Below are 230686 nucleotides of genomic sequence, written 5' to 3' on the forward strand. Positions count from 1 at the left end.
TTGGAAGCACAACCGAAAGATTGAAACCTTATGTCTGTAATTATATTTGTATTTTTATCTACCTTAATATAAACAGCAATCTGATCACCACAAGCAGGACTTCCCTCTATAGCAAACCCATCAGGATTTTCTATAATCCCTACATTTCTTGGATTTCTAAAATGCTCTAAAACAATATCAGAATATTTTAAATTCAACTTAATTTATTTCCTCCTTTTCCTACTTTTTTAGTATATTTTCAAAATATATTTTATAACATAAAAATACTTTTGACAACAATTATCATATAATTTATACTATTTTAGTATATTTTAGGAGGTAAATTTACATGAAAAGAGAAGTATATTTAGATTATGCAGCTACCACTCCTATAAGACCTGAAGTCTTTCAGGCTATGAAACCATATCTAACAAAAGAATTTGGAAATCCATCCAGTATCCATCATTTCGGAAGACAAGCAAGAATTGCTATAGAGGAAGCGAGAGAAAAAATTGCTAAGGCTTTAGGAGCAAAAAATGAGGAGATTATATTTACCAGTGGGGGAACAGAATCCAATAATATGGCTCTAAAAGGAGTAGCATATGCCCTCTCTCATAAAGGAAAACATGTAATTACATCCTCGATAGAACATCATGCCATATTAGAACCATGTCATTTCTTAGAGAAACTTGGATTTGAGATAACCTATTTGCCAGTTGATAAAGAAGGATTTATTGATCCAGATTCATTAAAAAAGGCAATAAGAAAAGATACTATCCTAATTTCCATAATGCATGCCAATAACGAAATCGGCACAATTGAACCAATAGAGGAACTTACAAAAATTGCTAAAGAATATGAAATATATTTTCATACTGATGCAGTGCAAACAGTTGGCCATATACCTGTAAATGTAGATAAATTAGGAGTTGATCTATTATCCATCTCTGCCCATAAATTTTATGGCCCAAAAGGAATTGGAGCACTATATATAAGAAAAGGGACAAAAATACACCCTTTTATTCATGGTGGAGAGCAAGAACAAAGAAAAAGAGCAGGTACCGAAAATGTAGCAGGTATTGTAGGAATGGGTAAAGCTATTGAAATCTCAATTTTAGAGCTTGATAAAGAGAGAGAAAGATTAATCAATCTTAGAGACTATTTTATAAAAGAAATAGAAAAACGAATAGAGGATGTATATCTTAATGGACCAAGAGAGAAAAGACTACCTAATAATATAAATTTTAGTTTCGCCTATATAGAAGGTGAATCCATACTTCTTAATTTAGATTTAGAAGGGATAGCTGTATCTACAGGTTCAGCTTGCAGTTCTGCTTCCCTTGAACCATCCCATGTCCTTTCAGCTATAGGACTTCCGATAGAACTTGCTCATAGTGCAGTAAGGTTTACCTTAGGATACTATACTACAAAGGAAGATTTAGACTATACTTTAGAAGTATTAGAAAAAACTGTAAAAAGATTGAGGGATATATCACCATATAAACAAGGATGGAAAATAAAATAGTAATTTATTTTTATGATAAAATAATAAAGAATTTTCAAGCTTATAAGGAGAAACAATGGAAAATAGAATAAAAGCTCGATTAAGAAAACATGATTTTGTCATTAAAATGATAGAAGAATTTCTTATAGAAGATATTAAAAAACTTGCTGAAATAATTGTAGATGGATATAAAAAAGGCAACAAAGTTATATTATTTGGAAATGGTGGCAGTGCCGCTGATGCCCAACATATTACCGCAGAACTTGTAGGAAGATTTCTAAAAGAGAGACGTGGTATTCCAGCTATTTCATTAACCACAAATACTTCTAATCTTACATCTATATCTAATGATTATGGCTTTGAAGAGGTATATGCAAGACAAATAGAAGCTATAATGAATAAAGGAGATATTGTTATAGGAATAACAACATCTGGAGACTCACCTAATATTATAAAAGGATTAGAAAAGGCAAGAGAACTTGGAGGATATACAGTTGCTTTAACAGGAAAGAACGGAGGAAAAGTTATAAATTTTGCCCACTTTTCCATAATTGTACCTTTTCATATGACTCCTCATATTCAAGAAGCCCATATAACTATTGGTCATATTCTATGTGACCTGATAGAAGAAGCATTATTTCCATCAAAAAAGGTTGCTTGTTTCTTAGATAGAGATGGAACAATTAATATAGACAAGGGTTATGTCCATAAGATAGAAGATTTGGAACTTATTCCTGGAGTTATAGAAGCTTTAAAACTTTTACAAAAAAAGTTCCTTCTGATAATTGTTACCAATCAATCAGGAGTTGAAAGAGGCTACTATACGAAAGAAGATGTAGAAAGGTTTCATAGATATCTATATTACATCCTTTCTAAGGAAGGAGTATATATAGATGATTTTTATTATTGTCCCTATCTGGAAGGAGAATGTAGAAAACCAAATCCAGGTATGCTGTTAGAAGCAGCAAAAGATTGGAATATAGATCTCAAAAATTCTTATATGATTGGGGATAAAACAAGTGATATTGAAGCTGGTAAAAATGCAGGCTGTAAAGCCATAATTATAGGAAAAGAGGATGTAACTGCTGATTACTCTGCTAAAAACTTGATGGAGGCTGCAAAATGGATCTTAAATCAAGACTCATAGAAATTATTAAATCATGGAAAGGGAAAAAAATAGCAGTCATTGGGGATGTAATGTTAGATGAATACATAATAGGAAAAATTGAGAGAATTTCACCAGAAGCTCCCGTTCCCATATTAGAAGTTGAAGAAGAAAGACATGTATTAGGAGGAGCAGCAAATGTGGCAAACAATATTAAAGCTTTAAGTGGGGAACCTATTCTTTTTGGGGTTATTGGAGAAGATCACGGAGGAGAAAAAATTATAAATCTTCTTTCTAATAAAAATATAAAACATATATTAATTACAGATAAAGGAAGACCTACTACATTAAAAACAAGACTTATAGCTTTAAATCAACAAATAGTAAGAATGGACCGAGAGAAAAAATACCCAATAAATAATTATATACAGGAAAAACTCATATCAAAGTTTAAAAAACATATAAATGAAATAGATCTTATAATCCTATCCGATTATGCAAAGGGGGTCTTAACCCCAGAGACAACCCAAAAAATAATAAATATAGCCAAATCTAATAATAAAGAGGTAATTGTAGACCCTAAAGGAAAAGATTTTTCCAAATATGAAAATGCCACCCTTATCACTCCAAATGAGAAAGAAGCAAAAATCGCTACAAATATGGAGGAAGAATGGGATTTAATTAAAGGTGCCCAAAAACTCATGGAGATAATTAAAGGAAAAGGAATAGTTATAACAAGAGGAGAAAGAGGAATCTTTCTTTTAGAGAATGATAAATTTTTTGAAATTCCTGCCTTAAAATCTGAAGTAAGAGATGTAACAGGGGCTGGAGACACTGTTATATCCGCTCTATCATTAAGTTTATCCGCAGGTACAGATATCCTTTCTGCATGTATAATTGCTAATTTTGCCGCAGGCTGTGTAGTGAGAAAATTTGGTACAAGCACCTTATCAACTGATGAACTAATCGCAATAATACCTGAAAAAATTGAAATTAAGAATAACCATGTTATCTTCTGATAGAAAAATTAAAAAAATTGAAGAACTAAAAGATGTCATCGACATTCACAAAAATCAAGGGAAAATAATAGTCTTTACTAATGGTTGTTTTGAAATTTTACATCCTGGTCACATAAAACTTTTAGAAGAGGCCAAAAATTATGGTGACATTCTCGTAGTGGGTATAAATAGTGATGAGTCTGTTAAAAGAATAAAAGGAGAAAAGAAATTAATATTTGATGAAAAAAGTAGATTAAAAATCATCTCAGCATTAGAATGTGTTGATTATGTTACTCTTTTCAATGAAAATACACCAGAAAATTTAATAGAAATTATAAAGCCTCATATACATGTAAAAGGAGGAGACTATAAAGAAGAAGAATTACCTGAAGCAAAAATTGTTAAAGAATATGGAGGAAAAATAATAATTCTACCTATATTAGAAGATTTCTCTACTACCCAAATAATCCAAAAAATTCTAGCTCTCTATAAGAATCATTAATTTTTCCCATACTAAATCAACTGTAATATCCATACAAGATAAGTCATCACAAACTTTATTTCTCTTATCCCATAGACATGGCTCACAAGGAAGGTCTATTTTAGCTATTTGAAATTTAGGATCATCTGGAACAATCTCTTTAGGATTAGTAGGTCCAAATAGGGCGACTAAAGGTTTCTTCAATGCTACACCTAAGTGTAGAGGAGCCGAATCCAAACATATCATAGCCTTACTAAAATATATCCACCCTATAAATTCATCCAAACCATCAGGTAATATAAACAATCCATCTTTTATTAATTTTTTTAACTCTTCTATCGTTTCTTCTTCATCTGGACCATAAACAATTACATACGGAAGTTCTTTTTGATTTAATTTTTCAATCAATTCTTTCCATTTTTCAGGAGCCCACCTTCTATCTATACCTCTTCTAATACTCATCTTACTAATTCCAGGATGTATTAATATATAAGAGAAAGGTTCTAAAGAGTACTTTATGAGTTTATTTTTTACTCTATCTTTTATACTCTCTGGTATATCTATCTCAGGCAACGAGAATTCTAAATTCTCATCTAATACTTTTAAAAGCCTAAAATGAACCTTCCCCATATACTCATTTCTTGTAGAAGAAGCCTTATGGGTATATAAAAAGCTCAAAGGATTTTCCATATAACCTACCCTAATAGGAGCTCCTACAAAATACATAAAGATAGGGATAAAAGGAGATTTTCCTGTAGATATACTCAAATCATAAGATTCTCTTCTTAATTTTGCCATAAGATATAATGTTTTAGAAAAAGAAAGTTTTTCCTTTGGATTGAATTCCTCTACATCCATTCCAAGAATATCAAATATTTTTCTTCCTCTTCTCTCAGTTATAATCTTCAACCTTTGAGGATTACATCTCTGAATAACCCCTTTAACCACTGGAAGGAATAAAATTTGATCTCCTAAACCTCCTAAATTAAATAAAAGCACCTTTTTTATTTTTCCATCATATTCAAAAAGATTTAAGAGAATAGCTACAGAAAACCAAAACATTATTTGAGGGTAAGGCCTATACCATATAGTATCTACAATTCCATGAAAAAGAGGAGCAGTAATAGATGAAATAGCTGATATACCCAATATTTTATGTTTCAGATCCCATGTAGAGTATTTTATGAAAAATCTCCTATAAAGATAATAGATCATAAGAAGAAAAACAATAAGGGCTAATATACCACCTTCTATTCCAATTTCTAAAAATAAGTTATAAGAAGCAAGGGCAGTAAATTTAGGCTCCATATAGAAAGCATACACTCTTCTAAAAACGTCATTACCTAAACCTATACCAGTCCAAAAGAAATCCTTAAAAATCTTAAAAGAACGTTCCCAAATTACAATTCTGGTCGCATTAGAAGAGTGTCCCCAAAGGGTAAAAGCAGAGAGAATCCTTTTTTGAAAATAAGAGGACTGGGAGAAAATTCCTACACTAGCCAGTATTACAACAAACAAAAACATCAATAAAATTTTCCTTATATTTCTATTTGCTACCATATAAATTATCTTTAATATCATTATAAAATATAAAGCCATAGATACCAAAAAACCCAAGTATGCTCCTCTTGAATATGTCCAAATAATAGAAAGAAAAGTTAAAATAGCAGTAATTACAGAAATACTCTTTAAGCTAAATATATAAATTGTAGATAATATAAAAGGCATAACTCCTATTAAATAACCACCTAAGAGATTAGGGTTTAGGAGAGTACCATAAACTCTTGTCACTTTCTCTCCCACAAACTCCACATCTTCCCATCCAGCTAATGGTGGGACTTTAATTATCCACTGATAAAGACAATATAAAGAAAGGAAGAACGTAGAAAGAAGAATAGAAAAGAAAGCTCTCTTTATTTTCTCATCATCTTTAAAAACATCTTTAAAGACTAAGAATATGGCAAAATAAACTAAAAACTTTAAATACCCATTAATGGCTGGTATAAGATAAGGAGAAAAGAAAGTTGCAACAAGATTTATAAGAAGAAAAATCACATATATAATAACAAAGGAATTTAAACTTTCAAAAAATTTTTTATCCTTTGAAAGAAAAGTATCAAGAAACCATAAGAAGAAAGCAATAAATATTCCTATAGCAATTTTTCCAGATGATAAAAAAGGAATAAGAAAGAGAAAAAGATATAGATAATATTCAAGAACAAAAGAGATAAGGGGGAAAGAAAAAGATTCAGAGATAACTTTATCAGTTATATCCTTTATAAATAATTCTGCTTTGTTTAATATATAAAAAAGAAAACTTTTTCTCCAAATATCTAAAAGCCTCTCCATATTAATACCTTATTGCCGATACAACTCCCGAAATATCAGCCTTAAAACTCTCCACATTTATACTCATACCAACCTTTACTTTAACCCCAAGAATAACACTATCTTCTGTTACATAACCTTTAGTAGTAAAAGTAATAAGCATATCCACATTAAATGGATTATTCACATCATCTATAAAAGTATATGTGTCATTAAAATTAGGTACCAACATTTTTTTCTCATATATTTTTACATCTTTAACTGTTACCCATGCAAATGGTTGATTCTTTATTCTTATAAAGGCTTTCTCACCTGGTTTAATTACAGATTTATCATTAAGAGGTAAATTTCTAACAATCATGTCAATTTCTATATCCTTTTCCTCCCCCTTCACTCTTGCAAGAGGAGTCCTACCTTCTTTCACTAAAAAAAAGCCTAATATGGCTAAAAATATGACCAAAACCACAAAAAGATCAAAAATATTTATTCTCTTCATAATTTCTACCTCTCCATCTACATAAGTTTATAACTAAAAGATTATACATCACAAATAAAAAAAAGAAAAAGATCTTTAAAAAATTCTTAACACATGCTATAATTTCACTAACACGAGTTAAGTAGGGAGGTGAAAGACTTTAAAAGACAAACCTTCTATAATTTATGGATTTTAAAAAACATATTTTAAGGGGGTATTAAAAAATGAAGAAGCTTCTAATTTTAAGCTTGATTCTTTTATTAGTTTTCACCTTATCTAAAGGAGCAGTTCCTGGCAAAATAACTATCTGGACGTCAGAAGCACAAGTTAAAGGATTAAGAGAAGCTGTTAAACCTTTTGTACAAAAATATGGTATTCAGGTAGAAGTAAATGAGGTAAGTTTTGGAGATATTAAACCCAAATTCATAACTGCTGCACCTACAGGAGAGGGTCCAGACATCATTGTTGGGGCTCATGATTGGGTTGGAGAATTAGTAGTAAATGGCCTTCTTCTTCCAATAGATTTCTTACCACAAAAAGTACTCGATGAATTTACACCTGTCACTTTAAAAGCCATGTCCTATAGGGGAAAATTATATGGAATCCCCTACTCCATGGAAGCAGTAGCCTTAATTTATAATAAAGATTTAGTTCCAAATCCTCCAACTACCTATGAATCCTTAGTTAGGGTGTCTAAAAGTTTAACAAAAGGTGGAATTTATGGATTCCTATATGACTATAATAACTTCTATTTTAGTTTTCCTTTCTTCTCAGCTCTTGGAGGATATGTCTTTAAAGAAACTCCAAATGGATTAGATCCATTGGACATAGGACTTGCAAATGAAGGAGCAATTAAAGGAATCGAAAAATTAGTCAATCTCTTTAAAGAGGGCATCTTAAAACAAGGAGTAGATTACCAAACAACTACCAGTTTATTCTCAGAAGGTAAATTAGGAATGATGATAAATGGTCCATGGGAAATAGATAATATCAAAAAAGCAAAAATAAACTATGGGGTAGCCAAATTACCTAAGATTGATGGAAAACCAATGAGGCCTTTTGTAGGAGTTCAAGGCTTTATGTTAAATTCCAGATCACCCAATCTAGCTATATTAAAAACCTTTGCAATTGAAGTATTAGCCTCTAAAGAATTAGAATTAAAACTCTTTGAGACAGATCCCAGAATATTGGCAAGGAAAGACGCTTATAGAGTAGTATCATCAAATCCAGACATAAAAGCCTTTGGAGCAAGTGCTGCTGATGGAATTCCTATGCCTAATATACCAGAAATGGGGCCTGTATGGAGCTACATGGGTGACGCCCTCACTTTGATAACCTCAGGCAAAAAAGCTCCTGATGTTGCCTTAAAAGAGGCAGTTGCACAGATAAAAGATGCCATACAAAAAGCAAGAAAGTAATAATACACCAAAGGAGGGAGAAATATTTTCTCCCTCCTTCTTTACAGGAGGTAACTCGAAATGAATCTTTATAAGACAATCTTTCATATTTTATACTCTATAGTAATAGCTGTAATAGGGATATTTTTTAGTTATATTATAGGAAATGTAGCAGGACTTATATGGGGTTTAATCTTTTTCATGGTTACTTTCTTCTTTTCTTTATTTGTTTTACATCCTAAAACCTATCCATGGAGATATATAGTACCTGCCTTTCTTTTAATGTTCATATTTATGATTTATCCAATTATTTATACCATCCAAATAGCTTTTACAAATTATGGTACTGGACACATACTCACTAAATCTCAAGTGATTGAACAATTAGAAAAGGAAACTTATTTACCTGAAAATACTCAAAAATATGAATACGCTGTTTATGAAAGTGATAACAAGATTAAAATCTTATTGAAAGATTCCATGGGTAATATATATAAAATTGAAAACAAAAAATTGATATTGATTTCAAAAGATAACTTTCCTTCTGAATATGAAGAATATAAATTAATCTCCCAAGAGAAAAAATTCTCTAAAATTCCCTTACTACAAAATCTTAAATTTGAACTGGAAGATGACTCCTTTCTTCAACTTTCAGACCTTAATCATTTCTCGTTATATAAACAAAGATATGTTTATATTCCAGAGGAAGATGTAATAATAGATAAACTCACTAATGAAAAATTATTTCCAAAGGATGGATTCTTTACAAGACCAAATGGTGAAAAGATAATTCCTGGATTTGTTGAGTTTGTAGGTACAGAAAATTTTGTAAGATTAATAAAGGATGATAGAGTATCTAAGCCCTTCCTTAGAGTGTTTCTATGGACCATTTTTTGGGCAGCAGGAACAACTCTCTTAAACTTTACAGTAGGATTATTTTTAGCATTACTTATGAATGATAAAAATTTAAAATTTAAAGGTATTTATAGAACACTACTTATAGTCCCTTGGGCTATCCCTGCATTTATATCTCTACTTATATGGGTAGGATTACTTAATACAGAAGTAGGAGTAGTGAATAGAATCTTGTTTTCCCTTTTCGGAGTTAAGATACCATGGTTCTTAGAAACTACATGGGCAAGAGTAGCATTGTTTGTGGTAAATTTATGGCTTGGATATCCATATGCTATGACAGTTTGCTTAGGTGCTTTACAAAGTATCCCAGAGGAGCTCTATGAAGCAGCAAAAGTTGATGGAGCAAGCTATTTTCAACAATTAAGAAGTATAACATTACCTCTTCTCCTAACAGCTATTGGTCCTCTTTTAGTTGGAACTTTTGCTTTTAATTTTAACAATTTTAACGTAATATATTTACTTACATCAGGTAAACCTCCTATGTCTGATATCTCCACAGTAGCTGGTACCACTGACATCCTAATTTCTTATACATATAAACTTGCCTTTGAAGGTGGTAGAGGTCAAGACTATGGTTTAGCAGCCACTATATCAATTATCGTATTTATCATAATAGCTTTAATAAGTATATTTAACTTTTGGATTTCTGGTATGTTTAAACGTGAGGTGAGATACGAATGAGAAAAAACAAAATCATACTCCAAATTCCCAAGCATATAATCATTTGGATATTTTTAGTATTCACTTTCTTTCCAGTAGCTTGGACTATCTCTGCATCCATTAGGGCTGGAGGTAGCTTGGTAGGGCAAAAACTTATCCCCGATAATATTACTATAGAACATTATTCCAACCTAAAAGATATTGGCTTTTTTAATTGGATAAAAAATTCCCTTATAGTATCTATAACTACAGCTATACTTACAGTATTTTTTGTTTCCCTTGCTGCCTATGCTTTTTCAAAATTTGAGTTTTGGGGTAAAAAATATTCTCTTCTCACCTTATTAATACTTCAAATGTTTCCTGCTATTATGGGAATGGTTGCTGTCTACTTGCTACTTTATCATTTAGGGAAATATCTACCATTTTTAGGTCTTAATACTCTCTCTGGATTGATAATGATATATTTAGGTGGAGGAATACCATATAATATATGGCTTATGAAAGGATTTTTTGATAGTATTCCAGATTCTCTTGAAGAATCTGCATTAATAGATGGTGCCACAAGATTTCAAGCCTATTACAAGATAATTTTACCTCTTTCTACACCTATTTTGTCAGTTGTAGCTATAACCTCCTTTATTGGAACATATTCTGATTTCCTTTTAGCAAGTATTGTATTAAAGGATCCATCCAAATATACTTTTGCTGTTGGCTTAAGAAATTTTATATCAGGAATGTATGATGTAAGATGGGGGGATTTTGCTGCAGCATCGATAGTTGGAGCATTACCTATTGTCATTATGTTTTTAGCTCTTCAAAACTTGATTGTATCTGGTTTAACTCGTGGGGCTGTCAAGGAGTAAGGTAGGTTTACCTACCTTACTCTCCCAAGTAATGATATAATAAACAGAAAACAAATTTCTTGGGGGTGTATATGAAAAAAGCTATAATAATTTTAGTCTTATTTATTATCCCTCTTTTCTCAATAATAATAGCTGAAGATATATCCTTAACCATACAAGGAAAAGAAGTAAAAGGAGAAAATATAGATGGATTAATCTTTTATATATCCAAAATTGACAAATTAGAAGCTTTACCTTTTGATTCTTCTAATATAAAGCCAGAGAAAAACCATGTCTTTTATATCTTTGAAATATATGTGCTAAACAAAACAAATAAAGAATTATTAATAAAACACGATAATTTTCGTCTTATAAATGATGATGGAATTAAAATTCCTATTAGTACATTAGGAGCTATTTATTATGGTTTAAGGGGGCAAGAAGTATTTTTCATGAGGTATATAAAACCTAACGAGATGAAATCTGGTCTCCTCATATTTGAATTAAATAAAAACAATACACCTTATAAGTTAAAAATCTTAGACATTCCTAATAAGGGAAAAAACTATACTATCTCCTTGAAGATTTAGCTCTATATAAGTCAGGTACGAACTTTTAGTATCTATTAAAATCTTTCCCATATCTCTAAAGGGAAGAAGATCTTGGAGGCTACCTTCAGGCAATATAAAATCAAAGCCATCCAATATATCTTTATGCTTAAAAATATCTAAAATCATATTTATAATCCTTTTATCTTCTACCTTTATAACTCCATATTTATACTTTAAGGCAAACTGCAAATCTTTCATTTCTTTTCCACAGTATATGCATTTAAACTTATAGTTATCTAAAATTACTTGATATGAAGCCTTTCCACAGAAAAAACATATAACTCTACCCTCTTCGTCTATCATATTTATAAAAGATGGTTTCTCTTTAATTTTCTTTTCACCAAATGACCTTCTCAAAAACCAGAAATCTTGTTTTTTATACTGCAAAAACCTATCTCTTACATAAATATCAGACAAATTTCCTTTTATAACTTCTTCTTCAAGTTTATATACTTCTGAGATCTTCTTCAAAAATTTTTCTCTATATGCTTTGGCAATTAAGGAAGCTACTCTCACTTCTATAAACTTATTTTCTGAATCAGAAATAGTAATAACTTCAGCCCCCTTTTCTTTAACATGCTGTAAATATTTATTAAGAATATTACCTATACCATAATCATCAATTACAATCCTTAAGTCTTCAAAAGGTACATTATAAATAAGATTTTTCAATAGTTTCTCATATCCCAGATCCATCAACATATTTATATTAAATCTATCTATTTCCCTTGGCATTATAAGATCAATCTTATATTTTAGATCTTCTATTGAATTCAGAGAAAAAAGCAATTTTTCCCAATATTCATAATTATGTTTTTTCTTGGTATCAGAAGTACTAAATTCTAAAGAAATATTTTTCAGAATTTCCTTAGGTACCATTACTCCTGCAAGTACAAGTGGCCCAAAAGGCTCCCCTTTTCCCGTCTCATCAAATCCCAACAAATAATTCTTTAAATTATCACTTTCACTCTTTATTATGGAATCTATTAATTCCCAAATTCTCCATATCTCATTAGAAGGAGTGCTGTAAAGCTTATTAGATGAATAGTATATAAATATACTATTTCCTAATCTTATCCTCCAAATCTCATAAATACTTTTAGGATTTTCCTCTATTCCCCCTCTTTTTATGAGCTCTTCCTTTATTTTTTCTGCCTTTTCTCTGGTTACAACCCATGTACTTCCATACACCTTTAATCTTCCTCTATTACAGGAATTCTCTTTATATTAGGATCTGTAAATATATCATATTCATCAGAATTTCTTGTAGAAAATTCTGAAACAATAGCTCCTTCATCTCCTGCCTGAAACCAATGAGGGGTATTAGGATATAAAGTATATTGTTCACCAGGATTTAACTCAATCTCATGCCAAACTGTAAAATATCTTCTCTTATCTTCTGGAATAATAGCCTTTGGATTTCTTGTTGGTTCTCCAGGAACATAAAGATAAACCTTTCCCCATCTACATCTAAAAGTCTCTTCTTTACCTAAATCTCCATTAAATGGGGGATGTCTATGTTCGGGACATGTTTGGCGAGGAAACAAAATAAGTTCTTTTGCACAAACCCTCTCAGTACTCACATATGTAAGTATTTGAAGTCCAAAAACAGACAACATTCCTAAACCAAAATCAGCCACTTCAATCTTTCTCTTTTCTTCCTCCGTAATTACTATATGGGCTTTTTCCAAAAAAGAAATGGCTTTCTCTCTTGCCTTATCATATTCACTTCTTTTCATAATCAACCTCCTGAATCTATTTATTTAAACTCTTATAAAGTTTCTTAAACTCCTTAATAAGCTCAGATGTTATTCTGCCAAACCCATATCTTACTTCAATATAAATATTTCTCATTCTTTTCAATGAATTATCATTAAAAAGATCAGAGGTCTTCTTATAGACATCGTAAGTAGTATCAGAATATCTAATATCAGCCCCCATTTCTCTACTATCTAAAAGGTATTTCCTGTAGTATTCTCTAATAGGATTAAGATTATCCCTACCAAAAAGATTTTGAAGCATCTTTATTGGATTCAAAGAGGGGAATATAAATTCTTTTTCTTCTATATAGTTTTCTTCTTTTTTATACGTTCTATAAAATCTCTTCATTACCCAATATATAATTAAAATTAGTGTTACCGTTACAAAGATATAAAATGACACAATTATAATCTTATCTAATAAATCGGAAGTTATATGTCTCCTCTCCCAAAGGAATTTGAGGAATTTATTTATCTCGGGATTCATATTCATAATTTCTCTTGAAGATCTTCCAATTAATCCTCTGTTAGCCATAAAGGAGATAATAAAGTAAATTATTTTACCTATCACATATCCGATAATAATAAAGATAACTGAAATTAAAGTTATAAAAATGAAATAAATAAAAGAGAAAACATAACTTGCTACCCAAAACAATTTATCTCTCACAAAAGGTATACTCAAAAGCATAGAGAAAACAAGAATAGCCAAGGCATATCTAATATTTAAGGACATAAGATTTTTATCTTCCGGTTTATGCTCTAAATATCTTAAAGTTCTTAGCAGAATTATGCTTGATATAAAATACATCAACAAGGATGATGATACTACACTTTCTAAAATAATAAACTTAATAGTACTTATATATCTCATAGCGAAAGTTGTAAGAAATAATAATAAAGCTAAGGGATAGGTTTTATTAAAATGCTCTAAAACTGAGCCATACGTAACATCCCTTTGGGTATAAAGAAGAAATAAAGTTAATCCTCCTAAAATTAACAAAAACAATTTCTCATATATGAAAATTGGGACAAACAAAAGCAGTAGGAAAGGGAGAAAGATAAGTTTTTTAAATCTCCTCTTAATAATAACTCCACAAAGTAAAACAAAAACTAAGGAAAGATATGAAATATAATATATCTTAAGGTTGTAAAGCAGAATAATAGCTGTACCTATCAAAGAAAAAAGAAAAGAAATTCTTGCTAATAAATCAAGAAATATAAGCCACATTTTTATCCTTTTTAACCTCATATTTCAATATTCTTTCTGAAAGATAAGGAAAATTATCACTATTTATGGATATGACAATCACTTTTGTGAATTCTGTATCTAAAGAATTTATAATAGGAATATACTCTTTCAACACATAAGGAGTAATTATAACAAATGTAGAAATAAGTAAATTTCCTGTTCTAAAAAATCTCTTTATGGTCTCTTCAAAAGGTAAATTAACATTATAAGAAACCCTTCCTAAATACTCTAACAGCAAATATAGATGAGCCTCTCCTATCCCAGGATATATAGTGTTTTCATCCCTTGAAAGTCCATAAATCAAGGAATTAGTAGAAAAGCCAAAAGGAATCTTCTTCTCGTTAAAAGCTTCAGCTACTCCTCTCGCTATAGATATACATTTCTCAATACCTTCTTCATCCATATTAAACCAATAGGGCTTTGAGCATTCTACATTAAGAAGAATCATAACATTGTTTTCAAAGGTAAAATCAAAATTTTTAACCAATAATTCTCCATGTTTTAAGGACAAAGGCCAATGAATTGTTTTAGAAGGTTCTCTACCAGTATATTCCTTTACTCCTATTATCATGGTTGGATCTTCAATAATCCATCTCTTAACCGATATATCTCCATGATAATCTCCATAAGGTATTAAACCCTCTTCCATATCCATCTTCTTAGGTAACACAACAATATCTTGCATATAATTTAAAGATTTAGTCTTAACCTTAAGCCCAAAAAAATCTCCCCCTAAAATCTCCACATTACCAAAAATATATCTTCCTCTTTTATAACATGTAGCCAAATACTTTCTTCTTATCCTTTGAAAAGGTAGTATAAAAAAAGTCATAGTATGATATAGAAAATTCTTCGTTCTTATCTTATCAACTTTAAACTTATAATCTAATGTTCCTGGAAGTTCCTCCACTACTTGCAAGAAAGTAACCGGTATAATTTTTTTGTTTTCTATTACAATTTCAATGAAAAACTCTTCTCCTGGTTCTATTAATTTTTTTGAAAAATATCTATGAAAGCTGAGACCTTCTAAAACATAATATTTAGAAAGCTCATTTATTATTAACCCTATAAGAATGACAAAAAATAAAATATAAATCAAGGTTAAATCTCCTCTACAGGTACTTTTATAGTTTCTAATAAGTTATTTATTACCTCATATATGTCTTTACTCTTCGAAGCCCCAATAGTGATTATACGGTGATTGAGAATGAAAGGAGCCAAATATTTTATATCCTCAGGAATAATATAATCCCTTCCATTAAATAATGCAAAAACCTGACTTGCTTTAAACAAAGCTACGCTTCCTCTTGGACTTACTCCAAGAAGTATAGATTCTGATTTTCTTGTTGAATCTATAATATCTAAGAGATAATCCATAACTTCTTTTGAAACCCTAACATTAATAAAATTCTCTCTTAAATAATTTATCTCATCAGTATCTACCACAGTTTCTATATCCTCAAGCATATCCCTTTTCTTGTTTCTATTTATTATCTCTATTTCTTCTTCTCTATTGGGATATCCTATCTTTATTCTCATAAAAAATCTATCTAATTCAGCTTCTGGTAGAGGGAAAGTACCATAAGTTTCAACTGGATTTTGGGTTGCAAGAACCATAAAAGGATCAGGAAGTCTTCTTGTGACACCATCAACCGTTACTTGTTTTTCCTCCATAGCTTCTAATAAGCTTGATTGAGTCCTTGGAGTTGCCCTATTAATCTCATCAGCTAAGATTATATTGGCAAATAATGGACCCGGTCTAAATTCAAATTCTCCCTTTTTTTGATTATAAAAATTTATACCTGTAAGATCTGACGGTAAAAGATCAGGAGTAAATTGTATTCTTTTAAAGCTTCCTCCTATTGTCTTCGCAAAAGCTTTAACCATTAGAGTTTTACCAAGGCCGGGAACATCTTCTATCAACACATGTCCCCCACAAATAAATGCAACCGCTATTAGCTCTATTATTTTCTCTTTGCCAACAATAACCCTTGAAACGTTTTTCACCACTTTTTCTTTAAAATCTATGTATTTTTCTATATCCATTGAAATTATCCTCCCATTATTTAGGTTCTTTTACTTTTTATTTTATCACTCTTTTAATATTAGGAGAATAAATTTTTTGAAGAATTAATCTTTTTCTAATAACACAATGTTTTCTACATGAAATGTATGAGGAAACATATCTACAGGTTGAACTTCTTTAACCCTATATCCAGAATTTACAAGAACATTTATATCGCGAGCCAAGGTTGAGGGATAACAGGATATGTAAATGATTTGCTTAACATTACTATTTATAATCGCATCCAAAAGAATCTTATCACATCCTTTTCTTGGTGGATCTAAAACCACTGCATCAGGAATTTTACCTTCAGAGATTAACCTGGGAATAACCTCTTCTGATCTACCCCAAATAAATTCTACATTTTTAACCTTGTTTATTCTGGTGTTTTTCCACGCATCTTCTATGGCTGATCTTTCTATCTCAATTCCATACACTTTTTTGGCCTTTTTAGATAAAAATAAAGATATAGTACCAATTCCACAATAAGCATCAAAAACTAAATTGCTATCTTCTGATAAATATTCTACAGCTTTACTATATAGTTTTTCTGTTTGTATCGAATTTACCTGAAAGAAAGAAACGGGAGAAATTTCAAAAATAAAACCCCCTATTTTGTCCTTTATGACCTCTTCTCCCCATATGAGTCTTGATTCCTCTCCAAATATCTCATTTGTACGCTTTGGATTAATATTAATATAAAATGATCTTAAATTTGGATGTTTGAATTTAAAATATCTTGCAATTTTCTTAGCATTATTAAGCATCTTCTTTGAAACTAAAATAACCATTAATTCATCAAAGGCAAAGGATCTGCGAGCTACCATAAATCTAATTTCTCCTTTGTGTTCTAATTCATTGTATATTTCTATCCTAAATTTCTTTATTGCCTCTTTAACTGTTTCAATAAGTCCGTCAGTATCCTCATGTTGAACTATGCACTTTTTAATATCCACAATATGATGAGTATTAGTTTTATAAAAACCAACTACTATTTTGCCATTTCTTCGCCCAACAGGAATCTTTGCCTTATTTCTATATCTATAAGGGTAATCCATACCAATAACAGGTTTAATATATACATTAACTTTACCAATTCTCTTAAATGTATCCTCAACTATCCTTCTTTTTAAATCCAATTGATATTCATAACTAACATGCATTAAATGGCAACCACCACATCTATAAAAAACATCGCATAGAGGATCAACCCTATGGGTATCTTTTTCAACAAAATCTACAATTTTACCTATAGCATAATCTTTTTTAGCTGTATGAATTCTGATCTTTACTATTTCACTAGGAAGGCCGTAATCAACAAATACCACAAATCCCTCAATATGGGCTATTCCTTGTCCTTGAGAATTAATCCCATCAATTTTTACTATGTATTCTTCCCCTACTTTTACCACTTTACTTAATCTCTAAATCCTCCTTTATCTTTCTATAAGCTAATTTGGCAAGTCCTCCCGCAACATGAGTCTTAAGCTCCTTTTTCTTAAACTCATCCTCAAGAATATCCAATACTATATCTGGATCTGCCTTTAATATATTTCTAACAGTCTGCTTAGTCAGCCCTAAAAATTCTGCAATCTCAGTCTCCGTTTTCATATATCTGTCCCTTAGTACTACTGCATAACATGCTTCAATTAAACTTGGTACCCAAGTAAGATTTCTAAAAAGAATCAATTTCCTTGGTCCCCCCAAAATCTCCAATGTTTTCAAAAAAGTTTTCATAGCAATATTATCAAGCTCATCCTCTTGTAAAGGAATATCTTCACCACTAAGAATTGGCATCTAATTTCACCCCCTTAGAAAGTTCTTTTAAAGATGGTCCTATTCTTACTAAACCATTCCTATCAATTTCAAGAAGAAAAGTATCTGTACTATGTCCACACATTCTACAACCATCTATCCTAAAAAGTCTAACCAGTTCTCCTAAAGGACGCTTATATATTCTTTCCATATATTGGCTACTTATAAGCACCTTTGAAAGTACCATGGTACCATCTACTATATGGGAAATAGCAAAGCCTCCAGCTGCTTCAGCTGAGAACTCTTCTTGGCTTGATCTCTTTTGAGATATAAATATGGCTGTTTGGTACCACTTTTTCATAAAGTTGAAAAGTTGTCTCACTATTACTCTTGCCATCATCTCTTTTGCTTCATATAAACCAGTTATTGAATCAATAACAGTAAATTTTATTTTATATTTTTTAATAGCATGTGCAAGAGTTGCAAGAAGTGTAGGAACATCCTCTCTTAATTTAGAATAAGAAGCTGCATCAATAAAAACTATATTATCGTCTATAACATTTTCCTCTACTCCCATAGCTACAGCTCTTGATTTCATAGATGTAGCCACAAAATGTGCCGGAGACTCTACTGTAATAAAGGCAACTGAATAGCCAAGAGAAGCCTGCTTTATTGCAAATTGTTCCCCCATTAAACTCTTTCCAGTATCTGATATACCAGTCAAATTAAAAACACTATATTGAGGAATACCTCCTAAAGATACAACTTTTGTTTTTCCCTTTTCTATTTTTGTGGTAAAAAATAAATTATCTAATCCCTCAATTCCTGTAGGTACTCCTCTTATCTCTACTGCTCTATCACCTATATCTCTTAAAGATAATATTGCATCTTCTACAACTTCATATTGAGACTGATACACCTTCTCTTCTTTCTCCATAATAATTCCCCCTTAAAAAAATTATTTTTAATTCAAGTCTCAAAAGTAGTATATCATAGAAAAATCCCCTGGGAGGGGAGACCCAGGGGATAGGGTGTTAAAGAGGTTAAAAGGGTTTAAAGTTGAATTAATAGATCAACTAAAAATTGGTTCTTTATCAAAATCTAAGGAATCTATCATTTGTTTAATTATTTTTGCAGAATTCAATAATTCCAATACTTCCTTTTCAGAAAGTTTTATATTTAATACCTTTTCAATCCCATTTCTATTTATTATAGAAGGCAAACTTAATGGAATATCGTTTATACCTAATATATCTTTATGTACTGAAGATACAGGCAAAATTCTATTTTCATCCCTCAAAATAGCTTCAACAATATTTACTAAAGCTAAGCCTATAGCATAATATGTTGCTCCTTTAAGTTCAATCACCTTATAAGCAGATTCTCTTACTTCTTTCAAAATATTCTCCATAATTTCTTGAGTAAAGCAATTTTTACCACATACAGGACAAAAATCAGATATGTGAATTCCACCAATATGGGTTAAACTCCAAGCTGCAACAGCAGAATCGCCATGTTCACCTATTATATAGGCATTAACTGATCTTGGGTCTACATTACAATGTTGAGAAAGAAGATATGCAAATCTTGAACTATCAAGTACAGTTCCAGAACCTATTACTCTTTGTCTTGGGAAACCAGAAAGCTTATAAGTAACATAAGTAAGTACATCTACTGGATTTGTCACCACCAAGAAAATCCCATTAAATCCAGATTCTAATATTTTTGGAATTAAATCTTTAAATATTTGTAGATTTCTATCAATAAGTTGTAATCTTGTTTCACCAGGTCTTTGCTTTGCTCCTGCAGTAATAACTACTAAATCTGAATCTTTTGCTTCTCTTAATTCTCCAGCCTTTATTATTGTAGGTTTAGTAAAAGATACCCCATGAGAAAGATCCATAGCTTCTCCTAAAGCCCTATTCTTATCTATATCAAACAAAACAATTTCCCTAGCTATACCTCTCTGCATTAAGCTATAAGCAAAAGAAGATCCTACAAAACCCGCCCCTACTATAAATACCTTGTTTCTCATATAATCACCTACCTTTTTAGTCCAAATTCCATATAATAATAACTTAAAAACAATGCAAAGTCAACAATTTTTGTGTTAAAATTATCTAAAAAACAATTAGAAAGGATGGGAGTACAAAATGGACTTATTTGATAAATTTAGAAATATAGGACCTGATCATTTCTTAAATGAAGCAAGAGTAGCTATAGATCAAGGCATTTATCCATTCTTTCTTCCGTTAGAAGAGACAGAAGGTACAGAAGTAGTTATTAATGGTAGAAGATTAATAATGCTTGGTTCTAACAACTATCTTGGTCTAACTACCCATCCCAAAGTAAAAGAAGCAGCTATAAAAGCCATTAAAGAATATGGTACAAGTTGTACTGGATCACGTTTTATGAATGGAACTTTAAAACTTCATAAAGAATTAGAAGAGAAACTTGCAGAATTTCTCCATAAAGAGGCAGCTTTAGTATTTTCTACAGGTTATCAAACCAATTTAGGAACAATATCTGCTTTAATAGGTAAAGGAGATATTGCAATTACAGATAAGGAAGATCATGCTTCTATTATTGATGGATGTAGACTATCTCAGGGAGAAATGAAAAGGTTTAAACATAATGATATGGAGGATTTAGAAAAAGTGCTTGCTTCTTGTCCTGACAATGCAGGAAAATTGATAATAGTAGATGGTATATTTTCAATGGCAGGAGATATTGCACCACTCCCCGAAATTATCAAACTCTGTGAAAAATATAATGCCAGGTTGATGGTAGATGATGCCCATTCTATAGGAGTATTGGGTGATCACGGTAGAGGTACTGCTAATTATTTTGGAGTAGAAGATAAAGTAGATATTATAATGGGTACTTTTAGTAAATCTTTTGCCAGTCTTGGAGGTTTTATAGCAGGAGATGAAGACACCATTTTTTATGTACAACATACAGCACGGTCCTTTATATTCTCTGCTAGCATGTCTCCTGCCAATACTGCAGCTGCTTTAGCAGCATTAGAGGTTATGCAAGAAGAACCTGAAAGAATAGAGCATCTATGGAAAATTAGCAATAGAATGAGAGAGGGATTAAAATCTTTAGGTTTTGATATTGGAAATAGCTGTACCCCTATTATACCCATATATATAAGGGATCGATGGAAAACCATATATATGTGGAAAGAGCTTTTTGACTTAGGAGTTTATTGTAACCCTGTACTTCCACCTGGTGTTCCACCTAATCAATCTCTTCTAAGAACAAGTTATATGGCAACTCATACTGAAGATCAAATTGATAGGGCCTTAGAAATTTTTGAAAAGGCAGGGAAAAAACTTGGAATCATCTAAAAACATAAAATTTATAAACTATGCAATAAAAGAATTTATAGATCTACTTGCCTCAAAGGAACCTGCACCTGGAGGAGGAGCTGCAGCAGCCTTAGTTGGAAGTATTGGGGTTGCATTATCATCTATGGTTGCAAATTTAACCATAGGAAAAGAAAAATTTAAAGATAAAGAGGAATTAATGGAAGAAATTGTAGAAAAAAATGAAAAACTACAGAAAGAATTATTAGATCTTATAGAAAAAGATGCTGAAGCCTTTAATAAAGTAGCAGAAGCCTTAAAACTTCCTAAAAATAATCCTGAAGAAAAGGAAAAAAGGAAAGAAATATTAGAAAATACATTAAAAGAAGCATCATTAGTACCCCTTGAAGTCATGAAAAAGAGTTTAGAAGCCCTAAAAATTCTTGAAAATACCTTAGGAAACTCCAACCCTAATGCGGTAAGTGATATTGGTGTAAGCGCCTTATGTCTTAAATCTGCTATTCAGTCCGCTTGGCTTAATGTTAAGATAAATCTTGTTAGTATAAGGGATAAAAATTTTGTTAATGAAATTCAAAGGCAAGCTGAATCTTTATTAGAAGAGGGGATTCAGCTTGCCGACAGAATATACGAAGAGGTAGAAAGTGTTCTTCAAATATCTTAAAATACAAAAGCTGTCTTTACTAATCCATACTTTCCCCTAAGAAAGTTCATCTGTATTGCTTTTTTATACTCATCCAACTTAAAGGTAAGGGTAAGTAGAGGTGATAGATCCAAACCTTCCTTCATTAAAGTAAGAGCTATCTCATAACCTCTTTTTCTCTCTCCTCTAAATATCTCACCACTACTACTATTTGTCCCTGCAACCTTTAATTCTTTAAACCAGACAAAGGTCCAATCCACTTTTTTGGTAATTCCCACCAAACCTACAAATACTGTTTTTCCTCCTTGTTTAGTAAGTCTCAATGCATCATCAATAGAATCATCGCTTCCCACACATTCGAATACTATATCTGCACCTCCAACCACAACAGGCTTTCCTAAAACGGGTTTTAATACTTCACCTCCAGTCATCTCTACAATCTTTTTATATAATTTAGACTTTTCTAATCCTTTAGTATATATAACCTCATCTGCCCCATAATGTTTTGCAAAATCTCCTTGAAATTTATATCTCGCAAGAACTATGATTCTCGCCTTACTTCCTAAAGCTCGCAATGAACTTACAACATTTATTCCTATACTTCCTGCCCCGACCACTAAAACTGTATCTGTATCCTTGGGAAAATTTCTCATAACAGGATGTAATGCAGAACAAAATGCATCTACTAAAATGGCATTCTCATTTGTAATTTTATCTGGCACTTTAAATAATTGAAACTCATGGGCCACATAATATTCTCCCCAGCTTCCTCCTGTATCCCTACATGCTCCAATCATTAGTGCAGGTGATACACTTCCCTTATTAAAATTAAAACATTGAGAAAACTCCCAATTTTGACACTTCTCACAAGGTGGATCTATATCCCTTGCCCTACAAGAGAGAGTTGGATCAGCAATCACTCTATCTCCTACCTCAAAACCCTCCACTTCTTCACCTTTCTCTACAATTACTCCTAAATTTTCATGCCCTATAACAAAAGGAAAAGACGCAAAGGGAGAAGTTGCAGGACTATCATGAAGTTTTATAAGACCAATATCACTCCCACAAATTCCCCCCATAAGAGTTTTTATCTTTACCCACTTAGGTCCTGGAAGTTTTGGCTCTGGAAAATCTCCATATCTTATACATGAAAATACATTATAATAAAAAGAATGGTGAATATTTCCTAAGGTTTTACTTAGCAAATATCGAGGGATACTCTCTTCAAACCATATTGCTTTCATAACAATCCCTCCTAAGTATTTTTTATTGCCTATTATACTACTTATAATGTGGCCTCATATAATTCATCAAAATAATTTTGAAGATCTTGTCCCTCTAATAACTTCCTTCCAAAAGCACTTCCCACTATCACACCATCTACTAAACCATATAAATTTTCAATTTGATTTCTATTCCTTATACCAAACCCCCAAATCAAAGGTTTATCTGTTTCCAATCTTACTTCTCTTGCAAAATTAATTCCCTCTTGAGGAAGTTCATCTCGTTCACCTGTAACACCCTTAACCGATATAAAATAAAGAAAGCTTGGAGCTATTTTTATAATCTTTTCTCTTCTTTCCTTCCTTGTGGTAGGTGATATAAAAAGCACTAAATCTAAACCATATTTATTGAAAATGGGTAAAAGATCTTCACTCTCCTCAAGAGGAAGATCTGGTATGACAAGACCTTTTATTCCAATATCCTTAATTTTTTGAAGTCTTTCTTCTAATCTATCATACAGAAGATTAAAGTATAAAAGAAAAACTACATCTACCACTTTTGGTATCTCTGTATCTTTCAACCAACTTAATGTATTTTCCAAACTTACTCCACTTAGAATAGCTCTATAATTAATTTCTTGAAGTACAGGGCCATCTGCTACAGGATCAGAGAAGGGAATACCAAGTTCCAATATATCAATCTTATCTTTATTTTTAATAATAAAATTCTCTAAAAACTTAAAATCAGGAAAGCCAGCTACAAAAAAAGGGACAAAAACTAATTTCTTTTTTCTGTTTATTATTTTATATTGAAGGTTACTCATTTTTCCCCTCCCATAGAGCATAAATTATTCCAAGATCTTTATCTCCTCTCCCTGATAAATTAACAATTATAAGAGGTTCTTTTTCAGGAAAATCATCTCTATGCTCTATCAGATATCCTATAGCATGAGCACTCTCTAAAGCTGGAACTATACCTTCTAATTCTGAAAGGGCATAAAATCCTTTTATTGCTATATCATCAGTAGCAATATCATACTTCACCCTTCCTATTTTAGCTAAGTAACTATGTTCGGGACCAACCCCTGGATAATCAAGACCAGCAGAAACAGAGTGAGTAGGAGAAACATTACCATTTTCATCTTGGATAAGATACATTTTAGCACCATGAAGTATTCCAACTTTGCCAAAGTTTATACTTGCTGAATGTAGACCTGATTCTATACCCTTTCCTCCTCCCTCTACTCCTATAATCTTTACATTATCCTCTAAAAAGGGATAGAAAAGCCCTATAGAGTTACTACCACCGCCTACTGATGCAATAAGATAATCAGGTAATCTATCTTCAATTTCTAAAATCTGCTTTCTTGCCTCATCTCCTATTACCCTTTGGAAATCTCTTACAATCATAGGATAAGGATGAGGACCAACCACAGATCCTAAAAGATAATAACTATCTTCTGGATGAGCGACCCAATCTCTTAAAGCCTCATTTATTGCCTCTTTTAATGTCCTTGATCCTACCTTTACAGGAACAACTTCAGCTCCTAACAACTTCATTCTCAACACATTCATCTCTTGTCTTTTACAATCTTCTTCTCCCATATATACAGTACACTTAAAACCAAATAGTGCAGCTACAGTAGCAGTAGCAACACCATGCTGACCAGCCCCTGTTTCTGCTATTAATCTTTTTTTATTCATGTATTTAGCAAGTAATGCTTGTCCTACTGCATTATTGATTTTATGAGCTCCTGTATGACAAAGATCTTCTCTTTTTAAATATATCCTTGCTTTTAGCTTCTCAGAAAGTTTTGAGGCATAATATAGAGGAGTAGGTCTACCCACAAAATTTCTTAAATAATATTCATATTCCTTTTTAAAATTTTCATCTTGTTTTAGCTTATAGTATGCTAATTCCAGCTGTAATAAAGGTTCCATCAAAGTTTCAGGAACAAATCTTCCCCCAAACTCACCAAAATAGCCCCTTTCATCAGGAAGCTTTTCCGTCCTCATAACTGTAATCCCTCACCTTTCTCATAAATTTTGATATTTTTAAAAGGTCCTTCTTACCTATTTCAAATTCCACACCACTCGAAAGATCTATACCAAATGGTTTTAACCTAAGAACATCATAAACATTATCTTCTCTAATTCCACCTGCTATAATCGTTTTTGAGTTTATAATCCTTTTAGCCCTGCTTAGAAACTCCTCAAAAGATAAAGCAGAATTTTTACTCCTATCTAAAAGAACATAGGAAAACTGAGAAAAATAACTAACTCTTTCAGCCCAGTCTTCATACTGATCTGTGTTTATTGCCTTTATAAGAAAATACTCTCTAAACTTTTTCATAAACTCTAAATTCTCATCTCCATGAAACTGAATACCATCTAAAGAAACAATATCGAGAATTTTTTTAATTTCTTCTTCGCTCTGATTCATAAAAACTCCAATCTTCATAATTTTTAATCTATTAAGATGGGGACCAAGCTTTTCAAGCTTTTCAAAAGATATAAATCTTGGTGACCATGGTACAAAAACCAAACCAATAGCTGAAACTCCTTCTATCTCACAATGTAATGCAGTAATAATATCAGTTATTCCACAGATTTTAATCCACATCCTTCATATAGCTCCTTTATCTTTTCCTTGGGATTTTCTGAAGTTACAATACTTTCCCCTACAAGCACACCTCTAACTCCATACCTGTATAAAATTTTAATATCTTCTTTATCTTTGATACCACTTGCACTAATTACAAAAATATCCTTAGGAATGTATGATAAAAGTCTTATAGTATTTTTAATGTCAACTCTAAAACTACTAAGATCTCTATTATTTATCATTACTATTCGAGGATTTAGTTTTAAAACCTTCTTCAAATCCCTTTCATCATAGATTTCTATGATAGGTTCCATATCAAGTTTCATAATAAGCCTATATAAAGACTCCAGATCTTCCACTGGTAATATTCTTGCAATAAGCAAGATAGCATCAGCTCCTAATAATCTACCTTCATATATCTGCTCTGGAATAAGAATAAAATCTTTTTGAAGAAGGGGTTTTTTAGTAATATTCCTTGCTAGTTGAAGATTAGCAAGAGTAGCAGAGAAACTTTCTGCAGTAAGAATAGATATTGCAGAAATTTCATCTGCCATATCATAAATTCTTAAGATTTCAGAAATACTTAGAGACATGAGACTACCTTTTACAGGAGAAGATGGTTTTACTTCAGCTATTATATTAAATCTATTTTTTACGAGAGTATTGAAAAAATAGTCCTTTTCTTTATATGGAAAAGATGTTTGTATTTTATATATTCTGTTATATATTATTTTTCTTTTCTCCTCCACAAGTTTATCTAATATGTTCATTTATTACCCCTCCTCAGTCTCTCTAAATATTCATAGGTTTTACCAGAAAGAATATGGTTCTTTACATTATCAAATCCTTCTTTGACACTATTGACCTTCCCTAAAACCCAAAGAGCAAAAGAAGCATTTAAAGCAACAATATCAGTTTGGGCATCAGTTCCTTCCCCCTTAAAAATACTTTCCAAAATCTTAGCATTTTCTTCTGCAGTACCACCTAAGAAATCCTCAAATTTATACCTTTTTAAACCAATATCCTCAGGGGTAAAGTCAAAATAATCTATTTTATTACCTTTTACATAAGCCATAATTGTAGTACCACAAAGAGAAATCTCATCTATCCCATCGTCCTTTCCATGATAGAATAAAATATTCTCTCTTCCCAAAATAGAAGCTGCCTCTGCCATTTTCTTCATTAAATTTTCAGAATATACTCCTATTATCTGGCCTTGCAATTTTGCTGGATTAAGCATAGGCCCTGCCATATTAAAAATTGTTCCAACTCCTAACTCTCTCCTTACTTTTACTGCCTTTCCTACAACAGGATGGAAATAAGGAGCAAAAATTATACCAAGATTATTAGTCTCAATATTTTTAGCAATCTCCTCAGGATTATCACTACACTTAAAGCCTAAAACCTCAATAACATCAACACTTCCTGACTTACTGGACATGGCCCTATTACCATGCTTTGCTACTTTTATTCCCATACTTGCTAAAACAAATGCTACTGCAGTAGAGATATTAAAAGTATTAGATTTATCCCCTCCTGTACCACACACATCAATTGCAGGAGATACGTTTGGGATTTTTTTAGCTTTCTCAAACAGCCCAGAGACAAAACCTGCAAGCTCTTCTGGAACTTCTCCTTTAACCCTTAATCCCAGTAAAAATGCCCCCAATTGTGCTTCTGTAATCTCTTCCATATCCAAAATTTCAACCACATTCTTTGCTTCCTCAAATTTCAAATTTTTACCCTCAGATATCTTTTTAATATATTCTTTAATCATTACAAAACACCCCCTATTTTAAGGAAATTTTTAATTATATCCTTTCCAGATGGAGTAAATATGGACTCTGGATGAAATTGAAGACCATAAACTGGATTATCTTTATATTGAATTCCCATAATTAATTTATCTAAAGTCCAAGAAATTACTTTTAAATCAGGATGTAAGGTCTCCATATCCACTACTAACGAGTGATACCTGGTAGCTTGGAAGGGATTCTCTATGCCATTAAAGATAGGATTTCCATCATGATAAATAAGAGAAACCTTGCCATGCATAGGAATAGGTGCTCTTATAACTTTTGTGCCAAAAGCTGATGCTATAGCCTGATGTCCCAAACATATACCAAGAATGGGTAATTTATCCTTAAATTCTTTAACCACAGGAATACTTATACCTGCATTTTCAGGTATAGATGGACCTGGTGATATAACTATTGCCTTAGGTTTTAATCTATATATATCATCCAAAGATATATGATCATTTCTATATACTAAAACATCTGTATACTCTGCTAAATATTGATAAAGATTATAAGTAAATGAATCATAATTATCTATTAACAAAATCATAATCCATCTCCCCCGCCGTCTTTATAGCTTCAAATAATGCTTTCGCCTTATTTATACATTCCTCATATTCTCGTTTCTTTATAGAGTCATAAACAATACCAGCACCAGTTTGTAAATAAAGGTTTTTCCCATCTAAAAAGAATGTTCTTATGGAAATACATGTATCCAAATTTCCGTTTAACGATAAGTAACCAACACCTCCTGCGTAAGGTCCTCTTCTATATTTTTCAAGTTCTTCTATAATTTCCATTGCTCTAACCTTGGGTGCTCCAGAAACTGTCCCTGCAGGGAAGGAAGCTCTTAATACTTCAAGAGGATGAATTCCCTCTTTTATTCTACATGATACCGTACTAACAAGATGCATAACATGAGAGTATTTCTCTATTTTCATTACATTTTCTGCCCTCACTGTTCCTATTTCAGCTACTCTCCCAAGATCATTTCTTGCTAAATCAAGAAGCATGGTATGTTCTGCTCTTTCTTTTTCATCCTTTAATAGCTCCTCTTCCAAGTTTCTATCCTCTTCTTCCGTTTCTCCCCTTCTACGAGTTCCAGCAATAGGTCTTATCTCAGCCCTGTCACCTTCTACTTTTACCAAAGCCTCTGGAGAAGAACCAATAAGATACCTATTTTTAAATTTCAGATAAAACATATAAGGAGAAGGATTTATCAACCTTAAGGCTCTATATAAGAGATAGGGATCTCCTTCATATTCGGTATAGAATCTCTGAGAATAAACAACTTGAAAAATTTCTCCAGCCTTAATATATTCAATTGCCTTCTCCACGTTATTTTCATATTCTTCTTGAGAAGTTAGAGCTTCAATAGAAAACTCCTTTTTATAAGCTGGTACTCTTTGGGACTCTTTTTTAAATAGTTCCTTTATTTGAGCTAATCTTTCATTAATTCTCTCTTTTAATATTGGGTTTTCAATTTCTTCTTCTGGAACAACAAAAATCACACTTATTTTTCTTTTTAAATGATCAAAAACAACAAGAAAATCTACTAACTGGAACTCAGCCATAGGAAAGTTTAAATTATCTAAGGTTAATTCAGGAATTTTTTCCCACTGTCTCACAATATCGTAACTAAAATAACCCACAATACCCCCAATAAATCTTGGAAGTTCCTTCTTATTCCTTACATTTAAAACAGGATACTTTTGGGCAAGATAATTAATAATGTCATAATTTACATTCTTATCAAAACTCAAAATTTCCTTAGGTCCCCAGCTTATAAACGAATACCTACCAATCCTTTCTCCTCCTTCAGCACTCTCAAGAAGAAAAAGATATTCTTCTTCTCTTATCTTAGAGAGAAGACTGGTAGGAGTCTCATAATCTCCAGGAAAATCAAAAACCAAAGGAACATAGGTCTCTGTCATAATTTTCTCCATAAACTTTCACCTCCTTTTTACGAAGCTCAAAAGCCTATAAATAAAAAACCCTCTCGCCCTTTAAAGGGCGAGAGGGTTTACTCTCGCGGTGCCACCTTTCTTGAGCATCATTGCCCATCTCTTTTTCGGGTACAGGAGAACACCATCGACTCCGATACCCTTTGCCCTGATAACGGTGGCAACTCCGGCATAGCTTACTCGGGAAGACTAATTTCTTCCCTTTCAGTATGCAGCTCCCAGGCCCATTCACTCCCCGCGCTGATAGCCGGCTTCCACCTTACCCGGCCTCTCTGGATCCCGCTTGGGAGCTACTCCTCCTGTTCACAGCCTTTATAGGGCAACTCTATTTAACTTTGGATGAAATTATACAACAAAAAGAAAAATTTTTCAAATTAACTGGAAAATTTAATTTTTCCTAATTTTTTTTTTCTCTCTCTATTACTCCTCCACATAATACAAAATCATCTTTATAACAAACCAATATCTGCCCAGGAGTAACAGCCCATTGAGGTTCATCAAAAACTACAAAAACTTCCTTTTCTGATAAGATATGAAGAGTAGCTGGCGACGGTTTCATATTATATCTTATCATAGCATTTACTCTTAGCTCTTTCTCCTCAGGAATATATGACGGATAATTTACATTTACAGCATAAACCTCTCTTCTAAAAATTTTCTCTTTTTCTGCCACAAACACATTACCACTTTTTGTATCTATATCTTTTACATATACAGGCTTACCTAATGCTACCTTTAAACCTCTCCTTTGACCTATAGTAAAGGAAAAAATACCATCATGATATCCCACTATTTTCCCATCTTCCGTAACAATTTTCCCTGATTTCTCATTCACATATTGCTTTAAAAATTTTCTATAATCCTTGTCAGGTAAAAAACAAATTTCTTGACTCTCTCCTTTTTCTGCTACTATTAATCCATTATCACGAGCAATTCTACGTACTTCCTCTTTCGTTAAATTTCCCAAAGGAAAAAGAGCTTTGGATATCTGATCTTGGGTTAAAAAACTTAAAAAATAAGACTGATCTTTTTTCTGATCTTTTGCCCTTTTTAATAAAAAAACATTTTTTAATGGATCCCATACTTTCCTTACATAATGACCTGTCGCTAAATATTCAGCACCTAACTCTTGAGCCTTTCTTAGTAAAAGATCAAACTTTATCAACCTATTACAAAACACACATGGATTTGGAGTATACCCATTTATATAAGAATCAATAAAATATTTAATTATCCTCTCTTCAAACTCTTTTTTAAGATTTACCACAAAATGAGGTATACCAAGACTATGTGCAACCCTCATAGCATCATTAATAGAACTCCATGAACAACAAGCCTCATATCTTTCCTGAGGTGTCAACGCTATATTCATAGTTAAACCAATAACTTCAAAACCCTCTTTCTTCAATAAGAGAGCAGTAACCGAACTATCAACTCCTCCACTCATGCCTACTGCAACCTTGATTTTTTCACGCATAAACAACCCTTAACAAATGAATATTAAATATTCTCATCATTTTTTAAAATATTTATTTTTTTCTTGACAAATTTCACAATCCATTATATTTTATAAAAAATTTTTGATTTTTGAAGAGACAAAAAATGAAAATTGGAAGACCACAATTAATAGATGAGGTTAATAAAGGACAAATTTTAAAACTCTTAAGAGAAGAGGGTCCGATTTCTCGTGCAGAAATAGCTCGTAGACTTGGTCTCAGTCGACCTACTGTTTCTACTCACATAAGAGAGCTCATAAAAGAAGGATTAGTATATGAAGTAGGTAAAGGAAAAAGTAGTAAAGGTAGAAAAGGTATTTTATTAAAATATAATGCTAAATATGGATATTTCTTAGCAGGAGACATTGAAGGATCTATAATGAGATTTGCAATATCAGATCTTTGTGGAGAAATTCTTTATGAAAAAGTATTATCCTTAAATGAACTTAGAGAAAAAAATATGATGCAACCCGAAAAACTTGTAGAGATAATGAAGACCTTTGTTTACGAAAATAAAATAAACTCTGAACACATAAAAGTCATTTCCATAGGAATAGCAGGTATAATTGAGGAAGGAAAACTCATTTTTGCCCCAAACCTTCCAGAATGGAATCATACACCTCTAAAATCTCTCATAGAAACAGGATTTCCTAATACCTTTATAATACTGGAAAACGATGTAAATATGGCTGTAATGGGAGAATTTTGGAAGGGAGCAGGAAAAGGCCACAAAAATATTGTATATATGAATTTAAGTACAGGAATTGGTGCAGGTATCATGATAGATGAAAAATTATATGAAGGAGCAAATAAATTTGCAGGAGAAATTGCATATATGGTTTTAGGCAACCGACATGATGAATATCCAGGATTAGAATATACACCTTTGGGAGCCTTAGAATGGGTAGTTTCAGGAATAAGAATAATAGAAAAGGCAAAATCTATAGATCCTAAATATAACCTAATAGAAAAAATATTTGAAGATTATAATAAGGTATATGAAATTACTGAGCTTATTAACAAGGTAAGCGAATACTTAGCAAAAGCGGTGGTAAACATTGTAAGTATATTAGATCCAGAAGTTATAATTGTAGGCGGAATTGTAGGAAAATTTTTAAACATATTACTTTCCAAAATGCAACCTGTAATAGAATATTACTTACCAATTCCAGTAAAAATTATACCTTCTGCTCTATATCCAAAAACAGTAATCTATGGAGCTATATATAAGGCTATAAATCATTACCACACAAAACCCGTTATTGTATAGTCAAATCTCAATTAGCTTTTTAGCTTTATCAAGTCGATCTTTTAAATTTCTTAAAGAGTCTAAGTATCCAAAAGTTGGCTTTTCAATCTTAATATTATATATGGTTAAAGATTGCGGGTTATGCTCATGTCCACATATTACAAAATCAGCCTTATTTTTTAAAATAACTTCCCCCAATTTTTCACTTCCTAAATAAGCAGAAAAGAAATTTTTTATCATTACTAATTCCTTAAAAGGAAGCATATGAGTTATAACTATCTTATTAAAATTTTCAACCTTATAAAAATCTTTTTCTAACTCCTCAATAAATAGCTTACAAATCTCTATATTACTCAGACAATTTCCATTGATATTAGTAAAATTTATTAATTTCCAAAACGTTTCCCTCCATTTTAAACCCCTAAATACTCCTTTATCATAATCTTCCTTTGGATAGTCACTATTACCCAAAGTGTAATCATACCAACCTAAGGTACCCAAAAATGCCCATTTACCAGTAATAAAAGGATTTCTGGGAAGAAAATGAATCCCAAAATCCTCACAAATATTAGGCAGTATGTAGTAATATTTATCGGTACTGGTTATTTTCCCTTCTTTCCATACATCATGATTTCCAGGAACAAAAACAATATTAATGTTAGTATAAGAAAATTCTTCAAAAAATAGCTCCACTTCCCATATCTTAGAAGATATATCTCCTCCAATAATCAAAATATTTGGATTATCAGTTAATAGATAATCCCTAATTTTTCTTAAAATTTCTCTCTCTTCCTGTAGATTTAAGCCATTTCTAAGTCTAATATAATCTAAATGAAGATCTGAGATAGCAAGGATTCTCATTTAACAATCTTGAGAAATTTAAAGAAATGGAATAAATTTAAGATAAATTTAACTACAGGATCAAGAAAAGAATAAACAAGAGAATCCTTCAGAATAAGAATTTTGTAATCATTTGGCAAAAAATTTATTAACAATGCATAAACAATAATTATAATTCCGCCGCCTAACACAACCCTTAAAAGGAAATTGGGTAACACTAAAAGAAAATAACTGAATACAAAGGTCAAAATAAAACTTACAATGTTAGCAGGAAGATGAATAGGGATTTTAATATATTTCATATAAAGAGGAGTAAGAAAAGAGGAAAAATAAAATGCTATAACCAAAGAAATTAAAAGCACTATTTTATTAGAAAATATATCTTTTAAGCCCTTAATAGCCAAGCCCAAAATTGTAATAGCACATATTAAATCAAAGATCATGATCCCTACTCCTCATAAGTTATCATTACTCTTAAACTTTTACCACTCAATCCTACTTCTATTGCTTTATGAATTTCAGATAAAGGAAACTTATGAGAAACTACTTTTGAAACATTTATTCTTCCATCTTCTATTAAGCGTAATGCCCTACTATTTGTAAAAGGATTAACAAAAGATCCCATAATAGTCAACTCTCGATAATAAACGTCAAAAGGAGAAATACTTATCAAATCTTCCTTTGGAGAAACACCAAAAATGAGTACTTTTCCACCTCTTCTTACATTATTAATTGTCAACGATACAGTTTCTTTCTTTCCCACAGCTTCAATACCCACATCCACTCCTCTACCATTCGTTAACTCTTTAATAAAAGAAGAAACTTCATCAGATGGACTTAAAACATAAGACGCTCCAAGTTCCTTAGCTATTTTTCTTTTCCCTTCGTCTATCTCAACTACAATAACCGAACTTGCACCATAAAAATATGATAACTGAAGAAGTATCAAACCCAAAGCTCCTGCTCCAACTATAAGAACTGTATCTCCCAAATGAATACCTATTCTTTCAATTCCATGTAAAGCACATGCAACTGGTTCCATCATAGCTCCTTCTATAGGAGAAACCTTTTCTGAGAAAGAATATGCCTGTTTAAATGGAACCTTACAATACTCAGCAAACCCCCCATCCATATCAACTCCTATAGCCCTCAAATTTTCACATAGATGTATTTCTCCTCTTCTGCAGAAATAACAATGCCCACAAGCAATATTAGGATCAACAGCCACCAAATCACCCTCTTTTATGCCTAACACATTTCTCCCTACTTTAACTACTCTTCCAGCAAATTCATGTCCTCTTACAATATCGTCCTTCGCATAGCCTTTACCAGCAAAAATATGTAAATCAGTACCACATATTCCTGATGCAAGCACCTTAATTAATATCTCATCATCATTAACTAAAGGTTCTGGTTTATCTATTAAATTGATTTTCCCCTTTTTCCAAACAGCAGCAAGCATATTAAAACCTCCCGAAAATAGACAATTTAATTTTTATTTTACAATATAAAATCTATGTGGTAAAATTTTTAAAAAGTAAATTAATTTTATTTTTTCTTCCCCCTTAAAACTAATAAAAAAATCCATAATTAAAGGAGGGTAAAAGATGAGGTACAGAAAGATGAATAAAATTGATGTAACTGTTTCCTCATTAGGCTTTGGCGCTATGAGACTTCCCACTTTAGGTAGTGATTCTCAAATAGACGAGCCAAAAGCTATAGAATTGATTAGATATGCCATAGATCATGGGGTAAATTATGTGGATACCGCATATGGTTATCATGGTGGACAGAGCGAGATATTAGTTGGAAAAGCCTTAAAAGACGGTTATAGAGATAAAACATATCTTGCCACAAAACTACCTGTTTGGTTTGTTAACAAAAAAGAAGATATGGATCGACTCCTTAATGAACAACTGAAAAAATTAGACACAGATCATATAGATTTTTACTTGCTACATGCACTAAATAGAGAAAGCTGGCAAAAAGTGTACAACCTTGGTGTTCTTGAATGGGGAGAAAGGATGAAAGAAAAAAATCTAATAAGATTTTTTGGCTTTTCTTTCCATGATGACTTAGACACATTTAAAAAGATTATTGATGCTTACGATTGGGATTTTTGCCAAATTCAATATAACTATATGGATGTAGATTATCAAGCAGGAAGAGAAGGACTTTTATATGCCTATAATAAAGGGATAAATGTGGTCGTAATGGAACCTCTAAGAGGAGGCAGATTAGCAAGACCTCCTAAGGACGTCATGGATTTAATCAATAGCTACAAAATTAAAAGAAGCCCTGTGGAATGGGCTCTCCTATGGCTATGGAATCATAAAGAAATATCTACTGTACTTTCTGGTATGAGCACCTTAGAGCAAGTTAAAGAGAATATTGAAATTGCAGATAAGGCTGAAGTTGGTATTCTATCCCAAGAAGAGTTAGAATTTGTAGAAAAACTAAGACTTGCATTTCTTGGGAGGAAAGCTATTGATTGTACTCAATGTGGTTACTGTATGCCATGTCCATATGGGGTAAATATTCCAAGAAACTTTTTCCTATATAATGAAGGTATCAGATATGATGATTGGGGTGCTCCCCGTTGGGAATATAATTATTCCATGAGAGAAGAAGAAAGAGCAAGCAATTGTCAAGAATGCGGTGTATGTGAAACAAAATGTCCTCAACAATTACCCATAAGAGAACTCCTTAAGAAAGTACATGAGGCGTTAGCCCAAAAATAATAAGGGGAAGGGATTAACCCTTCCCCTTATATTTCTTTAAATGCTGAAGGACATATATCTTTTAAGATACATTCTTCACATTTTGGAGTTTTAGCTTTACATATGTTTCTTCCATGATGTATTAAAAGATAAGAAAAATTAGCCCATTCATCTCTTGGTACAATCTTCATCAAGTCTTGTTCCATTTTATCTCTATTTTTCTCTTTACTAAGATCTAATCTTTTAGAAAGTCTTGCCACATGTGTATCTATCACAATTCCTTCATTTTTGCCATAACCTGCTGAAAGAACCACATTAGCAGTTTTTCTCGCCACACCAGGGAGCTTTAATAATTCCTCCATAGTATCGGGAACTTTTCCACCATATTCCTCTACTATAATTTGGGCACAACTTTTTATAAATTTAGCCTTGTTTCTATAGTAATTTATGGATTTTATATCTTGTTCCAACTCCTCTTGAGGTACTTTTAAATAATCTTCAGGAGATTTATATTTTTTAAATAAATTTTCGGTAACCATATTAACTCTCTCATCAGTTGTTTGGGCCGAAAGAATTGTTGCAACTAAAAGTTCCCATGGATTAGAAAATTTTAGAGCTATTTTAGGCTCATAAACTCCTTTAAGTCTATTAATCAATTCCTTTACTCTTTCTTTCTTGTCCATAGTATAAAACCACCCCCAAAAATAAATAGCTATTAAAGTTTATCATAAACTTGTATAATCAATTAGTGAACTATAAAAAGTGAAAGGAGGCTTAAGAGTGGATATAAAAACTATACTAAAGAACCTATCAAATCTGGATGGTCCTTCAGGTTATGAATATAAAGTAATAGAGTATATAAAAACCGAAGCAGAAAAAATCCCAAATACTACCAACTATGTTGATAATCAGGGAAATCTTATCGTAAAAAGGGAAGGAAAAGGCAAAAAAATAGCCCTTTTTGCTCACACCGATGAAATAGGTTTTGTAATTACTAAGAAAGAATTAGGTAATTATTTCAGATTTCACACCTTTGGTGGAGTAGATCCTAAGATTGTAATTTCTCAAAGGCTGAGAATACATACAAAAAAAGGTATAGCTTATGGTGTGGTAGGAATGTTAGAACCTCATTTACAAACGGAAGAGATGAGACAAAGAGTTTTAACTTTTGATGACTTATTCATGGATGTGGTAGAAAATTCAGAATATGTATCTATAGGAGATTTAGCTACTTTTTCATCAGAGGCTTTTGAATTAAATGAAAAGTATGTAACGGGAAAAGCCTTAGACAATAGAGCAAGTTGTACTACTTTACTTTATACTTTATATCTTTTAAATCAATATGTAGTAGAAAATGAGGTATATTTTGTCTTTTCTGTAAGAGAAGAAGATGGAACTTCAGGAGCTTCTACTTCTGCATATCACATAAATCCTGATCTTGCTATAGTATTAGATGTAACTCATGGGGATATATATAGACCAGGTTATCCCAAAATTGAAACAGGTAAAGGTCCAGTATTAGATATTGGAACCATGGTTGATTATAAATATTTTGAAAAAATCAAAAATATCGCTGAAAAAATATCAGTAAACTACCAAATAGAACCAAATGGAGAACACAGTCATACTGATACAGACAGAATCCAAATAACAAGGGAAGGTATTCCAACTCTACTAATCTCTATACCCTTAAGATACATGCATACACCATATGAAGTAGTAAATATAAAAGATATAGAAGAAACGGCAAGACTTCTAAGTTATTTCATAGCTACTGGAGGTGAATAACTATGCTTTTAAAAGAACTCTCCAACCTTTGCGGGGTTTCTGGTTTTGAACAAGAGATAAGAAATTTTATAAAGGAAAAAATAAAAGATAAAGTAGATGATATAAAAGAGGATAAATTAGGAAACTTAATAGCATTCAAAGAGGGGAAAAATAATAAAAAGCTAATGTTAACAGCTCATATGGATGAGGTAGGATTTATCGTAAGTAATATAGAGGAAGACGGAAAAATTAGTATTATTCCCCTTGGATCCATAGATCCGAGAGTGGTTCTTGGTAAAAAAGTGGTAATTGGAGAGAAAAAAGTACCTGGAATTATTGGTTCAAAACCGGTCCATCTAATGACAGGTTATGAAGGCATTTCCTCTTTTGAAAATATAAAAGTTGATATTGGAGTTTCCAAAAAACAAGAGGCAGAAAACAAAGTAAAAATTGGTGATTTCGTTAGTTTTGCCCCCAATGCTATGCTACATAAAGATTGGATATCTGGAAAAGCATTGGATGATAGAGGAGGATGTTCCATACTTATAGATCTCATAGAGGCCAATATAGAACCCTTTTATAATACATATTTCACCTTTGTTATTCAAGAAGAGACAGGATTAAGAGGATCAGGGGTAGCTGCAAATCAGATAGACCCAGATTATGCCATAGTTATCGAAACTACTACATCAGGTGATAATCCAGAATTTCCTGAGGCAAGAAGATCAAGCGAACTTGGCAAAGGACCCGTGATTACACCAGCACATAGAGGATATGTAAATGATGAAAAACTTTTTAATTTTGCCATTAAAGTAGCTCAAGAAAATAATATTCCTTATCAAATAAAAAGAAGAACCGCAGGGGGTACTGACGCTGCAAGAATTGCCATAACCACTGGTACTCCCTCTTTAGTCATTTCCATTCCATCCCGTTATATTCATTCCCCAATGTGTGTGGCAAACCTTCAAGATTATCAAAATACTTTTAAACTCTTATCCATTATCATTACAAAGGAGGTAAATTAATGAAAGAGCTAATTAAAAAACTTACTACCACCCCTTCTCCCAGTGGAAGGGAAGAAAAGATAAAACAGACCATATTAGAAGAATTACAAGGATATATAGATGGATATAAAATAGACAAATTAGGAAATCTTATTGTATGGAAAAAGGGTAAAAAAGAAGGAAAAATTCTTTTAGATGCTCATATGGATGAAATAGGGGTTTTAGCTACTTATATAGATGACAAGGGATTTATAAGAATCGAGCCTATAGGGGGTGTATCTCCTTATAACCTCTTGGGAAGCAGTATTCTATTTCCAGAGATTGAAGGATTTGTAGGAGTAGAAGGAGAAACTTCAGAGGAGATGGCTAAAAATATTAAAAACCTTGATTTTGATAAGATATTTGTAGATATTGGAGCAAATAGTAAAGAGGAAGCTGAAAGTTTGGTTCCTCCTGGCACTTTTGGAGTTTATTCTTCATCTTTTAGAGACCTTGGAAATCGTGTAGTTTCAAAAGCTATGGATGATCGAGTTGGTTGTGCTATTATTATTGAAGTATTTAGGAGATCAACTCCCATTTATGATTTGTATGGAAGTTTTTCAGTACAAGAAGAAGTCGGCCTTGTAGGTGCAAGTGTCGTAGCTTTTGATATACAACCAGATGTAGCCATAGCTGTAGATGTAACAGCTCATTCTGATACCCCAAAAGGATTAAAAAGAATATCTTTAGAACTTGGCAAAGGCCCTGCAATAAAGATAAAAGATAGTGCATCCATAAGTGATAGAAGAATTGTAGAAAAATTAAGGTGTTTAGCAGAAAAAAATCAAATACCTTACCAAATTGAAATACTCCTAAGAGGGGGTACAAATGCTGCTGTCCTTCAAAGAACAAGAGCAGGAATTATAGCAGGAACACTATCTATTCCAACAAGATATGTCCACTCTCCTCACGAAATGATAGATATAAGAGATGTAGAAAATGCTGTAAGATTATTTAAAATCTTTGTAGAATCAGAGGATTCTATAAAATTATAAAATAATGGGGAGGAATAGAGGTATATTTCCTCCCCTTTTATTACTATTAACAAGATTAAAAATTATGCTTAAAATATTATCATGAATGTGGGGAAGAGGATTAGAGAATTAAGAAAAAAGAAAAATTTCAAATTAGAAGACTTGGCTCAAAAAACAGGTCTCTCTCTATCTTATATATCCTTAGTAGAACGAGGCTTAAAAAATCCATCATTAAAAGCTTTAGAAAAAATAGCAAAAGCTTTTAATGTGCCTACTTCTTATCTATTTTCAGGTGAAACTGAAGAAACCTTAGAAACTTTTCTCAGAGCTAACACCTCATTGGATGAAGAAGAAAGAAAAATGATAATTCAGTTAATAAAGTCATTAGAGAGTAGGAAAAATGTACGAGGATCTGACTAAAGAGATTTTAAGTTATTTCTTTATAAAGAAGCCACCTGTAAAACCTGACGTAATTGCTTATGGTTTAGGTTTTAATATAACATTCACCAAAGTCCCAACTCATAAAATATCTGGAATAATTTACAATAAAGAAATATTAATAAATTCATCAGATCCAATAGTAAGACAAAGATTTTCCTTAGCTCATGAGTTAGGACATTATTTCCTACATGATCAATCATCCACCATTTATAAATTTGATAAAGAATATATAAGAAAAGAACAAGAAGCAGATTTATTTGCTGCATCTCTTTTAATGCCCATATTTATGTTAGAGAATTATTTATATCTCCCGTTAGAGAAGATAGCCAAGATATTTCTTGTATCCAAAAAAGCAGTAGAATTAAGATTAAAAGTTATAACAATCTAATATAATCCTTATTTTCCAATGATTTAAAACTTCTTTAAAGATATCTTGACAAATTTAACATTATTTTAATATACTATTTTCGTTATTAACACGTGTAAAGTTTATTTTTTTAAGATAATTAACACGTGTTATAAGGAGGTGATTAGAAAATTACAATAAATAATATTCCAAACTTTTCCATCAATGATTTTAAATATTAAAACAAGAAGGGGGAATAGAACTATGAAAAGGTTTTTATTGTTTGGATTACTTGTTGTGTTATTTATATATTCGTTTTCTTATGCTCAAGAAGTCACCTTCTATGGATATAGCGAAATAGGAGTCCATAGCGAATTTCTTAAAGACTCAAATGGAAATTATTCTAATACCTTCGGTCCTGTAAACCTTGATTATTGGAATACATACTTTAAAGTAAAAGCAGAACCATCGAGTTTTCTCGAAAGCTATTTTGAACTCAAAATGTATCCAAATTTCAGTAATTTATTTGATCCAGGAATAATTGAAGTACAAAAAGCCCATTTAACTGCAAAAAGTTCTTTGCTAAATCTTAGAGTTTATTATAAGGAAGACGCAACTCCCTTTGATGATCCCCTACTTTTAAATAAACCTGGAGATCTACCTGGATCTTCCTGGATATGGGGGAATGGATTTGAATTAATAGGAAAACTTTTTAATACAAATATCTTAGCTGGTATCAATTCTTCTGATCAAATTTCTTATTTAAGATTAAAAAGAAGCTTTGCTCCCCTTCTTATTGGTTTCACAGCAATGGGAACAAATTGGGGAGAAGCTAATAAAGGAAAGAGTCTGTTTGGTGTTGATGTTACTGGAAAAATCGGACCTGTAGATCTTAAAGCTGAAGGAATATATGGAAAATGTGTATGGGGACCTAACCCTACTGATTCAGAAGGTGGTTTTGTCTTCTTTGCTGACTTTTCTTCTCAAATTAATTCTATGATAAGAGTATATGGAACAGCTAAAAAAGTGGATTTTGGATATATTAATCAATTTGATTGGTTCAAAACAGATCAAACCCAATTAATTCCAGGAACAAGCAAATCAGCAGGTACCTATCTAAAACTTGGAGCATTTTTTACACCCCTTTCAAATCTTTCCATTGAACCTATAGTTGAGTTAACAAGTAGAGAGGATATAACAGAAAAAACAACAAAATTAACGGGTATTGTTACTTATAATCCTACAAAACAAATTTCCTTAAAAGGTACCCTTGTAAATAGCACTGTTAACAATACAAATTCCACCAGCATAACAGGTGAAGTAACAGTCACTCCTTCTTCTATACTTACTGTTTATGGAAAAGTTTACTATCCTTTAAATAGTAAATTATCAATATATGGAAACACAACCATTACTCCTCTTACAGACCTTACTTTCTATGGTGCACTATCATCTGATCTTAATTCCAATACTACCTGGATATATATTAAACCAAGTTATAAATTATCTAAAGATGTAACCTTAACAGGTATTTATCAATATAAAAAGATAGGAGATACAGAAACCCATACTACATATTATGTAAGCTTAAGTTTTAACAATGCAACATTATATTTTGGAAACGCTCCATCAGAAGAAGGAGCAACCAGTGATTTTGTAAAACAAATTGGAGCTAAAATTTCCTTTGATTTCTAAAAGAGAAAACAAAAAGGTGGGGAGTTAAACTCCCCACCTATAAAGGAGGTATAAAAATGAAAAGATATCTTATTTTAGTATTCTTAATTCTTCTTTCCTCTACTCTTTTTGCTGAATCTGTAAAATATCCATTAGTTTTTAATGACCCTGTAAATGATGATAAAGGACCTGGAACATACGTATACCCAACAGATGCTGTCTTTAAACCTGGAAGCTTTGATTTAACAAAAGTAGTAATTGATGCTGACAATGAAAATGTATACTTTAAAATTTCTTTTAGAGTTCCCATAGAAAACCCATGGGGAAGCCCTCTTGGCCTTTCCATTCAAACTATACATATTTATATTGATAAAGATGGAAAAGAAAATTCAGGTTTTAGAGATTTTATACCAGGAGTAAGGGCTCAAACCACTCTAAATAGTGCTTGGGATATGGCTATATTGGTAGAAGGTTGGCCTACCGAACTAAAGGCTTCTGTAAAGTCTGCAGTACCTGAAATGTATAAATACTGCATATTCCCTGCAAAGGGTGTAAGTGTGGAAGGAAATACCATTATAATTCCTGTACCTAAAAAGAGTTTAGGAGGAGATTTTGTGAAAGGCTGGGGCTTCCAAGTTTTTATCCTTGGACAAGAAGGTTTTCCAACACAAGATCCTGTATCATGCAGAATTAGAGAAGTACTATCTTCTCCACAACAATGGAGATTTGGTGGTGGCGATGATTTCTATGGAGATCCCAATATTATTGATTTATTAGATTATGAAGGAATAAATCAATATGAAGTATTAAGCAAATACAAAAGTGATGCTAAATACGAGAAGAATGTATATGCACAAATTCCCTTCATATACGTGAAATAATTAGGAGGGAGATTGTATATGAGAAAACTTTACTTAATCTTTTTGTGTTTGATACTTTTTATCAGTATAGGATTCTCGGAAAATATAACACAAATACCAGTAAACCCATATATCTCTAATGTAAAAAAAGTAGAAAAACCTTTATATTTAGCTATAATATGGCACAATCATCAACCTTTATATTATGATCCAATTGAGAATTTAAATATAATGCCATGGGTCAGAATGCATGCAATAAAAGATTACTATGATATGGCATATATACTAAAAAACTATCCTCAGATTAAAGCTAATTTTAATATGGTCCCCTCCCTCATATATCAATTAGATCTCTATGCCAATAAAGGATTAAAAGACAAATACTTAATTCTAACAGAGAAACCAGCTGATGAACTAACCCCAGAAGATAAAGACTTTATTTTAAGAAGATTTTTTGATGTAAACTGGGATAGAATAATAAAAAAATTCCCAAGATACTGGGAACTCCTAAATAAAAGAGGACAGTCGATAGATGATAATGTCATTTCAAAAGCAATCCAGAACTTTACAGTTCAAGATTTTAGAGATCTTCAAGTTTGGTTTAATTTGGCATGGTTTGATCCTGACTTTCAAACTTACGATAAAGATTTATCCAGATTAATACAAAAAGGAAAAGACTTTTCAGAAGAAGACAAAAAAATAGTAATTAATAAGCAGTACCAAATAATGTCAGAGATCATGAGATTATATTCAGAATTGCAAAAAAACAAACAGATAGAAGTTGCCACTACACCTTTCTTTCATCCTATAATGCCTCTACTATATAACATTAAATCTGCCAAAGAAGCAGTACAAGATATAAAGATACCAGACTTAAATATCAGCTATCCAGAAGATGTAGATGCTCAATTAAAAAGGGCAGTAAATTACTATAAGAAATATTTTAAAGACAGCCCAAAAGGTTTATGGCCCTCTGAAGGCTCTGTAAGTCAAGAGATCATTTTTTCTGTAGTCAATAATGGCTTTCAATGGATGGCAAGTGATGAAGATGTTTTAGCAAAATCCTTAGGTGTTCCTATTACAAGAGATTCTAAAGGTAATGTTACAAATCCAGATGTTCTTTATAAACCATATATTGTAGAAGAACAAGGTAAAAAACTATATATGGTATTCAGAGATAAAAATTTATCAGACAAAATTGGATTTGTCTATAGCGGAATGAAAGGAGCTAATGCAGCAAAAGACTTTGTAAATTATTTAGAGAATATTTATGAAAGGACAAAAGATACAAAAGACCCATACTTGGTAACAGTAATCTTGGATGGAGAAAATTGTTGGGAATATTACGAAAATGACGGAAAAGAGTTTTTAAATTCACTATATAAATTATTATCTGATAACCCTTATATTGAGACTGTAAGAATATCAGATTTTTTAGACAAATTCCCACCTAAAGCTAAAATCAACAGATTACATGCTGGATCTTGGATTGATGGTACTTTTCTAACTTGGATAGGAGAAAATGAAGAAAACAAAGCATGGGAACTATTAGACAAAACAAGAACAAACTTAATATATGAGACAGTCAAACAAAAAAAGAAAATATCACCAGTACTAAATCCAGTTAATTTAAAATCAGATTTAGAAAAAGCATGGTTTGAATTATATGCAGCAGAAGGAAGTGATTGGTTCTGGTGGTATGGAGATGATCAGGATTCCACTAATGATATTGCTTTCGATGAGTTATTTAGAAAACATTTGATAAACATATACAAACTAATTAAAAAAGAAATCCCACCAGACTTACACTTACCTATAGTAAAGATAGGAGAAGAAAAACCTATTCAAAGTCTACAAAGAAAATTTACCCCCAAAATTGATGGAAAAATATATCCTCAAGATGAATGGAAAGATTCCGCTATATACAATGTAAAAATTGGAACAGGTACATTCGCAAAACCAGGTAAATTCTTAGAAAGGTTATACTTAGGCTTAGATAACGATGCTCTCTATTTCTTGATTGAAAGTAAAGAAACTCTAAAAAACCTGCTTAGAAAACCTTATTATTTAGCTATTTACTTTTCTAACCCATACCTAAAAGAAATAAATGTTTATCCAAGAAATTCAGATAAAAGCTTAGGATATGGTATAGGTTATGAAATATTAATAGATTTATCACAAATAAAAGATCTTGGAGAAATAGAAGTACCTCTAAATCAAGCCTTAGGCAATAATCAATGGAAAGAAATATCAAAAATAAAAGGAGGAATATCTGAGAAATATGTGGAAATAGGAATACCATTCAAATCCATGAAATTACAAGGCAGAGATCAAATTGCAATCAATGTGATCTTTGGCTCAGACAAACCTGAAGATATAGTCCCTTACTATATACCCATTTATGTAACAGTACCAGAAGCAAAATTAGACATAGTTTATTTCTCCATTGATGACCCACAGGGAGATGACTACGGTTGGGGAAGCATAGTTTATCCTACTGCTCCAGTATTTAAATCTGGAGTCTTTGACATAATTCATGTTGAAATGGGAAAAAGTAAAGAAGATATAGTATTCAGGATAAAAATTAGAGGGGATCTTGAAAATCCATGGGGTTCACCTACAGGGATTTCTGTACAAACAATTGACATTTATATTAACGATGGAAAAGAAGGTCCATACTATTATAAAGCATTACCTGGAAGGCAAGCTAATATACCTGAAGGATGGAATAAAGCAATATGGGCTGAAGGCTGGATACAGGAATTGATAATTCCTGTCTTAAACGAAAAAGGGAAGGTAGACTTAAAGGAAATTAAAGGAGTAGTACAAGTTACAGCAGATCCAACCGAAAGAACTATAATAATTTCAATACCAGAAAAATACTTGGGTACTGTAGATCCAAATTGGAAAATACTTATAATAATGTGCGGCCAGGAGGGATATCCAAGACCAGGAAATTGGAGAGTAAGAGAGGTTGAAGAAACAGCAAAACAATGGAGATTTGGTGGTGGTGACGACTTCTACGGAGATCCAAATATTATAGATATGATTGTTCCTCCTGGAATAAAACAAGAAGACATATTGTCTAAATGGAAAAGTAGTGATGAAGAAGAAAACGTATATGTAGATCTACCTTTGATCCCCCTTAGGGTTTTAATGACTCAATAATAAAGAAGGAGGGGATATAAGGCCCCTCCTTCTTGTTAATCTATCCTATTTTTACATCTTCACAAAAAAATCAATTAGATATAAAATTATTTTTTGTTATGGTAGGCAAGCCTCTTTTTAGGCATATTAAAAAAATATTATTAAAACATAAATGGAAGTATATCTCAGGAGCGTTCTTTCTGCTTCTTACGGATATTTTCCAACTAATCTCCCCTAAACTTTTAGGATGGGGTGTAGATTATCTTAATAAGGGATCATTATCTTTGAGAAACCTATTTTTAATATTTTTAGCTTTAATTATTTTTGCAATACTTACAGCCTTTTTTAGATATCTTTGGAGGATGCAAATTATTGCTACTTCTCGTCATATAGAAGCTCAAATAAGAGAAAAATACTTTACCCATCTTCAAACTTTATCATTAAACTACTTTAACTATCATAAAACTGGAGAGCTCATGGCTCTTGCTACCAACGATCTTGGAGCTGTAAGAGAGATGTTTGCTTTTGGTATCGTTATGCTCCTTGATACAATCTTTTTAGGTATTCTTTCTATTTTTTTCCTTATAAGCATAAGTCCCAAACTAACATTATACACAGCTATTCCTTTACCAATAATTACATCAACTATATCCATATTTGGAAAAATAACTCACAAAAGATTTAAATTGGTACAAGAAAGCTTTGCTAATCTAACGGATAAAACTGAAGAAACTATAGCAGGTATAAGGGTTGTAAGAGCTTACGTACAGGAAGAAAAAGAATTAGAGAATTTTTTAGTAAAAGCAAGAGATTTATTAAATAAAAATATAAATCTTGTTAAAGCATGGGGATTTATGTTTCCTACTATAGAACTATTAGCTAATCTATCTATGCTTCTTGTATTCTTCTTTGGAGGGTTGGAAGTTATAAAAGGAAATATCACCCTTGGTGACTTTATAGCCTTCAATTCCTATTTAGGCCTTTTGATATGGCCTATGAATGCCTTAGGATGGGTAATAAACAATTTCCAAAGAGGAAAAGCATCCTTAGAAAGAATAAATGAAGTACTTGATGAAATACCTGAAATAAGAGAACCTAAAAATGCAATAAAAAAAGAAAGGTTAAATGGAGAAATTATATTTAAGAATGTATTCTTTAAATATCCGTCAAGTAAAAACTGGCAACTTGAGGATATAAATATAGAAATAAAACCTGGAAAATTCCTTGGTATCACAGGTCCAGTAGGTTCAGGGAAAACCACCTTAGTAAGTCTCATATCAAGACTTTTTGATATACAAAAAGGAGAGATTCTAATAGATGATATTCCTATTAAAAATCTTTCTTTATATTTTCTCAGAAAAAACGTTGGATTTGTACCCCAAGATAGCTTCTTATTCTCAGATACTATTGCTAATAATATAAGATTTGGCAATCCTAATCTATCAGATAACGAGGTTAAAGAACTAATAAAAATCGTTGCATTAGAAGAAGATCTAAAAGATTTTCCAGACGGTATATATACAGTAGTAGGCGAAAGAGGTGTTACATTATCTGGAGGCCAAAAACAAAGAGTCGCAATTGCAAGAGCTTTAGCCATTAATCCCCCTATTTTAATCTTAGATGATGCTTTATCTGCTGTAGATGCTAATACAGAAAAACAGATTTTAAGTAATCTATTGGAAATAAGGAAAGATAAAAGTCTTATAGTAATAGCCCAAAGGCTATCAGTTATTCAAGAGGCAGATGAAATAATAGTGTTAAAAGATGGAAGGATTACGGAAAGAGGAGATCACAATAAATTAATGAGACTTGGTGGATATTATGCTGAGCTTTATGAACAACAACAATTAGAATCTAAGTTGGAGAGGGAAATAGATGAATCAGTTTTATGAAGAAGAAATATTAGGAAAAGCATATGATTCAAGAATAATGAAAAGATTATTAAAATATGCTAAACCTTACTTTTCTTATCTACTCTTTGCTCTATTTCTTATTATAATCATAACCATTTTAAAGCTTATAAATCCATATATTATAAAAACTGCCATAGATAAAAACATAAACCCCTTTGAAGTTATAAAGGTAGAAAATAGAGAGATAAGAGTATATTATATTGAAGATAATTTAGCCAAAACACTAATTAAAAAATATCCTTCTCTTATCAAACCTTTAAATGGGAAATATTATATTTCCCTTGAAGACATGCAAAAGATTGATATTAAGGACAGATTCTCATTGAGGTGGAAAAATATCTCGAATTTACAAAAAGCAGCTCTATTGTATCTTCTTATTATATTCATGATTTTCTTTCTAACATATATACAAGTCTATATCTTGAACTTAACATCTCAAAAAATAATATATGACCTAAGGAAAGAACTATTCCAGCATATATTAAAACTTCCTATGAGAATTTTTGATAGAAATCCTGTAGGAAGATTAGTAACAAGAGTAACTAATGATACTGAAACCCTTCAACAGATGTACAACTCTGTAATAACAAGTCTTGTAGTAGATATATTCTTGCTTACTGGACTTTCTATTGTAATGTTAAGCTTAAATTGGAAATTAGCTATTATATGTCTAATATCCCTTCCTATAGTAGGTTATATAAGTTTTCTATTTAAAAAATATGCGAGAGAAGCCTATAGAGCTTTTAGAATTAGACTTGCAAGATTGAATGCCTATTTAGCAGAACATATAAGCGGTATTAGAGTAACGCAACTTTTTGCAAGAGAAAAAGAGAATGAAAAAGAATTCAGAGAAATTAATAACTTACTTTTACAAGCAACTCTAAGAAACGTTTTCGTTAATGCCATATTTAGACCTATAGTTAGTGCCTTGGGAAGTTTTGTCTCTGCCTTTCTTATATTCTTTGGTGGCCTACAAATAATGGGAAATCAAATGAGTTTTGGAACTTTATTTTTATTCATATCTTATCTGGGAAGCTTTTTCCAACCAATTCAAGACTTAGCAGAAAAATATGATATAATGCAAGATGCTATGGCTTCTGCAGAAAGAATTTTTTTGCTTCTTGACGAACCGGAACATATAACAGAAACACCTAAGATTACAGTTCTAAAAAATATAAAAGGAAAAATAGAATTTAAAAATGTTTGGTTTGCTTATAATAGTGAATGGGTTTTAAAAGATTTATCCTTTACTATAGAACCGGGCGAAAAGGTAGCTTTCGTAGGTCATACAGGAGCAGGAAAAACTTCAATCATAAATCTGCTTACAAGGTTTTATGATATTCAAAAAGGAGAAATTCTTATAGATGATATTAATATAAAAGATATAGATCCAAAAGAATTAAGAAAACATATTGGTATAGTCCTTCAGGATGTACACCTCTTCGCTACTAATATTTTACAGAATATAAGATTAAATAAAGAGGATATTCCGGAAGAAAAAGTCATAGAAGCAGCAAAACTGGTTAATGCAGATAATTTTATAAGGGAACTTCCGCAAGGATACTATACTCCTGTTCAAGAAAGAGGAGCTACATTATCTTCTGGACAAAGGCAATTAATAGCCTTTGCAAGAGCATTAGTATTTGATCCTAAAATATTAATTTTAGATGAAGCTACAGCTAACATAGATACAGAAACAGAAAAATTAATCCAAGATGCAATAGAAAATCTCATAAAAGGGAGAACCAGTATAATTATTGCCCATAGATTATCTACAATAAAAAATGTGGATACTATTTATGTAATGCATAAAGGTAAGATTGTAGAAAAAGGAAGTCATAATGAACTCATAAAGAAAAAGGGACTTTATTACCATCTTTACAAACTCCAAAGTTTAAATTATGCTAACATATAGTTTTAATAAATAGAAAAATTTTTAAATCGTTTTAAAAGGAGTCCTTATCATATATGAAAAAACTAATCAGTTTAGGTATAATTTTTCTTAGTATATCTGCTGTTTTTTCTCAATTTATTGATCCTTACTTACTAAAAGAAATATCTCTTGGAGAAAATAGTGTAAATTATTTTCTAATTTATGAGAATTTTTTAATATATAACATAAAGGATCAATTAGCAATTTTAGATCTTAAAAACCTTAATGAGAACAAAATAAGAGTGAGATCAAAAAATGCAAGAGACTTTAACACAATTATCAAAGAATTTAAAATAATAGCTACTAAAACGATAGCTGTCGTTAACAATGAACCCTACGCTCTAATTTATAACTTTGAAAAAAATACATATACAGAGCTTCCATATAATTTGGAAAGTAACATAAAAATAAATAACAATTTTTGGTTTTCTATTTCGCAAAATATACAAAATATTTCCTTTTCAAATACCGGAAAATATATACTAGAGAAAAAACTCGTTGAAACTTACTTTCTTGGATTTATACCTACTGAGAATCATTATGAATATCGTATATTAAGCTATCCATCCCTAAAAGAATTAATCTTCTTTTCAACTCAAGATGATTTAGAAGAATCTCTGAATTTCTCTCCTAAGGATACTTTCTTAATGCTAGCAAACTCCTACAACCCTATGGACGATAAAAATGACGATATCTATGGACTTATCCTAATTGATCTTAAAAATATTAAAACGATACCTTTGTTTAAAGATGAGAAAATAATAAGTTACGATGTTTCAAAAAGTGATGATTTATTAGCAATTTCCTTTGAAAAAATGACTAAAGTTATAGACTTTAAAAATCTTTCAGAAATATTTTCTTATCCTATGGGTGGAAGTGTAAGGTTTACTGAAAAAAATGAATTTCTTATTATTGAAGGAACAAAGGTTTCCACCCTTATAGATATAAAAACAAAAGAAGTAATAAACACATATTTAGGGAATAATCTATGTATATCACCAAATGAAGAGTTTTTAGCGTATACTACTACCAATAATCCCTTCTCTTTAATAAAAGAAATTCAATTAGTTCATAGAAAATCAGGTACTCAGAAAAAAATAAGACTTAACAACGAATACTTCTTAGAGCATATGAAATTTTCTAAAGATGAAAAATTCTTCATCCTTTTATTATCTGGAAAGGATGGCTATAACATTAATATTTATAAAATACAACAATAACTATCTTAAAATTCTTGTAATAATCTTAACATCTCCCTATCTAACTTATGTCCATACCAATCCTCATATTCCACATCTTCTCTTTCAGAGTCAAGAATTCCAAAAGGTCCTTTAAAGTTCCAAAGAGCATAACCCATACCTCTTTCTTTAAATATTTCCAAAAGATCTCTCATCCAAGAAAGTACTACCTTATGAGGTGTATACTTAAAGGCTCCCATCTCTCCACAATGAACACCTATGCCTTTATCCATCAGACTTACCCATCTATCATAATGTTTTTCAAGCTTACCCCTATCCCAATATTCTCCGTAATGCCAAGCTCCAGGCCACCTAGGCTCAGGCCAGCTTTCCCCTCCCACCCAACTTGCTTTATAATGGGTAAGTCCCATAGGCAAATACCCTCTACAACTTTGTACAACATTAAGATCAATTAACTCAGGTAAAGGCTCATTTCCATAAGAGATGCCATCTATAATAATCAGCCTTTCATTATCAATCTTCCTTATAAAATCTACCGTTTTCCTTATTACCCTCTCATGATCAGTTCTTGTCATAATATCATCTGATACATAGGGTGGTTCATTAATCAAGTTAAAACTCAAATCTTTTGAGGATATACCTTTGTATCTTCTTGCAAAATATCCCCAATGGTAACAAAAAGCACTTAAAGCCTCCTCATCTTTCCATAAATTAAATTTCTCTTTTAATTCCTGATTAACACTGTAACCTGGACCACGATGAAAATTTAAACATATATGTACATGATATTTTTGGCCCCATGAAATTACCTTATCTATTTTTTCGAAGAACTCTTCCCTTATATAATAAATATCATCATCTTTTATCCAGAATCTATAATTTAGAGGAATTCTTACAAAATCAAATCCCCAGTCAGATATCCATTTAAAATCTTCTTCTTCAAAATCTTTATAATGATAATATGAAAACAAATTGGGTAAATTAAAACCCCTCCATCTTGGAATTACGTTTTTAGCCATATTTACCTCCTAAAAATTTAATTCTGGTATTAAAGCTCTTAATAAAGGAACTCTCCATTCATCTTTTTCAGGATCATAAACTCCGAATCCAGAGAAAAATTCCCAATATGCCCAAGCTATTCCTCTCTTTTCTGCAGATCTTGCCACAAAATCCGTCCATCTAACCCTTGATTCCATATCTGCTTTTGAGTATGCTCCAAATTCTCCCATATAAAGAGGTATATTTCCATGTTCTTTAGCCCAATTAACCGCTATATCAAGTTCCTTTTCTATCATCTGCTTTTCTTCATCTGTACCTAACCATCTAACTCCCACCGGTAAATCTATTTTTACCCATCCTGCTCCTTGATGTGTAAAATTAAAAGGATTATAATAATGAAAAGTTACTATAATATTTTTATCATTTTCAGGAATAATCAACTTATCAAGATTATAAAGGCTATTCCAATTATCAGGTCCTACTACAATTTTTCTATCAGGATTAGTCTTCCTAATAATTTCTATAGCTTCCTTTAAAAATTGATTCCATAAATTACTAAGCAAATTATAAGTAGGTTCATTCAATAATTCAAAATATAAATTATGAGGATAATCTTTATAGTGCTCTGATATTTGCCTCCATATAGCTAGAAATCTATCCTTTTCTTTCAGTGGATCTTGCATTATTTCATCATAATGATGGATATTTATAACTATATAAAGCCCATTATTAAAAGCTTGCTCTATAAGATGATCCACTCTATCAAAAATCTTTTTTTCTATATCATAGGGAGATTCCCTTTTTGAATATATACTCCATTTTATTGGAATCCTCACATGGTCAAAACCTACTTCTTTTACTAACTTAAAATATTCGTCTTTAATAACATGCCCACCCCATGCACCTTCAAAAGGCGCTTCTAAGGCATCTCCAAAATTTATACCACGCCTAATCGGAATATTCATTATAAATTTACCTCCTTAACAAACACATTTTATTTTTTAAAAACATCGATCATCTTATTTTTGTTTCTGGGATTAACACTTTTAAAAGATGTATTCTCCACATTTTATTTAACCCATCATATACTCCAAAACCTGCAGATGCAAAATCCCAATATGCCCAAGCTATTCCTCTCTTTTCTGCAGATCTTGCTACAAAATCCGTCCATCTCACCCTTGATTCCATATCCGCCCTAAAATATGCCCCAAACTCTCCCATCCACAATGGTACATTCCCATTTCTTTTTGCCCAGTCAACAGTAAAATCAAGTTCCCTCTCTATCATTTTCTTTTCTTGATCTGAACCAGTCCATCTAACACCTATTGGAAGCTGAGGCTGTACCCAATCTGCTCCTTGATGGGTAAAATTGAAAGGATTATAGTAATGAAAACTTACTACAAGATTTTTGTCTTCAGGAAGTTTTAAAAAAGAGATAGTGCTATAATTTGCCCAATTTGCTGTATCTACTACAATCTTCCTCGTTGGATTTGTCTTTCTAATTATCTTTATTGCTTCAGCCAAATATTCGTTCCAAATCTGAGGTGTAAGATTTGTATTTGGCTCGTTTAAAAGCTCAAACCATAATGTATCTGGATAATTTTTATAATGCTCTGCTATCTGATCCCATAACGCAAGAAACCTATCTTTGTGTTTTTCAGGATTTTGCATTATTTCATCATAATTATGGATATTTATTATTACATACAAGCTATTCTTAAAAGCAAGATCAATCACTTGATCCACTCTATTAAATATGTAATCCCTTATAGTATATGGGGGTTCATATAATGCATGACCATTCCATCTAACTGGAATTCTCACATGGTCAAAACCCGCTTTTTTTACTAAATCAAAATACTCATCCTTTACATATACCCCCCATGAACCTTCAAAAGGGGCCTCAAGACCAGTAAGATTAACTCCTCTTCTAATGGGTAATTTGGCTTGAGAATGGACTTCCTTAAAAGAAAAAGAGAGAACAAATAGGAAGATTAAGGAAAAAAGTAATATCTTCTTCATCAATAATCACTCTCCTTCCCCTAATAATTCTATTTTTATTGCCAAATCTCTTTCAAACTCAATAATAGGAATTACATTTTTATCTAAATCTAATTCCTTAATCTTTTCACCTCTATATGTGTCATAGTAGATTACTTTAATTGGGGGTTTTATTAATAATTCAATACTGCCTAAGAATTTCGAACTATCCATATTAGGAATATCTTTTTTATATTGATAGGCCTCTTTAGCATTATAAAGCCATAAAAGTATATATTTCTTACCTTGAAGTCCTATAACCTTAATCTCTCTATTATAGACGTTAAATTTATAATTTGTTAACCTTTCAAATTTTTCCTCTAAAAAATTTATATCCTTAACAAAATCCGCTAAAGCCCTATAATGAAAATAAAGATTATTAGGATGAATGTGATTATCCCACCACCAAGACATTGCAGTACCAGAAGCACCAGACAAAATGGTAGTCCAAATAGCATTATGTATAACATACCCATTAGGATCTACCCAAAGATCATTTCCACCAGCATCCAACCCAAATTCTCCCACAAGATGAGGTTTTCTATATTTTTCTTTATAAGCTATAAGAGATAATAGGGCATCAATATATCTATTGCTTTTATAAATATGAGTTTGTACAAAGTTTAATCCAGAGATACTGTCAATCTCAGGTTTTCCAGGAGAGAAAGCAAAACTTGTAGTTATTAGATGTTTCCAGGGATCAATACTATTAAGATATTTAGCCATATCTTCATGCCACTTTTTAACCTCTCCTATAACAAAAGCAGTTGGAGAAATAATATCTACCTCATTCCAAAATTCCCAAGCAAAAACATTAGTGCTATAACCATATCTTGCCACAATATATCTTAACTTATTTTTATAATATTTAATCATCTCATTATTAGTCCAAAAATCTTTGGGTTCTTTCAAGGGTCCTCCATTTTTTTCATAATGGGGTGTATGTTCCCAATATGGATATGCTCCTTCCTTCTGATATCTAAGTTCATTGTAACTGTCAAAACAAAACATTATGTACATATTTAATTTTTCCGCTAAATTTAATACATAATCAAGTTTCCACGCATTTTCAAGATCATATTCTTTAACAGATTCCCTTTCCAAAGCAAAAGTAGCCCATGAAGGTCCAAGCCAAACTCTAAAATAATTTCCACCATTTTCAGCACATTTAGGAAGCCATACATCGTAATCATAAGTACCCTTAGATGTTGCCCAACAAATGTTCGCCCCAATAGGTAAAAATTGTCTCCCATTATCAAACTTAAAATATCGCCAATTCTTTTCGCTAACCCTTATATACCCGGGTTTTTCAGATTCCTTTACATATATAGTATATTTATCTGATGAGACTTCTCTTCCTGTTTTATCTTTAACTTTTATAAAAAATTTATATGAGCCTATATTTATTGGAGAAAATCTTATTTTGAAATATGGATCCCCCACAGGAACCAAATATTCGTAATCATTTTTTAGTTCTCTTTTATATTCTTGATAGAAAAATCCTGGAACCCTATATTGATTACCATACTGATCTTCAAAAATTCCTTCTACATCTATTTCTTGGGGGTCAAAAGGATTCAAGTATGAACCCTGTAGAAAAATAGACACTTCAAATAAATTATACCTTCCTAATTCCATTTTAGAGATATCTATCCCTAATATATTCAAAGGTCTATTGTCTTTATATCTTGACTCATAAGATCCTATACTATTCCTTACACTACTTTCTTTCATACACCCACAAATAATTAATATTATTGACAAAATCAAAAACAATATGAAATCTCTCACAATTGAACCCCTCTCACCCCTTAAGCACCTATACTAAATGACATGCCACAAAATGTCCTGGAGAAACCTCCCTTAAGGCAGGTTCTTGTTTTCTACATGTTTCCATCACATACTCACATCTGCTTTGGAATCTACAACCTTGAGGCAAGTCTATAGGAGAAGGTACTTCTCCCTTTAATGCTGAAAATCTTCTTTGCCTTTCCCCATCTCTCGGCATCTTAGGTACAGAAGCAAGAAGAGCTCTTGTATATGGATGCAATGGATTTGTATATAATTCTTCCTTTGGAGCCATTTCTACTATAGTACCAAGGTACATAACAGCAACTTTATCAGATAGGTATCTTACCACTGCCAAGTCGTGGGATATGAAAAGGTAAGATATCTTAAATCTTCTTTTTAGTTCATAAAGTAGGGAAACAATTTGAGCTTGTATAGATACATCCAATGAAGAAACAGGCTCGTCTGCAACAATAAATTTAGGATTTAAAGCAAGAGCTCTTGCTATTCCTACTCTTTGCTGTTGACCCCCAGAAAATTCATAAGGAAAAGCATCTATTACCTCTCTACCTAAACCTACTATTTCAAGAAGCTCTTCTACCGCTCTTCTTCTTTCTTCTCTTGTTCCTATATTGTGAATTATTAAAGGATCTTCTATGTTTTGTCCGACTGTCATCATAGGATTTAATGAAGCTAATGGGTCCTGAAAAATTATCTGCATAAATCTCCTCTTTTGCCTTAACTCTTCCCCCTTAAGCTTCCTCAAATCAGCCCCATCAAAAATTATCTCTCCAGCATCTGGTTCAATCAGTCTAAGTATAGATCTACCTAAGGTAGATTTTCCAGAACCACTTTCTCCCACGAGACCTAACGTTTCTCCTTGTTCTAAAGAAAAAGATACATTATCTACTGCTCTCAAAAACTTCTTTTTAACAGGAAAATACTTTTTTAAATTTTTAACAACTAAAAGTTCAGGCATTGAATTTTCCTCCCTTCACTAAATGACATGCCACATAATGTCCATCTTCTACTTCCTTATATTCTGGCTCTACTTCTCCACATATATCTTGAGCATATGGACACCTTGGATGGAACCTACAGCCAGATGGGGGATTCACAAGGCTTGGTGGGTTTCCAGGAATAGGTCTTAATGAACCCTCTTTTGCATTTATATCAAGAGTAGATGAAATTAAACCTTGAGAATATGGATGTAATGGATTTCTAATAAACTTCTCAGTAGATGCATACTCTGATATCTTTCCTGCATACATAACCATTATTGTATCAGCAAAATTCATAGCCAGTGTAATATCGTGAGTAATAAATATTACACTAGTTTTAAATTCTTCCTTCATGTCAGAAAGAAGATTCAATATTTGGGCTCTTACTGTAACATCCAAAGCTGTAGTAGGCTCATCAGCTATAACAAGCTTAGGATTACATGCAAGAGCTATTGCAATCATAACCCTTTGTCTCATCCCACCTGAAAATTGGAATGGATAATCCCAAACTCTCGTCTTATATTCAGGAATTCCTACAAGCCTTAAAAGTTCGATAGCTCTATCCCTTGCTTCCTTATCAGACATTACTTTATGCCACAAAATAGGTTCCATTATCTGGATACCTACTCTCATTATGGGGTTCAAACTGGTCATTGGATCTTGGAAAACAATAGAAATATCTTTACCCCTTACTTGTCTCAGTTCTTCTTTATTTAGTTTCAATAAATCCTTACCATCAAAAATAGCTTCTCCATCTACTATTCTTCCATTTCTTTTAATAAGCCTTAAAAGAGAAAGAACCGAAACAGTTTTTCCAGATCCACTTTCGCCCACAATCGCAAGAGTCTCCCCATAATTTACCTTATAACTTATACCATCAACCGCTTTTACAACACCATCATATCTATCAAAATAGGTCTTTAAATTATTAACTCTTAATAGTTCTGCCATGGCTTTATACCTCACTCCTTGGATTTAATGCATCTCTTAAACCATCACCTACATATGTAAAGGCAAGAAGAGTAAGAGCAAAAGTAAGTACTGGGAAGATCACCATATGAGGAAATCCCATTATATAACCAATTCCAGCTCCAATCATATTACCCCAAGAAGGCATTGGTGGTCTTACTCCCATTCCAATTAAAGCAAGACCTGCTTCAATCCATATTCCATTTGGTATACCAAAGGCTAAACTTACAATAATTGGTCCTAACATATTGGGAAGTATATATTTTCTAATAATATACGATTCTTTAGCTCCTAAAGCTCTTGCCGCTTCAACAAATTCTGCATGTTTTAGATACATAACCATACCTCTTATTAAACGAGCCATTCCTGCCCATCCTGTAAGTCCAACAGCAACAAGAATTGTAAAAAGACCTCTACCCATAACAGTAACTAAAATAACGTTAAAAAGGAAAGTAGGAAACGCATACATTATATCTGTTATTCTCATAAGGAGTGTATCTATCATTCCACCTCTATATCCTGCGATAGAGCCTATTATTACTCCAATAATAAGTACCACTATTTGGGAACCAAAACCCACTAACAGAGCATTTCTCATAGCATATAAATTTCTACTAAACATATCTCTTCCAAGGTCATCAGTACCCCACCAAAATTTGGCACTCGGCTTTTCAAAAGTATGAGCATAGTGGGGTTCATCATAAGGATAGGGAGCAATCCATGGGGTAAATATGGAGACAATTATTATTATGATAATATAGATTAATCCAGCAACTGCCATTTTATTTCTTTTAAATCTTCTCCAAGCAGAACTCCAATAGCTTGATCTTTTAACCTTTCTATTTATTGCAACTTCCATTTAGTAAAAACCTCCTTTTTCCTTTGAGCCTTTTATTCATATTTAATTCTTGGATCAAGAAATGCATATATAATATCAACCAACAAGTTCATTGACATTACAGAAAGAGAAAGGATAAAAGTAGATGTTACCAATAATGGATAATCTCTCATAGATGCAGCATTAACAAAGAGCTGACCAAGTCCAGGCACCCTAAATAGGTTTTCAATCCATACAGTACCTGTAAACAAAAAAGCAAGTTGAGGTCCAATAATAGTAACAATTGGAATCAAAGAGTTTCTTAAAGCATGTCTCATAATAACTGCTCTATCAGGTCCGCCTTTTGCATAAGCAGTTCTTATATAATCCTGATTAAGAACATCTAAAAGACTTGATCTCATAAATCTTGCAATTACTGCCATAGGACCTAAACCGACAGCTATAACGGGCATAATCATTTGTTTTGGAGATTCCCATCCCGATGAAGGAAGCCATCTTAACCAAACACTAAAAACAAGTACCATAATAACTCCAATCAAATAAGCTGGAATGATACTTCCAAGCATAGAGAAGAACATAGAAACATAATCTATCCATGTATTTCTTTTAAGAGCAGCAATAATTCCAAGAGGTATTCCAACAAGTACTGCAAGAGCCATAGATAAGATAGCAAGAGTAAAAGTAACTGGGAATCTTCGTGCAATCTGAACCTCAATAGGCTCATTAGGATTTGAAAAAGAAGGACCAAACTTAAATCTAAATGCATCTTTCAAATAATTCCAAATCTGTTTCCACAAAGGTACATTTAAACCATATTTTTCTTCAAACCCTTTTATTAAAACTTGCAATTGCTCAGGAGTTAATGTTGCAACTTTACCTGCGCTTGCCTGGAACTGAGCAATATTGAAAAAATCACCAGGTGCAAGCCACATAAGAATATATGTGATAATAATTACCACAACAATTGAGACAAAAATAGTAAAAAGCCTACGTATTATATACTTTATAAGCCCCATACTTTACCTCCTTTTAATAACAATTTAAAAAAGGGGAGGGCAATTATCCCTCCCCCTATTCTATCAAAAACTTAATCTATTTTTAATCCTTGAGATTTAGATATTTGAAATTGAAGAATCCAGGACCCCAAGAGAACTTATAGAGCATCAAACCTTCAAGTTTTGGATTCTTTACCCATTGAGCCTTTGCAAGATAAACTGGCACCATGTAGTATCTATCTTGCATACCCTGTAATGCATAATGGGCAATCTTAACTGCTTCACTAAATGGTCTATTTATAGCTCTAAATCTCCATCTATATGCTTGCTTACTTTCCTTGGAAAGGTTAAGATACCAGTTTTGGAATATTTCTTGCCCTGTAATTTCTCTTCCAGCAAGTCTCCAATAATTTGTCTTCTCTTCCTTTGTCTTTGCTGCCTTCCATTTTTCATATAATTCATCAAAACGCTCAAACCAGGTTGGTTTTCTTGCAATATCTTCTTTCCAAAGTTTTTCAGGTTCACTATCTACGATCTTCTTCCAAGTTTCATATAATGTCTTCCTCTTCTCAAGAAGTGGTGCCCAATCTGCCTGTGTTAAACCCCCATCTTTTCTTAACCAAGCATCATTTTCTTGGTTAAGCTCATGATATCTCTTCCTTGCAGAAGTTGGGAAGTCATAGAACCATATTGTATGATCAGAGTTCTTAAAGAGAGCTCCAATTTCCAAGTTGTTCATTGGGGCACCTATTACAGTAAATCCTGCCTTAGCATCTGGTGAGAATGATGGCCATACATAAGAGTTCCAATAAAGTCCAGACTCTACGTTTTCTATTATAACATTTATACCAAGATTCTTTTTCCATTGATCTACTATAAATTCTACAACAGGATCTCCGCCACCAGTTATGTAGAATACAAGAGTCTTAAGTCCTTTTCCTCCTGGATATCCTGCTTCAGCAAGTAGTTGTTGTGCCTTCTTTACATCAAATGGAATTGCCTTCATTTTGTCTCCTATTGGGTTACCATCTGGCCAATACTTGGCAAGAGGCAATGCCCTACCACCAAGTACATCTTTACAGAGTTTTTCTCTATCTATTGCCATTGCGAGAGCTTGTCTTAATTTAAGATTGTCCATTACAGGATCAAATCCACGAGACCATTGATAACCATTCCAGAAACAATCCATTACATCCTCATGAAATTCCTTGGAAAGTTTTGGATCTGCCATGACAAACCTATATTCTGCAACGTTTCCTATCATTGCTGCATCAAGCTCTCCTGCCATGTATTGTTGAAGTCCAAGTCCTCCGAACTTAAGCACAATCTTATCTACATTACCAGTTTCACCTACATATTTTGGATTTTTGACTAATACCATATCTTTACCAGGTGTCCATGATACTGGTATATATGGTCCATTTACTACTATTTTCCCGGGTCTCCACCAATTCTGTGGATCTGCCTCTACAGACTTCCTGTGAATTGGTACTCCCTGTGCTACGCAGAGCCATTCTTTCATATCGTATCTTGGTACATCAAGTCTAATTTCTAAGGTGTAATCATCAAGAGCTTTTACTCCAAGTTTACTTGGATCTTCCGCACCACTTTTTACTGCCCAGAAATTCTCAAAAAACTGAAGTGGTCCTGCCCACGCAGGTAAATCTTGAATCTTTGGACTTGCATAATATCTGAAGGACCACTCAAAATCTTTTGCTGTTACTGGATCTCCGTTAGACCATCTCTTATCTTTTCTTAATTTAAAAGTCCATACTTTATAATCTTTTGAAACCTTATAGCTTTGAGCAATAACAGGTACTACCTTTACTCCACCAAGTCCCTTAGGATCTGGTGCATATCCAAATAGACCTTCAAATATTGTACCTTGAGCTAATATATGTTGGGCTTGCCAATAGTAAGGAATTAATCCTGGTGTATCCCAATAAGGCAAGCTAACGACTTTTTCTTTTTGTCCACTTACCACTCCAGAAAGAAGAAGAACAGAAATCAAAACTAACAAGATAATTAAACCTTTTTTGTTACGCATCTAATCACTCCTCCCCCAAAAAGATTAAAGGTTCATTAAAGAAAAACGTTTTGAGAATTTGTTTTTGCTTAAATATCACCTCCTTAGCTCGCTGTGAATATTTTCAAAATAATTTTATCTTAAACTAATTTTTTTTGTCAATAGAATTTTAAGAAAAAATTAAGAAAATTACATTACTTTAAAGATTTCTATCTGAAAAAAACTTATTATTTTCAATTTGCTATAATTATTGTAAAGTTTGTATAATATCATACAAAAAAAATAAAAAGGGGTGAAAAATAATTGAAAAAAGTAAAGATAAACATAAGAGACATAGCAAAACTTGCAAACGTATCAGTAGCAACTGTTTCAAGGGTTATTAATGGAAGTCCTAATGTTAGTGAAAAAACAAGAAAAAAAGTATTAAAAATTATTCAAGAATATGACTACCATCCCAGTGCTTTTGCTCAAAAATTATCAAAAGCGAGAACTCAAATTGTTTCTCTCATTATCCCATATGAAAGAGGGTTTATTCTTTCAGACGCCTTCTTTCCTCCTTTGATTAAAGGAATAACAGAAATATTAGATAGAAATGAATATAATATTATGTTATCAATGCTTGAAACACCCTATATTCCAGAAAAATATATATCTTTATATAAACAGGGTGTAGTAGATGGCTATATATTAGCAAACGTGAAAAAAGACGATCCTTTTCCTGAAATGTTATATAATGACAATATACCTTTTGTAAGTGTTGGCAAAGTTTCATCAAAACTTAAAAAATATCCATATGTAGATACTGATAACGTAAAAGGAGCATATGATGCCACTATTTATTTCTTAGAAAAAGGTCATAAACGTATAGCCCTTCTTAAAGGAAATAACACTCATAGCTTTATACAAGAAAGATATGAAGGCTATATTTTAGCATTAAAAAGATATGGAGTTAAACCTGATCCAAAATTAATAGTTGAAGAAAGCTTAACTATTGACGGTGGCTACAAAGCTATGAAGAAACTTTTAAAACTTGAAAATCCACCCAGTGCTGTGTTAGCTTGTAGCGACTACATGGCAATAGGAGCTATAAATGCTGCTATAGAAGAAAATTGGGAAGTACCAGATGATATATCCGTAATTGGTTTTGACGATCTATATATAGATGCAAGAATAGATCCACCTCTTGCTTCTGTAAGACAGGAAATTGAAGAGATGGGTCAAGAATCAGCAAGACTCTTCTTACATATTCTTGATAATCCTAACGATTACGAACCCAAAATTATACCAGCTACTTTTATATGGAGAAAATCCGCCGGATAATGTCAGATAATATCTTTTTCCTCTGAAATAATCTTTACATTACCTACACCAGCTTTAACCCTTAAATGTATTATTTCTTTACTGCTTTCTTTTCCTTGTTCTATATTCTTATCCACTGTTACCTTTCCAATTCCAGCTTCTGTTGTAAGATCTAAAACACTACCTTTTGGAATATATACACTTATATTACCTACTCCACCTTCTACTTCTACATAACAGGATCTCTTGGGTAAAAAAATTTTTATATTGCCTACTCCACCTTTCACTTCCAAATTATTTAACTTAAAATTTCTCATATCTAAGGTGCTATTTCCAACGCCTGAATTAAATACAAGATCTATATTAGTATTAGAATTGATTTCTATGTCTACTTCATCTAATTTACCTATTCTTCCAAAAAAAGGAATCTCTCTATCAAAATCTTCAAAATTAAGACATAAACTCAAACTACCATTTATTTCTTCATCTTTTACTTTATTAATCTTAAAACCTGTATTAGAATTTATATATATCAGATCTCCTTTATTATCTTTCTCAAAACCTCTTAACAATACATTTCTGTTACCAACAGAAATACTTAAACTAATAGATTTTAAATTCTCTCTAAAAGGATACCTCCATTCTCTATAAAAATTATGGCCTCTGTTCCTAAAATATTGACTACTATAAGGAGAGAAAAAGATTATTAGTATAACTAAGCCGATAATTATCAAAACTAAAACCCAACCAAACCATCTCTTTTCTCCTAATATTAAATCAAGTCCCCAAAAAATAAATATTAACGGCCAAAATCTAAGAAAATCTTTTAAATAGAACCTGATTATTTCTATCTCTGATAATAACAATAACACTCCTATTAATATCAAAAAAATTCCAAATATGGATACTCTTCTCATAATCTTTTCCTCCTTTTATTTTTTGAACATCAATAAAAATCCTATGATTATAAGAGTTAAAGCCAAAACAATATTAAAAGATATGGTAAAAAAGTTAAAAGTTTTTCCCAAAAAATAAACTCCTATAGCAAGAAGAATCCAACCTAAAAGTTCATTTTTATGAGCATATATATCCTTTCTTTCTAATTCTCCATCTTCCTGTGATCCTTCTTCATACCATGGAGCTTCTGGTATAACTATTGCACAAAGAAGGTATAAAAGAAAACTAAAAGGACCCAATATTAAGATGGAAAATATAAAAATTAGTCTAATAATAACTGGATCTATACCCAAATACTCACCTATACCACCACTTACACCAAGAAAAACCCTATTTTTTTTGCTTCTATAAAGTCTCTTCATTTTTAAAATCCCCCTTTCTTATAGATGTTGAATTGGCCCAGAAGGTGTTATATCATCATGTTCATTCTTCTCAGAAATATCAGGTTCTTCCGGTATTATAAGAGCAGAAAGAAAATATACTACAACAAGGGAAAAATTGAAGGCTATCAAAAAGAAAATAAAAATAAGCCTTATTATTGTTGGATCAATATTCAAATATTCTCCTATACCACCACATACACCAAGTATAACTCTGTTTTTCTTACTTCTATATAATCTTTTTTCCATAAATTTATCACCTCCTCTACATATAATACGAAGAAATATTAAAAAAAGTTGCCTTTTAATTAAGTTTTAAGAAAATTTTAACAATAACTCAAATTTCTCTTTTTAAAATATGTAGCAAAAATAAGAAAGGTAAGGTGATGGGTGTTGAATTATAAAAAGATACCAGTTTTGAGCTTAGGTTTAGCATTACTTATCTTGGGAAGTTATTTAAGTTTTTATCTACCCTTTACTACAGTCCCATTTACTCTACAAGTATTATTTTTGTTTTTAATAAGTCTTTTCTTTTCACCTATGGAAACTTTCTATATTGTTTTCTCTTACCTAATATTAGGAGGTTTAGGGATTCCTGTATTCGCTGGAGGAAGAGGAGGCCTAAATATCCTTTTTGGAGCTACAGGAGGATATCTTTTTGGGTTCTTATTGGGAGGTATAACCATTTCTTTATTAAAAAGATATTCTGAGATCTTAGCCCTTATCTTTGGTATTTTTGTAATTTATTTATTAGGAAGCATGTGGCTTTCTATTGCTATAAAAATACCATATACAAAAGCAATCTTAACAGGAGTATTACCTTTTATACCCTATGACTTATTAAAAGGTATCATAGCACTAACAATATGGAACAAATTAAAAACTCACATAAAATCAAATAGTTAACTTCGCCAATATTTCTTCGGGTATAAGATCAGATACTTTTATTTCAGCAAGAGCCATAACTTCATCTGCACTACCATAATATATCAAAAGTTCATCGTCTAATTCTAAAATTTCATTGGAATCTTTGCTCTTTGGTACAACACCACAGGTAAATACCACATTAGGGACCCAACCAGTAGTTTCATATAGTTCTTCAGGTTGAAGAATAGGCTCTGATGATCTATATAAAATTTTTTCTGGATCTTCAAGAGATGTTAGTACAACTCCCAAACCATAGGCTCTTCTTCCCATCCAATTACCAACCCCATGATAAATATGAATCCACCCAAAACGTGTCTTTAGAGGTGGGGCTCCTGCCCCAATCTTTATACTATCCCAAGTATTAGGAGAAGGCATCAAAAAGGTTTTACCAACTTTTATACTTTTAGCTTTAAGCTCATCTGTATAAAGTATCTGCATATCAGGAGGTATTCTATGAATAAGAGCTACTTTCTTATCCAAAAGTTCTGGGAAAATTGTTACAAAATCATCCTCTTCTCTTTTACCATTTGAAAATTCCCTATTTCTTTCATTTACAACATAAAGTACTGCATCTTTATCTTCTAAGTACTTAAATATCGGGCCATTTCTCACCCAAGCATTATTCCATTCTTCAAAACTTTTAAATTTCTTTACCCCATCCAAAAAAGTATTTAAAGGTATCTTTGCCATAGCAAGCTGTACCACATCTCCATAAGCTGTATAGGTCATATATAACCAATCATCAATGAGAGTAATTCTTGGATCTTCAGTACCTCCTACCTCTCTAATCATTCCAAATGTTCTCTTCTGCCATTTTCTACGCTGTTCTGGCTTCTTTGGCATTTCATATTCTTCCTTAGGACCAAATATAGGATAGTCAAGTCTTCCTTCTTCTTTATAACCATCCTTTGACCACCACAATCCAATGCGAGAAACCCCATCTTCTCCCAAAGCTCTATAAAGCACATAAATAGTTCCATTAATTCTAATAGCTCCAGCATTATAAACTAACCTTTCCCATTTTATCTTCTTTCTGTTTATGTTTAAGTAAACATTTGGTCTTGCTCTAAATAATGGATTATTCTGAAATCTAATAGCCTTTTTAGATGCTCTATATTGGGGTGGTTCTAATAGTTCTCTAAAGATAAATAAAAATTGACTACCAACAAGTTCAGGAGAATGAGCATAGGCAAATGCTCTTGATGTACCGAGAATTATATCTCTTAGGTTTTTATTTTCAAATAATAGTTTTATTTTGTAAAAAAGATCATCTTTATTTTTAAACCTCAAAACACCTGTATAAAGCTCGGTTTTTGATATTCCCTTTATTTCTGTCCTTTCTTTACCATCAAATTTTATGGCTTCATTGTATAAAAAATTATTAAATATCTTATATTTTATAACGAGAGGTGTCCCCCAACCTATAAGTTTATAAACCTCAAAAGGTTCCACTTCATCTCCTCCATCCATAATAACCATTTCGGAAGCTCCCACGATTTGCAAATCATCATCCCATATTCCACCTAATATAACAGAATCCACATTAAGCTTATTTTTAGCAACAAATTTTTCAACCTTCAACTTCCTTTCATAAGTAGAAACTAAAACAACAATATAAAGATTTAATAAACTTTTTACATAAGAAAGATAAAATAGGACATTCTCAAAAGAATAATCGCCCATTACAAGAATTATCCTTTTATCTTGAGGAAATCCCAACTTTTCTCTTGAGATCTCCAAATTCTTTTTAAAAACAGGATAAGAAGGAAATTTTACCAAATATATATTTTTAGGCAAATATTCTTCCCAAAAAAAGGAAATAATTCCATCCCACTTATGTCTCCATATAGGATGATCAGAATTTTTAATTGTTTTAGGATAATTTAAAAAAAGAGTTTTTCCTTTAACATTTCTAATCTCTTCTAATAACATTCGCCATGGAATATGATCCTTAGGACTATCAACAATTAGATATATCTTAGAATTTATATCCCTAATTTTATAATTATATTCAATTTCTACATTAAATCCTTCTTCTTTCCAATAATCAACTACTGGAGTTAAAAAATCATGAAACCCTAATAATGTTATTTTATCTCCCTTTCTTAATCCTGCCATCATAATACCTTCAACTCCTCCATCAAGTCTTTCTCTAATTCATTCCAAAGGATTATATTAATAGAATCTATAAAAAAATCAAGCCAAAAAAGTTACAAAAAAATCATGTATAATATTAAGCATGTGGTTAGAAATTATTTACAAAAGATTAATAAAAATCCTTCTTTTTTTATTTGTCATTGTTTACTTTACCCTTTCCAATACCTACGAAGAGGAATTTAAAAATCTATCCTTAGCTTTTGCAGGGGATCTTTTTCTCCAAAAACATTTATCAAATTCTTATTATGATCCATCAAGCAAGAAATATTATTTTCCTCCTGATATATTTGAAGAAATAGAGGAATATATTAGAAAAGATTTTTCTTCCATTGTGATTGATACTCCTATTGCCTCAAATATATTTCAAGTATCAGGTTACCCCCTATTTAACGCTCCAGTAGAAATTTTAGATCTTCTTAAAAAAAGTGGATTTAATATTATGATTCTGTCAACAAATCACATATTTGATAAGGGTGAAATAGGACTAACAGCTACAATAGAGAATATAAAAAAGAGAGGATTATATTATGTGGGTGCATATACCTCAGAAGAGGACAGTAAAAATTTCCTTGTTTTATCTAAAAACGGCATAAAAGTAGGAATTCTTGCATATACATTTAGCATCAACGGTTTTAGTTTACCTAAAAACAAAGAATATATGGTTAATCTCATAAATGAGGACAAAATCAAAGAAGATATAAGAAAGATAAAGAATTTAGTTGACTTTACAATCATTTATCTACATTGGGGATACATAGAATACTCTGAAAAACTTGAATCCTATCAAAAATCGCTTGCTAAAAAAATAATATCATGGGGTGGAGACTTGATAGTAGGAAGTCACCCCCATTCAGTAAGACCTTACGAGAAGATAAATGGAAAATGGTGTTTTTATTCATTGGGGAATTTTTTCACAGACCAATATGGACTAAATATACCTCAAGTAAAATTTGGATTAATATTAAATATAACATTGAACAAGTATAAAAATAAAACCTTTATCATTAGAAAAGAGATAATACCTATATTCATTTCAAAGACCACAAAGGATAAAAATAATCCTCATAGATATAAGGTTATAAAAGCAGAGAAAATAACTAATTTGACATATGTAGAATCTGATTCTAAAATATACCTAAAAAAAGTCCTTAATTATATATCGAAAGGGGAATAAATTTATGAGAGAAAAAGCTATGGCTATCCTTTTAATATTTATAGGTCTCCTTTTGCTCCTAAGTAATTTTGGGATTCTTTCAGGAAATCTCTTCCTTTTAATTATTAGTGCCATATTTTTGTTTTCATATTATAGATTTAACAGAAATATAGGATTTCTCATTCCAGGATGTATCTTATTAAGTATAGCTTTATTTAATATTTTACAATCCCTATACACTATCAACCCTGTATATATCATTTCATTTATAGGATTTGGATTTCTAATGATTTTCTTTATTCATTCATCTAAAAAAGAGTACTCCTATGCAGAAAAGTACTGGTCTATATATCCAGGAATCATCCTTATCTCTTTTGGTATCATACTAGGCTTAATATCAAAATCTCCAGAATATATAAGATATTTATTCCCCATACTTCTTATAATTATTGGAGCTTTACTACTTTTTCGTTCTATAAAATAATCAGTTTATCCTAATATTACATATTTCAAAAAGTAGACACTAAAGAAAATAAGAGAAAAAGATGCTAAATACAATATAATCTTGTATAATTTATTCCAAAGAGGAAGGGCTAAACCTTGTCCTACAAAGCCAATAAAAATATACCATACAAAATCAGAAAAGATATGGCCCACATAAAAACTTAAAATTCCCAACATAAAAAAACTCCTTGCTTGTCCGAGAAAAGTTACCCCTACTGTAACCCACCATATCAGCCAATAAGGATTTGATAAAGAAACAAGAGCTCCGGCTAAAGGAAGGGGAATTTTTATAGGATCAGAATTCTTTAGCTCTAAACTACTTTTTTTAATAAGTGATATAAATAGAGATATACCCATATAACTCAAAAATATACTTCCTAAAAAAGTAAAAATTTTTAAAAAAGTCGGATCTTGAAGAAAAGGTTGTAAACCTAAGAGCAGAAGTATAATAAGAACAGCTTCCAACATAGCATGCCCAAAAACTATTTTGATAGAGTCCTTCCAACCTTTAAGGCTACACTGTGTAATTACCATTGTCATCATAGGACCAGGAGCTGACGCCCCTGAAAATCCTACTACAAAACTAGTGATGAATAAATTAAATACAACCATTCTTCACACTCCATTCTATATTTAATCTTCTAAAATACTTCTTCATATTATCTAAAAAATTCTCTTCCACTTTTATAAGATGAGAATCACATTTACAGTCTGATGATCCAAAGCGAGGAACTTTCTCTCCATCTATCAAAGATGCAATCTTACATTCCCATTCTTTACAAAGATGATCATTATATAAGGCTTCTCTTACTCTAACAAAAGGAGATTCCAATAGATAGTCAATATGCCAATATAATTTTTTATTTTTACTAAGATGCCTTTTTATTCTTTTCTCCATACTATTTTGTGCTGATCCTACATAGATATAAAGGCCCCTATTAAATTTTATAACTCCAAGTCGCCCTACCCTACACTCTATATCTTTTTCTACCTCAACAACCAAAAGATATATTCCTTTCATAATTAAATTCTAATAACCTTATAAGAATTTGGTTCCAATCTGATTTTCATTTCTTTATCCTTATTTACTAATGTTACCTCAGTTCTATAGGATAAAAAGGACTCTAAAATACAATAACCATTATCATACAAAAACATTCCTATTTTTTCATCTCCTTTGAAATAAATACCTAATTTATTCAAAAATATTTTTCTTATTTCATTAAGTACCTCTATGGGTAACAGATAAATATCTGAATAATTATCGGGAATATTTAAAACATAGATCCTTCCCTTTCCATAAAAATCTCTGAGAAGAATAGGAAAATTATTTTCTCCATTAATTCCTACAATTATTGGCCAAGAAGAATTAGTGTGATACTCAATAATCGGGAAAATAATTTCCTTACGAGAATATACATATTTACTAAAACCAGTCATAGCAGGATCTATAGCAAATAAACTTAATAATACTTTTTTATCTGTATATTTTATTGATGTAAAATCCTCCATATTTCTACCCAATCTTCTCAAAAAACCAGATGTAATGATCACATCTCCACCACTAAGAAGAAAACTTTTTATTTTATTTAAAATTTCCTTATCTTCAGCAGAATTTTCAGGTAAAAATAAAATATTTGCATCATTTGGAAAATAAGGTGTAGGATCAAAGGGTATCCCAATCATTCCTAAATAAGAAGAGAGATGATTTTCACCATCAGAATGAAATGGATGATAAACCTTAACACCAATTGGGTTTCCTAACTCTGAAAGATATTCATCCAATTTCTCAAGCTCTAAGGAAAGGGAAGGAATAAAAGTTGATCTCCTTAAAGAACTAAAATCAAAAAGAGTAATTTCTTTAGCTTTAGAGAAAAGAGTAAGATGCGCTTGTTCTATATACTGATTTAAGTTACATTCAAAAGAATCAAACCATCCTCCTTTATTTTTCCCAGGCTTCACATTTTCGAACCATCTCATTAAATAATAACTTAAGTAACGAGGAAGATGTTGTTGTGTATATTTAGGATCTCTCGTCTCTGTCCCGGTATATAACTCATCAAAAATATCTTTTTGAGATTCAGGATTATAACCATTTTGATGATATGAATCTATCCAATTAGGATATTTTATAATCATATTAACCCTTGGATTTACTTTCTTAGCTGGTCCTACCACATAATTTTGAGATATCTCCGCCATTAAGTTAAGTCTATATTCTTTCCATGATAATTTTCCTTTTCTTTCTATACATTCAGGACAAGAACAACTTGTAAAATAAAAATCATCAAGAATAACCTCATCAAAAATTGAAGCAGTATACTCTACAATTTCTCTTAACCTATTTTTCAATATTTCGTTGGAATAACAAAATGTATGAAAAATTCTCAAATCATGAACCAGATCACCAGGAAGATCTATCGTAGTTGTGATTCCTCCCGATGTTTTAATTCCCTTTTTATCAAAAAACTCTTTTATTTCAAGAATTTTCTCCATAGGAACATCATCCTTTCCTCTATGAGTTTCCAGATATACTTTATTTATTTTTAAGTATCTTTCAAAAAAAGCAAAATCTTCCTCCAATTCTCTTAAAGAAACTTTATTTAAAAATGGGGCAGTACAATATATGGCCAGAGAAAAATTCTTATACATACTTAACCTCCCACAAATTCATAAATAAAATTTAAAATTTATTATTTCGTTATTATATTATTGAAAATAATTACCCACAATATATAATAGTGAATAAAATTTATATAGATAACTTACTTTCACTGAGGAGGAAAAAAATGGATTTAAAAAAAGTAAAAAATGAGGTAAAGAAACACCTTACAGAGAAAATTATACCTTTTTGGACAAAACTCATGGATAAAGAAAATGGAGGATACATAGGATATGTTTCTTTTGATTTAAAGAAAGACCCTTACGCTCACAAAAGCTTAGTTTTAACTACAAGAATATTATGGTTTTTTTCTGCTGTATACAATCTTACAAAAGAAGAAGATATTATTCCTTATATGAATCACGCTTACAACTTCTTAATACAAAAGTTTTGGGACCATAAAAACAAAGGTTTTTATTGGATGGTAGACTACAAAGGAGATCCTGTTGACAAAAGAAAACATATATATGGGCAAGCTTTTAGCATCTACGCATTATCAGAATTTTATAAATCCACAAAAAAGGATGAAGCTCTTAATATTGCATTGGAAACTTATAACCTCATAGAGGAAAAGTGTAAAGATGAATATGCTTATATAGAAGAGTTTGATGAATATTGGAATCCAAAGGAAAATAAAGCTATCAGTGAATATGGAGTAATAGCTGAAAAAAGCATGAATTCCCTACTTCATATATTGGAAGCTTATACTAATCTTTATACAACATGGCCTAATGAGAATCTTAAGAAAAATATAGAAAATCTTGTAATAATTTATAAAGATAAGATTATTAACCCAGAGACAAAACATTTAGGTGTTTTTTTTGATAGAAAATTGATTCCTATAATTGATGCCATTTCATACGGACATGATATTGAAGCAACCTGGTTATTAGATGAAGCTTTAAAATATATTGATGATACTAACCTTAAAGAAGAGATTAGTAGAATAACCTTAGAGATTGCTGAAAAAGTGTTAGAAGAAGCCTTTGAAAATGGTAGTTTAATTAATGAGAAAGTAAGAAATATCTTAGATAAAAGTAGAATTTGGTGGGTTGAAGCAGAAGCCTTAGTTGGTTTTTTAAATGCATATCAAAAATCAAGGGAAGAAAAATTTTTAAATGCAGTAATAGTACTTTGGGAATTTATTAAAAATTATATGGTAGATCAAAGAACAGAAAGTGAATGGTTCTGGAAGCTTGATGAAAATTATATTCCAGCTCCTATGCCTATAGCAGAACCCTGGAAATGTCCTTATCATAATGGAAGAATGTGTATAGAAGTAATAAAAAGAATAGATGGAGACTAATCTTTTTAGAGCATTAAAGAGCAGAAATTACAAGTTATATTTTACTGGTCAAGCAATCTCTCTTATTGGCACATGGATCCAATCTACAGCCTTGAGTTGGTTAGTTTATAGATTAACAAATTCATCAGTTTTATTAGGCACTATTGCTTTTTTATCCCAAATACCTAATACCTTTTTATCACCGATTATAGGTGTATTTTTAGATAGATTTAGTAAACATAGAATTCTCATAATAACCCAATTTTTACTTATGTTACAAGCTCTTATTTTATCTATTCTCACTCTTACAAATCAAATTCAAATTTGGCATATTCTTCTATTAAGCCTTATTTTAGGTATTTTTAATTCTATTGATGCTCCTACAAGGCAATCCTTCGTTATGGAGATGGTGGAAAGAGAAGAGGATCTAAGTAATGCTATTGCATTAAACTCCTTTTTATTTAATAGTGCTCGCTTAATAGGGCCAAGCATTGGAGGTTTTCTTATTTCATTTCTTGGGGAAGGAATATGCTTTACGATAAATGCAATTAGTTATTTAGCAGTTGTTATTGCTCTACTTTTCATGAGAGTAAAACCAATAACCTCAACAAGAACTTCCCATCTCGTTTCTGAACTAAAAGAGGGATTTTACTATGTCTTTAAAACATTAGTAGTAAGACACATTTTAATATTTATTGCATTATCAAGTTTACTTTCAGCAGTCTATAGTGTATTATTACCTATCTTTGCAAAAGATATACTGCATGGAGGCCCTGAAACTCTTGGAATACTAACTAGCTCAATAGGTGCAGGAGCGCTTTTTGGCGCTATATTCCTTGCAGGAAGGCAAAAAATAAAGGGTATTGAAAAAATTATAGCCCAATCTTTTGGTACAGCAGGTTTAGGCCTTTTAGCTTTTTCCTTATCAAGAAATTTATATTTATCCCTTTTATCATTATTCATAACTGGATTAAGTTTTATGCTTATTAGTGTTTGTAGTAATACATTAATCCAATCTATTATTGATAACCACATAAGAGGGAGAGTTATGAGTATCTATGTAATGTTCTTCATGGGAGCTATGCCTATCGGTAGTTATTTAGGAGGATACCTATCCAAGTTCGTAGGCCCAGTGTACACAATCCATTTAAGTAGTGTCTTATGTTTCGCATCTTGCATCTTGTATACTCATCGTCTCATCTCATTGAGATCCTATATTTATGAAATATTAGAAAAGAAACACCTAAATTAAGTGATTAAAAACTCTCCTTCTTTAAGTTCAAAACTAAACTCTTTTTTAAAAGTTTTAACAATAATCTTCTTTATAGAACTCTCATATCCCTTCTTTAAAAATTTTATACCTAAATATTGATTACCATCTTTCATAAATGTATAAAATTCAATCAAATTGAACTCTCCCTTTTCATAATTCCATGAGACTCCATCATCTTCATAATACAAAAACTTTCCTTCTCCTTGAGTAATTTTTAAATAAAGATTTTCTTGTTTCTTTTCTCCCACATAATTTTGCACATTCCACATAGGAATAATACTTCCCTCTTTTAAGAATAAAGGAATCCTATTTAAAGGAGCAAAAACTTTTATAATACTTCCCCCTCTATACCTTTTTCCAGTATAAAAATCAAACCAAAAACCCTTAGGAAGATATACCTCTCTTTCTCTTTTGCCCCTTAGGTATACTGGAGCTACAAGGATAAATGGACCAAACATAAATTCATCCTCATGAGATAAAACTTCTTCATCTTGGAATTCTAAAATAAAACTCCTAATTAATGGAATACCCTTTTCCTTTGCCTCATAAAACAAAGAATAAATATAGGGAATCAATTGGTACCTAAGATTAATATATTCTTTAGTAATTTTTTCTATTTCTTCTCCAAAACTCCATGGTTCTTGATCTCTTGTATTCTTAGCAGTATGTATCCTAAAAAAAGGATAGAAAACACCCAGCTGAATCCATCGTATAAAAAGCTCTTTCTCACAATCTCTCCAAAAACCCCCCACATCTTCACCAACAAAAGGAACTCCAGAGATCGATAAATTTTGAAGAGTTACTATACTGGAATAAAGATTCTCCCATGTACTTTTGTTGTCACCACACCACACTGCTGAATATTTCTGTATACCTGAAAAGCCAGCTCTACTCAATATAAAAGGTCTTACCTCTTTATTAATCTTTCTAAACCCCTCAAAAGTTGACTTTGTCATCAAAAGCCCATAAACATTATGTACTTTATTATGTATAAAAATTTCATCATCACCATGTACTACATCTTGAGGTAATGTCTTTTCTTTTATTTGCTTAATTCTTTCTTCAAAATTTTTAGCCTTAAATGGATCTGGAGGTTCTTTAAAATGAAAAACATGAAACAATAATTTCATCATGTAATAGCCAAATTTAGAAAAATTGGAGGGTTCATTCATGTCATTCCAAAAACCATATATACCGTTGTCTATAAACCATTTATGTTTTTCGCCCCACCATTTTCTAACCTTCTCCTTGAAAAAATCTGGGAATACTGTTTTCCCAGGCCATACATACCCTACAAAAATTTCTCCCGTTCTTTTCTTGCAAAAAAGTCCATCCTTTAACCCTTCAATATAAATCTTATACTTTTTATCTACCTTTATCCCAGGATCTATAATAATAACAACCTTAAAGCCTAATTTTTTTAAATCCTCAATCATCTTTTCAAAATTAGGAAACCTTTTTCTATTAACCGTAAATACCCTATAACCTTCCATATAATCAATATCTAAATATAAAGCATCACATGGAATATTCTTTTTTCTAAACAATTCAGCAATTTTATAAACCTTATCCTCTGAATCATAACTCCATCTGGATTGGTGTAAACCTAAAGACCATAAAGGGGGCATATAGCACCTACCTGTAAGATAAGTATAATTCTCTATAACTTCCTTAGGTGAAGGGCCGAATATAAAATAATAATCTAATTCATCATCTTCGGTAAAAAAATAATAGTAATTTTTACTTTCAAATCCCATATCAAAATAACTAAAAGCTGTACTATCATAAAAAAGCCCATAACTCAAATCTGAGTATGCAAGAAAAAAGGGATGGGATTGATACAATGGATCTCTCTCAAATTCATGATTTGGCTCATCTGTATTCCAGTTTATAATCTTTTTACCCTTTTTATTAAGCGACCCCAACCTTTCTCCAAATCCAAGAAAAGCTTTCTCTCTTCCCATCTCTTTATATGAATATATACCATTCCCTTTCTTAACATAACCCAAATCCATATAATCAGAGATTATTAAATTACCTTTCCTATCATATATTTGTATTTTACTTGGATTTTTATATATCCTAATATCCAAATCTGAAGTTAAAAAATAATGAGCCCTATTGTCCTCCCTATGTTCACAGTCGACTTCTTTAAATTTTTCCAGGTTAACGCAAAAAGAATAATTCTTCTTCCAAATTCTATCTTTTGAGAAATGAAATCTCACTATTTTGGAGGTTATAAATTCAATCTTGAGAAGTTCATTATTATATTCAACAATCTCCATATTCGTTAAATACCCCCTAAGGATATTCTTTGTAGTTTAGTTTAATATATTTTATAAAAAATAAAAAGGGGAGAAAATTATACTTTCTCCCCTTTCATTCAATAATCTTATTTATTGACCAATTAACCCATTTCTACTGTTACCTGATGAATTTTTCCATCATTAAAAACAGGTAATAAATTCCCTTCTATCTCTTTTCCATCCAATAATATTCTTTTAATACCTTTCGAGACTCCTTTACTATTTTCTATCTTTATATCATACACAGCACCCCTGAATTTTCTAACCACTCTAAATTCTTTCCAATCAGGAGGGATACAGGGATCTATTCTGAGACCATCATAATCCGGTCTTATACCCAATACAAATTGGGATATTAACACAAAAGCCCAAGATGCAGTACCAGTAAGCCATGAATTTTTACCTTCCCCATGTCTTTTAGCATCTTTTCCAGCTACCATTTGACAATACACATAAGGCTCCATTTTATGGATCTCACTTTCATCCTCAAAATATGCGGGTGTAATCTTCCTATATACCTCAAAGGCTCTTTTTCCTCTACCTATTACCGTCTCTCCTATACCTACCCAAGGATTATTATGGCAAAATATTCCTGCATTTTCCTTGTATCCTGGTGGATAAGAAGAGATCTCGCCCAATTCTATATAATATCTGGAATAAGCTGGCTGTTGTAAAACCATACCATATTGGGTATCTAAATACTTAATACAAGAATCTAAAGCAGATATAGCTCTCCCATCTTCTACTCCAATTCCTGCCATAGTACATATACCTTGAGGTTCAATAAATATCTTTCCTTCTTCACATTCTTTGCTTCCTACTTTTCTACCAAAGTAATCATAGGCCCTTAAAAACCATTCTCCATCCCATCCATACTTGTTAATCGCTTCAATCATTTGCTTTCTTGCTTCTTCAGCCCACTTAGCCTCTTCTTCCTCTCCCATTGCTTTACACATTCTTATATAATCTGGTGTAGCATATACAAAAAGCCCTGCTATAAATACTGACTCTGCAGTACCACCTTCTACATTAGAGGTAGTCTGGAAAGATTCATCAGGGGTTTTTGAGAAACAATTAAGATTAAGACAATCATTCCAGTCTGCTCTTCCTATAAGAGGCAAACCATGTGGTCCTAAATTATTTGTTACATGATGATAAGCTTTCTTAATATGTTCAAATAGTGTACCTTTCCTATTCTCATCATTATTATAAGGAATTATTTCTTTTAATATATTAAAATCCCCAGTCTCTTTTATATAAGCTCCTGTGGAAAGAATAATCCACAAAGGATCATCATTAAAACCACTTCCTATATCATTGTTCCCTCTCTTTGTCAATGGTTGATATTGATGATAACAACTCCCATCTTCAAACATAGTTGAAGCAAGATCCAAAATTCTCTCCCTTACTCTATTTGGAATCATATGAACAGAACCTAAGATATCTTGATTTGAATCTCTAAAACCTATTCCTCTACTTATTCCTGATTCAAAATATGATGCGCTTCTTGCCACATTAAAGGTAATCATACATTGATACTGATTCCATATATTAACCATCCTTGAAAGAATTTCATCATCATGATTAATTTGATATTTTGATAATATCTCGTCCCAATACTCTTTTAATTCTAAAAAGGCATTATCAACAGATTTTACATCTTTAAATCTTTCTATCATTTCATAAGCTCTTTTCTTGTTAATTACCCCTGGCCTTTCCCATTTTTCCTCATCAGGATTTTCAACATAACCTAATATAAATACAAAATCCTTAGATTCCCCAGGTTCTAAATTAACCTCAATATAATGAGATGCAATAGGTGCCCATCCTTCTGCCACTGAGTTAAATGCCCTTCCTTCAACAACAGCTCTTGGTTCATCAAAACCATTATACATACCTATAAATGTATCTCTGTCTGTATCAAAACCCTGAATTGGAACATTTACAGAATAAAAAGCAAAATGATTTCTTCTCTCCCTATATTCCGTCTTGTGATATATGACTGATCCTTCTACTTCTACTTCACCGGTAGAAAGATTTCTCTGAAAATTAGTTTGATCGTCCCAAGCATTCCATAGACACCATTCCACAAAAGAAAATAGCTTTAAATATCTCTTAGTATTAGAATTATTTTTTAATGTCAATTTATGTATCTCACCATTAAACCTCAAAGGTACAAAAAAAAGTATTTCAGCCGAAATTCCGTTCTTCTCCCCCAATATCTTTGTATATGATAGTCCATGCCTACACTCATATTTATCTAAATCCTTCTTCGTGGGCTTCCATGATGGATTCCAAAAATCTCCATCTTCCCAAATATAGAAATATCTTCCACCATTATCCAAAGGTACATTATTGTACCTAAATCTTAATATTCTTCTAAGCCTTGCATCCTTGTAGAAACAATAACCTCCTGCTGTATTTGAAATTATGGAAAAGAAATCCTCAACCCCCAAATAGTTAATCCAAGGAAACGGAGTTTGAGGGGTTGTTATAACATACTCCCTATTTTTATCATCAAAATATCCAAATCTCATTTTTAATTCTCCTCCTTTATCCCATAATTACTATTATCTCATTATCATCTTTCAAATCTTCTTCTAAAATAAAATTACCCTCAACCTCTCTTCCATTGAGGTTAATAGCTTTCACACCCTTCTGTACCCCATTTGGATTTTCCACTTTAATCCTCAATTTTTTACCCCTAAAGACTTTCTCTATATAAAATTCTTTCCAATGAGATGGTACACAAGGATCGATCACTATACCGTCATAATCAGGCTTAATTCCAAGTATTCCTTCTACAGCAGCTACCATCATGCTGGAGGCAGTACCAGTTAACCAATGAACATGTGCTCTCCCATGATAAGGACTATCCTTTCCTTCCACAAACTGACAATGGACATAAGGCTCTGCTTCCCTTATCTCTGCTTTATCATTCATATTGGCTGGATTTACTTCTTGATAATATTTGAAGGCTCTATCTCCATTACCAAGAATGGTCTCTGCTTTTATAAGCCATCCTTGGGGATGGCAGAAAATTCCTGCATTTTCCTTCATACCTGGATTGAAGAGAATCATTCTAAATACAGGAAATCCCCAAGTCCTTACAGGTGGATACATAATCATAGCTCCATAGTCAGTATTAAGTATTTTTTCCACATTATCCATTGAAATCTTTGCTTGTTCTTCTGTAGCCACCCCACTTAATACAGCCCAAACCTGTGGATTAAGCCAGAAACTCGCCTCATTGTTATTCTTAGACCCTATAACTTCATCTCCTATAAATCCTCTTACAAACCTGTCTCCTTCCCAAGCATATTTCTGTATGTTTTCATATAATTTAAGGGCTTCCTTTTCAGCCCATTCTACATCTTCTTTTTTACCTTTTCTTTCAGCAAACTCAGCAAATATCTTTAGTGCAAGATACAATTGCATGGATGCAAAAACTGTCTCTCCTTCTTCCCCAAGTCTTAAAGTATCATTCCAATCAGCATCTAATCCAAAAGTCAATCCGTGCTTACCTAATTTACTAAGAGAGAATAAAATACCTTTTCTTAAATGTTCATATACTGTATCTTCCCCATAATCAGAATAAGGTATTACTTCATCCAAAAATGCCAAATCTCCAGTTTCTTTAATGTATTGCCTTATGGTAATATACAGCCACAAATGGTCATCACATCTATATTCAGTGTATCCAGTTCTCTTTACATAATACGGATTATCCAATGATAAGCCTTGATTAGGTTTAATCTCATAATCAAAAAATACTAAAGGCAAAGCTACCCCTTTAGATGTTTGTCCCGCTAACATAAGTCTTAACCTTTTCTTTGCCTCTTGTGGTTCAAGATGAATTATTCCTTGTATATCTTGTACAGTATCTCTATATCCGTATCCATCCCTTTGCCCCACATAAATCATAGAGGCAGCTCTTGACCAGAAGAAAGTAATAAAACATTGATATGCATTCCATATATTAACCATAGTATCGAAGTTCTCGTCTGGAGTCTTAACTTTAAAGCCTTCAAGTTTTGATTGCCAATAATTCTTAAGTTCATTCCACTCCTTTTCAACTATACCTTTTTCTTTATATTTTGCCATGACCTGTCTACCTGTAGCTTCTGCTCCTTGACCAAGTACATATATTACTTCTCTTTCTTCTCCTGATTCTAAATCCAAAACAACTTGAGTACCAGCACAACTATTTTTACCATAATTTAGACTATTACTACACATTCCTCTTTCCACTGCAATAGGATTTGAGTAATCTCTATAACTTCCTATAAATATGTCTCTGTCACCATCATAAGAAACAACTTTCTCTCCAATCACTCCAAAAAATCTGTTAAATCTTCTACCACTTATTCCTTCTTCTTGAGGTATAACTCTACCAATCTCTGAATAATTTTCATTTATTGTCTGTATTATAAGATTATCTTTATAATAGGTTTTAGATATATAAAGGGTATATTGCATATTTACTAAATCTTGCGTTTCATTGGGTTCATTTGTAAATTCTGCATAACTAAAAAGGGAAATCTTTCTTCTTCTTCCACTATTATTTCTAACTTTTATTGCCCATACTTCATATAGTTCATTTAAGGGGACATAATATAAGGTCTCAGTTTCTATACCATCGTATTTTGAAGTTATAATCGTATAAAGAATACCATGTCTACATATAGATTCATACTTTGATAAATCTTTTTTTACAGGAAGCCAAGATGCGGACCAATAATCTCCATTCTCCATATCCCTAAGATATATATATCTTCCAGGAGCTGTGGTAGGTGGAACATTGAATCTTCCTCTTAATATTCTTCCGCTTGCCCCTGATTTGACGAAACTATAACCTTGAGCGTTATTAGTAATAATAGCTCCATATTCTAAAGATCCAAGATAATTAGTCCATTCCCTCGGAGTATCAGGCCTGGTAATAACATATTCTTTTCTCTCACTATCAAAATAGCCAAATCTCATGAATAAACCCCCTTATCTATTTAATTTTTCATAAACTTTATTAAGAAACCAGTTATAATTTCATCAAGAAACTTTTACTTAATATGTATAGTACAGACTTAGATAGCATATGTCAATAAGGGTATTAAACTAATTATAAAAAAGGCTGGAAAGATAATTTAATATCCTTCCAGCCCTTAAAAAATACCTTTTATAAAATTAAAATTTTATTACGATCTTGCCTTTTTAATTTCCTCTATATAATTTTTTGCTCTCTCTGTTAATATTTCGAATTTTTTCTCTGCAATAACCTTTTTATCTACCAAATTTCCCCCAACTCCTACAAAACAGGCACCAGCCTTAATGAATTCTCCCACATTTTCTAAACTTACTCCTCCTGTAGGAGATATTCTAATATATGGCATAGGTCCATGTATAGCTTTTATATATTTAGGTCCTAATGTATCTGCGGGAAAAAGCTTTACCACATCCGCTCCTTCTTCCCAAGCAGTTAATATCTCTGTAGGTGTATAAGCTCCAGAAACAGCTATTTTATCATACCTATGACATAAATTTATAATTTCTTTCTTTAAAACTGGAGAAACAATGAAATCTGCACCAGCGAGAATAGCCATTCTTGCAGTTTCAGGATCTAATACTGTACCCATACCAACTATGGCTTCTTTGCCAAGAGCCTTCTTCACTTTTGGCAAATATTCTATAGCTAAAGGGACTGTCATTGTAATCTCTAAAGAAATAACTCCTCCGTCATATAAAGCTTTAGTCACATCCAATAAATCTTCGGGAGAATCTGTTCTTATTACCGCCACTATTCCACATTCTATCATTCTTTCTAAAATATCATATCGCCCCATAATAATTCCTCCCCTTACCTTTTAGATTCCCTTATAATTTTCTCTACCGCTTTAATCCACTTATGATTAGGATCATCATTAATAATTGACTCCCTTATGTCTCCTGCAAGTATCCAGAGATAGTAGAGTTGGTATCCAGGAGCAGAAACTACAGGATGATACCCTCTGTTTATTAGGAGTAAGGAATTATCTTCTATCAAATAAACATTATCTATATCCCTTTCAGGTGTATAAACCCTTTGCAACCCAAATCCATTAGGAGGATTTAATTTATAAAAATATACCTCCTCCATCTTCACCTCTTCAGGATAATTATTGGTATCGTGCTTATGAGGTGGATAGCTGGACCAATTACCTGGAGGATTTATAGTCTCTCCAATTAATAACCTTTTTGCCTTTATTCTCCTATCAATAATATCCTTTACATCTCTCCTCCAATTATGTACTCCCACATCTCTAATTATCACGTCCCCAGGTTTGATTAATTTTACCTCTTCATCTGTTTTTACCCTTGTTTTGCAGATAGCAACCTCTATATTTTCCAAAGCTTCAATTTTCACCTCTTTATTATTAGGTATATAAAGTGCATAAGCATTTCCATCGAAAACATTTCTTCTTGCCCCTAAATTATCATATTTTATATCATCTATAGTTACATTAAGTTTACCTGTCAATATAATAAGGCCAATTTCATAATCTTTTGAATTAAAAGAATAGGAATCTCCTTTCTCTCCTTTAAATATATCTAATTCTATGTATTCCATTTCACCTGGTTTCACAAGGGAGTTTAAGCCTTTCTCAAGAATAACCTTTCTAAACATATTTACTCCTCCTTTTTTATCACTAAAAAATAATAGAGGCATTATTGAATGATATAATGATTAACTTTTTTTGTCAAGAGTAAAAATACAGCAAGCGTTTATTAAATCAATATTAAAAAATTAAGGGATTCCCCCTATAAAGGAATCCCCTAATAATGAATTTTTTGTTTATTATAAAATATTTATTGCAAATAATTAGACAAATGAAGTTCTAAATATAGATCATCATATCCGTAAGTTGTAGGATCCCCGTCACTATCTTTACTTCCTGAAATCTTCAAGATAGGATCATTGGTATTATCCCCAACAACAGAAGAAGATGCAGAAATCATAAGTTTATTATCTATATTTATATTATTTTCAAAGTCAACATATATAGCATAAATAGAAAACTTTCCGGTTAAAACTGGGAAATTGTTAAAATTACTTAATTTAACCACACCTACGTTTTCTAAAGACATTGTCAGTCCAATTTTATTTACTTTATTTGGATCTGTATAACCATATAAATAATAAGAAGATCTCAAACTTACAGGATAAGCACCATCAATACCATTTTTTATGTCCTTATTAAAAATAAAATACCCTTCTATACGCGCTCCCAACACTTGATTATTTAATTGAGAATACCCATCTAATACATATTCAAGTCTCTTTACTGAAGAATAATATCTTACTTTTAGGTAACTTCCAGTATCAATTTGTAACATATACCAACCATTAGCATCTGGCCCTTGCCATTCATTTGTAGGCTCAATTGTTATTTTCTCGAGTGGAGTCTTTATAGCTTCTTTTAATGACATGGATTTGCTAATCATTAGATTATTAAAGCTTCTACTAATTGGTGATACCAGTGAACTTCCTTGATTAAAAACAACACTTGGTATGTCCATATAAATATCTATGTTCTTGGCGTAATCCGAATCAGTATTAATTACAGTAGCATAAATATTGTTTAGTTGATCTTGGGTTAAATCTTTATCTGGTTGTGGCTCCTGTTTTACACAACCTGAAAGAAAAATCGCAAGGATGGCTATTAAGATTAATATCAAACATTTTTTCATGAACAATTAATCCTCCTTCCCCAAAATTTTATACATTATTATTATAGCAATATATCTTAAAGGGTGTATTAAAAAATTTTCAATTCCTAAAAACTAATTGTTGATATAATAAAATACACTTACAAAATTAATTTTAATTTCTTTAGGAGGTATATAAAAAAAGATGTGTAAAAAGATAACTTTTATTGGGGCTGGAAGTCTTGGATTTACAAGAAATTTAGTACGTGATCTCCTTACCTTTCCTTCTTTTCAAGATGCTCATATTTTTTTAATGGATATAGACGAGGAAAGATTGAATTATTCAAAATTGATGGTAGAAAAAATAGTAAAAGCTGGAAATTATCCTGCAAAAGTATTTGCCACATTAAATAGACAAGAAGCATTAGATGGAGCTGATGCAGTCATAATAACTATTCTCGTTGGTGGAGTACAAATTTGGAGACATGATATAGAAATACCTAAAAAATATGGTGTAGATATAAATGTAGGAGATACAAGAGGCCCCGCAGGAATTTTTAGGGCTCTAAGAACTATTCCTGTAATGATAGATATTGCTAAAGACATTGAGAAACATTGCCCAGAAGCAATAGTTTTAAACTATACAAACCCTATGGCAATGCTCATAAGAGCAGTACAAACAGTTTCTAAAATTAAAATCGTAGGACTATGCCATAGCGTACAAGGAACGGCTGAAATGCTTGCCCGCTGGATAGGAGCACCTATGAATGAAATTACTTATTTTTGCGCTGGAATAAATCATCAGGCCTGGTTTTTGAAATATGAATGGAAGGGAAAAGATGCCTATCCTCTTATTAGAGAAGCAATTTTAACAAGACCTGAAATTTATAAAGAAGAAATTGTAAGAAACGAAATGTTTTTACAATTAGGATATTATGTCACAGAATCTTCAGGGCACAATTCGGAATACAACCCTTGGTTTAGAAAAAGACAAGACCTTATTGAAAAATATTGTCTTCCAGGTACAGGATGGAATCCAGGAGAATGGGGTTATATATTAAAAGAATATCTTAAGAGAGAGAACACTTGGAGAAAAGAGGTTAAAGAGTGGATTGAGAAAGAACCAATCAACCTTGAAAGAGGGCATGAATATGCTGCATATATATTAAATGCTATTTTAGGCGATGGGACCATATTCGAATTTAATGGTAATATTAGGAATTTTGGTCTTATTGATAATTTACCTTATGGGGCTTGTGTAGAAGTACCTATTATTGCGTCAAAAAGAGGTTTCGATTCTATAAAGGTAGGTAATCTTCCACCTCAGGTTGCTATCTTAAACTACATAAACTCATCTTGTGAAGAATTAGCTGTAGAAGGATCTCTTGAAGGTGATCCTAAAAAGATATTCTATGCAATAGCTTATGATCCCCTTACATCAGCAGTTTTATCCTTAGCTGAAATAAAACAGATGGTAAAAGAGATGTTTGAAATTAATAAAGATTATCTTCCTCAATTTAAAAATTTTGAGATATAAAAAGGTAAAAAGATATGAACAAATTGTTAGCTTTAGTATCTGTAATAATATCTTGCCTCTTCTGGAGCATCTCTTTTTCTGTTTCCAAAATACTTCTAAATGAATATTCTCCTTTTGAACTATCCTTTATAAGATTTTTTCTTGCCTTTATATTTTCTGCTATTCTTTTTTATCCAAAGATTAGAAAAACTCCTTTGCATTGGAAATATCAAAAACCTCTATTTATAGCGGGAATGTTAGGGGTCACATTATATTTTGTCTTTGAAAACTCTGGTTTAAAATATACCGACGCTTCAGAAGGAGCCCTTATTGTGGGCTCCTTTCCTGCCTTGGGATTAATTGTAGAATTTCTCACCTCAAAAGAAAAAATACCAATGAATAGATTATGGGGTGTAGTACTTTCCATAATTGGAGTATTACTGATCATAGGAGATTCTGGAATTAACTTAAAATTTAACAATTTATTTGGTGATATTCTTGTACTTCTATCAGGGGTGATGTGGGTAATATACAATTGGGAAATAAAAAAGGTTAATCATCTTTACTCCCACGAAGTAATAACTACCTTCCAAATGCTATGGGGAACCCTTTTATTTATTCCTTTTTTAACCTTTACAAGAATGCATATAAAAATTAATTTTCCTATTTTCTTATCACTTTTTTATTTATCATTCTTTTGTTCCGTATTAGGCTACCTACTTTACAACTATGGTTTAAAACATCTTTCTGTAAGTCAAGTTGTAAATCTCTTAAATTTAATTCCACTTTTCGGAGCTATTTGGGGTGTAATTTATTTAAAAGAGACCTTAAGTTTTTTAAAAATTATAGGCGGAATATTCATTATCTCAGGCGTTAGTCTATCATCTAAAAAATAATAAGAGCCTACCCTTTACTCGGGTAGGCTCTTTTCTAAAAATCTCTAACCAAAGATTTTATTTTTCAAGCTTTAAATTTCCAAAATAGGAAGCATTTCTCCAAGCCTCATTATCCCACTCATTCCATGCAACTATTCCAACTCTATTTGCAAACATATTTGCATCATTTACTTGTAAATCAAACCCAATTACCATTCCTTCACTTAATTTCCTTGTTCTCATCTTTACCTGAGCTTCTACAACATACCCAAAATCAGTCTTTCTTGTAGCTGTTACAAAATAGTCTTTAGAGGCATTAGTTCCAAAACTTTGATAATTATCGAAGTTTACTCTATACTGAGCATCATTGTTATCATACGAAGAAGCTTTCTCATTTCCTTCGTCCACAAATATCTCTACAGAATCTTGTTCCCAAGGATTAGTATTATCTTTATTTAAAAGAGAATCATAAACTTCTGCCAAAACATATATACTATCTTCATCCCACAATACTCTAAATTTAGCATAAGCTACTTTACCCTTTGTACCTGATACATATCTATCTGTTACATACTCATTGGCAGACTTCCAAACCTCATCCATTTGGGCATCAATTTTAGGTTTGCCATATTTAGCTACTGCAGTTTGTGTTTGTTGTCCGAGAGTCAAAGATGCTAAAATAAAAAGAACAAATAAGGATAAAATCAGAATAAAACTTAACTTTTTCATACCAACTCCCCCTTTAATAAAATTTTAATAAGAATTATAAAGTTAATTAAATAATTCTGTCAACCGTTCTTTTAATATTCCCTTACTCTAACTCTTCCGCAAATTGGCTCATATATAGATTGTAATAAAATCCTTTCTTTCTTATAAGTTGCTCATGAGTACCTCTTTCAATTATCTCCCCATTATACACAACCAAGATCATATCAGCATTTCTAATAGTGGACAATCTATGGGCTATAACAAAACTTGTCCTCCCTTTCATTAAGTTTAACATTGCATTCTGAATATACTTCTCTGTCATTGTATCTACATTACTAGTTGCTTCATCCAAGATCAATATCTTAGGATTAGCAAGAATAGCTCTTGCAATAGCTATAAGCTGTCTTTGTCCTTGGCTTAGGCCTCCCCCATCTTCCGAGAGAATTGTATCATAACCTTGAGGTAATTTAATGATAAAATCATGAGCATGGGCAAGTTTAGCTGCTTCTATAACCTCTTCATCAGTAGCATCCAATCTTCCATATCTGATATTCTCTTTTATAGATGTAGAAAAAAGAAGCGTATCTTGTAAAACAATTCCAAGATATGATCTTATATCCTTTCTTTTCATTCTTCTTATATCAATACCATCTATCAGAATTTGTCCTTCATCTACATCATAAAATCTTGCTACTAAACTTGCAATTGTAGTTTTTCCAGCACCTGTAGGCCCCACAAGAGCTATCACTTTCCCTTCTTTAACATAAAAGCTTACATTTTTAATAACAGGATTACCTTTTACATAAGAAAACCAAACGTTTTTAAATTCAACTTCTCCTTTGATATCTTTTATCTCCATTATATTGGGATCTTCTTTTTCTTCCTCTTCTTCAAGAACCTCAAAAATTCTTTCTGCACTGGCTATGGCTGATTGAATCATATTATATTGATTTGCAAGTTCATTAATAGGTCTTGTAAATTGTCTTGAATAATTGATAAATATAGTAATATCTCCTATAGATATCATCCTTTTAAAAGCAAAATAACCTCCAAATCCTGCAATTATTGCAAAACTTAAATTATTAAGAAGATTCATAAGTGGTCCAATTGAACCAGAAAAAACCTGAGCCCTTATTCCTACTTGAGTTAGTTCTTCATTTAAAGCCTCAAACCTTTTAATTTCCTTTTCTTCTCTATTAAATATTTTTATTACTTTTAAACCAGAAATATCCTCTTCTATCAAACCATTAAGTTTTCCTAAAAGAGTTTGGTTAGCATAAAAATAATTACGAGTTCTATGGGATATGAAGTTTGTTAACCAAATAGTTAAAGGAATGGTAATCAAACTAACAATTGTCATAGGAATACTTATTCTTAGCATCATAAATATAATGCCAATTAAAGTCGTAATACTGGAAAAAAACTGTATCACACTATTAGAAAGAACCATGCTTATATTATCTATATCGTTAGTAATTCTACTTATAATGTCCCCATAAGATCTTAAATCAAAAAACTTAATTGGTAGTCTATGAATTTTGCCCAAAAAATCCCTTCTCATTTCATAAACCAAATTTTGAGTGGTTTTCAACATTACATAACCTTGAATCCATCCAAGAAAGGATAATAAAAGATAGATTCCACCGAGAACTAATAGAAAGCTAAGAAAACCATCAAATCTTTTAGGAATTATATAAGTATCAATACCCTTACCTATGAGATAAGGACCTACAATTCCCAATATGGAAGAAATAAATGTCAAAATAAAAACAAAAATAAATCCCCACTTAAATTTTTTCATATATTTAAAGAGCTTTCTTAAAGTACCCCATGGATCTTTAATTTCTACTTTCTCAAAATTAAAATGTGGTCCTAATCTTCCAGGCCCACCAAATGGTCTTTCGCCTTCTCTACGCATACCTCATTACCTCTTCATCTATCTGAGATTTATAAATTTCCCTATAAAAATTATTTTCTTTAAGTAATTCAGAATGAGAACCAAATCCTACTATTACTCCTTTATCAAGTACTATTATCTTATCTACATTCATCATAGTACTAATTCTCTGAGCCACAATAAAAGTAGTACAGTTTCTTATTATCTCTCTCACTCCATGGATAATCTTTTGCTCTGTAACAAAATCAACAGCACTAGTGGCATCATCCAAAATCAGTATTTTAGGCTTTCTTACTAAAGCCCTTGCAATTGCAATTCTCTGTTTCTGACCTCCAGATAATGTAACTCCTCTCTCTCCTATAACAGTGTCATAACCTTGAGGAAGTCTTATAATAAACTCATGGGCCTGGGCAATTTTTGCAGCATTAATTATTTCTTCCTCATTAGCATCCTCTCTTCCCCAACATATATTCTCCCTTATAGTACCTGAAAAAAGTATAGTTTCTTGTGGAACCATGGATATAGCATCTCTAAGTATCTTAATATCCATATCTCTAATATCTTTTCCATCAATTAAGATTCTCCCTGAAGATATATCATAAAGTCTTGGGATAAGATTTACTAAAGTAGATTTACCAGAACCGGTTGTTCCAATTATCCCTATAACCTCACCCGGATTTACCTCAAAATTAATATCTTTTAGTACATATTCCTCTTTATTAGAATAGCTAAAATAGACATGTTCAAATTTGATCTTGCCTTCACTTATAGGGTTCTTATCTGCATTTTCTTTGCTTTGGATATCAATTTTCTCTTCCAAAACTTCTATAACCCTTGAAGCAGAAGCTGAAGCCCTTGATACAAACATTAAAATATTACCTATCATCATTAATGAGAACATAATCTGCCCTATATAGTTAATATATGCCATTACTTCCCCCACCTTCATACTTCCACGATTAACCAAAAGACCCCCAAACCAAAGTAATCCTAATATACTGAAATTCATAACTAACATGAAAAGAGGCATAGCAATTATTAACAACATAACAGCTTTAATAACTGCATTCATTAATAAAGAATTTGCATATCTAAATCTCTCTTTTTCATAATCTTCTCTTCTAAAAGCTCGCACCACCCTTATACCAACCAAATTTTCTCTTACCACGTTATTCATATAATCTATTCTTTTCTGGATCTCACCAAAAAGAGGGAAACTTTTCTTCATAATAACTAAAAAGGTAAGGATTAATATGGGGATAGAAAACAAAAAAATGACTGATAAACTTTTATTAAGGGAAAGAGCCATTATAATACCACCTATAAAAAGAAGAGGAGCTCTAACCATAATTCTTAAAGACATCATAACAAGAGTCTGAACTTGATTTACATCATTTGTTAATCTAGTTATCAAAGAAGAAGTATGAAATTTATCTATATTTTTAAAGGAAAATTTTTGTACTCTTTTGAATAATTCATTCCTTAGATCTCTACCAAAGTATTGGCTGGCTAAAGAGGAAAAAACTGTACAACCCACTCCACCTATCATTCCAATAAAAGCAATACCAAGCATTATGAGTCCAGTATTTAGAATTAAAGAAAAATTATTTTTTAAAATACCATTATCTACAATGTGGGCAAGAAGAGTTGGTTGATAAAGATCACATATCACCTCTATGAGCATAAAAATAGGGGCTAATATAGCAAAAAGAGTATAAGGCTTCAAATATTTTATAAGCTTCTTCATTTACCAAATCCTCCTATTATTCGTTTAACCTTCTTAGATTATCTATTACTCTCCTTAAAAAATTCATTAATTGATCCTTTTCCTCATCAGAAAAACCATTAAAACATTCCTCTTCCAATTGTCTATATATCTCTCTTAATCTACAAATAAATTTTTTTCCATCCTCAGTTAAATACACTTTCGTATATCTCTTATCTTTTTCATCCCTTTTACTTGAGACAAGACCTCTTTTTTTCATCCTTCTAAGAATTAGAGTGACGGTAGATGGCTTTATCTTTAATTCTTCTGCTATCTCCTTCTGAGTTAGGCCATTTTTTTCAGCCAAAAGAAGAAGAACAGGAGCTTGCCCCCTATAAACCTTTAGATCAGAAAGTAGCTTTTCTCTTCTCCTAAAATGCTCCTTTATTACACCTTTAAATAACCCATATAAAGACTCTTCTTTTCCATAAAACATATATCCACTCCAATAATTAGCTAACTAATAGTATATCAATTAAGTATATCCAATGTATATTTATTTTGAAAACTAAAAAACATAGATTTTTTATCATAAGCTAATTTCCTTACAACTATTCCTTACAACAAGCTCCGTAGCTATAATGACTTTTTTTGAATTTTTTCTATTTTTTTCTATCCTTTCTAACAATAAATTGATGGCTGTCTCAACTAAATCTTCAATAGGAATACTTATTGTAGTAAGAGGAGGATTCAAAAATTTAGATATAGATATATTGTTAAAACCAACAATACTTATATCTTCAGGTATCTTTAATGAAGCTTCAAATAAAGCCCTATAAACACCTATAGCCATCGAATCATTTGCCACAAAAATTGCTGTTGGATTTATATTATGTGCTAAAAGCTCCTTAGCAGCTTTATACCCTCCGTTAGGTGTATAATCTCCACGTTTTATATAATTCTCATTTATAGATAATCCCTTTTCCTTCACATATTTTCTAAAATAATATTCTCTTTTATCCATTATATCGCCACCTATAAAACCTATCTCCCTATGGCCTAAAGAAAACAAATAATCAATAGCATCTTTCACAGCTTGTTTCATATTTATAATTACGCAGTCTATTACTGGATTCTCAACATAAGCATCTAAAACTACAATATTAGAAGATTTGGTTAAAAGATTACTTAACTCTTCATTGTTAAGTACACCAATAATAGCTATTCCATTTATATCTTTTAAATCAATATTAAACATATCGTCTTTATGAATAGTTACAGTATCTATATTCATATATTTAGCAAGTTTTTCTAATATTACTCTTAGAGATAAATAATATAAATCTTGCATTTCTAAATCTTCAGAAATAGTCCTTATTATCAATAATCTACTTGTCCTTTTTCTTTTTTTAGGTTTTACTTCATAATTTAACTCTTCAGCCACTTCAAATATTTTTCTTTTTAATTCACTTGAGACGTTAAAAGTTTCATCATAATTTAATACACGAGAAACAGTAGTAATTGAAACTCCTAACCTATTCGCTATATCTTTAATTGTTACGTTGTTTTTACTTCTTTTCATATTAACTCTTTCCCCTTACCGACTTCCTATTAATGATATTACTAAATTCTTACTTTTTTCTCAACATAACCTAAAATCCGACTTATTCCAAAATAATTTTACTAAAAATATTGACATTTTACTAAAATTATTTTAAACTATTCTTAACATTACCTATAAAGGAGGTATATAAAATGGCCTCTAAAGAAAAAAGATCATTACCCAAAACCTTATTTTCCCTTCTTATTTTTCTTTTATTCATTACTATTTCATCACCCCAAAAAATAACCACAATAAGATTTGCAACATGGGATACTGGAGAGCTTTTTCAAATTGAACAAGCTATAGCCAAAAATTTTGAAAAACTATATCCTAATATTAAGGTACAAGTAGAAAGTTATGGCGATAATTTTGATCAAAAACTTGCAGCATCCTTTGGGGCCAAAAACCCACCAGATGTTATGTATATGTGGGATTTCCCAACTTATGCTGAATCTCTTTTACCGTTAGATGATTTAATTAAAAATGAAAAAAACATAAATCTGAACGATTACTATCCTGCAGTTCTCAACTATTGTAAATATGAAAATAAATATTATGGTCTACCTGTAGGATTCACAAGCCACGTAGTTTACTGGAATAAAGATTTATTCAAAAGAAATAATGTCCAACCCCCTTCTCCCAATTGGACCTGGGATGAATTAATAGATAAAGCTAAAAAAATAACCAATCCTTCGCAAAAAATCTACGGTTTTGCCTTTCCTATTAGTCCAGATCCTTATGATTTTGAACAATTCTTATGGAGTAATGGAGGAAGATATTGTAGTTTAGATGGAAAAGAAATAGAAGGATATTTAAACAGCAAAGAAATGATAGAAACTTTAGCCCTATTTACTAAGATGTTAAGAGAAGGTATTGCTGTTCTAACTGGCACCCAACAAATACAATCTGGAGGCGATTTATTCAAGGCAGGAAAAGTTGGTATGTTAGAAAGTGGCATATGGCGTCTACCCGAATTTCAAGAAGCAAAATTAAACTTTGGAGTTCATATTCTCCCAGCCTTTAAAGGGAAAAAAGTAAAAAGTATATTAAATGTTTCTGCTATATCAATAGCAAAAGATTCTAAAAATATAAAAGAAGCATGGGAATTTGTCAAATATTACAGTTACAACAAAGATGCAATAAAAATGAGAAAAGGAGATTTACCCACAAGAAAAAGTGTCGCATCTGAAATGGGATTCTTAAAAGATCCATACTATCAACCATTCTATAAAATGGTTGAAGCCTCTAAAGACACTGTACCTTCATTTAATCTCAATAGAAATATGAGAAAAGTATATGATGAATTAGCAGTAACAATAGAAAAGATATTCAGTGAACAAGCTGATGAAAATAAAATTAAAGAATATTTAAATGAACTTGTTACTACATGTAAAAGATTTCTTAAGTAGCTAAAGATAATATTAAGAAATATGGGAGGAGATTTTGAAAGTCTCCTCCCATATCTCAGATAAAATGGAGGAAAAACAAAACCATGAAATACAATAAATATATTCCATATCTTTTTATCCTTCCCTGGATAATAGGATTACTATCATTCACTTTAGGGCCATTAATTTTCTCATGTATAATGAGCTTCTATGATTGGCCTATAGTAGGGAAAACCAATTTCATAGGTCTTAAAAATTATATAGACATGTTTCAAGATCCACTATTTTACAATGCTCTTAAAGCAACATTTAGATATGTCTTACTTTATGTTCCTTTGAATACCATCTTTGCATTATTTTGTGCAATACTAATTAACCCAAAATTTAGACTTACATCTATGTTTAAAGTATTGTTTTTTCTTCCAACTATAGTTTCAGGAGTAGCTATAGCTATAGTATGGTCATGGATCTATGATAAAGAATATGGAATTTTAAATTATTTTCTATCCTTATTGGGAATAAGTGGAATAAATTGGCTTGGGGATAGAAAATGGAGTATTGTTTCTTTGGTTATAGCCAGTTTATGGACTATGGGTAATACAATGCTTATATTTCTCGCTGCTCTTAAAAATGTTCCAATAGAATTATACGAAGCAGCTTATATAGATGGAGCAACTAACTGGCAAAGATTTTTGAAAATCACTTTACCAATGATATCTCCTTCCATCCTTTTTAATTTAATAACGACCCTAATAAGCGCATTTCAAGTTCTAACATTAGCCCTATTGTTGACAGGTGGAGGTCCAGCAAGAAGCTCCTACGTATTTGCTATGTATGTATACCACAATGCTTTTAGATACTCTCAATTAGGATACGCTGCTGCTAACGCTTGGTTTATGTTTATTATAATCTTTATTCTAACTATGATTTTATTTAAAACATCAAATTTATGGGTTTATTATGAGGCAGAATCATAAATAAAATAAAGGAGGTATTATTTTGAAAAGGTTGTTAGTTAGTTTAGGTTATTATATATTGATGATATTTCTATCAATATATTTTGTATTTCCTATAATTTGGATGATCATAAGCTCAGTAAAACCCTCAACTGAACTTTTTACTTATCCTCCTAAATTTATACCATCCTCATGGCATTTAGAAAATTTTAAAGAGGCCTGGAATGCACAACCATTTAATTTATATCTCAAAAACTCTTTACTCATTGTTATTTTCAATACTTTAGGTCAAATATTTTCATGCACACTCGTTGCCTATGGCTTTGCAAGATACAAATTTAAAGGAAGAGAACTTCTATTTACAATTCTATTGGCATCTATGATGATACCCTGGGATGTCACAATGATTCCTCAATATGTACTTTTCAAAGCCTTAAAATGGATAGACACTCTTAAACCCTTTATCATACCAGCATGGTTTGGAGGACCTTTCTATATTTTTCTTTTGAGACAATTTCTATTGACCATACCAAAAGAATTAGAAGAAGCTGCTGCCATAGATGGTGCAAATCCATTACAAACATTTACAAAAATTTTCTTACCACTTATGAAGCCCGCTATAGCTATATTAGCCATTTTTAATTTTGTAACTTGTTGGAATGACTTTTTAGGACCTTTAATATTTATAAATAATCCTCAAAAATACACTCTTATGTTAGGTGTAGCTCAGTTTAGAGGATTACATCACATTGAAATAAACAAAATCATGGCAATAACAACCATTGTATCATTACCACCATTGCTATGTTATATTTTGGCACAAAAATACTTTACTGAGGGAATTGCAAGTGTAGGAATAAAGAGGTGATTTAATGATAAAAAGCAAATATGAATTAAGTAAGATACCATTTACAAGAAGAGGATCTTATATAAGAATTTTACTTGATAAAGATGACAATATTTTAATCGGACATCTAACAGGTGGGGATGATGTTGAAAAAGAGATTATAAAAATCATTGTTAATGAAAAGATAAAAGATATTTCTATGTTACCGTATTTACTAAAGATAGAATACAAAGTTGGAGAATTATATATCTCTTTTAGTAATCCCAACATCTTAAAGATAAAAACTTACAAACTTCCTATTAAATTGGAATTTTTAACAAAAAGCTACGACTATGTAATTGAAAGAAACAATTCTTTAATAGAGTTTAATTGTTCTCATAGGAACAATTTATTTCTGTTTATAAAAATTGAAGAGGGAGAATACAAACTAATAAATAAATGGAATGGATTAAGAACAGAATATTCCATCCTCTCTATTACACCTATCAGAGAAAGTTGTGAATTAGCTGTTTTAGATTTTAAATGTGAAAATCCCCAATATACTATACCTTCCTTCGATGAGTCTGTAAACAAAACAAGAAAAGAATTTGAAGACTTTTCTTCGAAATTTAAGATAAGTAATAACAATTTTCAAATAACCTTAGCAAAATATATTCTTTGGGCAAATACAGTATCACCCAGAGGATTAATAAAATACGAAGGATATTTCTCTTCAAAAAATAAAATGACAAATATATGGAGTTGGGATGTATTGTTTACAATAATTCCAATTATAGAAAAATTTCCAGATTTAAGTTTTGATAATCTAAGAATTTTCTTCTCTATTCAGGGAGAAGATGGATTAATACCAGATTTTATAAACGACATATACTTTCATGAAAACTTCTGTAAACCCCCCATTATTGGATATATTTTTAAATACTTCCTAAAAAATAATCTTATAGCTTATGAAGATTTAAAAGAATTCTATGAACCTCTTAAGAGTTGGGGATTTTGGTGGTTAAATCACAGAGATGATGATAAAGACTTTCTTATTCAATATAATCATGGGAATGAAAGTGGTTGGGATAATTCAACAGTTTTCAAAAAAACTATACCTGTTGAATCTCCTGATTTAAATTCATATCTTATTATTCTATTTGATCTTCTATCTGATATGGCTCAAAAATTAAAAAGATATAATGATTACGTAAATTTTAAAGAAATTTCAGAAAAGTTATTTGACAAATTAATAAAATTATGGAATCAAAATGAATTTATTGTTTTTGATCAGAAACACAATATTGTAAACTGCAATAGCTTACAAAAATATATTCCTCTAATACTCACTAATAAACTTCCACTTAACATTATTGAAAAAATAATCATTAATATCCAGAAAAGATTTATTACCCAACATGGTCTTACCACAGAAGCAATAGATAGTCCAGATTTTGACCCAAAAGGATACTGGAGAGGCCCTATTTGGGGTCCCACCACATTTCTACTTACTTCTTCATTAGAAGATTTAAGCTTTAAAGAATTTTCTACAGATATTAAAACTAAATTTATAAAATTAGTTTTAAATAGCTATTTTAATGAAAATTTTGATCCAATAACAGGAGAAGGATTATGTGACACTGGATTTAGCTGGACTAGTAGTATATTTTTAAAATTCTTAGAAGAAATAGAAAAGGAGGGAATCTATGAAACTCTGGGAAAACTATAAAATCACTGGAATAAATGTTCTAAAACCAAGAGCATACTTTATACCTTTTACAGAATTAGAAAAAGCAAAAACTTATGAAAAAGGTTTAAGTATAGGATATAAACTCTTAAATGGAGTTTGGAAATTCATGTTTATTGAATCTCCAGAATATTCACCTAATAATTTCTGGACAGAAGAATTTGATGACACTAATTGGGATGAAATAATCGTACCATCACCCTGGGAAACTCAAGGTTACGATAAACCATACTATACAGATTTTCTTTACCTTTTCCCTATAAATCCACCTTATGTACCCACAAAAAATCCTTGTGGTATATATAGACGAAGATTTAATATCGACAAAAGTTGGTTGGAGAAAAGAATAATTTTAAGATTTCATGGTGTTTCTTCAGCTTTTAGTGTTTGGTTAAATGGAAAAGAAGTAGGATATAGTAAAGGGTCAAGATTAACTTCCGAATTTGATATAAGTCATGTTGTAAGAGAAAACGATAATTTAATTGTAGTTAGAGTATATAAATGGTCAGATTCAAGTTATTTAGAGGATCAGGATATGTGGAAACTTGGGGGAATCACAAGAGATGTAGAATTAATAGTTGAACCTGAGGATGGAATTTATGATTATTTTGTAATTCCGTATCTTGATGAAGATTATTCAAAAGGATCTTTAAATTTGAAAATTGAATTTAATAAAATTTTAGAAGACTATAAATTAAAGACAATATTAATGGATGAGGAGGAAATAATAATATCAGAAAATATATATGAGTTCTCAAAAAACAACTCTTTAGAATTAACCATAGGCAACCTTAAGATTAAAAAATGGTCAGATGAAGAACCATATCTTTATGATTTATTTATAGTCTTAGAAAAAGATGAAAAAGTTATAGAAGTAATTCCCCAAAAAGTAGGATTCAGAAAAATAGAAATAAAAGGAAATACCTTCACTTTGAACGGCAAAAAAATTAAATTAAAAGGAATAAATAGACATGAATTTCATCCTAAATTAGGATACTATACTCCTAAAGAAGTAGTAGAAAAAGACATAAAAATCCTTAAGCAACACAATTTTAATGCTATAAGAACGTCTCATTATCCAAATTCTCCATATTTTTATGATCTATGTGATAAATATGGAATTTATGTTATTGCTGAATGTGATTTAGAAACCCATGGATTTGAAATAATAAACAAATACAATTTCATCAGCAATAATCCAGAATGGAGATTATCCTTCGAAAATAGAATTGAAAGAACAGTACAAAGAGATAAGAACCACCCATCCATAATAATGTGGTCCTTAGGTAATGAATCTTCTTTTGGAGACAATTTTATTTATGCAGCCCAAAAGATAAAAAGTATTGATAAATCTCGCTTAATCCATTATGAGGGAGATAAAGATGCCAAAATTGTAGATATATATTCTACAATGTATACATGGATAGAACCAGAAAACTCCAATAGATCTCTTAAAGAAATAATTGAAAACACTAAGAAACCCTATATTCTTTGTGAATATGCACATGCTATGGGTACTGGTCCTGGAGGCCTAAAAGAATATGAAGAATTCATGGAAAATTATGATAATTTTCAGGGTGCATTTATTTGGGAATACTGCGATCATGGCCTATTAATAAAGAACAACGAAAATTTTATCTTTGGTGGGGATTTTCCAGAGGATTCAAATTTCTGTATTGATGGTCTCCTATTTCCTGATAGGAGTATTAAGCCAGGACTCTTAGAAGCTAAAAATGTATTTTCTCCAATCAAAATTAAACCTAAAGCTTTAAACAAAGGGGAATTTATAGTAAAAAACTTATACTATTTTTCAGACCTATCAAACATTACCCTATCTGTAGAAATTTTTAGTTTAAACAAGATCCTATTTAATAAAACCATAAATAGTCTTAATATTGATCCTCAAGAAGAAAAAACCATAGTGATAGATGATATTCCACAAATACTTAAAAATTACAATGAAGAGATCTTTATAAACTTCGTCTTTCAACTTAAAGAAAATACAATTTGGGCACATAAAGGTCATGTTATCTCCTATTATCAATTTAAACTAAAAGAAAATAACAACACAAAACGTAAAATTATGACACCTAAAGATTATTCTATGGAAGAAAATGAACAATATATTACTATAAAAGGAGAAGATTTCAACATAAAATTCGATAAAGTAAATGCTAAATTAACTGATGGTTACAAAAATAGTTTCAAGTTACTATACAAGGGACCCTTTTTTAATTTATGGAGAGCTCCAATAGATAATGATAGAAATATAGTAAAAGATTATATCGAGAAATACAGACTACCATTTTTACAAGAGAGAATCGATAAAGTAAACATTACACCCCACAAAAGTTTTGTTGAAGTTTACGTAACTGCTACATATGGAACTTTAAATTCATCATGGTTATACATTTTAGAATATAAATATCTTATAATTCCGGATGGGAATATATATATAAAAATAAAAGGAAATACAGAGGGGGACAAGCATTTAGCACCTACAATGCTTCCTAAAATAGGCTTTAAATGGTACTTAGACAAAAATCTTGAAAAGGTATTATGGTATGGTAGAGGCCCTGAAATAAATTATCCAGATATGAAAGAAAGCTCTATAATAGGCATATATGAAAAAAATATAAATGACCTAATAATAAAATATATTAAACCTCAAGACGCCGGGAATAGAGAAGAATGCAGATTTGTAAGCCTAACAAATGAATTAGGATTTGGATTATTTGCTGGTTCAAAAACACCTTTTAGCTTTAGTGCATACTATTATGAAGATGAAGATTTACAAAAAACTAAATATTTTCATGAACTCCAAAAACGTAATTACATTGTTTTCAATACCGATTATAAACAAAATGCTTTAGGCAGCAATTCTTGTGGTCAAAATCAACTCAAAAAGTATAGATGTATATTTGAAAATTTTGAATTTAGTATATTGATATCCTTATTTAACAAGTACGAAATATCTGAAAAATCTAAATATCTTAATGATGTATTAATAGAGAATGAATGTTAAGGTATTAGCAATTATATTATTATTTCTATCTTCAATAATATGGGGAGGGGGGTTTGTCGCAGTAAAAAATTGTACTCTTTATTTATCTTCTTCTTATATTATCTTTCTTAGATTCTCTATTGCATCTTTACTGCTATTTTTCATTTATTACAAAAGATTAATAAACACAGATCTTTTCTCAATTATTAAAGGCTTTATATTAGGAACCTTTTTATTTTTAGCTTTTTGGCTACAAACAGAAGGAATAAAATTCACAACTCCTGGCAGAAATGCTTTCTTCACAAGTACAAATGTCATAATAGTCCCTTTTTTATATTGGCCCCTAAGTAATAAAAAACCATCCCTAATTCATATTATAAGTGCCTTTATTTCCCTATTAGGAGTTCTTCTGCTCTTTTATAACGGTGAAAGATGGAATATAAATACAGGTGATATTCTCAGTCTATTTTGTGCCTTATTTTTTGCTCTACACATTATATACACTAAAAAATTTGTGAGTACCATAGATCCAATTTCTTTAACTTTTTACCAATTCTTATCTATATCATTATTATCTTTATTCACAATCATATTATACAAAGAATCATTAAGCATAATAATAGACAAAACTTTTATAATATCTTTAACTTACATTTCACTATTAAGTACTTTTATAGCTTATATTTTTCAAACCCTATCTCAAAAATACTTACACCCTAGTGTTGTTTCAATAATACTTAGTACAGAATCAGTATTTGGTTATTTCTTCTCCCATATTATTTTAGGAGAAGAAATTACTGTAAATACCATATTAGGTGGATTGTTGATTTTTATAAGTGTAATGATTGCCTCCTCAAAAGAGCCTTAGAGCTAATAGAATATCTTAACAAGTTTCTTTTTTAAAGCAGAATCATACCAAGCAGAAATCACCTTCATATCCTTTAACCCTTCAAATCCCGATGTTTTGGGATCCCTTTTATTCAAAATAGCATCCTCCATATCCTTTATTTCTGCCACATATTGATTCTCTCCATAAAAAGTATAAAGGGTAAAGTTGTTTTCTTTTCTTAAAATAACTTTACCATCGTATTCCTGATAAAGAGTATCTAACACATATAAAATTCCATCTCTACCCCTTATCTCAAAAGATACAGAAAGAGAAGTATCATAACTTGCATCCATGAGTACTAAAACCCCATCATCAAACTTTGCTACTGCTCCAGCATTTTGCTCTACTTCATACCCATAATTATCATTAATCGCACATATCTCAACGATTTTATTATTAGGTCTAAAAAAATGTAAAGTGTTAATTACATGAACCCCAATATCCATAACAGCTCCTCCACCTGCAAGTTTAAGATCATATCTCCACTTATCTCTATTTAAGTTAACAAAGGAAAAACTTGCTTTTACTATTCCAAGTTTTCCCACAATATTATCTTCTAAAAGTTTTTTTGCACCTATATTATAAGGATTAAATCTACCCATGTTAGCTATTCCAAGAACTACTTTATTTTTTTCACAAGCTCTTATCATTTCCTCTGCTTCTTCCACATTCATAGCCATAGGTTTCTCACAAAGAACATGAATACCCTTCTCCGCACATTTTATCGTTTGTTCTTTATGAAATTTGTTAGGAGTAGCTATATATACCACATCCACATCTTCTAAATCCTCAATTCTTTCGTAAATTTTAGCCCCGTATTTTTCAGCTAAATCTCTTGCCTTTTCAGAATTTGTTGTAACTATCGCAGTAAGCTTAGCACCCATTACCTCTTCAAGAGCCGGGAGAAATCTATCCCTTACAATCTGTCCAGTACCAATTACTGCCCATCTCATAATCTTTACCTCCTATGTATGGAATTCTAAAATATCTTCATCTTTTACTTGATAATTTTTCTCCACTGGAATTCCCTTTACACTACCATCTCTTGTATAAAGTTTTGCATATTTTAAATTTTTGGCTATATCTTTATGAATTAATTCAGCCACATCAAGCACTTTTGCTCCCTTCTCTAAAATATATGGATGTTGCAAATCTGGAGGATATCCGGGCTTTTTAGTATAGACTCTTACTACTTCTAAAGCATTAAATATCTCTCTCTTTGCTTCTTCCATATTAATTCCTTTCTCAGCAGAGATTAAGCACAACTTTAAATCGTCCTTTAATATACTAACATCTTCTTTTAATTCAGAAGGATCCAATAGATCAATTTTATTTATCAAAATCATTCCTCTAACCTCTTTTATAGGTGAATAAGGATCTTTACTAGGATTCTCAGAGACCAATTTAATCTTCCTATTCTGCAGCATTTCTTTAATCTTAACATATTCCTCTAAAATAGAACCTTGATCTGGGGAGAGAAAAATTAAGGTCAAATCTGAATTTCTTATAAGATTATACATCCATGAATCTGAATTTTCCCAAAAGGGCGGAAGATCTATAAGCTGAATTTGTATGTTTTCAAAAGGCATCATACCTACCACAGGATAAATAGTAGAAAAGGGGTAATCTGCCACAAAGCTTTGTACTCCTGTAAGAAGACTAAAAAACAAAGATTTTCCAGTATTAGGTGGACCTATTATAACAACCTGCCCTGCTCCTTCTTTTTCTATATAATCCCATGATCTACCACCACCTTTTTTTGACCTTTTTTCAGCTTCCTCCATAAGTTGAGAGAGTTTTCTTCTTAAATCTGCCTTCATTTTATCTGTACCTTTATGCTTTGGTAAAATAGCAAGCATCTCCTTAAGAGCTTGAATCTTATCCTCTATAGTTTTAGCTTCCCTAAATCTCTTTTCAGCCTCAAAATATTGTGGAGGAAGATTAGCAGGCATATGGATTACACCCCTTTTGCTTATTATACTTAAAAAATTATACACCAAAAAATTTCTTTTTTATATATAAAATGATATAATTAAAAATAAATTCTAATTAATTCTTTTGATAAAAACTGAACTAATTAGAAAATTTTTCCCTAAGGAGGCGATTCTATCTTTAGATTCTTCTTTTTTCTAAATTATCCTATTTTAAAAAATTTAAACGGAGGTAACCAATCAGTGAAGAAAATTATAATATGGCCAATAATTTTAATTCTCAGTATCTTTCTCTCTGGATGTAATCCACCACCAGAGAATCCATTGTTAGGAAGTTCAACTATCCAAGGAAATGTCTATTATTTTGATAAACCTGAGAATCAATCAAATAATATAAAAGTAAATCTAATACCGCAAACAGAAGATTCACCCCTGAATATAAATAATACCTACGTAGTTACAGGAAATAGTGGATCATATAAATTTCAAAATATACCAGCAGGTACTTACCTTATTTTAGCACAAGATATAGATAAAAATTATCAACCAGCCAACGTAATAGTGGAAGTCGCTGACAATCAAACTATTACTGCTGAAACAATGATATTAACCAAGGTTATAAAACACATAGTAATATTTAGAGAAACAGAAACAGGATGGTCAAATGCAGGAATTCCCTCTTCAGTAATAGGTGATATATTAACAACAGAAATTGGAATGACGGAAGGAACAAGTCAAAACCAGTTTGAATATAGAAGTATAAGAGATCAAAATCCAAACCTAAACTTAAATATAGGAGACCTAATAATTATTGAAGGCGATCAGCCTCAAGACTTCTATGACTTCTATACAAACAATATAGAAACCTTTAACAATTTCATAGCAAATGGTGGCACAATTTTTTGGATAGCATGTGATAATGGTTGGGCGTATGGAAACTATACTTCTCATCTTCCTGGAGGTGTTACTTGGAGGGATGCCTACGATTCCTACAATAACTTAGTATATTTTGAACATCCTATTACTAAAAATTTCCCAGAACAACTATACGGAAATTATGCAAGTCATGGTGGATTTGATAATTTAGATACCGCTAATATCGCTAACTTAATGATTTACATAAAAGAAAAAACAGGAGATGGTGTTAATACTTTTCCTACATATATAGAATATAGATATAATAAAGGTAGAGTTTTAGCTACCACAGCACCCTTAGAATGGTATGTAACAAATGGACCAACAGAAATTCCTGAAGGATTTAATACAACTTATAAAGACTTATTTAAACTAATGTTAGTAAGATCTTTGAGATATATCATGAATTTAAACGTAAGTCCTGATATCCCAATTTCTGAAACTATAAATGTTCAAATTCTAAAAGTAAATGGAGTTTCTCATAAGTAGATCATAAAACATATCAAATAGGGGAGGGAGTTTGCCCTCCCCTATTAAATTTCAAAAACCAATCGTTATATAATAGTATAAATTTCCAGATTCATTAGGGTTAGGAGTTCCTTGCCATACAGGGAAAGCATATCCTATGTTTAAAGAAAAGGGAATTTCAGCAACAGTAGTAAATCCATATTTAATTTCAAAACCAAGGCCTAACTTTAAATTATTCAATGAAACAACATTTATATCATCACATATCCCACCAAATTCCAAGAAAGTATTGAAATCTAAATTCCTCAATATAAACAGGTTAAAGTATTTTTTCTCTTGATCCCTAAGTATAGGTAAATCCCAATTAGCCAAAATTCTTAATTTAAATTTTCCTAAGTATTCATCTGTTAAAGATTTAAAATCAGAAAGAGACAACATCTCTTCATAATCTGGATTCCCATTGATATAACCCACTATTCCATCCAAACTCAAATAACTCTGAGGAAAAACTAAAAAATACTTATTAAAACCAGCTTGAATCCTATAAAAACTAAATCCAGTAGAAGAAAACGCCAATCTTAAATCAACATTACTTAAAAGTGCTCTTGAATAATAATCAGCAAATCTTTGAATCCCAAAATCGACATATAATTTATTATTAAGCATTTGATTATATAACAAGGAAAAGTTTAAGACATAGGCTTTATCCCAATAATTTCCACTTATACCAATATCAAATTTCCTCCATATATTTTTTGTATATGATATACCACCAGCTATCACATTAGGATCCATATACCATAACTGGAATAAAAAGGAATCATCTTTGGGAAGATTATAGATATAAGATAAACTAAATCCCTTGTAATCTTCTCCATAAAAACCTTCAAGAGATAGATTAAAATTCATAGGGTCATAAATTTCCAAATTATATGATGCATAATTTATCTTCCCTGTAGAAAGATCAATACTAAAAGACGGAACAGTGTTATAATAAACCACATATGCATCTAAAGAGGCTCTCCTCTTGGAAGTATAGATAATCTTCCTTGGATACCAATTATTAATTCTATTTGAATCTGGAATCTTAGAATCTGGATCAATTACTGCATACTTAAATGGAACTTCCAATGGCACATCTACATATCCTGATTCACCATCATAAATTACTCTTACAACTCCTGAACATATATCCCTTGAATTTACACTTTTTTCTCCCACTACTTCCAATTGCAAAGGCATATTTATATTACCATTATTTTTGATATATATTCTTACAAAATTCTTACCATCTTTATTAATATTCTCTACCCTATATATCTCATAGTCCACCTTTCCTTTAGAGTAAAACCAATCCTTAAAAAACTTATCACAATCTAATCCAAACTTATTTTTTAAGTAATTCTCTATTTCTGTAGTCTCCAAAATTTTGTACTTATAATCACTATACAATTCCCTTATTATTTCATCAAATTTTTCCTCTCCAACTTCAAAAGCTAAAGCCCTTAAAGCAAGATAACTCTTATTATATACCTTAGTACTATAACCATTTAAATAACTGTTCCAATAATCTTTAACTATTTCTTCATCCCATCCATCTTTTAAATACATTAAATATGGAAGTTCTGAATTCCACTCTCTTAAATTAAGTTCTCCAAAAACGTAATCTTTTAGAAGTTGTAAAAAGTAATCATCTCCTAAATCAGGAAATAGATTTCCACCTTTTGCCCCATACTTCCTTTCAAAATATGTAATAGAAAGATATTCAGCAAAACCTTCTGATATCCAATTTTCTTTATTTAAATCCATACCTATACCTATTCCCCACCAAAGATGAGCAAATTCATGAGCAATTAAATATTCTAAAAGTCTCTCCCAAAGGTAAGGAGTAATAAGATCTGATGAATAAAAAGCTGTATTACCTAAAATCACAAAACCATCAGCAGCCATTCCCCAAAAATTATTTATTTGCCCTTCAATTATATTAATTCTCCTATGTTCAGAACTTCCATAAACCTTAGAATAATAATCATAAACTTCTCTCGCAAAAGATGCTAAAATCCTTGCTTTATATTCTCTCCCAGGATAAAAGTACACGTATATTTCAGGGAATCTTCCATCTGCCAATCTATATACTTGATAATCTGGACTTATTGCAATAGGTAAGGATCTCCTTGGGCTATCATTTACCCCAATTACTCTTTTCCAATTTCCCTCTACTTCTTCTCTTACTTCATCCATACCTACTGCAACTTTGTATTCTTTTGGCACTAAGAGTTCAAGATAAAAATTACTTGAAACAAGTCTACCTCCTTTGTCCCATTCATCCTTTACATAAGGAATCTCATATGGAAACCACCCAAATCTCCATACAAAAGCATTTTTACAAAAAGCCATATCTCCTGCATAGGACTCTGGAAACTTGGTAGAAAAATATATAATTAAACCATAAGATTCTCCAGGACTGAGTTTCTCAGGAAGTATTACCTTCAAATAGTTATCCTTTAATGAATAATTTTGAAGAAGAACCTTTCCATTTTCTAAGGTATAACTTATATCCTTTCCTGAAAGATCGGTAACCCTTGATATATTAGTAAAACCTGGATCAAATCCCCTCACATATTCAGAATCTACCAATACTGGATGAATGTAAGGATTATTTTCCTTCAGAAGATTAGCAGGAAGATAAAAGTAAATCTCTGAAAGCTCTTTTTCAGTATTATTCACGTAATTTACTTCTACTTTTCCACTAATAATTCTTTCCTTAGGTGAAAGCTGAGCAAATACTTTGTAGCTGGATACATCAGCAAAAGATATTGATGAAATATAAAAAATTAAAATAAAGATTCCCAATAAGTATTTCCTCATATTAACCCTCCTCTCTCTAAATTTTTTAATAACATATTAAAAAACAACAACACTAATATTAGAAGGGAAGTCCCTATAATAAACAAGTACCAAATATTACGCATAAACATTTCATAAAAAGGATTAACAACTAACTTGAAAGATATTTCAGAACCAATATATATGGCCAATACTACCGATATTATTTGTAAGACCTCAAACCTCTTTTTAATAATTAAATACAGAGGTAACAATATATAGGGAACTATATAATTAAAAAACACTTCTAATAAAGGCAATTTCATAGGAAAACCAATACCTTCCCAAATGAAAGAAAAATCTGCTCCCAAGAATAAATTTGTAACCATACTACTGAAAAAGATCAAAGATAAAGATAGAAACATAGAGGATATGAATAAATATTTAAAGCGTCCAGCCTTTTTGTAATAATCCTTAGCTAATTTATAAGAGAAAATAAAAAGAAGCAAATCTGCCAAAGTACCTAATGGAAAAGACAACACACAAAGAACAGCTGCTAGAGGAAAATTTTTAAATGGATTTTCATCATATATACCACCTTCATATCCCTGAACTTTTGGGGGTTCTGGAATCTCTCTATTAAGAATAATCGCAGGTAGTACAAAAATTCCATGTCCTCCTTCATGACAAAGTATATTAGTAATTGTAAATATAGGATTTAAGAGAATAAGCAAAAGAACAAGCAAAATATATTTTAACAAAGAGTTTTCTTTAATGATTTTGTTAACTAAAAACCACATCTTATTAAATTCCCTCATAATCACTATTTTATCTCCATTTTTTTCTCAAAAACCCAGGAGTTTAACATTAAAAAAGAGATAGTAACAATGATATCAAATAATATTACAAAAATATTAATACTATAGCTACCACCAGATACACTTATTGAGGTTTCTAATGAGCCAGTAATACTCTCAAAATTAAATTGAGGTAAATTAAAATTAAGACTGTATGGAAACCACTTACAAATTATAGCTCTTATTTTATCGCCAAAAACCAGAATAAGAATTACTATCATATAAAGCATCCTTTTAAAAGGATTTTTCTCTGAAGGAAGACCATTTGCAATAGGAAAGGTTGAAGCTAATATAACAACTTCCCATAAACCAGGAATTAGAAGTATTATGGTGTAAATTCCACCCCTTTGTAAATAATTGATAATTAGACTTTTAAATGCTGGATTCATATGATTAATTATTATTGTCATGAAGCTTAGATTTAAGATTAAAATATATAAGCTTTCTAATAATCCCATAAGCATTCTACGAATATAAATATATTTAGGATTAATTGGAATGGAGTAATAAAGAGATTTCATATCCTCTGATGCTAAACTTGTAATATTAAAAATCCCATTTAAAATTATTGACACCAATAACAATATAAAAGATAAAACAAAACCATCTTCAGGGGTTAAATTCCTAAAATAAAGATATCCTATAAAAAGACTGATGTATACCCCAATAGTTACAATAGTAATAATTAAATAATATCTCTTTTTTCCTAATATCCCATATTTAAATAAATTTAACATACCCGTAACCTCCCTTAAAATGTATTCCTAAATAATTTATCTATGGACATCTTCTTTTCTTCTCTAAGAGTCTCTGCTTTCCCATCAATTAGAATCTCTCCATTGGAGATAAATACAGCCCTATCAATAATAGACTCTACATCATCAATAAGATGAGTGGAAATTATCATTAAACTATCCTCTCTATAGTTCTTCAAAATACCAGTTAATATTCTTTCACGTGACGCTGGATCTATTCCTCCCAAAGGTTCATCCAAAAGATAGACCTTTGCTTTTCTTGAAATAGCAAGGCTCAAACATACTTTTTCTTGTTCACCTTTGGAAAGTTCTTTTATTTTACTCTCAAATTTTAAATCAAAGTACTCCAACAAATCCTTAAACTTTTTCTCTTCAAAATAAGGAAAAAAATCTTTATAAAAATTAAAGGCATCTTTAATCTTCATCCATGAAGGAAGCAAATTATTATCAGGTAAAAAAGAGACTATAGCTCTGGTATTATAGTTTATATCTTTACCGTCAACTTTTATACTCCCAGAAGAAGGTCTTAAAAATCCTATAATTAATTTTAATAAAGTGGTTTTCCCACTTCCATTAGGGCCAAAAAGCCCTACAATTTCTCCTAAATCTCCAGTCAAATTTACATTCTTTAATGCACATTTTTTTCCATAATATTTATACAAACCTTTAACCTCTAAAACTCCCATTTAATTAACCTCCTCCCAATATTTGGCTAATAGAAGATTCAAGTCTTCCTTAGATAAATTAATTTCCTTCATCTCCTTTATAAAAGCCTTTATCCTTTCACTTGCTAAATTTTCTTTAAGCTTCATAAGTTTCTTTTCATTGCTTATCACAAAGGAACCTACACCTTTAACAGTTTCTATTATTCCTTCCCTTTCTAATTCTTGATAAACTCTCTGAACAGTATTAGGATTTACCTTTAATTCCAATGCCAACTCTCTTACTGAAGGCAATTTATCACCTCCTTTTAATTCACCCTTAATTATTTTTTTCTTAATCAGATCCATAATTTGAAGATATATAGGAATACGCTCATCAAAATCAGTCATTTTACACCTCCTTTCAATATGTATTACTGTATTAGTTATATAATACAGTATGACAATAAAATTTGTCAAGGGTATGATAGAATATTCAAGAAATATATAACGAAGAAAGGAGGAATGATTATTTTGAAGAAATCTAATTCTAACCTTTTCCTCTATCCCAAAATAAGATGGATTTATATACCCTTGGGAATAATCATATACATATGCTTAGGAACTGTATATTCATGGAGTGTTTTTAGAAAACCCTTAGAAAATCTTTTAAACATAACAGCAACCCAAAGCGGTATTCCTTATATGCTCTTTCTGTTTTTCTTTTCTCTTTTTATGGCTATTTCGGGAGGATTTATAAACAAATTTAAGCCTAAATATGTTATTATCTTTGGAGGTTTATTGGTTGGTTTAGGTTGGATTCTTTCTGGGTTTCTACCACAAATCAACTATATCTCAATAACATATGGGATAATAGCAGGAAGTGGCGTTGGAATAGTATATGGAGTACCCATTGCTGTAATATCAAGGTGGTTCCCAGACAAAAGAGGACTTTCTATGGGTCTTGTAATATCAGGCTTTGGATTATCTCCTCTTATAACTGCTCCCTTAGCAAGACAGCTAATAAGCTTATATGGACCCTTTAATACTTTTAAAATCTTAGGAGCTATTTTTATATTTTTAATTACTTTTACAGGATTTTTCTTTAAATTTCCTTCAGAAAAACTTGATTTAAAAAAAACTCAATCCACACAAAAGAGAATATTGTCTGAGTTAAATCCAAAAGAAATGTTAAAAAGTCCTAAATTTTATGGGCTATGGTTTTGCTATTTAATAGGAACCTTAATAGGATTAATGATTATTGGAATATCAAGTCCTGTGGGAGAAGAATTAGTAAAATTAGATCCAAATATTACTGCAAGACTTATATCTATTTTTGCTATTTTCAATGCTTTAGGTAGACCACTATTTGGTTGGATAACCGATAAACTACTACCCATGAAATCTGCAATTACCTCTTATATTTTGGTAATAATAGGTACTCTTCTTATGCTATTATCACAGGGTCGAAATCCAATTTTTTATATTATTTCTTTTTCGCTATTTTGGTTAATTCTCGGAGCTTGGCTCGCAATAGCTCCAGCATCTACCATCATTTTATTTGGAGAGAAAAATTATAGCAAAAATTACGGAATTGTCTTTACAGCTTATGGTTTCGGAGCTATTATAGGAGTTATGATTTCAGGGATGCTAAGGGATATTTTTGGCAGTTATTTATATGTTTTTTATTTATTAATAGTCTTGGGAATTTTAGGAATTATCATTGCTTCCACATTTTTAAAAGATAAATCAAATTTGTATGGGTAATTAAAAACATTAAGATGAAGGCAATGGTATTAAAAAGAATATGCGATCTTTCAGAATGTAACAATCCATTAGTACTTGAAGAGCTACCTATTCCATCACCTAAGGAAAAGGAGATTTTAATAAAGGTCTCTGCCTGTGGAGTATGTAGAACTGATCTGGATATTATTGAAGGAAGAACTCCTCCCACAAAACTTCCCATTATCTTGGGACATCAGATAGTTGGAAGAGTAGTTGAAAAGGGAGAAAAAGCCAAAAGATTTGAGATAGGAGATAGAGTTGGCATTGCATGGATAAACTCTTCTTGTGGTAAATGCAAATTCTGCTTTTCAGGACAAGAAAATTTATGTGATGAATTTAAAGCAACTGGAAGAGATGTGGATGGTGGTTATGCAGAATACGCCATAGTATCAGAAGATTTTGCATATAAAATTCCTGAAAATTACTCAGATGAAGAAGCTGCCCCTTTACTTTGTGCAGGAGCAGTAGGTTATAGATCTCTTAAACTTGCTCAAATAAAAGATGGAGATAATATTGGACTTTCTGGATTTGGGGCTTCAGGTCATTTAGTATTAAAAATGATAAAAGCTCTATATCCTAATTCTAAAATTTTTGTATTCTCAAGGAATGAAAAGGAAAGAATCTTTGCTAAAGAACTTTTAGCCTTTTGGACAGGAGATTTTGAAGAAGAAACACCAGAAAAATTGAAAGCAATAATAGATACTACTCCTGCTTGGAGACCTATTGTATTGGTCTTAAAAAATTTAGAAAAAGGAGGTCGACTTGTAATAAATGCCATAAGAAAAGAAGAAAAAGATAAAGAATTTCTTTTAAATATAAATTATGAAAGAGATTTATGGATGGAAAAGGAGATAAAATCAACAGCAAATGTAACAAGAAAAGATGTAGAAGAATTTTTAACTCTTGCTCAAAAGTTTAATTTTAAGCCAGAGGTTCAAATATATCCATTAGAATCTGCAAATTTAGCTCTTTTAGAATTAAAACAAGGTAAGATAAGAGGAGGAAAGGTATTAAAAATATGATAAAAATAGAAAATTTTACCGAAAGAAAGGAACATTTCCATTCAAGAGAAGTAAGAATTTTAGAATTTAACTTCTCCATATTAGAAGAATCCTATTACGATTTTTATATTTACTATACTTCTAAGGAATATCATTTAAAATGTTATTGCTTCCTAAACGATCTTGCCTTGGGAGAAGCTAATCTTTTTCCTAATGAAAATTACCGCCTCATGGGTGACCTAAAACTAAAAAAGGGAAATTATACCCTTTCCATAGGCCATATTCCAGAAGATTTTAAAATTCATCATATTGAGCTTTTTAAGAAAGAAAAAAGTAACTTTAAATTTCCTGAATTTAAGATTAGAAATAATTTAGCCAATTCTGCCAAGAAACTTTTAGAATTTTTTGAAAAAATATACTCCAAATACATAATTGCAGGTCAACATACAAATACGTCAGCAGGGCCTGAAATAGCCTACCTTGAATATATTACAGGTAAACTTCCTGCTTTAAGAGGTTTTGATCTTTTAAGTTATTCATCAAAAACAAGGACTGAAAACATGACACAAGATGCAATAATAGAGATAGAGGGAAATAAAGGCTCTATAGAAAAAGCCATAGAATGGGGTAAAGATTATAATGGAGTTGTAACTTTTTGCTGGCATTGGTATGCTCCAACAGGTGGAAAAGATAAAACATTTTATACAATTAACACTAACTTTGATCTAGAAGAAGCCTTAAAACCTGGAACAGAAGAAAATAAAGCATTGATGTTGGATATAGATTTAATAGCTAAGGAACTTTTAAAATTAAAATCAGCTAATATTCCTGTATTATGGAGACCACTACATGAAGCTGATGGGAAATGGTTTTGGTGGGGAGCAAAAGGACCCAAAGCTTACAAAGAACTATATTATCTTCTTTTTGACATTTTAACAAATAAATACGGATTAAATAATCTCCTTTGGATTTGGAATGCTCCTCATCAAGAATGGAAAATTGATGATGAGTATTATGATATAGCTGGTATAGATAACTATGTCCCTGCTGGAAATTATGGTCCTATGAAATTTTCTTATGATTATCTTTCCCATTTAACAGATTATAAAAAACCTCTTGCTTTAACCGAAAATGGACCTATACCCGATCCTGATTTACTTTTTGAATATGAGGCTTGTTTTTTATGGTTTATGCCATGGTTTGGTTCTTTTATATTCGATCATAACATTAATTCAAAAGAACATTTAATTAAAGTTTATAATCACGAACGTGTTATAACATTAGATAAATTTCAATGCTATAATAATTAATAAACATAGAGGGGAGGTATAAAATGAAACGCTTACTTATCTTTATTTTTCTCCTTCTTTTTATGATACCTATATTAGGGGCAGAACCACGCTATAAAGATGCTCTTATTCTTAGAGAACCTTCTTCTGCAGATATCAAAACTAAAAATCTTCCTCTTACTATGGAGCTTAATTTTTGGAATATTTCAAGCTATGAAGGAGAAACTTGGATGGCATTTTATGAAAAAGATGATACAGTAGAGTATTATGCAGACATAAAAAATATTGTATTAAAGGATAAAAATTCATGGGTACATGGATACCCAGAAGTCTATTATGGGTATAAACCATGGTCTGTTCGAGGAACATATTGCGAAAAACTTGTTCTTCCACAAAAAGTATCTAAATTCCCTGACATCTATTTTAACTTTAAATACTCTTTATGGCATGAAAGCTATCTACCAATAAATTTTGCCATGGAAACATGGATCACACGTGAAGAAAAACAAAAATCAGTTTCTTCTGGTGATATTGAAATGATGGTATGGCTATACGCCCAAAAATTAGGACCAGCTGGTAGAAAGGTTGCAGAAGTAAAGATTCCAATTATATATAATGGAAGGGTTAAAGATATAATTTGGGAGGTCTATGTATCTCCTATGTCATGGGATTATATAGCCTACAGATCAAAGGAGAATTTAAAGGAAGGAGAAGTAAAGATACCTATAAATGATTTTCTAAAAAATTTGAGAGATATTATTAAGCAATACTCTAAAAGAATTACTCCAGAACAGTTTGACCAAATGTACGTTACAGATTGGGAAATAGGAACTGAATTTGGAGATCCTTATACTACATCTGCAAAATTTGGATGGACATTTTCAAATTTTGATATAGAAAATAAATAAAAAAGAGGGGAGAATTACCTCTCCCCTCTTTCATACTTATACTTATACATCTTAAAATCAGCCCTACTTATTAATTCATAAGGTGAAGTAATATCTTCGGAAGAAGTCTCTATTCCATAACTTATTTTTATTTTTCCGTTGGTAGAATTATCAATATGCATTTTTATCCTTTCCACCACTTTTAAAGCATCATCATAATCAGCCTTTCTCAAAATTACAAGAAATTCATCTCCACCCCATCTAATAGCAGAATCGTTTTGTCTAATTGAATTTTTAATAATATTAGCAACTTCTTTCAATAAGTAATCACCATATAAATGTCCCAAAGTATCATTAATCTTTTTAAAAGAATCTATATCTATAAATACAACGCTAAATTTCTCTTTTTCTCTTACAAAGTCAGAAAAGGCTTCTTCTATTTTTCTTTCTCCATAAGATCTATTAAAAATACCTGTTAAAGGATCATAAATTCCATATTTTTTCTCCCAAAAGATAATAAAATTCTTAAGTATATTTCTCATAATAAAGAAGACTTTAGGAGAAGGTTTTTCTAAGGAATAAAGCTTAATTGTATACGGCATTCTTCTATAAGTAGGTCTTAAATGAGAATCATATAAAAGTCTATTTCCTTTCTCTAAGACTCTATCCCCTATATCTATCCTTACCATAAAATCTTCCAAAAAATCTGTCAAAATTCTATATATAATCTCCATAGCCTCTTCCTCTTCTCTTGCCTCCATCAGTGCTTTTCCCATATAAAGATCAAGAGCTCTTAATTTGGAGTGTTCTTGTATTATCTCCTTATAAGTATCACCCATCTTTTCTTTTATTTTATTTATCACATCTTCAATCCCAAGAAGAATAGCAAGCTCAAAAGCTTCCAATCTTACATATGGAAGAAATCCCATAAAAAATTCTCTCTTAACCATATATTCATCAAGAAGCATGTATGAATATAAAGCATCTAAAAACTCCCATCTTTCTAACATTTCATCAATGTAACCTATAAGATTAAAAAAACTTTCTCTTAGAATAAACCCCTTCAAGAAAACATGCAAAGGAAAGTCTGTAGGATATTCTCTTAATGACTTTGAAAGATCAAATCCTCTTTCAGCAGAAAGTTTCATATATAAGGTAATTATTTGTTCCTCCTTAGTATTAAGGACTTCTTCTTCAGAAATATCATATTCCTTATTTAGAAAAGTCTTTAATATCTTCACTAATATTTCACTCTCTTTTATATTTTTAATTTCTTCCAGTTTCTGAATTATTCTTTCCAAATCATTTAATTTTCCATAAGAAAGATATGATATTGCTAATCTCCTATAACCTGAATATAAAAAATAATCAAATTTAATATCCTCTAAAAGACTTTCAAGGATATTGATTAAACCTATCATTTCTTCATAATTACAATATTGAATCTTATTCTTTATAAGATTTCCTAAACTTATAACCACTAAATTTGGTGATAGATATTTTGAAAGCTCGTATGCCTTCAAAGAAGCAGAAATAGACGCTCTCGGACCGTTCAAGTAAGCCTTCAAATCCCCTATATTATTCAATAATTTATGCAAAATTACTTTGTCCTTTGTCTTATTTGCAAAAGAAAGGCCAGTCTCAAAAAAGGATAAAGCCTTCTCATATTTATTCTCTCCCATAGTCAAAAGTCCAAGCATGTTATAAAAATTAGCCAAATACTTAGGAGAAGATTTGAGATTTATAACTTGATCAAGATATTTGTTAAAAAGATATAATCCATCCTCAACCTTCTTAGATAAGAAATAATAACTTCCTATTCTTGAAAGAATCTCTGGGGTTTCATAAGATACAGAAATATCCATAAAATTATTCTTAATAATTTCTTCTGCCTCTTCATATTTACCAAGATAAGATAGACATCTAACCTTAGTTGCTAAATCTAATAAATTATTTTTTTCCAAATCATTTATAAGTTCTAAAGCCCAAGAAAATTCTTGGAAATTAATAAGTAGATCAATTAATTCCCTTCTGTAAAGATCCTTATTGGGTATCTCTTTTTGAAGAATCTCCTTTAGAATATTGCTTTTTCTCTGTAGATTATATGTACTTCTATATTCCTTAAGTTTAAATAAAGTCCAACTTCTTATATCATCCTCTGAAAGTAAAGCCAGTCTTCCCCATAAATCAGAGTAATTGTATGAAGAAAGCTTTTTAGCAAATTTCTCTCTTAAAACTTTTTCATCCTTTATATAGCTTCTAATATTATTAAGTACATCTTCTGAAGCAAATCTCCATAAAGGATATTCCCATTTTAGAATTCTGCTTTCAGCAAATTCCTTCATAAATTTAAGAGGGCCATAAATATCCTTAACAGCCTTTATAGTAGTAGAAGAAAATGTTTTACCCACTATGGTGAAAGTAAAAAGGGCATTTTTATCACTCTCAGAAAGGTTAGAGACTTTTTCATGTATAATCTCATCTAAAGGTTTAAATTGATTCACAAAAATAATTTCTGCATTATTCCAATTACCCTTACTTAAGTTATATAATTTTTTAGCTTCTTTAGGGGTAATATTAAAAGCCTTAGACATTTCATAAACTACAATACCTTCCTTAGTTATAGGTACAACATACTTATCAGGATTAAGCCTAAAACAATTCAAAGCAAAATCCTTCCCCGCAATTAAAAATCTTATATCATACTTTTTCCTTAAATAGGGGATTAGTTCTGAAAAAATTTCATTAAAATACAAGTATTCTTGCCAATTATCGAAAAACCAGTATTTTATAGTTTTACGTTCAAGAATTACCTTAATAATATCCAAAATTTGAGAGATCTCAGCATCTTTTGTGATTACCTCTTCAGCATCATAATCTTTCAAAAGACACAAAAACCTTGGATGTATATAACGCCTTAAAATAGGTCCAACTATATGACCCTTCTCTTCTAAAAACCTTTTTTTATCAATCAAATTAAGCAATGATAAGAAAAATTCACCAATAGGAGTCCTATGTGATGCATAATGAGTAAAGATAGATTGGGATTTTAATTTATTGTATAAAGACTTTAGTATATATGTTCTTCCACTTCCTTGTGGAAAATCTAAATATACTATTCTCTCCCTATCAAGGAGAGATTCTAAATAATTAATATTCTGCAAGATTAACCCCATTTATTTATTTTTATATCATTTATTAATTAAATTGTATCACAAATTCATTAAAGATTTAATTTCTTTTATCAAACATTGAGCCTCATAATTTAATCTTTTCTCCCCAAGTTTTTCATCTATACTTTTAAGAGCTTCTTTTGTAAGCCCAACCTTTACATCCACATTATTGCTTCCTATTCTATCAAGATCAACATAACCTAAATCTATACTCATCATTTCACTGCTTTCCTCTATTCCGGCATGCATAGGATTTGCTGATACAAGTTCCTCTGGATACTTTACCTTACCCCAATGCCATCCCAAAACCTTCATAACCCTGCCCCTATATTCACTTTCCAATCTCTCAATAACCTTGATCTGTTCTTTAGCCATATGTCCGCTACAAACTACTGCCATTTTAAATCCTGTTCTCTCTAAAAAGAAAAGTACATCACTAAGAAGATAATAAAGAACATCTTTTTTCACAAATACGCTTCCTGGAATTTTTTCTTCTGCAAACATCTCCATTCCCCATAAATTCTCTCCATTTTTTATCTTTATACCATCAGCACCTATAAATAAAGTAGGAAATAAAACTCCCCCTATTTCATCCCATACCAACTCCAATACTTTTCTTGCCCTAAAAGCATCGGTACCAAAAATCAAATGTTCTCCATGCCACTCTATAGGACTTATAGGTAAATAAACTATAGGTTTACTATTTAAAACTTCCCTTAGTTGATGGGGAAACATATTTTCATATCTATATTTCATCATATTCTTAACCCTCCTAAAATTTTTTCTCTAAAAATATTTTATCAGGGTCTATTTTTGTCACTTTATTATGGTACTCTCAAAATAAAAATTATAAGATTGTAAATAAAATAGAAATAAGTAATAACGTATAAGTATAATATTATAGTATAATTATAAAAAGGGGGAAGATATGAGAATAAAATTAACATATGAAAGCCTAGATGGGGACATAATACTTCCAAAACATTATAACTACCATATTCAAGCTCTCATATACAAAACTTTTACCCCTGATCTTGCCACCAAACTTCATAATGTAGGTTTTCCCTTAGGAAAAAGAAGATTTAAACTTTTCACCTTTTCCCGCATATTAGAAAAAGGAATTCCCACAAAAGATAATGAAAAATTAATATTCAAAAGAAAAATAACCATATATTTCTCTTCTCCCATAGAAGATATAGTAGGGAATTTAGCTGAAAGAAGTTTTAAAGAAAGAGAATTTAAATTATGCAATAAAAAGATATACATCTCTCAGCTTGAAATAGTAACTACTCCAAAGATAGAAAATAAAGTAATAATTAAAGCTTTATCCCCTATTACCATATACAGCACTTTATATAAAAAGGATGGTGAAAAAATTGTACATTATTACAAACCAATTGATAAAGAATTCTCAAAACTTATTGAGAAAAACGCAAAGAAAAAATATCATCTTCTTTACGGAAAAGATGCAGAACAAATGTCTCTTGAAATAAAACCTTTAAAATTCTCAGTACAAGAAAACTTAAAAATTATAAAATTTAAGGACACCATTATAGAAGGATACACTGGCATCTACGAACTCCTAGGGGATCCAGAATTAATTTATCTCACCTACGAGACAGGCTTAGGAAATAAAAATTCAGCAGGATTTGGAATGTGGGAAATATGGAGAGGAAAGGAGAGTGATGAAGATGCTTGATGCGGTTAAAGAGATAGGAGATATATTACTAAAAAAGGATATCAAAAACCAGATTGAAATCCTTATAGAAGATCCAAACCCTAACCAAAAATATAATAACGTTTTTTGCTTAACTTTTGAAGAAAATGGTGAAATAAAGTATATAGGAATTGAACTTGAAGACTATGAATCAGACAAGATAATAAAATACCTATACAGAAGCGGACCCTCTAACGGACCTAACTTTACACCTTCAACAAAAGTTACAGAGATAGAAAAAACTCTATACATTAAAGTTTTAAATTGGTTCAAAGATGTGTTTTCCCGAAAAAATTTAGAGCTATCCAAAGAGGAAAAAGAGTATTTAGAAAAGATTTATACAGTATTAAAAAATCACGAAAATGAAATAATTGAGGAATTTAAGCAAAAATCAAAAGACATTTCGAAAAAGGAAGGTATATTTCTAACCTTAAAATTCAAAAAAGAAGGAAAAACAGAATATATAGGAGACAAGGAGGTTTTTATAAAAACCTTAGAAAAATTGGTAAAAATAAAAGAGAGTAAAAAAGGTTCTAATATAGGCCAATGCTCTATATGCTTAGAGGAAAAAGAAGTTACCATAGGAGACGGTATATATGCCTTCTATACAATAGATAAACCAGGATTTATCTGTGGTGGTTTCAAAGAAAAAGAAGCATGGAAGAATTTTCCATTATGTGAAGATTGTAGACGAAGTTTAGAAAAAGGAAAAGAATACATTGAAAAAGAGCTTACTTTCAAAATGGCAGGAATTTCTTATCAACTTATTCCTAAATTCCTCTTAGGAAGGGAATTTATAAAAGAAGATGTTTATAATATATTTTTCGATACTCCAAAACTGCTATCTCTAAAGAAAAATACTGCCAAGAGATATCTTGGAGATGAAGAAGATATTTTACAGTATTTATCTGATACCGAAGATTACATTACTTTAAACTTTTTATTTATAGAAAGAAAACAAAGTGCAGAAAAAATCCTTGCACTCATAGAAGATGTTTTACCCTCTCGACTAAGAAGTATATTTAAAGCAAAAGAAAAAGTAGATAAGTTATTTAACACAGATTTCACTATGAGAAATCTATGGACATTCTTTTCAAAATCAGATCCTGACAAAAGAGAAACAGACCTTGTAAATTACTTTTTAGAAATTGTAGATCGCATATTCAAAGATAGATCCATAGACAAAAATTTCATATTTCAATTTTTTACGAGGAAAATAAGAACTCAGTATGTTAGAGATGAATATTTCTCCTATGTAGTAAAAGATGCCCTAATGTCACTTTTGTTTCTACTTTATTTAGATTTAATCCCTATGGAGGTGATAAATATGGAAGAAGAAAGATTATTTGAGCCTATATTTAAAAAATTTTCTCCAACTTTCAATCATCCTATTAAAAAGGGACTTTTCTTGCTCGGCGCCTTAACCCAAATGCTATTAAATGTACAATATTTAGAAAGAGGTAGTGATCCTTTTAGAAAACAACTAAAAAGTTTAAAAATGGAAGAAAAAGACTTTAAAGGGCTTCTTCCAAAAGTAATAAATAAATTACAAGAGTACGATTCCTTTGATATAGGAAAACAAAAATTAGCAGAAGAAGCTTCCTACTATCTACTTCTCGCTGGAGATAACTGGAAACTTTCAAATGATGAGCTTAATTTCTACTTTGCATGTGGTATGAACCTATTAGATGAACTAAAACCATATATTTATCCAGACAAAAAATAAAATAGGAGGTGTTTTAGATGGGTGTGCTAAAAAATAGATCTGAAATTCTTTTTCTCTATGACGTAACAGATGCAAATCCAAATGGTGATCCAATGGATGAAAACAAACCAAGAATAGATGAAGAAACAGGAACAAATATTGTTACAGACGTAAGACTTAAAAGAACAATAAGGGACTATTTATATGAATATAAAGGGTTAGAAGTTTTTGTCAGAGAAATAAGAGATGATAAAGGAGAACTAAAAACTAAAGAAGATAGATTAAAGGAATACAAAGATAATAATGAGATTATTGAAAAATGCATTGATATAAGACTCTTTGGAGCAACCACTGCAGTAGAAGGGAAAACCATGACTTTAACTGGACCAGTACAGTTTAAATTTGGAAGATCTCTTCATAAAGTTGATCTGACTTATATAAAAGGTACAACAGTCATGCCATCAAAATCAGGCAAAACTCAAGGTACATTTACTGAAAAATACATTCTTCCTTATTCTTTAATAGCCTTTTATGGAATAGTAAATGAAAATTTAGCAAAAGTCCAAAATATTCCCCTTACCGAAGAAGATATCGATCATATGTTAGAAGGAATTTGGCATGGTACAAAGAACCTGATATCTACCTCAAAATTTGGTCAAGTTCCAAGATTATTAATACAAATTATCTATAAACCTGACTCATATTTTTACATAGGCGAATTAGATAGAAGAATAAAACTTATATCAGATATAGAGGATGAAAAAATAAGAGATATATCCCAAGTAAAAATAGACATCACAGAACTAATAAAGGTATTAACGGAAAATAATAATAAAATTGAAAAAATCAGATATAAAGTAGACGAAAGAGTAAACTTAGTATTAGACGGTAAAGAAGTATCGTTAAATGAGTCTCTAAAAGATTTCCAAGCAGAAGAACTACCGATTTAGGAGATGATTTTTAATGAAAGTCTTGGTTTTTGATATTTTTGGAGAATTTGCCCATTTTAGAAAATTCTATACCACATCATCTCCCCTTTCCTTTCCTTTTCCTCCCCCTCCTACCATATTCGGTATGCTTGGAGCTATTTTAGGAATAGATAGAAAAGAATATTTAGAAACATTTTCCTTTAATAATTGCAAAATAGCATTGCAAATTATAAATCCTATTAAAAAGATAAGATTAGGCTTAAATTTGATAAACACAAAAGGAAACATTTGGATACCAGTCAAAAAGAAAAACCATGATGCAAGAACCCAGGTAAAAACAGAGTTTATTAAAAATCCAAGATATAGAATATATTTTTACCATAAGAATGAAGAATTATTTAATAAATTTGTAGAAAATATTAAAAACCATAGAAGTTATTACACATTCTCTTTAGGCCTTTCAGAACTTTTAGGAGATTTTCAGTTTGTTGGAATAAAAAACTTTACAGAGAAAGAGAATAATGAAATTTATGTATCCACAATAATCCCTATATCCCAAATATTAGAAAACAAGATAATTTTTGAGGAAGGAAAAAGCTATTTTAAAGAAAGAATTCCATTAATAATGAATAGTAATAGAATAGTAGAAAGATACGAAGATATCATCTTTGAAAGCCAAGGAAAACCCATCAAAGTTAAAATAGATAAATTTTATCAAGGAGAAGATGGAACAAATGTCATATTTCTCTAATTTATTTTCCCATCCAAATAAATATTTAGAAGTACACTTAAATAACACTATGAATCTTGCTATCAGTTTCTTAAACGATGTACCTATGGAAAACTTATTCCTATCAAAGGAACAACTACAAAAATTAATAAAAATTAATACTTTATCCCATGATATAGGAAAAGCTACAAGTTTTTTCCAAGAATATTTACTTTCTGGAGAGGAGGAGGGAAGTAAAGAAACAAGGCACTCTCTCCTCTCCTCCTTCATTGCTTATTACATCACTAAGAAAGTTTTTGAAAAAGAAAATATTTCGGATAATATCAAAATAATACTCCCCATGTTCTCTTATATAAATGTTAAAAGGCATCATGGAAATTTTTTAGACATACTCATAGAAATTGATATTTCTGAAGAAGATAAAGAATTGCTCTATAGACAAATTGAAAGTATAGATGAAGAAAAATTTAATATATTGATAAAAAATATTGATGAAGCTTTATTTAGTGAAATCACAAAAGATAAACTTAAAGATATCGTAGAAGCAGTATCAAAAGATATAAAGATTAAAAGAATAAAAATCAAAAACCTTAAACACGAAAATGCTACAGAATACTACTTATTAAATAACCTACTCTTCTCCCTCTTAATAGATGCAGACAAAAGTGAAGTAACTATAGGAAAGCCAGAAAGAAACCCCTTAGATATTCCATACATAATAGTAGATCATTATAAAAAAGATTTAAAAACTGACAAAAAACCTATAAATGAGCTTCGAGAAAATGCATATCAAGAAGTAATAAACAAAAAGATTGACCTTGATCAAAAAATTTATTCTCTAACTCTCCCAACAGGTCTTGGAAAGACCTTCATTTCTTTTGCCTTCGCCCTTAAGCTAAGAGAAGAAATAAGAAAAAAGAAAGGATATACCCCAAGAATTATATACTCATTACCTTTCCTAAGTATTATAGAGCAAAATGCAAGTGTACTCGAAAAAGTCCTAATAAAGTATTTTGGAAACATAGATTCTACCATAGTATTAAAACATCACCACCTTTCGGAAATCTACTATACATACAATGACAATGAAATAGAGCCTGACCATGCAAAAATATTAATAGAAGGCTGGAATTCAGAGATAATAATAACTACATTTGTACAACTATTTCATACATTGATATCAAATAAAAATTCAAATCTAAGAAAATTACATAGAATATTTGGAAGTATTATCATATTAGACGAAGTACAATCTATTCCTATTAAATATTGGTACCTTTTAAGGGAAATATTTAAAGAACTTGTAGAAAAATTTAATACCTATATTATTTTCTCTACAGCAACTCAACCCCTTATATTTAAAAAGGACGAAACCCTCAACTTAACAAACGCTGAAGACTACTTTACAAAATTAAATCGCACAATATTAATTCCTCGTCTTAATGAATCTCTCTTATTAGAGGAATTCATTGAAAACATTGACATCAAACTTGACAAATCTTATATGTTTATCTTTAATACAATAAACTCAGCTCAAAAATTTTACAGTCTTTTAAAAGAAAAAACTAAGGAAGATATAGTTTTTCTTTCAAGCCACATAATACCAAAGGATCGTTTAGAAAGAATCGAGAGTATAAAAAAAGGAGAAAAAAGAATAGTGGTTACAACTCAATTAGTAGAAGCAGGTGTGGATATTGATTTAGATATTGTTTATAGAGATATTGCACCCTTGGATTCTATAAACCAATCAGCAGGAAGATGTAATAGAAACTGGTTAAAAGATATAGGAGAGGTATATCTATATTCATTACAAGATGATAAAAGAAGATATGCTTCATACATATATGACAAAATTCTTTTGGATGTTACTAACAATATTCTTAAAAAAGATGAAAAAATTGAAGAAGTAGAATTTCTCAACTATATACAAAATTATTTTTATGAGATTAATGAAAGAAAGGCCAAAGACATATCTAAAAACTTCTTGGATGCAATTTATTCATTAAGATATTCGGGATATACAGAAAATGAAAATGATAAATATATAGGTATTGAAGATTTCAAACTTATTGAAGAAGATCAACCCAAGATTGACGTATTTATAGAATTAAATGAAGAAGCAGAAAATCTATGGAATCAATATATAAAACTTAAAGAAATAAAAGATATTTATGAAAGAAGAATAGAATTCCTAAAAATAAAAAGTAATTTCTATAAATATGTAATATCAATCCCTGTAAGAGCAGAAAATCTACCAGCTATTGAATATGGCTTTGGATATATATCTAAGGATAATTTAGAAGATTTCTATGACAAAGAAACAGGATATAAAATTAAAAGCGGTATCCTACTCTGGTGAAATATGATTACAGGAAGTTTAATTGAGAGTTTCTTAATATGCGAAAGACAAGCATGGCTTATGGCCCATCAAATAACTCCAGACCAAGACCATCCATACTTAGAGCTTGGTAGATTAATAGATGAAGAAAGTTTTACAGACGAAAAGAAAAAAATAAGCTTAGAAAACATGATTATAGACCTTATAAAAACTGAAAATAAAACATTAATTTTAGGAGAGATAAAAAAGAGTTCAAAAGTGCAAGAAATCGCCAAAATTCAACTCGCTTTTTACCTATATTCTCTTAAAAATAACTATGGCATAAAAGCTGATGGATTACTTATATTTCCCAAAGAAAAAAGAAGAGTTAGAGTAGTATTAGACAAAGAATTGGAAGAGAAAATTGAGGACACTATTAAAAGGATCGAGATTCTCATATATAAGGGAAAACCCCCGTTACCCCAAAAAATTCCTTATTGTAAACTCTGTGCATATAGGGAGTTTTGCTGGTCATGAGTGAAAGTATATATATTTTTACTAGTGGGGAATTAAAAAGGAAGCACAATACTATATATTTTGAAACTTCTGATGGTCAGAAAAAATATTTACCAATAGAAAATGTAAGAGACTTACATATATTTGGTGAGGTAACTTTAAACAAAGAAATTTTAGAATATCTATCTCAAAAAGAAATAATTCTCCATTTTTACAATTACTATGAATATTATGTGGGAAGTTTTTATCCAAGGGAGCATTACAATTCAGGATATATGATTCTAAAACAAGCAGAATATTATTTAGATCAAGAAAAAAGACTAGAATTAGCAAAAAGTTTTGTAAAAGGAGCTATTGATAATATAAGAAAGGTTTTAAACTATTATACAAATAGAGGTAAGGATTTATTAAAATCTAAAATACAATCCATAGAAGATTTGGCTGAAGGTATTGAAGGTTGCAAAAAAGTAGATGAAATCATGGGATTAGAAGGTAATATAAGAGATATTTATTATTCTTGTTTCAATGATATTACAGAAAATGAGGATTTCTTCATTAAGGAAAGGACCAAAAGACCACCTTCTAATTATATGAACGCCCTTATAAGCTTTGGAAATTCCCTACTCTACACAGCAATCCTCTCTGAAATATACAAAACCCATTTAGATCCAAGAATAGGATATCTACATGCTACAAACTTCAGAAGATTTTCCCTTAATTTAGATATAGCAGAGATATTTAAACCAATAATTGTGGATAGAATTATCTTTTCTATGGTAAATAAAAAAGAGATAACACCTAAAGATTTTGACGAAAAATTGGAAGGTGTATACCTTAAGGAAAAAGGGATGAAACTCTTTGTGCAAAACTTTGAAGAAAAAATGAAAACTACTATTCAATATAAAGATTTAGGAAAAATCTCTTACAGAAGATTAATAAGATTAGAACTCTATAAACTTGAGAAACATTTATTAGGAGAAGAAAAATATTCTCCTTACATATCTCCTTGGTAAATGTATATAATAATGGTTTATGATGTAAATCAGAAAAGAGTTAATAAAGTACTAAATACAGCAAGAAAGTATTTAGAATGGATACAAAATTCTGTTCTTGAAGGAGAAATTACAGAAGCAAAATATGAAAGACTAAAAAGAGAAATAGAATTAATAATAGATGAGGAAGAAGATTCTGTTATTTTCTACATTATGAGAACCACAAAATATTCGGAAAGACAGATAATAGGAATAGAGAAAAATAAAAGAGAACAGATATTATAAAAGACTTTTATATATATCTAGCACTTTTCTTTTTAAAACTGGATGTATAAAGTCTGGCTCGAGCTCAGAGATAGGTCCCATAACAAAGATCCTATTATGGGCATCAGGATGAGGTATTATTAATTCTTCCGTTTCAATTATTAAATCATCATAAAATATAATATCCAAATCAATATTTCTCGGACCCCATTTAAAAATCCTTTTTCTTCCCAACTCTTCTTCAATTTTTAGCAGAACTTTTAATAAGGAAAATGGATCAAGATTTGTCTCTACCAAACAAACAGCATTTAAAAAACTGTCCTGATCTTTATATCCATAAGGTTCTGTTTCTATTATAGAAGACATTTTTAAAATATTAATTCCTATTTCTTTAATCTTTTCTATAGCTATTTCTATATTTTTTCTTTTATCACCTAAATTACTCCCTAATGCTATGAAGACCTTATGCATTTTATAGCCTCTATAACATCAATTACTCTCTTATTTTCCTTTACATCGTGAACTCTAACAATATCAACATCCTTAAGTGCACAAAGAGCTGTAACTCCAAGAGTACCCTCTAATCTTTCCTCAGGAGGAATATCACCTAAAACTTTTCCTATAAAACTTTTTCTTGAAGCTCCTATTAAAATAGGTTTTTTCAAACTTTTAAATTCAGTTATTCTGGCTAATATTTCTAAATTATCCTCATATCTCTTTCCAAAGCCTATACCCGGATCAATAATTACCTTATCCAGATCAACCCTATATCCCTCTGCATAATTTAATCTTTCTAAGAAAAACTCATATATTTCTTTAATTACATCATCATAATATGGATTTATTTGCATATCCTTAGGTGTACCTTTCATGTGCATTAAAACATAAGGAATTTTATATTCAGAAATAACTTTGACAAGATTATCGTCAAATCTAAACCCACTAATATCATTTATCATATCTGCCCCCAATTCAATTGCTTTTTCAGCTACTCTTGCTCTATAAGTATCCACTGAAATAAAAATATTTGAAAAATTTTCTCTAATTATCTTTACAGCAGGAATAACCCTATTAATTTCTTCCTCTTCATCTACAGGATCAGAGCCAGGTCTTGTTGATTGCCCCCCTATATCAATAATATCTACCTTGTTTTCTATCATATATTTAGCAGTATTTAAAATCTCTTCTAAATTTATCTTACGAGAATTGGCATAAAAAGAATCTGGGGTCACATTTATTATTCCCATTATTAAAGTTCTATCAAAAATTATTTTTCTCTTCCAAGGAGATTCAATATAAGATACTTTATCCTTCTCAAAAAAATTCTTTAAAAGATTATAAACTTTAGGAATATCGAAATAATTGATATTTTCCAATTTTTTAATAAGAATATCATAATGTTTTTTTGTCCCAAGAAGAATTACATCATTTTTGTTTATTCCACAATTAACAACATTTTTATGAACTACAACATCTCCTCCAATAGAAAGCATCTCCTGCTTCAAAATATTGGCAGTAGGAGAAGTAATGTCAAAAATCTTTAATGGAATAATTCTACTTTTTCTTAGAAAAATTGAAAAAGAATCAAAATGAGCTCCTACTTTTTCCATCTCTTTAATTAAAAAATCAAGTGTTAACTCCATTATCATTCTTTAGCCACCCCTTCTCTACACATGCAAAAGCTTCATGATTATGAATACTTTCAAAACTTATTACTTCCACCCTATACCACTCTATTCTTTTATCTTTATCCAAAATAAAAACTATATCTCTTACTACATCTTCTACAAATTTTGGATTATCATATGCCATTTCTGTAATATATTTTTCATCTGGACGTTTTAAAAGAGAATAAATTGGGGCACTTGCAGAACTCTCTGCTATTTCAACTAAATCCTCAAACCATATAAGTTTTTTCGACTTAACTTCTATATTTGCTATAGCTCTTTGATTATGAGCTCCAAATTCGCTTATCTCCTTAGAACAGGGACAAAGAGTATGAATAGGAACTTTTACCCCTACAACCATCTCCAAATCTTCAAAAAGCTCCGCCTCAATTATACATTCTATTTTATTAGGAGACTCCATTTGCGAAATTGGAGCCTTTTTCCATATAAAATAAGGGAAAGTAAGTTTTATATGGCTACTTTCTGCTTTTAACTTTGTCTTAACCTTCTGCAAAATTCTTTCTAAATTTTCAGGTCTAATTACATCAATTTCATTCAACACTTCTACAAACCTACTCATATGTGTACCTCTTAAATCGTGTCTAAGATCCACAGAAAGATCTATTTTTGCTATCGTATATTGGTGCCCTCTCCTTTGATCAAAAACCTTTATGGGATAATAAAAATTCTTAATCCCTACTTTTTTCAGGGATATACCTCTCTCATCTTTTTCATTTTGTACATCTTTTAAATTATCCACCTCTATATATCACTCCACTATCTGATGTTTCCCATATTTGTACCTCATAAAGAGAAAAATTTTTACCTCTTAATTTTCCTTCTAATTTATTCCAAACCCATATAGCTATATTCTCAGCTGTGGGTTGTGAGATTATATCATTTATATAACTATGATCCAGTACATCAATAATTTCCTTTTTCACGATATCCTTTAATTCTACAAAGTCCATAATCATACCTTCCTCATCAGGCTTACCTTCCAAAACTATTACTAATTCATAAGTATGTCCATGTAATCTCTCACACTTTCCTTTATAGCTTACTAAATTGTGAGCTGCATCAAATTTAAATTTTTTAATTAGAAACATTTTTTTACCTTACTCCTTACTTGATTTATATAAACCTCTTAATAAATCTCTATAGATTATACCATTTAAGTCAAAAATTTATAACTTCTCTATATCATCGTAAGTCTAAATTTTTGTTACATAAAAATCTCAATCAAATTAGGCTTATTCATATTTTTTTGAGATTGACAGAAAATGTAACAATTAGGGATAACCTTCTTTTATTGCACAACTTGATTCTTACTAATTTCTTAATGATTTTTTATCTCAAATATTTTCCAAAATAGTTCTTTACTTCATTAGAAAATATTTTAGCTTATTCTTAAAAACTATTTTTACAGTCTACCCCCGATAACCCCAAAACCCTGGAGGATCGACAGAAATATAAATTTTCACATCAAAACCTATTTACATCTAATTTTTCTCATGCTATACTACCAACAAAATTGTAGTGTACCTATAAGGGTAGTAATTTTTAGAGAGATCTTTTTTGGCCCTTTCTTCGGTTTGTAGCGTACCTATAAGGGATTGAAACCTAATGTCATTATCTGTTTCTATCTCAACTGTTATGGTTTGTAGCGTACCTATAAGGGATTGAAACCTGTATATATATTTTCTCTTTCTGTATCTGTACTCGTTTGTAGCGTACCTATAAGGGATTGAAACTTCTGCAATGATTTTTGTAAATTCTTGTGCATATGAGTTTGTAGCGTACCTATAAGGGATTGAAACAAGTTTTTTTAAAGTTTTTTTTAAAGCCATTTCTTAGTTTGTAGCGTACCTATAAGGGATTGAAACTGTAATCTAACTTCGTGAAGTACTCTCATTATTCTCCGTTTGTAGCGTACCTATAAGGGATTGAAACTATGTTCGTATCATAAGGCCACCCCTTTTGCCTTCAGGTTTGTAGCGTACCTATAAGGGATTGAAACCGCTCGGAACAGGCGAGTTTGTTGCAACATCGGAAGAGTTTGTAGCGTACCTATAAGGGATTGAAACTTTTAAATTTTGACTTGAGTTTTCCTCAAGTCTATCCAGTTTGTAGCGTACCTATAAGGGATTGAAACAAAAACCTTTCTAAATCCTTCATTTTGGAAACCTCCTTGTTTGTAGCGTACCTATAAGGGATTGAAACCTACACTGTTGAGAGTTTTTCAAGCTGTATTGCTATGTTTGTAGCGTACCTATAAGGGATTGAAACAAATCCCTGGGTACTCTGTGTAGAATGTAGATACTGGTTTGTAGCGTACCTATAAGGGATTGAAACTACGTTTCTGTGTTTTGCGTATGCTTCCTGAGCTGTGGTTTGTAGCGTACCTATAAGGGATTGAAACCGAGATGAAGAAGTGGGAAGTGGATATAGAGATTGAGTTTGTAGCGTACCTATAAGGGATTGAAACAAATCTCTTTTACAGTGTCATATAGCTTAGCATTATTGTTTGTAGCGTACCTATAAGGGATTGAAACTATAAGAATATCTGAATATGAATAAACAAAAAAAAGTTTGTAGCGTACCTATAAGGGATTGAAACGAGTGGTAGACTTCGGGGGTGCGGGATTTTCCGCACCGTTTGTAGCGTACCTATAAGGGATTGAAACTGTAATCGAGGCAAAAAGAGAAGGGGCTTACTCCGGTTTGTAGCGTACCTATAAGGGATTGAAACGCTTGAGCGAAAGCTCAGGCGAAAATCTCAAAAAAGTTTGTAGCGTACCTATAAGGGATTGAAAATGGTATACTGTACATAAAATGAAAGATAAAGCTAAATATTTAAAGAAAAAAAATTCCAGCGATATTCTTAGCCCTAAAAAGGAAAAACACTCCTTTTATAGCTAAACTATTTGCCCTAATTACTATTACTTATGCTCTCTCTCCTATAGATTTTATTCCTGATTTTATTCCTATAATAGGCTATTTAGATGATTTAGTTATTCTTCCCTTATTAATTTCTCTAACTATAAAGGTAATTCCTAAAAATATAATAGAAGAATGTGAAAAAGGCATAGAAAAAAAAGAAAATCTCCGCTTAAAAAAGAAATGGTATTTTAGTATTCCAATTATATTTCTATGGAGTGTAATCTTTTTAATAATAATCAAAAAGATATTTCAAAAATGGAAGTAAAATTAACATAAAAATTAATAAGATTTTTGTAAATATTTGTCATTAATGAATAAAAATATGTTAAAATAAAAACATGGGGGAAAGAGTAATTATAAAAACCGAAGAGGATAAGGAATATACAATTCTCTCCTTTACCCTTAGTGAGAATATAGAACCATCTGTTCTTAGAGAAATAACACCCCCAAAGATTAATTCAAGAAAAGGTTTAATAATAAGTGGAAGAGGTCCTATATGGTTATATGGCTTTTTAATTCACTATTACCACTCTACTCCATTTATTGCTGTATACGATCCAAGATTAGGAGCTGTTGTTATAGAAACACATGTACCTTCAATAAAAGTGGGGGATGTTTTAGACATATATATTGATGGGGAGGGATAAACTTGGATGATAAAAAAATTCTGCTTTCCTCTTTATTTCACGATATAGGAAAAGTCTTAGAAAGGACTAAAAAATTTGAAAAACAAGAATTACCCCCAGAATTTCAGAAAATTTCTTATGGACACCCAAGATATTCTGCCTTATTAGTAAGAGTCATAAGAGAAAATTCAGACAAAAATTTTCCCAAGTTTTTAGTTGAAAATCTAACAGAAGAAGTAGAAGATATAGTTTTAAATCATCATAATCCTACTAATGAATACGGACTTATAGTACAAATTGCAGATTGGCTTTCTTCTTCAGAAAGAGAGGAAAAAGAAGAACAAAAAGGAGAGTACACAAATATACCATTATCAGCCCCCTTCAAAAGAATAGACGAAAATGCTGATGATCTTTTTTACCCGTTAACAACTTTAGAAAATATATTCCCTAAAAAAGAAGTAAAAATAGATCCATATGAATATGACAAACTCTTTAATGAATTTCTAAATAAACTCAAATATGTGGAAGATTTTGAACAACTTTTACTTCTTTATGAATATTACTTCTCCAATGTACCTGCTCAAACTGTAGGTTTTGAACCTGATATATCCATATATGATCATTCCAGAATTACAACAGCTCTTTCTCACATTTTATACAAAAATTATACAAATGGAATATTAACAAGAGAAGATTTAGAAAAAATAAAAAAAGGACTGCAATCACAAAAAAGAGATAATACTCAAGACAATATATTTGATAAAAAATTATTTACTTTTATAAACGGAGACCTTTCTGGAATCCAAAGTTTCCTTTTTAACGTCTCTTCAGAAAGGGCTGGCAGAATGTTAAAAGGAAAATCCATATTTTTAGATCTATTAACAAGATATTCGGCAAAATATATTCTTGAAAATACAGGATTTTCTCAGGTAAATGCTATATACATTGGAGGAGGTAATTTTGAACTTTTATTATCATACATTCCTGAAGATATCTTAAAAAAACTTAGATCTTTTATTATAGAAAATTTGTGGAAACTTCTTGAAGAAGACTTATATCTTGGTATTGAATGGAGTTACCTTTCTATAAACGACTTATTTAACTTTATTGAGAAAAAAAGAGAACTTAAAGATAAATTAGAGATAAGAAAAAAGAGTAGATTTAAAGAAATTGAAAATTTTTATGATCTAATCATCAGTCCCAAAAACGAAGATATTAAAGAAAGAGAACACTGTACAGTATGCGGTAAAAGAAAAATAGAAGATGCAAGTCCACAAGAAAGATGGTGTAGCACATGTAAATCTTTTATAGAGTTAGCCAATAAAGCCATAGAATCAGAATATCTCATAGAAGAAAAAATAGAAATAAATAAAAACTATCCTGAATCAGTATTTGATTTTTTTGAAACACTTGGCTATTCTTTATCTTTTTCCGAAGATCCTTTTAAATCTAAAAACACAAGAATATATAAACTTGAAGACATATCTATAGACAAAAATTTCATTCCTCATGGATTTCTTTTAGGCAGTTATCGAATAGAAATTACTGACTTTGAAAAAATAGCAAAAAGTAACATAAAAAAGATAGATAGTGAAGAATATGGTGATAAAAAACTTGCCTACTTAAAAATGGATGCAGACAACATGGGCTCTATATTCAAAGAACTTTCTGAAAAAGAAAAAGAACGAATCAAGAACAAAGAAACAACTATCTCCCTAACAAGATATGGTATATTGAGTAGAAGGATAGAATTATTTTTTGAAAAAGAAGTACTCAATTTAATAAAAGAATGTCAAAAACAAAAAGAAAATCAGACATCAGAAAAGGACAAAAAAGGATACATATATCCAGTATTTATAGGAGGAGATGATCTATTCATTATTGGTACATATGATGAAATAAATGAACTTGCATTAAAAATACACTCAAAATACAAAGAATATACAGGTTCTAAAAATGTATTCACAATATCAGGAAGTATATACTACTTGCCAGATAATTTCCCCCTAATAAGAGGAGCATCGTTAATAGAAGAAGGTTTAGAAAAGGCTAAAAGTTTTAAATATCCTGAAGAAGAAAAGCCTCAAAAAGGAAAGATATGTATAGAGGAAGACATATTAACCTATAGGGAATTTGAAGAAGCCTTGAAAATTTCTGAAAAATTAACAAAAGGAATTTTAAAAATGAGTAAAGAAAAATACTCAAGAGCTGTTATTTCAAAAATTCAAAGATCTATAAAAGGCTTTAATCCTCTTCTCGAAGCAAGCTTAAAAGGTAAGATAAGCCCTCCTGCAATATGGAGATTTATGTATTATTTAAGAGATTATAAAGATTTAGCAGAGAACTTATCTAAGATTCTTCTCACTAATCTCTTTGAAAGGGGGGAAGAAAAGATAAGAAATCCAAGATTAATAATAGTTGCTACTAAAATAGCCAAAATGAAAACAAGAAGGGGGCGTGAACAATGAATAACAATCCAATAAAAGAGAATAAATCTCTTGAATCTATATGGAAAGAAAACGTAACAAAAAAATTAGAGCAAAGTTTTTCAAACAAAATTTTAAACTTCGATAACTTGGAATTAGAAGAATTTAAAAAATTCAATAAACAAATACAAGATTATATGCAAGAAAGAGCCTCTAATATCACATCATCAAAGTTAAGAAAAATCTTTGAAATTATTAAAAAAGCCAAGTCTGTTACAGATCTTGTAATGGCTCTACCTTACTTAGCCTACTTAGTAGGAAGAGAAGATAGTAAATCCAAAAAAGAGGCTCTAGGTGAGATCTATATACTATTAAAAGAACCAATAATGCAGGCTACAGATGACAAAACCCATGTTAAAAATATTCAAAAATTTATGGAAACCCTTGTAGCATACCAGAAATTCTATGGTAAAGATTAATTTAAGGGGGGAGAATAATGAATAAATTCATAGGTAAATTATTTATAGAAGGTGAGATAACCTTAGTTACAGGCTTACACATAGGTGGATCTAAAGAAACAGGAGAGATTGGTGGACTTGATAACCCTGTAATTAAAACAGCCAAAGGTGTTCCTTACATACCCGGTTCTTCTCTAAAAGGTAAAATTAGATGTCTTCTTGAAAGAAAACATTTAAATTTAGAGAATGGTGATCCATGCGGTTGTGGTAAAGAAAATTGTGTAATTTGCAATCTTTTTGGTTCTCACTCAGCAAGAAATAAAACCTTAACCCGTTTAATTGTCAGAGATTCCTTCTTAGATGAAGAACATTTTAGAAAGGAATTTGGAGAGATATTAGAGGGTGAGTATACAGAAGAAAAAACTGAAAATATTATAGATAGAATAAGGGGTACAGCTTTACATCCAAGAACTATGGAGAGAGTTCCCGCAGGAGCAAGATTTAAATTCTCAAGTGCAATAAGTTTTTACGAAAAAGACAACATAAAAGAGTTAACTACTAGATTTATAGAAGGTTTAAGATTGCTGGAAGATGATTATCTGGGAGGAAGTGGCACCAGAGGTTATGGACAAATCAAATTTGAAAACCTTAATTTTTATGTAAAAAATGTTAACTCTTATATTGGAGATAATAAAAAGCAGCCTATCAACACAAACATAAAATCTTTAAGTGATATAGATATTAGCAAATTAATTGAAGAATTAGAAAGACAAATGAAGGTGAAAAAGAATGAGAGTTGAAATTTATAAGCTTTTTAGAGAAGGACCTATCGTATTACATATAGGGCTTAGAAGAATGGATAGAACATCTCATTTAATTCACTCAGATACCCTTTTTTCTGCTCTTAGTAATTCATTATTTAAAATATTTGATGAGAATAAATTTAAGGAATTTGAAGAGAAATTAATAATTTCATCAGTATTTCCTGGATTAAAAGGACCTTCAAAAGATATACTTTTCTTACCAATGCCCAATATTCCCCTAAAACTAGAAGAAGATAAAGATCACAAAAAGTTTAAGAGATTTCAATGGATTTCTTGGAATGGGCTAAAAGAATTACTTAAAAATTACGATAAAGACAATGAAATAATCTATTTAAAGACAATAGAAAACTTAAAACCTATGAACTCAAAATTCTTAATCTCTAAAGAAGAATACGAAGAACTAAAAGAATTTAGGGAAAAAGATGAAAATATTATATTTATGGAAACAAATTTGGAGCCTAAAGTTTCTATACCAAGAGTTCCAACAATATCTGAAGAAAGAACACAAGGACTATATTTTCAAGAAAATTTAGAATTTTTTACTATCACTACTTCTACAGGAAAGAAACTTAAACCTTTTCTATATTTTCTAAAAACTAAAGATGATTCATTAAATGAAATATTTATTCCCTCCTTAAATCTTTTCATAGAGGAAGGTATTGGTGGAGAAAGAAGCACAGGAAAAGGCCAGTTTGATTTTTATGAGAAAGAAGAATTAGATCTTCCAGATAATGGGGATCTTGAAATTACATTATCTCTAAGCTTACCTAAAAAGGAAGAAGTAGACAACATTATATATTTTAATTTAGTAAAGAGAGATGGATTCATATATTATCAGGGACCAACAGGTTATAGAAAAAAGACTCATTACAAAATAGGTGAAGGAGCTTTAGTAAAGACACCATATATAGGCCAAAATATAGATGTATCGCCTATAAAAGAAATGAGAGTCATTTCTTATGGAAAATCCATTGGCTGGAAATTCTCTTGAGGAAGGGGATTAAATATGAAGGTTAAAATAAAAACTATAACCCCTACTTTAATAAGAAGTGGTGAAGAGCTTTCCAATGTAACAGATTGTGTTATACAAGAAAATGAACTAAAAATAATAGATAAGGAAAAACTCTTAAATATATTTAAAGGAAAAGACCCCAAATCTTTTGTGGTTGAGCTTTCAAATACTATAATTAACGAAAAAAGAACTATCTACGATTTTCTAAATAACAAAAAAATTAACATAGATCAAGTAACAAAGTATACTCTTAAAGTTAAAAGCAAAATAGATCCTTTTGAGAGAAGAAGCATATATATGCCAATAACTACAGGAAATAAAGCATACATTCCAGGAAGTACTTTAAAAGGAATCATTAGAAGTGCTTTACTATTTTACTATTTTGAGAATCTAAGCAAAGAACAAAAACAACTTGATATAACCCAAAAAGAAATTGATAAGGCTTTAAGAGATGATCCATATGATCCATCTACAGACATAATGAAGTACATAATAGTAAAAGATACATCTAGTATTCCAATTACAGACTTAGAAGTCTATAAAATAGAAAGATTACCCCATAAAAAACTTTCTCAATACATCTTAGCAATACCAGGATCAAAAGAGTTTTATACAGAGATAAAGTTTAATATCTATAATAAAAATCTTCCTAATTTTTGGAATAAATTTTTTGAGAATAAAGATGATAACCTTTGGAAAGCTTTAAAAAATTATTCCCTATTATTAGTTAAAAAGGAAATAGAAATCTTAGAAAGATTAAAAAACAAAACTCAAGAAAATAAGGACCTATTTAATAACCTCATAGAACATTATAAAAAAATAGAAGAAAGATTGGAGAACAATAAAGTTGTTTATATTCCTATAGGATTCGGTAAAACTTATTATTTTAATTCCTTAGGATACTTTTTACCGGAAAGTGTTTTGAAAGATAAAGTAATAACAAAAAGAAATATATTACCAAAATTTTTCCCATCCACAAGATGGGCTTTAAAGTTAGGAGAAAAATATTACCCCTTAGGATGGTGTGTATTAGTAAGAGATGAGTAAATTAATATGTGCTCTTGTACCCAAGGGCGGAAACGAATATATCTATCATTTTAATGATAATAAAGCCTCCAACAAAAAATCCTTTAAAGGGAATTCTACTATTGGAGCAATAACCCAATATCTTATCTCCCAAAATGAAGAATTTAAAATTCTCCTTTTAAGACCTGCATCCATTGACAAATACGAAGAAGAAAAGTTAATATCAGAACTTTTACAATATAACGTTCCTAAGGAAAACATTAAATGTGTTGAAGTTCCTGTAAAAGGAAATTATGAAAGTAAAAAATTCAATCTGAATAATCATATCATTACTGCAGATATTGCTTTTTTAGCAATACAAGATAGTACCGATGATGAAATAAGAGAAATAATTTTGGATGTATCAAGAGGACTAAATTTTCAGATTTTAGTTATCGTGGATGCATATAGAAGATTTCTTGTAGCTCAGCAAGCCAAAAACTATATTGATAAAGCTAAATGCCCAAAATTTTATTATGTATATCTTACTCCAGTGAATCTAAAGGAACAAGAGTATGAAGTAACCTTCGAGGAAACAAAAACACCTTTTTTCGTAGATTATTTTAAAAATGTAAACAAACTTCCTTTTAAATTTGACACAGATTACTACCCAGAATCTCTTCTCCTTTATCAAGAATTTAACTTCATTAAAGAAATAATTTCTTGTGTTAATGAATGTATATCTGCCATAAAAAAGGGATTTGCATTAGCCTTTCTTACCATAATAAATTGGAATAATATTGAAAAATTACTGAACCTATCCTATGAAAAAATTACTTTGAAAAGAATAAAAGAACTAATTGAGACCTTCTCAATAGAAAAAGATAATACTAAAGAAATAAAATTATGTATGGAATACTCTTTGGGAAATTTGTGGATCTACATTTATCTTCTTGAAACCTTTTATAAAATATATAAGGAATATGAAAACAAAATATATATAGAAGAACATAGAAAATGGGTAAAAATAGATACTCTAAAAAACTTTAACGAAAAGATAATCAAGAATCTTTTTAATGAATCCAGCGCATATACTTTACTTGATAACGAGTTAGAAAACTTCAAGAGGATATTTGAAAAAGGCGAAAAAGAAAGAAAATACCCTTCTTCAAATTTAGAAAGAAATTTTAATGCTCATGCTGGACTACTATACGAATTTATAGATCAAGATTATAAAAATTTAAGATTATCTTACAAATTAGGAGAAATTCTTGACAAAGATCATAAAAAGAAAATAGAAGATTACATAAAAGACTTTTTAAAAGTTTACACATAAAAAAATGAAAAACATACTTCTTTCTATCATAGGAATTGGTAGAAATCAAAGTGGAAAAGGGTACATAAAGACAAAATATAAATTTGAGAATGGACAAACCTACGAGACTGCTTTTTTTGGATCTGCTCTTTATCGATACTTATCTCATGAGAAGACTATAGATAAGTGGTATATTTTCGGAACAGATAAATCATCGTGGTCTGAAATTATCGATACTATAGATGAAGATTATAAAAATAATTTAGAAGAACTATATTATAAAGTATGGGATGAAGAAAGATCTGGAATATCGAAAAACACTCTAAACGAGTGGCAAGAAAAACTTTCTAACTACATACCAGGTATAGAGCTAATAAATATAGACCCTTTAGATTACAAATTTTATGTAGAATTTTTAATAAAAAATCTCCCTGATGACGAGCTTTACATAATATTGGATATTACCCATGGTTATAGATTTATGCCATTTATCCTTAGTTTCTCTATAATGTACATAAAAAATTTTAAAAAGATCGTGGACTTAGATATATATTATGGAGCCCTGGAAATGAAAGGAGACGAAGCACCTGTCATAAAAATAGATTTTATAAATGAATTATTCAAATTGACCACATCTTATGAAATTTATAAATATTCAGGCTATTTTCCAGAAATCCTTAAAAATCTTGGTATTCAAAATACGGAAAATACATATTTTCAAATAGAGATGAACTGGAGACCCCAAAAAGAATTAAAAGAAATTACTGCAAAATTGGACAATATTGAAGAAAGCTATAAAACATTATGTGCAGAAAATATAAAGAAAGAATTACAACCTCTTCTTGAAAAGGAACTCTTAGAAGATCGAATGATAGAAAGAGCAAAATATTTTTTTGAGAAAAATCAATATCTGAAAAGCCTCATATTAATATATGAAGCTATAACTATACGCATGCTAAAAAGATTAGGGATTACTAAAATTCATGATATACCCAACAGAAAAGAATTCTTAAGAGATAAAATTCCACAAATATTAAAAGAAAAATGGATGCAAGATAATTTTAAAATTTTAGAAGGAGTAAGAAATAGTGCTGTACATGGAAATATAAGAGACTCCTCTTTATATCAACATATAAAAGATAGAGAAAAATTTTCTGAACTTTTTAAATCATCATTAATTCTTTATGAAAAACTAAAAAAATAATCCTTTTAAAATTACTTTAATTGACTTTTATTTCACAATTAAGTAAAAAATAAATGCTATGTGGACAAAATTAGATTGCTATCCTTGCTTTTTAAAACAAGCTCTTTCTGCATTGAAAAGAGCCAATTTATCTGAAGAAAAAAAGATTGAGATAATAAGAAAAGCTGCTGAGTATATATCTACTTTATCTCCTACAGAATCACCAGCCTACAATACTTACCTTACATTTAAAAAAATCTATGAGATGGCAAATCTTAAAGATCCCTATTATGAGGAAAAGAAACATTACAATAACTTAGCCCTTAAGCTATATGATACCCTTAAAAATATTGTAGAAACTTCTGAAGACCCCCTCTATACAGCTATAAAGGTTGCAATATCCGGAAATATTATTGATCTTGGCATTCTTGATATATCCAAATTAAATTTAAGGGAATATATTAAAGATATCATAAATACACCTCTTGCTATAGATCATTATCACTATTTTAAACAAGAATTGGAAAAAACAGATGAGATTCTTTATCTTTTGGATAATGCAGGTGAAATAGTATTTGATAAAATTCTGATAGAAGAATTATCTAAAACAAAATTTATCATAAGTGTGGCAAACGAATACCCTATAATAAATGATGCCATACTCGAAGATGTAATAGAGGTTGGACTTAATAAGTACTCTAAAGTAATTACCACAGGATCAGGATCTGTAGGAAAGCCACCTGAGCTTGGATCCAATGAATATCAAGATATCTTTTATAATGCAAAATTAATAATATCGAAAGGGCAAGCCAATTATGAGGGATTAGAAGGAAGAAGCTACAATATATTCTTCCTTCTTAAGGCAAAATGTGAAATTGTAGCAAAGAATTTAGGTGTAGATGAAGGTGATTCAGTATTTTTATACGAAAAAGCTAATCAAAAGAAAGAATAGCAAGAGATCTATCCATCAATACATTATATACCCTCTCCCCTACAAAAACTTTTACATAGTAATAATTTTCTCTATCATCAATTTCCAAAAGAACATCTTCCTCCTTTATTATTCCTTTAACCTTCATAAAATCTTTAATTACATCATTGATATTATCCTTTGAAACCTCTCCTACTCTTTCCACTTCTCTTATTACATAGCCTGCTCCTCCCTCATCTCCTACAAACTCTACAGTAGCATAGATAAGATCTAAAGGTCTCAAATAATAACATAAAAGTAGATTTCTATTTTCAGTAAGAAGAAAAACCTTAGGATCAATATTTTTCAAAGAATAGGGAACAGCTAAAATCAAGTCTCCTTCTTTAACAAAATTTTTATATCCTTCTACTGATCTACTTTCTAATACTTCTAACACTAATTCCACATATGGAAATTTACCTAAGATTACACTTTTTACTCTTGCCAAAATCAAACTTTTATTTTCAATAATCGGCATACCTTGAGCAAAAGTATATTCCCAAAGCAAAAAGACACTCAAAACCATAATTATAAATCTTATTGTGTTCATTTCATTATACCCCCTTAATTTTACAAGCCCAAAAACCATAATTTTATTATATAATAATTAACATTGGAATTTTAAAATAAATGAGGGAGGTTCAAGATGCGAAGGGGTATATCAATTCTATTAACAACTATCATCTTCTTATTACTCTTATTTACATTTACCTTTGCCCACTCTTTCCCAATCACCAAAATACACATAATGCCACCTCATGAAAAACTTTTAGAAAAGAAAGTTGAGATACCAAAAATTCCCGAAGTAACACCCGAAAGTATTCCACAAGGAACAAGAATTTATGGAACTATTGAAAAGGCTCAAGGTATAGGAAAGGCTATCGTAATTCCAGTAGAATTTACAGATAAGCCCAAACAACCAGATGATGTTATTCCTTCGAACTACTTTAATATCCTTTTTAATAGCGAAGGTGCAGATTGGAGTACTATCAATCCATATAATGTGGGAAGTGTAAGAGAGTTTTATTTAGAAAATTCTTACAACCAATTTGATATAACAGCCACCATACTTCCATGGTATACAGCAAAATATACCTACACTACATATATAAATGATGGAGATTATGGTTTTTCCGGGGGAGTTTTTGTATTAGTTCAGGAAGTTTTACAACATACAGTGGATAGTGGTTATGATTTGAGAAATTATGATGTGATCTTTATTATCCATTCTGGCCAAGGAGCTGAGTGGACTGGAGATACAAATGATATATGGTCTCATGCCTCTGCAGTATACGTAACTATAGATGGGCAAAGAGTTCCGGTAAGATATACCATTCAGCCAGAATATATGTTAGATTATGACTCTAATAACAATAATAATCCTGTAATTGTTCCTCAAACTGTAGGAGTTTTTGTGCATGAGATGGGGCATGCATTTGGTAAACTTCCCGACCTTTATGATAGAGATTACTCTTCATTAGGACTCGGGAGATGGAGTCTTATGGCAGGAGGATCATGGAATGGACCTACTGGTCCTGGAGGGTATAGCATTGGTGGTGGACCTTCCCACTTCGATGCTTGGAGTAAAATTCAGCTTGGATGGGTTACACCAATTGTACCAAAAGATAATTTGACTAATGTTACAATTCCACCTGTTGAAAAAGAACCAGTAGTATATAAACTTTGGACTGACGGAGAAGAAGGTCCTCAATATTTCTTATTGGAAAATAGACAAGCTATAGGATTTGATCGTTTCTTAAGAGGCTTCGGACTTCTCATCTACCATGTTGATGAAAAAATGAGAAATTATCAAAATGATGTTGAGTGGTATCCAGGACTTGATCCAACACTACACTATCTTGTAGCTCTTGAACAAGCAAATGGTTTATGGCAACTAGAAAAACGTCAATCTTCTGGAAATCCTGGACACCCATACCCTGGATCTACAGGAAATACTACCTTTGATGCTAATAGCACACCAAACAGTAATGCTTATGGAGAAATTCCCACAGGAGTCGCTGTAAGAAATATCTCAGTTTCAGGAGAAAATATTATTTGTGATATAGCTGTTAAGCAAGAGGCTGTACCATCTGCACCAACATTTATATCCCATTTTGCTTGGCTAAATGAGAATCCAAACACCTTAAGACCTCTCTTTAAGTGGGTAGCTCCAAATAGTACAGAAAGCCAACTTCAAGTAGCAGAAGATCCAAACTTTGAAAAGATAATCATTGATATAACTACAGACAAAACTGAATATAGACCAACTCTTGAAAAAACCTTATATCCAGGAACCACTTATTATGTAAGGGTAAGATCTAAAAACTCTATAGGTTACTCTCCATGGACAACTAAATCCTTCACAACCCCAACAACTCTTGAAGCCTTACTAGTATCCGATGACGGAGGAGAATATGGTATAGCTCCATATATTGAGAAAAGTTTAATAGACGCGAATATAAACTACTTTATAATAGATGTATTTAATGATAATGCCGTACCATCAGCAAATGATATGGCATTATTCAATTTTGTAGTATGGGCTGGAGATTGGGGAGCCATATACGATCCATCTATACAAGAGGAAATAATGAGATATTTAGATAATGGAGGAAAATTACTTATATCAAGTCAAGATCTTGGATGGGGATACTATGCAGGTTATATTGATCCTAAATTCTATAATCAATATTTAAAAGCAGAATTTGTACAAGATGATGTGGGTATATATTCTGTAAAAGGTTTAAGTAATACTCCATTTTCAAATATTTCTTTTAATATTAATACAAGAGACTCTGCTATGAACCAAGTATATCTTGATGAAATTGACCCATTAGAAGGAGCAGTACCTATTTTTATGTACGATCCTAATATTTCACCATCACCTATAATGCCTGAAATTAAAATACCAGAGAAAATAAAGGTTAAGAAATCACCATCCATTGTTAACAAGGTTACAGCCTCATCAGGTACAGCAGGCTTATATTATATAGATCCAGATAAACATTTCGGAGTAGTGTATTTAGCCTTTGGTTTAGAAGGAGTTGATCCATCAGTATCTGGAACAATAATGAAAAAAGTTAAAGATTTACTTACAAATCCTCCAAGCATAACTGCTACAGCAACTTCCGTATTTGATCCTTCAAAGAATGAAAATTGCAATATAAATATAACGGTATCAGATGAAATAGGCTATTCCTACTTAACAATAAAAGTTTACAGTACAATTAATGGCCAAAAGAATTTGTTAATTAAGACCTTAGAAAACAATACAAAGGTTATAAACGGTACCTATCAATATACATGGGACGGAAAAGATGAAAGTGGAGCTATTCAACCATACGGAAGATATTTAATAGAAATAATTGCTAAGGATGAGCTAAATAACACTACTAAAATAAGTTCTTACACAACTATACCTTCCTCTTTACCTTTATCTATCTTAAATGTCACAAAATTCACTAAATCCTTCAACCCTAAAGAAGGTCCTGCTGAAATTTTCTTTAATATAACCCAAAATGCTAATGTAAAATTTATAGTTTACGATCTTTCTGGCGTTAAACTTTATGAAAGAGATTTAGGATACTTGCCAGCTGGCAATTATAGCATCTTGTGGGATGGAGTAAATTGGAAAGGTCAAACGTTAAAGAATGGTCTATATCTATTCCAAATTGTGGCAAAATCAGATCAGGGTGAAGTAAGAATAAACAGATTTATAGGTATATTGAAATAATCTTGTCTAATTTGATAGGATATAAGGGAGGACAAAGGTTATGAAAAAAATAATTTTAATAAGTATAATTGGATTGTTTCTCTTATCTTATGCCTTTGCAAGTAGTACAGGGGGAGCTTTCTCCCCCATTATTCTTAATGCAAGATCAGCTGGTATAGGTGAAACCTATGTAGCTATTTCAGATGACTTAGGCGGTTTAGTTTATAATCCTGCTGGACTTACAAATATAGATATAGTAACAATTGGATTTAGCCACTTACAAATACCACAAGGATATACAAGAGTAGAATTTATTGGAGCAGGATTGAATATAAATGGGACAATAGTAGGAGCTGGTTTAGAAAGCAAAGGAATTACAAATGAGGAAGAACTCCTTTTCCCATTTCAAGAAAATGCAATAAGCTTAAATATTGCAAGAAAAATTCTTCCCAACTTAAGCCTAGGATTTAGAGGACATTTTTATTCAGCTACCCTTGATACTGCCAAAGCTACAGGTTTTGGATTTGATTTTGGAGCCATATATGAAGTTAATAATATGTTAAAAGTAGGTGCTTGTTGGTACAATCCCATAAGCTATCTTAAGTGGAGTACTGGAACAATAGAATCGGTAGGAAAGGAAGACTTAGTTTTAGGTACTGCCTTAATTTTAGACCTTAAATCGGTACTATTAACCCTCGCATTGGATGTATCTCTATATGAGAAAATGTACTTTTATCAAAGATTACACATAGGATCAGAAATAAAAATACCTGGAATACCTGTACTTTTCAGAACAGGATATAATGGCGAGAAAAACACCTTCAGTATAGGGATAGGACTTAATCTTAATAACATCCAGTTTGATTACGCCTTCTTGTATTCAAAAGACCTTTCTAACCAACATATCTTCGGGCTCTCATTAAAATATTAAAACTTTTAATAATAGATAAAGAAAAGGCCTCCCATAAAGGGGAGGCCTTTTTATTTTATATAAATATGATAAAATTTTATAAAAGGATCATAAGGAGATAATTTATGTGTGGTAGATTTACTCTTATACAAGTAGAAAAAATACCTGAGAGATTTGATGTAAAAGTTTTAGGTGAAGTCAATTTAAGAAAAAGATACAATATTTCACCTGATCAACCTGTACCAATAGTTTTTCAAGAAAGTCCTAATAAATTAGAAGAAATGATATGGGGATTTATACCTCACTGGGCAAAAGAAAGACCAAAAGAAAGACCTATAAATGCAAGAGCAGAATCCCTTCTTGAAAAGGCCATGTTTAAAGATTCCTTTTTAAAGAGGCGTTGCTTAGTACCTTCTGACGGATTTTATGAATGGAAAAAAGTGGGTAAAGAAAAAATACCTTATTACATAAAAATGAAAGATAATTCTCTTTTTGCCTTTGCAGGGATCTATGATATTTGGATTAGTTCAGAAGGAAAGCCAATTAAAACATTTACCATAATAACAACAGAACCAAACGAACTGATTAAAAAAATTCATGAAAGAATGCCCGTAATACTAAGTAAGGAAGATGAAGAGATATGGGTAAACAAAGAAGAAAAAGATGTCAATAAACTTCTTTCTCTTCTAAAACCTTATCCTGCAGATGAAATGGAAGCATATCCTGTATCTAAAAAAGTTAACAATCCTCAAAATGACTCTGAGGACCTTATCAACCCTGTAAAAATCTTTTACTTAGGAAGGCAAAATAAGCTTGATCTTTAATTATGTTTATTCATCCAGTCATAGATAGCATTATAAAATCTATCTTTATATTCCTCATCCTCAAAAAGTTCATGATATCCACCTGGAAATTCTATTAAATTCTTATCATCTATGGTAAGTTTTTTGAAAAATTCTCTTGCCCCATCTGGATCCACGTATCTATCCTCAGTAGGGACAAGAATTAAAGTTGGCACTTTCATATCCTTAGCCTTTTCATGAGCTAAACTGATATTCTCAATCATACTTAATCCAAGCCTAAAAGATATTTTACTATGCATAAGAGGATCGTTTACAACTTTATTAATTACTTCTTTATTCCTGGATAAATACTCGGGATCTAATTTATTATTTATAGTAATATGTGGGAAAAGCCTACCAATACTTCTTGCCACAAAATTTGTCAATGGATCTACCTTAATTCCTAAGGCAGGAGCAGATACTACAAGACTTTTAATTCTATCTTGCCTTTCTTGAGCATATCTTACAGCAATAAGTCCCCCAAGACTATGCCCAAAAATATGAAACTTTGGAATACCAAAAGTAACCTCATCAATTACACTTAAAATCTCTTCAATTGTAGTATCTCCCCTTTTTCCATCACTTCTACCATGCCCCGGATGATCAAAGGTAACAACTCCATACCCCATATTTACAAAATCTTCTACCATTTTTCTATATCTTCCACTGTGCTCTCCAAGACCATGTACAATAACCACCCATCCCTTCTTTGGATTTCCCTCCTTTAATGAATAAATCATTTTTAAAAGCCCCCTTTATCTTGACAATTTACCACCCCACAAAAGGCTTTACTATAGTATAGACATAGAAAATTCCAGAAATAATAGAAACAATATCTTGCCAACCTTTTATAAATACTTCAGGTACAAATATGATATCATTCTCCTTTATTTCAATATCTAAATCACTTCTTCCTTTATTAATAATTTCATTCATGTTAATAGGAATAACTTGAGTTTTACCATCTATCTCCCTTACCACCGCTATCCTTCCAAGATCTGCCCTATCCTTTAACCCTCCTGCCATACTTATATATTCGGTAAGTTTTCGACCTTCCCTATATTCATAAGCAGCAGGATTGCTGACCTGTCCTAATACATAAACTAATCTTCTTTGCTCTGGTATATAGATAGTATCTCCATCTTCAAGTTCTAAATTATCTTTTTCAATTCCCTTTACAGCATTATCTACTCTAAACTCATAAATCACTTTTTTACCATTTTCTACTCTCTCTAATTGACCCTTCTCTCTTGATGCCTTTTCTGTAATTCCTCCTGCTTTTAACAAAATATCCCTTATTCTATCCCCAGCAACAATCTCATATACACCCGGATTCCTTACCTGCCCTACTATCTTTACACTCTTTGTTATAGGTGGTACGTATATCACATCCCCTGGATTCACCTTTATATCTTCTTCACTCTTCTCCCCTAATACAAGTACCCTATATAAGTCTACTACTACTTTGTTGTCCTCTCTTCCTCCTTTCCTTATCTCTATATTCCTTGTACTTCCATTCGGCAACACCCCTCCTGCTCTCCTTATTATCTCACTTACCTTCGCTCCCATTATCGCTTCTCCTACTACCTCCCCTCCCTCTTCTCCCTCCGCTACCATCTTCGCCTCTTCTACAAGTTGTATCGGCCCTGGCTTCCTTACAAATCCCAAAACATACACCCTCTTTTGCTCCCTTAGTACGGTTATCGCATCTCCATCCCTTAGCTCTATATTCGCCTCTTCTCTCTCCTTCTCATCTCCATATATCAATTTATATAAATTAAGCTCTATCCTCTCCCCACTTACCCTATCTAATACCGCATCATATAATGATGCACTCGCCGTTAATCCTCCCGCCATATCTATTAAATCTTTTAATCTCTCTCCTCCTTTTATCTCATATATACCTGGATTCCTTACTTGCCCTACTATCTTTACACTCTTCCCAATTAGCGGAATATAAATAAAGTCTCCCTCTTCTATATATGGATTTTGTTCCAAATCTCCATATTTCAGAAATCTCATATAGTCTATATTAATTACTTTATCCCCTCTTTTTATCTGTATATTTCTCATAGATGCTGAAGACTTTAAACCTCCAGCAACCCTTATCACATCATCGAGAGTACTTATAGCAAGCACTCTGTATGTACCTGGATTTACTACTTCTCCTGTTATAACAATATTTACCTTTTTTATATTAATAATATCCACTATAATGTTAGACCTTGGATAAAATCTCATCAGTTGTTTTGCTATTTCCTGAGTTGCATCAGCTAATGTCTTATTTACAACTTTTATATTTCCTACAAGAGGCACTAATACATGCCCTGTTGGCGAAACAGCCAAGTTAAAACTCATAGTCTCGTTTGTTTCCCTTATTATGTATACCCTAAGAATATCTCCAGGCCCCAATAGATATTTCTCTGGATCAATAACCTTTCCAGAATATATACCTTCTACTCCAATTGCTCCTTCTTGGGCATAAGATAGTAAAAATATAACTAAAAAGAATAATACTAAAAAATAGACTTTCTTTCTCATCTTCTTCCCCCTTAATCACTCTTCACAGGAATATTTATTACATCTCCATCTTCAAGAAGAATATTAACACTCTCATCTTTATCTTTATAATATTTAGAAAGATCTAAATTAATTATTCGCTTTTTCTCTGTTATGTACCTTTCAATTATGATATTCTTAATATCAGCCCTTACTGTAAATCCTCCTGCCATCTCTATTAAATCCACAATCCTCTCCCCTGTCTTTATTTCATACATACCGGGCACCTTAACTTCTCCAAGCACTCTTACAGTCTTCTCTTTTAATGGTACATAGATGATATCTCCAGGCACTATCTTTATATTTTCTTCTTCTGTATCTCCTTTTATCAAAACTTTAAAAAGATCTATCTCTTTTATCAACTTATTATCCCTTATTACTTGAATCTTTCTTTGGCTTCCTACAGTAAGTATTCCTCCTGCCATTCTTATTAACTCACTCACTTTTGTATTTTCACTAATCTCTTCTAGAATTTGAGAAGTATAAGTTGCTCTTTCAGAAGTACCTTCTCTAATTATAAAAGATTTAGGATTTTGAACATAACCAAGTACATAAACTCTATTTGCTCTTTCTGGAACTACCAATGTATCTCCCTCATTTAAAACAATATTTTCTTTTTCATCTTTTTCATAAATCAATTTGTATAAATTAACTGAAATAATCTCCTTTTTATCTTTTCCCTGTCTCTCCACATAAGCTGAAAATAGATCTGCATTAGGGGTAAATCCACCAACTATATTTATTATATCCCTTAACATCTCACCCTCTTTTATTTCTACCATCCCAGGATTTTGTACTTCTCCAAAAACCTTTACTATTTTTTTAACAATAGGTACATATATTATATCTCCCTCTTTAATATCAGGATTTTCCTTTTCATCCCCAAATTTTACATATTTCAAATAATCTATTGAAATAATATTATTTCCTCTTTTTATCTGTATATTTCTCGTAGAAGCAGAAGATTTCAAACCTCCAGCAACCTTTATCACATCATCAAGTGTACTTAAAGCAGAAACTAAGTATGAACCAGGATTCAAAACCTCACCAGTTACAGAAATTTTCATATATCTTGGGAATATAAGTTCAAGTTCTACTTTACTTCTTGGATAATAAGCTAAAATCTTTCTTGAAACCTCTTTAGTTGCTTCTGCCAGAGTTAAACCAGCAACTTTGATACTTCCAGCCACAAGGAGATTTATAGATCCAGTTGGAGAAACAAAAAGCTCATATATTTCTGGCTCTCCTGTCTCTTTCAGAATATAAACTCTTAATTTATCTCCAACCCCAAGAACATATTTATCAGGGTATATGGGTCTTCCAAAGAATACATCTGAAGATAACCTTGAGGTTGTATAGGTTTGGGCTAAGGTAATTGAAAGTAAATAAAACATTCCCAGTATAATCAAAATAAATATTTTCCTCATCTTTATCCCCCAACTATTATATTTTCTCTTTATTTTAACATAAAAAATCAAATAAATTTAGAGAACAAATCGCATTACAAAAAACATACTTGAAAATTTTGAAATAAAAGGAAGGATTTTTTTAAAATGAAAGAAATCAATAAAATTAGAATCTAACATCATGACTATTAATCTCAAAGAAAGAAAGCCTGTAATTAGAGAAAGTTATAAAGATATCTAAAAAAGAAAGCACTCTTATTTTAAATGAATTTACTACTTTTGTCTTAAGAAATTATTCCAAGACTTTTGTCTCTAAAGCTAAAGGAAAAATTATAGCATTTAGAGTAGAAGTAAAAAGATATTTTGGCTATACACTAAATATAACAGATATGAGCTATGCCATGTAGGAAGCACAAGCTTTAGTATTTATTACCTTAAAAGAGATTAGAGAAAAATTACTTTTCCTTCTCTTGATATTATGAGAGAAAAAGGAATTAGAAATTTTAGAGCTAAAGTTTCTTGGGAAAAGGAGAAATTTAAGAATAAGTTAATGAAAAAGCATAAAAATTTAAAGCTAGCAGTGATAAAAAGGGAGATGAAAAGAGATTGGATAAAATTTATATTCATATAGAATATTATGTGAGGCAACAGGGAGAAACTAAATCTTCCTTTTAATCCTCTCAATTCAACAAGGTCCGTTTATGATATAACCTAATTGAGGAGAATATTAATATGGATAAACTTCAAGAGCTTATAAAGATTTGTAAAAAATACAATATTGCCCTTTGCTATCTTTTTGGAAGTCAGAAAGATAATGCATTAAAGATTTTAAAAAATGAAGAGGTAAAAATAAAAGATCCATTGGCAGATATAGATGTAGGAATAGTATTTGATAAAAATATTGATGATATACCAGAAAGATACAAACTGTACGCAAATATATATAATGAAATGGAAGATATATTTAAACCATATAAATTGGATTTAGTTTTTCTTCAGGAATGCCATTCAGTTTTCCAGTTTGAAGCTATAAAGGGAATATGTGTATACAGCATCTCTGATGATTTTAAAGAAAATTATGAAATGATGATACTGAGAAGATCAGCAGATTTCAAATATGTGTTAGATAAATTCTATGAGGAAGCATTTGAAAAATACAAGGTTAAAAAATGATAAATAAGAATTTTATAAATGAAAGATTATTAATGATAAACTCATTTCTAAAAGAACTATATAAATTAGCTGAATTAGATGAGGAAACTTTTTTATCTCAAAATCTTTATACTGCAGCTTGTGAAAGTTTCCTAAGAAGAACTTTAGAAGCCATTTTTGATATAGGACGGCATATCTTATCAAAAAGTGGATACATAGATCTTTCCTCAGAATATAAATCTATTGCCAAAGGATTAGTAGAAATAGGAGTAATAGACAAAAAGTTAGGAGAAAAACTAATTCAAATGGCAGGATATAGAAATAGATTAGTCCATATGTATCATTTAGTTAGCGATAAAGAGCTATATCAAATAATAAAATCAGATCTTAAAGATATAGAAAATTTTGTTCTCTCTATTAAGGAGTATTTACCTAAATTTTAAAGTTAAGCTTCCTAAGTTAAAGATATCCAATTTTTCTTTTCCATTTATAAGGCTTCTCACTCAATATAATCTGTCTCTTATTTTTGTGTGAATATTTATTTTTTATCTTTTCTTCTAAAAACAATCTTTGACATCTTCTTTATTATCTTTGAAACGAAATATCCTAATCTTTCTTTTCTGAAATATTCCCATAATCAATACCTAAATCATTCTTTTTCAGTATTTTACCTCTTATAAAATTTAAAAAATCCCTATTTGCCTCCTCAGGATCATCTGAAATATAGCTCTCAATTACATCTTCCTCTAAACCATTATGAAAATGTTTTGGGAAAGTCTTTATTTTCTCCCAATTTCTATGAGGAGCATTATCATGCCTATATATAGAATTATCAATAAATCTTCTCTCCCAATGATATGAATATCTTCCCACTAGCTTAAGAGAAAACCATATATCCAATAAACTACTATCTATTAAGAAAACTCTTATCTCATTTATATCAGGTAAATGATACATACTCTACAATGTCACTATATTCTGTTTCTATAATATCTCTGAGTTTTTCAGTATCTATAATCACTTTAATTCTTTCAAGATTTTATCTATCTCTTCTTTTTTAAATTCTAAATGATCTAGCCTTTTAAAATCTTCAAAAGAGTCTTTTTCCTCTATTTTCACTTTTTCATAAAGCCTTTCAAAATCCTCAATTGATGAAATCATATACTTATTCATAATCTTATAAATTTCTGCCTTTATCTCTTTTAATTTTCTTTCTAAAAAAGTTACCAAACTTTGTTTCATCAATTCATCTTCAGATAAACCAAGTTCTTTTGCTATAACCTTAATTTTTTCATTACTTAAAGGGAGTATAGAAGTCATTAATTTCTCCTCCTATATTATCCTTCTTTTTTCTGCAAGAAAGCTTTTAGACTTTCCTTAATCATTAGCTATCTTCTTTTACCCTCAATTTAAATTATAGCACATTACATCTGATAACTTGTATGCTAAGCTGGGGGTTTTACAGAAAAGAAATGAGAAGGTATGTAGAAGAGGAAGAAGTATGAGGGAGATGGTTAACAGAAGCATGAATTCTAAAGTATCCTACTTCCAATCTAAAAGGTCTAAAAACTTTATAGCATCACTAATTTAAAATATAATTTTGGCAGATAAGTTTAAAAGTATAGAAATATAGTTTCCTATCTTTTCTATTAGTAATTCTTTATTAAGTATTCACAATAAACCTAAATTCTCTAAAATATCTATACTCTTTATTATAAAATCTTCAATGGATACCTCAGACTCATGAGGGATATGAAGCTCAGGACTTTCTATTGGATGTTCATGCATAAATCCACCTTCTCTATCTATTCCATAAATCCTATTATCTTTTACTACTAAAGCCAAATTAACTTTGTTTTTTCTAATATTCACATAAATCTGAATAAAAATATCATAAGAAAATCCTAATCTACATAAAAGTGTTATATCAGTATAATCTAAGAAGAGAAGATTTAAATCATATTTAACTTTCAAGCTATATATATTTTTTAATATTTCATCAATTGTCATTCAGATGTTAATTCTTTTATCTTCTCTTGTATATATCTAATTCCCTCAATAGCGTGTTCCCACTCCATAGCATCATTTTCTACATCCCAAGAGTACCCCTTTTCTTTCACTATACCCATCCTCTCAAATTCTTCAAATGACATATTATATTTCTTCTTCATTTTCTCATCTACAATTTTATACAAACGAAATCTTCTCTTATACTCTCTAAGAAGAATAGCTTTCAGTTCTTCTTTTGGAATCTTTTTTAATATACTCATTATTTCACTCCTTTTATTCTATTCAAAAAAATGAAAATCATGTTAATTCATCTCAATTTAAATTATAGCACATTAATTATGACATTAATACAATAACAAGTTACGAATAAAAATCATTCAAATTATGAATTAAAATATAATCCCTTACTATTTATGAATAGGATCTAAAAAAATCATTATAGATGAACCTCAAAAGGTTTCCTAATATTCTTTTAGCTTTAAAAAACACTGTAGATAAAACTCAGAGAAAGATGAAATTTATTCTTTCAGGCTCATCTACTTTGGAGGAAGAATTAGAAAGTGATTCTAAAATTAAAGTTAAACTAAAATTTAGAACAAATGATATATCAAAAATATCTAAGTAATATGGAACTTATTGATTTGATAAAATAAAATATAGTTTTAATGATAATATTCTATTAGAAGGAGGTATTTTAATGGATGATCTAAAACAATATTTATCAATACTTGCAGAAGAATATAAAAGTCTAAGAGAAGAAAGTAAGTAGGCAAGTATTAATATGTTTAGTGCCCTAAGTTGGGGTGCTGCTATTTTAGGTATTCTTATATCAGTAGGTTTTACCCAATGGAATAAACAACATGCTGTTGTTTTGTTAATTTTTTTATTGTAATCCCTATAATAGCAGCAATAGATATGTTTCTTTGGCTAGGCGAGGCCATGCGATTCAAAAGAGTAGGAGATTATATCTGTTTGATTGAACAGAAAGTTGGGATGATATTAGATAATTTCAAACAACAATATTCTATTAAGGAAAAGTTTTCTAACTTAAACAAAATAATTACAAATGTATAGTATAAATTGAGACTGTTCAAAATATAAATAAGGTTGAAAACAGGGGATTAGTTATATAAAAAGATAGAGGAAAGAAAAAGAGATTAGCTTATTTTTACTTTTCAAATCTCCATAAAAGAGGTAATTATAAGTTAAAATTTGCTTATGATATAATCTAATTGAGGAGAATATTAATATGGATAAACTTCAAGAGCTTATAAAGATTTGTAAAAAATACAATATTGCCCTTTGCTATCTTTTTGGAAGTCAGAAAGATAATGCATTAAAGATTTTAAAAAATGAAGAGGTAAAAATAAAAGATCCATTAACAGATATAGATGTAGGAATAGTATTTAATAAAAATATTGATGATATACCAGAAAGATACAAACTGTATTCAAATATATATAATGAAATGGAAGATATATTTAAACCATACAAATTGGATTTAGTTTTTCTTCAGGAATGCCATTCAGTTTTCCAGTTTGAAGCTATAAAGGGAATATGTGTATACAGCATCTCTGATGATTTTAAAGAAAATTATGAAATGATGATACTGAGAAGATCAGCAGATTTCAAATATGTGTTAGATAAATTCTATGAGGAAGCATTTGAAAAATACAAGGTTAAAAAATGATAAATAAGAATTTTATAAATGAAAGATTATTAATGATAAACTCATTTCTAAAAGAACTATATAAATTAGCTGAATTAGATGAGGAAACTTTTTTATCTCAAAATCTTTATACTGCAGCTTGTGAAAGTTTCCTAAGAAGAACTTTAGAAGCCATTTTTGATATAGGACGGCATATCTTATCAAAAAGTGGATACATAGATCTTTCCTCAGAATATAAATCTATTGCTAAAGGATTAGTAGAAATAGGAGCAGTAGACAAAAAGTTAGGAGAAAAACTAATTCAAATGGCAGGATATAGAAATAGATTAGTCCATATGTATCATTTAGTTAGCGATAAAGAGCTATATCAAATAATAAAATCAGATCTTAAGGATATAGAAAATTTTGTTCTCTCTATTAAGGAGTATTTACCTAAATTTTAAAGTTAAGCTTCCTAAGTTAAAGATATCCAATTTTTCTTTTCCATTTATAAGGCTTCTCACTCAATATAATCTGTCTCTTATTTTTGTGTGAATATTTATTTTTTATCTTTTCTTCTAAAAACAATCTTTGACATCTTCTTTATTATCTTTGAAACGAAATATCCTAATCTTTCTTTTCTGAAATATTCCCATAATCAATACCTAAATCATTCTTTTTCAGTATTTTACCTCTTATAAAATTTAAAAAATCCCTATTTGCCTCCTCAGGATCATCTGAAATATAGCTCTCAATTACATCTTCCTCTAAACCATTATGAAAATGTTTTGGGAAAGTCTTTATTTTCTCCCAATTTCTATGAGGAGCATTATCATGCCTATATATAGAATTATCAATAAATCTTCTCTCCCAATGATATGAATACTTTCCTGACTTTGAATAAAAAATATCTAAGAAACTTTCATCATAAAAGTATATGCGTAACTTCAATGGTTCTTGACTCTGTGTATAAATTATTTCTCCATATTCAACAATTGAACTAAACTCATTTAATATGATATCTAACAAATTAAGGTATATTTCTAATATTTTCTTCAATTATTTTAAGTGTCTCCTCAAGATTTTCTAAAAGAATTAAGTCCTCCCAGGCAGGATGTTCTGGCACTTCTTCTTTAAAGATCTTTTCCTCAAGTTCTCTTGAAGAGGTTACTTTATACCTATCAAGAATCTCTAAAATATCTATTTTTATCCTCCTTCTTTTTTCTTGCAAGAAAGCTTTTAAACTTTCCTTAGTAATATCCTCAAAATCAATACCTAAATCATTAGCTATCTTCTTTATTAATTCTTCAGTTATACTCATTTCTATCACCTCAACTTAAATTATAGCATATTACTTATTACTTCAATCAATAGTTTGCTTTTCCATAAGATTTGTATTAACATTCAAGTCATGAATAAAAATCATTCAGATTATGAATTAAAATACAATACCTTACTCTTAAAGAAATCTCTGAAAGTCTTACAGAAAGAACTATTTACTTTGAGATATTCCCTATGACATATCTATAAATTAAAGATCTTATATAAATAAATCTTTTAATTTATGTTAAGAAAACTTTACCAAAGAAGAGACTTTAGAAAGAGTTAATCCTATACCCTTTATCTTAAAAGGTTTCATGCCACTATTATTATATATAAATAATTTAGAATCTATCCTTGTATGGTGGGAAGGATATATAAAAAACATAATTTATAAAGAAATCTTAAAGCTCTCTCTCAAATAGATAACCTTCTTGATTTTAGAAAACTTATATCAGCTTTAGCTCTAAGAAGTGGAAATATAATTAATCAAACTGAAATAGCAAGAGAAATAGGAATAAGTCAACCTACTGTTCATAGATATATAAAACTTATGGAAATCTTAAATATAATTAGAAAAGTCCCTGCAAATTTTTCCAACAGACTAAAAAGAATTATAAAATCATTAAAAATATTCTTTATAGATCCTGCTTTTTGTGCTTACCTATCATAATATCACAACAAAGAAAGCTTAAAAATTGCTTGTGAGTTTGGGAATTTCTTTGAGGCTGTGCTCTTTCTTAATCTTCAAGCATATTCAGAACTTATTATTCCAAAAAGGAAAACTATATTATTACAGATCCATATCTGGCAAAGAAGTAGATTTCATCATTAAATGGGGAAGAAAAATCCTTGCTTTTGAGATTAAACATACAGAAAACCCTACTATGAAAGATATTAAGAATCTTTTAGACTTTATTAAAGAAAGCCCAAATTCTGTAAGAGGAGTGCTTATTTACAATGGAGATTCAATAAAATATCTTCACTCAAAAGTAATTGCTATTCCTTAGTGGTTATAATAATATATTAGTTTTTCTTTCCATAACTCTTGCCAAAGTTGACACAACTTCTTCTATTTCTTCCTCTTTTAAATTGTTATGAAAAGGTAATGCTAATGTTCTTTTTGAAATATTTTCTGTAATTGGAAGCATATATTATTCAAAAATTCTAAAAAATGTCTTAATTATTATTAAAAAATCACTGCAACAAGTAGCTTTTTCGGCATATTCAAGATTAAGCCTTATCTTTTCTGGCATTACTTGTTCAATATATACTTTTTCAGGATCATCTGCTTGTGCCAAAATTTCATTTTCATTTACATACTTAATAGATGCTGGATCAGTCATACCAGGAATAAGATTTAATACCTCTCTTTGCTCAGAATTATATAACATTACATATTTCTCAACTTCCGGCCTTGGGCCTACAAGACTCATCTCTCCTTTTAAAACGTTAAATAACTGAGGAAATTCATCAAGCTTAAATTTTCTTAGATAATATCCAATTCTTGTTATTCTTGGATCTTTACCAACAGTAATTAGACCTCCCTTTTTCTCTGCATCAATAACCATCGTCCTAAATTTCCACATATAGAAAGCTTTCCCTTTATAACCAATCCTCTTTTGCACAAAAAACACAGGACCACCATCTTCTATCTTTATCAACAAAGCAACTATCACAAAGAGAGGAAACAAAAATGGTAATCCTAATATTGTAAAAAATAGATCAAAAAATCTTTTGCATTTCCTCATTTTTTATAAATTCTAACTATATCTAAGACAGCTTCTATTACATCATAAACATCTTGATCTGTCATTCGAGGATATAAAGGTAAACTAATAATTCTTTGGTAATTTGTATATGTAACCGGAAAATCTTCTGGTTTATATCCATATTTTTCTCTATAATAAGGATGTATATGAATTGGTATAAAATGAACAGATGTTCCAATATTTCTCTTATGTAATTCTTCTATGAATTGATCCCTGTCTATCTTTAAAGCTTGAAGATTTAATCTAAGAACATAAAGATGCCATGCATGCTCTACATAAGGTCGTTCTACAGGAATTTCTAATGCTTCTTCTTTTGAAAAAGCATCATTATACATTTTCACAATTTCTCTTCTTCTTTTCTGAAATCTTTCTATTTTTTTTAGTTGCCATAATCCTATACTTGCTTGTATATCTGTCATATTATATTTAAATCCTGGATAAATTACTTCATAATACCAACTTCCTTCTTTAGAATATCTTTTCCACGCATCTTTACTCATCCCATGAAGACTTATTATCCTTGCCCTCTCAATAAAATCTGGATCTCCAGTAAGCATACCTCCCTCAGCAGTCGTTATATTCTTCGTAGCATAAAAACTAAAACATACAGGATTATTGGTAGAACCAACATATCTTGCCTTATATTTTGCCGAAACAGCATGAGCAGCATCTTCTATGACAAATAAATTATATTTTTTCGCTATATCATAGATATAGTCCAATTCTACAGGATGTCCAGAATAATGCACTGGTAAAATTGCTTTTGTCTTTGAAGTTATAGCAGGTTCTATTTTATTTGGATCAATATTTAGAGTATCTGGTTCTACATCAACCAATATTGGACGAGCCCCTACATGCTCAATAACATTCACTGAAGCACAGAAAGTCATAGGTGTTGTAATTACCTCATCTCCAGGACCAATTCCTAATGTAACTAAAGCTATATGAAGAGCAGCCGTGCAAGAGCTAAGAGCTAAAGCAGAGGGTGCGTTAAAATAATTTTTAAATTCTTCTTCAAACCTTTTTGTTTTAGGACCAGTAGTTATCCAATCTGATTTTAAAGTTTCTATAACCTCATTTATTTCCTCTTCTTCAATAAGAGGAGGGGAAAAGGGAAGAAATGTAGACCTCATAACTGTAATCTCCTTTCTCTAAAGCTCACTTATCAAAGTAATAACGATATTCATTCATAATACGTCCTAATCTTGTTCTAAAAGTTCGATATAACTCAAAACCTAAAGATTGATAAAAATAATTAACTGCATCATTGTTCTTAGCATCAGTAGTTAAATAAACAAATTTAGCTCCCATTTTTTTTGATATCTCAAGAAAAGTTTTCACCAACATTTTCCCTAAACCTCTCCCAGTATAATTAGGATCGACAGCAATAGAAGCTAATTCGCATATATTCATGGTTTTAATAGGTTTTTCTTTAGAAAGATTGCTTACACGTATAAAATTACCCCAGATTACTAATATTAACCAAGGCTTAATAAATAATGTTGGTAATATTGCCAAACCTAAATCAAATTTATGTTTTTTTAAAAGAGAATAAAAATAAGAAGAATTAAAAAAACCAGCTATAAACCCTACGATATATTTTTCTTCTTCGATAGCCAAAAAAATATTTAGAGAATAACTTAAAACTAATTCATAATATTTTTTGAGAAATTTATCTCCAAGTTGTGTCATAAAAAAATTAGGAAATGCTTTTTTATGAATTTCTACAATTCTATCTATATCTGAATATTTAACTTTTCTTAATTTTAAGTTTTCCATTCCTATTAATATTATAAAGGAAAAAATACAAATTCATATATTTTTCAAGCATAGAATCCTCTGTATAATATTTTTTATATCTCTCCTTTGCTCTTCTCGCTAATCTTTCTGCTAAATCTGGATTTTCTATAAGCTTAATAATTGCATATGCTAATTCCTGTGAATTCTTAGGAGGAACTAAAAGAGCTGACTCTCCATCTTTAACAACCTCTAAATTGCTTCCTATTGTGGTCGTAATGATAGGCTTTTCTGCAGCCATAGCCTCAAGTAGAGCAATAGACAATCCCTCCCACAAACTTGGCAAAACAACTATATCACTAATATTTAACAAATCCCCTATATCACTTCTAAATCCTAAAAATTTAACATATTGTTCTATTCTAAGATTTCTTACCAATTCTTCTAAATAATCTCTTAAAGGACCATCTCCTACAACAAGAATAACAAAAGAATTATTTACTTTAGAAACCAAAATTGGGACAGCCTTAAGCAAATATTCTAATCCTTTTTGAGGGGCCAATCTTCCAGTAAATAAGATAACCTTCTTTCCTTCTAAATTTAACTCTTTCTGAATTTCAGACTTTTGTCTTTTAGGAATAACTCTTTCCTCAGTAATTCCATTAGGTATTGCTATAACCTTTTCTTCATCACCAATACCTAGTTCTAATGCCCATTTTTTGTGAAATTCACTTACTGTAACTATTCTATCACACCAATGACTTGCTAATTTTTCCAAGAAAGAAAAAATCTTAATCTCAAGCCAAAATGATTGTTCATGAAATGCAAAACCATGAACAGTATGAATAATGATTGGAACTTTTGCTAAATATGCAGCAAGCCTACCAACAAATCCCCCCTTAGAAGTATGTGTATGAACAATAGTATAATTACTATTTTTGAGAAAATTATAAAGATTATATAACCCCCATAAATCTTTAAGTGGATTTATATCTCTCCAAATAACATCTAAATCTATTACTCCTATATCACTTTCTCTTAAAACCTTTTTAAATGTAGCATCAGTAGTTAATACATCAACATGCCAACCAAATTCTTTAGCTTTCTGAGCTAACCTCAGAATTAACACTGATGCCCCACCAAATTTTGAGTCACCAACTATATGAAGAATTCTCATTTTTTTATTTATAAAATAAAATATTTAATTGTTATTCAATTCATTATATATATTTATAACTTTCTTTTCAGCAAATTGCCAATTATATTTCCTCTCGTAAAGTTTTCTTCCTCTGAGTCCTAAACTGTCTCTAAATAACTTATCTTCTAATTTTCTAATTGCATCTTCAGTATCTTTTATATTACCATAATCAACAATTAAACCTATTTTTTCTTCCATAACTAATTTATCAATTCCAGTACCTTTAGCCACAATAATCGGTTTTGATAACATCATTGCTTCAAATAGCTTATTAGGACTTGAAAATTTATGATTTGGTACTGAAGGATCATAAATCGCAAAAATTGCATCTGATTCGTAATATACTCTAAGTGCATCTATGTATGATAACCTACCTAAAAATATTATATTCTCCCTCGTATTTCTTATTATTTCACTTTCTAAAGGTCCAAATCCTCCAATAATTAAATTCCATTCTAAATGTTTCTTAAAAATCTCTATCATTTCTTTTATAAATCTTCCTTCTTGTAATATACCTACATAAGCAAGAGTTAAATTACAATTCTTCCTAAATAGATAATTGGGGTTACCCTTAAAGTAAAAAAGCAAATCTTTTGGGATATTTTGAACTATTTCTATTTTTTTTAAATCATAAAAAGAAATCTGTTTTAATCTAATTTCATCACAAAGAATAATTTTGTCAGAAATTTTCATAGCTATTTTATCCAAAAATCTTATAATTGGTCTAAGGAAAAATGGTATCTTAAAAGAGTCAGTATAATAATCAAATATATCATAAATTACTTTCTTTTTAAATAATAATTTAACAATAATCGAAGGAATAATAGTATCGAAATCACATGCATGGATTATATTATAAATATTCTTATTTTTCACTAACCATAAAAATAAAAACATTTGCCATTTTAAAATAGGAAATAAATTAGATAGACCCTTACCATATTCACCAGGAATTCTCACTCTAATTATTTTATAAAAGAAATTATATAAATTAACTATCTGCTCCGAGGGGAGATAAAATTCATTTCTATTCCAAGCTAAAACAACAACTCTATTTCCTTTTTTAACTAAAATTTCAGCTAATTTTTCCACTCGTGGATCTGGATTTACTTGATTTGATCTTATTATAACAATATTCATATTTTATTTGCACCTCTTCCTTCTAATAAACTTATTGTCAAAGGAATAGATAAGAAATAGATCATAGACCTTAATCTCGTATCACCTGTCCCTCCACTTATAAATGAATAAGCAATTGTAAAGATACTGCAAAGAATTAAAAAATCATAAAAATACTTGCAATTTCTTAATAAACTTATACTTCTCAATAACTTATAAAAGACAAATAAAAGCTCAATCCACCATACAAAAGAACCAACAAATATTAATATATCACCAGTCTTTGTAGAAACTAAAAACACATTTTTATAAAGTAATTGCATTAATGACCTAAAAGGGCCAGGTCCTAACAAAAACCTTTGTATATAGATAGGATAACTCAATAAACTAAACTTTTCTGATATCTCTAATGCCCAAGTGTCTCCCTCCAAAAATAGTTTCTGAAAACTCATAATAATATCAAATTTGGAATAGATTAAATAAAATATAATTAATATGATAAAAACTATTATTAAATTTTTGATATATCCTTTTTTACTATATAAGTCTAATTGCTTATTTACACTTAGGTAAACTCCCAAAAATACAAAAAGTGAAAGTATACCACCCATTGGTCTTAAACCATTTAACAATATAAAATAAAAATATATAAGTAATATAATCAATATTATTTTGATGTACTTACCAATATATTTAACTAATAATATATTAAGCATATAAATCTCCAAAATTAAAATAAACAAGAAAAACGTTTCTTTTAAATTACGAATCACAGTCCAAATTATAATGCCATTTAAAGTAAAAATAGAAAATAATATATTTGTACTTTTTTTAAAAATAAAAGGCATTCTAGTATATAATATTATCATTAATAAATTTGAAGATAAAGAATATAATAAAATATTAGCTAATTTGACCCATATTATAGATTTATCAACAGATAAAAACAAAACTAATACACCCCATCTAACATAATTAGGTGCCAAATAGTTGTCCGGAGATATACCATCTAAAACATGTAAGAAGGCTTTCCAATAATAATTAGCATCGCTACCATAATCTGCATTCTCAATCCCATAAAGTTTAAGTTCAAAAGTCAACAACAATAATGAGATTAGGGAAAAAAATAAAACAAAAAGAGTAACTCCAATTAGATCTTTTCTTAAGCTTTTATATTTTTCCCATATAACAGCATGAATAAAAATCAAAATTGATATTATAACCATGAAATTAATTATTTATTAATGTTTTTTCAATATAATTACAAATTGTATCAATTCTTTTATTCCATGTCCAAATTTTAGATGAGTTAACATCATTGTAATTATTATCTCTACGGTAGTAATTTTTATACCAATAAATAAACTTATCTACACCATTATCTAAAAAATTATTTAATGGGATTTTAATAACTTTCGTTAGATCAAAATAATTAAATAACTCATCAATAGAACCATCATCAATAGTAAAAATCCATTTACCTAAACATATTGCATCTTGAACAGTATTTGTTAGGTTTGAATAATCACAAAAAGACAAAATTAAATCCGCTCCTTTAATATACTTTAATGTTTCACAATAATTGATTGCCCCTAAAAACTTTATATTTTCTGTTAAGCTCTCTTTCAAAACTATATTTTCTAAGAATATCCTTTCTGGTCCATCCCCAATAATATAGAGATATACATTTTTATAACCATTTTTTATTAAGTAAGAAATGAAAAATATTACTCGATCTATCCTTTTCCACTTATCTAATCTATAGGCAGTCACTGTTAATATATCAGTATCTTTTAAATTTAAAATTCTTTTAAAATTTTTATGAACATGTCTTGTACATCTCTCAATTTCATAATAGTCAACCCCATTAGGAATATGTAATATAGGACTTTTTATATCTCCTAATAACCTTATTACTTTATCACCTTTCGTTCCATCATTAGTCATTATCTTTAAATCAGCCTTTAATCTCAACGCAACATAATCAATAGGAAGTTTAATAAAAGTTCCTAATCTCCCATATTTATTTACGTAAGGATACAATACTGTTCCTTGAAAACTTGCTATAAAAGGTTTTCTCAATATTTTTGAAAGGATATATCCAATAATTACACCAAACCTTTCATATCCCCAAATAATATCTATCTCTTTCTTTAGATTTTTATATCTTTTTAATACATATATAAAAATTAAAATACCAAAAAATATTAAATATGGAAATCCTTTTATCCATTGATGATGATCATTTCTAAATTCTACTATATCCTCAACATAAAAAGAATTTATTATATGTTTATCTCTTTTAAATATACTTAATATATTATTTCTGATAAATTTAAAATATTTTTTGATTATTTCAATTATCTTTTTAATAAAACGAGGAAACAAAAAAAGGTTAATCTTAACATTAGAAAAATCAGAAATATAAATATTATCATCAATATTAGCAATCGACCAAATTTCTAAATGGTAATTCTTAGAAACTAAACCCTCTATCGTTCTTCTTAAACTTTGGTTCCCAGCTTTTAAAAAAGGAGCATTAGTTATAATTAATATCTTTTTCATTTGTTTATTTTTTTAATATATTTATTTTTTCTGCAAAATCTAACAAAAGCATCTAGTGAGCTCCCCATCACCATAAATAACTGGTGATTTTTCATTAATTAAAGCATTAAAAAATTTAGGTATAACTGCTGCATAAGGTCCATAGGGATCTTGCTTTTTACCAAAAACATTAAAATAACGTAATCCTATAGTTTCCATTCCATAAATATTTGAAAAAACATTAGCATAAAGCTCATTTGTATATTTTGAAACTGCATAAGGAGAGAGAGGTTTACCTATTCTTTCTTCTACTTTAGGCAAATCTTGAATATCTCCATAAACAGAAGACGAAGAAGCATATACAAAACGCTTAATTCCATTTTTATATGCTGCCCATAACATATTCACAAAACCTGTAGCATTACACTGATGTGTAGTTAAAGGATCTTCTATTGAACGAGGAACAGAACCTACTGCAGCCTGATGAAGAACAACATCTACACCCTTACAAGCCTCAAGACAAACTTCTATATTTCTAGTATCTCCCTCAATTAATTTAAATTTAGGATTTCTAAGAAATTCTTCTATATTTTCTTTCTTTCCTGTTATAAAATTATCCAAACAAACTACCTCATATCCTCTTTCAAGTAAAGCCTCACACAAATTAGACCCTATAAATCCTGCACCACCTGTTACTAAAACCTTCATTCATAACCTCCCATATTAATCATTATATTAACTACCTAAAGTTAACTATTTTTTATTTTAAATCTATTTATTAAAAACCTTAGAAATGATAGTTTCATTAACATTGGTAAATACACAAGAGGGTCCACAAAATACTTCCATCCTTATTTACCTAATATATATTCTTCTTCAAGAGCTAGTAATTTAGCAGCATAAAGGAGAGAAGCCTTTATATCATCTTTTGTAATAAATGGATATTCTTTAAGTATATCCTCTTCAGTATAACCATAGGCTAATTTTTCTAATAGTATTTCAACAGTAAGCCTTGTACCTTTTATCACAGGTTTCCCCAACATTATTTGAGGATTCATTTCTATTCGCTCTAAAAGATTCTCTATCATTATTATTTCTCTCCTTTCAAGGGTATAAATCTAAACTTGTTATCAGAGATAATTTAGCCAAATCCAAAACCTCATTATCTCTCATGGTAGGATTACTTTCTGCTATCCAAATGATATTATATCCCATTTCTCGAATTAAATCTACTATTGCCTTTTCAACATTTACATCCGCAAGAAATTTGACTCTCATATACCTAATCTTATTTATAACTTTTTTCTTCTACTAGAATAATCTTCTTATCTTCCATTCTATATTCATTTCCACAACTTTTACAAATTGCTTCATTATTCTCATTAAAATCCAATCTTGCTCCACACTTACATACCCAGCCAATCTGTCTTGCTGGAACTCCTACTACAAGAGCATATGGCGGTACATCTTTTGTCACTACTGCTCCTGCTCCTATAAAGGCATATTCTCCTATTGTCACTCCACATACTATGGTAGCATTCGCACCAATAGTAGCTCCTCTTTTTACTAATGTTTTCCTAAATTCATGCTTCCTCTCAATAAATGCCCTTGGATTTATTACATTGGTAAATACACAAGAAGGTCCACAAAATACATCATCTTCTATTTCTACTCCTTCATAAACACTTACATTGTTTTGTATTTTTACATTATTGCCTATTTTTACATTTGGTCCCACCATTACATTTTGTCCAAGCACACAATTTTTACCTATTTTACTTCCACTTAATATATGACAAAAGTGCCAAATCTTTGTACCTTCTCCTATTTCTACTCCATCATCCACATAAGAGCTTTCATGTACAAAATATGGTTTATTATTTGACATATATCCCTCCATCATATTTAATTTAAGCTACTCTCACCTTTATTTGTCAACTTTATTGCCTGTTCAAGAACAGCTAATACCCTTAATCCTTCATAACCATCTGTTATTGGTCTTTTCCTTTCTTTAACACATTCTATAAAATGAAGAAGCTCTAATTTTAATGGTTCATTATTTTCGATAGCAATAACTTGCATTTCTTCCTTCTTAGCTATAGGGTATCCATTATTAAATTCTACTTTATGAGGGTATAAAAACAACTTTTCTTTAGTGGTATCATCAAATACAATCATACCTTTTGTACCTATTACTACTAATTTTTGTTCTTTAAAAGGATGCCACCAACTTACAAATATATGTCCTTTAATTCCATTACTAAACTCAAGAGATGCCCAAATTCCATCTTCAACCCCTTTTGTTATAAATCCAAACCCTTGAGAATATATATTAATAGGCATATCACCTACTATACTAAGAATCAAAGATATATCATGAGGGGCAAGACTCCACCATGCATTCTCATCCTTTCTAACCTTCCCTATATTTAATCTATGAGAATAAATATAAAGAATATTACCTATAGCACCATTTTTTATCAGTTCTTTCAATTTATTTACAGCTGGATGATACTGCAAAATATGCCCTACCATAAGAATTTTTCCCTTTTCTTCCGCCAACTTAACTATATCTTCTCCTTCTCTTACAGATATAGCCATAGGTTTTTCTACAAATACATCCTTACCACACAATAGAGCTTTTTTGACCAATTCATAATGAGTTACTGCAGGAGTTGCTATAGCTACAGAAGTTATCTCTGGATTTTGAAAAATATCTTCTACTTTTTGAGTGTAATTTACATCTGGAAAATCTTTTTTTCTTTCTTCAATAACCTTTTCATCAAAGTCACATGCTGTATGAAGAACATTAAGTTCATACAAATTCCTTAATATGTTTTTACCCCAATATCCGAGCCCTATAAGTCCTATAAATTTATCCATTTTATCTATATTACCTATTCACCTATTATTCATTACCAACTTTTTCATATATCTCTATTTGAACTCCATATCCAAGTTTTTCTAAAAAATTTTTACAATCCTCCCATGCAAGACCAAAGGCTGGAACATTAGATAATCCAATATAACTAAATATCTCTTATTAAATCAAAATAACTTTCTTCAAAGTCTTCTTCCATTAAACATTTTTCAGCCCAATCCACAAGCTCATCTAAAGAAATTCTACTATAAAGATAATCTATAATTTTTTTGGCTAAATCTCTTCTTGTTATCATAAAAATACTAAAAACCTCCTAATTTTAATTAATTTACATCATTTTTATTAACTTTTCTATGGCCAAGATCTTCAGGATACTTTATGTGAACCTCTGTTAATTCCCCTTATCATTATAAATCTCTTGATAAAACTTTATAGTATTCTCATCAATATCAAACTTCTTTTACGTATTTAGCCCTCCATCCAGCCTTTCCTTTAACTTCATACCAATACTTTCTACCCATAAATACTCTTCCCAATTTTTAAATTTCTTTTCGTTAAGTTTTCTCTTATTATATTCCATCCCACATCTTCAGATCATCGATATCTTCTCTTACAAGATTATTACTCTTTCATCTATATCAATTCCTCTTTTTCTCAATGCATTTCTTGTATCAACAATTCTTTTTGCATTATTATATATAGTATTATAATCTATATTATCATGATCTGTAACAATTAATATACAATCAGCATTTTTAACTTTTTCTTCTGTTAATTCGCATGACCTATACACTTTATCGTTACCATTTGCATTTATTTTTATCTCTGATATACAGGGATCATAATACTCCACTTCTCCACCAAGTCTTTCAAGTTCTGGAATAATCTTTAATGCTGGGGATTCTCTGGGATCTGCAATATTAGGTTTGTAAGATACTCCTATAATAAGTATCTTTGATCCGTTAACTGATTTTTTATCCTTATTAAGTGCTTCCATAACAAGTTGTACTACATATTTAGGCATACTATCATTAATTTCTCCAGCAAGCTCTATAAATCTCACCTCAAAATCATACTCTTTGGCCTTCCATGAGAGATAAAAGGGATCAATAGGAATGCAGTGACCTCCCAGTCCTGGTCCAGGATAAAAGGGCATAAAACCGTATGGTTTTGTTGATGCAGCTTGGATAACCTCCCATATATCAATACCCATCTTATTACACAATATTGCAAGCTCGTTTATGAAAGATATATTTACAAGTCGAAATATATTTTCAAGAAGTTTCTCCATTTCTGCCACTTTAGGCGAAGAAACCTTAAATACTTGTGAAACTATTAGGGAGTAGAGTTCTGCTGCTTTATCAGTAGAAACCTGATTTATTCTTCCAACCACTTTTGGTATATCTTTTGTAGTAAACTTTTTATTTCCGGGATCTACCCTCTCTGGAGAAAAAGCAACATAGAAATCTTCTCCTGCTTTCAGTCCACTTTTTTCTAATATTGGTACCAAAACTTCTTCTGTAGTACCAGGATAAGTAGTACTTTCTAAGACAACTAACTGGCCTTTTTTTAATTCTTTGGATATCTCAGTCGCAACATTAACTATGTATGAAATATCAGGTTCTTTGTGAGGACCAAGAGGAGTTGGTACACATATAATTACTGCATCAGAATCTTTAACAGGTTCAAAATCAACATAAGCTTTTAAATTACCACTTCTTACAACTTGTAATAAATCATCACTTTTCACATCATCAATATATGATTTACCTTTATTTACCATTTCTACTTTCTTGGGATTTTGCTCAATCCCATACACTATAACTCCAGCTCTTGCAAATTCCAAGGCTAATGGAAGTCCTACATAACCCAAGCCTACTACAGATATTTTTTTAAAGCTCATTTTTCAATCCTCCAGTTCTTTATTTAATTCTATATAATAGATGAATTCTCTAAAATCACCTACATTATTTAAAAATTCATACAAACGAGATAAGTTAATTTTCATATATTCATGTACAAGTAGGTTCCTCAAACCTATCATATTAATCAATCTTTTACCTAAATCTTCAGGTATATATCCATTTTTTATTAAAATCTCTATACATTCTCTATAATTTTTAGGACTTCCTAAATTATTACTACTTACTAAAGCACAAGATATATCTACTACTTCTTGAATACACTCTAAAATTCCATATCTCAATGCCCATTGTTTAATTTTGTCTTCTAAAACATCTTCTAATGAAGTATTTTTCCTAAATTCTTCTAATGTTATTAAATTTTCTTCTAATCTTTTTATTCTTTCTTTAATCATTTTCTTATTCCAAACTTTCTATTTTTTATTCTCTCTTTTAAATCTCTATCCATCATTTTTCTCAAATACTCTGTATCCATATATTCTATAAATGTCCTATATTTAAATTCAACAAATTTTTCCTTATTTATCAAATAAATAGGCATTCCTTTTGAAATTATCTCAAAAGCCATAACAGGATCCATCTTGTAGAGATTATTTAGTATCACAATATCTACATTCTTCTCCAATTTAGTTTCTAATCGAGAAACTATATCTCCAATCTCCAAAAGTTCTAAATCTCTTTGTAAATGAATTGCAATATCAATATCGCTATCTTCTCTAAAATTTCCTTTAACTAAGGATCCAAATATTATTACAAAATCAACTGGATAGTCTATTATAATCTCTTTTAGCTCTTCTTTAGTTTTTTCAACAATATCTTTTTTCATAACCATCAAAGTAATTTATGAAATTTCCTTTATTACAACCTCTTTCATCTTTGGAGCAGAATAGTAATCACTAAAATCTACATAATCTCCTTCTTTAATATTTCTCTCAGCTTCTAATATTTTTTCTATGTTTGCTCCCACCAATGTATTCCATCCATATTTTACAGTCTCAATCCACTCAGTTTCATCCCTTAAAGTAATACAAGGTACTCTTAACCAAAATGCTTCTTTCTGTACTCCACCAGAATCTGTAAATATGGCAAAGGCATTCTTCTCCAAACTTATCATATCCAAGTATCCAACAGGATCTATTAATAAAATATTCTCATTATCTAAATACTTATCTAAATTAAACTCTTTAATTCTGCTTCTTGTTCTGGGATGAATAGGAAATACAACTTTTCTTCTAAATTGAGCTATAGCCAAAAGTATATTTTTTAATCTATCATAATTATCTGTGTTTTCAGCCCTATGAATGGTAAGAAGATAATATTCTTTAGGATTTAGCTTCAAGTTTTCTAATATTTTACTTTTTTCTTCACTTATTCTTGAAAAATACATAAGAGCATCAAACATTATATCTCCTACCAAATAAACTCCTTTTGTTATACCTTCTTTTTCCAAATTTTTTACTGCTGTCTCTGTAGGACAAAACAGTATATCAGAAAGATGGTCTGTCACAATTCTATTTATCTCCTCAGGCATCATTTTATTAAAACTTCTAAGTCCAGCCTCCACATGAGCTAATTTTATATGAAGTTTAGAAGAAGCTAAAGCACCTGCCAAAGTAGAATTTGTATCTCCATACACTATAACTAAATCTGGCTTTCTCTTCATAAGTACTTCTTCTATAGCTATTAACATTTTTCCTGTCTGCTCACCATGAGAACCTGATCCAATACCAAGATTGTAATCAGGCTCTGGAATTTCAAGTTCTTTAAAGAATATATCACTCATATTATCATCGTAATGCTGACCTGTATGTACAATTGTCTCTTTAAAACCTTCCTCTCTTAAGACTTTTGAAAGAGGAGCAAGTTTAATAAATTGTGGTCTTGCACCTACAATGGAGACTATATTAAGTCCCATCTAAATTCTCTTCCTTTCTTTATATAAACTTACCTCTTATCATAAAAGAAATATCATAATTTCTTTATAATCTATATAATCTATCAAATTTTCTATTTCAATTTCCTTTACAGGACACAAAAATTTATAAATCTAAATTATCATCAGACATAGCCAAAAATCATTACCACTAATAAAAAAATCTCTTTCTAACAGTCTCTAATCCTTATGTTTTGAAATGTATAATCTATGATACTCCACTTTCTTTTATGACTTTTTTTGTTAAATTCATATCCTTTTTATATGTGGGAATTAATCCTATAATTACCCTTTCAATTTCTTTCTTTTCCCTTTTCTTTGCAGATTCCAGTAGTTCTTGTAGTTTTCTATTAAAAGTATTCCTATCAATACCCATACTTGAAACTATCTTATATATCCTCGGATGAGAAGTTTTTTCAATTTTTTCTTCCTTTTCCCAAAGTTCTTCTTTTAATTTTTCTCCAGGTCTAAGTCCAATTATCTTTATTCCTATATCATCAACCGAATGCCCAGAAAGTTCAATAAAGTTTTTTGCGAGATCTAAAATCTTTACTGGCTTTCCCATATCAAGCACAAAAATATCTCCAGAAGTTCCTATACTTCCTGCCTGAAGCACAAGTCCTACAGCCTCCGGAATAGTCATAAAATATCTTTCCATCTCAGGATCTGTAATAGTAATAGGGCCACCACTTTCAAGTTGTTTCTTAAAAACCTCCAGTACACTTCCTCTACTTCCTAAAACATTCCCAAATCTTACCGCAATAAAACTGGTTTTTGAATGACTATTGTAAAATTTAACTAACATCTCTCCTATTCTTTTTGTAGCTCCCATAATGTTAGCAGGATACACCGCCTTATCAGTAGATATAAAGATGAATTTCTCTGCTCCTACATGTATACTTGCATCCATGACATTTATGGTACCAAATACATTATTAAATATCGCTTCATCAGGATTTTCCTCCATAAGAGGCACATGTTTATGGGCTGCTGAATGAAATATTATCTGAGGCCTCTCCTTTTCAAAGACATAAAAAATTCTATCTCTATCCTTTATATCTGCTATATATGATTTTAAAGAAAGATCTGGATAATATTTTTTTAATTCCATTTCTATATTAAAAATACTATTTTCTCCTCTTCCAAGAAGAATAAGTTTTTCTGGCTCATATTTTGCTACTTGCCTACATATCTCAGAACCTATGGAACCTCCTGCACCAGTTACAAGAATTTTCTTATTTTTTATATATTCCCTTATTTTCTCCGAATCTAAGTTTATTACATCCCTTTCAAGCAGGTCCTCAATTCTTACATTTCTTATCTTGTTAATACTTACTCTGCCATCTATAAGCTCCCAAATACCAGGAAGTGTCTTTACGGGAATTTTCAACTTAGAAGCCATACCAACTATATCCCTTATTAAAGATGAGGGGGCTGAAGGTATAGCAATGAGTACCTCATGCACAGAATTATTCTTTGCAATCTGATGCAGAGAGAATATAGGTCCTAAAACCTTTACTCCATGAATTATTTTTCCAATTTTATTCTTATCATCATCAAGAAAGCCAACAACGTTATAATTTAACTCCTTATGGGTTTTAATCTCCCTTAATATTTTCTCTCCCGCATCACCAGCCCCAATGATAATTACATTTTTGTAATGATTATTTAGAGGTTTCGGATGTTTAAAAGTTTCATAAAACCATCTTATAAAAGCCCTTAATGAAAAAAGCATTATAAGAGACAAAACATAGGAGATTACAAATATAGAACGAGGATAACCCTCTAATGGAAATATCATACCTAAAAGATAAAAATTAAGCTTTTCAAAAGTAAGTGCAAGGGTTAAATCCTTTAATGCGTCTAAACTAAAATATTCCCAAAGAGTTCTATATATTTTAAATACTAAGAAATAAAACATAAAAAATATGATAATTTCCCTTAAAAGAGCGTACATTATAATTGGGATATACTTTTGGGGAATTGAAAATTCAAATCTTAGAAAAAAAGCAAGAAATATAGAAATTATAAAAAAAAACCAGTCCAATAAGATACGTACCCAAGTTTTTTTAATTATTCTAACCAATTCAACCCCAACATATTTTATCTTTCTTAATCTACATTTTTTTGTTTATTATATCATAAAGAATGTAATTTAAAAGTGATTTTCGTCACTACTGACAATCTTCATAAATTTATTTTTAAATCATCTCATATTGCAAAAATTTTTCATTTGTGATAATATAAAATTGAAAATAATAATTATTTTAAAAAAGGAGGTGTAATTATGGAGAACCTTGAAAGAAAAGGGCTTCCACTTCTTGGTGAACCTTTCCCAGAAATGAAAGTTTTAACCACTCATGGTGAGAAAGTACTTCCTAATGACTATAAAGGTAAATGGTTTGTACTTTTTAGTCATCCTGCAGATTTTACTCCAGTATGTACAACTGAGTTTGTGGCTTTTCAAAAAAGATATGAAAAATTTAGAGCTCTCAATACAGAATTAATAGGTTTAAGTATTGACCAAGTCTTCAGTCACATAAAATGGGTTGAATGGATAAAAGAAAAGTTAGGCGTTGATATTGAATTCCCAATTATTGCAGATGATACAGGAAAGGTGGCAGAAAAGCTTGGTTTAATCCATCCAGGAAAAGGAACAAACACTGTAAGAGCTGTATTTGTCGTTGATGATAAGGGAATAATTAGATTAATACTTTACTATCCACAAGAAGTAGGAAGAAATATGGACGAGATTTTAAGAGCAGTAGAAGCATTACAGGTATCTGACAAATATGGAGTAGCCATGCCCGCTCACTGGCCAGATAGTGAAGTTGTTGGTAAAGACCATGTAATAATTCCTCCTGCAAAGGATGTAAAAACAGCCAATGAAAGACTTGAATCTGCTAAAAAAGGAGAAATTGAATGCTTTGATTGGTGGCTCTGCCATAAGAAATTAACAAGATAATAAAAAATAATAGTAGAAATTTAAATAAGGTATCCCCTAAACAGGGGATACCTTATTTTTTGATTCCTTTATACATTTTATTGAAATTAAAGTGGAAAACAAAGAAACAAAGGTTAGAAAACGATACATACCTTTCAATCCAGAAATATCAGCTACAAATCCTGAGATTATAGGTCCAATTGTTGAAGATAAGGACATACCCATACTTAATAAACCTTGAGCAGTAGCCCTTTCTTCTGGATTAACTAAATCATTCATATAAACAACAGGGATAGTACCTATAACAGCAAAGGTTAAAGAGTGTAATAATTGAATTAAGATTATATGCCACGGATTAGTAGTTAATGTATAAAGAAAGATCCTTATAGGAAGAACAATAGAGGTAAATACTAATAAAGGTTTTCTTCCTACCTTATCAGATAAACGTCCCCAGATAAGCATAAAAGGAATTTCGGAAAAGGAGCTTGCTGAATAAGCAAAACTTATATGTTTACTTTCACCCCCTAAGGATCGAATTAAAAGATTCACATTAGAAGATGCTCCAAGAAGAGCTACGTAGTAAATAATGTAAAATAAAAGAAAATTTCTAACATCAGATCTTAAAATTAATCTCTTTATATTCCTAAAGTCAACCTTAGATACACTAATCTTAGAAGAAGGTTCTTTCACAATAAGAGTTATTGTTAAGCCTAACATATATATTAAACCAATCATAACAAACATAATCTTAGGCTCTACCAGTTTAGGATAAAAACCTGTAACAAGCATAAGTAATAAAAAACCTATACTTCCCCATATTCTTATAGAGGCATAATGGGTACCAGTATTTTCGGATATAGCATAGTCCATAACAAGTACATTAGCCATAGTAGTTATAGTACTTACAAAAACCCCTAAAAGAAAATAAACAAATATAAAAGTCCAAAAACTATTCAATTTAGGAAAAACAAGAGAGTAAAGAATAATAAGCATAATAAAGCTTAAAATAATAAATGGCTTTCTCTTCCCTATCTTATCTGATAAATAACCTATATATACCTGAAAAATAGTCCCAGAAAGCGATGAGATAGCAGATAAAAGCCCTATCATTCCAATAGAAAAACCTTTTATTTCTCTTAAATAAACAGGTACAAAGGAGAAGATAAATACCCAAGCAGAAAAGTATATAAAAAAGAATACTTTTAATAAAAAAATCTCTTTTTTCATAAGTTTTATTTTACATTTATGATAAACTATAAACAAGACCATCAAATCCACAAATATACCTTTTAGGAGGTGTCCATCATGAGAGATCGCTTAGAAAGGATAATAAAATACATGAATGATGCATTCCAAAAAGACAAAGGATTATGGTCTCACTCTGTAATGGATGTTCTTGAAAATGCCACTTCAAAAGAGGCAGTTTTTAAAAAGGAAAATACCCATAGTATTTGGGAGATAACAAATCATTTAATTTTTGGGAAAGAATATCTCTTAAGTATCCTTGAAGGAAAAGATCTTCCTTCCGAAGATGACTTTAAAACTCCCACTGATACCTCTGAAGAGGCTTGGAAAAATACAGTTAAAAGACTTGAAGACGCACATAATAAGCTTATAGAAATATTAAAAACCAAGAATGATGATGACCTTGATAAAAATATTGGAGAATATGGTACATTAGAAGACAATCTATATGGTATAATAAGTCATGACTGTTATCATGCTGGGCAGATAGTTTTTATTCTACAACTTATGGGAATTGAGTTATAGATGTTAACAAATTTTTAAAATAATTAATATAACTTTAACCCTTTTTGGTTGACACCATATTAAATATTTGATACCTTATTTAACGAAAGTTGATGTTATTAAAAAAGTTTAGGAATAAAAAGTAAGGTTAGTAAGTCTAAAAAAGTAAAAAGAGTAAGTTAGAGAAGACACCTCCCCCTCTCACCCCCTCCCCCTGAGTCCCCCCTCTCAGGGGGTTTATTTTTTTATGAGACAATTTCACTATTTCTTTCCTCCCAATAATTAAATTGGGACATAAACATATGATAATAAATTCCTTTCTTTTTCATAAGTTCCTCATGATTGCCTATCTCTAAAATCCTTCCGTTTTCAATAACTATAATTTTGTCAACATTTTGCACAGTAGATAGTCTATGAGCAATAATAATAGAAGTTCTTCCCTTAAGAAGGATCTCAATTCCCATTTGAAGTAATCTCTCAGTATAGGTATCTACACTCGCTGTTGCCTCATCAAGTATTATAATTTTAGGATTTGCAATAAGAGTTCTTGCTAAAGAAATTATTTGTCTTTGTCCTAAAGAAAGCCTCATACCTCGCTCATTAATGTTTGTATCATAACCCTTCTCCATATTAGAGATAAAATCATGGGCATAAACCTTCTTTGCTGTCTCAACTACTTCATCATAAGTAGCATCAAGTCTTCCATATTTTATATTTTCAAGAATAGTACCCGAGAATAAAAATGTATCCTGAAACATTACTGCGATCTGTTTTCTTAAGCTCTCTAATTTAATCTTTTTAATATTTATCCCATCAATAAGAATCTCTCCTTCTTGTGGATCATAAAATCTACATAACAGATTAACAATAGTACTTTTACCTGCACCTGTATGTCCAACAAGAGCCACTTTCTCCCCAGGTTTTATTTTAAAACTTACATTATCCAAAACCTTTCTCTTTCCATCATAAGAAAAGGAGACATTTCTAAATTCTATTTCTCCCTTTATATCAATATCTATTGCATCTTCTTCCTCTTTTATATTGGGCTCTATATCCATTATTTCAAATATTCTCTCCGCACTTGCCATGCCTATAACAAAATTGTTATATAAATTAGAAAGGTTCATTATAGGTCTCCAAAACATGCCTATATAGCTTGTAAATGCAATAAGAAGGCCTACAGAAATATCACCTGAATTTATCATCTTTACTCCAAAATAGAAGGTTATAACAGTACCTATTCCCCAAGAAAACTCCACCATAGGCCAGAATAAATCATTTATTCTCACAGCTCTAACAAAAGCCTGCCTTACATCCCACGCAAGCTCTGAGAATATATTTGCTCTATATTTTTCTGCTGTAAAATATTTAACAACTCTTATTCCAGAAAAGTTTTCATGAGTAAAAGCATTAAGGGTAGATCCCTTTTTCCTTACTACTTGCCATCTTTTTCTGCTTATGGTTTGTATTGAAAAAAGAACTATAAACAAAAGAGGCAGCATAGACATAGCGTATAAAGCAAGTTTTGAATTAAGATAAAACATTATTAACAAAGTAGCAATTATAGTAACAGAATCAGGTATAAGATTTGTAATACTCATATTAAAAAGATTTGCTAAAGAGTTTACGTCACTTATTATTCTTGACAAAATTTTTCCCACTGGTCTTTCATCAAAAAAGGTAAAAGAAAGCTGTTGAATATGATTATATAAATCTTGCCTAATATTTAATAATATTCCATGGGTAATCTTTGACATTCTTTGAGTTCTTTTCTTAGCAGATATCATAGATATGAGATTTAAGACAATCATTAAAATGCCAACAAGAATTAATCCATTACTATCCTTATCTTTAATAAATCTATCAATAGCAAATTTTATAAAATAGGGATTTAGTAAATCGACCACCATAACTACAAAAATGAAAAATAATACTATAAAGACTTCTCTCTTATATGGCTTCAAATATTTAAAAAGCCTCTTAAGTATGTCTATACTTACCTTCTCTTCTAACTTTTCGTCTTCTCTTAATGCATAAGGCATTTAAACTAATTCCCCCTCAATAAAGGCAAATTTTCCGTACTGCTCTTGATAAATCTCATAATACCTACCCTTTTTTCTTAAAAGTTCCTCATGTTTTCCTCTTTCTATAATCTCTCCCTTATCAAGTACTATTATTTCATCAGCATTTTTTATTGCAGAAATCCTATGAGCAATAATAATTTTTGTTACTCCCTTATATTTCTCCAAAGATTTTTGAATATAAAGCTCTGTCTCCAAATCAAGAGCAGAAGTAGGATCATCAAGAATCAAAATCTTAGCAGATCTTACCAATGCACGAGCAATAGTTAGCCTTTGTTTCTGACCTCCAGAAAGGCCAAGACCTCTTTCTCCTATAACAGTATCAAGCTTTTCTGGTAGCCTCATTACAAAGTGATAGGATCTTGTATCCTTTAAAGCTTGTATTATTCTTTCATCATCTATATCCTTCCCAAGTTTTATATTCTCCCTTACTGTATCAGAGAAAAGAAATATATCTTGAGGAACATATGAAAGATGTTCTCTCAAAAATTTTAAATCAATTCTTCTTATATCAATACCATCTATTAATATCTCACCTTCCCAAGGCTCATAAAATCTTCCTAATAAGTTCACTAAAGTGGTCTTCCCAGAACCTGTGAGCCCAATAATACCAAGAGTTTCCTCAGGTTTTAGATGGAAACTAATTTTCTTTAACACATACTCATCTTTATATTTAAAAGATACATTCTTAAACTCTATTTCTCCCTTTATATCCCTAATATCTACTTTCTCAGTTATGTAAGGTCTTTCCGATCTCTCTTTAAATAACTTATCTATCTTCTTTAAGGAAGCCAAACACTGAGCTAACATATTAACAATCCAACCCCCTAATCTCACAGGCCATACAATCATAGAAACATACCATGAATAAGAAACTAACGTACCAATAGACATCTTTTCTGCAATTACTAAAAGTCCACCAATAGTAATAGATAAAGCTATTGAAAAATTAGTTAAAAATTCCATCCAAGGAAAATACTTTGCAAAAATATTTGCCTGTTTTACATTTAACTCATAATTTCTCATATTCTCTTTAAAAAACTTCTCTATCTCATATTTCTCTCTACCAAAGGATTTTACAACTCTTATTCCAGCTATATCTTCTTGAGCAGTAGTATTCATTCTAACCCCTTGATCTGATATCTCTCCATATACCTCATCATTTTCTTTTTCAAGTCTATAAGCTGTATAGCCGATAAAGGGAATTACGAGAAGTACTATTAAAGTTAATCTGAATTCAATAGAGAAAAGGATTATACTGGCGATAATAAAATAAAAAAGCTGTTCTATAAAAAAGACCAACCCAAAACCAAAAGTAAACCAAATATTTTCAATATCTTCTCTGATTCGGGACATAAGCTCACCAGTATTTATGCCATCAAAAAAAGAAAAAGGCAAAGTTTGAAGATGTTCGAAAAGATCCTTTCTCAGCTCATAAGCAAGTCTTGATCCACCTAAATCCATAAAATATTCTTTAAAGTATCCAAGAAATACTCTGGAAATTGTTATCAAAGTTAAGAATAGAAGTAATCGAGATAAAGGAGTTATATCTTTCCCTATAATTACTTTATCAACAAGCACTCCAACAATTTTAGGATTAAACATATCAAGAGATAAAGCCAAAATAGCGCAGAAAATAGCCGATAAAAAAAAGTGCAAGTTATTCTTTATATATTTCTTTAATCTCATCATATTAAATTACACCTTTATGAAATTTTATTTTTTTCAGTTACTTAGTAAGACAAGTTTATATTATATATTCCCTCATACAAAAATAAAACCCCTTTCGCCTTATTCATGACGAAAGGGGGAATTAGAAAAATAAGATTTTTACTAAGGTTATTTATTTAACAACATTAAGATTCAAGTCTATTACAGTGTCATTGTCATCAGGGGGAAGATCAGAAAAATAAGAAATCAAAATTTTTCCTATTAAGATTTCATTATCATCCTCAGAATGTGCTAAATTATCAAAGAATTCTAATACTAATTTACTAATTTTCTCGTCTCCTTTGTAATGAGAGATAATAGCATCAGGCAAAATATCAATGATCTTGGAATTTGGAGCTATATCCGAGGGTAAATCAATAGATAAAAGATTATTGGCCTTTAACATTGCCTCTACCCTTGATAAACCTTTCTTCATTAAATAACCCGCAAAATATTGTGGGATAATATTTTTTATCCCTGTCTTTAAAAAGTCATAAGCATAGTCTTGAAAAGAAATACCTTTTATATCGAAATCAATCTTTTCTACCTTTTTATTACCGACAATTAGTTTGTTATCCTCTGTTAATGTTATCATTCTGTAAGGACAAGGATATGTAACAAGAGAACCTGTCTCTATATCCAAGAGAAAATTACCATTTTGAAAATCCTTTCTCACTATATCTTGGGCATGGAAATGGCCAGTAAATATCACATTTAGTCCTTTTTCTGCAAATAATTTAGCTACTTCCTCATAATTATTTATAATATATTCAGGAAATAACATCTTTTGACCTTCGAAGTGTTCTAAAATACCATGATGCATCATTCCAAAAACAATTTTGTTTTCCTTTTTAGCAATTTCAACTTGTTTTAAAATCCAGTCTAAAGTCTCTTTCGATATTTCACCCTCTGTTTTTGAATATGGATTATATTTACATGCATCTATAGCGATTATCCTTACATCTTTTATAGGTTCAACTACATAACTTAAAGAATTATTATCCACAGCTATTGCCTCTTTATATCCAAATTCCCAGTAAATTTTCTTAAACTCTTCTGGTGTCACACTTTTTACAGCTTCTACCTTATCCCCATCATACTTGTAAGCATGATTATTATTTATATCATGATTACCATTTATAACATAAACTTTTTTACCGTTATCTTTTAGTTCCTTTAAATAACCGGCAAATTCAAGATGAGATATCTCTTCCCCATCTTTTGTCAAATCTCCTGGAATCAAAACAATATCCACATCACTACTTTTAAGATCTTCTATTACCGCCTTTAAAATAGCAGGACTTTCTAAGATCATCTTTCTATCCCTCATAATATATTCTTCAAATTTAGGACCTCTTTTAATTAACAAGTTAGGGCTGAAGTAATGAGGATCAGAAAATATTGCTATTTTTGCTTTTACCTTTTCCATATTTGCCATTGCAGGATTTAAAAAATTAAATAAAGATAGAAGTAAAAAAACTAAAAGTAAACTCCCCATTACTAATACTACTGTTATACTTTTTTTCTTAAACATTAACTTACCCCCTTTTTAAAATTTTTTCATTTTCAAATATAAGGGAAGTACATTAAACATGGGTTTAAATACTCTTAAGAATTTATTGGAAGAGTTCAAAGATTTTTTAAAGAGGGAGATTATTTAATTCCCAAAATTCCTGATACTAATTTTAAACCTTTATCAATTAGACTCCAAATTTTTCTTGCCTCATCAATTTTCCATCTTTTTCCTAAATATAGATATAACATCACAACAATACCTATAGCAGAAAATAAATTAAAAGCAAGATAGATTTGTTTTGATGGTAAAACACAATCTAAAAATTTATAGATAAAAAACGCAAGCATACCTATAAGAGCTCCAGAAATCATAAATTTTATAATATCTCTTTTGGTCTCTTTTGAAAGAACTTCTCCTATTTTTAATCTAAAGGATCTGTAAAGCAGTACAAAAGAAATAAAAGAAGCTAAAGAAGTAGCAAGAGCAAGACCTCTATGGGCAAGAGGTTTAATAAATATAGTGTTTAATGCTATATTTGAAAGGAGAGCTAAAATAGAGTTAATAGTAGGTGTTTTTGTATCATGAAGGGCATAAAATCCTCTCACCATAATTAAATTAATACTCATAAATACTAATCCAATAGAATAGAAGGTTAATGATTCTGATGTCCTTTGGGTAGCAATAGCATCAAAAGCTCCTCTTTGAAAAGCAAGCTGGACTATAGGGGTTGAAAGAAATATGAGTCCAAAAGTGGCTGGAATAATAAAAAATAACAGTGCTCTTATGATTTTTTCTATAGATAGTTTGAATTTTTCTAAATTATCATTTTGAGCACTAAAAGCAAGGTCAGTATATATGGCTGTAGCGAGGGCATTTACAAATAAATTCATAGGAAGTTGATAAATTCTACTTGCATAATTCAAGGCTGATATACTACCTTCAGAGAGATAAGATCCAAAAATTCTATCCACTGCCATATTTAAGATTCCTACACTTTGTCCCAAGAATATAGGCCCTATAAGGATAAGCGCTTTTTTTAGACCCTCATATTTTAGATTAAACTCCCATCTTAAATTTACCCCAATTCTTTTAAGAGCTGGAATAAGAAGAATATATTGGACAAATACATTAGCAAGATAGCCCCATGGAAGTATGTAAGCCCCAAATATTTTATGAAATAAAAATATAGATATAATGAAAATAACACTTCCAAGTAGTCCTGCAAGATTTGGAATAAAAAAACTTTTTTGAGAATTATAAAGTCCAGTAATTAAACCATAAGTGCCCCAAAATATGATAGAAGGAAGCATAATATAGGTAAAACTTAAAGTAAGATTTCTTGTTTCTTGATTAAATCCTGGAGCCAAAATATTAACTATAAAGGGAGCTAAGAAGTACGCAAGAAGTGTAGTACCAATAAGGATTATCAATATGTCAGTAAGAAGAATAGAAGTAAACCTTTCTGCTTCTTCTTTTCCTTTCTTTTCTCTCCATTCAGCATAAAGAGGTATAAATACTGCTGATAATGCTCCTGAAATAAGTCCCGCAAGAACTCCAGGTATAGCTTGTGCCACTATAAAACTATCAGTAAATTTTTTTGCTCCAAAAAAGGCAGCAATCATCATTTCCCTTAAAAAGCCTATTATCCTAGTAATAGTTGCAAGGATTGTAATCAAGATTGCTGCCTGAGTGACGTTTTGTCTAAATATTAAATTTTTAAACTTTTTCTTTAAACCACTATCCATAAACAGATGTAATTATACATCAAAAATAGAGAATTTAAAAAGATCACGATTAATAATTTTTAATATTTCTTAAATATTTCTTGGATATAATAATTCGTGAAAAAAATAACAATTTGTGGAGGTGATAGCTTGAAAAATATATCTAAACTAATCTTCACATTAACCATTCTTCTCTTTATTCTTTCAGCAAACACCTTTTCCCAAATTCAAGAGATAAATGTTTTAATACCTTTTGGACCATCTATAATTCCCTTTGCTCCTTTAATGTCAAGCAACAATCAAGTAGATATAAAATTTAACTTTATTATTTGGAGAACAATTGATGAACTGGCAATAAAAGTTAAAGATGGGAATTTTGATATATTGATTTCTCCTTTTGTAACCCTTGTAAATCTTCAAAATAAAGGAATTATTAAAGCAAGACATTTAGCCACATTTAACTGGGCTTCTTTTTATCTTGTTACTAATAAAAATAAGAAAGATTTTGTAGGAGAAAATATATATATCGCTCAAAAAGGATCAACCCAAGATATTATATTTTCTATTTATCTACAGGAAAAGAATTTAAAAGACAAAGTCCATATCTACTATTCTACACCTCAAGAAATAACCACACTTTTTATAGCTAAAAAGATAAATTATGCCCTACTTCCAGAACCCTATGTTTCCATGTGCCTTTCTGAAGGAGGATCTATAATCCTTGATATCCAAAGAGTATATAGAGATTTTAATAAAGCCCATCTTCCTATAACATCTATAGGTATTAATGAGAAAATAAGGAAAGATTTAGTAATAAAAATAGATAGAATTTTTAGGGATAATTTCAAGAAACTTCATGATAATCCAGATCCTTTTATAGAAAAAGCATCCAGTATATTGAAGATAGATAAAAATATAATAAACTTATCCTTTAAGAGACATTCCTTTAGATATCAAGGAAACTCAGCTAAAAAAGACTTATTAACATTTTTAAACTTTATTTTGGAAAAAACACCTCAAGTAATAGATAATAAATTGCCTAATGAAGAATTCTTTAAGATTTAAAATAATATTTTGGATTATATTTTTTATATTTTGGTACCTTATGGGGTTAAGGGTGAATTCCCCTGCCATATTCCCTTATCCCCATAAGGTAATCTTAAAGACTATTTCTTTACTTAGTGACACAGAATTTTTATACCACCTCAGTTTAACTATTATTAGATCATTAGTAGGCCTCTTTTTAGCCTTCTTTATAGGATTTATATTAGGAAACATAAAAAATAAAAAATTCTATGTGGGAATAAGGAATATAATAGATATTTTTCAGAGTAATCCTTTAATTATATGGATTACCTTAGCCTTACTATGGTTTGGTTTTGGAAGCAGAACTGTCATTTTTACTACCTTTATTATGCTATTTCCTAATCTTTATCTTTCTGTCTATCATGCTATTAAAAATGTCCCTACTGAATATATAGAACTTTTCAAAATATATCCCATCTCTAAAAAGGATTATATTACCAAATTCCTAATTCCTTATATTAAACCATTTATACTTCCAGTATTAGCAAATTCAACCATTTCATCCTTCAAAATATCAGCCATGTCTGAATTTTTTGCTACTAATAATGGAATAGGCTTTCTCTTAAGCTATGCAAAAACCTTTCTCAATACTGAATATATCTATGCCATATCTATATATCTCTTTATTATAAGTAAACTCTTAGAATACATATTTAGAAAAATGAATATCTTAAAGGAGGATCTTAAATCGTGACTGCAATTAATATTATAAACCTGAAAAAAAGCTTTGATGACAAAAAAGTATTAAATGGAATATTTTTGAAAGTAGAAGAAGGAGAAAAAATTGTAATCAAAGGCCCAAATGGCTGTGGTAAAACCACTCTTCTTAAAATTATTGCAGGCCTAATAAAGCCTGATGAAGGTATTGTAGAAATAGGACCAGGCATTAAAATATCCTCTATGTTTCAAAATCCTATCTTTTTGCCCTGGTTAAATATGGAAGAAAACCTTAATTTAACTTGTAAAGATCCAGTAAAATTAAAAGAACTTATAGATTATTTTAAATTGAAAAATTACCTGAATCTATTTCCGCAACAGCTTAGCGGGGGTTATCTGCAGATATTTTCTTTTGTAAGGACTTTTACTATTCCCCATAATTTATTACTCCTTGATGAACCCTTCAAATCTCTGGATATAAATCTGAAAGAAAAAGCTAAAGCCTTTCTTAAATATCATTTAGATAATAATAAAAAAACGACCCTCCTGATGGTTAGCCACCAGGAGGATAGAGAAGATAAAGAGATCGCAGATAAAATATTTAATCTTTTTTGATTTTTCGCTCTTTAACTTCTAACATGTGTTTTAAAGATAAAAGTCCAGAGGTTATATCCTCATTTCTCACAATTACATCCTCAGGTACCTTTATAAAAGTGGGTGCAAAATTCCAGATAGCCTTTATTCCATTCTCTACCAAAATATTGGCTACCTCTTGAGCAGATTCTTTAGGTACACACATTACACCTATCTCTACATTAAACTTTTTTATGACTCTTTCTAAATAATCCATAGGAAGAACTACTAAATCTCCAATTCTCTTTCCAATTTTATTGGGATCATTATCAAAGATACCAACAATTTCAATATTATAGTTAGCAAATCCGGGATAGTTTGTAATAGCAGTACCTAAATTTCCCGCTCCAACGATTATAACCTTAGTTGATTTTCCAATACCAAATAACCGATTTAATTCCTCCAGCAGATCCTTTACATTATAACCTACCTTAGGCTTCCCTTTGTACTCAAGATATGATAAATCTTTTCTTACTTGCTCTGGAAGAATGCCAAGTCTTTCTCCTATCTCTTCAGAAGAAATATATTCTTTTTTCTCCTCAGAAAGAAGTCTATGATATAATTTAAGCCTCTCTAAAGTAGCTTTTGGAAACATTATGAATTCTTTATTCTCCTTTAACATACCTTTTTAACATCTCCTTTATCTTATCAGTATTAGCCTCACTAATAAGTATATCATTTATCATAACATTGGGAGATTTGTCACAATTTTCTGTACAGAAAGTACCCACAACTTCAACATTTTTTGCCCAATCTTCTTTTCTTACCATTTCTATAAGATCAGAAAGAATTTTATATGACCCTTTCATATAACAAGAAGTCCCAAGACAAACCCTAACCTTTATTTTTTCTTCGTCAGGCAAAGGAAGAGTTAAGATTTCAATATCTTCTTCAGGAACTCTTCGTTTAGGCGAATAAGTGGTATGTAATAGACGATGAGTTTCGTGGCTTAAAGGATGCTTTAAGTATTTATTATATAGATCCATAAGGTATGGATTTTCTTGAGGAGTTTTTATTGGATTTACACTTACCATATCCTTTAGAATCTTAGCTCTATTTTTTCTTACTATAGTATCATTAGGATAAGGTTGTCCACCTCCACCTATACATCCATAACCACAAGCCATAACCTCTATAATATCTACTTGTAAAATTCCATCCTTTATATCTTTCATAACCTTTTTAGCATTACCTAAGTTAAATACTGCCATAGCCTTTACTTCCTTACCATCTCCAAGAGTTATATTGAAAAGTCTTATCCCCTTTTCTATTTCTTCCTCTTTGAATTCCTTAATCTTAACCTTATCATTTATTACAGAGAGTACAGTACCTAATACTCCTCCTGTTTTGCCAAAATCAAGTCCTCCCTGAGAATATAAATTAAAGGGCTTATCAAAGGCTTCAGGATTAAAATTCGATAATTTTATACCACTTGCTTTTATCATCTGTATAAGTTCCTTAGTTGTTAAAACCACATCCACTATTCCATTATGTTCCGGTCTTTCTGCTTCATACTTCTTAGCTGTACATGGCATGATGGATACTAAAAATATATCTTCTTTGGGTACCCCGATCTCCTTAGAGTATATCTCTTTTATAACAGTACCCAAGGCTTGTTGTGGGGATTTAACTGTTGATAAGTTATCTATATAGGCTGGAAAAAACTCTTCCACATATTTTGCCCATGCAGGACAGCAAGATGTAAGCTGAGGAAGTCTTTCTCCCTTCTCTAATCTATCTAAGAATTCGTGTGCCTCTTCATAGGCTACAAGATCAGCCCCAAAAGGTACTTCAAAAACCTTTACAAAACCTAACATCTTTAAAAATGAACTTACCCTTCCTGCTACAAAGAGATCTTTTTCCATTCCAAATTCTTCCTGAATAGCTGTCCTAACAGCAGGTGCCATCATACCAATTACAACTTTCTTCTTATTCTTTAATGCATTATAAACCTTATCTATGTCGTTCCTTACATAAAGAGCTCCTGTAGGACAATATGCGACACATTGACCACAATAAACACATTCAACATCTGCCAAACTATGTTCAAAGGCTGGTGTAACTTTTGATACAAAACCCCTTCCCGCAATATCTATGGCGGCAACCCCTTGAAGTTCTTCACAAACTCTAACACAGTCTCCACAAAGTATACATTTTGTATTATCCCTTACTACAGGAGAGAGCTTATCTACACCACCATCTTTTCTTACATTATCAAACCTTATTTCTCTTATACCAAAGGCTTCTGCATACTCTTGGAGTTTACAGCTTCCATTTCTTTCACATGTGGTACAATCTCTATTATGGGATGCCAAAAGAAGTTCTAATATACCTTTTCTTACCTCATATATTTCGGGAGTATTAGTTCTTATTATCATTCCTTCTTCTGGCTTTAAGTTACAAGATGTGACAATATTCTTCCCATTTACCTCCACTAAGCAAAGTCTGCAGGCCCCATAAATAGATGCTTCTGATAAATAACATAGATTAGGTATCTCAATGCCCACCTTCTTTAGAGCTTCAAGAAGGTTTCTCTCATTATCTCCTATTATTACTTCCCTTCCATCCACATATATCTTCATAATTATCTGCCTCCTTTATCTGATCTCTATAGCTTTAAATTTACATTTTTCAAAACAAAGTCCACACTTTACACATTTATCTTGATCAATTGAATAAGGCCTCCCTCTCTCTCCAGAAATAGCCCCCTGAGGACAAGATCTAGCACAAAGTCCACAACCCTTACATAGCTCCGGATTAATAACATATTTCTTAAGGGCAGTACACATTCCACTAAGACATATTCCTTCAATGTGAGAAACATATTCATTTCTAAATAATCTTAAAGTACTTAGGATAGGGTTTGGAGCAGTTTGTCCAAGCCCACATGCAGAGGCTGTCTTTATAAGATTAGCAAGAAATTCTAAATTTTCCAAATCTTGCCATGTACCCTTTCCTTGGGTAAACCTTTCAAGTATTCTATATGATTGCATCAATCCTTCTCTACACGGAATACATTTTCCACAAGATTCTCTCTTTGTAAAATCAAGGAAAAATCTTGCTACTTCTACCATACATGTCTTTTTAGAAAGTACTACAATACCACCAGAACCTACCATAGCACCAGCAGATTTTAAAGAGTCATAATCTAAAGGAAGGTCTAAATAAGCATCTGATAGGCAAGCTCCAGATGGCCCTCCTATTTGTACTGCCTTAAACTCTTCACCCTCAGACAATCCCCCACATATATCAAAAAGAATCTGTCTTAATGTAGTGCCAAATTCCACCTCAATAATACCAGTAAGTTTCACAGGTCCAGTTACAGAGAACATTTTAGTCCCAGGAGAATTAGGCACTCCTCTTTTTCTATAATTTTCTACCCCATCTCTTATAATCTTTGGAACATTGGCGTAAGTTTCTACATTGTTAATAAGAGTAGGATATCCCCAAAGCCCAGTTTGAGCAGGATACGGAGGCCTTGGTCTTGGCACTCCTCTTTTCCCTTCAATAGAGGCTAATAGAGCTGTTTCTTCTCCACATACAAAAGCTCCAGCCCCTTCTTTTATCTCTATATCAAAAGAAAAACCTGTACCAAGAATATTATCTCCAATTAACCCCAATTTTTTAGCATCCTCTATTGCCTTTCTAAACATAGAAACCGCTACTGGATATTCAGCCCTAATATAAGCATAACCTTTTTGAGCCCCTATAGTGTATGCTGCAATAAGCATTCCTTCTAATACCGCATGAGGATCTCTTTCAAGTAGAGTTCTATTCATGAATGCACCTGGATCTCCCTCATCTCCATTACACACCACAAATTTTTTATCTCCCTTACTATTTTTTGTTATTTCCCATTTAACTCCCGTAGGAAAACCTGCTCCTCCTCTTCCACGAAGACCAGAATCCTTTATCATCTGCACTACTTTATCTGGACTTTCTTCTTTTAATACTTTTAAGAAAGAAAGATACCCTCCTCTACCCATATAGTCATTTATGTTATCGCATTCACACTTTCCTATTTCTTCCATAATATAGAAGGATTGGGCCTTGAAAAATTTTGCATCCTCAAGACTAAATACCTTTTCAGAAGTAGCAGGATCAGTAAAAAGGAGTCTTTCAACTGTCCTACCCTTTAATATAGTTTCCTCAAATATTTCTTTTACATCTTCTGGTGTTACTTTTGAATAGAAATATCCATAAGGCATTACAATTACCCAAGGTCCATCAGAACATCTCCCACAGCATCCTGTTCTTTTAACATAAGATTCATCCCCCTCCAATTTTTGGAGTTTGGCATTAATATTGTTCTTTTCAAAAAGTTCTTTTAATGCAGAAAAAATTTTTAAAGCTCCTTTTGCTGCACAACCTGTACCTACACATACAAATACATTGAGACTTTCTAATCTTTTCTTTCTTTCTATTTTTTGCTGTTCAATATAATTTAAAGCCTCATCAATTGTCCTAAGCATTTTCCCTCTCCCTTTCTTTCAAATTTCTTATTATCTCTTTAACCTTTTCATGAGTAAGATTTCCGAAAACTTCTTCATTAATAACCATAGCAGGAGCAAGAGCACAAGCTCCTAAGCATCCTACCTGATCAAGACTAAACAAAAGATCTTCTGTAACCTCTCCAGGTCCAATACCTGTCTCTTCCTTTATTGCTTCTATCAACGATGTGGAACCTGCCATATGACATGCCGTACCATCACACACCAAGATGGTATATTTACCTTTTGGTTTTAAGGAGAACTGAGAATAAAAAGTAGCAACACCATATATTTTTGCAGGTGGTATATCAAGGGCTACACCAATATAATTGACCACATCTTCTGGTATATATCTATATTCTTTTTGTACATCCAAAAGAATTTTTATAAGATTGTCTTTGCGATACTCATGCTTTTTAAGAATCTCCTCTACTTTTGCAAAATTTCTTTTTAGTTTCATAAAAACCCTCCTAATTAGTAGTATTCAATACTTACAATCTTTCCTTTACTTTGCAAAATTTCTGCTATATCTTGAACAACTCTAACTTTTAATGATAAGTCATAACTAAATAAAGGATTTTGATAAGCAGGATTTATAGCTCCTCCCACTAAAAAATGTACGCTATCAGCCTTTTCCAATAAATCTATAATTAAACTGGCACCATAGCCCACATCTCTAATCTGCCCCGATAGATATCTGAAAACTTGCGTTAAAGTAATAATACCCTCTGTAACAAGATTAATTCCTTCCATATAACCTATAGGAGGAGAATTCTCAGATATAGTTTTTAAATCCAATTTCACCTCCTTACCAGTAATTTTGCTAACCACTTGAGCAGTAGAACCCCCACATATAATCTTATTTCCTTGTAAACTTAAAAATCTTTCTACTACTTCTTTATCACGATTAGGATCAGATGGAGGACCTACCATGATATTTACTTTACTGAATACTCTAAAATATAAGGCTGCCGCTAAAGCATCATCTCCCTTGATTCCCTTATCTAATCTCTTTGCTTTATCTATAAGGTGATAAACTATCTCTTTAGAAGACAATCTATAATGCATCAGATTTAAGATTTCTCGCTTTATATTATCAATTCCAAAACCCAAAGGATATAATTTAGTACCTAATCCAGCCTGAGAAATACCGTCTGTCATAATAAATAGGACATCTCCCTCTTGCGGATGAAGGGTGCTTTCAAATATTTCTCTTCCTTCTATCAAAACCTTCTTTTTAGAAAGCTCAAAGAAAATACCATTTCTAACAAAAAGTACTACAGGGAATTCATATTCAGCTATATAGAGTTGATTAGTATCAGCTCTATACAATGTACTGCAAAAATTGGCATAGCTTATTCCTCTCACTTTACATTTTGGAAGTGTTGCTAAAATACTTCTCACAACATCATCCAATCCCATATCATTAAAAAGCATAGTTGTTGCCATTGATGCAGTTAATGTGGAAAGAATACTTGCTTTTATTCCACTACCGAGACCATCAGAAACGGTAACAGCAACCCTATCTTCACCTTTTTTTATTTTTATAGTGTCTCCACAAACCTCTTCTCCTTCTTTATTTTTAAAGGCATAAGAAATATCACAGGTCAGCATTTTCTTTTTTCAAAAACTCCTTAAATTTAGCAAAATAACTTTTAGTCTCTGCTATAGATTCACCAAGAAGACTAGCAATTTCTTGAGCAAGAAGCATTTGTCTGTTAATTACTTCTTCGATCTTCTCCATACTTTCCTTTTTAAGGAGGTTTAATTCTTCTTCCTTTTCCTTTTCACCTGTAATATCAATAAGTAAAGATACCTTTCCTGACTGATCAGGAAGTATAAAAGTTTTTATAAAGAAAACATATCTCTTATCATCAATTAATATTTCTAATGGATTTTTACCCGATTCGATCTCCTCAAGGACGTAATCTAAAAGAGGTAATTTATCCTCAAAGAATTTCTCCCCAAATGGATTTAGATAAAGTAAAGTGTTATCTTTATATATAATTACAATACTCGGAAAATTTTCTATAATAGCATTACTTACAGAGCTTACTTTATCTAAAAGATAGGTAATACACATCTCCTTTTCAGCTTTCCCCAAAATAACTGCTATAGCCTTATCCCTACATGTAGCATATCCACAAGCCCCACAATTGAGTTCCTTCTTAGGATTATCCTTCCCCATCTCTCTTAAAACTGCCTTTATCTTTTCCTCAGGAATATCTATAACTTTCTTTTGGGGTTCAAATCTCTTTCTTATATTTAAGTCTATATCTTCCCAATTAATTACCTCTCCTTCTAAACTTTTCATCCTTTCAGTATAAGATATGATCCTTCTTCTCTTTTCCAAAAGAGTTAGATCTTTCCTAATAGCAGGTCCATTAATACACCCACCAAAACAGGCTGATGCCTCCACAAAAAATCCTTCTCCATAATTATTAATCTTCTCAAAAAGCCTAATAATGTTATCTACTCCCTCAACCACTAAATGATTCTCCCAATTACCATCAAGAGTTGAATTAATACCCCCACTTATTGGATATATTCGGGCTCTTTCAGGGAATGGAGCATTAGGGAAAGATTCTTCAAGAGAATCTATATCAATATTATTTTTCTTAATAAAAATATCTAATTCTTCAAAGGTTAATATAAGATCCACATAATTTTCCCCATCTTTCTTTTTTGCTATACAAGGCCCTAAATATATCACAGGAAAATCGCCAAAATACTTTTTCATATATAGAGCATGTACATTCATGGGAGATAAGAAGGGTAAAAGATAAGGTATAACCTCAGGATAATATTTCTCTGCTAATTCGTATACTACAGGACAGGCTGTACTTATAGAAGTTTTACCTTTTCTTAAATTGACATATTTTTTATAGTAAAAGGAAACCATATCCGCACCTAAGGAAGTCTCTTGTATATATGTTGCTCCTAATTTCCTTAAAAAGGTAATAACTTTAAAAGGTTGATCAAAATGGGCAAAGAATGATGGAGCTATGGATATAAGAAAAGGTTTATCAATATATTTTTCTAAATCTTCTACATCAGTTCTATAGATCCTGGCATGTTGTGGACATATCTCAATACATGTACCACAGTATACACAATCATCATCTATAACTGATGATTTACCTTTATTAAACCTTATGGCTTTTACAGGACAATTCCTGAGACATTTATAACAATATTGACAATTGATCTCTTGTGTTAAGATAAGCTTATCCATATTCTACTCCTATATTGTTCATTTTTTAACGTTATTTTTTTCACAATATATTTTATTAACCTCGAAAATCTATGTCAAATTAAAAAAATATTAAGGGTTTTTAATTGTTATTAGTTACACTTTAAATTTTATAAATAACACAATTAATCAATAACTTGATAAGAAAGGAGAAAAGTATTATACTATGTACAAATTAAAAGCTTAAGAGGAAAGGGAGGTGTAAAAGAAAAGAGAAAATTTTTATTTTTTTTAAACTCCTTTGTAACCTTTTACATTTTATAAAAGGGGGTTTATACTATGAAAAAGTTTTATGTGCTATTACTAATTTTAGCTTTTACTTTATTTGTTGCTGGATGTGCAGGTGCCCCGACAACATCAAAAGAGACTGAACAAGCAGTTACTGAAGTAAAGACCCCAGAAGGTACAGCAAAAGTTGTGAATGTAACAAAATTAGGCATCTTTGATGAATCTATCACGTTTTCTACACCATCTAATTGGTATATTGTGGTACAAGGAACAGCAGAAGTAGAAGAATATGGTGCTAAAAATGGAGTATTTTATGTAAAGATCAAGAATCCCGGCGATGCTTTCTGGCATATACAATTTGGAAGTCATGTACCACTCTCTGCTAATAAGAAGTATAAAATTACTTTTGAAGCAAAGGCCGATAATCCGAGAGATCTACAGATAAGAGCTATTCAAGATCAAACATGGGAAATAGTAGAACAAAAAGTTTTTGACCTTACCACTGAGATGCAAAAGTTTGAATGGGAATTTACCCCCAAAAAAGACGCCCACATAATAGTTTTTGATATGGGCAAAATAAGTGAAAAAAGTATTGCAACTACAATTTATCTGGATAACGTAGAATTAGAAGAAAATTAAAAGTAAAAGGGGGAGGGAAATATATTTCCTCCCCCTTTTATCCCTTTAATATTTCATCTATCTTTCTTAATTCATCATCAGAAAAATCTAAATTCTTTATACTATTAACATTTTCTTCTATCTGAGACGGTTTACTTGCACCTATGATAACAGAAGTTACTACCTTTTTTCTTAGCACCCATGCTAAGGCAAGTTGAGCAACACTTTGTCCTCTTTCTTTGGATATCTCTGAAAGTTTTTTAACCTTTTCAATCCTTTCAGGAGTAATATCACTTTCTTTTAAAAACACACCTGATTTTTTAACCCTCGAGTCATCAGGAATACCCCATAAGTATTTTTCAGTAAGAAGTCCTTGTGCCAATGGAGAAAAAATAGTAGCCCCTATTCCCAGGTCTTCCATTACAGGAAACAATTTTTCCTCTGGATATCTAAAGAACATGTTATACAAAATCTGATTCACAATTATCTTTACTCCCATTTTTGAAAGGGTTTCATAAGCTAATTTTGTTTCTTCAGGTCCATAATTTGATATGCCTACATAAAGAGCTTTGCCCTGTCTTACAATTTGATAAAGAGCCTCCATAGTCTCTTCTATAGGTGTCTCTGGATCTGGTCTGTGATGATAAAAAATGTCTATGTAATCTAAATTCATTCTCTTTAAACTTTGATCAAGACTTGCTATAAGATACTTTTTACTTCCCCAATCTCCATATGGTCCATCCCACATCTTATATCCAGCCTTTGTGGAAATCACAACTTCATCTCTATAACCTTTTAGATCAATTTTTAAAATTCTTCCAAAATTTTCTTCTGCAGATCCAGGAGGTGGCCCATAGTTATTAGCAAGATCAAAATGGGTAATACCAAGATCAAAAGCCTTCTTTACCATCTCTCTCATATTTTCAAAAGAATCATTATAACCAAAATTATGCCAGAAACCCAAAGATATCACAGGTAATTTTAAACCACTCTTTCCGCACCTTCTATAAATCATATTCTCATATCTACTTGGATTTGCTAAGTAAATCATAAAATACCCCCATTAAAATTACTATTTTATCGCCACACTTACATTATCAAAGAGAACTGATGGAAAAACTCCCATGCTGTATACATATGCCCTGTTTTCTATACCTACCACATTTTTCATAACCTCATAAATATTTCCAGCTACCATAGAATCTTTCACATGTCCTACAATCTCTCCATTTTCTACATATAATCCAGGAGAAAGTCCGATAGAGAAATCTCCATTAGGGATATTTCCGCTATGGGCACCTAAAGCTCCTGCCACTATAATGCCTTTATCTATTAATCTTATAAGATCGTAGAAGTTTTTATCTCCTGTTTGCATATAGAGATGCTCTAAAGAAGGAGATGGCCTTACTCTTATACTTTCTTGTCCCCAGTCTCCTGCTCTATAACCATGTCCTGTAGAATTTGTATTCATCTTTCCAGCATAATAAAGATCATAATAGAAGTTTCTCAGAATTCCATTTTCAACAATAGGCAATACTTTACATTCAACTCCTTCATCATCAAAGCTTCTTGCATTTGGTAAAAGATCATTCAAAGGATCATCATATATGGTTATTGAAGTATCAAAGATTTGCTCTCCAATTTTTCCTAATAAAGGCGTAGTTTTTTCATAGACATTCTTACCATTAGTAGCAAAAATTAGTCTCCACATTAGCACATACATGGTACTTGGTAAGAATAATACCTTCATTTTTCCACCCTTGGGTCTTACCTCTTTTTTAGAACTATTGTATAAAAAGGCAATATAATCAATGTCTTCTTGAGAAAATTCTCTAAACTTTTTATCTACAACTAACCTAACTATAGCAGAGTAGGAGCCTGGATACATAGCTTCTGCATGACAATAATATACAGAAGTCTTAACAGAATAATCTACTCCTTTGCTATTCAATATCCTTAAATTTGTAACTGCTTTATGAAGACCTACATTTATCTGAGTACCAGTTTTATGAGATAATATCTCAGAAATTCTTTTTCCTTCCTCCACCATCTGAGTATTTGTAAGGTTTTCTATCTCTGGATCATAAGTATTCAAACTTTTAATACCTTTTCTTTCTGGAAAATGGAACTCTACTTTTACATCTCCCTTTAAAGAGTGGATTGCATTTTGTATAAGGAGTTCTGGATCTATGAGATTTTTTGTATAAGAAAAACCCAATTTTCCATCTTTTATAATTCTAAGAGATATTCCTGATTGCATACTACTTTCTATATCTTTTAAACTACCATTTTCAAAAGATATATTTGAAACAGAATAATCTATATAATATATTTCCACCTCATCTGTATATTTTTTAGTCATATCCATCAATCTATCTAACATTTTATACACCTCCTATGACCACATTATTAACAAGAATATGGGGACCACCATGACAAGATCTTATATTTAATTGGCCTTTTCCACATCCTCCAACTTCTCCAAGCTCAAAATCATTACCCACTCCCACAATGTCCTTTAAGGTTTGATATAGATTACCTGAAATATTAATATCTCTTATCATCTTCCCTATCTTTCCATTTTTTACTTCAAAGCCATATTGAGCTCCAAAAGTAAAGTTTTCTCCAGAAGTTTGGCCACCCTTTGCATCCAGAATATAAAGACCATCTCCTAACTTTTCCAGTAGCTCTTCAAAGGTCATATCTTTAGGCTCTATAAATATATTTCCCATCCTTACTATAGGAGCATATCTATAATCTTCTGCTACACAATGTCCTGTTACAGGTTCACCAAATTCAGCAGAGGTCCTTCTTGAATGAAGTCTTCCTGAAAGAATACCATCTTTCAAAAGATATGTCCTCCTTGCCCTTACCCCCTCATCATCATATTTATAAAAACCTAATTGTCCAGGCATGGTAGGATCATCAATTATGGTTAAGATCTCATTTCCAAGCTTAGCTCCAATCTTCATTTTTTCTCTCATAGATGGATTATCCTCTATAAGATCTGCTTCTGAAAAATGCCCAAAAGCTTCGTGAGTAAAAACCCCTGCCATATCAGGATTAAGAATCACATTGTATACACCTGCTTTTACAGGCTCGGCCTTTAAAAGATCAAGTACAATCTTTGTTTTCTTCTCAAAAACATCCTCCCTATTTCTTAGTTTATGAAATCCTGTACTTCCACCTATTCCTACCCTTACATTCTGTACAAGAGACCCTTCAAAACTTATCAAGGAACCTCTTATTTCACATGTAATAAGATCTTCTCTTATCTCTGTTCCTTCAGAACTAACAAAATATTTCTCCCTTATTACCTCCCAATAATGAAGATTTGTAGTTATATTATCAAACTTCAAAGGAATTTCATTATAGTGCTTTAAAAGTTCTAATTTTTCATCTATAGATATCTTTCTTGGATCTTCATCAAGAGGTGGAATAAAAATATCTTTGACTACTTCAACCTCTGCCAATTTAACTTTTTTCTTTGAATTCTTTGAAATTAAAATAGCATTCTCTAAGGCAATTTTTAAAGCCTTTTCAGCATCTTCCAACTTTGTAAAAGCAATAGAGGAAAATCCTCCATCTTTCAATACTCTTACTACATACCCATCACCAGAATTTTCTCCGAGTTGATATATCTCCCTCTTATTCATAACAATCTTTGTTTCCCACACCTTCTCATATCTTATATCCACATAATCTGCTGAAACTTTTGAAATAATCCCCCTTAGCATATCAAACATTCACTTTTCCCTCCTTTTTTCTTGAAAAATTATCTTCAAACCTATTCTTAAAGAGTATATCAGACTTATAAATAAAAAACATTAAAATCTTAAAATTTTTTCTTATTTATCTTATTTATATTGACACAAAAATTCCAAGTTTTCTCAATATATTAATTAATTTTTAAAAATTTTAATCATAAGAAAATTAGCTGATGTATTAAATTTCATTTCCAACTACAGAAAATTTTTCCTTAAATTCTTTAAAATTCATGTTTGAAGATTATTAAGAGATTTAATAAACTTTTATAAAAAAACAAAATGGGGGTAAATTAACATGGCTAAAAAATTAATCGTTACAGTTATTATATTATCTATACTAATAATATCTGGATGTGCAAAAACGGAAATTTCTCAGAAAAAAGAGCCATTATTGGAAATCTTAGAAGAAAATAAAATTAATACTTACTTACAAAAAATTCTTAAGGACATTAGTACCACAATAAACTACTCTTGGAAATTAACAAAATCCGATGAAGGGGCTACTTTATCAACCCCTTCTGAATTACCAAGAATTGCCGTAAAATCTCTTGAGTTAAAAACGTTTGGATCTTTTACACCTCTTGTTGAAGGAGAAAAAATATTTTTGGCAGATAGTGGCGGAAAGGTTTATGCAATAAACGATTACACAGGAGAAGTGATATGGGGAGTAGAGGTATACGATGATAGAACCAACTTAGGGCCAAAATGGAAAGCCTTAGGTCTTTTTAGATTTGTAACAGCTTATGGATTAGGTAATCATCTTTATGTCGGAACTTCATCCACTCCATCTGGTGAAAAGAGTGGTTTCCTTATTGCCTTTGATAAAAATACAGGGAAAATTATTTGGAAGGTTCCTTTAGAGGCAGAAGATAAAACAACATCAGATCTATCCGTATCTTCAAACCTTCTTGTAGTAAATGAAAAAATATTATTAGGTTCTTCAAGTCCGGATGGATACGTTTTTTGTTTCAATAATAATGGAAAATTGCTATGGAAAGATAAAATAGGTGGAATAGTAAGAGGACTTGCCTATGGCGATGGGATTGTTTATGCAGTTTCAGAGCCAAAAACAGAAATACATGCCTTTGATGTAGAAACTGGCAAAAAAATTTGGGTTTATAAACATGAAAATATGTTAAGCACCCCTATTTTTAAGAACGGTAAATTAATCCTTATTGACTCCTCGGGAAATCTATTAATTTTATCATCTGAAGGAAAATTATTATTGAAAAAATTTTTAGGTTTAGGAGGAGATGTTAATAGTAATTCTTATTTGGCTTGTGGAGATTATATCTATACCCCCAGAACCTTAGGAGAGAGACCATTAAATCTTTATGTTATTGACTTTAATGGAAATATTATTGGGGAATTTAAGTTAGAAGAAAATGAGAATGCAGGAGCCCCAGTTATCTCAAGAAAGATGGTTTTATTGCCAGTAGTGGGAAAAGATTATTCTAAAATTTACTTCTTATGGAATGGAATACACAAAATTGATGAATATAAGTTTAAATGTGAGGAAACATACATGCCAAAATTATGTATTGCATATGGGAAAATATATACAATATTTAATTATGACAGAGCAAATCGCATATTAATAAAATTTGAGGACAAAGAAAAGCCAGAAATTTTAAAAGTAGAAGAAATAAAACAAAATGGAAATATTGAAATTAAAGTTTTAGCAAAAGACAATCAAAGTGGAATAAACAGAGTTTTAGTTTTTTATAAGAAGGACTCAGATTGGGACTACAAAGAGATGGAACTTGCAAGAAAATATTTTATAGAACCTATAGGAGGATACGGTTTTAATGAGGAAGAATATAATGTAAAAATTCCAGATGTAGAATATTTAATTATTGTAATAGATAATATAGGAAACTTTACTATTTATCAAAAATAAGATTAATTGTTAAGTAACATATTCGCCTATATCTTTTATTTTTATTTTTTCGAAAAGAAAATATTAAGAAAATATATTCCAGGGTTTATTAAATAAAATAAAAGAATTTGTCATCTCTAAAATTAGACCCTACTGATCTTTTTTTGACTCCTTTCTTTCATTTCCTTTAAAACCTTAAAAATAATAAAATAAAGAGAATTCTAAGATAAAAAACAAATAAAATTACTCAAAAAGTCAATGGGGATCTCTTTATAATTCTCATTAAATCTCCTCCTTAAATTATAAGTTTCGAAATTAAATATACATATCTTTAAATTTATCTGCAAAAAAGAAAAAAACATGAAATATAATTAACATACTCCAATACTCAAAAATAATTATACTCCCCAAATACCAATATAAACCTCATAAAAAGCACTTCCACGTGTCTATACAACACAGGAGCTTACAGTACCATACGAGCAATTAGAAGGCCTTGCACTAACAAACATACTCGCAGAAGATAGAACATGAGCACTTACAGATATAACTTTACCAGTGCTATAATCATAACAAAAACTACCAAGAAGAGTTAATGTCCTACTAAACACCCAATATCCTGCATTATTACGATATTCCTTATAATCATATAAACTACCATATCTCATCCCTGAAGAAACATTATATTAGTAATATTTTTCAGCTTTGGTTTATAACTTTTCCATTTAATGAAATTATTATTTTCTTTTCTTTTCCTAAAACTTTTGCAGCATAATATGGGATATGATTATGCATGTCTTATCTCTCATAAACTTCTCTATATATTCATAAATCTTTCTCTCAACTGTCATATCAACTTCCGATGTGGCTTCATCAAGTATTAAAACATTTGGCTTCTTTAGTACAGCCCTTAAAAAGGCTATTATTTTCTTTTGTCCACCTGATATCTTTGCTCCTCTCTCTCCTATTATCGTGTTAAGTCCATCTTTAAATCCTTCCATAAAAATATCATAAAGCTCTGCTGTCTTTAAAAGATTAATGATTTCTTCATCCTTCACTTGTGGTATCGCATAGGCTACATTGTTTCTCACACTGTCGTTAAATAAAAATACATTTTGAGAAACAATACCAATTTTTTCTCTAAGAGATGACAGTTTTATGTCCTTTATATCTATTCCGTCTATTACAATTTCTCCCTCTAAAGGGTCATACATCCCTAAAAGTAACTTTATTAAGGTACTTTTTCCAGATCCATTAGGCCCTAAAATCACTACCTTCTCCCCTGGTTTTATGTGTAAATCTATCCCTTCTAAAACTTTCTTCTCTCCATCGTAAGAAAAAGAAATATTCTTAAATTGTATGTCTCCTATTAAATTTTTAAGCTCTATATTCCCTTCCTTCTCTTTCTCTGCTTCTAATATCTCTGATACTCTTTGAAGAGAAACAAAAGCTGGATACAAAGATAAACTAAATGTAGCCATACTTTGAATTGGACCATAAAGCTTTTGCAGGTATCCTACAAAAGCTAAATAGCTTCCAATCGTAAAAGAACCCTTTATTATATCCATCCCTCCTACCCATAAAATTAAAAGACCACCTAAAGCGATAATAACAAAATTTAACTCTCCAAAAATGGTAAAAAATATACTTTGTAATAAATTCTTCCTGGCAAGACCTTTAAATTCCTTTTTTACCTCTTCAGCTTCCCTTTCCTCAGTCCCAAATAGCCTCACAACCTCTACTCCTGAAACTTTCTCTTGTATCTTTCCCATAATATTTGCTGATCCCTCAAGAACATCCTTTGTCGCTGATACTAATCCTAAGGAAAATGCCCTTATAACTACATAATAAGCTGGAAGTATGGAAATAGCATAAAAAGTCAATTTTAAATTAAGATACATTAGCATTAAAAGGGCAAATACAAACTCAAAAAATCTTATCATCTGATTTATCACTGTAGATGAAAAGAAAAGACCAAGACCTTCCACTTCTCCTATTCTTGCTAATATATATCCTGTCTGAGCTTCATCATAAAATCTAAAAGGTAGCTTTAAAATCTTTCTAAATAAATCACTCTTTAGACTTGATAATACTTCTTGGCTTACCTTTGCAAAATAATAACTTGATATCCCTGAAAAAATGGTCCTTCCTATGTGTAATATCGCAGAAATTACTACAAGATAACCAAAAAATCTAATATCTTTATTTCCTAAGAATACATTGTCAAAAATAATTTTAGAAATATAAGGAATGGGAGTCGCAATTAAAGATGTAATTAAAAGAAACAAACTTGCAATAATAAAAGTTCTTATATGCTCCTTAATATAAGGAAAAAGGATCTTAAGCTTTGAGTAATTTATCTTTTCCTGAGATAAAAAAGGAATATCTGAATCCTTTTTATTCATAATAAGTTCTTTTCACAATTATTCAAGAAATTATCTGAAGGAGGAGCCAAATGCTCCTCCTTTTAATCAATTTCAATTATAAATACATGTTCCTGTCCATCAAAGATTATATTTTTTACAATTCCCTCTTCTTCAGAAATTATCTCCTTCAACTCTGAAGATAGTCCTAATTTATCTCCTTTTTTCACTCTCTCCCCTATCTTTACTAATACACCAAAGGTTGCATCAACCTTATATATCATATTTTATTTTAAAAGGATGTATCCTGCAAGATCTGCAATCTTCTTTGCTATATCGGTATTATCATAAACTCCTGTAAAGACCTCTGCTCCCTCTCCAAAGGCATATACAGGGACACTTCCACCGGAGTGAGATGTTGTAGTCCATCCAATTTGAGCTCTTGCAGAAATTACATCTCCAATTAGAGTTGCATTTGCTTTCTTAATCTTTTCTATCTCATCAGGTTTAAGATCAGAAATTCCTACATACTCCTCAAAAATCTTCTTTATCTCTTCATCACTCTTCCCTTTCACGAGTTCTGCAAGTACATTTGTAGAGACTTTCTGCTTCTTTAGAACATCAGGAGAAATTTCATATTTTCCAGTGGAAAGTTCAATCCCTCCTGTCTCATGATCTGCAGTGATGACTATTAAAGTATCTGGATTTTCTTCTAAGAATTCTAAGGCTACTTTTATTGCTTCATTAAATTCATAGACTTCCCAAATCGCATTTGCAGGATCATGTCCATGATTTGCCCAATCTATTTTTTCACCTTCAATCATTATAAAGAATCCATTTTCATTTCTATTTAATATTTCTAAAGCTTTTCTTGTCATGTCAGCAAGAGATGGAACTTTTGCTTTTAAGAATTCTCTATCCATATAATATGGTAGATATTCATAATCAAAGAGACCTAAAAGTTTCCCATTTTTTACAACTGCTCTTTCAAGTTCTTCAGGGGTAGATACAAATTCATATCCTGCTTTTTTAAATTCCTCTATTAAATTTCTATCATCTTTTCTTTTACTTTTTGGATCAGATTTAGGAAGGAAGTAAGAAAGTCCACCACCCATTTATATATCTGCAGTTTTGAATTCTGCATATTGATCTGCTACTGGAAGCTCATCTCTTGAGGTGGTATGAGCAGAAAAAGCAGCAGGAGTTGCATGGGTTATAGTTACATTAGTTATTAACCCTGTAGATTTTCCAAGTTCTTTTGCTGCTTCTAAAAGGGTTTTTACAACCTTTCCATCTGGAGTTATACTTAACCATGCATTGTTTGTCTTAAATCCTGTTGCTAAAGCAGTTCCTGCTGCTGCAGAATCTGTAACTAATGTGTTTGCTGCATATGTTTTTGCAATTCCTACATAGGGTGCTTTTTCAAAATCTAAATATCCTTCCTTCCCTACAAGAACTATTCTTGCAATATCAACACATTCAAGTCCCATGCCATCTCCTATAAAAAATATAACATTGCGAACTCTTGCTTCTTGAGCAGGAACAAAAGAAAAGACTAAAAACAATAAAAGAGATAAAATGATTAAATATCTTTTCATTTTAGTCTCCTTCTTTATTAAATAATTTAGGGATATATCCCATAATAGATTTTATAATAATAAATTTAAAAAGTTATTAGATCTAATTTAAATCTTATTAATAAAATCTCATTTTAGGAGTTTTTATTTTGTAAGTGTAGATATGAATGAAAGATATAAAATGGAGGAAGTTAGAGTTTATCAGGAGGGTAAGAGAAGACAAAGAAGATGTAGAATTCATAGCCAGCATTTTAGCCCTCAATACCCTTTCTACTATCGTATTATTTGTATTTGTTAACTACTTTCTAACATAACCTCAAAATCTTTGATTAATTTCTTTATTTCTCCTATCTCATCTTTCATATATTTTTCAATTAACTCCCATCTAATTTCAAGATATTGATGAGCCAATATATTTCTCATTCTCGCAATTTCAGAAATTTAATCATAATTTATATTTTTAAAAAATTTTTTTCTTTTAGAGAAAGAATTATCTCTCTATATGTATCTGGAATAGGAATATCAAATTCAGAAAGAGTTATTTTAATTATATCTATTAATGCATTAGCAATATTTTCTATGATTCTTTCTATTATCCTTTGAGTATTTCTATCACTTTTGTAATCCTCATAAGTTATATTCTCATATCTTTTTAAATCTTGCATTTCCGTATTAATAAAATCTATTCTCTTAATTATTTTAATCTTATTTATATCTTTCATTCTCTCTTCTCATTTTGTATAGATCTAAAATAAATTCCTTTAAGTCTATAGCTTCAGAGGATACCTCTAACATATAATCAGTATAAAAATCGTAATTTCTTATTATTATTTTTTCTCCTCTGATAGCCTCAAAGGCAACAAGAGGTTTTGCATTATTTAATACAATAAGGTCTATATCTTTTTTTAATAAATCCTCAAGTTCATCCCATATTTTTTCTACTTCTTTTATGTCATATTCCTTTAGATAAATAACAATATCTATATCAGAATGTCTATGAACCTTTCCCTTGGATAAAGACCCAAAAAGAAAAGCCATTATCACATTTTCTTTTTTATTAAAATAATCTTTTAGTTTTTCTAAAATTTCTTCTTTCATAATTTAAGGTAAGAAAAATTGCTCTTTCTCTTCTTTATTCTCTATAAAAAATTCCTTTATCCATTCTAATATTTCATCTCTAACTTTTCTAAAGGCTGAAAGCTTCTCTTCATATGTACCTTCTACACTTGCTGGATCCATAAAACCTCTGTGAACATATTTTTTTCCACCAGGAAAATAGGGACAATTTTCCTTTGCATTATCACAAACTGTAACTACATAATCAAAGTTTTCTCCTTTAAATTCATCTATACTTTTGCTTTTATGATGAGAAATATCTACTCCTATCTCCTTTAGTACTTCTATAGCCAGAGGATTTACCTTAGAGGGATTAGTTCCTGCAGAAAAAGCTTGAAACCTATCTCCATACAAAGCATTCATAATACCTTCTGCCATCTGTGATCTTGCGGAGTTATGGGTACATATAAAAAGAACACGCTTTTTATCCATTGAATCACCTCTTGTTCAAGATTTTTATAGCCTCCTCTCCCGTACAATGATATGGGATTATATTCTCAATGTCAAATTTTTGAAGGCTATTTATTACTTTTTCTATTTTAGGAAAGGTAGATTTATAAAGATGAAAGCCTCCCATAAGAAGCTTTATTTTCTTATTAAACTTCTCTATAGCATATTCCACTATATTAACAATTCCCCTATGAGCACATCCTGTGATCAAAGTTATACCGTCTCCCTCATCTATCACTAAATTTAATTCTTCTTCAAAAAAATCTCTTTCTTTCTTATCTCCTCTCGTTACATAAAAATAAGGATCTGGTTCTTCAAAATCATTTCTAAAAGGTACAGGACCAAATACAAAAACATTATCAAAAATCTCCATAACTTCATCTTTAATAACCACAAAATCTAAAAATCCTCTTAAACTTTCCCATTCTATCCCTGTAAAACGTTCATTACTATATTTAGGCAGAAAAGCTTCCTCTTTAAGAATGACTTTATATTTTTTATTAAAGGGCAAAAGATATTTCAGTCCTCCTGCATGATCATAATGACTATGGCTTATGATTATATTTTCAACTTTTGACAAGTCTTTTCCCAAAATCTTAGCATTTTTTATAAACACATCAGTACTTCCTGTATCAAAAAGGAGAAATCTTCCCTCTTTTTCAATGAGCACAGAAAAGCCATGCTCTGCTAATAGAGGAAAGGAGAGTCTATCGTCACACAAAACTGTTATTTTAGTCAAGAAGTTCTGAGACATTAGTAAGTTCACCCTTTAAATAGAGCTCTATAGCTTTATCCACATCCGTTTCATCAGTCACATAAACTTCTATTCCAGCAGAAGTCAAATCATCATAAAGTCTTCTTCCCATCCCATGAGAAATTACAGCTTTGCAATCTTTTAAGTTTTCAATAATAACCGCATGAGTATCATATTGATGATGAAGTCCCTTTTCATATAATCCCCTGGCATGTCCAGTAAAGGTATTTGGAATATATTCTCTACTTTTTATCTCTCCATTTTCTATATCAAAAATTAAAAAACCCTTTGTCCTTCCAAAATGGGCAGAAATTATTTTTCCATCATCAGAAGCAACTGCAATCTTCATGATATCCACCTCCTATCTTTCCTTTATATCCTTTCATAGCAAGAGCCACAGAAAGATTTGCAGAGAATGTACTTTTTCCAACTCCTCCTTTTCCACTCATTACTACGATTTTATGCTTAATTTTATTCATTCTTCTTTCTCCTTTCCTCTATCAATCTGTGATGATAAGATCCTTCCCTTATAAGAGCTGATCCACAATTAGGACAACGCTCATTTCTACAGGGAATTCCTGGAGTATGTACCTTTTTATAACCACATTTAGGGCATATGCAAAAACCCTCAGGACCTAAACCACTATGATGATTATGATGTACATGTTCTTCATTCATAAAATTACCCTCCATTAATAAAATTTTAGGGCGGGATAAACCCCGCCCCTTTCTTTTACTTAAGTTCTTCCAAGTGTCTCTTTATATCCTCAAGATCAGCCTCAAGATCTTTTTTCCAAGCTTCCAAAAGTTCCTTTTCTTCCTCCTTGGTAAGCCCAGAGTAAGGATAATATCCAGCACCTCTCCACCACCATCTACGACCCCAAAAAGACCATGGGCACCAAGGAGCTCCATAACCTCCGAAACCCCATCCATGACCTCTCCACCATCTCCACATATTTTACACCTCCTTTCCTTCAACAAATTCCAAAAATTTATCAATTCTATCTCTCATTTCCTTTATGTAATTTATTAACTCTTTTTTTACCATCAACCCTTCAGGTGTAATTGAGTAAACTCTTTTTGCAGGACCTTCTCCAGTTTCCCAACGAGATCTTATAAGGCCTTCCATCTCAAGTATTCTAAGAATTCTATATCCTGTACCCATTCCAGAAGGTCCTCTACAAAAGCAAAATTCAGGAAAATACTCATCAAGCATATTTAAAAGCTCATACCCATGAAGATCCTTCTTAGATAGAGCAGAAAGGACAAAGACTCTGAGCCAAAATCCTGGGGCAAAACCTACATCTCTTTTTCCCATTCCTTGTCTAAATCCTTTCAAATATATTCACCTCCATATATATGCTACATACATATATAAACCTAAAAAATATAAATGTCAATAGTTAAAAATTAAAATTGGAAATATAGATAGTGGGGGTAGATTTAATTACCTTTTAATGAGGCTAAATCAAAATTAATCTTTTAAAAAAAGAAATATTTCTTCTATATCAGGAAGCTCTTTAAGAGGATATATTTTAAAAAAGATAATCTCTCCATCCTCATCTACAACTACATTCGCTCTTTCCGAAAATCCATATTCTTCTATGAATATGTTATATTTTTTGGCTACTTCCCCGTGCGGCCAAAAATCCGATAATATTCTCAACTTTTTTATTCCCAAACTGTCAGCCCAAGCCTTTTTAGATGGTACAGGATCCACGCTTATACCTACTGGTATTACATTAAGTTCAAGAAATCTTGCATAATTCTCTTCAAGAGATTGCATTTGTTTTGCACATACAGAAGTCCATGCCAAAGGATGAAAAGAAAGAAGTATCTTTTTACCTTTAAAATCAGAAAGTTTAAATTCCTTTCCATCTTGATCCCTTAAGGAAAAATCAGGAGCTAAGTCTCCAATCCTAAGTCCCTTATTCTGAGTCATTTTATTACCTCCAATATTTTATAATAGAAGATTGTAGGATATTTTCCAGAATGGAAAGTAAAAGATGAATATCTAAATTACTCTGTAGAAGATATATCATGGAATCTACTCACTCATATAAATTATGCCTTTATGAAAAATTGTAGATGGAAAGGTAGCCCCATTAGAGGAAAATCTTTTTCAAAAGAATACGGAAAAGATAAAATATTTGAAAAATGAATATAAAGATGTAAAAATCTTAATCTCTATAGGAGGTTGGACAGATTCTGGAGAATTTTCTGATATAGCATTTAGCCATAAAAATAGACTTATCTTTGCTAATAGCGCATTAGAGATTATAAGAGAATTTAATCTTGATGGTATAGATATATCCAGTAAGTGGGGGATTACCTACTAATAAGGTAAGACCAGAAGATAAGGAAAATTTTACTTTACTTTTAAAAGACATAAGAGAAGTTTTAGATGATGCTGAAGGTAGAGATAAAAAGTCCTATTTGTTAACAATTGCAGGACCTGCAGGATACAGAGAAATTCATAATACAGAACCTGATAAATATCACATATGATTTTTTAAATCTTATGACCTATGATTTTCATGGTAGATGGGATAAATATACAAATCATCACTCTCCTCTATTTTCTAATCCTAAGGATCCTGATCCTATAAGTAGAGAAAGATCAAATTGTGATTTTGCAATAAAAGAATATTTAAAATTTGGATTACCTTCTGAAAAAATAGTTCTTGGTGTTCCATTTTACGGGAAGGGATAGATATGCCAAGATGATGGTGAAAATAGCTTATTTGCAAAAGTTATTGGTATACCTGCAGGTATGTACGATACTGAGGACCATCCTTCAGGAAGTAATCCCTTCTTCTTCATAAAAGGAGTTTTAGAAAATAATCAAGATTTTCATAAATTTAGAGATGAGCATGCAAGGGCACCTTGGCTTTGGAACCCCAAAGAAAGAATCTTCTATACCTATGATGATGAGATCTCAATAGAGGAAAAATGTGAATATGTTATAAGAAACAATCTGGGTGGAATTATGATATGGGAGATAACAGATGATTATCCTTTTAAAGGAAATACTTTACTTTCTCTAATTCATAAATCCCTTAGGGGGGAAATTAGTGGAAATTAATATATTAAATCCATCCCATATGGATGAACTTATAGAACTATTGAGTCAATCATTTCTTCTTCCTTATAAACAAGTAACATGGGTTAATGAAAAAAGTATTAGAAATTGTATAGGAATTTTTGAAAAAAATAAACTTGTATCCGCTTTAGTTATAAATCCTTTTGAAGTCTATATTAGAGGTAAATTATTTACTCTATCAGGTATAGGAGGAGTTGCTACGCTTCCAGAACATAGAGGAAAAAATTATATCCATATTCTTTTAAAAGAAGCCATTAAGATATCAAAAGATAGAGGTCTCATTTTCTCTTCTTTATATCCCTTCTCCTACGAGTTTTACAGATTATTTGGATGGGAACTTTGTGGTTTCCAAAAGAGATATAGGGTTAAATTAAGATTAATTCCAAAATTTAAAGAAACTGAAAAAGTTAAGAAAATTCCTTTAACTGACTGGAATTACATTAAACCTGTATATGAGAAATATGCTAAAAATTTTTCTGGTATGATAAAAAGAAGTGATGAAAGATGGGAAAATAATATATTTTAGACAAAAGACCTTACTTATCTATATGTATATGAAGATATTGATCTTGAAGGCTATGTTCTATATCAAGTAGTTAAAGGGAGTATTAATAAAATAAATGTAAGAGATATAATTGCATTGAACACCTCAGCATATAAAGGACTTCTTAGGATCTTTTCCAGACAATCAATAAATATAGAGGAAGCAGAATGGATAGCAGAAATAAATGATTCTCTTCATCTAATTCTTCCAAATCCTTATATATATTGCAATATTGAACCTACTTTCATGTTAAGAATAATTGAACTTAAGAAAGCTATTGAGGGAATGTCATTTGTAGAAGACATAAAAGAAAATATATTTGTAGAGATAAAAGATAATTATGCGGAATGGAATAATGGGGTATTTAAATTAATTGTAGAAGATGGAAAAGGATTTTTAGAAAAAGAAAATACCAGTTATTGGGATATATCTTTAAGTATAAATACATTATCTCAGATAATTTCAGGTTTTATATCTATAACTCAAGCTTTTGACTTAGGATTAATAGAAGTTAATAAAAAAAATTATACTTAGGCTAAACAAAATTTTTACAACTTATCCTACATTCTCTTGTGATTATTTTTAAAAATTTTTTGATATATAAAAATTAATTCTTTATATCTTTCTACAACTTCGTCAACAACCTTTTCCCAAGGTCTATATAAAGTTTTTTGAGCATTCTTACCTACTTCCCTAAGAAGAGATTTATTTTTTATTAAATTTTCAATCATATTCGCATAGTAAAAAGCATTGTTCTCAGATAGAAAACCGTTATATCCATCAATTATTCCCTCGGATGCATTTGAACCTTTAATTAACAGGGAGGGACAAAAAAGAGCAAAAGTTTCCTGAAGAACTAAAGGGGATGCATCATATAAAGATGGAAAAAGGAAAAGATCAGCCCTCGCATAATATCCTTTTAAAAGTTCTCTATCAATAATCTTTCCTACAAAAATTACTTCATTTTCTAGTTTCAATTTTCTTACTAAATCTTTAAGATATTTTTCATCTTTTCCTGTTCCTACAATAAAAGCTTTAAAAAATAATCCTTTCTTTTTTAAATAATAAAGAGATTCTATAAGCATCTTTGTATTCTTATGCAATATTAATTGCCCAACATATAGGAAAACATTATCATCTTGAGAAAGATTATAAATTTTATTTATCTTCTCCCTATACCCTTCCAAATTTTCTGGAGGAATAATGTCGGTTCCATTGGGAATAATTTCTATTTCTTTTTTAAATCAATATTCCTTAAGAGTTTTTGCAGTAGAAGAATTAACAGTCCAGACCTAATCAACCTTTTCATAAAATTTTACAATAATATTTACCCCTATACGTGCTAAAAAGTCTGATTTTGTTGCGGATTTAAAATCATCATAATATTTTGTATGAAATGTAGCAACAATTGGAATTTTCTTTTTTCTTGCAGTCTCCAAAGCAAAAAGTCCTGCTGAAAAGGGTGGATGGGCATGAACTATATGAAAAGGAATTTTTCCAACTCTCTTTATAGCTTTAAGATCTAAATAATGAATTCCCATTCTATATGGAGGTCGTAATGGCATAGGAATAGAAAAAAATCTTATAATATCAAAATCATCCTCATCTACAAATTTGGGAAAAGATGGGCAAATTACAATGCATTTACCATATTTTTTCTCAATCCAATGGGCATAGTTTTTTACTGTTAAAACAACTCCGTCAGTTATAGGAAGATATGCATCTGTAAATTGTCCAATTATTAAATTATTATTCATACTTTAAAGCTCTTCTCTCAAATATAATATAAAATTATATAGTAGAGGAAGAAAAATATGAATAATAAAGATATAAAAATAAGAGGACATCATTTGCTCTGTCTATTACATTTTGAAGGTAAAGGATATTCTGAAGAATTCATAGAAAACATGAAATTAATAAAAGAAAAATTAGACGAGGGATATAAATTTTTATTAGTTGTTGAAAAAGATAGTATTTGTAATATATGTCCATATTTAAAAGATGATAGATGTTTAAGGGAAAGATATCCGAAGGAAATAGAAAATAAAGATAAGGAAATAATAAATCATCTTAATTTGATTATAAATAAAAAATATAATTATTCTGATATAAAAAAGATAATTTTTAAGATGATAACAAGATCAAACTTTGAAAATTTCTGTAAAGATTGTTCTTGGTTTCTTTTTTGCTCACAAAAGAATTTATTCTGATAATTAATATATATGAAAAATCTATTTTTTTACATTAATATTTCATTTTGATGATACTTATTTCTTTCAAGAAAATTTAAGAAGTATAGGAATTGAGATAGATCTAAGAGATATCTCTGGAACAAAATATATGTGTTCCTTTGAAAATTTAGAAAGGATAGAAAAAAGAATACCAAAAACAGAAAGGAAAATAAATTTTCTAGGAAAAGGAGATTACCATTACCTAACTTATCTTTTTTTAAGAAAGATAGATATACCTTTTGCTCTCTTAGTTGTTGACCATCATATAGACATAAAGAAAACTTTTGAGGGTTATATAAGTTGTGGTTCTTGGCTATTGGAGGCAATAAAAATTAAAACTTTAAAAAAGATAATTCTCATAAGTTCTTATGAAAAATTAGAAGGTAAAATATGTATAATTAAATTTGGTTATAATAAGATAGAAAATCTTATAAAGGATTTACCTGTTTACATATCTATAGATAAAGATATTTTAGACAAGTCTTATATAAATACAAGTTGGGATCAAGGTAATTTATCTTTAGATCAACTTCTATCATTATTTTTATTATTCCAAAGGGGAAAAATCTTGGGAATTGATGTATGTGGTGAACCAGCTTTTAACATATATGAATATAAAAAGAGTGAAAAAATAAATTTAGAAATCTGGAAAACTATAAATAACATAACTCCAATGAAAATTTCAGCATAAAGACATTTGGTAGAGAATATAGCTACCCCATCTACTTTTGCAATTGATACAATGAAAAAAAATACCTATCTGTAATCAGTATTTAAAAAAGGATGCCTCCTTGTGGTAGAATTTATAGGCGATTTTCTATGTATATTTTACCAGATTTACCTCTATCAAAAAAGAGTAAAGAAGAAGTAAGCTTTAGTTAATAGAATTAGAAGATTTCTTCATAACCATAAATGGAATTTTATTGATGTCCAAATAAGTTTAGCTCATTTAATCATAAATAGAGTAAAATCTCCCTACTCTTTTGTTTTCTTCCTATAGGAGGTAGAGCTTTACCTATCCTTCTTGTTCCGGTTAGATTTGATTCTTTTTCTAAGCTAAAATGGAAAGGCGAAGTAGATTTAATCATAAAAGCCATATCTTTGCTCCTTCCTGTTCTTCTCAAGAGAACAGTCTTTGTATTTGATAGAGAGTTTACATATCCAGAGTTGACGTATTTTATCATAAGGTTAAATAGGAATGTATATGTAAATGGAAAACCTTTACAGAAATTAGGATCTGGAGTTTATGAAAATGTTTTAGTACACAAAGTAATAGCTAATGTTTTTGTGAGAGGATATATTTCAGATGAAGAGGAAGAAGATTTCTATGCTTATGTTTCAAACCTGCCAGCGAATATGCTGAGCTAGGAACTCTACAGAAAAAGTATGAAGATGGAAGAGACAAAGTGTATCTTTTAACGAAGATGGAGGAGAAAAGAAGAAAAGCAAGAGGGCTTCTGGAAGAATTAGAGAAAAGGATAATCAGTTTAATAAATTTTGGATTGTTGTTAGTATCAAATTTTTATAGATTGAGGATAAAGAAACGTTTTGGGAAAGTCTTTACTTTCTCCCAATTTTTATGAGGAGCGTTATCGTGTCTATATATAGATTTATCAATAAATCTTCTCTCCCAATGGTATGAATATTTACCTAATTTTGAAAAAAAATATCTAAAAAACTTCCATCATAAAAGTACAGACGCAATTTCCATGGCTCTTGACTCTGAGTATATATTATCTCCCCATATTCAATGATTGAACCACACTCATTTAATGCGATATTTAACAAGTTAAGGTATGCTCTTGAGGTCTTCTTCAATTATTTTAAGAGTCTCCTCAAGATTTTCTAAAAGAATTAAGCCTTCCCATGTAGGATGTTCTGAAACTTACCCTTTAGAGATCTTTTTCTTAAGTTCTATTGAAGAGGATACTTTATACCTATCAAGAATCTCTAATATATCTATCTTTATCTTCCTTCTTTTTTCTCTTAAGAAAGCTCTTATACTTTCCTTAGTAACATCTTCAGAATTAATACCTAAATTATTGGCTATCTTTTTTATGAAATCCTCAGTGATGCTCATATTTATCACCTCAATTAAATTATAGCATAACATCTAAATTCAAATAAAAACTGGGATGTTCGAAAATTATAAAATTCAATAAATTTTCATAAGAAAATTGTTTAAGTCTTTATCAATTATTTTAAAAAAAGGCAATATAACAAATTGAAAAAAAATAAGGTTAAGGGCATAAAGGGCAAATACCGCTAAAGCTCTCTTCAAGGCTAAATCTTCTCTTATAAGTGCAAACTTTGACCCTAGTTTAAGTTTTATGTTACCAAAAACCCCCTCTATTAAATATCTCATTTCCTTTCCCTATCTCTCCCCCCAACCTTGGATTCTTTCCTCAATGGATGTTTTATCCCAACCCTCCAAGTCTCTTTCATCTTAACTGCCAACTAACACCCAAGCCCCCTCACCCTCTCCAATATGTCTACAGCATTAAATCCCTTGTTTCCAATAAAAGGTAACCCCAAAAGTTTATCAACCCTACCAAGAAGTCTACGCAACATCTCAACCTCAGAAGCATATGCAAAAACTACCTCACAACACAAAAGAATTATCCTTTTCTTCTCATCTATCCCAACTAATAAAACAGCCCTAACATGTGAGGCAACTTCCTTTGCAACTATCCCACGAAGCCATCCTAAAACATATTTCTCTCGATAACCAAATCCAGTGTCCCATCTACTACTAAACCTTTCCATCTTCTTCCATCTCTCCGAAAAAACATCTCCCCAACCTTCTCAATTAACTCTTGTAAAACCCCCTTCGGAAGTTTTTGAACCCTATAATGATAGGTACCTAAAGCTGGAACAGAATACCCTTCAAGAGAGACATATTCTAAAATCTCTCTATAGGAAAACTTATGCAAAGTTTGAAATAGCCAGAGAGAAATGATAAACACATCATCATAAGACTTAGGTCTGCCTATCTTTTTTGAAGTTAAAATTGTGTTTTCCCTCAAAAGTTCTTTTACTAATTGAAGCATTTTACAAGAAGAATACTTTGACCTTATCATTTCTCTTCATCTATTCTTAATTTTTGATTTTATCATAATTTGGGACTAATGTGTTTTAGAACACCCCAATCTTATTCTTAATCTTTTTTACAATATGGTTTTTAAGCTCTTCTACAGGCTTAGACCTTTCCTCATGTATCCTTGGTAAAAATATTCTTGAAAACATAAATCTTAAAACTCCTGACAATATAAATATTAAATGATATTCCACAAGGTATAATCCCGTAACATTATTAATAAAGGCTACTATTGGTGGAGCCACATATTCTATAATATATCCTCCCAAAATAAAAGATAAGGCATTAACTATTCCTACAAAAAAGTTTAAAACAGCAATATAAAAAGACCTATTTTCATTAGGAGAAAGATAAAGAGCCAGATTATTAAAAGTTAAATCAATTCCTGGCCAAAAAGTACCTGCAAATATTTGAACTAATATTACAAAAAAGAGCCAATTATTCGGTGTTGTAAAACACCATATATAGGGCAAGAAGCTTACAATTAATGTGCTTATAATAAGAACCGGTTTATTTCCAAACCTATCAATTAATCTTCCCAACATTCTGACTGAAAGAATAGTTATTACATTACTTACAATCTGAACATAAAGAGCTATTTCAAAATAACTCATCTTGAGATATTTAATCATGTATATGTTAAAATATGGAGCAGAGATATTTAATGCTATATTCCAAAAAACGGCAAATAAGAGAAAATTGGAAAACCTTGAATCTTTAATAACACTTTTCATCATCTTTCTAAAATTGACTTGAGAAAAATCAGATTTTTTCATAGGGGGATCATATACCCAGAAAAAGCAACAAATATCCAAAAGCCCTAAAATAGTAGCAAAAATAAAAACTATGGCAAAACCTATCAATCCATGGACCCTATCTAAAAACCATCCAATACTAAGCCCACTAATAAAAGAAACAAAGGTTGCAAGCATACTCCTATGACTAAAGAATCTTCCCCTTATCTCAATAGGAACCAAGTCTCCCATCCAGGACATAAAACTTACGTTAATAAATGCCCCTCCAACAGCAGTAATCGCTAAAAGAAAAACAATTAAAGAAAACAAAAGATTTTTGTCAGATATAAAGAAGGGTAATATAGGAATAAAAAGCCAAGGTATTCTCTGAATAAAGCCGCCTAAAAAAAAGATTATCTTTCTCTTTTTTGTTCTTTCTAAAACATAAGATGCAAAGAGTTGTATAGCCCCACCTAAAACTGGCATAGCCAACATAAAACCATAAAGTAGATCTCCAAAACCAAGTTCCTTTGCAAAACCAGCAATAGGAGCTCCTGTTGTTACGTTAAAAAATACTATACCAAAGCATACTCCAAGAATTACTAAATTTAAGCTTCTTTTAAGCTCTACATCCTCTACAAAATAAGTTGTAAAGAAATCTTTTATTTTCATAGAAAAAAATTATATCACAATTATGTTTTTATAAAATAGGATCTATATCAAATTAGCAAATCTAAGAAAATCCTCATCTAAAAAGATATCCTCATAATTTCCCACTCTTAATATATTTTTCTCCTCTCCCATCACATAAAACTTATCTGCAATTTTAATGGCAGTATTTAAATCATGAGTAGCAGTAATAACAGTCTTGCCATTATTTTGAAATTTTTGAATTATTTCTATAAATTCTCTTACACTTCTTGGATCAAGTCCATTCGTAGGCTCATCTAATAAAATAATCTCTGGATCAATGATCAAAAGAGACGCTAAAGCAACCTTCTTCTTTTCTCCTTCACTTAATTGAAAGGGAGAACGTTCTAAAAGATGGGATATACGAAATAAATCTGAAATTTGTAATATTTTCCTTTCTATCTCTGCTTCCTGAAATCCCAGTTGTACAAGTCCAAAGGAAAGTTCCTCCCTCACAGTGGGTAAAAATAATTGGGCATCTATGTTTTGAAAAAGAAGTACTACTGATTTTCTAAATTTATAGTTAAACTCTGGATCCTCAAAACGATCTTCATTTACATCTTCTCCACAAAAATAAAATTTACCTTCCTGAGGAAATAAAAGAGCATCCAATACTTTCAAAAGGGTAGTTTTTCCAGCACCATTAGGTCCTAAAATTGCTACTTTTTCTTGTTTTTTTATTTCTAAACTTATAGAATTTAAGGCTTTTTTTTCTTTTGTATAGTAATAACTTACATTTTCTAACTTAAAAATTGGTCCATGCATAACAAAACTCCCCAAAATAAAATCAATATACTCACAAAAATATAATCCTCCTTTTTTAATCCATTATTCATAGGGATTTTAAATCTCTTACTTATACCTCTTGAGGTCATTCCTTGAGAAACTTCTTTCATAAGTTCCTGAGATTTTAGAAATAAAAGAGACATACTACCACCAATCCAAGCGTATTCTCTTTTTAATTCATAATTTATCATTCTACTTTTCTTAGCCAAAAACATTTCTAAAGCCAAAGTAACCAGCAAAAAGATATATCGATAAGTCATGGCAATAATATATATTATAAGTGATGGTACAAAAAGACTCCTTAAACCTTTTATAATCTCAACCCAAGAACTAGTAAATAATAAGAATTGTATCAGAGAAATAGATGCTAATATTCTTAGAAAGAATCTTAAAGCTACTTCCAATCCTTCCTTATAGAAACCTAAAGAAAAAGTTATAGGATTAAAGAAAATATATGGAAGAATAATTATAAAAGAAAATAATAATCCAAAGGATAGCACCCTTTTACAAAAATTCCTCAGATCTATCCGGACAAAAAGAATTAAGATTAATATCAAAATATTAGAGAATAAAAGCACATACAGACTTTTAAAAAGGGTAATAAATATAATGGACATTATGACAGAAAAAAATCTTACTTTCTCTGAAATTTTCTTACAAAAATAAGGACACTCTAACTTTTTAAAAATTAGAGTGTCCTCTAAGAATCTACTTAGTTCTAATATAGTTTTATCAACATAATTACTCATTTATTTCTGTATTTTCTTATTAACTATGATTATAAGATATGTTACAATAATTACAATAGCAGTACCTATCAACCCAGTAATTAAATATCCTAAGATCTCATAAAAAAGTCCCTTTTCAATCCAACTTTTAAGATTATAATCCGGAAAGACAGGATTCCAAAAAGAAGAAAGTCTTTCAAGATCTTTTGGAACATACCCAATCATTTCCTTAAGTTCATCAGGTCCCCACTCCCCCCAAGCAGATCCAGCTCTAAAAAAGTAAGGTAATAAAATACCTAAAGGAGAAAGAAGAACAAGTATGAAAATACCAATAAATAGCTTTTTCGTTTTATACATGATAACTTTCCTCCTTTATAGTACCAGTCTTAACAAGATAATATAGTACTAAAACAGTAACTACAGCTTCTACTATTCCAAACAATAATAAATGCTCTATCATCATAGCAGGAATTGTAACTTTTAAAGGATAAGGACAGTATAAAGGTAATCCTTGAGAATCCTTAGATATAATTGGCTGAATTCCAAGTTCTAAAGCTGTTAATAATGCAGCTATATTTAGACCTATATAAGATCCTACTCCTGCACCTATAAGAGATCTTTTAGAAGATATAGGAGTTTTACCTCTTATCAACCTATAAATAAAGTATCCAACAAAAGGCATAGCAAAAGCCATATTAAAACAGTTAGCTCCAATTGCTGTGATACCCCCATCTCCAAAGATTAAAGCCTGTATTATAAGCACAATAGAGGTAAGTATAAGAGCTGTCCAAGGTCCAAAAAGTACTGAAAGGAGAACACTTCCTACAGCATGTCCTGTAGTACCACCAGGAATAGGAATATTAAACATCATTATAACGAAAGAAAAAGATGCCCCTATAGCAATTAAGGGAATAGTTTCTTCCTTTACTTTTTTCTTCATAGAAGAATAAGCCTTTGCCCATAAAGGTACCATAACAGTAAACATACTACCATATGTTTGAGGTCCCAAATATCCATCAGGTATATGCATTATTTAGTCACCTCCGTAACATTAATTTTAAAAAAAATGTTACCATAAAAACAAAAAAATTTAAATAATATCAGTTATTGAAATATTGGTATGTCTTACCCACTTTAATGAAGAAAGCTCATCATATAGCTTTTTAATCTTCTCTACTCTTCCTCTTACTAATATCACTTCTAAACAATTTTTCTCATCAAAATGTACGTGCAACGTAGAAATTATCACATCATGATAATGATGTTGGATATCAGTAAGTTTATCTGCCAAACCATATACATCGTGCTCATATACCAAGCTTATGCTTCCTACTACCTTCTCTTTCTTTACATTCCATTTCTCTCTTACTATATAATCCCTTATAATATCTCTTATTGCCTCTGATCTGCTATTATAGCCCTTTTCCTCAATAATCTTGTCAAAGGCTTTTAATAAATCTTTTTCAATAGAAACACCAAAACGCTTTATCATGCTTGCCTTTTTAACAACTATATATTTTTTAAATTATATCATATATTTCAAGTTTTTATTTTTAATATTTTATTCCACAATTTGTACCTTTTTAGTATACTGTTTAAGGAAAAACACCTAAGGAGGATACAATATGGAAGAAAAATTAGAAAAATTAAGGTCTCTGTTAAAAGAATTAGGTGAAGTTACAGTTGCATATTCTGGTGGAGTAGATAGCACCTTTCTTCTAAAGGTATCAAAAGAGGTATTAAAAGATAATGTATTAGCAGTAACCTTAGTTTCTCCATTATTTCCTAAAAAGGAGATAGAAGAGGCTAAAAAATTAGCAGAAACATTAGGAGTTAAACACATAATTGTAGAAGATGAAAGTATTCTTCAAAATCCAGAGTTCATAAATAATTCTCCAGAAAGATGTTATATATGTAAAAAAATAAACTTCAAAAAAATATTAGAAATATCCAAAGAAAACAATATAGAGCATATAATAGAAGGAAGTAATGCAGATGATCTTAAGGATTATAGACCTGGAAGATTGGCTATAAAAGAACTGGGAATTAGAAGTCCTCTCTTAGAAGTAGGGTTAACAAAAGATGAAATAAGAAAACTTTCCCAAATGTTTGGCTTACCAACCTATGATAAACCATCTCTTGCTTGTCTTGCTACCCGAATACCATATGGAGAGAAGATAGAAAAAGAAAGACTGAAAAGGATTGAATTATCAGAAGAATTTATAAGAAATTTAGGAATCAAACAAATAAGAGTAAGAGATCATAATAATGTGGCAAGAATAGAAATTGAAGAAAAAGACTTTGATTTAATATTAAGTTTAAAGGATAAAATTATAAAAGAATTGAAAAGCCTTGGTTATAAATATATAACCTTAGATTTAGAAGGATATAGGACAGGAAGTATGAATGAGGAGATAATTAAAAGAGAGGGAGAGAAATAGTCCTCTCCCTTTCTATAATACTCCTATTTCTTTATGTTTGTTATAAATCTTTTGAGCAAGCTCATCAAGTAATCTAAAATCTTCTAATTTAGGAAATCCTTTTACTAAAACTGGATCTATTAATTCTACACTAAGATTTGTTAAGTTACTCTTTATGATGTCAAGAGTCCTACCACCCCATCCGTAAGAACCAATCACGGTGGCAAACTTTACCTTTGGCTTTAAAATATTAGCAAGATAGGTTACATACAATACCTTAGGATGAGGTCCAGCAAGCACTGTAGGAGTACCTATAACTAAAGTAGCTGTATCAACTAAAGACATGGCGATCTTTCCAATATCTGCTACAGTAAGGTCAAAAATTTGTACTTTTATTCCTTTTTCAATTAATCTATCTACAAAATAATCTACCATAATCTTTGTACTATCATGCATAGAAACATATGGAACCACAACCAAATTCTTTGGGTTATCGCTTATCCAATCTTTATAAGCATCTATTATAAAGGATGGGTTTTTATAAACTGGACCGTGACTTGGAGCTATAATATCTATATTAAGATCTTTAATCTTTTCTAAATTTTTCTGAATTATATTTCTAAAAGGCATCATAATCTCTGCATAATATCTTTTTGCAGCCTCATACACTAAACCTTCATCCTCCACAAAAAGATCTGATGTGGCCAAATGAGAACCAAATAAATCACATGTAAAAAGAATTTTATCTTCTAAAAGGTAAGATACAAAAGTTTCTGGCCAATGAACCCAAGGAGCATAAATAAATTTTAATGTCTTATTTCCTAAGGATAATGTTTCACCGTCATTTACAGTAATAAATTTGTCTTCAGGTATATGTAAATGACTCATAAGTAGCTCTTTACCTTTTGGATTTGTTACTACTTTTGCTGATGGATATCTTTCCAATACAAAAGGAATACTTCCAGAATGGTCTTGCTCAGCATGTTGAGATATAACATAATCTATATGATCTACATCCTTTAAATATTCAAAAAGGACATCTTTTTTTGTTGGATCTACAGTATCAATTAACGCTATCTTTTCACCTCCTATGATCAAATAAGCATTATAACTTGTACCATCTGGTAATGGGATCAGGGCATCAAATAGGGTTCTATTCCAATCCTGAGCCCCCACATAGTATATCCCATCTCTAATTTCCCTTTTATCCATCAATATTACCTCCTTTATTCCTATCATTTTAGTATGGTTTTCAGGAAATGATTATAACTCATTTTAAACAAAAATGCAAAAAATTTTCAATACTATGGATGTATCTTTATGATTTCAAAAGAGTGAAAAATTAAGAGATCTATTTCAAAAAATCTTTAAAAATTAAGGAGGAGATCCTAGGATCTCCCCCTTTAAGCAGTAAAACCACCATCAATAGAAATTATACTTCCAGTCATATACCCTGCTTCCTCACAAGCAGCAAAAAGTATTGCAAAAGCAATCTCTTCCTCCTTTCCAAGTCTTCCTATCGGTCTTCTTTCAGACATTTGTTTAAGAACCTCATCAGCATTTGGCAATTTCTGTAATCTTTCGGCAAGTCCTTGAGTAAAAGTTGTTCCAGGACATACCGCATTTACCCTAATATTATCTCTTGCATAATCAATCGCAAGTGATTTTGTAAGAGCAAGAATTGCACTTTTAGAAACACTGTAGGCACACCTTTCTGGAATTGCCCTTAGAGCAACCTCTGAAGAAATATTGACAATAACTCCTCCACCTTGTTTTTTCATTTCCATCACAGCATATTTGGATAAGAAAAATGGTCCTTTAACGTTTACAAGCATAGTTTTATCAAAATCTTCTTCTGAGGTATCTTCCACCTTTCCATAAACTACTATTCCAGCATTGTTAACTAAAATATCAATTTTCCCGAATGTATTTACTACCTCTTTAATAATCCTTTGGGCATCCTTTGGCGATGATACATCCCCTAAAATAAAAATAGCTTCTCCCCCTTGATCTTTAATAATTTTTACTGTTTCCTCTCCTCTATCCTCAGATATATCATTTACAGCGACTTTTGCCCCTCTTTCAGCAAACATAATGGCAGTCTTTCTTCCAATACCAGAACCTGCACCTGTAATAAGAACAACCTTATCTTTAAAATTCATAATATATCCCTCCTATTTTCCAAATATTAAGTTAGGAATAAACAGTACTAAATCTGGATATAAAATTATAGTAATAATCGCAATAACAATAGCTACAAGAAATGGCCACGATTCTTTTAAATATTCTTCTAAGGAGACATCTAATATGGTACATACAGCATACATAGCTGCTCCTACTGGGGGTGTAAAATTACCAACAGCACAAGCAATTACAAATATAAGACCAAAATGTATTGGATCAATTCCAAGCTTTATTGCTATTGGGAAAAATATGGAAGTTAACATCAAGATGAGAACTGTAGCATCAATAAAAGATCCAGCTATAAGAAGAATTACAATTAAAATAAGAAGGAACACAAAAGGATTATTAGTTATCCCTAAAATAAAGTTTGATATTAATTCTGGGATTCTTTCCCATACTATACCATAAGAAAAAATACTTGAAAAAGCAATTAAGGACATGGTAGCTCCTATATCAGTAACAGAACTTTTCAAGGCTTCTACGAAATTATTAAAATTAAGTTCTCTATAAGCCAAAAGTCCAACCAATACCGCATATACTACACAAAGAGCTCCTATCTCAGAAGGAGTAAAAAATCCCCCTCTAAGTCCAACAAGTAATATGATAGGGAAAAGAATTGCCCATATACTCTTTAGAAAACCTGTGGCTACTTCCTTAGCAGAAGGTCTCTTTTCCCTTAAAGGAGCAAAATTTCTAATTTTAGCTGTAATTGCGACTGTTATCATAAGATATACCATTATTAAAAGACCTGGTACTATTCCCCCTGCAAAAAGTCTACCTATTGAAACCTGAGCAATAGTTCCAAAAAGTACTAATCCAATACTGGGCGGAATTGTTGGCACTTCTAATGAAGAATAAACTAATACTCCTGCTGCATATCCCTTAGGAAGGCCCCTTCTTATCATCTCAGGACCAAGCATGCGAGCTTCCATAGCAGCATCAGCTATGGCAGAACCGGATACACCACCCATTAAAGCAGAAAGGACACAAGTTACCTGGGCAAGACCACCTCTCAGGTGTCCTACTAAAATCACGGATAGATCTATTAATCTCTTAGTTATGCCTGTTTTATTCATCATATTTCCTGCTGTTATGAATAAGGGAATCGCAAGAAGTGCAAAATTTATAGTTTGAGAAAGAGGTTGTTGAATTGGAGTAGTAATTGGAATTTCAGGATGTTGTAGAAAAAATAAAAATCCTGAAATAGCTATGGCAAAAACTACCGGCATACCAAGAAGCATAAATAGAAAGAAAAATATGATAACTAATAGCATGTTTAATTCCTCCTATTTTGTAAACCTTTTATTTCATCAATAATCTTTACTAAAGTGGTTATTAAAAGGAAAATAGCCCCACAAGGAATACTTAAAGTAGCCCACATATAACTAAAACCATACATCCCTTCAAAAGTCCTATATCTCTGTATAAAAGACAGTCTAACACCAAATATAATTAGGTATATTAAAAAATCAGAAATCACTAAATAGTTAAATATTCTTATATAACCTTGAACTCTCTTTGAAAATCTTTTCACCAAAAAATCTACATTCATAAGTTTATCCTGTCTATAAGCAGTATCCATTGCTAATATAGCAGCCCACGCAAATAGAAAACTTGCAAGAGGATTTGCCCAATAAATAGGATTATGAAGAAACCTTGCCACTCCACCAATAAATACCAGTGTAACTATAGCTACTAAAAAAACTCCTGAAATAAATTCTTCTACTTTTCCAAAAATTTCATATACCTTCCTCATTTAATCTTCCCCCTTTATTAAACAAACTTATGGGGAGCCTATAAAGGCTCCCCATATATTAACTTTGATTTATACTATTACTTCTTTCTCAACTCTTTCCAGATTCTTTCTTTTACTTCCTTAACTTTCAATACTTCATATGCCTTTTCTCCAGCCTTTTTAAAGGCATCAAGATCAATATCTTTCATGGGAACTACAATCATTCCTTTTTCTTGAATTAATCTCTTTACGTCCTCTTCCTTCTGGAATACCACTTTTGTAGTTTCCAATCCTGCTTTATCGCATTCTTCTTCAAGAATCTTTTGATACGTAGGAGGTAAACTTCTAAACCATTTTGCGCTTACTACCTCAAAATTTATAAGGAGAATATGTCTTGTTTCATTAACATACTTCAAAACCTCATAAAGTCTCATTCCAGGTATATTATTATAAACCAATTCTACTCCATCGATAGCCTTCTGTTGAAGAGCAGGATATACATCACCAAAAGCAAGTGCAACAGGAGTTGCTCCAAGAGCACGAATAGATTCTTGCCAAACAGGAGTACCAGGAGTCCTAATTCTTAAGCCTTTGAGATCTTCAGGCTTCCTAATAGGCTTATTTGTCATAAAATGCCTGAAGCCTTGTACCCAAGTAAAAGATAGTACCTTAAAGCCATACTTTTCTTCCAGAGTCTTCAACCAATTATGTACTGTTGGCATTTTCTTGAGTTTTGCTACCTCATCCACAGAATCTACAAAATATGGACAATTCATAACTCCAATTTCTGGTAAATACATAGCCATTCTTGCAGCATCAGTATTTTGACCTACATTAGCTCCTTGTCTAATCTGCTCTAATATATCCTCTTCTACTCCAAGTTGAGCACTATGATATACTTCTATCTTTAAACCACCCTTTGTTCTCTCTTCTACTGCCTTTGCCCATTTTAAGAATCCTTCATGATATGGATCAAGAGGAGAAAGCACATGATTAAACTTTAAAACATATTTGGGGGCTTGAGCAAAAAGTGGTACCACTAAAATCAATAAAACTAAAGTAAATAACGTTAGAAACTTTTTCATTTTTTACCTACCTCCCTGTAACATTTCTTACTTAAAAACTGAGATCTTTAAAAATCTTAAGCATCCCAACAGTTTTATACTTCCATTCCCACCCCCAATTCTCATAATTTAGCAAACCCTAAATTTAGGTTCTTTACCCTTCAGAACTGAAATAAGGTTATCAACTGCTATAAATGCCATGTTTTCTATTGACTCCTGTGTATGAGCTCCAATATGAGATGTAATTACTAAATTGTTAAGTTCAATAAGAGGTGAGTTTTTAGGGGGTTCATCTTCAAGTACATCTAATCCAGCTCCATATATTTTCTCTTCTTTTAGAAATTTGTAGAGATCTTCTTCGTTTATTATTCCACCTCTCGATGTGTTTATTATTATTGCTGTTTTCTTCATCAATGATAGTTCTCTCTCAGAAATTAAATGTCTTGTTTCTTCTGTTAATGGAATGTGAATAGTTATAATATCTGACCTCTTTAATAACTCGTTGAAATCTACATATTTAACATTTTCTTTCTCTGCCCATTCATAGTCTGGAAACTTATCGTAACAAAGGATATTTAAATCAAAGCCTCTTAATAACTTTATAACCCTTTTTCCTATACTTCCTGTACCTATTACTCCAAGGGTTTTTCCATATAATTCATAACCTATGAATCTATCCCATTTCTTTTCCCTTACCCTCCTATCAGAAAGGGGAATGTTTCTTAATACAGAGATAATTAAACCTACAGTTAACTCTGCCACTGCATTACTATTAGCATTGGGAGTATTTGTAACAACAATATTTCTCTCTTTTGCTGCCTCTAAATCTATATTATCAACACCAACCCCATATTTTGAAATGACCTTTAATTTTCTTGCATTATCAATTACTTTTTTTGTTATTGGATCTATACCAACAATAATTCCATCCATATCTCTAACAAGTTCTACCATTTCATCTTCTTTAATAACCCTACCATAGGGATTCATGACAACTTCTATCTCTGCATCTTTTAACAACCCCCAAAACTCATCTTTTATATGTTCAAAGCTTCTCGGAGTAATAAGTACTTTAAATCCCAAACGCCTCGCTCCCTTCTTTTAAAATCTCTTAGGAACTATTGCCTCTCGAGTAAGCCTCAAGTTTTCTATAGTCTTATCTAATCTTTTTAGAGCAACACCAATATAAAGAGTATCTATTATTGAAAGTTGAGCAATCCTAGCTGAAGTACTTTCAGTTCTATAGAAAGTCTCTTCAGAGGATACAGATAGTTTAATATCTAAAACTCTATCCATAGGGGTTTTAGCATAGTGTGTAATCCCTATAGTTGTGGCACCTCTTTCTTTTGCTAATGCCAGTGCTTCCACTATATCTTTACTACTACCAGATGCTGATATTCCAATAGCAACATCCTGAGGTTCTAAAATACTAGCAGACATAGCCATCATATGACTATCTATATAGGCTACTGTAGGAATACCTGTTTTCATGAACTTGTGCTGAGCATCAAGGGCAACAGGACCAGAGCCACCAACTCCATATATTTGAATTTGCCTTGCATTACAAAGAGCATCAATAGCCCTTTCAAGTTCATTCACAGATAATACATTCAAAGTAGCTTCCATGGCTCTTATATTTGCTGAAAAAATCTTCTTTAAAATTGTTTCCAAATCATCCCCTTCCTGAACAGCCTGATGTACTGTTTTTATAGGTTGAATCTTATCCATAGCCAACGCTATTTTTAATTCCTGGAAACCTCTAAAACCCATTTTTTTACACATTCTTACTATAGTAGCCTCGCTAACCCCAATTCTTTCAGCTAATTCTGTAATTGGAAGGTGCAAAACTTCTTGCCAACGAGTCAATATATAATTAGCAACTTTTTCCTCTGACTCTCTAAATAAATGTTTTTTCTCCTTTATTTTTTCCAAAACATTATTTTCCATTTTTAACACCTCAGAAGAAATTTTTCTTCATAAACAAAAATTATCGTTAAATACTACATTACAAATAATAACATAGAAAAAGATATTTAGTCAATAGATTGTATGGAGAAAATTTTTTACATAAAAATTAAATATTACTCAATATGTTTTTAGACTTTTCAAATAAAATATTCACAAAATCTTTTGGTTGCATTTTATCATATTCAGGTCTTCTTATCTCTGGTACCACATATCCATCAAAACCCCCTTCCCTTAGATAACTAAAAATCTGAGTAATAGGGATAACCCCATCTCCAGGAAAGAGTTGTTGATGCTCTCTTAAATAATATCTCGGAACATTCTCTGCATCTTTCAATACAACAAACTTGATTAAAGATAGATCTTTATCCATAAAAACATCAAGCTCTTCACCAGACAAATAATAATGAAATATATCAAAATACAAGAAAACATTATCTAAGCTTCTTGCCAATTTATATGCTTTTCCAAATGTGTTTACAATTCCATAAAAGTTATTTTTAATCACTAATGGAATATCAACTATCTCCTTCAATCTTTCCAAATTCCTTTTAAAAACTTCCATGGCAACAATAAAACTAAGATTTTCAGGTTTTATATCTGAATTAATAAAAAAATAAGGTATGTTTAAACGATGAGACAAAACTAAAATCTCTTTAATCTTTTCCTCATCAAATTTCTCTCCCACCTTTTCATCATGAATAATCATAAGTGTTTTTAAATCATATTCATGAAACAAATTTTTCAAATTATCAATGCTCTTTTCTTTCAAAAAACCTCTAATTTTTCCCATATCTAATATTACATATTTTGAAAAATCTTTTCCTAATAACAAAACCTCTTCTAAGGATAAATTCCAAATATTACTTGTTGACCATACTAATTCCATAAAATCTTTCCCCCTTTCTTTTTTTACTACTCAAATTCTAACATAACTTGCTTAATACATTAATCTATGCTAAACTATCCGAGAAACACTAAAAGAAATATTGTATAGGAGGTTGAAAAGATTATGAGAAAGCCAGAAGAAATAAAACAGCTAATTCAAGAACTAAGTAACTACAAGCACTCTAAATTATTAGATAACTTTGGGCCTGAATATATAAGAAGAGAAACAGCTCAAAAGATGATTGTTTTACTAAGATGGGTATTAGAAGATCCCTCTGTACAGATAAATCTTAAAAAAGACTAATTTTAGGGAGGATTAATATTGAATAAGAATCCTAAAAAAAACTTTGATTGGGAAGAAAAATTGATAACTTTTTACTATACAGCCTTAGAGAGTTATGTAGATCGTTTAGAACTCTCTGAAAGATTGAAAGATGAGCTTGATGGGAATATAGATGATGATTATTTTCTACTTGCTCAATTTCTTGCTTTAGCCACAAAAAAGTTTCTTATGCAAGAAGGTTGGCTAAATCAAGATGAAGATTGGGATTTACTCTTTCCTCCCTCACCATATATCCATTAAAGATAAGAGATGAATAAAGATATAGAAAGAAAATTAGTTGCAATTCTTGAAATATTAAATAACTATACAGAACCTGTAGGAGCTAACACTATATCAAAAAAATTGGTAGAAAAAGGTATAGAACTATCCGAAAGAGCAGTTAGGTATCACCTAAAGATAATGGACGAAAGGGGCTTAACCAAAGTAGATGGTAAAAAAGGAAGAATCATAACAGATAAAGGTAGAGAAGAAATCAAAAAAGCTTTAGTTGCAGATAAGTTAGGATTTATTATTAGTAAAATTCTAAATTTAGCTTATCAAGTAACCTTAGATAAAAGTGGAAAAGGCAATGTAATTTTAAACTTATCTATAATCAATAAAAAAGACCTCAAAAAATCCCTTCAAATAATAAAAGAGATCCTTAAAAAAGGATATGGAGTAAGCGACAAAACAATCATCTTTGACAAAGAGGAAGAAGAAATTACCCCTGGTATAATTGTTCCAGAAAAAAAGGTAATTGTTGGTACAGTATGCAGTGTAACAATACATGGAATTTTATTAAAAAGAGGCATTCCTTTAGATGCTAAATTTGGTGGAGTATTAGAAGTTAAAAATCATGAGCCAGTTAGATTTTTAGAAGCCATAAATTATAATGGTTCTACTTTAGATCCTTTAGAAGTATTTATTAAAAGTAGAATGACATCTATATTATCCGTGGTTAAAAATGGAGAAGGTAAAGTACTCGCAACATTTAGAGAACTCCCAAACACAGCAAGGGATGAGACTGAGAAAGTTATAGAAGAAATAAGAGACCTTGGAATAAAAGGTAAAATCTATTTGGGAAAACCTAACCAAGAGCTATTTGGTATTCCAGTAACTCAAGGATCTACAGGTTTAGTAATTATAGGAGGTTTAAACCCATT

At 30.8% G+C, this 230686-nt stretch carries 226 protein-coding genes, 8 pseudogenes, 1 CRISPR repeat array and 1 other annotated feature (2 of these 236 cut by a window edge); of the genes and pseudogenes, 89 read left to right on the plus strand and 145 right to left on the minus strand.

From position 1 onward, the window contains the following. Positions 1-197: the 5' portion of an iron-sulfur cluster assembly scaffold protein gene (locus ACY3IT_RS08365; protein WP_463082486.1), read on the minus strand. Its footprint begins 433 nt before the window's first position; the window shows 197 of its 630 coding nt (coding positions 1-197); its start codon is at positions 195-197; its stop codon lies off the left edge, out of view. 131 nt (positions 198-328) lie between these two features. On the opposite strand from ACY3IT_RS08365, the gene nifS reads away from it, so the two are divergent. The 4 genes from nifS to rfaE2 are packed head-to-tail and all read left to right on the plus strand — an operon-like array spanning position 329 to position 4088. Continuing rightward, the gene (gene nifS / locus ACY3IT_RS08370; RefSeq protein WP_463082487.1) at positions 329-1504 is read left to right on the plus strand and encodes a cysteine desulfurase NifS; all 1176 of its coding nucleotides are present in this window, start codon (positions 329-331) and stop codon (positions 1502-1504) included. A 55-nt stretch (positions 1505-1559) separates the two neighbouring features. Further along, a complete protein-coding gene (gene gmhB, locus ACY3IT_RS08375; protein ID WP_463082488.1) occupies positions 1560-2630 on the plus strand; it encodes a D-glycero-beta-D-manno-heptose 1,7-bisphosphate 7-phosphatase in 1071 nt (356 codons plus the stop codon). After that, positions 2606-3607, plus strand: a complete 1002-nt coding sequence (gene rfaE1, locus ACY3IT_RS08380) for a D-glycero-beta-D-manno-heptose-7-phosphate kinase (protein ID WP_463082489.1) — start codon at positions 2606-2608, stop codon at positions 3605-3607. Before gmhB ends, rfaE1 begins: the two co-directional genes overlap by 25 nt. Then, positions 3594-4088, plus strand: coding sequence for a D-glycero-beta-D-manno-heptose 1-phosphate adenylyltransferase (gene rfaE2 / locus ACY3IT_RS08385; protein WP_463083644.1), 495 nt, complete (start codon positions 3594-3596; stop codon positions 4086-4088). The genes rfaE1 and rfaE2 overlap by 14 nt, the downstream gene beginning before the upstream one ends. On the opposite strand, the gene ACY3IT_RS08390 is transcribed toward rfaE2, so the two are convergent. Further along, positions 4065-6416 (minus strand): glycosyltransferase family 9 protein, encoded by a 2352-nt coding sequence (locus ACY3IT_RS08390; protein WP_463082490.1) that lies wholly within the window; start codon positions 6414-6416, stop codon positions 4065-4067. The genes rfaE2 and ACY3IT_RS08390 overlap by 24 nt on opposite strands. Before the next feature lies 1 nt (position 6417). After that, positions 6418-6894, minus strand: coding sequence for a DUF4330 domain-containing protein (locus ACY3IT_RS08395; RefSeq protein ID WP_463083645.1), 477 nt, complete (start codon positions 6892-6894; stop codon positions 6418-6420). A 200-nt stretch (positions 6895-7094) separates the two neighbouring features. On the opposite strand from ACY3IT_RS08395, the gene malE reads away from it, so the two are divergent. The 4 genes from malE (at position 7095) to ACY3IT_RS08415 (ending at position 11274) form a co-directional block, all read left to right on the plus strand. Beyond that, positions 7095-8288, plus strand: coding sequence for a maltose/maltodextrin ABC transporter substrate-binding protein MalE (gene malE / locus ACY3IT_RS08400; RefSeq protein WP_463082491.1), 1194 nt, complete (start codon positions 7095-7097; stop codon positions 8286-8288). A 60-nt stretch (positions 8289-8348) separates the two neighbouring features. Further along, on the plus strand, positions 8349-9863 hold the full coding sequence (malF, locus tag ACY3IT_RS08405; RefSeq protein ID WP_463082492.1) for a maltose ABC transporter permease MalF: 1515 nt from the start codon (positions 8349-8351) through the stop codon (positions 9861-9863). Beyond that, positions 9860-10705 (plus strand): sugar ABC transporter permease, encoded by an 846-nt coding sequence (locus ACY3IT_RS08410; protein WP_463082493.1) that lies wholly within the window; start codon positions 9860-9862, stop codon positions 10703-10705. Before malF ends, ACY3IT_RS08410 begins: the two co-directional genes overlap by 4 nt. A 71-nt stretch (positions 10706-10776) precedes the next feature. Further along, positions 10777-11274, plus strand: a complete 498-nt coding sequence (locus tag ACY3IT_RS08415) for a DUF4352 domain-containing protein (RefSeq protein ID WP_463082494.1) — start codon at positions 10777-10779, stop codon at positions 11272-11274. On the opposite strand, the gene ACY3IT_RS08420 is transcribed toward ACY3IT_RS08415, so the two are convergent. From ACY3IT_RS08420 to ACY3IT_RS08460, 9 genes are all read right to left on the minus strand, one after another. Continuing rightward, positions 11224-12486, minus strand: a complete 1263-nt coding sequence (locus ACY3IT_RS08420; RefSeq protein WP_463082495.1) for a ribonuclease HII — start codon at positions 12484-12486, stop codon at positions 11224-11226. The two genes, ACY3IT_RS08415 and ACY3IT_RS08420, sit on opposite strands and share 51 nt — an antisense overlap. A gap of 2 nt (positions 12487-12488) precedes the next feature. After that, positions 12489-13034: a D-lyxose/D-mannose family sugar isomerase gene (locus tag ACY3IT_RS08425; RefSeq protein WP_463082496.1), complete on the minus strand. Its 546-nt coding sequence runs from the start codon at positions 13032-13034 to the stop codon at positions 12489-12491. A gap of 16 nt (positions 13035-13050) precedes the next feature. Beyond that, complete coding sequence (locus ACY3IT_RS08430) at positions 13051-14286, minus strand: hypothetical protein (protein ID WP_463082497.1); 1236 nt, start codon at positions 14284-14286, stop codon at positions 13051-13053. Continuing rightward, positions 14267-15406 carry a DUF58 domain-containing protein gene (locus ACY3IT_RS08435; RefSeq protein WP_463082498.1) on the minus strand — a complete coding sequence of 380 codons (1140 nt, stop codon included), beginning with the start codon at positions 15404-15406 and terminating at the stop codon, positions 14267-14269. Before ACY3IT_RS08435 ends, ACY3IT_RS08430 begins: the two co-directional genes overlap by 20 nt. A 2-nt stretch (positions 15407-15408) precedes the next feature. Further along, positions 15409-16353 carry an AAA family ATPase gene (locus ACY3IT_RS08440; protein ID WP_463082499.1) on the minus strand — a complete coding sequence of 315 codons (945 nt, stop codon included), beginning with the start codon at positions 16351-16353 and terminating at the stop codon, positions 15409-15411. An 84-nt stretch (positions 16354-16437) separates the two neighbouring features. Then, entirely contained in the window at positions 16438-17784 is a 1347-nt protein-coding gene (rlmD, locus tag ACY3IT_RS08445; protein ID WP_463082500.1) for a 23S rRNA (uracil(1939)-C(5))-methyltransferase RlmD, read from the minus strand. A 1-nt stretch (position 17785) separates the two neighbouring features. Beyond that, entirely contained in the window at positions 17786-18169 is a 384-nt protein-coding gene (locus ACY3IT_RS08450; protein WP_463082501.1) for a regulatory domain protein, read from the minus strand. After that, positions 18156-19064 carry a KaiC domain-containing protein gene (locus tag ACY3IT_RS08455; protein ID WP_463082502.1) on the minus strand — a complete coding sequence of 303 codons (909 nt, stop codon included), beginning with the start codon at positions 19062-19064 and terminating at the stop codon, positions 18156-18158. Before ACY3IT_RS08455 ends, ACY3IT_RS08450 begins: the two co-directional genes overlap by 14 nt. A gap of 135 nt (positions 19065-19199) precedes the next feature. Further along, positions 19200-20162, minus strand: coding sequence for an L-lactate dehydrogenase (locus ACY3IT_RS08460; protein WP_463082503.1), 963 nt, complete (start codon positions 20160-20162; stop codon positions 19200-19202). A 118-nt stretch (positions 20163-20280) separates the two neighbouring features. Between ACY3IT_RS08460 and ACY3IT_RS08465 the strand changes: the two genes are divergently transcribed. Both ACY3IT_RS08465 and ACY3IT_RS08470 read left to right on the plus strand, forming a co-directional pair. Beyond that, complete coding sequence (locus tag ACY3IT_RS08465; RefSeq protein ID WP_463082504.1) at positions 20281-21480, plus strand: aminotransferase class I/II-fold pyridoxal phosphate-dependent enzyme; 1200 nt, start codon at positions 20281-20283, stop codon at positions 21478-21480. After that, positions 21467-22120 (plus strand): cyclodeaminase/cyclohydrolase family protein, encoded by a 654-nt coding sequence (locus tag ACY3IT_RS08470; RefSeq protein ID WP_463082505.1) that lies wholly within the window; start codon positions 21467-21469, stop codon positions 22118-22120. The genes ACY3IT_RS08465 and ACY3IT_RS08470 overlap by 14 nt, the downstream gene beginning before the upstream one ends. On the opposite strand, the gene ACY3IT_RS08475 is transcribed toward ACY3IT_RS08470, so the two are convergent. From ACY3IT_RS08475 to mnmA, 9 genes are all read right to left on the minus strand, one after another. After that, positions 22117-23343 carry a zinc-dependent alcohol dehydrogenase gene (locus ACY3IT_RS08475; RefSeq protein ID WP_463082506.1) on the minus strand — a complete coding sequence of 409 codons (1227 nt, stop codon included), beginning with the start codon at positions 23341-23343 and terminating at the stop codon, positions 22117-22119. The two genes, ACY3IT_RS08470 and ACY3IT_RS08475, sit on opposite strands and share 4 nt — an antisense overlap. 41 nt (positions 23344-23384) lie before the next feature. After that, positions 23385-24146 (minus strand): tryptophan synthase subunit alpha, encoded by a 762-nt coding sequence (trpA, locus tag ACY3IT_RS08480; protein WP_463082507.1) that lies wholly within the window; start codon positions 24144-24146, stop codon positions 23385-23387. Beyond that, positions 24139-25338 (minus strand): tryptophan synthase subunit beta, encoded by a 1200-nt coding sequence (gene trpB / locus ACY3IT_RS08485; RefSeq protein WP_463082508.1) that lies wholly within the window; start codon positions 25336-25338, stop codon positions 24139-24141. Before trpB ends, trpA begins: the two co-directional genes overlap by 8 nt. Then, positions 25316-25945, minus strand: a complete 630-nt coding sequence (locus ACY3IT_RS08490) for a phosphoribosylanthranilate isomerase (RefSeq protein ID WP_463082509.1) — start codon at positions 25943-25945, stop codon at positions 25316-25318. The genes trpB and ACY3IT_RS08490 overlap by 23 nt, the downstream gene beginning before the upstream one ends. Further along, the gene (locus ACY3IT_RS08495) at positions 25921-26697 is read right to left on the minus strand and encodes an indole-3-glycerol phosphate synthase TrpC (RefSeq protein ID WP_463082510.1); all 777 of its coding nucleotides are present in this window, start codon (positions 26695-26697) and stop codon (positions 25921-25923) included. Before ACY3IT_RS08495 ends, ACY3IT_RS08490 begins: the two co-directional genes overlap by 25 nt. Further along, the gene (gene trpD / locus ACY3IT_RS08500) at positions 26694-27704 is read right to left on the minus strand and encodes an anthranilate phosphoribosyltransferase (RefSeq protein ID WP_463082511.1); all 1011 of its coding nucleotides are present in this window, start codon (positions 27702-27704) and stop codon (positions 26694-26696) included. The genes ACY3IT_RS08495 and trpD overlap by 4 nt, the downstream gene beginning before the upstream one ends. Next, positions 27704-28276 (minus strand): anthranilate synthase component II, encoded by a 573-nt coding sequence (locus ACY3IT_RS08505; protein ID WP_463082512.1) that lies wholly within the window; start codon positions 28274-28276, stop codon positions 27704-27706. The genes trpD and ACY3IT_RS08505 overlap by 1 nt, the downstream gene beginning before the upstream one ends. After that, entirely contained in the window at positions 28257-29672 is a 1416-nt protein-coding gene (trpE, locus tag ACY3IT_RS08510; RefSeq protein WP_463082513.1) for an anthranilate synthase component I, read from the minus strand. Before trpE ends, ACY3IT_RS08505 begins: the two co-directional genes overlap by 20 nt. 60 nt (positions 29673-29732) lie before the next feature. Next, positions 29733-30006: a binding site (T-box leader), on the minus strand. A gap of 81 nt (positions 30007-30087) precedes the next feature. Continuing rightward, positions 30088-31167 carry a tRNA 2-thiouridine(34) synthase MnmA gene (mnmA, locus tag ACY3IT_RS08515; RefSeq protein WP_463082514.1) on the minus strand — a complete coding sequence of 360 codons (1080 nt, stop codon included), beginning with the start codon at positions 31165-31167 and terminating at the stop codon, positions 30088-30090. A 125-nt stretch (positions 31168-31292) separates the two neighbouring features. Here mnmA and ACY3IT_RS08520 point away from each other — a divergent pair, with 125 nt between their 5' ends. Beyond that, the gene (locus ACY3IT_RS08520) at positions 31293-32456 is read left to right on the plus strand and encodes an ROK family protein (protein ID WP_463082515.1); all 1164 of its coding nucleotides are present in this window, start codon (positions 31293-31295) and stop codon (positions 32454-32456) included. Here ACY3IT_RS08520 and ACY3IT_RS08525 read toward each other — a convergent pair whose 3' ends face one another. Genes ACY3IT_RS08525 through ACY3IT_RS08535 form a run of 3 tightly spaced genes read right to left on the minus strand, consistent with a single transcriptional unit; the run spans position 32457 to position 34737 of the window. Then, entirely contained in the window at positions 32457-33296 is an 840-nt protein-coding gene (locus tag ACY3IT_RS08525) for a metallophosphoesterase (protein ID WP_463082516.1), read from the minus strand. Continuing rightward, positions 33293-33718: a hypothetical protein gene (locus ACY3IT_RS08530; protein WP_463082517.1), complete on the minus strand. Its 426-nt coding sequence runs from the start codon at positions 33716-33718 to the stop codon at positions 33293-33295. Before ACY3IT_RS08530 ends, ACY3IT_RS08525 begins: the two co-directional genes overlap by 4 nt. Positions 33719-33723: 5 nt before the next feature. Beyond that, positions 33724-34737 carry a zinc-dependent alcohol dehydrogenase family protein gene (locus ACY3IT_RS08535; protein WP_463082518.1) on the minus strand — a complete coding sequence of 338 codons (1014 nt, stop codon included), beginning with the start codon at positions 34735-34737 and terminating at the stop codon, positions 33724-33726. 145 nt (positions 34738-34882) lie between these two features. Here ACY3IT_RS08535 and ACY3IT_RS08540 point away from each other — a divergent pair, with 145 nt between their 5' ends. Next, positions 34883-36016 carry an aldo/keto reductase gene (locus ACY3IT_RS08540; RefSeq protein ID WP_463082519.1) on the plus strand — a complete coding sequence of 378 codons (1134 nt, stop codon included), beginning with the start codon at positions 34883-34885 and terminating at the stop codon, positions 36014-36016. A gap of 26 nt (positions 36017-36042) precedes the next feature. Here the strand turns inward: ACY3IT_RS08540 and nth are convergent, their stop codons facing one another. Continuing rightward, positions 36043-36678 carry an endonuclease III gene (nth, locus tag ACY3IT_RS08545; RefSeq protein WP_463082520.1) on the minus strand — a complete coding sequence of 212 codons (636 nt, stop codon included), beginning with the start codon at positions 36676-36678 and terminating at the stop codon, positions 36043-36045. Positions 36679-36775: 97 nt separating this feature from the next. Here nth and ACY3IT_RS08550 point away from each other — a divergent pair, with 97 nt between their 5' ends. The 11 genes from ACY3IT_RS08550 to ACY3IT_RS08600 all read left to right on the plus strand — a co-directional run bounded on the left by ACY3IT_RS08550 (position 36776) and on the right by ACY3IT_RS08600 (position 51313). Continuing rightward, entirely contained in the window at positions 36776-37783 is a 1008-nt protein-coding gene (locus tag ACY3IT_RS08550; protein WP_463082521.1) for a M28 family peptidase, read from the plus strand. A 2-nt stretch (positions 37784-37785) separates the two neighbouring features. After that, positions 37786-38787, plus strand: coding sequence for a M42 family metallopeptidase (locus ACY3IT_RS08555; RefSeq protein WP_463082522.1), 1002 nt, complete (start codon positions 37786-37788; stop codon positions 38785-38787). After that, the gene (locus tag ACY3IT_RS08560) at positions 38787-39800 is read left to right on the plus strand and encodes a M42 family metallopeptidase (protein WP_463082523.1); all 1014 of its coding nucleotides are present in this window, start codon (positions 38787-38789) and stop codon (positions 39798-39800) included. Before ACY3IT_RS08555 ends, ACY3IT_RS08560 begins: the two co-directional genes overlap by 1 nt. A gap of 81 nt (positions 39801-39881) precedes the next feature. Continuing rightward, on the plus strand, positions 39882-40199 hold the full coding sequence (locus ACY3IT_RS08565; protein ID WP_463082524.1) for a helix-turn-helix domain-containing protein: 318 nt from the start codon (positions 39882-39884) through the stop codon (positions 40197-40199). Continuing rightward, on the plus strand, positions 40180-40608 hold the full coding sequence (locus tag ACY3IT_RS08570) for an ImmA/IrrE family metallo-endopeptidase (protein ID WP_463082525.1): 429 nt from the start codon (positions 40180-40182) through the stop codon (positions 40606-40608). Before ACY3IT_RS08565 ends, ACY3IT_RS08570 begins: the two co-directional genes overlap by 20 nt. 222 nt (positions 40609-40830) lie before the next feature. Further along, positions 40831-42261: a hypothetical protein gene (locus ACY3IT_RS08575; protein ID WP_463082526.1), complete on the plus strand. Its 1431-nt coding sequence runs from the start codon at positions 40831-40833 to the stop codon at positions 42259-42261. Between the two features lie 56 nt (positions 42262-42317). Further along, positions 42318-43121: a glucodextranase DOMON-like domain-containing protein gene (locus ACY3IT_RS08580; RefSeq protein ID WP_463082527.1), complete on the plus strand. Its 804-nt coding sequence runs from the start codon at positions 42318-42320 to the stop codon at positions 43119-43121. Positions 43122-43139: 18 nt separating this feature from the next. After that, positions 43140-46268 (plus strand): glucodextranase DOMON-like domain-containing protein, encoded by a 3129-nt coding sequence (locus tag ACY3IT_RS08585; protein WP_463082528.1) that lies wholly within the window; start codon positions 43140-43142, stop codon positions 46266-46268. Positions 46269-46366: 98 nt separating this feature from the next. Continuing rightward, positions 46367-48139 carry an ABC transporter ATP-binding protein gene (locus tag ACY3IT_RS08590; protein WP_463082529.1) on the plus strand — a complete coding sequence of 591 codons (1773 nt, stop codon included), beginning with the start codon at positions 46367-46369 and terminating at the stop codon, positions 48137-48139. Next, entirely contained in the window at positions 48123-50075 is a 1953-nt protein-coding gene (locus ACY3IT_RS08595; RefSeq protein ID WP_463082530.1) for an ABC transporter ATP-binding protein, read from the plus strand. The genes ACY3IT_RS08590 and ACY3IT_RS08595 overlap by 17 nt, the downstream gene beginning before the upstream one ends. A gap of 53 nt (positions 50076-50128) precedes the next feature. Continuing rightward, a complete protein-coding gene (locus tag ACY3IT_RS08600; protein WP_463082531.1) occupies positions 50129-51313 on the plus strand; it encodes a hypothetical protein in 1185 nt (394 codons plus the stop codon). A gap of 5 nt (positions 51314-51318) precedes the next feature. Here ACY3IT_RS08600 and ACY3IT_RS08605 read toward each other — a convergent pair whose 3' ends face one another. The 9 genes from ACY3IT_RS08605 to ACY3IT_RS08645 form a co-directional block, all read right to left on the minus strand. Beyond that, the gene (locus tag ACY3IT_RS08605) at positions 51319-52311 is read right to left on the minus strand and encodes a glycoside hydrolase family 5 protein (RefSeq protein WP_463082532.1); all 993 of its coding nucleotides are present in this window, start codon (positions 52309-52311) and stop codon (positions 51319-51321) included. Positions 52312-52320: 9 nt separating this feature from the next. After that, positions 52321-53256, minus strand: coding sequence for a glycoside hydrolase family 5 protein (locus ACY3IT_RS08610; RefSeq protein WP_463082533.1), 936 nt, complete (start codon positions 53254-53256; stop codon positions 52321-52323). 49 nt (positions 53257-53305) lie between these two features. After that, on the minus strand, positions 53306-54313 hold the full coding sequence (locus ACY3IT_RS08615; RefSeq protein WP_463082534.1) for a glycoside hydrolase family 5 protein: 1008 nt from the start codon (positions 54311-54313) through the stop codon (positions 53306-53308). A 6-nt stretch (positions 54314-54319) separates the two neighbouring features. Further along, positions 54320-56122, minus strand: a complete 1803-nt coding sequence (locus ACY3IT_RS08620) for a hypothetical protein (protein ID WP_463082535.1) — start codon at positions 56120-56122, stop codon at positions 54320-54322. 28 nt (positions 56123-56150) lie between these two features. After that, positions 56151-57098 (minus strand): ABC transporter ATP-binding protein, encoded by a 948-nt coding sequence (locus ACY3IT_RS08625; RefSeq protein ID WP_463082536.1) that lies wholly within the window; start codon positions 57096-57098, stop codon positions 56151-56153. Next, positions 57091-58071 carry an ABC transporter ATP-binding protein gene (locus tag ACY3IT_RS08630; protein ID WP_463082537.1) on the minus strand — a complete coding sequence of 327 codons (981 nt, stop codon included), beginning with the start codon at positions 58069-58071 and terminating at the stop codon, positions 57091-57093. The genes ACY3IT_RS08625 and ACY3IT_RS08630 overlap by 8 nt, the downstream gene beginning before the upstream one ends. Positions 58072-58075: 4 nt before the next feature. After that, a complete protein-coding gene (locus ACY3IT_RS08635) occupies positions 58076-58948 on the minus strand; it encodes an ABC transporter permease (RefSeq protein WP_463082538.1) in 873 nt (290 codons plus the stop codon). A gap of 32 nt (positions 58949-58980) precedes the next feature. Then, the gene (locus ACY3IT_RS08640) at positions 58981-59943 is read right to left on the minus strand and encodes an ABC transporter permease (RefSeq protein WP_463082539.1); all 963 of its coding nucleotides are present in this window, start codon (positions 59941-59943) and stop codon (positions 58981-58983) included. Positions 59944-60025: 82 nt separating this feature from the next. Next, positions 60026-61969, minus strand: coding sequence for a peptide ABC transporter substrate-binding protein (locus ACY3IT_RS08645; protein WP_463082540.1), 1944 nt, complete (start codon positions 61967-61969; stop codon positions 60026-60028). Positions 61970-62251: 282 nt separating this feature from the next. Here ACY3IT_RS08645 and ACY3IT_RS08650 point away from each other — a divergent pair, with 282 nt between their 5' ends. Next, a complete protein-coding gene (locus ACY3IT_RS08650; protein WP_463082541.1) occupies positions 62252-63268 on the plus strand; it encodes a LacI family DNA-binding transcriptional regulator in 1017 nt (338 codons plus the stop codon). A gap of 2 nt (positions 63269-63270) precedes the next feature. On the opposite strand, the gene ACY3IT_RS08655 is transcribed toward ACY3IT_RS08650, so the two are convergent. The 3 genes from ACY3IT_RS08655 to ACY3IT_RS08665 are packed head-to-tail and all read right to left on the minus strand — an operon-like array spanning position 63271 to position 64833. After that, positions 63271-64164 (minus strand): LiaF transmembrane domain-containing protein, encoded by an 894-nt coding sequence (locus tag ACY3IT_RS08655; protein WP_463082542.1) that lies wholly within the window; start codon positions 64162-64164, stop codon positions 63271-63273. Positions 64165-64179: 15 nt separating this feature from the next. Continuing rightward, positions 64180-64566, minus strand: a complete 387-nt coding sequence (locus ACY3IT_RS08660; RefSeq protein ID WP_463082543.1) for a PspC domain-containing protein — start codon at positions 64564-64566, stop codon at positions 64180-64182. Between the two features lie 18 nt (positions 64567-64584). Beyond that, positions 64585-64833 (minus strand): PspC domain-containing protein, encoded by a 249-nt coding sequence (locus ACY3IT_RS08665; protein WP_463082544.1) that lies wholly within the window; start codon positions 64831-64833, stop codon positions 64585-64587. Between the two features lie 144 nt (positions 64834-64977). Between ACY3IT_RS08665 and ACY3IT_RS08670 the strand changes: the two genes are divergently transcribed. Further along, positions 64978-65490 (plus strand): biotin transporter BioY, encoded by a 513-nt coding sequence (locus tag ACY3IT_RS08670; RefSeq protein WP_463082545.1) that lies wholly within the window; start codon positions 64978-64980, stop codon positions 65488-65490. On the opposite strand, the gene ACY3IT_RS08675 is transcribed toward ACY3IT_RS08670, so the two are convergent. Continuing rightward, complete coding sequence (locus ACY3IT_RS08675; protein ID WP_463082546.1) at positions 65479-67632, minus strand: glycoside hydrolase family 130 protein; 2154 nt, start codon at positions 67630-67632, stop codon at positions 65479-65481. The genes ACY3IT_RS08670 and ACY3IT_RS08675 overlap by 12 nt on opposite strands. 118 nt (positions 67633-67750) lie before the next feature. On the opposite strand from ACY3IT_RS08675, the gene ACY3IT_RS08680 reads away from it, so the two are divergent. After that, a complete protein-coding gene (locus ACY3IT_RS08680) occupies positions 67751-68842 on the plus strand; it encodes a CapA family protein (RefSeq protein ID WP_463082547.1) in 1092 nt (363 codons plus the stop codon). 4 nt (positions 68843-68846) lie between these two features. Then, positions 68847-69305 carry a hypothetical protein gene (locus ACY3IT_RS08685; RefSeq protein WP_463082548.1) on the plus strand — a complete coding sequence of 153 codons (459 nt, stop codon included), beginning with the start codon at positions 68847-68849 and terminating at the stop codon, positions 69303-69305. Positions 69306-69310: 5 nt separating this feature from the next. Here ACY3IT_RS08685 and ACY3IT_RS08690 read toward each other — a convergent pair whose 3' ends face one another. The 3 genes from ACY3IT_RS08690 to ACY3IT_RS08700 are packed head-to-tail and all read right to left on the minus strand — an operon-like array spanning position 69311 to position 71977. Continuing rightward, positions 69311-69937, minus strand: a complete 627-nt coding sequence (locus tag ACY3IT_RS08690) for a LysE family transporter (RefSeq protein WP_463082549.1) — start codon at positions 69935-69937, stop codon at positions 69311-69313. Beyond that, positions 69924-70346 (minus strand): GIY-YIG nuclease family protein, encoded by a 423-nt coding sequence (locus tag ACY3IT_RS08695; RefSeq protein ID WP_463082550.1) that lies wholly within the window; start codon positions 70344-70346, stop codon positions 69924-69926. Before ACY3IT_RS08695 ends, ACY3IT_RS08690 begins: the two co-directional genes overlap by 14 nt. Before the next feature lie 2 nt (positions 70347-70348). Then, the gene (locus ACY3IT_RS08700; RefSeq protein WP_463082551.1) at positions 70349-71977 is read right to left on the minus strand and encodes a permease; all 1629 of its coding nucleotides are present in this window, start codon (positions 71975-71977) and stop codon (positions 70349-70351) included. 137 nt (positions 71978-72114) lie between these two features. On the opposite strand from ACY3IT_RS08700, the gene ACY3IT_RS08705 reads away from it, so the two are divergent. Together ACY3IT_RS08705 and ACY3IT_RS08710 are read left to right on the plus strand one after the other, a co-directional pair. Next, the gene (locus ACY3IT_RS08705; protein ID WP_463082552.1) at positions 72115-73293 is read left to right on the plus strand and encodes an AGE family epimerase/isomerase; all 1179 of its coding nucleotides are present in this window, start codon (positions 72115-72117) and stop codon (positions 73291-73293) included. Beyond that, complete coding sequence (locus tag ACY3IT_RS08710; RefSeq protein ID WP_463082553.1) at positions 73283-74524, plus strand: MFS transporter; 1242 nt, start codon at positions 73283-73285, stop codon at positions 74522-74524. The genes ACY3IT_RS08705 and ACY3IT_RS08710 overlap by 11 nt, the downstream gene beginning before the upstream one ends. On the opposite strand, the gene ACY3IT_RS08715 is transcribed toward ACY3IT_RS08710, so the two are convergent. The 6 genes from ACY3IT_RS08715 to ACY3IT_RS08740 form a co-directional block, all read right to left on the minus strand. Continuing rightward, complete coding sequence (locus ACY3IT_RS08715) at positions 74521-76830, minus strand: glycoside hydrolase family 31 protein (RefSeq protein WP_463082554.1); 2310 nt, start codon at positions 76828-76830, stop codon at positions 74521-74523. The two genes, ACY3IT_RS08710 and ACY3IT_RS08715, sit on opposite strands and share 4 nt — an antisense overlap. Before the next feature lie 122 nt (positions 76831-76952). Further along, positions 76953-79388, minus strand: a complete 2436-nt coding sequence (locus ACY3IT_RS08720; RefSeq protein ID WP_463082555.1) for a GH36-type glycosyl hydrolase domain-containing protein — start codon at positions 79386-79388, stop codon at positions 76953-76955. Between the two features lie 16 nt (positions 79389-79404). Continuing rightward, complete coding sequence (locus ACY3IT_RS08725; protein WP_463082556.1) at positions 79405-81834, minus strand: GH36-type glycosyl hydrolase domain-containing protein; 2430 nt, start codon at positions 81832-81834, stop codon at positions 79405-79407. Positions 81835-82043: 209 nt separating this feature from the next. Further along, on the minus strand, positions 82044-82688 hold the full coding sequence (locus tag ACY3IT_RS08730) for a bifunctional 4-hydroxy-2-oxoglutarate aldolase/2-dehydro-3-deoxy-phosphogluconate aldolase (protein WP_463082557.1): 645 nt from the start codon (positions 82686-82688) through the stop codon (positions 82044-82046). A gap of 14 nt (positions 82689-82702) precedes the next feature. Then, positions 82703-83509, minus strand: a complete 807-nt coding sequence (gene iolB, locus ACY3IT_RS08735) for a 5-deoxy-glucuronate isomerase (RefSeq protein WP_463082558.1) — start codon at positions 83507-83509, stop codon at positions 82703-82705. Between the two features lie 182 nt (positions 83510-83691). Beyond that, complete coding sequence (locus ACY3IT_RS08740; RefSeq protein WP_463082559.1) at positions 83692-84573, minus strand: lipoprotein; 882 nt, start codon at positions 84571-84573, stop codon at positions 83692-83694. 163 nt (positions 84574-84736) lie between these two features. Between ACY3IT_RS08740 and melA the strand changes: the two genes are divergently transcribed. Beyond that, the gene (melA, locus tag ACY3IT_RS08745; RefSeq protein ID WP_463082560.1) at positions 84737-86068 is read left to right on the plus strand and encodes an alpha-galactosidase; all 1332 of its coding nucleotides are present in this window, start codon (positions 84737-84739) and stop codon (positions 86066-86068) included. Between the two features lie 14 nt (positions 86069-86082). Next, positions 86083-86943, plus strand: coding sequence for a DMT family transporter (locus tag ACY3IT_RS08750; RefSeq protein WP_463082561.1), 861 nt, complete (start codon positions 86083-86085; stop codon positions 86941-86943). Positions 86944-87000: 57 nt separating this feature from the next. Here ACY3IT_RS08750 and ACY3IT_RS08755 read toward each other — a convergent pair whose 3' ends face one another. The 5 genes from ACY3IT_RS08755 to ACY3IT_RS08775 all read right to left on the minus strand — a co-directional run bounded on the left by ACY3IT_RS08755 (position 87001) and on the right by ACY3IT_RS08775 (position 92814). Continuing rightward, positions 87001-87651, minus strand: a complete 651-nt coding sequence (locus ACY3IT_RS08755; RefSeq protein WP_463082562.1) for a sugar-binding protein — start codon at positions 87649-87651, stop codon at positions 87001-87003. A gap of 82 nt (positions 87652-87733) precedes the next feature. After that, the gene (locus ACY3IT_RS08760) at positions 87734-89548 is read right to left on the minus strand and encodes an ABC transporter ATP-binding protein (RefSeq protein WP_463082564.1); all 1815 of its coding nucleotides are present in this window, start codon (positions 89546-89548) and stop codon (positions 87734-87736) included. Beyond that, complete coding sequence (locus ACY3IT_RS08765; protein ID WP_463082565.1) at positions 89541-91274, minus strand: ABC transporter ATP-binding protein; 1734 nt, start codon at positions 91272-91274, stop codon at positions 89541-89543. The genes ACY3IT_RS08760 and ACY3IT_RS08765 overlap by 8 nt, the downstream gene beginning before the upstream one ends. Before the next feature lie 16 nt (positions 91275-91290). Next, positions 91291-91728 carry a MarR family winged helix-turn-helix transcriptional regulator gene (locus ACY3IT_RS08770; protein ID WP_463082566.1) on the minus strand — a complete coding sequence of 146 codons (438 nt, stop codon included), beginning with the start codon at positions 91726-91728 and terminating at the stop codon, positions 91291-91293. 93 nt (positions 91729-91821) lie between these two features. Next, complete coding sequence (locus ACY3IT_RS08775; RefSeq protein WP_463082567.1) at positions 91822-92814, minus strand: LacI family DNA-binding transcriptional regulator; 993 nt, start codon at positions 92812-92814, stop codon at positions 91822-91824. Positions 92815-92987: 173 nt separating this feature from the next. Here ACY3IT_RS08775 and ACY3IT_RS08780 point away from each other — a divergent pair, with 173 nt between their 5' ends. From ACY3IT_RS08780 to ACY3IT_RS08805, 6 genes are all read left to right on the plus strand, one after another. Further along, entirely contained in the window at positions 92988-94244 is a 1257-nt protein-coding gene (locus tag ACY3IT_RS08780; protein ID WP_463082568.1) for an ABC transporter substrate-binding protein, read from the plus strand. 83 nt (positions 94245-94327) lie between these two features. Then, entirely contained in the window at positions 94328-95200 is an 873-nt protein-coding gene (locus tag ACY3IT_RS08785; protein ID WP_463082569.1) for a carbohydrate ABC transporter permease, read from the plus strand. Positions 95201-95261: 61 nt separating this feature from the next. Beyond that, on the plus strand, positions 95262-96047 hold the full coding sequence (locus ACY3IT_RS08790) for a carbohydrate ABC transporter permease (RefSeq protein WP_463083646.1): 786 nt from the start codon (positions 95262-95264) through the stop codon (positions 96045-96047). Between the two features lie 4 nt (positions 96048-96051). Beyond that, a complete protein-coding gene (locus tag ACY3IT_RS08795) occupies positions 96052-97734 on the plus strand; it encodes an MGH1-like glycoside hydrolase domain-containing protein (RefSeq protein ID WP_463082570.1) in 1683 nt (560 codons plus the stop codon). Then, on the plus strand, positions 97712-100777 hold the full coding sequence (locus ACY3IT_RS08800; protein WP_463082571.1) for a glycoside hydrolase family 2 TIM barrel-domain containing protein: 3066 nt from the start codon (positions 97712-97714) through the stop codon (positions 100775-100777). Before ACY3IT_RS08795 ends, ACY3IT_RS08800 begins: the two co-directional genes overlap by 23 nt. Next, entirely contained in the window at positions 100767-101624 is an 858-nt protein-coding gene (locus ACY3IT_RS08805) for a DMT family transporter (RefSeq protein WP_463082572.1), read from the plus strand. Before ACY3IT_RS08800 ends, ACY3IT_RS08805 begins: the two co-directional genes overlap by 11 nt. Before the next feature lie 2 nt (positions 101625-101626). Here the strand turns inward: ACY3IT_RS08805 and ACY3IT_RS08810 are convergent, their stop codons facing one another. Together ACY3IT_RS08810 and ACY3IT_RS08815 are read right to left on the minus strand one after the other, a co-directional pair. Then, complete coding sequence (locus ACY3IT_RS08810; protein ID WP_463082573.1) at positions 101627-102598, minus strand: Gfo/Idh/MocA family protein; 972 nt, start codon at positions 102596-102598, stop codon at positions 101627-101629. 12 nt (positions 102599-102610) lie between these two features. Continuing rightward, positions 102611-103597: a GTPase gene (locus tag ACY3IT_RS08815; protein WP_463082574.1), complete on the minus strand. Its 987-nt coding sequence runs from the start codon at positions 103595-103597 to the stop codon at positions 102611-102613. A 222-nt stretch (positions 103598-103819) separates the two neighbouring features. Here ACY3IT_RS08815 and ACY3IT_RS08820 point away from each other — a divergent pair, with 222 nt between their 5' ends. Beyond that, complete coding sequence (locus tag ACY3IT_RS08820) at positions 103820-104980, plus strand: carboxypeptidase regulatory-like domain-containing protein (protein ID WP_463082575.1); 1161 nt, start codon at positions 103820-103822, stop codon at positions 104978-104980. Positions 104981-105031: 51 nt separating this feature from the next. On the opposite strand, the gene ACY3IT_RS08825 is transcribed toward ACY3IT_RS08820, so the two are convergent. The 5 genes from ACY3IT_RS08825 to ACY3IT_RS08845 are packed head-to-tail and all read right to left on the minus strand — an operon-like array spanning position 105032 to position 110449. Then, positions 105032-107827 carry a M1 family aminopeptidase gene (locus ACY3IT_RS08825; protein ID WP_463082576.1) on the minus strand — a complete coding sequence of 932 codons (2796 nt, stop codon included), beginning with the start codon at positions 107825-107827 and terminating at the stop codon, positions 105032-105034. Continuing rightward, complete coding sequence (locus tag ACY3IT_RS08830) at positions 107824-108603, minus strand: hypothetical protein (RefSeq protein ID WP_463082577.1); 780 nt, start codon at positions 108601-108603, stop codon at positions 107824-107826. The genes ACY3IT_RS08825 and ACY3IT_RS08830 overlap by 4 nt, the downstream gene beginning before the upstream one ends. Before the next feature lie 5 nt (positions 108604-108608). Next, positions 108609-109379 carry a hypothetical protein gene (locus tag ACY3IT_RS08835; protein ID WP_463082578.1) on the minus strand — a complete coding sequence of 257 codons (771 nt, stop codon included), beginning with the start codon at positions 109377-109379 and terminating at the stop codon, positions 108609-108611. 14 nt (positions 109380-109393) lie between these two features. Next, positions 109394-110083 carry an ABC transporter ATP-binding protein gene (locus ACY3IT_RS08840; protein ID WP_463082579.1) on the minus strand — a complete coding sequence of 230 codons (690 nt, stop codon included), beginning with the start codon at positions 110081-110083 and terminating at the stop codon, positions 109394-109396. Next, complete coding sequence (locus ACY3IT_RS08845) at positions 110084-110449, minus strand: GntR family transcriptional regulator (RefSeq protein ID WP_463082580.1); 366 nt, start codon at positions 110447-110449, stop codon at positions 110084-110086. A 114-nt stretch (positions 110450-110563) separates the two neighbouring features. On the opposite strand from ACY3IT_RS08845, the gene ACY3IT_RS08850 reads away from it, so the two are divergent. Genes ACY3IT_RS08850 through ACY3IT_RS08865 form a run of 4 tightly spaced genes read left to right on the plus strand, consistent with a single transcriptional unit; the run spans position 110564 to position 115021 of the window. Continuing rightward, the gene (locus ACY3IT_RS08850) at positions 110564-111805 is read left to right on the plus strand and encodes an L-lactate MFS transporter (protein WP_463082581.1); all 1242 of its coding nucleotides are present in this window, start codon (positions 110564-110566) and stop codon (positions 111803-111805) included. A 14-nt stretch (positions 111806-111819) separates the two neighbouring features. Continuing rightward, positions 111820-112845, plus strand: a complete 1026-nt coding sequence (locus ACY3IT_RS08855) for a zinc-dependent alcohol dehydrogenase family protein (protein WP_463082582.1) — start codon at positions 111820-111822, stop codon at positions 112843-112845. Beyond that, positions 112842-114134: a glycosyl hydrolase gene (locus tag ACY3IT_RS08860; RefSeq protein ID WP_463082583.1), complete on the plus strand. Its 1293-nt coding sequence runs from the start codon at positions 112842-112844 to the stop codon at positions 114132-114134. The genes ACY3IT_RS08855 and ACY3IT_RS08860 overlap by 4 nt, the downstream gene beginning before the upstream one ends. 23 nt (positions 114135-114157) lie before the next feature. Next, a complete protein-coding gene (locus ACY3IT_RS08865) occupies positions 114158-115021 on the plus strand; it encodes a GH12 family glycosyl hydrolase domain-containing protein (RefSeq protein WP_463082584.1) in 864 nt (287 codons plus the stop codon). A 14-nt stretch (positions 115022-115035) separates the two neighbouring features. On the opposite strand, the gene ACY3IT_RS08870 is transcribed toward ACY3IT_RS08865, so the two are convergent. Continuing rightward, on the minus strand, positions 115036-118176 hold the full coding sequence (locus ACY3IT_RS08870; RefSeq protein ID WP_463082585.1) for a diguanylate cyclase: 3141 nt from the start codon (positions 118174-118176) through the stop codon (positions 115036-115038). A gap of 36 nt (positions 118177-118212) precedes the next feature. Further along, positions 118213-118932, minus strand: coding sequence for a creatininase family protein (locus ACY3IT_RS08875; protein WP_463082586.1), 720 nt, complete (start codon positions 118930-118932; stop codon positions 118213-118215). Between the two features lie 169 nt (positions 118933-119101). On the opposite strand from ACY3IT_RS08875, the gene cas6 reads away from it, so the two are divergent. The 8 genes from cas6 to cas2 are packed head-to-tail and all read left to right on the plus strand — an operon-like array spanning position 119102 to position 127364. Continuing rightward, positions 119102-119872, plus strand: coding sequence for a CRISPR-associated endoribonuclease Cas6 (gene cas6 / locus ACY3IT_RS08880; RefSeq protein ID WP_463082587.1), 771 nt, complete (start codon positions 119102-119104; stop codon positions 119870-119872). After that, positions 119859-121616 carry a TIGR02556 family CRISPR-associated protein gene (locus tag ACY3IT_RS08885; protein ID WP_463083647.1) on the plus strand — a complete coding sequence of 586 codons (1758 nt, stop codon included), beginning with the start codon at positions 119859-119861 and terminating at the stop codon, positions 121614-121616. The genes cas6 and ACY3IT_RS08885 overlap by 14 nt, the downstream gene beginning before the upstream one ends. A 17-nt stretch (positions 121617-121633) precedes the next feature. Beyond that, on the plus strand, positions 121634-122545 hold the full coding sequence (gene cas7b / locus ACY3IT_RS08890) for a type I-B CRISPR-associated protein Cas7/Csh2 (RefSeq protein ID WP_463082588.1): 912 nt from the start codon (positions 121634-121636) through the stop codon (positions 122543-122545). Between the two features lie 13 nt (positions 122546-122558). Beyond that, entirely contained in the window at positions 122559-123275 is a 717-nt protein-coding gene (gene cas5b / locus ACY3IT_RS08895) for a type I-B CRISPR-associated protein Cas5b (protein WP_463082589.1), read from the plus strand. Then, positions 123250-125613: a CRISPR-associated helicase Cas3' gene (cas3, locus tag ACY3IT_RS08900; protein WP_463082590.1), complete on the plus strand. Its 2364-nt coding sequence runs from the start codon at positions 123250-123252 to the stop codon at positions 125611-125613. Before cas5b ends, cas3 begins: the two co-directional genes overlap by 26 nt. 3 nt (positions 125614-125616) lie before the next feature. Then, on the plus strand, positions 125617-126108 hold the full coding sequence (gene cas4 / locus ACY3IT_RS08905; protein ID WP_463082591.1) for a CRISPR-associated protein Cas4: 492 nt from the start codon (positions 125617-125619) through the stop codon (positions 126106-126108). Continuing rightward, positions 126105-127100: a type I-B CRISPR-associated endonuclease Cas1b gene (gene cas1b, locus ACY3IT_RS08910; RefSeq protein WP_463082592.1), complete on the plus strand. Its 996-nt coding sequence runs from the start codon at positions 126105-126107 to the stop codon at positions 127098-127100. Before cas4 ends, cas1b begins: the two co-directional genes overlap by 4 nt. Beyond that, positions 127101-127364, plus strand: a complete 264-nt coding sequence (gene cas2, locus ACY3IT_RS08915) for a CRISPR-associated endonuclease Cas2 (protein WP_463082593.1) — start codon at positions 127101-127103, stop codon at positions 127362-127364. Here the strand turns inward: cas2 and folK are convergent. Genes folK through queD form a run of 4 tightly spaced genes read right to left on the minus strand, consistent with a single transcriptional unit; the run spans position 127359 to position 130119 of the window. Next, complete coding sequence (gene folK, locus ACY3IT_RS08920; RefSeq protein ID WP_463082594.1) at positions 127359-127814, minus strand: 2-amino-4-hydroxy-6-hydroxymethyldihydropteridine diphosphokinase; 456 nt, start codon at positions 127812-127814, stop codon at positions 127359-127361. The genes cas2 and folK overlap by 6 nt on opposite strands. Beyond that, positions 127796-128992 carry a dihydropteroate synthase gene (folP, locus tag ACY3IT_RS08925; RefSeq protein WP_463082595.1) on the minus strand — a complete coding sequence of 399 codons (1197 nt, stop codon included), beginning with the start codon at positions 128990-128992 and terminating at the stop codon, positions 127796-127798. Before folP ends, folK begins: the two co-directional genes overlap by 19 nt. Continuing rightward, the gene (gene folE2 / locus ACY3IT_RS08930; protein ID WP_463082596.1) at positions 128970-129770 is read right to left on the minus strand and encodes a GTP cyclohydrolase FolE2; all 801 of its coding nucleotides are present in this window, start codon (positions 129768-129770) and stop codon (positions 128970-128972) included. The genes folP and folE2 overlap by 23 nt, the downstream gene beginning before the upstream one ends. Then, a complete protein-coding gene (gene queD, locus ACY3IT_RS08935) occupies positions 129763-130119 on the minus strand; it encodes a 6-carboxytetrahydropterin synthase QueD (RefSeq protein ID WP_463082597.1) in 357 nt (118 codons plus the stop codon). The genes folE2 and queD overlap by 8 nt, the downstream gene beginning before the upstream one ends. A 484-nt stretch (positions 130120-130603) precedes the next feature. After that, positions 130604-131827: a CRISPR direct-repeat array (repeat unit 30 nt; unit sequence GTTTGTAGCGTACCTATAAGGGATTGAAAC). Between the two features lie 145 nt (positions 131828-131972). Here queD and ACY3IT_RS08940 point away from each other — a divergent pair. The 10 genes from ACY3IT_RS08940 (at position 131973) to ACY3IT_RS08985 (ending at position 141754) form a co-directional block, all read left to right on the plus strand. Beyond that, positions 131973-132218, plus strand: coding sequence for a YkvA family protein (locus ACY3IT_RS08940; RefSeq protein ID WP_463083648.1), 246 nt, complete (start codon positions 131973-131975; stop codon positions 132216-132218). Positions 132219-132291: 73 nt separating this feature from the next. Then, on the plus strand, positions 132292-132600 hold the full coding sequence (crn3, locus tag ACY3IT_RS08945; RefSeq protein WP_463082598.1) for a CRISPR-associated ring nuclease Crn3/Csx3: 309 nt from the start codon (positions 132292-132294) through the stop codon (positions 132598-132600). Between the two features lie 2 nt (positions 132601-132602). Then, entirely contained in the window at positions 132603-135047 is a 2445-nt protein-coding gene (cas10, locus tag ACY3IT_RS08950) for a type III-A CRISPR-associated protein Cas10/Csm1 (protein ID WP_463082599.1), read from the plus strand. Further along, positions 135044-135484, plus strand: coding sequence for a type III-A CRISPR-associated protein Csm2 (csm2, locus tag ACY3IT_RS08955; RefSeq protein ID WP_463082600.1), 441 nt, complete (start codon positions 135044-135046; stop codon positions 135482-135484). Before cas10 ends, csm2 begins: the two co-directional genes overlap by 4 nt. A gap of 17 nt (positions 135485-135501) precedes the next feature. Further along, positions 135502-136263, plus strand: a complete 762-nt coding sequence (gene csm3, locus ACY3IT_RS08960) for a type III-A CRISPR-associated RAMP protein Csm3 (RefSeq protein ID WP_463082601.1) — start codon at positions 135502-135504, stop codon at positions 136261-136263. Continuing rightward, complete coding sequence (gene csm4 / locus ACY3IT_RS08965) at positions 136253-137278, plus strand: type III-A CRISPR-associated RAMP protein Csm4 (RefSeq protein ID WP_463082602.1); 1026 nt, start codon at positions 136253-136255, stop codon at positions 137276-137278. The genes csm3 and csm4 overlap by 11 nt, the downstream gene beginning before the upstream one ends. A gap of 15 nt (positions 137279-137293) precedes the next feature. Beyond that, the gene (csm5, locus tag ACY3IT_RS08970; protein WP_463082603.1) at positions 137294-138346 is read left to right on the plus strand and encodes a type III-A CRISPR-associated RAMP protein Csm5; all 1053 of its coding nucleotides are present in this window, start codon (positions 137294-137296) and stop codon (positions 138344-138346) included. Continuing rightward, positions 138339-139640, plus strand: coding sequence for a hypothetical protein (locus ACY3IT_RS08975; RefSeq protein WP_463082604.1), 1302 nt, complete (start codon positions 138339-138341; stop codon positions 139638-139640). Before csm5 ends, ACY3IT_RS08975 begins: the two co-directional genes overlap by 8 nt. A 4-nt stretch (positions 139641-139644) precedes the next feature. Next, positions 139645-140823: a TIGR02221 family CRISPR-associated protein gene (csx2, locus tag ACY3IT_RS08980; protein WP_463082605.1), complete on the plus strand. Its 1179-nt coding sequence runs from the start codon at positions 139645-139647 to the stop codon at positions 140821-140823. Positions 140824-140881: 58 nt separating this feature from the next. After that, entirely contained in the window at positions 140882-141754 is an 873-nt protein-coding gene (locus ACY3IT_RS08985) for a damage-control phosphatase ARMT1 family protein (RefSeq protein WP_463082606.1), read from the plus strand. Here ACY3IT_RS08985 and ACY3IT_RS08990 read toward each other — a convergent pair. Further along, positions 141735-142322 carry a hypothetical protein gene (locus tag ACY3IT_RS08990; protein WP_463082607.1) on the minus strand — a complete coding sequence of 196 codons (588 nt, stop codon included), beginning with the start codon at positions 142320-142322 and terminating at the stop codon, positions 141735-141737. The genes ACY3IT_RS08985 and ACY3IT_RS08990 overlap by 20 nt on opposite strands. Before the next feature lie 96 nt (positions 142323-142418). Between ACY3IT_RS08990 and ACY3IT_RS08995 the strand changes: the two genes are divergently transcribed. The 3 genes from ACY3IT_RS08995 to ACY3IT_RS09005 all read left to right on the plus strand — a co-directional run bounded on the left by ACY3IT_RS08995 (position 142419) and on the right by ACY3IT_RS09005 (position 147218). Further along, entirely contained in the window at positions 142419-145505 is a 3087-nt protein-coding gene (locus ACY3IT_RS08995) for a M6 family metalloprotease domain-containing protein (RefSeq protein ID WP_463082608.1), read from the plus strand. A gap of 40 nt (positions 145506-145545) precedes the next feature. After that, complete coding sequence (locus tag ACY3IT_RS09000) at positions 145546-146415, plus strand: PorV/PorQ family protein (RefSeq protein WP_463082609.1); 870 nt, start codon at positions 145546-145548, stop codon at positions 146413-146415. A 104-nt stretch (positions 146416-146519) separates the two neighbouring features. After that, positions 146520-147218, plus strand: a complete 699-nt coding sequence (locus ACY3IT_RS09005) for an SOS response-associated peptidase (protein ID WP_463082610.1) — start codon at positions 146520-146522, stop codon at positions 147216-147218. On the opposite strand, the gene ACY3IT_RS09010 is transcribed toward ACY3IT_RS09005, so the two are convergent. Genes ACY3IT_RS09010 through ACY3IT_RS09020 form a run of 3 tightly spaced genes read right to left on the minus strand, consistent with a single transcriptional unit; the run spans position 147215 to position 151222 of the window. After that, positions 147215-147976: an alpha/beta hydrolase gene (locus tag ACY3IT_RS09010; RefSeq protein ID WP_463082611.1), complete on the minus strand. Its 762-nt coding sequence runs from the start codon at positions 147974-147976 to the stop codon at positions 147215-147217. The genes ACY3IT_RS09005 and ACY3IT_RS09010 overlap by 4 nt on opposite strands. Positions 147977-148004: 28 nt before the next feature. Further along, positions 148005-149777 carry an SLBB domain-containing protein gene (locus ACY3IT_RS09015; protein WP_463082612.1) on the minus strand — a complete coding sequence of 591 codons (1773 nt, stop codon included), beginning with the start codon at positions 149775-149777 and terminating at the stop codon, positions 148005-148007. An 11-nt stretch (positions 149778-149788) separates the two neighbouring features. Then, positions 149789-151222 carry an SLBB domain-containing protein gene (locus ACY3IT_RS09020; protein WP_463082613.1) on the minus strand — a complete coding sequence of 478 codons (1434 nt, stop codon included), beginning with the start codon at positions 151220-151222 and terminating at the stop codon, positions 149789-149791. A 457-nt stretch (positions 151223-151679) separates the two neighbouring features. Between ACY3IT_RS09020 and ACY3IT_RS09025 the strand changes: the two genes are divergently transcribed. The 3 genes from ACY3IT_RS09025 (at position 151680) to hepT (ACY3IT_RS09035) (ending at position 152796) form a co-directional block, all read left to right on the plus strand. Then, positions 151680-151832 carry a hypothetical protein gene (locus ACY3IT_RS09025; RefSeq protein WP_463082614.1) on the plus strand — a complete coding sequence of 51 codons (153 nt, stop codon included), beginning with the start codon at positions 151680-151682 and terminating at the stop codon, positions 151830-151832. 101 nt (positions 151833-151933) lie between these two features. Next, positions 151934-152374, plus strand: coding sequence for a nucleotidyltransferase domain-containing protein (locus tag ACY3IT_RS09030; RefSeq protein WP_463082615.1), 441 nt, complete (start codon positions 151934-151936; stop codon positions 152372-152374). Beyond that, positions 152371-152796 carry a type VII toxin-antitoxin system HepT family RNase toxin gene (gene hepT, locus ACY3IT_RS09035; RefSeq protein ID WP_463082616.1) on the plus strand — a complete coding sequence of 142 codons (426 nt, stop codon included), beginning with the start codon at positions 152371-152373 and terminating at the stop codon, positions 152794-152796. Before ACY3IT_RS09030 ends, hepT (ACY3IT_RS09035) begins: the two co-directional genes overlap by 4 nt. A 163-nt stretch (positions 152797-152959) precedes the next feature. On the opposite strand, the gene ACY3IT_RS09040 is transcribed toward hepT (ACY3IT_RS09035), so the two are convergent. From ACY3IT_RS09040 to ACY3IT_RS09055, 4 genes are all read right to left on the minus strand, one after another. After that, positions 152960-153310: a toxin-antitoxin system TumE family protein gene (locus tag ACY3IT_RS09040; protein ID WP_463082617.1), complete on the minus strand. Its 351-nt coding sequence runs from the start codon at positions 153308-153310 to the stop codon at positions 152960-152962. A 60-nt stretch (positions 153311-153370) separates the two neighbouring features. Continuing rightward, complete coding sequence (locus tag ACY3IT_RS09045; protein ID WP_463082619.1) at positions 153371-153673, minus strand: hypothetical protein; 303 nt, start codon at positions 153671-153673, stop codon at positions 153371-153373. Between the two features lie 351 nt (positions 153674-154024). Beyond that, entirely contained in the window at positions 154025-154363 is a 339-nt protein-coding gene (locus ACY3IT_RS09050) for a hypothetical protein (RefSeq protein ID WP_463082620.1), read from the minus strand. Further along, a complete protein-coding gene (locus ACY3IT_RS09055) occupies positions 154360-154623 on the minus strand; it encodes a hypothetical protein (protein ID WP_463082621.1) in 264 nt (87 codons plus the stop codon). The genes ACY3IT_RS09050 and ACY3IT_RS09055 overlap by 4 nt, the downstream gene beginning before the upstream one ends. Before the next feature lie 182 nt (positions 154624-154805). On the opposite strand from ACY3IT_RS09055, the gene ACY3IT_RS09060 reads away from it, so the two are divergent. From ACY3IT_RS09060 to hepT (ACY3IT_RS09070), 3 genes are all read left to right on the plus strand, one after another. After that, a complete protein-coding gene (locus tag ACY3IT_RS09060) occupies positions 154806-154988 on the plus strand; it encodes a hypothetical protein (protein WP_463082622.1) in 183 nt (60 codons plus the stop codon). Between the two features lie 624 nt (positions 154989-155612). Beyond that, a complete protein-coding gene (locus ACY3IT_RS09065) occupies positions 155613-156053 on the plus strand; it encodes a nucleotidyltransferase domain-containing protein (RefSeq protein WP_463082623.1) in 441 nt (146 codons plus the stop codon). Beyond that, positions 156050-156475 carry a type VII toxin-antitoxin system HepT family RNase toxin gene (hepT, locus tag ACY3IT_RS09070; protein WP_463082624.1) on the plus strand — a complete coding sequence of 142 codons (426 nt, stop codon included), beginning with the start codon at positions 156050-156052 and terminating at the stop codon, positions 156473-156475. Before ACY3IT_RS09065 ends, hepT (ACY3IT_RS09070) begins: the two co-directional genes overlap by 4 nt. A gap of 163 nt (positions 156476-156638) precedes the next feature. On the opposite strand, the gene ACY3IT_RS09075 is transcribed toward hepT (ACY3IT_RS09070), so the two are convergent. Both ACY3IT_RS09075 and ACY3IT_RS09080 read right to left on the minus strand, forming a co-directional pair. Then, entirely contained in the window at positions 156639-157070 is a 432-nt protein-coding gene (locus ACY3IT_RS09075) for a toxin-antitoxin system TumE family protein (protein ID WP_463082625.1), read from the minus strand. Then, the gene (locus tag ACY3IT_RS09080) at positions 157042-157332 is read right to left on the minus strand and encodes a hypothetical protein (RefSeq protein WP_463082626.1); all 291 of its coding nucleotides are present in this window, start codon (positions 157330-157332) and stop codon (positions 157042-157044) included. Before ACY3IT_RS09080 ends, ACY3IT_RS09075 begins: the two co-directional genes overlap by 29 nt. A 411-nt stretch (positions 157333-157743) precedes the next feature. On the opposite strand from ACY3IT_RS09080, the pseudogene ACY3IT_RS09085 reads away from it, so the two are divergent. Then, positions 157744-158004: pseudogene (locus tag ACY3IT_RS09085) on the plus strand (DUF4143 domain-containing protein); the annotation flags it as partial. A 31-nt stretch (positions 158005-158035) separates the two neighbouring features. Then, entirely contained in the window at positions 158036-158341 is a 306-nt protein-coding gene (locus tag ACY3IT_RS09090; RefSeq protein WP_463083649.1) for a DUF4143 domain-containing protein, read from the plus strand. Positions 158342-158344: 3 nt separating this feature from the next. Here the strand turns inward: ACY3IT_RS09090 and ACY3IT_RS09095 are convergent, their stop codons facing one another. The 20 genes and pseudogenes from ACY3IT_RS09095 to ACY3IT_RS09190 form a co-directional block, all read right to left on the minus strand. Then, entirely contained in the window at positions 158345-158482 is a 138-nt protein-coding gene (locus ACY3IT_RS09095) for a DegT/DnrJ/EryC1/StrS family aminotransferase (protein WP_463082627.1), read from the minus strand. 3 nt (positions 158483-158485) lie between these two features. Beyond that, the gene (locus tag ACY3IT_RS09100; protein ID WP_463082628.1) at positions 158486-159082 is read right to left on the minus strand and encodes a sugar transferase; all 597 of its coding nucleotides are present in this window, start codon (positions 159080-159082) and stop codon (positions 158486-158488) included. Then, positions 159079-160236 (minus strand): DegT/DnrJ/EryC1/StrS family aminotransferase, encoded by a 1158-nt coding sequence (locus ACY3IT_RS09105; RefSeq protein ID WP_463082629.1) that lies wholly within the window; start codon positions 160234-160236, stop codon positions 159079-159081. The genes ACY3IT_RS09100 and ACY3IT_RS09105 overlap by 4 nt, the downstream gene beginning before the upstream one ends. Before the next feature lie 25 nt (positions 160237-160261). After that, positions 160262-160882 (minus strand): GNAT family N-acetyltransferase, encoded by a 621-nt coding sequence (locus ACY3IT_RS09110; RefSeq protein WP_463082630.1) that lies wholly within the window; start codon positions 160880-160882, stop codon positions 160262-160264. Then, the gene (locus ACY3IT_RS09115; RefSeq protein ID WP_463082631.1) at positions 160854-162017 is read right to left on the minus strand and encodes a glycosyltransferase family 4 protein; all 1164 of its coding nucleotides are present in this window, start codon (positions 162015-162017) and stop codon (positions 160854-160856) included. Before ACY3IT_RS09115 ends, ACY3IT_RS09110 begins: the two co-directional genes overlap by 29 nt. Before the next feature lie 24 nt (positions 162018-162041). After that, positions 162042-163178 (minus strand): glycosyltransferase family 4 protein, encoded by a 1137-nt coding sequence (locus ACY3IT_RS09120; RefSeq protein WP_463082632.1) that lies wholly within the window; start codon positions 163176-163178, stop codon positions 162042-162044. Further along, positions 163175-164383, minus strand: a complete 1209-nt coding sequence (locus ACY3IT_RS09125; RefSeq protein ID WP_463082633.1) for a hypothetical protein — start codon at positions 164381-164383, stop codon at positions 163175-163177. Before ACY3IT_RS09125 ends, ACY3IT_RS09120 begins: the two co-directional genes overlap by 4 nt. A gap of 4 nt (positions 164384-164387) precedes the next feature. Then, positions 164388-165722: a glycosyltransferase gene (locus tag ACY3IT_RS09130; RefSeq protein WP_463082634.1), complete on the minus strand. Its 1335-nt coding sequence runs from the start codon at positions 165720-165722 to the stop codon at positions 164388-164390. A 45-nt stretch (positions 165723-165767) separates the two neighbouring features. Continuing rightward, positions 165768-166409, minus strand: a pseudogene (locus ACY3IT_RS09135) (NAD-dependent epimerase/dehydratase family protein); the annotation flags it as partial. 143 nt (positions 166410-166552) lie between these two features. Beyond that, entirely contained in the window at positions 166553-166789 is a 237-nt protein-coding gene (locus ACY3IT_RS09140) for a DUF433 domain-containing protein (protein WP_463082635.1), read from the minus strand. 16 nt (positions 166790-166805) lie between these two features. Beyond that, entirely contained in the window at positions 166806-166979 is a 174-nt protein-coding gene (locus ACY3IT_RS09145; protein WP_463082636.1) for a DUF5615 family PIN-like protein, read from the minus strand. Between the two features lie 148 nt (positions 166980-167127). Continuing rightward, positions 167128-167250 (minus strand): annotated as a pseudogene (locus ACY3IT_RS09150) (N-acetyltransferase); the annotation flags it as partial. Positions 167251-167373: 123 nt separating this feature from the next. After that, a pseudogene (locus ACY3IT_RS09155) lies at positions 167374-167604 on the minus strand (DapH/DapD/GlmU-related protein); the annotation flags it as partial. A 2-nt stretch (positions 167605-167606) separates the two neighbouring features. Further along, entirely contained in the window at positions 167607-168584 is a 978-nt protein-coding gene (locus ACY3IT_RS09160) for a Gfo/Idh/MocA family protein (protein ID WP_463082637.1), read from the minus strand. Between the two features lie 146 nt (positions 168585-168730). Further along, positions 168731-168877: a hypothetical protein gene (locus ACY3IT_RS09165; RefSeq protein ID WP_463082638.1), complete on the minus strand. Its 147-nt coding sequence runs from the start codon at positions 168875-168877 to the stop codon at positions 168731-168733. Positions 168878-169192: 315 nt separating this feature from the next. Beyond that, a complete protein-coding gene (locus ACY3IT_RS09170) occupies positions 169193-170485 on the minus strand; it encodes a nucleotide sugar dehydrogenase (RefSeq protein WP_463082639.1) in 1293 nt (430 codons plus the stop codon). Between the two features lie 3 nt (positions 170486-170488). After that, positions 170489-170899, minus strand: a complete 411-nt coding sequence (hepT, locus tag ACY3IT_RS09175; RefSeq protein WP_463082640.1) for a type VII toxin-antitoxin system HepT family RNase toxin — start codon at positions 170897-170899, stop codon at positions 170489-170491. Next, the gene (gene mntA / locus ACY3IT_RS09180) at positions 170896-171330 is read right to left on the minus strand and encodes a type VII toxin-antitoxin system MntA family adenylyltransferase antitoxin (protein ID WP_463082641.1); all 435 of its coding nucleotides are present in this window, start codon (positions 171328-171330) and stop codon (positions 170896-170898) included. The genes hepT (ACY3IT_RS09175) and mntA (ACY3IT_RS09180) overlap by 4 nt, the downstream gene beginning before the upstream one ends. A gap of 15 nt (positions 171331-171345) precedes the next feature. Beyond that, entirely contained in the window at positions 171346-172419 is a 1074-nt protein-coding gene (wecB, locus tag ACY3IT_RS09185) for a non-hydrolyzing UDP-N-acetylglucosamine 2-epimerase (protein ID WP_463082642.1), read from the minus strand. 226 nt (positions 172420-172645) lie between these two features. After that, positions 172646-174358, minus strand: coding sequence for a polysaccharide biosynthesis protein (locus ACY3IT_RS09190; RefSeq protein WP_463082643.1), 1713 nt, complete (start codon positions 174356-174358; stop codon positions 172646-172648). Positions 174359-174724: 366 nt separating this feature from the next. Between ACY3IT_RS09190 and ACY3IT_RS09195 the strand changes: the two genes are divergently transcribed. Beyond that, a complete protein-coding gene (locus ACY3IT_RS09195; protein ID WP_463082645.1) occupies positions 174725-175402 on the plus strand; it encodes a peroxiredoxin in 678 nt (225 codons plus the stop codon). 36 nt (positions 175403-175438) lie between these two features. On the opposite strand, the gene ACY3IT_RS09200 is transcribed toward ACY3IT_RS09195, so the two are convergent. Continuing rightward, positions 175439-176608, minus strand: a complete 1170-nt coding sequence (locus ACY3IT_RS09200) for an MFS transporter (protein ID WP_463082646.1) — start codon at positions 176606-176608, stop codon at positions 175439-175441. 78 nt (positions 176609-176686) lie between these two features. Here ACY3IT_RS09200 and ACY3IT_RS09205 point away from each other — a divergent pair, with 78 nt between their 5' ends. Beyond that, positions 176687-177151, plus strand: coding sequence for a DinB family protein (locus ACY3IT_RS09205; protein WP_463082647.1), 465 nt, complete (start codon positions 176687-176689; stop codon positions 177149-177151). Positions 177152-177375: 224 nt separating this feature from the next. On the opposite strand, the gene ACY3IT_RS09210 is transcribed toward ACY3IT_RS09205, so the two are convergent. The 4 genes from ACY3IT_RS09210 to murJ all read right to left on the minus strand — a co-directional run bounded on the left by ACY3IT_RS09210 (position 177376) and on the right by murJ (position 184182). After that, entirely contained in the window at positions 177376-179172 is a 1797-nt protein-coding gene (locus tag ACY3IT_RS09210; RefSeq protein WP_463082648.1) for an ABC transporter ATP-binding protein, read from the minus strand. Continuing rightward, positions 179173-180903, minus strand: a complete 1731-nt coding sequence (locus tag ACY3IT_RS09215; RefSeq protein ID WP_463082649.1) for an ABC transporter ATP-binding protein — start codon at positions 180901-180903, stop codon at positions 179173-179175. 151 nt (positions 180904-181054) lie between these two features. Then, positions 181055-182455, minus strand: a complete 1401-nt coding sequence (locus ACY3IT_RS09220) for a metallophosphoesterase family protein (protein WP_463082650.1) — start codon at positions 182453-182455, stop codon at positions 181055-181057. 119 nt (positions 182456-182574) lie between these two features. Then, positions 182575-184182 (minus strand): murein biosynthesis integral membrane protein MurJ, encoded by a 1608-nt coding sequence (gene murJ / locus ACY3IT_RS09225; RefSeq protein WP_463082651.1) that lies wholly within the window; start codon positions 184180-184182, stop codon positions 182575-182577. 129 nt (positions 184183-184311) lie between these two features. Here murJ and ACY3IT_RS09230 point away from each other — a divergent pair, with 129 nt between their 5' ends. Genes ACY3IT_RS09230 through ACY3IT_RS09240 form a run of 3 tightly spaced genes read left to right on the plus strand, consistent with a single transcriptional unit; the run spans position 184312 to position 186519 of the window. Continuing rightward, positions 184312-185226, plus strand: coding sequence for an ABC transporter substrate-binding protein (locus tag ACY3IT_RS09230; RefSeq protein ID WP_463082652.1), 915 nt, complete (start codon positions 184312-184314; stop codon positions 185224-185226). A 40-nt stretch (positions 185227-185266) separates the two neighbouring features. Next, positions 185267-185941 carry an ABC transporter permease gene (locus tag ACY3IT_RS09235; protein WP_463082653.1) on the plus strand — a complete coding sequence of 225 codons (675 nt, stop codon included), beginning with the start codon at positions 185267-185269 and terminating at the stop codon, positions 185939-185941. Next, positions 185938-186519: an ATP-binding cassette domain-containing protein gene (locus ACY3IT_RS09240; RefSeq protein ID WP_463082654.1), complete on the plus strand. Its 582-nt coding sequence runs from the start codon at positions 185938-185940 to the stop codon at positions 186517-186519. The genes ACY3IT_RS09235 and ACY3IT_RS09240 overlap by 4 nt, the downstream gene beginning before the upstream one ends. Here the strand turns inward: ACY3IT_RS09240 and ACY3IT_RS09245 are convergent. The 6 genes from ACY3IT_RS09245 to ACY3IT_RS09270 are packed head-to-tail and all read right to left on the minus strand — an operon-like array spanning position 186506 to position 194262. Continuing rightward, entirely contained in the window at positions 186506-187159 is a 654-nt protein-coding gene (locus tag ACY3IT_RS09245; RefSeq protein WP_463082655.1) for a redox-sensing transcriptional repressor Rex, read from the minus strand. The genes ACY3IT_RS09240 and ACY3IT_RS09245 overlap by 14 nt on opposite strands. Continuing rightward, positions 187143-189119, minus strand: a complete 1977-nt coding sequence (locus tag ACY3IT_RS09250) for a [Fe-Fe] hydrogenase large subunit C-terminal domain-containing protein (RefSeq protein WP_463082656.1) — start codon at positions 189117-189119, stop codon at positions 187143-187145. Before ACY3IT_RS09250 ends, ACY3IT_RS09245 begins: the two co-directional genes overlap by 17 nt. Positions 189120-189134: 15 nt before the next feature. Continuing rightward, a complete protein-coding gene (locus tag ACY3IT_RS09255) occupies positions 189135-191009 on the minus strand; it encodes an NADH-ubiquinone oxidoreductase-F iron-sulfur binding region domain-containing protein (protein ID WP_463082657.1) in 1875 nt (624 codons plus the stop codon). Further along, positions 191002-191487 (minus strand): NADH-quinone oxidoreductase subunit NuoE, encoded by a 486-nt coding sequence (nuoE, locus tag ACY3IT_RS09260; RefSeq protein WP_463082658.1) that lies wholly within the window; start codon positions 191485-191487, stop codon positions 191002-191004. The genes ACY3IT_RS09255 and nuoE overlap by 8 nt, the downstream gene beginning before the upstream one ends. Before the next feature lie 14 nt (positions 191488-191501). Further along, positions 191502-192641: a SpoIIE family protein phosphatase gene (locus ACY3IT_RS09265; RefSeq protein ID WP_463082659.1), complete on the minus strand. Its 1140-nt coding sequence runs from the start codon at positions 192639-192641 to the stop codon at positions 191502-191504. Beyond that, positions 192628-194262 (minus strand): [Fe-Fe] hydrogenase large subunit C-terminal domain-containing protein, encoded by a 1635-nt coding sequence (locus ACY3IT_RS09270; protein ID WP_463082660.1) that lies wholly within the window; start codon positions 194260-194262, stop codon positions 192628-192630. The genes ACY3IT_RS09265 and ACY3IT_RS09270 overlap by 14 nt, the downstream gene beginning before the upstream one ends. Before the next feature lie 297 nt (positions 194263-194559). Here ACY3IT_RS09270 and ACY3IT_RS09275 point away from each other — a divergent pair, with 297 nt between their 5' ends. Continuing rightward, positions 194560-195147 carry a carbohydrate binding domain-containing protein gene (locus ACY3IT_RS09275; RefSeq protein WP_463082661.1) on the plus strand — a complete coding sequence of 196 codons (588 nt, stop codon included), beginning with the start codon at positions 194560-194562 and terminating at the stop codon, positions 195145-195147. Between the two features lie 37 nt (positions 195148-195184). Here ACY3IT_RS09275 and ACY3IT_RS09280 read toward each other — a convergent pair whose 3' ends face one another. From ACY3IT_RS09280 to ACY3IT_RS09290, 3 genes are read right to left on the minus strand one after another with little or no spacing between them, the layout of a single operon-like run. Continuing rightward, complete coding sequence (locus tag ACY3IT_RS09280; RefSeq protein WP_463082662.1) at positions 195185-196177, minus strand: aldo/keto reductase; 993 nt, start codon at positions 196175-196177, stop codon at positions 195185-195187. Between the two features lie 21 nt (positions 196178-196198). Next, complete coding sequence (locus ACY3IT_RS09285; RefSeq protein WP_463082664.1) at positions 196199-197509, minus strand: TldD/PmbA family protein; 1311 nt, start codon at positions 197507-197509, stop codon at positions 196199-196201. Position 197510: 1 nt separating this feature from the next. Then, positions 197511-198872 (minus strand): TldD/PmbA family protein, encoded by a 1362-nt coding sequence (locus ACY3IT_RS09290; protein ID WP_463082665.1) that lies wholly within the window; start codon positions 198870-198872, stop codon positions 197511-197513. 316 nt (positions 198873-199188) lie between these two features. Here ACY3IT_RS09290 and ACY3IT_RS09295 point away from each other — a divergent pair, with 316 nt between their 5' ends. Then, on the plus strand, positions 199189-200793 hold the full coding sequence (locus ACY3IT_RS09295) for a PQQ-binding-like beta-propeller repeat protein (RefSeq protein ID WP_463082666.1): 1605 nt from the start codon (positions 199189-199191) through the stop codon (positions 200791-200793). 428 nt (positions 200794-201221) lie between these two features. Here ACY3IT_RS09295 and ACY3IT_RS09300 read toward each other — a convergent pair whose 3' ends face one another. The 15 genes and pseudogenes from ACY3IT_RS09300 to ACY3IT_RS09370 form a co-directional block, all read right to left on the minus strand. Continuing rightward, positions 201222-201440 (minus strand): hypothetical protein, encoded by a 219-nt coding sequence (locus tag ACY3IT_RS09300; protein WP_463082667.1) that lies wholly within the window; start codon positions 201438-201440, stop codon positions 201222-201224. An 87-nt stretch (positions 201441-201527) separates the two neighbouring features. Further along, positions 201528-203177 carry an ABC transporter ATP-binding protein gene (locus tag ACY3IT_RS09305; protein ID WP_463082668.1) on the minus strand — a complete coding sequence of 550 codons (1650 nt, stop codon included), beginning with the start codon at positions 203175-203177 and terminating at the stop codon, positions 201528-201530. A gap of 62 nt (positions 203178-203239) precedes the next feature. After that, complete coding sequence (locus tag ACY3IT_RS09310) at positions 203240-203419, minus strand: hypothetical protein (protein WP_463082669.1); 180 nt, start codon at positions 203417-203419, stop codon at positions 203240-203242. A 3-nt stretch (positions 203420-203422) separates the two neighbouring features. Further along, positions 203423-204733 (minus strand): annotated as a pseudogene (locus ACY3IT_RS09315) (alkaline phosphatase). 273 nt (positions 204734-205006) lie between these two features. Next, positions 205007-205135, minus strand: coding sequence for a HepT-like ribonuclease domain-containing protein (locus ACY3IT_RS09320; protein ID WP_463082670.1), 129 nt, complete (start codon positions 205133-205135; stop codon positions 205007-205009). Positions 205136-205164: 29 nt separating this feature from the next. Further along, positions 205165-205434 (minus strand): HepT-like ribonuclease domain-containing protein, encoded by a 270-nt coding sequence (locus ACY3IT_RS09325; RefSeq protein WP_463082671.1) that lies wholly within the window; start codon positions 205432-205434, stop codon positions 205165-205167. Beyond that, positions 205418-205810, minus strand: coding sequence for a type VII toxin-antitoxin system MntA family adenylyltransferase antitoxin (mntA, locus tag ACY3IT_RS09330; RefSeq protein ID WP_463082672.1), 393 nt, complete (start codon positions 205808-205810; stop codon positions 205418-205420). Before mntA (ACY3IT_RS09330) ends, ACY3IT_RS09325 begins: the two co-directional genes overlap by 17 nt. Positions 205811-205813: 3 nt before the next feature. Beyond that, on the minus strand, positions 205814-206260 hold the full coding sequence (locus ACY3IT_RS09335) for an arsenate reductase ArsC (protein ID WP_463082673.1): 447 nt from the start codon (positions 206258-206260) through the stop codon (positions 205814-205816). Between the two features lie 4 nt (positions 206261-206264). After that, positions 206265-207032 (minus strand): MBL fold metallo-hydrolase, encoded by a 768-nt coding sequence (locus tag ACY3IT_RS09340; protein WP_463082674.1) that lies wholly within the window; start codon positions 207030-207032, stop codon positions 206265-206267. Then, on the minus strand, positions 207010-207381 hold the full coding sequence (locus ACY3IT_RS09345; protein ID WP_463082675.1) for a NifB/NifX family molybdenum-iron cluster-binding protein: 372 nt from the start codon (positions 207379-207381) through the stop codon (positions 207010-207012). The genes ACY3IT_RS09340 and ACY3IT_RS09345 overlap by 23 nt, the downstream gene beginning before the upstream one ends. Positions 207382-207403: 22 nt before the next feature. Next, positions 207404-207511, minus strand: a pseudogene (locus tag ACY3IT_RS09350) (P-loop NTPase); the annotation flags it as partial. Further along, positions 207504-207710, minus strand: a complete 207-nt coding sequence (locus ACY3IT_RS09355; RefSeq protein ID WP_463082676.1) for a ferredoxin — start codon at positions 207708-207710, stop codon at positions 207504-207506. The gene ACY3IT_RS09355 and the pseudogene ACY3IT_RS09350, both read right to left, overlap by 8 nt. Positions 207711-207765: 55 nt before the next feature. After that, positions 207766-207987 carry a DUF5320 family protein gene (locus ACY3IT_RS09360; protein ID WP_463082677.1) on the minus strand — a complete coding sequence of 74 codons (222 nt, stop codon included), beginning with the start codon at positions 207985-207987 and terminating at the stop codon, positions 207766-207768. 3 nt (positions 207988-207990) lie between these two features. Next, positions 207991-208371, minus strand: a complete 381-nt coding sequence (locus tag ACY3IT_RS09365; protein ID WP_463082678.1) for a PadR family transcriptional regulator — start codon at positions 208369-208371, stop codon at positions 207991-207993. Positions 208372-208506: 135 nt separating this feature from the next. Then, positions 208507-208974 carry a peroxiredoxin gene (locus tag ACY3IT_RS09370; protein WP_463082679.1) on the minus strand — a complete coding sequence of 156 codons (468 nt, stop codon included), beginning with the start codon at positions 208972-208974 and terminating at the stop codon, positions 208507-208509. 208 nt (positions 208975-209182) lie between these two features. Between ACY3IT_RS09370 and ACY3IT_RS09375 the strand changes: the two genes are divergently transcribed. The 4 genes and pseudogenes from ACY3IT_RS09375 to ACY3IT_RS09390 all read left to right on the plus strand — a co-directional run bounded on the left by ACY3IT_RS09375 (position 209183) and on the right by ACY3IT_RS09390 (position 211213). Continuing rightward, positions 209183-209371 (plus strand): glycosyl hydrolase family 18 protein, encoded by a 189-nt coding sequence (locus tag ACY3IT_RS09375; protein ID WP_463082680.1) that lies wholly within the window; start codon positions 209183-209185, stop codon positions 209369-209371. Positions 209372-209420: 49 nt separating this feature from the next. Continuing rightward, positions 209421-210117 (plus strand): annotated as a pseudogene (locus ACY3IT_RS09380) (glycoside hydrolase family 18 protein). Continuing rightward, complete coding sequence (locus tag ACY3IT_RS09385) at positions 210107-210661, plus strand: GNAT family N-acetyltransferase (protein WP_463082681.1); 555 nt, start codon at positions 210107-210109, stop codon at positions 210659-210661. Before ACY3IT_RS09380 ends, ACY3IT_RS09385 begins: the two are co-directional and overlap by 11 nt. 36 nt (positions 210662-210697) lie before the next feature. Then, a complete protein-coding gene (locus ACY3IT_RS09390) occupies positions 210698-211213 on the plus strand; it encodes a sterol carrier protein domain-containing protein (protein WP_463083650.1) in 516 nt (171 codons plus the stop codon). 26 nt (positions 211214-211239) lie between these two features. Here the strand turns inward: ACY3IT_RS09390 and ACY3IT_RS09395 are convergent, their stop codons facing one another. Both ACY3IT_RS09395 and ACY3IT_RS09400 read right to left on the minus strand, forming a co-directional pair. Then, positions 211240-211866 (minus strand): glycosyltransferase, encoded by a 627-nt coding sequence (locus ACY3IT_RS09395; protein ID WP_463082682.1) that lies wholly within the window; start codon positions 211864-211866, stop codon positions 211240-211242. A gap of 105 nt (positions 211867-211971) precedes the next feature. Beyond that, the gene (locus ACY3IT_RS09400) at positions 211972-212436 is read right to left on the minus strand and encodes a glycosyltransferase (RefSeq protein WP_463082683.1); all 465 of its coding nucleotides are present in this window, start codon (positions 212434-212436) and stop codon (positions 211972-211974) included. Positions 212437-212493: 57 nt separating this feature from the next. Here ACY3IT_RS09400 and ACY3IT_RS09405 point away from each other — a divergent pair, with 57 nt between their 5' ends. Both ACY3IT_RS09405 and ACY3IT_RS09410 read left to right on the plus strand, forming a co-directional pair. After that, positions 212494-212889: a DUF1284 domain-containing protein gene (locus tag ACY3IT_RS09405; RefSeq protein ID WP_463082684.1), complete on the plus strand. Its 396-nt coding sequence runs from the start codon at positions 212494-212496 to the stop codon at positions 212887-212889. Positions 212890-213019: 130 nt separating this feature from the next. Further along, positions 213020-213601 carry a hypothetical protein gene (locus tag ACY3IT_RS09410; RefSeq protein ID WP_463082685.1) on the plus strand — a complete coding sequence of 194 codons (582 nt, stop codon included), beginning with the start codon at positions 213020-213022 and terminating at the stop codon, positions 213599-213601. Between the two features lie 262 nt (positions 213602-213863). Here ACY3IT_RS09410 and ACY3IT_RS09415 read toward each other — a convergent pair whose 3' ends face one another. After that, a complete protein-coding gene (locus tag ACY3IT_RS09415) occupies positions 213864-214007 on the minus strand; it encodes a hypothetical protein (RefSeq protein ID WP_463082686.1) in 144 nt (47 codons plus the stop codon). Between the two features lie 4 nt (positions 214008-214011). On the opposite strand from ACY3IT_RS09415, the gene ACY3IT_RS09420 reads away from it, so the two are divergent. Next, positions 214012-214278: a hypothetical protein gene (locus ACY3IT_RS09420; protein ID WP_463082687.1), complete on the plus strand. Its 267-nt coding sequence runs from the start codon at positions 214012-214014 to the stop codon at positions 214276-214278. Between the two features lie 154 nt (positions 214279-214432). Here ACY3IT_RS09420 and ACY3IT_RS09425 read toward each other — a convergent pair. The 10 genes and pseudogenes from ACY3IT_RS09425 to nikR form a co-directional block, all read right to left on the minus strand. Beyond that, positions 214433-214558, minus strand: a pseudogene (locus ACY3IT_RS09425) (toxin-antitoxin system TumE family protein); the annotation flags it as partial. Positions 214559-214795: 237 nt separating this feature from the next. After that, positions 214796-214990: a hypothetical protein gene (locus ACY3IT_RS09430; RefSeq protein WP_463082688.1), complete on the minus strand. Its 195-nt coding sequence runs from the start codon at positions 214988-214990 to the stop codon at positions 214796-214798. A 377-nt stretch (positions 214991-215367) separates the two neighbouring features. After that, positions 215368-215676 carry a hypothetical protein gene (locus ACY3IT_RS09435; protein ID WP_463082689.1) on the minus strand — a complete coding sequence of 103 codons (309 nt, stop codon included), beginning with the start codon at positions 215674-215676 and terminating at the stop codon, positions 215368-215370. Further along, complete coding sequence (locus ACY3IT_RS09440; protein WP_463082690.1) at positions 215616-215990, minus strand: hypothetical protein; 375 nt, start codon at positions 215988-215990, stop codon at positions 215616-215618. Before ACY3IT_RS09440 ends, ACY3IT_RS09435 begins: the two co-directional genes overlap by 61 nt. A gap of 55 nt (positions 215991-216045) precedes the next feature. Then, positions 216046-217413, minus strand: a complete 1368-nt coding sequence (locus tag ACY3IT_RS09445; protein ID WP_463082691.1) for an MFS transporter — start codon at positions 217411-217413, stop codon at positions 216046-216048. A gap of 42 nt (positions 217414-217455) precedes the next feature. Continuing rightward, on the minus strand, positions 217456-218196 hold the full coding sequence (locus ACY3IT_RS09450; RefSeq protein WP_463082692.1) for an energy-coupling factor ABC transporter ATP-binding protein: 741 nt from the start codon (positions 218194-218196) through the stop codon (positions 217456-217458). After that, on the minus strand, positions 218172-218966 hold the full coding sequence (gene cbiQ, locus ACY3IT_RS09455) for a cobalt ECF transporter T component CbiQ (protein ID WP_463082693.1): 795 nt from the start codon (positions 218964-218966) through the stop codon (positions 218172-218174). Before cbiQ ends, ACY3IT_RS09450 begins: the two co-directional genes overlap by 25 nt. After that, entirely contained in the window at positions 218967-219302 is a 336-nt protein-coding gene (locus tag ACY3IT_RS09460) for a PDGLE domain-containing protein (protein ID WP_463082694.1), read from the minus strand. After that, positions 219295-219975, minus strand: a complete 681-nt coding sequence (cbiM, locus tag ACY3IT_RS09465; protein WP_463082695.1) for a cobalt transporter CbiM — start codon at positions 219973-219975, stop codon at positions 219295-219297. Before cbiM ends, ACY3IT_RS09460 begins: the two co-directional genes overlap by 8 nt. A gap of 60 nt (positions 219976-220035) precedes the next feature. Then, a complete protein-coding gene (gene nikR / locus ACY3IT_RS09470) occupies positions 220036-220437 on the minus strand; it encodes a nickel-responsive transcriptional regulator NikR (protein WP_463082696.1) in 402 nt (133 codons plus the stop codon). 133 nt (positions 220438-220570) lie between these two features. Here nikR and larE point away from each other — a divergent pair, with 133 nt between their 5' ends. Beyond that, on the plus strand, positions 220571-221386 hold the full coding sequence (gene larE / locus ACY3IT_RS09475) for an ATP-dependent sacrificial sulfur transferase LarE (RefSeq protein WP_463082697.1): 816 nt from the start codon (positions 220571-220573) through the stop codon (positions 221384-221386). A gap of 12 nt (positions 221387-221398) precedes the next feature. On the opposite strand, the gene ACY3IT_RS09480 is transcribed toward larE, so the two are convergent. The 8 genes from ACY3IT_RS09480 to ACY3IT_RS09515 all read right to left on the minus strand — a co-directional run bounded on the left by ACY3IT_RS09480 (position 221399) and on the right by ACY3IT_RS09515 (position 229202). Beyond that, positions 221399-222577, minus strand: coding sequence for an FprA family A-type flavoprotein (locus ACY3IT_RS09480; RefSeq protein ID WP_463082698.1), 1179 nt, complete (start codon positions 222575-222577; stop codon positions 221399-221401). 191 nt (positions 222578-222768) lie between these two features. Continuing rightward, positions 222769-223527 (minus strand): SDR family NAD(P)-dependent oxidoreductase, encoded by a 759-nt coding sequence (locus ACY3IT_RS09485; protein ID WP_463082699.1) that lies wholly within the window; start codon positions 223525-223527, stop codon positions 222769-222771. A 12-nt stretch (positions 223528-223539) separates the two neighbouring features. Then, on the minus strand, positions 223540-224823 hold the full coding sequence (locus ACY3IT_RS09490) for a TRAP transporter large permease (RefSeq protein WP_463082700.1): 1284 nt from the start codon (positions 224821-224823) through the stop codon (positions 223540-223542). Between the two features lie 2 nt (positions 224824-224825). Further along, positions 224826-225305: a TRAP transporter small permease gene (locus ACY3IT_RS09495; RefSeq protein ID WP_463082701.1), complete on the minus strand. Its 480-nt coding sequence runs from the start codon at positions 225303-225305 to the stop codon at positions 224826-224828. Between the two features lie 77 nt (positions 225306-225382). After that, complete coding sequence (locus tag ACY3IT_RS09500; protein ID WP_463082702.1) at positions 225383-226369, minus strand: C4-dicarboxylate TRAP transporter substrate-binding protein; 987 nt, start codon at positions 226367-226369, stop codon at positions 225383-225385. Positions 226370-226477: 108 nt separating this feature from the next. Beyond that, positions 226478-227431, minus strand: a complete 954-nt coding sequence (locus ACY3IT_RS09505; protein ID WP_463082703.1) for a phosphoglycerate dehydrogenase — start codon at positions 227429-227431, stop codon at positions 226478-226480. 18 nt (positions 227432-227449) lie between these two features. Continuing rightward, on the minus strand, positions 227450-228295 hold the full coding sequence (locus tag ACY3IT_RS09510; protein WP_463082704.1) for a MurR/RpiR family transcriptional regulator: 846 nt from the start codon (positions 228293-228295) through the stop codon (positions 227450-227452). 127 nt (positions 228296-228422) lie between these two features. Beyond that, on the minus strand, positions 228423-229202 hold the full coding sequence (locus ACY3IT_RS09515) for a sugar phosphate isomerase/epimerase family protein (RefSeq protein WP_463082705.1): 780 nt from the start codon (positions 229200-229202) through the stop codon (positions 228423-228425). Between the two features lie 123 nt (positions 229203-229325). Here ACY3IT_RS09515 and ACY3IT_RS09520 point away from each other — a divergent pair, with 123 nt between their 5' ends. The 3 genes in view from ACY3IT_RS09520 to ACY3IT_RS09530 are tightly spaced (at most 18 nt apart) and all read left to right on the plus strand, a layout consistent with a single transcriptional unit that may run on beyond the window. Next, complete coding sequence (locus ACY3IT_RS09520; RefSeq protein WP_463082706.1) at positions 229326-229505, plus strand: hypothetical protein; 180 nt, start codon at positions 229326-229328, stop codon at positions 229503-229505. Positions 229506-229523: 18 nt separating this feature from the next. Continuing rightward, positions 229524-229784: a hypothetical protein gene (locus ACY3IT_RS09525; protein ID WP_463082707.1), complete on the plus strand. Its 261-nt coding sequence runs from the start codon at positions 229524-229526 to the stop codon at positions 229782-229784. 9 nt (positions 229785-229793) lie between these two features. Further along, positions 229794-230686, plus strand: the 5' portion of a protein-coding gene (locus ACY3IT_RS09530; RefSeq protein ID WP_463082708.1) for a DUF128 domain-containing protein. The gene runs 100 nt beyond the window's last position; the window shows 893 of its 993 coding nt (coding positions 1-893); its start codon is at positions 229794-229796; the stop codon falls past the right edge of the window.

The organism is Dictyoglomus sp. GBS (genome assembly GCF_055179815.1).

Coding starts and splice junctions, on each gene's coding strand:
- nifS (WP_463082487.1), top strand. CDS start 329: ATGAAAAGAGAAGTATATTTAGATTATGCAGCTACCACTCCTATAAGA.
- gmhB (WP_463082488.1), top strand. CDS start 1,560: ATGGAAAATAGAATAAAAGCTCGATTAAGAAAACATGATTTTGTCATT.
- rfaE1 (WP_463082489.1), top strand. CDS start 2,606: ATGGATCTTAAATCAAGACTCATAGAAATTATTAAATCATGGAAAGGG.
- rfaE2 (WP_463083644.1), top strand. CDS start 3,594: ATGTTATCTTCTGATAGAAAAATTAAAAAAATTGAAGAACTAAAAGAT.
- ACY3IT_RS08390 (WP_463082490.1), bottom strand. CDS start 6,416: ATGGAGAGGCTTTTAGATATTTGGAGAAAAAGTTTTCTTTTTTATATA.
- malE (WP_463082491.1), top strand. CDS start 7,095: ATGAAGAAGCTTCTAATTTTAAGCTTGATTCTTTTATTAGTTTTCACC.
- malF (WP_463082492.1), top strand. CDS start 8,349: ATGAATCTTTATAAGACAATCTTTCATATTTTATACTCTATAGTAATA.
- ACY3IT_RS08410 (WP_463082493.1), top strand. CDS start 9,860: ATGAGAAAAAACAAAATCATACTCCAAATTCCCAAGCATATAATCATT.
- ACY3IT_RS08415 (WP_463082494.1), top strand. CDS start 10,777: ATGAAAAAAGCTATAATAATTTTAGTCTTATTTATTATCCCTCTTTTC.
- ACY3IT_RS08425 (WP_463082496.1), bottom strand. CDS start 13,034: ATGAAAAGAAGTGAATATGATAAGGCAAGAGAGAAAGCCATTTCTTTT.
- ACY3IT_RS08430 (WP_463082497.1), bottom strand. CDS start 14,286: ATGTGGCTTATATTTCTTGATTTATTAGCAAGAATTTCTTTTCTTTTT.
- ACY3IT_RS08440 (WP_463082499.1), bottom strand. CDS start 16,353: ATGGATATAGAAAAATACATAGATTTTAAAGAAAAAGTGGTGAAAAAC.
- ACY3IT_RS08450 (WP_463082501.1), bottom strand. CDS start 18,169: ATGCCAATTCTTAGTGGTGAAGATATTCCTTTACAAGAGGATGAGCTT.
- ACY3IT_RS08455 (WP_463082502.1), bottom strand. CDS start 19,064: ATGGAGAAAGAAGAGAAGGTGTATCAGTCTCAATATGAAGTTGTAGAA.
- ACY3IT_RS08460 (WP_463082503.1), bottom strand. CDS start 20,162: ATGAGAAACAAGGTATTTATAGTAGGGGCGGGTTTTGTAGGATCTTCT.
- ACY3IT_RS08465 (WP_463082504.1), top strand. CDS start 20,281: ATGGACTTATTTGATAAATTTAGAAATATAGGACCTGATCATTTCTTA.
- ACY3IT_RS08475 (WP_463082506.1), bottom strand. CDS start 23,343: ATGAAAGCAATATGGTTTGAAGAGAGTATCCCTCGATATTTGCTAAGT.
- trpA (WP_463082507.1), bottom strand. CDS start 24,146: ATGAGTAACCTTCAATATAAAATAATAAACAGAAAAAAGAAATTAGTT.
- trpB (WP_463082508.1), bottom strand. CDS start 25,338: ATGAGGACGGAAAAGCTTCCTGATGAAAGGGGCTATTTTGGTGAGTTT.
- ACY3IT_RS08490 (WP_463082509.1), bottom strand. CDS start 25,945: ATGTGGATTAAAATCTGTGGAATAACTGATATTATTACTGCATTACAT.
- ACY3IT_RS08495 (WP_463082510.1), bottom strand. CDS start 26,697: ATGAACATATTAGATAAACTTGTGGAGGAGAAAAGAAAAATAATATAT.
- trpD (WP_463082511.1), bottom strand. CDS start 27,704: ATGATTAAAGAATATATTAAAAAGATATCTGAGGGTAAAAATTTGAAA.
- ACY3IT_RS08505 (WP_463082512.1), bottom strand. CDS start 28,276: ATGATTTTGTTAATAGATAATTATGATTCATTTACTTATAATCTTTAT.
- trpE (WP_463082513.1), bottom strand. CDS start 29,672: ATGGAGAAAATTATGACAGAGACCTATGTTCCTTTGGTTTTTGATTTT.
- mnmA (WP_463082514.1), bottom strand. CDS start 31,167: ATGCGTGAAAAAATCAAGGTTGCAGTAGGCATGAGTGGAGGAGTTGAT.
- ACY3IT_RS08520 (WP_463082515.1), top strand. CDS start 31,293: ATGAAAATTGGAAGACCACAATTAATAGATGAGGTTAATAAAGGACAA.
- ACY3IT_RS08525 (WP_463082516.1), bottom strand. CDS start 33,296: ATGAGAATCCTTGCTATCTCAGATCTTCATTTAGATTATATTAGACTT.
- ACY3IT_RS08530 (WP_463082517.1), bottom strand. CDS start 33,718: ATGATCTTTGATTTAATATGTGCTATTACAATTTTGGGCTTGGCTATT.
- ACY3IT_RS08535 (WP_463082518.1), bottom strand. CDS start 34,737: ATGCTTGCTGCTGTTTGGAAAAAGGGGAAAATCAATTTAATAGATAAA.
- ACY3IT_RS08540 (WP_463082519.1), top strand. CDS start 34,883: ATGAGGTACAGAAAGATGAATAAAATTGATGTAACTGTTTCCTCATTA.
- nth (WP_463082520.1), bottom strand. CDS start 36,678: ATGGACAAGAAAGAAAGAGTAAAGGAATTGATTAATAGACTTAAAGGA.
- ACY3IT_RS08555 (WP_463082522.1), top strand. CDS start 37,786: ATGCTTTTAAAAGAACTCTCCAACCTTTGCGGGGTTTCTGGTTTTGAA.
- ACY3IT_RS08560 (WP_463082523.1), top strand. CDS start 38,787: ATGAAAGAGCTAATTAAAAAACTTACTACCACCCCTTCTCCCAGTGGA.
- ACY3IT_RS08565 (WP_463082524.1), top strand. CDS start 39,882: ATGAATGTGGGGAAGAGGATTAGAGAATTAAGAAAAAAGAAAAATTTC.
- ACY3IT_RS08570 (WP_463082525.1), top strand. CDS start 40,180: ATGTACGAGGATCTGACTAAAGAGATTTTAAGTTATTTCTTTATAAAG.
- ACY3IT_RS08575 (WP_463082526.1), top strand. CDS start 40,831: ATGAAAAGGTTTTTATTGTTTGGATTACTTGTTGTGTTATTTATATAT.
- ACY3IT_RS08580 (WP_463082527.1), top strand. CDS start 42,318: ATGAAAAGATATCTTATTTTAGTATTCTTAATTCTTCTTTCCTCTACT.
- ACY3IT_RS08585 (WP_463082528.1), top strand. CDS start 43,140: ATGAGAAAACTTTACTTAATCTTTTTGTGTTTGATACTTTTTATCAGT.
- ACY3IT_RS08590 (WP_463082529.1), top strand. CDS start 46,367: ATGGTAGGCAAGCCTCTTTTTAGGCATATTAAAAAAATATTATTAAAA.
- ACY3IT_RS08595 (WP_463082530.1), top strand. CDS start 48,123: ATGAATCAGTTTTATGAAGAAGAAATATTAGGAAAAGCATATGATTCA.
- ACY3IT_RS08600 (WP_463082531.1), top strand. CDS start 50,129: ATGAAAAAACTAATCAGTTTAGGTATAATTTTTCTTAGTATATCTGCT.
- ACY3IT_RS08605 (WP_463082532.1), bottom strand. CDS start 52,311: ATGGCTAAAAACGTAATTCCAAGATGGAGGGGTTTTAATTTACCCAAT.
- ACY3IT_RS08610 (WP_463082533.1), bottom strand. CDS start 53,256: ATGAATATTCCGATTAGGCGTGGTATAAATTTTGGAGATGCCTTAGAA.
- ACY3IT_RS08615 (WP_463082534.1), bottom strand. CDS start 54,313: ATGAAGAAGATATTACTTTTTTCCTTAATCTTCCTATTTGTTCTCTCT.
- ACY3IT_RS08625 (WP_463082536.1), bottom strand. CDS start 57,098: ATGCCTGAACTTTTAGTTGTTAAAAATTTAAAAAAGTATTTTCCTGTT.
- ACY3IT_RS08630 (WP_463082537.1), bottom strand. CDS start 58,071: ATGGCAGAACTATTAAGAGTTAATAATTTAAAGACCTATTTTGATAGA.
- ACY3IT_RS08635 (WP_463082538.1), bottom strand. CDS start 58,948: ATGGAAGTTGCAATAAATAGAAAGGTTAAAAGATCAAGCTATTGGAGT.
- ACY3IT_RS08640 (WP_463082539.1), bottom strand. CDS start 59,943: ATGGGGCTTATAAAGTATATAATACGTAGGCTTTTTACTATTTTTGTC.
- ACY3IT_RS08645 (WP_463082540.1), bottom strand. CDS start 61,969: ATGCGTAACAAAAAAGGTTTAATTATCTTGTTAGTTTTGATTTCTGTT.
- ACY3IT_RS08655 (WP_463082542.1), bottom strand. CDS start 64,164: ATGAGAAGAGTATCCATATTTGGAATTTTTTTGATATTAATAGGAGTG.
- ACY3IT_RS08660 (WP_463082543.1), bottom strand. CDS start 64,566: ATGAAGAGACTTTATAGAAGCAAAAAAAATAGGGTTTTTCTTGGTGTA.
- ACY3IT_RS08665 (WP_463082544.1), bottom strand. CDS start 64,833: ATGGAAAAAAGATTATATAGAAGTAAGAAAAACAGAGTTATACTTGGT.
- ACY3IT_RS08675 (WP_463082546.1), bottom strand. CDS start 67,632: ATGATGGCAGGATTAAGAAAGGGAGATAAAATAACATTATTAGGGTTT.
- ACY3IT_RS08680 (WP_463082547.1), top strand. CDS start 67,751: ATGTGGTTAGAAATTATTTACAAAAGATTAATAAAAATCCTTCTTTTT.
- ACY3IT_RS08685 (WP_463082548.1), top strand. CDS start 68,847: ATGAGAGAAAAAGCTATGGCTATCCTTTTAATATTTATAGGTCTCCTT.
- ACY3IT_RS08690 (WP_463082549.1), bottom strand. CDS start 69,937: ATGGTTGTATTTAATTTATTCATCACTAGTTTTGTAGTAGGATTTTCA.
- ACY3IT_RS08695 (WP_463082550.1), bottom strand. CDS start 70,346: ATGAAAGGAATATATCTTTTGGTTGTTGAGGTAGAAAAAGATATAGAG.
- ACY3IT_RS08700 (WP_463082551.1), bottom strand. CDS start 71,977: ATGTATAAGAATTTTTCTCTGGCCATATATTGTACTGCCCCATTTTTA.
- ACY3IT_RS08705 (WP_463082552.1), top strand. CDS start 72,115: ATGGATTTAAAAAAAGTAAAAAATGAGGTAAAGAAACACCTTACAGAG.
- ACY3IT_RS08710 (WP_463082553.1), top strand. CDS start 73,283: ATGGAGACTAATCTTTTTAGAGCATTAAAGAGCAGAAATTACAAGTTA.
- ACY3IT_RS08715 (WP_463082554.1), bottom strand. CDS start 76,830: ATGGAGATTGTTGAATATAATAATGAACTTCTCAAGATTGAATTTATA.
- ACY3IT_RS08720 (WP_463082555.1), bottom strand. CDS start 79,388: ATGAGATTTGGATATTTTGATGATAAAAATAGGGAGTATGTTATAACA.
- ACY3IT_RS08725 (WP_463082556.1), bottom strand. CDS start 81,834: ATGAGATTTGGCTATTTTGATAGTGAGAGAAAAGAATATGTTATTACC.
- ACY3IT_RS08730 (WP_463082557.1), bottom strand. CDS start 82,688: ATGGGGCGATATGATATTTTAGAAAGAATGATAGAATGTGGAATAGTG.
- iolB (WP_463082558.1), bottom strand. CDS start 83,509: ATGTTTAGAAAGGTTATTCTTGAGAAAGGCTTAAACTCCCTTGTGAAA.
- ACY3IT_RS08740 (WP_463082559.1), bottom strand. CDS start 84,573: ATGAAAAAATGTTTGATATTAATCTTAATAGCCATCCTTGCGATTTTT.
- melA (WP_463082560.1), top strand. CDS start 84,737: ATGTGTAAAAAGATAACTTTTATTGGGGCTGGAAGTCTTGGATTTACA.
- ACY3IT_RS08750 (WP_463082561.1), top strand. CDS start 86,083: ATGAACAAATTGTTAGCTTTAGTATCTGTAATAATATCTTGCCTCTTC.
- ACY3IT_RS08755 (WP_463082562.1), bottom strand. CDS start 87,651: ATGAAAAAGTTAAGTTTTATTCTGATTTTATCCTTATTTGTTCTTTTT.
- ACY3IT_RS08760 (WP_463082564.1), bottom strand. CDS start 89,548: ATGCGTAGAGAAGGCGAAAGACCATTTGGTGGGCCTGGAAGATTAGGA.
- ACY3IT_RS08765 (WP_463082565.1), bottom strand. CDS start 91,274: ATGAAGAAGCTTATAAAATATTTGAAGCCTTATACTCTTTTTGCTATA.
- ACY3IT_RS08770 (WP_463082566.1), bottom strand. CDS start 91,728: ATGTTTTATGGAAAAGAAGAGTCTTTATATGGGTTATTTAAAGGTGTA.
- ACY3IT_RS08775 (WP_463082567.1), bottom strand. CDS start 92,814: ATGAAAAGAAGTAAAAACAACGTAACAATTAAAGATATAGCGAATAGG.
- ACY3IT_RS08780 (WP_463082568.1), top strand. CDS start 92,988: ATGGCCTCTAAAGAAAAAAGATCATTACCCAAAACCTTATTTTCCCTT.
- ACY3IT_RS08785 (WP_463082569.1), top strand. CDS start 94,328: ATGAAATACAATAAATATATTCCATATCTTTTTATCCTTCCCTGGATA.
- ACY3IT_RS08790 (WP_463083646.1), top strand. CDS start 95,262: ATGATATTTCTATCAATATATTTTGTATTTCCTATAATTTGGATGATC.
- ACY3IT_RS08795 (WP_463082570.1), top strand. CDS start 96,052: ATGATAAAAAGCAAATATGAATTAAGTAAGATACCATTTACAAGAAGA.
- ACY3IT_RS08800 (WP_463082571.1), top strand. CDS start 97,712: ATGAAACTCTGGGAAAACTATAAAATCACTGGAATAAATGTTCTAAAA.
- ACY3IT_RS08805 (WP_463082572.1), top strand. CDS start 100,767: ATGAATGTTAAGGTATTAGCAATTATATTATTATTTCTATCTTCAATA.
- ACY3IT_RS08810 (WP_463082573.1), bottom strand. CDS start 102,598: ATGAGATGGGCAGTAATTGGTACTGGACAGATTGTAAGGGATAGATTT.
- ACY3IT_RS08815 (WP_463082574.1), bottom strand. CDS start 103,597: ATGCCTGCTAATCTTCCTCCACAATATTTTGAGGCTGAAAAGAGATTT.
- ACY3IT_RS08825 (WP_463082576.1), bottom strand. CDS start 107,827: ATGAGGAAATACTTATTGGGAATCTTTATTTTAATTTTTTATATTTCA.
- ACY3IT_RS08830 (WP_463082577.1), bottom strand. CDS start 108,603: ATGAGGGAATTTAATAAGATGTGGTTTTTAGTTAACAAAATCATTAAA.
- ACY3IT_RS08835 (WP_463082578.1), bottom strand. CDS start 109,379: ATGTTAAATTTATTTAAATATGGGATATTAGGAAAAAAGAGATATTAT.
- ACY3IT_RS08840 (WP_463082579.1), bottom strand. CDS start 110,083: ATGGGAGTTTTAGAGGTTAAAGGTTTGTATAAATATTATGGAAAAAAA.
- ACY3IT_RS08845 (WP_463082580.1), bottom strand. CDS start 110,449: ATGACTGATTTTGATGAGCGTATTCCTATATATCTTCAAATTATGGAT.
- ACY3IT_RS08850 (WP_463082581.1), top strand. CDS start 110,564: ATGATTATTTTGAAGAAATCTAATTCTAACCTTTTCCTCTATCCCAAA.
- ACY3IT_RS08855 (WP_463082582.1), top strand. CDS start 111,820: ATGAAGGCAATGGTATTAAAAAGAATATGCGATCTTTCAGAATGTAAC.
- ACY3IT_RS08860 (WP_463082583.1), top strand. CDS start 112,842: ATGATAAAAATAGAAAATTTTACCGAAAGAAAGGAACATTTCCATTCA.
- ACY3IT_RS08865 (WP_463082584.1), top strand. CDS start 114,158: ATGAAACGCTTACTTATCTTTATTTTTCTCCTTCTTTTTATGATACCT.
- ACY3IT_RS08870 (WP_463082585.1), bottom strand. CDS start 118,176: ATGGGGTTAATCTTGCAGAATATTAATTATTTAGAATCTCTCCTTGAT.
- ACY3IT_RS08875 (WP_463082586.1), bottom strand. CDS start 118,932: ATGATGAAATATAGATATGAAAATATGTTTCCCCATCAACTAAGGGAA.
- cas6 (WP_463082587.1), top strand. CDS start 119,102: ATGAGAATAAAATTAACATATGAAAGCCTAGATGGGGACATAATACTT.
- ACY3IT_RS08885 (WP_463083647.1), top strand. CDS start 119,859: ATGAAGATGCTTGATGCGGTTAAAGAGATAGGAGATATATTACTAAAA.
- cas7b (WP_463082588.1), top strand. CDS start 121,634: ATGGGTGTGCTAAAAAATAGATCTGAAATTCTTTTTCTCTATGACGTA.
- cas5b (WP_463082589.1), top strand. CDS start 122,559: ATGAAAGTCTTGGTTTTTGATATTTTTGGAGAATTTGCCCATTTTAGA.
- cas3 (WP_463082590.1), top strand. CDS start 123,250: ATGGAACAAATGTCATATTTCTCTAATTTATTTTCCCATCCAAATAAA.
- cas4 (WP_463082591.1), top strand. CDS start 125,617: ATGATTACAGGAAGTTTAATTGAGAGTTTCTTAATATGCGAAAGACAA.
- cas1b (WP_463082592.1), top strand. CDS start 126,105: ATGAGTGAAAGTATATATATTTTTACTAGTGGGGAATTAAAAAGGAAG.
- cas2 (WP_463082593.1), top strand. CDS start 127,101: ATGTATATAATAATGGTTTATGATGTAAATCAGAAAAGAGTTAATAAA.
- folK (WP_463082594.1), bottom strand. CDS start 127,814: ATGCATAAGGTCTTCATAGCATTAGGGAGTAATTTAGGTGATAAAAGA.
- folP (WP_463082595.1), bottom strand. CDS start 128,992: ATGATAATGGAGTTAACACTTGATTTTTTAATTAAAGAGATGGAAAAA.
- queD (WP_463082597.1), bottom strand. CDS start 130,119: ATGTTTCTAATTAAAAAATTTAAATTTGATGCAGCTCACAATTTAGTA.
- crn3 (WP_463082598.1), top strand. CDS start 132,292: ATGGGGGAAAGAGTAATTATAAAAACCGAAGAGGATAAGGAATATACA.
- csm2 (WP_463082600.1), top strand. CDS start 135,044: ATGAATAACAATCCAATAAAAGAGAATAAATCTCTTGAATCTATATGG.
- csm3 (WP_463082601.1), top strand. CDS start 135,502: ATGAATAAATTCATAGGTAAATTATTTATAGAAGGTGAGATAACCTTA.
- csm4 (WP_463082602.1), top strand. CDS start 136,253: ATGAGAGTTGAAATTTATAAGCTTTTTAGAGAAGGACCTATCGTATTA.
- csm5 (WP_463082603.1), top strand. CDS start 137,294: ATGAAGGTTAAAATAAAAACTATAACCCCTACTTTAATAAGAAGTGGT.
- ACY3IT_RS08975 (WP_463082604.1), top strand. CDS start 138,339: ATGAGTAAATTAATATGTGCTCTTGTACCCAAGGGCGGAAACGAATAT.
- csx2 (WP_463082605.1), top strand. CDS start 139,645: ATGAAAAACATACTTCTTTCTATCATAGGAATTGGTAGAAATCAAAGT.
- ACY3IT_RS08985 (WP_463082606.1), top strand. CDS start 140,882: ATGTGGACAAAATTAGATTGCTATCCTTGCTTTTTAAAACAAGCTCTT.
- ACY3IT_RS08990 (WP_463082607.1), bottom strand. CDS start 142,322: ATGAACACAATAAGATTTATAATTATGGTTTTGAGTGTCTTTTTGCTT.
- ACY3IT_RS08995 (WP_463082608.1), top strand. CDS start 142,419: ATGCGAAGGGGTATATCAATTCTATTAACAACTATCATCTTCTTATTA.
- ACY3IT_RS09000 (WP_463082609.1), top strand. CDS start 145,546: ATGAAAAAAATAATTTTAATAAGTATAATTGGATTGTTTCTCTTATCT.
- ACY3IT_RS09005 (WP_463082610.1), top strand. CDS start 146,520: ATGTGTGGTAGATTTACTCTTATACAAGTAGAAAAAATACCTGAGAGA.
- ACY3IT_RS09010 (WP_463082611.1), bottom strand. CDS start 147,976: ATGATTTATTCATTAAAGGAGGGAAATCCAAAGAAGGGATGGGTGGTT.
- ACY3IT_RS09015 (WP_463082612.1), bottom strand. CDS start 149,777: ATGAGAAAGAAAGTCTATTTTTTAGTATTATTCTTTTTAGTTATATTT.
- ACY3IT_RS09020 (WP_463082613.1), bottom strand. CDS start 151,222: ATGAGGAAAATATTTATTTTGATTATACTGGGAATGTTTTATTTACTT.
- ACY3IT_RS09025 (WP_463082614.1), top strand. CDS start 151,680: ATGAGAGAAAAAGGAATTAGAAATTTTAGAGCTAAAGTTTCTTGGGAA.
- ACY3IT_RS09030 (WP_463082615.1), top strand. CDS start 151,934: ATGGATAAACTTCAAGAGCTTATAAAGATTTGTAAAAAATACAATATT.
- hepT (WP_463082616.1), top strand. CDS start 152,371: ATGATAAATAAGAATTTTATAAATGAAAGATTATTAATGATAAACTCA.
- ACY3IT_RS09040 (WP_463082617.1), bottom strand. CDS start 153,310: ATGTATCATTTACCTGATATAAATGAGATAAGAGTTTTCTTAATAGAT.
- ACY3IT_RS09045 (WP_463082619.1), bottom strand. CDS start 153,673: ATGACTTCTATACTCCCTTTAAGTAATGAAAAAATTAAGGTTATAGCA.
- ACY3IT_RS09050 (WP_463082620.1), bottom strand. CDS start 154,363: ATGACAATTGATGAAATATTAAAAAATATATATAGCTTGAAAGTTAAA.
- ACY3IT_RS09055 (WP_463082621.1), bottom strand. CDS start 154,623: ATGAGTATATTAAAAAAGATTCCAAAAGAAGAACTGAAAGCTATTCTT.
- ACY3IT_RS09060 (WP_463082622.1), top strand. CDS start 154,806: ATGAACCTCAAAAGGTTTCCTAATATTCTTTTAGCTTTAAAAAACACT.
- ACY3IT_RS09065 (WP_463082623.1), top strand. CDS start 155,613: ATGGATAAACTTCAAGAGCTTATAAAGATTTGTAAAAAATACAATATT.
- hepT (WP_463082624.1), top strand. CDS start 156,050: ATGATAAATAAGAATTTTATAAATGAAAGATTATTAATGATAAACTCA.
- ACY3IT_RS09080 (WP_463082626.1), bottom strand. CDS start 157,332: ATGAGTATAACTGAAGAATTAATAAAGAAGATAGCTAATGATTTAGGT.
- ACY3IT_RS09095 (WP_463082627.1), bottom strand. CDS start 158,482: ATGCTTCCAATTACAGAAAATATTTCAAAAAGAACATTAGCATTACCT.
- ACY3IT_RS09100 (WP_463082628.1), bottom strand. CDS start 159,082: ATGAGGAAATGCAAAAGATTTTTTGATCTATTTTTTACAATATTAGGA.
- ACY3IT_RS09105 (WP_463082629.1), bottom strand. CDS start 160,236: ATGAGGTCTACATTTCTTCCCTTTTCCCCTCCTCTTATTGAAGAAGAG.
- ACY3IT_RS09110 (WP_463082630.1), bottom strand. CDS start 160,882: ATGGAAAACTTAAAATTAAGAAAAGTTAAATATTCAGATATAGATAGA.
- ACY3IT_RS09115 (WP_463082631.1), bottom strand. CDS start 162,017: ATGAGAATTCTTCATATAGTTGGTGACTCAAAATTTGGTGGGGCATCA.
- ACY3IT_RS09120 (WP_463082632.1), bottom strand. CDS start 163,178: ATGAATATTGTTATAATAAGATCAAATCAAGTAAATCCAGATCCACGA.
- ACY3IT_RS09125 (WP_463082633.1), bottom strand. CDS start 164,383: ATGGTTATAATATCAATTTTGATTTTTATTCATGCTGTTATATGGGAA.
- ACY3IT_RS09130 (WP_463082634.1), bottom strand. CDS start 165,722: ATGAAAAAGATATTAATTATAACTAATGCTCCTTTTTTAAAAGCTGGG.
- ACY3IT_RS09140 (WP_463082635.1), bottom strand. CDS start 166,789: ATGATAGAGAATCTTTTAGAGCGAATAGAAATGAATCCTCAAATAATG.
- ACY3IT_RS09145 (WP_463082636.1), bottom strand. CDS start 166,979: ATGAGAGTCAAATTTCTTGCGGATGTAAATGTTGAAAAGGCAATAGTA.
- ACY3IT_RS09160 (WP_463082637.1), bottom strand. CDS start 168,584: ATGGATAAATTTATAGGACTTATAGGGCTCGGATATTGGGGTAAAAAC.
- ACY3IT_RS09165 (WP_463082638.1), bottom strand. CDS start 168,877: ATGATAACAAGAAGAGATTTAGCCAAAAAAATTATAGATTATCTTTAT.
- ACY3IT_RS09170 (WP_463082639.1), bottom strand. CDS start 170,485: ATGAGCTTTAAAAAAATATCTGTAGTAGGCTTGGGTTATGTAGGACTT.
- hepT (WP_463082640.1), bottom strand. CDS start 170,899: ATGATTAAAGAAAGAATAAAAAGATTAGAAGAAAATTTAATAACATTA.
- mntA (WP_463082641.1), bottom strand. CDS start 171,330: ATGAAAAAAGATATTGTTGAAAAAACTAAAGAAGAGCTAAAAGAGATT.
- wecB (WP_463082642.1), bottom strand. CDS start 172,419: ATGGGACTTAATATAGTCTCCATTGTAGGTGCAAGACCACAATTTATT.
- ACY3IT_RS09190 (WP_463082643.1), bottom strand. CDS start 174,358: ATGTTTTATTTCTTAGTATTTAAAATATATAGAACTCTTTGGGAATAT.
- ACY3IT_RS09195 (WP_463082645.1), top strand. CDS start 174,725: ATGGAGAACCTTGAAAGAAAAGGGCTTCCACTTCTTGGTGAACCTTTC.
- ACY3IT_RS09200 (WP_463082646.1), bottom strand. CDS start 176,608: ATGAAAAAAGAGATTTTTTTATTAAAAGTATTCTTTTTTATATACTTT.
- ACY3IT_RS09205 (WP_463082647.1), top strand. CDS start 176,687: ATGAGAGATCGCTTAGAAAGGATAATAAAATACATGAATGATGCATTC.
- ACY3IT_RS09210 (WP_463082648.1), bottom strand. CDS start 179,172: ATGCCTTATGCATTAAGAGAAGACGAAAAGTTAGAAGAGAAGGTAAGT.
- ACY3IT_RS09215 (WP_463082649.1), bottom strand. CDS start 180,903: ATGATGAGATTAAAGAAATATATAAAGAATAACTTGCACTTTTTTTTA.
- ACY3IT_RS09220 (WP_463082650.1), bottom strand. CDS start 182,455: ATGTTTAAGAAAAAAAGTATAACAGTAGTATTAGTAATGGGGAGTTTA.
- murJ (WP_463082651.1), bottom strand. CDS start 184,182: ATGGATAGTGGTTTAAAGAAAAAGTTTAAAAATTTAATATTTAGACAA.
- ACY3IT_RS09235 (WP_463082653.1), top strand. CDS start 185,267: ATGGGGTTAAGGGTGAATTCCCCTGCCATATTCCCTTATCCCCATAAG.
- ACY3IT_RS09245 (WP_463082655.1), bottom strand. CDS start 187,159: ATGTTAAAGGAGAATAAAGAATTCATAATGTTTCCAAAAGCTACTTTA.
- ACY3IT_RS09250 (WP_463082656.1), bottom strand. CDS start 189,119: ATGAAGATATATGTGGATGGAAGGGAAGTAATAATAGGAGATAATGAG.
- ACY3IT_RS09255 (WP_463082657.1), bottom strand. CDS start 191,009: ATGCTTAGGACAATTGATGAGGCTTTAAATTATATTGAACAGCAAAAA.
- nuoE (WP_463082658.1), bottom strand. CDS start 191,487: ATGAAACTAAAAAGAAATTTTGCAAAAGTAGAGGAGATTCTTAAAAAG.
- ACY3IT_RS09265 (WP_463082659.1), bottom strand. CDS start 192,641: ATGCTGACCTGTGATATTTCTTATGCCTTTAAAAATAAAGAAGGAGAA.
- ACY3IT_RS09270 (WP_463082660.1), bottom strand. CDS start 194,262: ATGGATAAGCTTATCTTAACACAAGAGATCAATTGTCAATATTGTTAT.
- ACY3IT_RS09275 (WP_463082661.1), top strand. CDS start 194,560: ATGAAAAAGTTTTATGTGCTATTACTAATTTTAGCTTTTACTTTATTT.
- ACY3IT_RS09280 (WP_463082662.1), bottom strand. CDS start 196,177: ATGATTTACTTAGCAAATCCAAGTAGATATGAGAATATGATTTATAGA.
- ACY3IT_RS09285 (WP_463082664.1), bottom strand. CDS start 197,509: ATGTTAGATAGATTGATGGATATGACTAAAAAATATACAGATGAGGTG.
- ACY3IT_RS09290 (WP_463082665.1), bottom strand. CDS start 198,872: ATGTTTGATATGCTAAGGGGGATTATTTCAAAAGTTTCAGCAGATTAT.
- ACY3IT_RS09295 (WP_463082666.1), top strand. CDS start 199,189: ATGGCTAAAAAATTAATCGTTACAGTTATTATATTATCTATACTAATA.
- ACY3IT_RS09300 (WP_463082667.1), bottom strand. CDS start 201,440: ATGAGATATGGTAGTTTATATGATTATAAGGAATATCGTAATAATGCA.
- ACY3IT_RS09305 (WP_463082668.1), bottom strand. CDS start 203,177: ATGAATAAAAAGGATTCAGATATTCCTTTTTTATCTCAGGAAAAGATA.
- ACY3IT_RS09310 (WP_463082669.1), bottom strand. CDS start 203,419: ATGATATATAAGGTTGATGCAACCTTTGGTGTATTAGTAAAGATAGGG.
- ACY3IT_RS09320 (WP_463082670.1), bottom strand. CDS start 205,135: ATGAGAAATATATTGGCTCATCAATATCTTGAAATTAGATGGGAGTTA.
- ACY3IT_RS09325 (WP_463082671.1), bottom strand. CDS start 205,434: ATGAAAGATATAAATAAGATTAAAATAATTAAGAGAATAGATTTTATT.
- mntA (WP_463082672.1), bottom strand. CDS start 205,810: ATGAAAGAAGAAATTTTAGAAAAACTAAAAGATTATTTTAATAAAAAA.
- ACY3IT_RS09335 (WP_463082673.1), bottom strand. CDS start 206,260: ATGGATAAAAAGCGTGTTCTTTTTATATGTACCCATAACTCCGCAAGA.
- ACY3IT_RS09340 (WP_463082674.1), bottom strand. CDS start 207,032: ATGTCTCAGAACTTCTTGACTAAAATAACAGTTTTGTGTGACGATAGA.
- ACY3IT_RS09345 (WP_463082675.1), bottom strand. CDS start 207,381: ATGAAGATTGCAGTTGCTTCTGATGATGGAAAAATAATTTCTGCCCAT.
- ACY3IT_RS09355 (WP_463082676.1), bottom strand. CDS start 207,710: ATGAATGAAGAACATGTACATCATAATCATCATAGTGGTTTAGGTCCT.
- ACY3IT_RS09360 (WP_463082677.1), bottom strand. CDS start 207,987: ATGTGGAGATGGTGGAGAGGTCATGGATGGGGTTTCGGAGGTTATGGA.
- ACY3IT_RS09370 (WP_463082679.1), bottom strand. CDS start 208,974: ATGACTCAGAATAAGGGACTTAGGATTGGAGACTTAGCTCCTGATTTT.
- ACY3IT_RS09400 (WP_463082683.1), bottom strand. CDS start 212,436: ATGAATAATAATTTAATAATTGGACAATTTACAGATGCATATCTTCCT.
- ACY3IT_RS09405 (WP_463082684.1), top strand. CDS start 212,494: ATGAATAATAAAGATATAAAAATAAGAGGACATCATTTGCTCTGTCTA.
- ACY3IT_RS09410 (WP_463082685.1), top strand. CDS start 213,020: ATGTGTTCCTTTGAAAATTTAGAAAGGATAGAAAAAAGAATACCAAAA.
- ACY3IT_RS09415 (WP_463082686.1), bottom strand. CDS start 214,007: ATGGCTTTTATGATTAAATCTACTTCGCCTTTCCATTTTAGCTTAGAA.
- ACY3IT_RS09430 (WP_463082688.1), bottom strand. CDS start 214,990: ATGAGCATCACTGAGGATTTCATAAAAAAGATAGCCAATAATTTAGGT.
- ACY3IT_RS09435 (WP_463082689.1), bottom strand. CDS start 215,676: ATGGAAAGGTTTAGTAGTAGATGGGACACTGGATTTGGTTATCGAGAG.
- ACY3IT_RS09440 (WP_463082690.1), bottom strand. CDS start 215,990: ATGATAAGGTCAAAGTATTCTTCTTGTAAAATGCTTCAATTAGTAAAA.
- ACY3IT_RS09445 (WP_463082691.1), bottom strand. CDS start 217,413: ATGAAAATAAAAGATTTCTTTACAACTTATTTTGTAGAGGATGTAGAG.
- ACY3IT_RS09450 (WP_463082692.1), bottom strand. CDS start 218,196: ATGCATGGACCAATTTTTAAGTTAGAAAATGTAAGTTATTACTATACA.
- cbiQ (WP_463082693.1), bottom strand. CDS start 218,966: ATGAGTAATTATGTTGATAAAACTATATTAGAACTAAGTAGATTCTTA.
- ACY3IT_RS09460 (WP_463082694.1), bottom strand. CDS start 219,302: ATGTATAAAACGAAAAAGCTATTTATTGGTATTTTCATACTTGTTCTT.
- cbiM (WP_463082695.1), bottom strand. CDS start 219,975: ATGCATATACCTGATGGATATTTGGGACCTCAAACATATGGTAGTATG.
- nikR (WP_463082696.1), bottom strand. CDS start 220,437: ATGATAAAGCGTTTTGGTGTTTCTATTGAAAAAGATTTATTAAAAGCC.
- larE (WP_463082697.1), top strand. CDS start 220,571: ATGGAAGAAAAATTAGAAAAATTAAGGTCTCTGTTAAAAGAATTAGGT.
- ACY3IT_RS09480 (WP_463082698.1), bottom strand. CDS start 222,577: ATGGATAAAAGGGAAATTAGAGATGGGATATACTATGTGGGGGCTCAG.
- ACY3IT_RS09485 (WP_463082699.1), bottom strand. CDS start 223,527: ATGAATTTTAAAGATAAGGTTGTTCTTATTACAGGTGCAGGTTCTGGT.
- ACY3IT_RS09490 (WP_463082700.1), bottom strand. CDS start 224,823: ATGCTATTAGTTATCATATTTTTCTTTCTATTTATGCTTCTTGGTATG.
- ACY3IT_RS09495 (WP_463082701.1), bottom strand. CDS start 225,305: ATGAGGAAGGTATATGAAATTTTTGGAAAAGTAGAAGAATTTATTTCA.
- ACY3IT_RS09500 (WP_463082702.1), bottom strand. CDS start 226,369: ATGAAAAAGTTTCTAACGTTATTTACTTTAGTTTTATTGATTTTAGTG.
- ACY3IT_RS09510 (WP_463082704.1), bottom strand. CDS start 228,295: ATGGAAAATAATGTTTTGGAAAAAATAAAGGAGAAAAAACATTTATTT.
- ACY3IT_RS09515 (WP_463082705.1), bottom strand. CDS start 229,202: ATGGAATTAGTATGGTCAACAAGTAATATTTGGAATTTATCCTTAGAA.
- ACY3IT_RS09520 (WP_463082706.1), top strand. CDS start 229,326: ATGAGAAAGCCAGAAGAAATAAAACAGCTAATTCAAGAACTAAGTAAC.